Origin of the sequence: Streptomyces sp. NPDC050528, assembly GCF_044457795.1 — a bacterium.
Lineage (GTDB): Bacteria > Actinomycetota > Actinomycetes > Streptomycetales > Streptomycetaceae > Streptomyces.
This window is the reverse complement of sequence record NZ_JBITHH010000003.1, coordinates 57,672-281,186: the sequence shown is the minus strand read 5'-3', so window position 1 is coordinate 281,186 and position 223,515 is coordinate 57,672. Positions and strand designations below refer to the sequence as shown.

The window sequence follows — 223,515 nt, the reverse complement described above, 5'->3', positions numbered from 1 at the left end:
GGGTACTCCCTGAGCCTCCCGGCCCTGAGCCGTCAGTGCGGGATGCCGTCGATGATCTCCCGGGCACCCTGCCGCAGCAGTGCCACCGCCACGGACGTGCCCAGCGTCGCCGGATCGAGGCGGCCCGCCCACTCGTGGGCGTTGAGCCGGGTCTTGCCGTCCGGGGTGAACACACAGGCGCGCAGCGACAGTTCACCGCTCCGGTCCACCTGCGCGTACCCGGAGATCGGGCTGTTGCAGTGCCCCTGGAGGACGTGCAGGAACATGCGCTCCGCGGTCGCCTCGCGATGCGTCTCCGGGTGACCGAGCCCGCTGACGGTGTCGATGACCTCGGTGTCGCCCTCGCGGCACTGCAGGGCGAGGATGCCCGCGCCGATCGGCGGCATCATCACCTCGGGGGAGAGCACCTCGCTGATCACGTCACGCCGGTCGATGCGCTCCAGGCCGGACATCGCGACCAGCAGCGCGTCGGCCTCACCCGCCGCGAGCTTCTCCAGCCGCCGGTTGACGTTGCCGCGGAATGGCACGCACTCCAACTCGGGGTGCGTGGCCGCGAGTTGGGCGACCCGCCGGACCGACGAGGTGCCGATCCGGGTGCCCGGCGGCAACTCGTCGAGGGTCAGCCCGCCCGGGTGGACCAAGGCGTCACGGATGTCGTCCCGCTTCAGGAACGCGGCGAACGTCGTACCGGCCGGCAGCGGACGGTCGGCGGGCACGTCCTTCACACAGTGCACCGCGAGATCCGCCTCACCGGCGAGCAGCGCGGCGTCCACCTCCTTGGTGAACGCCCCCTTGCCCTCGACCAGGGACAGATCGCCCATCCACTTGTCACCGGTCGTCTTGACCGGCACGACCTCGGTGCGCACCTGCGGATGAAGAACGGCCAACTCGGCGCGCACACGCTCCACTTGGGCCAGCGCCATGGGCGAGTCGCGGGAGACGATACGGATCAGTTCGGGCACGGACATGCGGACACGATAGACCGTCCGGCACATCGCCGTTGCCAGACGGGTGCACCTGGCAACAGCTTCAGGCCCGGCCCCACGCAAGGGGCTCACTGATCTCCACGGCCCGCAGAGCGGCGGCGAGAGCCCGCTCGTCCCCGACATCCAGGGCGGTGTCCGTCAACTTGATCACGTGCTCGTCCCCATGGGCCAGGGCCCGCTCCATCACCTCTTCGGCCGTAACCCGTGAGGGCGGAACACAGGCGATCGCCTCCCTCGGGGCGTACATCGCGGTGACGGCGGCCGACGCGGTCCACGCCGCGTGCAGACTGGGCGCCCAGAGCTCGCGGGGAAGCGCGTCCAGGGCGCGCAGCACGGCGTTGGGCGCCGTCGCCGAGTGCACCAGCATGGTCGGCTCGCCGTGCCCGTGAGTGGCGTAGCGATGCACGGCCGCACGCACCAACTCGACGAGCCGCTCCCGAGCCACGTCCGGATCACTCACCTCGCCCGCCCAGACGGGCAGTTGACGTACGGCGTCCAGCCGCGCCCGGAACCCGACCACTCCGCCGACGATCGGCGGCACGTCATCGAGGGCACCGGCGGCGGTGCCCCCGGCGGCCGACTCCGCGATCCCCGACACGGGTTGATGCCGGGCCGCCCAATACCCCAGCCCGTGGGCGAGTTCGACAAGCCGAGGCTCGTTCTCCTCCACACCGAGGGCCCGTACGGCATGCCCGACGCGGATGACCGGGTGAGTGGCGCCCGCGGCGATCCCGGGCAACAGTCGCGGCCACCACACGGCGAGCACATCCCGCCAGGGCCGCTCGGCGAGAGCCCGGGAGAAGTACTCGATCCAGTCGGCGGCCCGACGCGAATCCCCCAGCGCGGCAGACCAGTTGGCGTCCGTGACCGGAGCCACCGGACCAGGAAAGTCCTCCAACTTGTCCCGATAGAGATCAAGCCAACGATGAACGGCCCCCGCCTGCCCCCGCGCGGCCAGCACCTCGGCGACCATCGGCGCGTGATTACTGAGCCACCCCTCACGCTCGGGCCCGGTGGAGTGCAGTCGCCCGAATGCGTCTTCCAACGTTCCGCTCGTGTCCATACCCGGCACGCTAGGCGCCGGGGCCACCACCACAGATCGGTCCGGAGGAGGAAGAGACGCCCACCTCCGGACCTACGCCTGCGGACCCAGGCGGCCCGGGTGAAGCGGGCCGCGCATCGGCAACGCCCTGGTCCATAAGGGGCGCGGGGCTGTGCCGATATGCGGCTCCGCCGCGTGGGCGCGACGAGCTACGAGGGTGCGGCATACGTTTGAGGACCGTGGCGGCCCGGGCGCGGCCCCGAAGGGGCGCGGGGAACTGCGCGACCAGCCCCCACGGCGCGGCAGCCGAATGACGACCCATCGAGCCCCCGCGGCGGAGCCGCACAGCACACCCCCAACGACCCGAGCACTCACTCCGCCAGCACGACAGAGATCACGCGCCGCCCCCGCCCCTCGGCCGCCACGACCGGTTCCCCCGAGACTCCGTCGACCGTGCACGACTGCACCCGACTCCCGCCCCCGCTCAACGTCACGTCCAGCGTCATCCCCCGATACGGCAGCCCCCGCAGACTCACCGCCCCCCAATGCGCCGGCAGGCACGGCCGCAGCCGTAGCGAGTCGTCCGTGAACGTCAGGCCGAACAGGCCGTCGTGGATCAGCCGGAGATACGCCGTCGCCGACCAGGTCTGGTCCGGCTGGGACACGAAGTGGTCGGCGTGCCCGCTCGCGCCGCCCTGCCAGCCGCCGTCGACCGCGCCGGTCACGGAGTTGTACAGCTCGTAGAAGCCGCCGCTCGCAGTGGTGAGGCCGGCGAGCGTGTCGACGGCGAGGGCGAACGGCTCGGGGCGGCCCGCGTCGGCGGCGGCCTGGCCGTAAAGCCCGTGGACCATCGGCCAGACCATCACGTTGTGCCGACCCGGGCGCCGGTCGTCGAAGCGCGGGAAGTGCGGCCAGACGTTGACGATGCCGTACGGCTGCCAGTGCGTGGAGTCGAGGATCCGGCCGGCGCGTTGAGGGTCGGCGACGCCGAGGAGGATCGCGAGGGCCAGTCCCGCGCCCTCCTGGGAGGTGTCGACGTGTCCGGCGTGGGTGCCCTCACCGTGTACGAGGTAGGCGTACGTGCCGGCGTCCGCGCGCCACAGGTGCTTGTCGATCGCCGTGCGCAGATGCTCCGCGTCCGAGCGGAACGACGCGGCCTGTACGGGGTGGCCGAGGGCCTCCGACATGGCGGCGAGGGCGAGGTGGGCGCCGTAGTAGAGGGAGTTGGTCGACAGGCACATCAGTTTGTCGGCGTGCGGGTGGTCCAGGACGAAGGACGAGTGGACGGACTTCGAGGCGGGCGGGCTGGGGTAGCCGGAGATGCCGTCGTTCATGAAGCCCGGGCCCTCGAAGAGGCCGAAGGACGGGTTGAAGTGCTGGGCGCGGCGGGCCGCGAGGGTGTGTGCGGACGTGTCGTAGGCCCGGGTGAGGAAGTCCCGGTCGCCGGTGACCAGGTAGTGGTGGTGCGCGGCCAGGACCCACACGATCTGGTCCCACCACTGGTTGTCCTGCTGGACCACGAGGCCGTCCCGCGCGCGGTCGACCACGGACCACAGGGTGTTGCGGCCGACGTCCGGCGCCAGCAGGCTGACCCCGCTCCACGCGTTGACCGCCGCGTCCCGGGTCCAGCGCTGCGGCGCGGGATAGCCGCCGCCCGCCCGCACGACGGTGCCGGGCGGGTAGCTGAGCAGGCCCGCCCTGTCGTACACCGAGCGGTCGGCGCCGATGGTGTTGGCGCCGGAGACGGATCTGAGCGCGGAGGCGTAGACGGTGCCGAGGCGGTGGTGGACGGCCTGGTCGTCGAAGGCGAGGGTGGGCATGGTGTACCCGTTCCCGGGGTCGGGGCCCTGTGCACCCGCCGGGATCGCCGTCGCTCCGGCGATGCCCAGCGCGATCAGGAGAGCCCGCCGCGAGATCCCGCGTTCAGCTGCCACGTTCCGTCCTCTCGGGCTCCCGGGGTCGAGGTGACTCCGGGAACCCTGAGAACGATGGTGCCCCCTGAAGGGTTCAGTCAGGCAGCGGGGTCGAACGTGATTCCGGAGGGCTTCGCCGAGGTGAGGTGGGCCACGAAGTTCGCGTCCTTGAGCCCGAAGTTGGCGCTGCCGAAGTCGTATGCGCTCAACTTGTCGCGCAGGCCCGCCGGGTAGCCGTTCCAGCCGACGAGCGGCGGGTACTGCCAGGTGTGCTTGTCGTTCTCCGGCGGCTCGTCGTTCGTGTTCGCGAGCCGGAAGTCGTGCGTGCCGATGCCGTCCTTGTGGTAGACGATCTTGGCGTGCGTGCCGTCGAAGCGGACGTCGGACGCCGCGTGCACGGTGAACGAACCGTGGTTGGACGTCGACACGTACTGGATCGTGCCGTTCTGCACCCACACCACGACGTGTTCCCAGTCGTTGCGGTGCCCGCCGATGCTGGAGTTGGCGACGGCCTGGTCCTTCTCGAAGTAGAGGCCGTACATGTAGGCGCACCAGCCGTTGTTGCACTTGTAGCGCGAGTAGCTGTTGGTGTTGTCGAGGTCCGACGCGTCGTGGCACTCGCCGCTGAGCGAACCCGTCGGGTTCAGCCCGCCGTTGATGGTTCCGTCGGGGCCGATCGCGGGCGTCGGGTAGCAGCCGTCCGTGTCGTAGTCGAAGGCGGGCAGATACGTCTGCTCGGCGGCTTCGGCGTTCGCCGGCAGGGCCGTGGGCGGGGCGGCGAAGGCAACGCTGGGGAAGGCGACGACCAGGGCGGCGGCACCGCCGAGACCGGCGAGCCACCTGCCACGGCGGATTCGGGACTTCTGGGACGACACTGCGTCCTCCTCCTGGGTGCAGCCCAACGGCTATGGGGGGAAAGGGCTTTCATAGTCCCGACTTTCCATGTACGCGCCAAGAGGGAAGGGTGTCACTCCGGTAACGACCCGCCCAATACTTGATCTACGCAACTTCCTTAACTCCCCGGCGTCTCCTCCGGCAGGTCCGCCGCCGACTCCTCCGGTGCGAGGCCGGGACGCAGCCGCAGCCAGGACGGCTGGCGCAGCATCCCGGCCCGCGTGCGGGTGCTGTACCGCACCTCGCCGACCAGCCGGGGCACCACCCAGCGCGCGCCGGCCACCGGCGGTACGGGATCGAAGGGGCACGCGTCCGTCCCGGCCGACCGCAGCAGGATGGCGAGTTCGGCGCGCTCGGCCTCGCTCCAGCCGGTGCCGACATTGCCGACGTACGCCAGGCGGCCGGCCGCGCGCTGCCCCACGAGCACCGCGCCGGGCAGACCCGTCAGGCGCCCCTTGCCCGGCACCCAGCCGCCGACCAACACGTCCTCGCTCCGCAGGTTGCGGATCTTGATCCAGGCGCGGGAGCGCACCCCGGGTTCGTACACCGAGTCCAGCCGCTTGCAGACCAGTCCCTCCAGCCCGTGCTCACGGGTGGCGCGCAGCGCCTCGGCGCCATGTCCGGTGAGGGCGACGGGAGTTGACCAATGCGGGCCGTCCAGACCGAGCTGCTCCAGCGCGGCGCGTCGGCGGGCGTAGGGGAGTGCGAGGAGCGGCTGTCCGAGGTGCGGGATGTCGAACAGCACGAGATGGACGGGGGTTTCGGCGGCCCGGCGAGCCACCAGCGCCGGCGACCCGGCCAGACCCATCCGCCCCTGCAACAACTGGAAGTCGGCGCGCCCCTGTTCGTCCAGGGCCAGCACCTCGCCGTCCAGGATCGCCGGGGTGGTGCCCAACTCACCGCCCAGGGACAGCAGTTCGGGGTAGGCGCCGGTGATGTCCTCACCGGAGCGGGCACGGAGCAGGACGCTGCCGTCGCCGGGGAGGTACACGAGTACGCGCTGGCCGTCCTGCTTGGTCTCGTAGGCCCACTGGGTGTCCTGCGCGGCGGGCGGGAGGGTGCCCGGGGTGGCCAGCATGGGAGGGACGCGGGGGAGGGAGGGCGGTGGCGGGGTCACGGCACAGGTGTCGACGGGCCGGCCCGGTGGCACGCGTGTTTCGGGGCGGGTTCGCCTGAACGGGGGTGGTCCGCACGCGCCGTCGGTGTCCCGTGCGCGGAGACAAGAGGGCGTCAGTACGTGCTGCCGGTATCCCGTGCGCGGAGCAAGGGGCCGTCAGCCCGCGCTGCCGGTCGTGTCACCCCTCGCCACGACCGGCGGCCCGCGTCACACGTTCTGCAGATACGCCAGCACGGCCAGCACCCGTCGGTGTCCGCTGTCGCTCGGCGGCAGGCTCAGCTTCAGGAAGACGTTGCCGATGTGCTTGCTGACGGCGCGTTCCGTGACGACCAGGGTCTTGGCGATCGTCGTGTTGTCGTGGCCCTCCGCCATCAGCTTCAGCACCTCGCGCTCACGCGGGGTCAGCGAGTCCAGCGGTGAGTTGCGGCGCCGGGTCAGCAGCTCGGTGACCACCTCGGGGTCGAGCGCCGTACCGCCGGCCGCCACCCGGTCCAGCGCGTCCAGGAACTCGTCGACCCGGCCGATCCGGTCCTTGAGGAGATAGCCGACCCCGCTCGCGCCGACGCCCAACAGCTCGGCGGCGTACGACTCCTCGACATACTGGGACAGCACCAGCACCGGCAGCCCGGGGATCCGCTCCCGCGCCTCCAGCGCGGCCCGGAGCCCCTCGTCGCGGAAGCCGGGCGGCATCCGGACGTCGAGCACGGCCACGTCCGGCCGGTGTTCGAGCAGCGCGGGCAGCACCTCGGGCCCGCTCCCGGCGACGGCCACGACCTCGTGCCCCGCCGAGGTCAGCAACAGGACCAGGCCCTCCCTGAGCAGGGCGTTGTCCTCGGCGATCACGACTCTCACGTCAGTTCCGCCTCTACCACGTTCACCAGACGCACGGCAGCTCCACTTCGATCACGGTAGGCCCCCCGACGGGGCTGGTCACAGTCACACTGCCGTCGAGCGCGGCGACCCGGCGCTGCATACCCAGCAGCCCCGAACCCCCCGCCTCGTCGGCCCCGCCCCGCCCCTCGTCGCGCACCCGGACGCGCAGTCCGGTGCGGGCACGGGCGAGATGGACGTCGGCGCGGTCGGCGCCGCTGTACTTGGCCGCGTTGGTCAGCGACTCGGCGATCACGAAGTACGCGGCCGCCTCCACCGCCGCCGGGGCGCGCGGCCCGTCGTGGCCGTCGGTCAGCCCGTCCACGGTCACGGTGACGGCGAGCGCGCTGCCGGCGGCGAGCGCGCGCACCGCGCCGACCAGGCCTCGGTCGGTGAGGATCGGCGGATGGATGGCACGCACCACGTGCCGCAGATCCGTCAGCGCCTCCTCGGCCAGCGTCTGCGCGTCGTCGAGCATCTTGCGCGCCGCCTCCGGGTCGCGGTCGTAGGCCCGCTTGGCGAGCCCGATCCGCATGGAGAGCGAGACCAGCCTCGCCTGGGTGCCGTCGTGCAGATCGCGTTCGATGCGGCGCAGTTCGGCCCCGTGCGCGGCGATCGCGCCCGCCCGGGTCTGCACCAACTCCTCGACCCGTACGGCCAGTTGGGCCTTCGGTGAGGGCTTCAGGAGGGCGGTGGACCAGTGCGCGTCGAGATCCGCGAGCCGGCTGATGAGCGGCAGGACGACGGCCCGGCGGCGCAGCAGCCCGCACCACACTCCGTCGACGACCAGCCCCAGCGGCCACAACGGCAGCATCAGGACGGGCAGCGTGCCGTAGGCGTAGTAGGCGACCATCCAGCGGAAGTCGGTCAGGGTGCCCGGGTCGCGGACCGCCGTGCGCACCCGCTCGCGCACGGTGCCGGTGAGCGGCTGGTACGCCTCGGGGACCTTCAGGCCCGTCCACGCGCCCGCCTGCTGCCGCTTGGCCCCCGCGATCCGCCGTATCAGCAGCACCGTCTCGGGCAGCATGAACGCGCCGACCACCGCGGCCGTGGCGATCGCGGTGATCAGGAGCACGGTGACGAAGATGTACGACCCGAAGGCCATCGCGGCGGAAACGACCAGGTGGAGTGTGGCCCTGGCCGCCTGCCGCAGGGTAGCGCGCATGGAGATCAGGTTAGGCGCAGCGGCCTTGCCGAGGGGGAGCGGACCACCGGGCACGCGGGTGGCCGGGTTTACCGCCGGTTTCGGGGATCGCTTCCTCGTGTCGTCGGACGGACGACGGAATCGTCGAGGCACCACGTCGGCCAAGGTCCATGTCCTGTCGGTCCGGAGGGAAGGCGGGGCGGTTTCGTCCGCGGACCCGGCGCCGATCCGGGGGAGTGGCGGCGACCGGGTCCGGGACGGCGCCGAACCCCGTCCCCACGGGTTCGGCGCGGGGGCCGCCTTCCGCTCAAGGTGGCCCCGGCTCTGGTGAACGAGGGGTCAGCCGCGTTCCTGCCTGCTGTCGGCCCCCTTACGGCGACCTTACTTGAGTTAGGCAACCATATGGACTTACTTGAGTCAAGCAATCGAATGGATATTGCTTGAGTCAGGCAAGCAGGGCGGTAAGGTGGCGCGCATGTCCACGTACGACAGCATCAGTGAGACACGATCACTCGCCCGCGGTGGCGGGCAGCATCTGCTCGTCGCCGTGGACGAGCCGGACAACGCCGAACTCCTGTCCACGACACTGGAGTTGGCGGGCTACCGGATCAGGATCGCCGGCAGCGGCACCGAGGTGGTGTCGCGGCTCGCGGAGCAGCGGTTCGAACTGGTCGTCATCGACGCCGAGTTGCCCGAGATGGCCGCCCTCGCGCAGGGCCGCCGACTCGTCACGCACCGCCCGCCCGTCCTCCTGCTCACCGCCTGGGACGCCCTCGACAAACTGCTCCCCGAACTGGGCGCGGGGGAGCGGGACTACGTCACCAAGCCCTTCCGGATCGCCGAAGTCCTCGCCCGCATCCAGGTGTTACTGCGTGGCAGGGGCGGCGGCCGGGACGGCGCGCTGCACTACGCCGACCTCGTCCTGGACGACACCACCTGTCAGGCGCGGCGCGGCCGGCGCACCCTCGACCTCACGCCCGCGGAGTACCGGCTGCTGCGCCATCTCCTCGTCAACGCGCACAAGGTGCTGTCCAAGGAGCAGATCAGTCGGTACGTCTGGGGCGACTTCCGCGGCGACAACGCGATGGAGCAGCTCGTCTCCCGCCTCCGGCGCAAGGTCGACCAGGAGGGCGCGGCGCTCATCCATACGCGCCGGGGCTTCGGCTACTGGCTCGGGCGGGCGGCCGACGAGCGGTGAGCGCCCCGCCGGGGGAATTGCACGGGATACGCGGAGCAAATATGGATACCCGGTGAAGCGGGGGTGTCGGGCGGTGTCACGGTGACGTGGTGCCGCCCGTTTTCTGTTGCGCTTGTGCGTCGGTGGCGTCACGTCCCGGTTGATCAACTCGCTTGTCATTCACCTGAGTTGACCTTCCCTGACATCTCTGTCCGGTTCATGGCAACAGTGCCGCAATGTGATCTGGGTCACGTCAGGTTGTTGTCAGGAAACTGACCGGAAGGAGTCAGTCCACTCTGTTTGCATGTGCTCATCGAGGCCTCGATCCCAGTATCCCGGCGCTCCGCCCTCACGCGGAGTCCCCCACCACCGAGGAGAGACATGGCCGACACCCTGACCGACACCGCGCCCGACGCGGCAGCGGCTGTCCCCGAATACCCGATGCAGCGGGACGCCCGCTGCCCCCTCGCCCCGCCGCCCGCCGTGCACGAACTGCGCGACGGGAAACCGATCAGCAGGGTCCGCATCTGGAACGGCACGACGCCCTGGCTCATCAGCCGCCACGCCGACCAGCGCACCCTGCTCACCGACCCCCGCGTCAGCGACGACGACCTGGAACCCGGCTTCCCCTACGTCAACGCGCACCGCGCCGAGATCGCCCCGCACACCCCGCGGATGATCACCAACACCGACGCGCCCGAGCACACCCGGCTGCGCCGGACGGTCAACGCGCCGTTCGTCGTCAAGCGCATCGAGGCCATGCGGGCCCCCATCCAGAAGATCGTCGACGAGCTGATCGACGACATGCTGGCCGGCTCCAACCCGGCGGACCTGCTCACCGCGCTCGCGCTGCCCGTCCCCTCGCTGGTCATCGCCGAACTGCTCGGCGTGCCGTACGAGGACCACGACTTCTTCCAGCGCAACAGCAGCATCGCGCTCGACAGCGCCGCGTCGCCGGAGGAGGCGCGGGCGGCGAGCGGTGCGCTGGCCGCCTATCTGGACAAGCTCATCGGGCTCAGGCTGGAGCACCCGGCCGAGGGCGTGCTGTCCGAGATGGCCGGGCGCGTCAACAACAGTGAGATGACCCGCACCGAGGCCGTCCACATGGGCGTCGCCATGCTCATCGCCGGGCACGAGACCACCGCCACGATGATCAGCCTCGGCACGCTCGCCCTGCTCCAGCACCCCGACCAGCTCGCCCTGGTGCGCGACACGGACGACCCGAAGGTCATCGCGGGCGCGGTCGACGAACTGCTCCGCTACTTGACCATCGTGCAGACCGGCGTCCGCCGCGTCGCCAAGGAGGACATCGAGATCGGCGGCGTCACCATCCGTGCCGGCGAGGGCATGATCTTCGACCTGCACGCCGCGAACTGGGACCCCGAGGCCTTCCCCGAGGCCGACCGCCTGGACATCGGCAGGGCCGCCCGCCAGCACCAGGCCTTCGGCTACGGCCCTCACCAGTGCCTCGGCCAGAACCTCGCCCGCCTCGAACTCCAGGTCGTCTACGGCACCCTCTACCGCCGCATCCCGACCCTCCGACTGGCCGCCCCCATCGAGCAGTTGGCCTTCGACCGCACCGGCACCACCTACGGCGTGGCCTGTCTGCCCGTCGCCTGGTGACCACCCCCCCCACGAACGAACAGAGAGCAAAGGAAACAGCCATGAAGGTCGAACTCGACGAACCGAAATGCGTCGCCTCCGGTCAGTGCGTGGTCGCGGCCCCCGACGTCTTCGACCAGCGTGACGACGACGGGGTGGCGATCCTCCTGGAGGAGCACCCCGGCGCCGAACTCGTCGACGACGTACGGGAAGCCGTGGCGGTCTGCCCGGCCGCGGCCATCCGACTGGTGGAGCAGTGAACCGAATTGTCGTCGTCGGAGCCTCGGCCGCCGGACTCGCGGCGGCCGAGACCCTCCGCCGCGAGGGCTACACCGGCACGATCACCCTCGTCGGCGACGAACCGCACGCACCGTACGACCGGCCGCCGCTGTCCAAGCAGGTCCTCGCCGCCGAGTGGGAACCGGACCGGATCGCCCTGCGCACCCCGGCCGACCTCACCGCGCACGACCTCGACCTGCGCCTCGGTGTCGCCGCGACCGCGCTCGATCTCGCCGCGCAGGAGGTGTGGCTCTCCGACGGCGCGCAGGTGTCGTACGACGGGCTGATCATCGCCACCGGGGTACGCCCCCGGCGGCTGCCGGGCGAGGGCGCGCACGTCCTGCGCACCCTCGACGACGCGCTCACCCTGCGCGAACGGCTCGGTCCCGAACGGAAGTTGGTGGTGGTCGGCGCCGGTTTCCTCGGCGCGGAGGCCGCTGCCGTGGCCCGGCGCCTGGGCGCCCACGTCACCCTGCTGGAACCGGCCCCCGTGCCCATGGCACACGCCATCGGCGCACAGGTCGGACGGCTGCTGGCCCAGGCCCACGTGGACCACGGCGTCGACCTGCGGACCGGCATCTCCGTCACCGAGGTGACCGACGAGGGCGTACGACTCGGCTCCGGCGAGGAGATCGAGGCCGACGAGGTGCTCGTCGCGATCGGCTCGCTGCCCAACACCGAGTGGCTCGCCGACAGCGGACTGTCCATCGGTGACGGCGTGGTGTGCGACGAGTACTGCGAGGCCGCCAAGAACGTGTACGCGGCCGGTGACGTCGCCCGCTGGTACAACCCGCTCTTCGAGACGTCGATGCGGATCGAGCACCGCACCAACGCCGCCGAGCAGGGCATGGCCGCCGCCCGCAACCTCCTCAACTCCGAGGCGCGGAAGGCGTTTTCACCCGTGCCGTACTTCTGGTCCGACCAGTACGACATGAAGATCCAGGCCTACGGCTATCTGCGCGGCCACGACGAAGTCGCCGTGGTGGAGGGGGACTTGAGCGAGCGGCGGTTCGTGGCCGCCTATCGCACCGGCGACCGGCTCACCGGCGCCCTCGCGGTCGGCATGCCGCCCAAGGCGATCCGCGGCTGGCGCCAGTCCGTCGCGGCCGGAGCGAGTTGGCAGGAGGCCATCCATGACACAACGACCGTCTGAGGAACCCCGCGAGGTCGTCGTGGTCACCGGCGCCGGAGGCATGGGGACGGCGATCGCACGCCGCCTCGGCAGCGGCCGCACCCTGTTCCTCGCCGACGCCTCACGCGGCCAACTCGACCGCACCGTGGCCGCGTTGAACGCCGAGGGCTACGCGGCGCACGGCGTCCTCACCGACATCTCCGACCGTGCGGCCGTCGACAGGCTCGCCCGCACGGCGGCCGGTGAGGGCCGGGTGATCGCCGTGGCGCACACGGCCGGGGTCTCCGCCTCGATCGCGTCCGCGCAGACGATCCTGGAGGTCGACCTGCTGGGCACGGTCCATGTGATCGACGCCTTCGAGACGGTCGCCGGACGCGGCACCGCACTCGTCGCCGTCTCCAGCATGGCCGGGCACTACGCCTCGCTCGACCCCGAGGACGAAGCCGCCCTGGCCACGCTTCCGGCGGAGGAACTCCTCTCCCTGCCCGTCGTGAAGGCCGTGGGCGACGACTCGCTGCGCGCCTACATGGTCGCCAAGCGCGCCAACCACGTGCGCGTGGAGGCCGCAGCGCTCGCCTGGAACCTGCGCGGCGCCCGCATCAACTCCGTGAGCCCCGGCGTCATTTCGACCGCGATGTCGAAGGCGGAGGCCGAGTCGCCGCACGGCGGGCACATGCTCAAGATGCTCGACGACTGCGGAGCGGGACGCACCGGCACACCCGGCGAGATCGCCGACGCGGTGGCCTTCCTCACCGGCCCGCAGGCCCAGTTCATCACCGGCACCGACCTGCTCGTCGACGGCGGGCAGGCCGCCTGGGTCCGCCGGCACATGCGGCACTGACCGTCCCGCCCCGGACGCCGGTCACCCCACGGACACCGGCGTCCGGCGTTGTCGTACCGCATCGCATCCCTCGCCCACCGCAGAGAGGACCAGCATGTCCGTCACCCCCCACACCGACCTCGGCTTCGATCCGGAGGAACTGCGCGCCAAGTACCGGGCCGAGCGCGACCGCCGGATCCGACCGGACGGAAGTGCCCAATACCGGGGCGCCACCGGCGAGTTCGGCTATTACGCGGACGACCCCTACGCCGACGCCGGCATCACCGGCGCCCCGCTCACCGATCGCGTCGAGGTCGTGATCGTCGGCGGCGGCTTCGGCGGTCTGCTCGCCGCCGCACGGCTGCGCCAGGCCGGCGTCCAGGGCATCCGGGTGATCGAGAAGGGCGGGGATTTCGGGGGCACTTGGTACTGGAACCGCTATCCCGGCATCCACTGCGACATCGAGTCGTACATCTACATGCCGTTACTCGAAGAGGTCGGCTACGTCCCCCAATGGAAGTACGCGCCGGGGGAGGAGATCCGGCAGCACGCGCGGGCCATCGGGCGCCACTTCGACCTCTACCGGGACGCCTGCTTCCAGACCCAGGTCACCGAACTCACCTGGGACGAGCACGAGTTGGAGTGGCTCGTCGCCACCGACCGGGGCGACCGCATCAGGGCCCGCTACGTCGTCGTCGCCCTCGGCACGCTCAGCCGCCCCAAGCTGCCCGGCATCCCCGGGATGGAGACCTTCCGCGGCCACACCTTCCACACCAGCCGCTGGGACTACGGCTACACCGGCGGCGACGCGAACGGCGGCCTGACCGGCCTCGCCGACAAGCGCGTCGGACTCATCGGCACCGGCGCCACCGCGATCCAGGTCGTGCCCCATCTCGGGCGCGACGCCCAGCAGTTGTACGTGTTCCAGCGCACCCCGTCCTCCGTCGACGTCCGCGGCAACCGGCCCACCGATCCGGAATTCGCCCGGACGCTCAGCCCCGGCTGGCAGCGGCGTCGTAGGGACAACTTCCTCGCTCACGTGGCCGGTGGCGGGGCGGCCGAGGACCTGGTCGACGACGGCTGGACCACAAGTGCCGCTCTGCTGCGGACCTTTCTTCCGGGCAGCGGCGGCGCGGACGCGGCGAACACCGCCGAGGTCGCCGACTTCCGGAAGATGAACGAGCTGCGAGCCCGGGTGGACGCGCTCGTCTCGGACCCGGCGACCGCCGAGGCGCTCAAGCCCTGGTACCGGTACATGTGCAAGAGGCCCACGTTCAGCGACAGTTACCTCCAGACCTTCAACCGGCCCAACGTCACGCTCGTCGACACGGCCGACCAGGGAGGCGTCGAGAAGGTCACCGAGAACGCCGTCGTGGTGGGCGGAGTGGCGCACGAGGTGGACTGCCTGATCTTCGCCACCGGGTTCGACCTCAGCGTCGGGTCCGCCGCGCGGATGGGCATCGACATCCGGGGCCGGGGCGGCGTCTCCCTCGCGGAGCACTGGGCGGACGGGCCGAGGACGCTGCACGGGGTGACCGTGCACGGCTTCCCGAACCTGTTCCAGTTCGGCTCGGTCCAGAGCGCCTCCGCCGTGAACATGGTCCACATCCTCGACGAACGCGCCACACATGTCGCCGGGGTCGTCACCGAGGCCCGCAAGCGCCAGGCGCGGTATGTCGAGCCGACCGCCGAGGCGGAGACCGCGTGGATCGCCACGATCCGCGAAAAGGCCCTGGACACCTACGCCTTCCTCGCCGAGTGCACGCCCGGGTACTACAACAACGAGGGCAAGCCGTCCGAGCGCAGCGAGTCCTACGGCGGCGGTCCCATCGCGTTCCACGCGCTGCTCAGGGAGTGGCGGGAGGGCAGCGGCATGGGTGACGTCCTCGCCGAGTGAGGTGACGGCGGAGGGGCGGGAGTCTCAGTCCCGCGCAGTGAGAATGCTCAGCGCGTTCGCGGCCACGACGGCACCGATGCCCGCCCACTCCGCCCAGCCCAGCCGCTGCCCGAGGCCGATCCACCCCACCACGGCCGCAAGCACCGGATTGACGCTCATGAACAGCCCGAACGCCGGAGCCGGCACCCGGCGCAGCGTGAACAGATCGGCCAGATACGGCACCGCCGACGACAGCACCCCGGCCGCCACCGCACACACGGCCGCCGTGAGGGTCGGCGGATGCCGGACCGCGACGACGATCCCGACCGGCAGGAACATCAGCGCGGACACCCCGGCCGCCGTCGCCGATCCCTGCGCTCCGGGGATACGGCGGCCGACGGTCCGGTTGAGCAGGATGTACGACGCCCAGCACACGGCCGCCAGCAGCCCGAGGCCCATGCCCAGATAGTCGGCCGAGGGGCGCGGCCGCATCAGCGTCACCACGCCCGCCACCGCGATCAGCGCACAACAGGCGTCCACACGGCGCCGCGTCGCGGCCAGCGCGATGGACAGCGGGCCCAGGAACTCCAGCGTCACCGCCAGACCGAGGCCGACGCGGTCGATCGCCGTGTACAGGGACAGGTTCATCGTCCCGAACACCACGGCCAGCAGGAGCACCGGCCACCACTGCCGCCAGACGAACTCCCGCAACCGGGGCCTGCCCACGGCGAACAGGACGACCGCGGCGACGTACTGGCGCACCGCGACGACCCCCACGGGCCCGATGACCGGGAAGGCGAGCGAGCCGATCGCGGCGCCGATCTGGTTCGACAGCCCGCTGCCGGCCATGGTGGCCACCCCGGCCAGGCCCACGCGGGACGGCTGCGGGGTGCCATGTGACGTGGTGGGCAAGGGAGTTGTCGCTGAGGAGGCTCCAGGCATGCTCCGATCGTGCGCCTGATCCGCACTTGCGCAAAATGCAAGAGCGGGACGATCTATACGCTGGAGTCATGGATCTGGAGCTGCGACAGCTGCGGTGCCTCGTCGCGATCGTCGACGAGGGCACCTTCACCGACGCCGCCGCCACCCTCGGCGTCTCCCAGGCGGCCGTCTCCCGCACCCTCGCCTCGCTCGAACGCGCCCTGGGTGTACGGCTGTTGAGGCGCACCTCGCGCGCGGTGACCCCGACCGGCACCGGAGTGCGGGTCCTCGCGCACGCCCGGCGGGTGCTTGCCGAGGTCGACGACCTGGTCCGGGACGCCACCTCGGGCCACGTCCATCTGCGCATCGGCTATGCCTGGTCGGCGCTCGGCCGGCACACGCTGCCCTTCCAGCGCCGCTGGGGCCGGGCGCACCCGGAGACCGACCTGCACCTGGTCCGCGTCAACTCGGCGACCGCGGGACTCGCGGAGGGCGCCTGCGAACTCGCCGTGGTCCGGCGGCCGTTGGACGACCGGCGGTTCGAGTCGGCCATCGTCGGGCTGGAGCGACGGTTGTGCGCGATGGCCTCCGACGACCCCCTCGCCCGGCGCCGCTCGGTCCGGCTGGCCGATCTCGCGGGGCGCACCCTCCTCGTCGACCGCCGTACCGGCACCACGACCGCCGACCTGTGGCCGCCCGACTCCCGCCCGGCCACCGAGGACACCCACGACGTGGACGACTGGCTCACGGTGATCGCCACCGGCCGCGGTGTCGGGATGACCGCGGAGGCGACCGCCAACCAGTACCCGAGGCCCGGTGTCGTCTACCGGCCGGTGCGCGACGGCGAGCCCATCGCCGTACGGCTCGCCTGGTGGAAGGACGACCCGCACCCCGCCGCCCAGGCCGTGCTGGAACTGCTCAGCGCGCTCTACCGCGAGCCCTGAGTCACCCGGGTGGCCCACGGCGGTGGCCCACGCCGGGGGCCGACTCGACGCTGACAGCATGAGCCCTGGTCATGCCCACACGTCGAAGCGGACGAGGATCGTCGTCCTGGTGACCGTCATCGCGGCGGCCCTCGTCACCGGCCTCGCGCTGCTGCCCGCCACCTTCTCGGCCGACGCCGACGCCGGCGCGCGCGTCACGAAGGTGTCCACCAGTTCCTCCGCCAGAGGCGACGTGGGTAAGAACCTGCCGGTCATCAAGCCGAAGATCTCCTGCACCGACCTGCCGCAGAAGGACTTCGGCCCGCTCGACGACGCGGCGACCTCCGTCGCCTCCGCGAGCGTGGTGGCCAAGAGCGGCTCGAACGCGTACGAGTACTGCGACGTCAAGGGCACGGTCGCCCCGCAGATCCAGTTCGAGCTGCGGCTCCCGACCAAGACGTACCGGCAGCGCTACCTCCAGGAGGGCTGCGGCGGCTACTGCGGCATGGTCGGCGTCAGCGCCCAGCCCGCCGCCTCCACCGGCTGCGCCCCCGTCACCGACGGCTCCTTCGCCCTCGGCCAGGACAACCAGGGCCATGTCTCCACCTCCGGCATGGGCGGCGGCTCCGCCGAGGTCTGGGCGACGAACCCCCAGCTCAAGGTCGACTTCGGCTACCGCTCCGAACACGCCTTCGCCACCGCCGCCAAGGCGATCACCAAGGCCTTCTACGGCGCCGAGCCGACGTACTCCTACTACGACGGCTGCTCCGACGGCGGGCGCGAGACGCTGATGGAGGTGCAGCGCTACCCCGGCGACTTCAGTGCCGCCCTGGTCGGCGCCCCGGCGTTCAACCAGACCGCGCTCAACGCCATGCAGGAGGCGTACCTCTCGACCATCGACTTCCGCGCGGACGGCTCGACGATCCTGCCCGCGCCGAAGCTCGCCATGCTGCACAAGGCCGTCATGGCGAAGTGCGCCGACCCGAAGCTGAACAACGACCTCATCCAGGACCCGGCGACCTGCGCCTTCGACCCGGCGAGCCTCAAGTGCGCCGACAACAAGGACAGTTCGAGCTGTCTGACCTCCGACCAGGTCGACGTCGTACGGAAGGCGTACGCGGGTGTGACCGCCCCGGACGGCACCCATCTCTACACGGGCGGCCAGCCCTACGGCTCCGAGGCGGCGTGGGAGGGGCTGTTCGTCCCGAAGGCCGGGCAGGGGCAGAACTCGGTGCAGCTGTACGGGATCGGGCTCGGGTTCCTGCGCTGGGTCGGCAAGTGGGAGGCCGATCCCACGCTGAAGCTCGACGCGTCCCTGTTCACCGTGGACACCTTCAAGGCCTATCAGCGCGAGGTCTCCGGGATCTACGACGCCACCGACCCCGACCTCACCAAGTTCCACCAGGCCGGCGGCAAGCTCATCCAGTGGCACGGGCTGACCGACCCCAACATCCCGCCCACCGGCACCCGCGCCTACCGCCAGGCCATGATCGACACCATGGGGCAGGACAAGGTCGACGACTTCTACCGCCTGTACCTCTTCCCCGGCGTCAACCACTGCGGCGGCGGTGACGGGCCCGACAGCTTCGACCTGCTGAGCAAGCTGATCTCCTGGCGGGAGACCGGCAAGACCCCCGGCGCCGTGATCGCGTCCAAGACCAGTGGCGGCAACCAGCCCGGCGGACCGGCCGGCGGTCAGCTCGGCGGCGACACCAAGGCTTCTGCGAGCGCGAGCAGCAGCGCCCCCACCGTCCAGTACACGCGGCCCGTCTACCCGTACCCGCAACTCGTCGCCTACGACGGCTCGGGCGACAAGAACGACGCGGCCAACTACCGTGCCTACACGCCCGACAAGCTGCCCGACGACCACTTCAAGTGGGCGGGCTCCTTCACCTCCGGCTACCAGGAGTGGTGCGAGACGAAGGACGGGAAGTCGATGAGCTGCAGTCGGCACAAGCCGTAGAAGAAACCGGCACAAGATGTAGGAGAACGCCGTTCACTGCCCGTCCATGGTCGGTCCATGGGCGGGCGGCGGTGCGTCTGCGGTAAGTATGGGCGGAAGCATGCGTGCAATACGGCGGACAAAATTGTTGACAATCTTGTTTGGCTAGATTTAGGTTCGACAGGCACTCACTCAGGGAGGGCAACGATGCCGAAAGAAGCCCGTCCGAGCACCGGGGAGCAGGCCAAGCAGCATGCGCTCGCGCAGTTGCGGCAGGCGATCCTGCAGGGCGACATGGCACCGGCACAGCGGTTGGTGGAGAACGAGCTCGCCGAGCAGTTCGATGTGACGCGGGCCAGCATCCGGGCGGCGCTGATCGATCTGGCGGCCGACGGACTGGTCGAGCGGATCCGTAACCGGGGTTCCCGGGTGCGGGTGGTGACCGTGGAGGAAGCGGTCGCCATCACGGAGTGCCGCATGGTCCTGGAAGGACTGTGCGCGGCCAAGGCTGCCGTCGCGGCCAGCGACGAGCAGCTGACCGAACTGGCGGACCTGGGCCGGGCCATGACCAAGGCCGTGGCCGACGGCGAGCCGGTCACCTACTCCGAGCTCAACAGCGAACTCCACCACAAGGTGCGGGAGTTCTCCGGCCAGCAGACGGCCGTGACCCTGCTGGAGCGGCTCAACGCCCAACTGGTGCGTCACCGCTTTCAGTTGGCGCTTCGGCCGGGGCGTCCGCAGCAGTCCCTGAGTCAGCATCTGGCGATGATCGAGGCGATCACGGCCAGGGACCCCCAGGCGGCCGAGGCGGCCGTCCGCGCCCATCTCACCAGTGTGATCGAGGCGTTGCGCGACTGACGCGCGGCGCGGCGGCACACCGGGGGCGGGCGCACACCTGTCCATCAAGGAGATTCGAGTCATGACGCACGGCAACGCGCCCGCCACCCCACGATCGACGCTCGTCGTCACGGCGCACGCTGGGGACTTCGTCTGGCGGGCGGGCGGAGCCATCGCCCTGGCCGCCGCCCGCGGCGAGAAGGTCACCATCGCCTGTCTGACCTTCGGCGAGCGCGGCGAGTCCGCGAAGGCCTGGCGCGAGGGCAAGAAGCTGGACGAGATCAAGGCGATCCGCCGGGACGAGGCCGAGCGCGCCGCGGCCACCCTCGGCGCCGAGGTCCGTTTCTTCGACGCGGGCGACTACCCCCTGGTCGCCACCGCCGAGCTGACCGACCAGCTCGTCGAGGTCTACCGCGCCACGCAGCCCGACGTCGTGCTCACCCACCCCACCGAGGACCCGTACAACGGCGACCACCCGGCCGCCAACCGGATGGCGCTGGAGGCCCGCGTCCTCGCGCAGGCCATCGGCTACCCCGGCGAGGGCGAGATCATCGGCGCCCCGCCGGTCTTCTACTTCGAGCCGCACCAGCCCGAGATGAGCGGCTTCAAGCCCGAGGTCCTCCTCGACATCACCGAGGTCTGGGACACCAAGCGCAAGGCGATGGAGTGCCTCGGCGCCCAGCAGCACCTGTGGGACTACTACACCGACCTGGCCGTCCGCCGCGGCGTCCAGCTCAAGCGCAACGCCGGCCCGAACCTGGGCCTGGCCCACAAGACGATGGCCGAGGCGTACATGCGCCCGTACCCGCAGATCGCGAAGGAGCTGGCATAACCATGGGCGGCGTCATCGTCACCAACCCCCCGAAGGCCGACGCGAAGGACGTCGAGGCGCTCGCCGCGTTCGGCGTGGCCACCGTCAGCGAGGCCATGGGTCGCACCGGTCTCCTCGGACCGTCAATCCGCCCTGTCCAGCAGGGAGTTCGCGTCGCCGGCACCGCCGTGACCGTGCTCAGCTGGCCCGGCGACAACCTCATGATCCACGCGGCCGTGGAGCAGTGCGGCGAGGGCGACATCCTCGTCGTCACCACCACCTCCCCGTGCACGGACGGCCTGTTCGGCGAGCTGTTCGCCACCGCGCTGCAGAAGCGCGGGGTGCGCGGAGTCGTCCTCAATACCGGCATCCGCGACACCCAGGAACTGCGCGACATGGGCTTCGCCGCCTGGTCCCGAGCCGTCTCCTCGCAGGGCACCGTCAAGGCCACCGGCGGCTCGGTCAACGTGCCGATCGCCATCGACGGCCAGGTCGTCCGCCCCGGTGACGTGATCGTCGCCGACGACGACGGCGTGGTGGTCGTCCCGCGCGAGAAGGCCCGCGAGACCGCCGAGAAGTCGCAGGCGCGCGAGGCCAAGGAGGCCGCCACCCGCGCCGCCTTCCTGGAGGGCCAACTCGGCCTGGACCGCTACGGGTTGAGGGACACGCTCAAGCAACTCGGCGTCGAGTACCAGTCGTACGAGGAGTACACCGGAGCCGGTTCGTGACCGGGCCCGCGGAGGTCCGCTGCATGCTGATACGCGGCGGCACCTCCAAGGGCGCCTACTTCCTGGCCGAGGACCTCCCCGCCGACCCCGCCGAACGCGACGACCTGCTGCTGCGCGTCATGGGCAGCCCCGACCCGCGCCAGATCGACGGCCTGGGCGGCGCCCACCCGCTCACCAGCAAGGTCGGCGTGGTCTCCGCCTCGGAGGACCCCGAGGCCGACGTCGACTACCTGTTCCTGCAAGTCGCCGTCGACCGGCCCGAGGTGACGGATCGTCAGAACTGCGGCAACATCCTCGCCGGAATAGGCCCGTTCGCCGTGGAGCGGGGGCTCGTGGCCCCCGGTGACGGCGAGACCTCCGTCCGCATCCGCATGCTCAACACCGGGGAACTGGCGATCGCGAGCTTCCCGACTCCGGGCGGGCGCGTCGACTACGCGGGAACGGCGTCAGACACGGCTTCCGGGACGACTTCCGGTACGGCGGAGATCTCGGGCGTGCCCGGCACCGCCGCGCCGGTGGTGATCGAGTTCCCGCAGGGCGCGAACCCGTTGCTGCCGACCGGCCGCGTCCGTGACGTGGTCGCCGGCATCGAGGTGACGTGCGTCGACAACGGCATGCCGGTCGTCCTGATCCCGGCCGCCGCACTGGGCGTCACGGGGTACGAGACGCCCACCGACCTGGAGGAGAACGTCGCTCTCACCGACCGTCTGCGGGAGATCCGCCTGGCGGCCGGAAAGCTGATGGGCCTCGGTGACGTCGAACACACCACGATCCCCAAGCTCAGCCTGCTGGCACCGCCCACGGGCGGCGGCGCGGTCATGACCCGCACCTTCATCCCCGTGCGCTGCCACACCTCCATCGGCGTCCTGGGTGCCGCGAGCGTGGCGGCGGGGCTCCTCGTCCCTGGCGGGGTGGGGGAGGGCATCGCGGAGGTACCCGTACAAAGTGACCGAATTCGCATCGAGCATCCCAGCGGATTCCTAGACATCGAAACTAGCGTGGTCGCCGGATCCGAGGGCTCCGCTCCCGTGGTCCGCAGAACGGCGGTCGTCCGCACCGCACGCAAGATCTTCGACGGCACGGTCTTCCCCCGGCCCGCCGACACCGCACCGACCCACAACGCCCCAACTCCCGCACCCGTACGACCCCTTGGAGGCAACGATGGCTCCGCCGCTCGGTGACATCGCCCATATCGGCCACGCCCAGCTCTTCACCCCGGACCTGGACGCCAGTGTCGCCTTCTTCACCGACTACCTCGGGCTGACTGTCAACGGTCAGGACGGCGACACCGTCTACCTGCGGACCTACGACGACTACGAGCACCACAGTCTGGTCCTCACCGCCCGCGACCAGCCCGGCCTCGGTCGGCTCGCCCTGCGCACCTCCAGCGAGGAAGCACTCCAGCGCCGTATCAAGGCGATCGAGGAAGCGGGCGGCACCGGCAGGTGGGTCGAGGACGAACCGGGCATCGGCAAGCTCTACGTCACCACCGACCCGGACGGCCACGAGCACGCCCTGTACTGGGAGAGCGAGTACTACCAGGCGCCCGACGAGCTGAAGCCGGCGCTGAAGAACCAGCCGCAGGCCAAGCCCAACCGGGGCGTCGGAGTTCGGCGGCTGGACCACATCAACTTCCTTGCCGCGGACGTACTTTCCAGTGCCGAGTTCCAGCAACAGGTGCTGGGCGCCCGGCCGACGGAGCAGATCCGGCTCAACAGCGGGCGGATCGCGGCGCGTTGGCTGACGTACACGAACAAGTCGTACGACGTCGTCTACACCGAGGACTGGACCGGTTCGACCGGGCGGCTGCACCACATCGCCTTCGCGACCGACACCCGCGAGGACATCCTGCGGGCGGCCGATCTCGCCATCGACACCGGTGTGTTCATCGAGACGGGGCCGCACAAGCACGCCATCCAGCAGACGTTCTTCCTGTACGTCTACGAGCCCGGCGGCAACCGTATCGAGCTGTGCAACCCCCTCACCCGCCTCGTCCTGGCGCCCGACTGGCCGCTGATCACCTGGACCGAGGAGGAGCGGAAGAAGGGGCAGGCCTGGGGCCTGAAGACCATCGAGTCCTTCCACACCCACGGGACTCCGCCGGTCGCCTGAGCGGCGCGCAGGGCCCACCGGAGCCACCCTCACACGATTGTCGATGAGATTGTTGACAAAAACGTTGACTATCGAGGGGGTGGCTCCTTAGCGTCTAGCGCACCAAGTACGAGAGGTAACCAACGATGTCTTCCTCCCCCTCCTCCCCGTCGCTCGCCCCGTCCGCGCGCGCCAGCAGACTGGCCCTCCTGGTCATCGGTCTGTGCTGGCTGGCGGTCCTCTTCGACGGCCTCGACATGTTCATCTACGGTTCGGTGCTGCCGCACCTGCTGGAGACGAAGACCTTCGGTCTCACCGCCGACCAGGCCGGCGACCTCGGCAGCTACGCCACCTTCGGCATGCTGGTCGGCGCCCTCACCGCGGGCACGGTCGCGGACCGGATCGGCCGCAAGCAGCTGATGATCGGCTGCGTGACGCTGTTCTCGCTCGCCTCCGGGATCTGCGCGATCTCCGGCAGCGTCGAGGTCTTCGGCCTCGGCCGCACCCTCGCCGGCGTCGGCCTCGGCGGCCTGCTGCCCACCGCGATCAGCATGGTCTCCGACTACGCCCCGCGCGGCCGGACCGCCCTCACCATCGGCATGCTGATGACCGCCCACCACGCCGGCGGCATCCTCTCCGCCTACGTGGCCAAGTGGCTGGTGGAACCGGTCGGATGGCGCGCCGCCTTCTGGGTCTGCGTCGTCCCGCTGCTCTTCGTCCCGGTGCTCCTGAAGTTCCTGCCCGAGTCGCTGAGCTTCCTGGTCGCCAAGGGCCGCACCGACGAGGCCCACGCCCTCGCCGAGCGCTTCGAGGTCCAACTGCCCGCCGCAGCGGGCAAGAAGACGGCGGCCGACCGCTGGGACGCCCTGCTCGCCCTCTTCCGCGGCGGCGAATGGCTCCAGACCCTGCTGTACTGGCTCGCCTCCTTCGGAGGCCTCCTCCTCGTCTACGGCGTCGCCACCTGGCTGCCCACCCTGATGCGCGCCGAGGGCTACGAACTGGCCAACGCCCTCACGTTCGTGGTCGTTTTCAACCTCGGCGGCATCGTGGGCATGCTCGTCGCCGGTCGCGCCGCCGACCGCTTCGGGGCCCCGCGCATCTCGGCGATCTGGTTCGCGCTCACCGCCGTCGGAGTCTTCCTGCTCGGTGTCCACATGAACCAGGCCGTGACGATGCTCGTCGTCTTCCTCACCGGCGTCTTCCTCAACAGCGCCCAGACGATGATCTACGCGACCGTCTCGATCCGCTCGACCCCGGACAACCGTGCCACGGCGGTCGGTTGGACCTCCGGCATGGGCCGCTTCGGCGCCGTCTTCGGCCCGTGGCTCGGCGGCCAGCTGCTCGCCTCGGGCAACGGCGACTGGGGCTTCACGTCCTTCGCCATCGCCGGTCTGTCGTCGATGGTGTTCATCGGCATCGCGGCACTGCGCAGCTCGAAGCAGGGCGAACAGGCTGGTGTGGAGCAGGAGTTGGTCGCCAGCCACTGACACAGGACCCCCGTGCCGGGTGCGCGGGGACAAGGACCGGACGCCGGCCACCGCAGGAGATGCGGGGCCGGCGTCGGCCTGTCCGCACGGGTCGGTCTCCCTCGGCCCATCGGTCCCTCCGGACACGAAGAAGCGCCTGCCGCCCAAGTGGGCGCAGGCGCGGGCCGGTTGGCGAAGGTGTTTCTCAGTCCTTGCCCATCTGGTCCTCCGCGGACAGGTGTTCCACCGTCCTGCCCGTCTCCGTGAACGTCCGTGTGACGTACCCCGACGAGTACACCCACAGGATCCGCAGCGGGGTGTCGCCGATGTTCCGGAACAGGTGGGGGATCGGCGAGGGGACGTACGTCGTGTCGTACTGCTCCAGCTTCGTCACCTCGCCGTCGACCACGACCTCCGCGCGGCCCTCCAGGATGGTCACGTGCTCGTCGCAGTTGTGCGAGTGCAACGGCGCCCCGGAGCCGACCGGATACACGCTCATCCCGCTGGTGATGAGGTTCTCCCCGCCCGCCGACGGTGTCGTGATGAGGGGTGTCGAGGCGACGGCACCGCCCCGGTCGAGCACGGGCACGGACGCGACCTTGATGATCGTGGTCATCCGGATTTCCTTTCCGCTTACATGCTTCTGCGTCGCACGACGTTAGGCCCCTCGCGCGTGAATGGGTGCCCTCTGGCGTGCAGCTTTACCTTGCATTTCCAGAGGGGTGAGCTTCCCGGACCCGGCTGTAGCGTCGGCACGCATCGCACGGTTTCACGAACCGTGCACGTAACGCGCCGGAAAGAAAAGGCAGGTATCGGCCCCATGAGGCTCCCCGTTCTCACCGAAGAGGAAATGGACCCGCGCCAGCAGGAACTGGCCGCCCGCATCGCCGGCCGGCGCGGTGCCGTCCGCGGACCCTTCCGGGTCTGGCTGCACAGCCCGGAGATGTGCGAACGGGCCGAATCCCTCGGCGCCTTCGCCCGGTTCGACTCCAGCCTCCCCAAGCACCTGAGCGAACTCACGCTGCTGATGGCCGCCCGCAACTGGGACGCGCAGTACTCCTGGAACGCCCATGTGCACCAGGCGATCGAGGCCGGCATCCCGGAGGCCGCCGTCAAGGCGATCGCCGAGAAGCGCGAGGCCGTCTTCGAGAACGAGGCCGACCAGGCCTTCTACCAGTTCTGCCGGGAGATCCTCGACGAGCACTTCGTCACCGACGAGACCTTCGCCGCCGCGCTGGCGCACTTCGGCTCCAAGGGCCTCGTCGACACCATCGGCGCGCTCGGCAACTTCACCATGCTCGGCATGTGCCTGAACACCTTCCAGGTGGACCTCCAGGCCGACAAGGAACCCCCGTTCCCGGACATTCGCGGCTACGGCCGCGTCGCCCCGGACGGGGCCGACGGTACCGAGCCACGACCGTGACAACTCCGGGGGGAGACGCGGTACTTCGCGTCCGGGGGGTCACGAAGAACTTCGGTGGCGCGGCCGCGCTGAAGGGCGTGGACCTCGACCTGTATCCGGGCGAGGTCCACGCGCTGATGGGCATGAACGGGGCCGGCAAGTCGACGCTGGTGCAGGTCCTTTCGGGGGTCCACCAGTCCGACGCCGGCACCGTGGAGGTCAACGGGCAGGCGCAGCACGGACTTACGGTCCGCAAGGCGCGCCGGCTCGGCATCGCGTCGGTTCCCCAGCGCCGGGAGCTGGCGATGGGGCTCACCGTCGCCGAGAACGTGATGCTGGGGGACCTGCCGACACGTGGCGGCGCGGTGCGCTGGAAAGCGGTCAACTCCGAGGCCCGCAAGGCACTTGAGGGGCTCGGCATCGACATCGACGTGACGCGGACCGCTGGTTCGCTCACCGTCGCCGAGCAGACCATGGTCGAGGTGGCCCGCGAGGTCCGCCGCGGCGGCCGCATCCTCATCCTCGACGAGCCGACCGCCTGTCTGAGCGCCGAAGCGGCCCACCAGATAAGGGAGTTGGTCCGCACCCTGCGCGACGAGGGCGTCGCCGTCGTCTACATCTCGCACTACATCGACGAGGTGCTGGCCGTCGCCGACCGGGTCACGGTGCTGCGGGACGGAGCGGTCGTCCGCAGCGGCCCGGCCGCCGAGTTCGACGCCGCCGGTCTCGTCCGGAGCATGGTCGGCCGGGACGTCGTGTCGCAGCGGTCCCAACGGCCCGCGCCCAAGGACGAGTTCGGGCTCACCGTGCACGGTCTCACCGACGGCCGGGCCGTGCGGGACTTCACCGTCGAGGTGCGCAAGGGTGAGATCGTCGCCGTGCTCGGACCGGCCGGGGACGCGCAGTCGCGCCTCTTCGACCTGCTCTCCGGGCGTCGCCGCCCCGACACCGGCCACCTCGCCGTGGACGGAACTCCGGTGCCCTTCGGGCGAGTTCACGCCTCCCTCGCCAGCGGCCTGCGCTGTGTCACCGGCGACCGCCGCGCCCTCGGCCTGGTCCCGGAGCTGTCCCTGGACGAGAACCTGATGCTGGCCGGCGACCGCTTCGCCCGCCGCCGCACGCACCGACGCGCCCAACTCGCCCGCCGGGCTGCCCCGTTGCGCCGCAGCTACGGCGTCGTCGCACTTGCCGGGAACCCGCCGGTGGGCGCGCTGTCCGGGGGTAACCAGCAGAAGGTGCTGCTCGCCAAGTGGCTGCAGACCGAGCCGGTCGCCTGCTTTCTGGAGGACCCCACCAACGGGGTCGACATCGCGGCCATGGCCGACATCCACGCCCTCGTCGACGATCTCGCCTCGCGGGGTGTCGCCGTACTCCTCGCCTCGTCGTCGGCCGAGGAGGTCATGCGCCTCGCCGACCGGGTCGTCGTCGTCAGCGCCGGCCGGACCGTCGCCGAGCACGACATCGACGCCATCACCCACGACGAACTCGTCGCCACCGCCCTCGGAGGTCAACCGCAGTGAGCGTCAAGACACTTCCCGACGCCTCCGGCGTCGACGACCCACCCGGGAGAGCACATTCCCGCTTCTCGTTGGCCGCCTTGCGCGGGGCCCCGCACACCGGGCTGATCGCCGTCCTGATCGTCGTGATCGTGGCGACCTCGATGCGGACCGACTCGTTCGCGACCGACACGAACGTCATCAACATCCTGCGTCAGGTCAGCGTCGTCGCCGTGATCGCGGCCGGGCTCACGCTGCTGATGACCGCGGGCGGCATGGACTTCTCGATGGGCAGCAACGTCGCCGTGACGACCGCGGTCGGGGCGCAGTTGCTGGCGCACGGCCACTCCACCGCGTTCACCGTCGTGGCCGCGCTGGTGCTGGCCACGCTGATCGGTCTGGTCAACGGGGTGGTCGTGACGTTCACGAACGTGGCCCCCTTCGTCGCGACCCTGGCGACGGCGACTCTGCTGGACGGCGTCGCCCTGCTCGTGCTCGACAGCGTCAGTGTCTCCATCGGCACCAAGATGTTCGCCCTCGGCAACAACAAGATCCTCGGCGTGCCGTACCTGCTGGTCGTCGCGATCCTCGTGCTGGTGGCGACCGCCCTGGTCATGCGGTTCACCGTGTTCGGCCGCGACGCCTTCGCCATCGGCGGCAACGAGCACGTCGCCCGGCTCAGCGGCATCAACGTCACCGCCCGCAAACTCTCGCTCTACGCCCTCACCGGCGCCCTGTCGGGCCTCGCGGGCCTGATGCTGCTGTCCCGGCTCAGCGGCAGCAGTCCCGGCACCGGCGGACTCTCGCTCCAGCTCCAGGCCGTCGCCGCGGTCGTCATCGGCGGCACGGCCCTGGCCGGCGGCTACGGCACCGTCGTAGGCACCGCGCTCGGTGTGGTCCTCCTCGGCGTGGTCGCCAACGCGCTGAACCTGCTCCAGGTCTCCAGCAACTACCAGTCGGTCTCCGTCGGCGCGGTGCTGCTCATCGCGGCCATCGCCAACGAGATGCACAAGGCGCGTTCCGCACGTCATTGACCGGCATGGCCCACTCTCTTCTTCGAATGGCGGTTCACCATGAGAATGTCGCTCCGTACCCGCAGATCCATGCTCGCCGCGTTCGCCGGCACCACGCTCGTACTGAGCGGGTGCGGTACCAGTGACGACAGCGGGAGTTCCGGCGATGTCACCCTCGGGTTCGTCAACGGCGGTGACACCGAGTTCCACAGCTGTCTCCAGAAAGCGGTCGAGCAGACGGCGAAGACGGAGAACGCGAAGGTCTTCACCGCCAACTCGCACCAGAATTCCACCACCGAGCTGTCCAACATCGAGGACATGACCTCGCGCAGTGTGAGCGCGCTGATCGTGCAGACGGTCAACGTGGACGCGCTGAAGGGCGACATAGCCAAGGCGAAGGCCGCGAACATCCCGATCTATCTGACCTCCGTGGCCACCAGCGACGTGAACGACATCCTCGGCGCGGCTGTCGTCGACCTCCCCAAGGTCGGCGCCCTGGACGCGGGCTGGGTCGCGACCGACGCGGGCGGCAAGAGCGTCGAGGTCGGCGTGATCGCGGGTGCGCCCGGTGCCGCCTCCGACCTGCTGGTGAGCGGGTTCACCAAGGCGCTGCCGAGCACCGCGAAGGTGGTTGCGAACCAGCCGGGCATGTTCAACCCGGTGAAGGCACAGGACGTGGCCGAGAACATGATCCAGGCGCACCCGAACCTTCAGTACGCGTTCGTCGCCTCCGAGGACATGGCGCTAGCCGCCCGCAAGGCGTTCGACGCGGCCGGCAAGAAGGACGTCAAGATCGTCACCGTCAACGGTACGGACGAGGGCCTGGCCGCCGTCAAGGACGGCCGCCTCTCCGCCACCGTGGCCAACTCGGCCATGGCGATCGGCCAGACCGCCGTCAGGAACGCGGTCGGACTGTTGGCCAAGAAAAAGGTTGACAAAATTGCCAACATTCCTCTTTTGTTGGTGACCAAGGACAACCTGAGCAAGGCCCCCCAGTACTGCCCGAAGTAAACGGAGTCCGGTGCCGGGAGCGACACCTGCCTCATTGTTGACCGAGCCGCCTGTCCGTCACATCGCCGGAATGTCCAAGTGGAGCCGCCACCAGGACATCCCGGCCGGGGTCGGACCCATCAGTACGACCGGCACCGCCGCCGGGGCCCACCCCTGGCAGACGTGGGCCTCCGGAGGAATCATGGATCGACTGCTCCTCATGCACAGCTTCGTCACCGTCGCGCAGGCCGGGAGCTTCAGCGGCGCGGCGAAGAAGCTGGGCTCGTCGGGCTCGCTCGTGTCGCGCCACGTCGCCGAGCTGGAGCGACAGGTGGGCGTCCGCCTGGTCAACCGCACCGCCCGCTCGGTGAGCCTCACCGAACCTGGGCTGAAATACGCCGAGTTCGCGGCCCGCATCCTCGACGAGATCGAGGCCGAGGACGCCGTCATCTCGCACCTCCACGACCGCGCCGAGGGCACCCTGAGCATCATCTGCCCCAAGTGGATAGGCAGCCTGGACCTCGGAGACGCCATCGCCGCGTTCTCCGCCGCCCACCCCAAGATCCACGTCCGCTTCGAGCTCGGCGGCATGTCCGACCGGACGTACGACTTCCTGGACAGCGGCTTCGACGTCGCCTTCCACACCCGTGACCTGCGCGACTCCAGCGTCCGCCTCAAGAAGATCGCCTCGCTGCCCTTCGTGCTGTGCGCCTCCGAGAAGTACCTGGAGCGCGGCGGCCCGCTCACCGAGCCCAACGGCCTCGCCCACCACGACTGCCTCGTCCACGTCAACGACCCGGTCTGGCGCATCGGCCACGGCCACGCCTCCACCCTGCACAAGATCCGCAACGTGGCGTTCTCCTCGAACTCCTACCTCGCGCTCCAGAAGGCCGCCGTCCACGGCCGCGGCATCGCCCTGCTCCCGCAGCGCCCCGCCTACGACGACCTCCTCTCCGGCGCCCTGAAGGTCCTGCTGCCCGAACTCGCCGTACCGGACCGCCCGCTCTTCGCGATCTACGGCCCGGGCCAGGCCACCCCGCGCAAGGTCAGCGTGTTCCTGGACTTCCTCTCCGAATGGTTCTCACAGAATCCCATTCCGGCCATCGAGTCGTAGCCGCAAGAAACGATTGCGAATTCAGACGAGCCCGGACCATTGAGGCCTTCACGCCCCGAAATCTAGGCTCGCCGGGCGACCCGCGAAACGAGGCATCCATGGGAATCCAGAGAATCGAATCCGTCACCTACGGGATCGACGACGTAGACGAATGTGTCCGTTTCTTCGGCGACTTCGGGCTGTTCCTGCTGGAGCGGACCGAGGAGCACGCGGTCTTCGAGACCCTCACCGGGCAGACCCTCCACCTGGACACCGTGCCCGGCCCCCTGCTGCCGCCGCCGGTGGAGGCGGGGCCCACGATCCGCGAGGTCGTGTGGGGCGTCGACACCCCGGACGAACTGGCCCGGCTGGTCGCCGAGTTGGGCCGCGACCGCAAGGTCCACGAGAGCGCCGACGGCGTCCACCACTCCGTCGACGAGAGCGGCTTCGGCGTCGGACTCACCCTGGCCCGCCCGAAGAACGCGGACGTCACCCCCCGCCCCGCCAACGCGCTGGGCAGCGTCGACCGCTGGAACACCGCGCTGGAACCGCTCACCCGGGCCTTCCCGCTGCGCATGTGCCATGTCGCGCTGAACATCGTCAAGGCCGGGCGCGAGGAGGCCGTCGCGTTCTACACGGGGCGGCTCGGCTTCCGGCCCACCGACGTCGTCGAACCGATGGGCGTCTTCATGCAGGCACCGGGCGACGACGACCAGCACACCATGCTGCTGTGCCACCGCCCCGACCGCGCCGGCATCAACCACATCGCCTACGAGGTTCCCGGCTTCGACGACGTCATCGAGGGCGGCAACCACATGATCGAGCGCGGCTGGCGGGAGGCCCGCAAGCTCGGCCGCCACACCGTCGGCTCGAACGTCTTCCGGTTCGTCCACGCCCCGTGCGGTGGCCGCGTCGAGTACGCGGCGGACATGGACCGGGTCGACGACACCTACGAGACCCGCGTCCACGAGACCACCCCGCCCCACCACATCTGGGCCCTGCGCTCCAACCGCGACCAGGACGCCCCCGCCACCTGACTCTCCTCCCCAGCCTGAGAGGGCACCCACTCATGACCTCCGACCACGGCTACCCCGCCGTCCGCATGTACATCGCGGGCGAGTGGTGCCAGGGCGGCACCGGACGGACCGCCCCGATCGTGAACCCGGCCACCGAGAAGGTGATCGGCGACGTACCCCTCGCCACCACCGCCGACCTCGACCGCGCCCTGGACGCGGCCACCGAGGGCTTCCGCACCTGGCGTGCCACCCCGATAGCCAAGCGTTCCGCGATCCTGCACGCCGCCGCCGACCTGATCACCGAGCGCGCCCCCGAGATCGGCCGGATCATGGCCCAGGAGCAGGGCAAGCCGCTCCGCGAGGGCACCACCGAGGCCCTGCGCACCGCCGACACCCTGCGCTGGCACATCGAGGACGCCCGCCGCGCCTACGGCCGGATCATCCCGTCCGCACCCGGCACCGTCCTCACGGTCCGCCGTGAACCGGTCGGCCCCGTCGCCGCGTTCGTGCCCTGGAACTTCCCCGTCGGCGGCCCCAACCGCAAGCTCTCCTCCGCCCTGTCCGCGGGCTGCTCGATCGTCATCAAGGCGTCAGAGGAGACACCGGGTACGGCCGCGGCGCTGGTCGCCTGTTACGCCGACGCCGGACTTCCGGCCGGTGTCCTCAACCTCGTCTTCGGTGAACCGGCCGAAGTCTCCGCCCACTTGATCCCCTCGCCGAAGATCCGCCTGGTCGCCTTCACGGGCTCGGTCCCCGTCGGCAAGCTCCTCGCCGCCCAGGCCGGCGAGGTCATGAAGCCCACCCTGATGGAGCTCGGCGGCCACGCCCCGGTCATCGTCTGCGCCGACGCCGACCCGGTGAAGTCCGCCCGCAAGGCGGCCCAGGCGAAGTTCTTCAACGCCGGCCAGGTGTGCACCTCCCCGAGCCGCTTCTTCGTCCACGCGAGCATCGTCGAGGAGTTCACCGCCGAGTTCGTGAAGGCCGCTCAGCAAGTCACCGTAGGAGACGGCCTCGACGCCGACACCACCATGGGCCCGCTCGCCAACGAGCGCCGACTCCAGGCCATGGAGACCCTGGTCGCCGACGCCGTCGAACGCGGTGCCAAGGTGCTCACCGGCGGTCAACGCCTCGACCGCGACGGCTACTTCTACGCCCCGACCGTCCTCACGGACGTACCGGCGGACGCGAAGCTGATGCACGAGGAGCCCTTCGGCCCGCTCGCCCCGATCGTTCCGTTCACCGACCTGGACGAGACCCTGGCCCTCGCCAACTCCCTTCCCTACGGCCTCGCCGCCTACGGTTTCACCGAGTCCGCCGCCACCGCCGAGAAGCTCTCGGACGCGCTGGAGGCCGGCATCCTCTCCATCAACCACTGCGGCGGCTCCGTCGCCGAGGCCCCCTCCGGCGGGGTCAAGGAGAGCGGCTACGGCAGGGAGGGCGGCCCCGAAGCCCTCGACGCGTACCTGATCACCAAGCGCGTCTCGCACCTGCTGGCGGGCTGAACCGCCATGAAATACACGCGCGTCGAGGTCGGCGGCCGAGCGGTGTGGGGCCGCGTGGGGGAGGAGCACATCGAGCTGCTGTCCGAGTCTCCGATCGAGGGCGACCCCACGGTGATCGGCAGCGTGCCGGTCGCCGAAGCCCGGTGGCTGCCCGTCGTCGTACCGCCCGTGTTCTACGCGGTCGGAATGAACTACCCGCGGCACATCGCGCACGCCAAGGCCGAGACCCCCAGTCGCCCCGAGGTCGGCTACCGGGCCAACAACGCGCTCACCGGCCACCGTTCACCCATCGTCAAGCCGGCCGAGGTCGAGGGCCGCTTCGAGGCCGAGCCCGAACTCGTCGCCGTGATCGGCCGCACCCTGAAGCACGCCACCTACGACGAGGCCCGCAAGTCGGTCTTCGGGTGGACGATCGGCAACGACGTGAGCGCCCGCACCTGGCAGCACCAGGACCGCTCGTTCTGGCGCAGCAAGAACAGCGACACGTTCAAGCCGATGGGCCCCTGGATCGAGACCGACGTCGATGCCCTCGCGCAGACCACGACACTCCGTGTGAACGGGGAGGTCCGCGCCTCGTTCGCCACCGGCGACATGGTCTTCGACCCGTTCGACCACATCGTCGAGCTCACCAAGCACATCACCATGCACCCGGGGGACGTGCTGTGGATGGGTGCCGAGTCCACCTGCCAACTCGAACCCGGGGACACCGTGGACATCGAGATCAGCGGCATCGGCGTCCTGTCCAACCCCGTACACAGCGAAGGGAATCCGTCATGAGCAGCGCACCCCGCTACATCCACCACGTCAACTTCCCCACCACCGACCCCGACCGGACCGCCGAGTGGTACACGAAGGTCTTCGGGATGAAGCGCATCATGCCCAAGTCCAACACCCGTGTGGTGCTGATGACCCGGGGCAACTTCGACCTCCACTTCACCCCCGTCGAGGAGATGGAGCGCATGGCGCCCTATCACTTCGCCGTCGAGGTCGACGACTGGGACGACTTCCTCGCCCACCTCAAGGACCTCGGCATCCGGCACACCCGGCCGATCGAACGCCCCGAGAACCAGTCGAAGTTCTGCTACATCCACGACCCCGACCACACCATGATCGAGCTCGTCTTCCACGGCCGCCGCCCCAACTAACCCAGCGCGTACAGGAGTTCACCCCCATGCCTATCGCCGACTCCGACGGCACCTCCATCTACTACGAGCGCCACGGCAGCGGTCCGGCGATCCTGTTCGTGCACGGCAGCGGCGGCCATCACGCCGCCTGGTGGCAGCAAGTGGCCGCGCTGCGCGAGGAGTTCACGGTCGTCACCGTGGACCTCCGCGGCTTCGGCAAGTCCGACTCGTCCATGCCCGAGTTCGACGGCCAGGACTTCCCCGGTGACGTCGTCGCCGTACTGGACCAAGAAGACCTGACCGACGCCATGTTGGTCGGCCAGTCCATCGGCTCCGTCGCCGCGCTCCGCGCCGGACTGCTCCGCCCCGAGCGCGTCGGCTCCGTCGTGCTCGGCCACTCGCTGGGCGGCATCAGCCACCCCGAGCTGAAGGAACTCGCCGCCGCCGACCGCGCCGAGGCCGTCAAACTCCCGGTCATCGACCGCCTGTTGACCAAGCGGTTCCAGCAGGAGCGGGCCGATCTCACCTTCCTCTTCCAGCAGATGGGCACGTTCAACGTGGCCAAGATGCAGGACCTGCGCAACCTCGACACCGACGGCCCGTCCCTGGACGACATCCAGACCTCCGGCGTGAAGGTCGCCTTCCTGGCCGGCGAGAAGGACGCGGTGCTCAGCGTGAAGACGGTGACCCGCGCCCACGAACTGCTGCCCGGCTCGCACCTGGAGATCGTCCCGGACGCCCCGCACTCCATGTACTGGGAGACGCCCGCGAAGTACAACGCCGCCGTCGCCCACCTGCGCCGCACCCTCACCGCACCGAAGGAAGCAGCATGAGCAGCCTCACCCTGGACGCCGCCGAGGAGATCATCGACGCCGCCCACAAGCGCGCCCAGTCGATCGGGAAGGCGGTGAGCGTGGCCGTCGTGGACGCGGGCGGTTTCCCCATCGCCATCCGCCGCCCGGACGGCGCCCGCCCGCTCACCCCGGACATCGCCCGCGCCAAGGCGTACACGGCCGCCATCATGCAGCGCCCCGGCAAGATGCTGAAGAAGTGGCAGGAGAGCCAGCCCGTCTTCTTCGGCCAGCTGTCCCAACTCCCGGGTGCGGCCATGCCGATCATGGCCACCGAGGGCAGCCTCACCATCAAGAAGGACGGCGAGATCATCGGCGGCCTCGGCATCGCGGGCGGCACCGCGGACGAGGACCAGCAGATCGCCGAGGAGGTCCTCGCCTCGCTCGGCTACGAACTGGAGTTCGCCGCCTGGGGTGTCGCGGGCAAGCCGGCCCCGACCTCGGACTCCTCGTCCTCGTCCGGAAAGGACGCCTGACCCATGGCGGATACGTTCAACTACCGCATCGACCACCACGGCAGCCTGGTCCGCCCCGGCGAACTCACGGCGGCCCGCGCGGCAGGCGACCCCGAGGCCCTGAAGGAGGCGGAGCTCCAGGCGGTCAAGGACGCGATCGTCCTCCAGCGCAAGCTCCGCTCCACCGTCGTCACCGACGGCGACTTCCCCCGGGAAGACTTCCGCAGCGCGGTTCTTGACGGAGTGTCAGGTTTCCGGCGCACGGACGAGACGGACGCCGACGGCCTCACGCGCTGGGTCGCGGAGTCCCTCCCCAAGGTCAACGGCCCGCTCCTCGCGGACTGGACGGCGCGGCTCACCGAGCTGACGGTGATCGCTCCGAAGGCCTCGCTGCCCTCGCCCGCGTACCTCGCCGCCACCACCTTCCAGGCAGGCCACGGCCCGTCCTCCGCACGGGAGTTGGGGGAGGCCCTCGCCGAGATCCTCCTCGCCGAGATACAGCTGCTGGTCGCCAAGGGCGTCCGCCTGATCCAGCTCAACAACCCGCTCCTGCTGGGCCAGTTGGCCACCGAACCGACCGACCCCGGCGCGCTCTCCTTCGCGGACGCGCTCGCCGTCGACGCGTTGGCGGTACGCCTGGACGATCGCCCCGAGGGCGTACGCATCGGCCTCGCCCCCGGCCCGGTCGCCCCCGCCGCGATCGACTGGGCCCGCGCCGAGCAGCTCTACGGCGAGATCGCCGCCGACCGCTGGATTCTCCCCTTCGACCAGGGCACCCCGGCCGAACTCGCCCTCGTCAAGGCACTCCCCGAGGACCGCGACTTCTGCCTCGGCGTCGTCGACGCGACCGTGCCCGAGCTGGAGGACATCGACACGGTGATGGCCAGGCTCGACGCGGTGGGCGAGTTCAAGGACCTGGAGGACGGGGCCGTATCGCCGTCCCGGGGCTTCGCCGACGTGGCGAGCCGGCCCCTGCTGAGCACCGAACAGCAGCGCCGGAAGATCGAGTTGGTGGAGACGGTCGCACGGTACGTGTGGGGCAACGAGTTCTGACGTGAGGGCCGGGAAGCGCGGCCGACGCGCTTCCCGGCGAGGCCTCGGCAGACCTCAGAGAACCTCGGCGAACGTCACCTTGCGATCGGTCAGCAGCGGCCAGATCGTCTGCACGATCAGCTCGTCGAAGTGCCCGGCGGCCTTGTGCGCGTCGAAACCGGCCCGGTCGGCGTACTGCTCGTACAGCACGAAACTGCCGGGCACATCGGCCTCGGCGTGCACCTCGTACGCCAGGTTCGCCGGCTCGGCCAGGGTGTGCTCACGCACCTTCAGCAACGCGGCGCGCACCGTGGCCTCGTCGGCGGGCTCGCAGAAGTAGTGGGCGATGACTGCGTAGGCCATGTCGTGTCTCTCCTCGGTGGTTCCTGGGCTCCCGGCGGCGCCTCGGCGACTGCCGTCCGGCCAGCCGATTCCAGCACGGAACAACCCTCCGCCGACCTGCGTGCGGCGCAAGCAATGCCTGCCCGCGCGGGGCTGGTGGCACCGCCCCCACATGGTGTGTTGTCGCATCCGGCCCACTGTGGCCGCTGACTGTGCAGACCGCGGACCCGCACCGCGGCGGACGAAGGAAGTGATCTTCATGCGAAGCCTGGAAACCCTCTCCGGTGGAGAGTGGGTGGCGACCGGCGAGTGGATCGAGGTGCAGAATCCCGCCGACGTCCGCACCCCCCTCGCGCGCATCCCCGCCCTCGCCGCCAAGGACGTCACCCGCGCCTACGACCACGCCGAGCGCGGCTTCGCCGTGTGGAAGCGCACCAGCCCCTTCGAGCGGGCCCGCGTCTTCACCGAGGCGGCGAGGCTGATCCGCGAACGGGTCGACGAGATCGCCGCCGACGTCACCGCCGAGAACGGCAAGACCGGCGCCGAGGCCCGCGGCGAGACCCTCAAGGCCGCCGACTTCCTCGACTACTACGCGGGCCTGGCCCGCCAGGGCTACGGCACCCTCCTGCACGACGCCCGCCCCGACACCCGCGTGCACACCCAGCGCGAGCCGATCGGCGTGATCCTCGTGATCAGCCCCTGGAACGACCCGCTGATCACCCCGGCCCGCAAGCTCGCCCCGCTGCTCGCCACCGGCAACGCGGCCGTGTTCAAGCCGGCCACCGAGACACCGTTGTCGGGCCTGCACTTCGCCCGCGCCCTGCACGACGCTGGCCTGCCCGCCGGGGTCCTGAACGTGGTGACCGGCCGCACCGCCGAGATCGAGGAGGCGCTCCTCGACGACCCGCGCATCGTCGCGATCACCTTCACCGGCTCGAACGAGGTCGGCAACCGCATCCGCCGCCGTCTCGCCGACCGCAACGTCCGCTTCCAGGGCGAACTCGGCGGCAAGAACGCCTCGGTCGTCCTCAAGGACGCCGACCTGCCCTTCGCCGCGAAGACCGTCGTAGCGGCTTCGTTCGGCCAGGCCGGACAGCGGTGCACCGCCACCAGCAGGGTCGTCGTGGAACGGCCGGTGTACGACGAGTTCACGCGGCTGCTGGTCGCCGAGGTCGAGGCGCTGAAGGTGGGCCCGGGCAGCGACCCGGCGACCACCCTGTGCCCGCTGTCCAGCCCGAAGCAGCGCGACAGTGTCCTCGCCCATCTCGCGGGGGCCGTGGAGCAGGGCGCCACCGTGCTCACCGGCGGTCGGGCGGACACCGAGGGCGACCACGAGCACGGCTGCTTCGTCCAGCCGACCGTCCTCGCCGACGTCACCGCCGAGACGGCGATCTGGCGCGAGGAGGTCTTCGGACCGGTCCTCGCCGTGCGTGCCGTAGACGATTTCGCGCAGGCCGTCGACGCGGTGAACGACTCCGACTTCGGCCTAGCCGCCGCGGTGTTCACCCGTGACCTCGCCTCCGCCTACCGCTTCGCGGACGACGCCGAGTGCGGGCAGATCGCGGTCAACGCGACGACGCCCGGCTGGGACGTGCACCTGCCCTTCGGCGGCTTTCACGACTCCGGCACGGGCTACAAGGAGCAGGGCGACGAGGTCCTGCGCTTCTCCACCCGGGTCAAGACCGTCGCCGTCCACTTCGGCGCGTGAGCACTTCAGCAGGACAGAGAGAGGAGGATGCCGATGGCTGACGAGACGATCGGCATCGTCGGCGCCGGCATCGTGGGCCTGGCCACCGCCCGCGAGATCGCCCTGCGCCGCCCCGGCACCCGGGTCGTGGTCCTGGAGAAGGAACACGAGGTCGCCGTCCACCAGACCGGCCACAACTCCGGCGTCGTGCACGCCGGCATCTACTACGCGCCGGGCAGCCTCAAGGCCGACCTGTGCGTCCGAGGCGTATCGATCCTGCGCGAGTACTGCCAGGACCGCGGGCTGCCGTACGACGAGATCGGCAAGCTCGTCGTGGCCGTGCGCCAGGACGAGTTGGGCCGGATGGAGAGCCTCTACGAGCGGGCCCGGAACAACCACGTGCCCGAACTCCGCAAGATCTCCCGGGCCGAGATCAAGGAGCTGGAGCCGCACGCCGGCGGTATCGCGGCCCTGCACTCGCCCCGCACCGCGATCACCGACTACCCGGCGATCGCCCGGGAGTTCGCGAAGGACATCGAGGCCTCCGGCGGCGAGGTGAGGCTCGGTTTCCCGGTCACGTCCATCACCAATGTGCCGGGCGGCATCGAGGTCGCATCGGGCCAAGTGCGCGTTCGTGTCGACCGGTTGATCCTCTGCGCGGGTCTCCACTCGGACGCCGTGGCGAAGTTGGCGCAGGACAAGAGGGAACCGAGGATCATCCCGTTCCGGGGCGAGTACATGCTCCTGAAGCCGGAGCGCACCAACCTCGTGCGCGGGCTCATCTACCCGGTGCCGGACCCCCGTTACCCCTTCCTCGGCGTGCACTTCACCCCGCGGGTCGACGGCAGCGTAGAGGTCGGCCCGAACGCCGTCCTCGCCCTCGCGAGGGAGGGCTACAAGCTCAGCCGCTTCTCCCTGAAGGACCTCGCCGGACTCGCCGCCTACCCCGGCTCCTGGAAGATGGCCGCCCAGCACTGGCGCACCGGCATCAAGGAGTACCGCGGCTCACTCTCCGCGAAGGCCTTCATGAAGGACGCGAAGCTCTACGTCCCCGGAGTCGGCGTCTCCGACGTCGTACGCGGCGGGGCGGGCGTCCGCGCCCAGGCACTGGACCCCGACGGCACCCTCGTGGACGACTTCCGCATCCACCAGGTCGGCCGGATCACCGCCGTGCGCAACGCGCCCTCGCCCGCCGCGACGGCCTCCATGGCGATCGCCGAGCACATCGTCGGCGCCGTGTTCGACAACCCGTCCGCAACCTGAGAATGCCCTGCGTACAGCGGTGTTTCGCGCAACTACTGCTTGCGCTCCCGGGGCTCGGCAAGGCCTCGCGACCCGCCTAGCGTTCCTTCCGTAACCCACCTCACCCGCCCCTTCGCACGACCTTCGTAAGACCTTCGAGAGAAAGAGCTCAGGACATGTTCGTTGTCGACACGCAGATCCACATCTGGAAGGAAGAGACCCCGGACCGCCCCTGGGTCCCGGGCGCGCGCGAGCGCATCCGCCTCAACGGACACCGCGAGGACCCCTTCTCCTACGAGGAGGCCCTGGAGCTGATGGACGAGGCCGGTGTGAACCGGGCCCTGATCCTGCCGCCGTCCTGGGAGGGCGACCGTATCGACTACGCCCTGGAGGCCTGCGAAGCCCACCCGGACCGCTTCGGGATCATGGCGCGCATCCCGCAGAACAAGCCCGAAGAGGGCAAGGCGATGCTGACGGACTTCGCGCAGAACCCGCATGTGAAGGGCACGCGCCTCACCTTCCACCGGCCGCAGGACCGCAACTGGATGATCGACGGCACCAACGACTGGTACTGGCCGATCGCCGAGGAGCTGCGCGTCCCGACGATGGTCCACGCGCCCATCTGGAAGCGGGAGCTGGGCGAGATCGCCGCCAAGCACCCCGAGCTGAAGATCATCATCGACCACATGGGCATCATGGCCCGCTGCGTCGACGACGCGATCGGCTACTGGGTCTCGGAGACCGCCGACCTCGCCGCGCACCCGAACATCTACGTGAAGCTCTCGGCGCTCCCGGGCTACTCCACGCAGCCGTTCCCGAACAACAACATCCAGAAGTACGTGCGCGAGATGGTCGACAAGATGGGCCCGCAGCGCTGCTTCTACGGCACCGACATCACGCGGCTCCTCGGGCACGGCATCACGTACACCGACACGATCGAGCAGTTCACCAAGCACTGGGACTTCACGCCCGAGGAGCTTGAATGGATCATGGGCCGCGGTATCTCCGAGGTCCTGAACTGGCCGATCGAGGGCTGAGGAAACACGAGAGATGACCGACACCACCACCACTCCGGGCGCCGACGGCGGCGATGCTCTCGTTACCGCCTTCAACGCCGTCGGCGCCGACTACATCTTCTGTTCGTCGGGCTCCGAGTGGGCCCCCGTCTGGGAGTCCCTGGCCCGCCGGCACCGCGACGGGCTGCCCTGCCCGCAGTACCTGGACCTGACCCACGAGACCGTCGCCGTCGGCATGGCCACCGGCTACGGACTCATCGAGCGCCGGCCCCAGGGCGTGCTCCTGCACGCGGCCCCCGGTCTCCTCCAGGGTTCGATGGCCGTGCACGGGGCGCTGCTCGCGGGCGTCCCGATGGTGGTCAGCTCCTCGGAGTCGACCACGTACGGCGACGGCCCCGGCCAGGACCCCGGCGGCCAGTGGTACCGCAACCTGTCCGTCGTCGGCGGCCCGCACCAGATCGCACAGCCCTTCACCAAGTGGTCCAACGAGGCCGCCAGCGTCCACACCCTTCCTACGATGGTGACGCGGGCGGCGGAACTGGCCTGGCGCGCCCCGGCCGGACCGGCGTACCTCAACGTCCCGCTGGAGATCCTCCTGGAGGACTGGGACGGGCGTGAGGCCAAGCCGATCGTGAAGCCCGGCTCGACGCACAGTTCGCCCGAAGAGGTCGATCCTGTCGCCCAGTTGATCCGCGAGGCGTCCAACCCCGTCATCGTCACGGAGACGGCCGGGCGCGAGGCGGGCGGCTTCGAGGCCCTCGTCGCCTTCGCCGAGGCGTGGAACATCCCGGTCGTCGAGCCCGACTCGGCGGTCTGCGGCAACTTCCCGCGCACCCACCCGCTGCACGCCGGCAGCGACATCGGCCCGTGGATGGACGAGGCGGACCTCATCCTCCTCGTCAACTGCCGCGCCCCCTTCTACCCGCCGTCGCGCCGCCCGTCCAAGGCGACCATCGTCGTCATCGACGAGGTGCCGCAACGCCCGCACGTCGTCTACCAAGTCCTGTTCGCCGACCGGTACTTGGAAGGCAACGTCGCCAACACCCTGCGCCAGCTGGCCAAGCGGGCGAAGGACCTCGACGAGGCGGCCGTCGCCGTACGCCGTGCGACCCAGGAGCAACGGCACGCCGACGAACAGGCCGCGATCGCCGCCACCGAGGCAAAGGCCGCCCAGGCGGAGGGCATTGACCCGGTCCTCGTCGCCGCCACCCTGCGCAAGCTGCTCGACGGCCAGGACGCGATCGTCGTCGACGAGACCATCACCCACAGCCGCGTCGTCAAGCGTCACGTCCAAACCGCCGACCCCGACTCGTACTTCTACGTCCAGGGCGGCCTCGGCCAGGGCATCGCGGTCGCGCTCGGCGTCAAACTCGCCGCGCGGGAACGGCCGGTGGTGCTCACCATCGGCGACGGCGCGTTCACCTACAACCCGGTCATCCAGTCGTACGACGCGTCCAACGCCTACGAACTCCCTTTGCTGATCGTGGTGTTCAACAACCGCGTCTACAAGTCGATGAACCTCAACCACCGCAGGTTCTACCCCGAGGGCGCCGCCGCCGACACCGGTGAGTGGCTCGGCACCGATCTGCACCGGCTGCCCCGACTCGCCGCGTTCGCCGAGCCGTTCGGGATGCACACCGAGACCGTCGACGCCCGCGAGGCCCTCGCCCCCGCGCTGGAACGCGCGCTCAAGGCCGTGGCGGAGGGCACCACCGCCGTCGTCGACGTCCTCGTCACCCGCTGAACCAGGAAGGCACCCGCCACCATGTCCGACACCGCAACGCCCAAGCCGGGCAAGGTACTTGTCGCCGCCGACGACCTGCGCACCTTCTCCGCCGCACTCCTGGAGAAGGGCGGTCTGAGCGCCGAGCAGGCGCACACCACCGCCGACGTGTTCGTGTGGGCCGCGCTGCGCGGCGTCGACTCGCACGGCATCGCCCGCGTCCCCGCCTACCTGGAGCTGCTGGCCAAGGGCGTGGCCAACGCCGACGCCGAGATCCGGATCGAGTCGACTGCCCCGGCAGCGGCCGTTCTTGACGCCGACCGCGCCCCCGGCCCGGTCGCCCTCAGCGCCGCCGCCGACGAGGCGGTCACCCGGGCCCGGATCAGCGGAGTCGCCGCCGTCGGCGTCCGCCGTACCGTGCACACCGGCGCCATCGGCTACTACGTGTCGAAGATCGCCGAACAGGGACTCGTCGGTATCGGCTATGTCTCCGGGATGCCCAACATGGGCTACACCGGCGTCAAGGGCGCCGCCGTGGCGACCAGCCCGCTGGCCATCGCGGTACCGGCGGAGTCGCATGCCCCGCTGCTGCTCGACATGGCCACCGCGACCATCGCGCTCGGCAAGATCCGCCAGGCGAAGGCGAGCGGCACCCCGCTGCCCGAGGGCGCGGCCGCCACCGCGGACGGCACCCCGACCACCGATCCCGAACTGGCCGTCATGCCCCTGCCGTTGGGCGGTGCCAAGGGCTCCGGGATGTCCCTCGCGTTCGAGCTGCTCACCAGCGTGCTGGTCGGTGCGCCGATCTTCGCCGCGTTCCACTCGGACGATCCGCAGGGCCGCAAGCACCGCCAGAACGCGCTGCTCATCGCCCTCGACCCGGCGGCCTTCGGTGACCCGGCCGCCTTCACGGAGGCGGTCGACGGAACCCTGGCCACGCTCAAGCAGCTGCCGCCGGCGGACGGCGCCGAGGGAGTCTTCTACCCCGGTGAGCGCAGCGCGACGGTCGCCGAGAGCCGTGGCGCGAAGGGCATCCCCGTCGCGCCCAAGGTGTGGCGTGAACTGACCGAGGCGGCAGGCAAGTTCGGCCTCACGCTGCCGGAGCCGGTGCCTTCGGCGTGACCCAACGGCACTTCGCCGACCGTCCGAGGGGGATGGTCGGCGAAGTGCGTTGTCAGGGAGGGGAGTTCAGGCGGTGCCGACGGCATCCCGTAGCTGACGGGCGATCAGGGCATAGGTGTTCAGGGCCCGTTCGTCGTCCGTGCCGTCGTAGCCGTGGTCGGCTCCGGCGACGTCGACGTGGTCGACCAGCGCCCCCGCCGTCCGCAGCCGGTCGGCGTAGTGCACACCCTCCGCCTTGAGCAGGTCGTACTCCGCCGTGACGACCAGCGCCGGGGCGATGCCCTTCAGGTCCGCCGTGTCCGACGGGTGGGCGGGCGACACCAGCCGGTCGGCACGCACCTTCGGGTCCGGGACGTACGACGTGTCGAAGACCTCCGCCATCCAGGGGCGCAGTACCGGCTTGGCGATGGCGGCGTGCTTGTCCTTGGCGCTGGTCGCGAGGTCCAGCGGCGGATAGTGCAGCACCTGGAGCGCGATCGAGGGGCCGCCCTCCTCCAGCGCCTGCCGGGCCACCGCCGCCGCGAGTCCGCCCCCGGCGCTCTGCCCGCCCACGGTGAGCCGGTCACCGTCCCAGCCCTCCTCACCGCCGTGCTCGGCGATCCACCGGACGACCTCGAAGGCCTGCCGGGGCGGCGCGGGGAACGGGTGCTGCGGCGCGACGACGTAGTCCACGTTGACCACGACGACACCGGCCTCCGCCGCGAGGAAACGGCACAGCGGGTCGTCCAGTTCGGTCAGCGGTACGACATAGCCGCCGCCGTGGAAGTTCACGTGCACCGGCGGAGGCGGCCCTTCGCCGGCGGGCAGGTACACCGTGGCGCGTGCCGGGGCGATGCTCGTCGGGATCGTCAACTCCCGTGTCCGGCGCGGAAAATCAGGGAGCCGCTGATGCGAGTAGGCGGCGGAACCGCGCCCGCTCGGACGCCGGTCGGCCATCACCGACAGACGCTGCAGGGACTTGGCGGCGAAGGCGGCCACCGCCGGCCGGGCCAGAACAGACATGCCGCTCCATTCGTGGAGTGCGCGCGACGGGGAGTCGGGTCCGATCGCCGGGAACGATCAACAGGATTCCTGGCGATGAGTAGGGCGACGATAACACGGGTGTATTTCGGGTGGATGCGGGGATCGGCGCTGTTCAGGGGGCGACGTCAGAGGGGCTGTGGCTGCGGCTGTCGTGTCGGCTGCCGATCAGCGAGACCGGGACGATCGCGTGATCGTCGCGTGGCGTGGACCGCCGTGTTCGCGTGATCGTGAGTGGTGCGGGGGCGCTCCGACGCGGGGGCACTCCGACCGCAGGCCAGTGTCCCGGCATGTTCCGCGACGCCGCCCCGGCACGGACCCGGCACCGCCCCGGTGCTTAGCGGTCCTGGACCGGCCCTTCCAGCTCGCCGTGCTCGCAGCACACCCCGTGCGGCGAGACCGACGCCCCCGGCGTCGACACGGCCGCCGCCTGAGCCGTCGCACACGCGGCCCGCTGTGCCGTCTCGATCATCTGCTCGCTGTCGGTCGCGGCGTCGGCCAGGCTCGCGCAGCACATGACGAGCAGGGCGGCGCCCGCGACGAACGGCAGGGCCCGGCGCGGGGGAGGGGGTGCGAGCAGCGCCCTGACCCGCTGCGGTACCGCCCCGCCGGTCGCGGCCAGTGCCGGGCGGGAGCGGTTCGCGGAGGTGGCGAGCGCGGCCCGGCCCACGGCATGCGCGACGACCGTACGATCGCCGACGCGCACCGCGGCCTCCTCGTCGGCCCAGCGCTCCAGGGCGAAGCCACCCGCCTTGGACAGCGGTCGTAGCAGCGGATTCACGGCGGCGGCGAGCCGCCAGAGGGTCTGGAAGAGATGGTGCCGACCGCGCAGATGGGCCCGCTCGTGGGCGAGGAGGGCCTCACGTTCGCGGTCGCCCAGGCAGCGCAGCATCGCGCTCGACACCACGATCCGGCCGGGCGCCCCCGGCAGCGCGAACGCCTCCGGCACCTCCATGTCCAGAACGGCCAACTCCGTGTCCCCGGGCAGGAGTCGGCACTCGCGGCGGGCCCAGCGCAGATGCCGCAGCTGACGTGTTCCGGCGACGACGAGGCCCGTGACGGACGCGAGCAGGGCGAGGGCGGCGGCCCCGGCGACCGTCAGGTAGACCGGGTCGGAGGCGCGCACGGCGGCGACCGACCACTGGCCCTCCTCGGCGACCTCGGGGATCTGCACCAGCCCGGCAAAAGCCAGCAACGCCAGCGAACCCAGCCAGCCCAGCGATGCCACCAGCGCGGCGGACGCCAGCGACCAGGCGGCCGGGCGCGGCGCCAGCCGGGGGGCGGCGCGGGGTGCGAGCACCGCGACGACCATGGTGATCAGGAGGGGGACGTACACGCTGATCAGCATCGGCTCACGGTCCTTCGTCGGCGCGGCCGTCGGGGTGCGGACCGTCGTGCCCGGAGAGCAGTCGCTGCAGCAACTCCTCGTCCTGCGCGGAGAGTTCGGAGACGAAACGAGTGAGCACCGCCTCACGGTCGGTGCCGTGCTCCAGCAGCGAGCGCATCCGCTCCGCCGTGTGGGTCGCCTCGTCGCGGGCCGGCGCGTACGCGTAGCCGCGGCCCGCGCGGTGCCGGACGAGCATCCCCTTGTCGTACAGGCGCGACAGGATGGTCAGCACGGTGGTGTAGGCGAGGTCTCCCGGCAGCCGTTCCCTGACCTGGCGCGCGGTCTGCGGCTCGTCGGCGCCGTAGAGGGCGGCGAGAACCCCGCTCTCCAGTTCGCCGCGCGCCCGCCTGCCGGACGCCGCACCGTGCTCGTCGCTCTTCCGGTCGTGCACTGTTCACCCCACCGCCTTTCACCGATCGGTGTCCCAGCCTACCCGCGCGCCTACTACGGCCTGTAGAAGTGCGCCAAGGGCTCGAAGTGTTCGAGCAAGGGGTCGTTCAAGGGTTTTGCGTACGTGAACTACTACATGTCGTACGAGCTTACCTACTACATGTTGTAGAGTTTCGCCGCTCCACTCCACCTGCGGAGGAAAAAGCCCATGCCCCACCCCGGAAATACGGTGCGCCGTCCGTCGGCCGAGCGTGTCGTGATCGTCTCGGCGAGCGTCGGCGCCGGTCACGACGGCGCCGCCGCCGAACTGGAGCGGCGGCTGGTGGCGGCCGGTCTCACGGTCGACCGGTTCGACCTGCTGGACGTGCTGCCCGCCCGGCTCGGCCGGCTCGTCCGGGACGGCTACCACCGTCTGCTCGTCCGGGCGCCGTGGGCCTACCAGCGGATCTACAGCAGCACCGAACGCGCCGGAGGCGGCGGCCCCCTCGCGAAGGCGCTGCTGCGCTCCGCGGAGACGCGGCTGCTGCGCGCCCTGCCGGCCGACACCGGCGCGGTCGTGTCGACGTACCCGGGCGCGAGCCGGGTCCTGGGCTCCCTCCGCCTCGACGGTCGCCTCGCCGTCCCCGTCCTCACCTACCTCACCGACTTCTCGGTGCACCCGCTGTGGGTGGCCGACGGCGTCGACATCCACCTCGCGCTGCACGCCGTCCCCGCCGCGCAGGCCCGGGCCGCCGGCGCGAGCGACGTCCGCGTGTGCGGCCCGGTCGCCGACCCGCGCTTCCACCCCGTGGACACGACGGAACGCGCCGCGGCCCGCGCCCGCTTCGGACTGCCCCCAACTGCCCCGCTGGCCTTGCTCGTTGCCGGTTCCTGGGGCGTGGGCCCGGTCCGACAGGTCGCCCGGGACCTGCGCGACTGCGGCGCGGCCGTACCGCTCGTGGTCTGCGGCCGCAACGAGACGCTGGCCGAGCAGCTCCGCGCGGACGGCATCGAGCACGTCCACGGCTGGGTCGACGACATGCCCGGCCTGATGCACGCCTCCGACGTCCTGGTCCAGAACGCCGGAGGCCTGACCTCCCTGGAGGCCTTCGCCGCGGGCCTGCCCGTCGCCAGCTACGGCTGCATACCCGGCCACGGCCTCACCAACGCCGCCGCCCTGGACGAGGCCGGCGTTGCCGCGTGGATCCAGGACCCGGACCAACTCAAGTACATACTGGGCGAGTTGATAGACGGCCCACGCGGACTGCTGCAGAGGGAAGCGGGCCTCGCCCTGTTCGCGGACGAACCTCACGGTCCGGACCGGGGCCCGGCGGCCGAGACCGCAAGGGTGTGCCGGGCGGGTGCCGAGCCCGTCGCCGCACCCACCGCTCGCCCCTCCGACGGGCCCACCGCCCCATCCGCCACGCATCCCGTCGCCGCACCGACCGCCCAGCGGGTCACCCCGCCCACCGCTCGGCGGGTCGCCCGTCCGGCCGCTCTGCGGCTCGCGATCACCACCGCGCTGGCCTGCGCGGTCTGGGCGGGTGCGGTCGGCACGGCGGTCGCCACGACCGACGGCGGCCCGCGCCTGATGCACGCCATAGGCCAAGGTCTCGACCTCGACGACCTGGCCCACGGGCACCACCCAGGTCACGTGCCCGATGGGGACCACCCGAAGGGACACCACGTATGACCTCCGTACGCCCTGGCCCTACGACCGCCCGTGTCGCCGAGCGCAGTACGAAGGGCCGCCCGTCATGACCACCGCCCGCCTCCTGCGCACGACGGCCCGCGTCGCACTCCCCGCACTCCCGCTCCTCGCCGCCGCGTATGCCGCCCCCGTCCTCTCCACCTACGGCCCGCTCCGCAACCGCGTCATGCCCCGCCTCGCCGGCCGCGGCCGACCGGACCACGTCGCGCTCACCTTCGACGACGGACCGGACCCCCTCTCCACCCCGCTGTTCCTACGGCTGCTCGACGAACGCCGGGTGCACGCCACGTTCTTCCTCCTCGGCAACCAAGCGGTCCGCGCCCCCGGCCTGGTCCGCGAGATCGCCGCCGCCGGACACGAGATCGCCGTCCACGGCTGGCTCCACCGCCCGCTCGTGCTGCGCGGCCCCCGCGCCACCCGCGACGACCTGGCCCGCGCCCGCGACACGGTCGGCGACCTCACCGGACGCACGCCCCGCCTCTTCCGCCCGCCCTACGGCGTGATGTCGACCGCCGCCCACCTCGCGGCCCGGCGCCTGGACCTCACGCCGGTGCTGTGGACGGCGTGGGGCGAGGACTGGAGGGCGCACGCCACACCGGAGTCGGTGCACCGGACGGTCACCGCCGACCTGCGCGGCGGCGGCACTGTCCTGCTGCACGACTCCGACTGCACGTCGGCGCCCGGCAGTTGGCGCGCCACCCTCGGCGCAGTGCCCCGCATCCTCGACACCTGCGCGCAGCGAGGCCTGTCGGTGGGGCCGCTGCGGGAGCATGCTGTGGATCCGCTCTGAAGTTGACAATATTGTTGGCGCTCCCGGTCGGCGGAATTTACGTTCGCAAGTACCTAGACCAGGGAGCCCCCCCATGCTTTCGAACGCCATGAACCGCCGGACCTTCCTCAACGGGTCGCTGACCGTCGCCGCGACGGCCGCACTCGTCGGCACGGGAACGAGCGCAGGCGCGGCGGACCGCACGACCTCCACGACCCCGCTCACCGGCCCGCTCCGGATCGACACCGGCCGGGTGTCCGGAGTCGCGTCCCTCGTCTCCGGCGTCACCGTCTTCAAGGGCCTGCCCTACGCGGCGACCACGGCGGGCGCCAACCGCTGGCGTCCCCCGCAGCCGGCGACGCCCTGGACCGGCGTGCGCGTCGCGGACACCTTCGGGGACACCTGCCCCCAGCAGATGATGGGATCGTCCTCGGTCACCATGAGCGAGGACTGCCTCAACCTCAACGTCTGGACCGGCGCGACGAGTTCACGCGAGAAGCGCCCGGTCCTGGTCTGGATCTACGGCGGCCGGTTCACCGGCGGCTACGCCTCCGACCCCGGCTTCGACGGCGCGGGCCTCGCCGCCAAGGGCCTGGTCGTAGTGACGCTCAATTACCGCACCGGCGCGTTCGGTTTCCTCTCCACCCCCGAACTCAGCGCGGAATCCGGCCACCAGGCATCCGGCAACTACGGTCTCCTGGACCAGATTTCGGCCCTGCGCTGGGTACGGCGCAACATCTCCGCGTTCGGCGGCGACCCGAACCGCGTGACCATCGCGGGCCAGTCGGCGGGCGGCGCCTCGGTGATGCACCTCATCTACTCCCCGCTCGCCAAGGGCCTGTTCCAGGGCGCGATCTCCGAGAGCGCCGGCGCCCGCGCCACCGGCGACCCCGAAATCGCCGCGCTGGCAGCGTCGTACCGCACACTGGAAACCGCCGAGAGCCAGGGCACCGCCTACGCCGCGGCACTCGGCGCCACCTCGCTGACCGCTCTCCGGGCCCTGGACAGCGCCAAGTTGATGGCGGGTCAGAACGCCAACGACACCTCGGTCAGCGGACCGGTGAACGGCAACCCGCCGGAGTTCCGCCCGGTCCTCGACGGCTGGGTCAAGCCGTGGACGTACGAACAAGCCCTGGCCGGTGGCCACTTGAACGACGTGCCCGTACTGGCAGGCGGGAACAAGGACGAAAACGGCGCATCCCCGACCCCCACCGTGAAGCTCGCGGACTACCTGAGCACCGCCGAGAAGGAGTACGGCACTCTCGCCGACGAGTTCCTGACGCTCTACCCCGCCACCACCGACACGGAGGCGGGCGAGGCCCGCAACGCCTCCGCCCGCGAGGGCTCACGCGTCTCCGCCAACCTGTGGGCGGCGGAGTGGGCGAAGACGGCGAAGAGCCCGGTCTTCACGTACTACTGGGAGCACGTCCCGCCGACCGCGACCGGCGCCAACTCCCGTGGCGCGTACCACGGTTCGGAGATCAACTACGTCTTCGACAACCTCTACGCCACGAACCTGCCCTGGACCGACGCGGACCGCACGGTCGCCGACACCCTGTCCGACTACGTGGTGAACTTCGCGACCCACGGCGACCCCAACGGCCACGGCCTCACCCGCTGGCCCGCGGCCAACCACCGCTTCGCGACCACGATGGAACTCGGCGACCGGTTCGGCACGCTCGCCCTCGCGGACGCGGCCAAGGTGGACTTCTTCGAGCGGTTCTTCGCGAGCCAGAAGCGCTGGTGACGCAACTCCAGCGAGGTGGGGAGGCGGGATGCGCGGGCAACGGAGGTGGGGCGGGGCGTGCGGGTATAGGGGGCGGGCAGGACACGCGGGTATAGGGAGCGGGGCAGGACACGCCGGCCAAGGGAGCGGGGCAGGACACGCGGGCAAAGGGGGCGGGGCGGGGCATGCGGGCACATGTAGTTAGGCTTGCCTAATTGAAAGCGCTGCCTCGTCGGACGGAGTCCGCCCGCATGACCGCCTCCGTGCCCCCGCCGCCCGAGGGAGCCCCGCACCACCCGCCCCGCCTGGCCCGGCCCGAGGCGGTGCCCCGCCTCAAGGAACCGGCGCTCGCGCTGCCGACGCCGGACGGCGTGGCGGAGTTCTGGGCGGACGTCCGGCGACGCGGCACCCCGCTCGTGTCACCGGACCCGCTGGGCAGCGCCGACCACCGTGCCGTGACGTTCCTGTGGCGCGGCGGCCCGGCCACCCGCGCCGTCCAGGTCCTGCCCAACAAACTCGGCGACCCGCGCGATCCCGAGGGCAACCTGATGGAACACCTGCCCGGCACGGACGTCTGGCACTGGACGCTCCGTCTGCGCCACGACTGGCGCGGCACCTACGACGTCCACGTCGACGAGGGCGACGGACCGGCCCCGGGCGCCCCTGACTACTGGCGTTGGCTGCGCACCCAGAGCCGGATCGACCCCTTCAACCCCCGCACACTGCCCCGCCGTTGGGACGGTGGAGGAATCCCGTACGCCGAACTCCCGGCCGCCCCCCGCGCGTTGGACTGGGTGCCGAGGCAGCACATCGCGCACGGCACCCTCACCGAGCACAAGGTGGCAAGCGCCCATCTCGGCGACGAGCGAAGGGTCTGGCTCTACGAACCACCGGTTGCTGCAGGGGAGTTGTCGGACCTCCCTGTCCTTGCCCTCCTCGACGGGGAGCACTGGGGGCCACGACTCGGCCTCGCGCACCTGCTCGACAACCTCATCGCGGACGGCAGGGTCCCGCCGCTCGCCGCCGTGCTGCCCGACTCCGTGGATGCCGGCACCCGGTGGGCGGAGCTGACGTGCCGTCCCGAGTTCGTCGGCTTCCTCGCGGACGAGCTGCTGCCATGGGCGGCGGAACGGCTGCCCGTCACGGACGATCCCGCGCGCACGGTGATCGCCGGACAGAACCTCGGCGGTCTCACCGCCGCCTATGCGGCGGTCGCGGCCCCGCACCGGTTCGGCAACGTCCTGGCCCAGTCGGGTTCGTTCTGGTGGCCCGTCGGCCCGGACACGGAATGGCTCACCCGGCAGCTTGCCAACACCCCACGCCTGCCCGTCCGTTTCCGGCTCTCCTTCGGCGAACAGGAATGGGTGGCCCTGTCCGCGGCCCGCCGACTGCGCGAGACCCTGGCCGCCGCCGGCTATCGCGACATCACCTACCGGGAGTTCAACGGCGGCCACGACTACCTCTGCTGGCGGACCGAACTGACCGACGGGCTGGTGGAGTTGCTGGGCCACTGAGCGGTCAGTCGGCGGCCACCGCGCAGGCCGCGATCCATCCCGCCGGGACGTCGACGTCGGTAACCCGATCCTGTTCGACGCGGGCGCACCCCGGACGGCGCTCGGCGCGGTGTGCGGCGGCTTCGCCACGGCCGTCGCGGTCTACCTGCTGGCCTGGAAACAGGGCGTGCACGGCTACCGGCTGATCCTCGTCGGCATCGGCGCCTCCGCGGTGCTCGGCTCGGCGACCAGCTTCCTCTACGTCCGCGCCGACATCGGCAAGGCGGCGCAGGCCGCGAGTTGGCTCATCGGTTCGCTCAACTCCCGTGGCTGGAGCGACGTTTGGACCATCGGGATCGGCCTGGCCGTCCTCGTCCCCGTCGTCATCGGGTACGGGCGGCGGCTCACCCTGCTGGAACTCGGCGACGACACGGCCGCCGACCTCGCCACCCAGCGCGTGACCGGCTCCGCACTGTTGCCGGTCGACGTGGTGACGGGGGTGGGCGGACAGCCTCTATCTCGCCTGGCTGCTACGGCGGGAGAGGCTGTCCGCACGCCTGTGAACAGCCGGCGACAGGGGGAAAGTAGGCTCTCCGCAGCAGGCGCGGCAACCGAACTCCGTAACTTACTTGAGTTACGCAACAATATGGTAAAGTGGGTCCCATGTCCACACCACCGATCCCCGAAGCCCCCGCCTCCCCGGAGGTGACCGAGATCGAGCGAGCCCTCACTCGGATCACCTACCTGAGCACGCGTGCCCGCCAGCACGACCGGCTCATGGCCCTCGCCGGTGTGCCGCTGGACCGTGCGGCGGTGGCGTTGCTGCGGCAGGTCGCCGACTCCGACCCGCTGCGCCCGGGGGAGCTGGCCCATCGCCTCGGCGTCGAGGCCTCGCATGTGACGCGGACGGTGCAGCAACTGCAGAAGTCCGGCTACGTCACCCGCGTACCCGACCCCGACGACCGCCGGGCCCAGCGGATCGAACTGACCGAGGCCGGCCGGAAGGCCGTCAGCAGTGTCCGGGACGCCGGTGCGCGCGGTATGCAAATGGCGCTCTCCGACTGGTCGACGGATGAACTGCAGCAACTGGCAACGCTGTTCCACCGCATGGTCGACGACTTCCTGAAGTACGCGATCGAGGACGACGGCGAGCCGGAGGTCGTGGCGCCGGCGACCACCGTCTGAGGTTCGGGTACGGACTGTCCGGGCATCGGGAACGGATTGTTCGGGTGCCGGGTGCCGGGTGCCGGGTGCCGGGTGCCGGGTGCCGGGTGCGTTGCGACCGGGTGTGGACCGGTCGATTGCCGTGCGCGGGTCGCGCCGATCTCACCCGAGGTCGGCGACGATCGTCGGGAGGTCGGCCGTGGAGCGGATTCCGGGGGCCGCCGCGCAGACGAACGGCACGGCGTTCACCGCACGGTTCGCGGTGTAGGACGGGGACATCGCGGCCATCCGGTCGAGCGGCACGGGGAACCGCAGGTCGACGTCGAGCGGTGCGTCCCCCTCGACCGAGACGTGCCAGCCGGTGGCGCGGAGATCCCAGGCGGGGTCGAGGTCGGTGGTGCAGTACCAGTTGGCGCGGAACCGCAGCAGAGGTTGGCCCTTGCGCAGCCCGGACACGGTGATCCGCTGCGCGGCGACCGTGCCTACGGGCAGCGTGCCCGCGGCAATTCGGGTGGTGCGCCGGGCAGTTGCGACCTCGCCGACCGCCTCCACCGCGTCGAGCGGTGTCGAGAGCGCCTCGGCGAGCAGCCGCAGCGACGGGCCGAAGCTGTCGCGCAGTCCGGCCAGGCGCTGTTCGCCGAATTCGGCAGGGGGTCGGCCGAAGCCCATCACCTCGAACAGCAGCCCGGGGGAGTCCCGTTGGGAGAGATCCGCGAACTCGTCGATCGTCAGCGCGTCGAGCCGCCGCTGGATCGAGGTGAGCGCCAACGGCAGGGCCTCCGTGATGAATCCGGGACTGCTGCCCGTGCTGTGGACCGAGGTCCCGCCCCGCTCGCACGCGTCCTCGATCCGCTTCCGCGTGACCGGGTCCAGGCTCGGCGCGTGATGGAACTCGCCGCGCGTCGACACGACGTTCACGCCTGAGGAGAGCAGCGTGCACACCTCGTCGAAGTCGCAGGCCCGCGGGGTGTAGAGGACGCAGTCGGCGCCGAGCGCCAGGATCTCGTCGATGTCCCGCGTGGCGACGATCCCGGTGATGCCGGGGCCGCCCCCGCTCAACTCGCCCGCATCCAGGCCGACTTTGGCCGGAGTGTGGACGTACACCCCGGCCAGGTCCAGGTGTGGATGCTCCAGTACGGCACGCATCGTGCGGGCACCGATGTTCCCGGTGGCCCACTGCACGACTCGGTAGCGCTGCACTTCATGCCGTAGCGGCTCGGTCATCGCCCACCTCCGTTGCGGTGGGCGAGAACCGTACTCTCCGCTGTGGAGAGCGTCAATTACACCGTTGGGTGCCCGTCAGTTGCGTACGGGGACGCCCGAGAGGCCGCCGAGGCAGAACTGCCAGACCTCCTCGGCGTTGACCGCCGCGGCGTGGCTGCCGGCCGGAACGCCGTTGCCCTGCGCGACGAACATGACCGTCTGCATCAGGATCGAGGCCTGACGGCGCGGCTTCCCGGCCGGGATGACACCGGCGTCCTCGGCCTGCTCGACCAACTCCGTGAACACCTGGTGCAGGGGGAGATGAGCGGTCGCCACCTGTGCGGGGTGCTTCACGAGGAGTTGCAGTGCGAAGTCGCTGAACAGGGGCCGCTCCACACCGGGGTTGGACAGCGACTGCTCGAAGAGCATCGTCACGGCGAGCCGCAGCGCCTGCAGCGGGTCCGACTGGGCGCCGGCCGATTCGCGGATCTCGGCGGCCGACTTGGACAGCGCGTCCTCGAACAGGGCGAGCAGCAGCTCGTGTTTGCCGTCGAAGTGCTGGTAGAAGCTGCGCAGTGACTGTTTGGAGCGGTCCACGACCTCCTGGACCGTGAAGTCCGTCGTCCGCTTCTCCGCGATGAGTTCCTGCGCCGCGTCCAGGAAGCGCTGCACCCGTTGTTCGGCGCGGAGCTTGGCGGCACGGGTGGAACGCTCAACGGCGCGCTGGCGCCAGGCTGGTTGTTCTTCGGGGACAGCTGTCACATGAAGAACGATACTCCACTTCAGCGGTAACACCCGGGCTTCCCCTACCGAAGACCGCACTGCAAGTTTCGAGACCCTTACTTGCGTGAGATGAGAATGATATTCTCACCGCCATCCGTCCGGGTTGGCAGGAGGTTCGTCTGACATGGCATGGGACTTTTCCACCGAGCCGGAGTTCGAGGAGAAGCTGGAGTGGATCCGGCAGTTCCGCTCCGAGCGCGTGGAGCCGCTGGACCTGCTGTACCCCGACCGGGCCTACCACCCGCTCGACGACGAACTCGGCCCGATCGTGCGGGCGTTGAAGCAACAGGTCCGCGACGAGGGCCTGTGGGCACCGCACTTGGGCCCCGAGCTGGGCGGGCGCGGCTTCGGCCAGGTCAAGCTGGCGCTCATCAACGAGATCCTGGGCCAGTCGAGTTGGGCCCCCGTCATCTTCGGCACGGCCGCACCCGACACCGGCAACGCCGAGATCATCGCCCGCTACGGCACCGACGAGCAGAAGGAGCGCTACCTCCAGCCGCTGCTCGAAGGCGAGTGCTTCTCCTGCTTCTCCATGACCGAACCCCAGGCCGGCGCCGACCCCACGATGTTCACCACCCGCGCCGAACGCGACGGCGACGACTGGGTCATCACCGGCCGCAAGTTCTTCTCCTCCAACGCCCGCACCTCGAAGTTCGTCATCGTGATGGCCGTGACGAACCCCGACGTCAGCCCCTACAAGGGCATGTCGATGTTCCTCGTCCCCAGCGACACCCCCGGCGTCCGCATCGAGCGCCACCTCGGCATCATGGGCGAGGCCACCGACGAGGGCATGCACGCACTCATCGCCTACGACGGCGTCCGCGTCCCCGCCGACGCACTGCTCGGCGGCGAGGGCCAGGCCTTCGCGATCGCCCAGACCCGGCTCGGCGGCGGCCGCGTCCACCACGCGATGCGGGTCGTGGGCCAGAGCCAGAAGGCGCTCGACATGATGGCCGAGCGGGCCCTGTCCCGCGAGACCCAGGGCGAGCGGCTCGCGGACAAGCAACTCGTGCGCGCCGACCTCGCCGACTCCTACGCCCAACTCGCCCAGTTCCGGCTGTTCGTGCTCTACACCGCCTGGCAGATCGACAAGTACCAGGACTACAAGCGGGTCCGTAAGGACATCGCCGCCATCAAGTTCCTCACCCCGAAGGTGCTGCACGACGTCGTGTACCGCTCGATGCACCTGCACGGCGCCCTCGGTGTCTCGAACGAAATGCCCTTCTCGGACATGTGGAACGGCGCTGCCGTCATGGCGGTCGTCGACGGCCCCACCGAGGTCCACAAGATCACGGTCGCCCGTGACGTCCTGCGCGGCTACGAAGCCGCCCCCGGCCTGTGGCCCACCCAGCACCTGCCCACCCGCCGCGAATGGGCCCGGAAGCAGTTGGAGGACCTGCTGTGACGCTCGCGAACACGGAATCGCTCGCCCGCTGGCTGGACGATCAGGGCATCGCCCCCGGCGAACCCGTCGAGACGTCCTATATCTCCGGCGGTACCTCCAACGACATCTACGGCATCCGGCGCGGCGACCGGAGCATGGTGCTGCGCAAACCGCCGGAGAAGGTTCCGCCGGGGCGCAACGAGACCATGCTCCGCGAATACCGCGTTCTCAACGCGATCAACGGCACGGACGTTCCGCACCCCGAGGCGATCGCCGTCTGCGACGACACGAGCGTGCTCGGCTCCTGCTTCTACCTCATGGCACACGTCGACGGCTGGTCGCCGATGAACACCGACGGCTGGCCCGAGCCGTTCCTCAGCGATCTGTCCCTGCGCTCCGGCCTCGCCTACCAACTCGTCGAGGGCATCGCCAAGTTGGGCAACGTGGACTGGCGGGCCCAGGGACTTGAGGGCTTCGGCCGCCCCGACGGCTTCCACGACCGGCAGGTCGACCGCTGGCTCGCCCACCTCGCCAAGTTCAAGTTCCGCGAGATACCCGGCCTGGAGAACGCCGCCGCCTGGCTGCGAGAACACCGTCCCGCCCACTGGGAACCCGGCATCATCCACGGCGACTACCAGTTCGCCAACGTCATGTTCCAGCACGGCGCACCCGCCAGGCTCGCCGCCCTCGTCGACTTCGAAATGGCCACCGTCGGCGACCCGTTGCTCGACCTCGGCTGGGTCATCATGGGCTGGCCGGACGCCGACGAGGACCGCACCCAGAAGGGCTACGTCGACTACACCGGCATGCCCGACCGCGCCGACCTGCTGGAGCACTACGCCAAGGTCAGCGGGCGCGACGTCAGCGAGATCGACTACTACGTGATCCTCGCCCGCTTCAAGATGGCCGTCGTCCTCGAAGGCGGCTACGCCCGGCACATGAAGGGCGAGGGCGGCAACCCGAAGATGGCCCACTACGGCGACGTCGTCCTCCAGATGGCAGCCCAGGCGGCCGAACTCGCCGCGACGACCAGGCTATGAGAGCCGCCCGCTGCAACGCCGTCGGTGGCCCAGTGGTCGTCGAGGACATCCCCGAACCGGTAGCGCCCGAAGGGGAGTTGGCCGGGAACGAAGGTGGCATCCCGGTCGACGTGCACTACGCCGCCGTCAACTTCGCCGACCTCCTCGTCATCGACGGCGCCTACCAGGTCAAGGCGGAACCGCCCTTCACCCCCGGCAGCGAGTTCGCCGGCGTCGTAGCCGCCTCCGCGGGCGGATTCGAGAAGGGTGAGCGGGTCTTCGGCTCGATGTTCGTCGGCGCCTTCGCCGAACGCGTCACCGCCCGCCCGGCCGGTCTGAGCCGTATCCCCGACGGCATCCCCACCGAACGCGCGGCGGCCTTCGGCGTCAGCCACGCCACCGCCTACGACGCGCTCCGCCTGGTCGCCGACGTACAGCCCGGCGAACGGGTGGCCGTCCTCGGCGCGGCCGGCGGGGTCGGCCTCGCGACCGTCGAACTCGCCGCGCTGCTCGGCGCGGAGGTCGTCGCCGTCGCCTCGACGGAGGAGAAGCGGGCGGTGTGCGCCGAGCAGGGCGCACAAGTGACCCTGCCGTACGACGACTTGAAGCGGAGCCTGCGGGACGCGGGCGGCGCCGACGTCGTGATCGACCCCGTCGGCGGGCCGTACGCGGAGGAGGCGTTGCGGGCCATGCGCTGGGGCGGGCGGTTCGTGAGTGTGGGGTTCGCCAGCGGGGAGATCCCGCGTATCCCGCTCAACCTCCCGATGCTCAAAGGGGTCAGCCTGCACGGCTTCGACCTCGGTGGCTGGGCGCGGCACCGGCGGGACGACCTGGGCGCCGCCCGCACCGAACTCCACGGACTGTTCGCCGCCGGGAGGATCCGGCCCCGCGTCCACGCCGTGTATCCGCTCGCCGACGTCGCCGAGGCCCTCGGTCTGGGGCGCCGCGCCATCGGCAAGGTCCTTCTGGAGGTCGCGCATGGAGTTTGAGTTCGACGACGAACAGCGGCTGCTCCAGCGAGTGGTCCGCGAAACGGTCACCAAGTCACGGTCACTGCCCGAGAAACAACTCTGGGACACCTACCTGGAGTTGGGCTGGCTCGAAGCCCCGCCGGTGGAACTCGCCATCGTCCTGGAGGAGTTGGGCTACGCCGCCGACCCGACGCCCTTCCTCGCCACGACAACCTGGTTCGCACCGCTGGCCGGACGGCTGCCGCGCGGCTCGGGCACCGGAGTCTTCGACGGGGAGGGGAAGTTCGTCCTCGACGCCGACCGCGCCGACGAGATCGCCGTTCTCACCTCAGAGGGCGTCGTCGTACGGGACGGAAAGGACCTGGCCACCGAGCGGCGGTCCGTGTTCGACCCGACCCTGCACATCGCACAGGTGGAGGCGCCGGACCTCGTCGCCGGCGTACCGGACCTGGCCCTGATGGGCCTGGCGGTCAGCACCGTCGGCAGTTGCCGGCGCATCCTCGACCTGGTCGTCGCCCACGTGAAGCAACGACACCAATTCGGCGTCCCCATCGGCTCGTTCCAGGCCGTCAAGCACAAGGCCGCCGACATGTACGTCGCCATTGAACGCGCCAAGGTCCTCGCCTACTTCTCCGCACTCACCATCGCCGAGGACGACCCCGGCCGAGGCCGGGCCGCCGCGATGGCCAAGGCCGCAGCGGGCGACTGCCAACGGGTGTGTTTCCGCAACGGGTTCCAGCTCTTCGGCGCCATGGGCTACACGTGGGAGAACGAGCTGCAGATCCACCTCAAGCGGGCCAAGGCCGGGGACCTGCTCCTCGGCACGGCGTCCGAACACAGGAAGGCGCTGCTGGTATGAGGCTGGCCCCCGACCCCAGGGTCGAGAAGTTCCGCGCCGATTTCAGCGACTTCCTCGACGCCCACCTGCCCACGCCCGAAGAGGCCACAGTCCAGTCCAAGTCCAGTGCGGACATCCCCGATTGGGCCCGCCGCTGGCAGCGCAAGCTCTTCGACGCTGGCTGGCTGCTGCCCGCCCAGCCGCCCGAGTACGGCGGCCGCAACGCCACGCTGCCTCAAGTGGTCGCCCATCTTGAGGAGTTGTCCCGGCGGCGGATCTACCACAGCTTCAACCCGCAGGGCCTCAACATCATCGCGGCCTCGCTGCTGACCTTCGGCACCGAGGAACAGAAACGCGACTGGGCCGTCCCCCTGCTGCGCGCCGAGATCACCGCCTCGCTCGGCATGAGCGAACCCGGCGCTGGCTCCGACCTGGCCGGGCTGCGCACTCGCGCGGTCCTCGAAGGCGACCACTTCGTCGTCAACGGGCAGAAGGTGTGGACCTCGGGCGCGCACGACGCCGACGTCCTGCTCACCTTCGTCCGCACCGACCTCGAGGCCCCCAAGCACAAGGGGATCAGCGTCCTGCTCATCCCCACCGACTCCGAGGGCCTGGTCCGGCGGCCGTTCGGGTCCATCGCCGCGCCCGACGACCTCGACTTCAACGAGGTGTTCTTCACCGACGTCCACGTCCCGAAGGAGAACCTCGTCGGCCCCCTCAACGAGGGCTGGCGCGTGGCCAACGGCTCGCTCGGCCATGAACGGACCCTGCTGTGGGTGCACTACGCCGAACGCATGGACGCCCTGATCCAGGACGCGCCCTGCGCCGAGGAGTGGTACGCCACCCTCCAAATGGACGTCCAGGCACTGCGGTTGCTCGGCTACCGGCTGCTCGGGCCCGACCGCAACCCGGTGGAGATCTCGGTGCTCAAACTGCTCGGCTCCGAGGCCGCGCAGAACGCCGAGCTGCACGCCCTCGAACAGCACGGGACCGAGGCGCTGCTGCATCCGGTGCAGACGGGGCCGTACACCCATATGAACTTGCAGACGTTCAACGCCAGTTGGTTCGAGCGGTACGCCCGCAGCTTCGGCGGGACGATCGCCGGCGGCACCTCCGAGATCCAGCGCAACATCATCGCCGAGCGCATCCTCGGCCTGCCCCGCTAGAGCCGGTCGGCCCAGAGGGCCGACATCCCAGAGCCGACAGAGGACAAGACGCATGGACGAGATCCTGTACGAGGTCGACGGCCGGGTGGGGATCATCACCCTCAACCGGCCGGAGGTCGCCAACGCGCAGAACAGCGTGCTCCTCGACGCCCTCGACGCGGCCTGGAGCCGGGCCGCGGCCGACGAGGACGTGAAGGTCGTTCTCCTGAAGGCCAACGGCAAGCACTTCTCGGCGGGACACGACCTGAAGGACCGCTGGCCGGCGCCGAAGGAGATCACCCTGGAGTGGATCTACAGCGCAGAGACCCGCCGGTACCTGGAGTACACCCTGCGCTGGCGCAACGTGCCCAAGCCGACGATCGCCGCCGTGCAGGGCAAGTGCATCGCGGGCGGACTGATGCTCTGCTGGCCCTGCGACCTGATCGTGGCCGCCGAGAACGCCGAATTCTCCGACCCCGTCGTGCACATGGGCATCGGGGGAGTCGAATACCACGGCCACACCTGGGAGTTGGGCCCGCGCAAGGCCAAGGAGATCCTCTTCACCGGCCGCGCCGTCACCGCCGAGGAGGCGGAGAAGGTCGGCATGGTGAACAAGGTCGTGCCACTGGACCAACTGACGACCGAGGCTCTGGAGTTGGCCCACCAGATCGCCCGGATGCCGTCCTTCGGCCTCCGTCAGGCGAAACGGGCCGTCAACCAGAGCCTCGATGTCCAGGGCTTCTACGCCGCCATCCAGTCAGTGTTCGACATCCACGAGACGGGACACGGGAACGCGCTGAGCGTGACCGGATATCCCATTCTCACGCAGCTCGACGCCATGAAGGAACGGATCAAGGGGCAGTAGGCGGGGGCGCGAGCCGCATCACTCGCGGTGCGCGGTCGCGCCCCGGCTCATCGCCAGGACCGCGTCGCGACGGCTCAACGCCCCGAACGGTGAACCGCCGGTCGGGGCGGGGCTGCCGCAGATCCAGGTCGGACCGTCGGAGAGATGGGCGAGCGCCTCGGCGGCCACGTCGTCGGGGTCGGCCAAGTCGCCGCCATACGAGCTCCCTTGGGCCCCCTCGGTCCGACGCAGGGACGGGGTGTCGGTCCTGCCGAGCACCAGTCCCAGGACGTCCACCCCGCTGCCCTGCCACTCCGCCCACAGGCTCTCCGCGAGGATGAGATTGAACGCCTTCGACGCACCGTAGGCGGCGAGCGTCGCGCCGCCCGCCCATGCGGCGCCCGAGGTCACCAGGACCACGGCTCCGCGCTTGCGCGCCACCATCGGGCCGCCGAAGCGGTACGCCGCTTCGAGTACGGCCGTACAGTTGCGCCGCACCAGCCCGAGGTGGGTGTCGAGGTCCTTGTCGAGGAAGGGCACGCTGCGGTCGTCGCTTCCGGCGTTGTACACGAACAGACCGACCTCCAGGCCGGCGGTCGCCTGCTCCAACTCCGAGAGGGAGCCGGGGGAGCTGAGGTCGAGCGCGACGGTACGGACCTCGACGCCGTGCCGCGCGCGGATCTCGTCGGCGGAGGCCTCCAGTACGGGCAGGCGCCGGGCCACCAGTACGACGTTCATCCCCTGGGCGGCCATCCGATGGGCGAAGGCCGCGCCCACCCCGTCCGACCCGCCGGCGACGACACCCCACGGCCCGTACTTGCTCGTGAGAGATTCAGCCACTTCGTACTCCTTGTTCGGGGGCGTTCAACGCAACTCGGTTGTAGGAGAGGGGAGTTAAGGAACCCCTGTCACGACGACGACCGGCGGAGAACCTTCTTCTCGACCGAGTCCGACGACAGCACCGTCCCGATGATCCCAAGGTCGACACCGGCGCCCCGTGCCACCTCGCGCACCACGCCGACGTCCTTGCTCATCAGGTCCGCGAGCCGCTCCGCGACCGAGTCGACCGACCCGCCACGAGCGACGACACCGAGCGCTCGACTGGCCCCGCTGCCGTGCTGCAGGGCCGCGAGAATCACGTTCTCGTCGATACCCAGCGACCCAGCCACCCGCACCGCGTCGACCGCGAGACCGACCTGCGCCACGAACAGGGCGTTGTTGACGAGCTTGACCCGCTGCCCGTTGCCGGCCGGTCCCACGAACAAGATGGGCGAGGCGTACGCCTCCAACAGCGGGCGCGTCTGCTCCAGTTGGGCCTCGTCCCCGCCGACCCAGAGCGTGAGGCGGCCCGCGGCTATGTCGTGCGGCCCGCCCGAGAGCGCGGCGTCCAGCACCCCGACACCGCGTTCCGCCCCCGCTTCGAAGAGCAGCCGGGCGGTCTCCGGATCGGAGGTGGTGTGCTGGACGAGCGTCGCCCCCGCCGCCATGGCCACCAGGGCGCCGTCCGGGCCGAGACACACCGATCGCACCTGCTCGTCCGTCAGCACGACGACGATCACGGCGTCGGCACCGCACACGGTCTCCTCGATCGTGTCGGCCCAACTCACCCCGGCCTTCCGGGCGATGGCCCGCGTCTCGGCACGGCGTGTGTGCACCGTGACGTCGTGACCGGCGGTCATGAGGCGGTCTACGATCGGCCGCCCCATCCGGCCCGACCCGATCACACCGATCCTCAACTCTCCTCCAAGACAGTGGAGTTGCCGACGGGCGCCAGCATCGCGCGGGGCCCGTCGGTGCCGTCGAGGTTGGCGTTGACCCGCTCGGCGATGCGCCAGCCCTCCGAAGTCCGCACCCAGCGCCAGGTGTTGGCCGAGACCTGGAACACCCAGAACCGACCCGCGTCGGCGTCCCAGCGCAAATGGAGCGCATGACTGCGGCCGGTCGCATGGTCGCCGTCCACGACGACGTGCGGTGCGGTCAGCACGTGACCGCAGCCGTTGTGGATCACACTCTGGTGTCCGGCGCCGTGGACCATGCCGACGATGCCGTCCCGGCCCTCCATCCGCAGGTGGGGGATCGCGTCGAAAACACCGTCCTCGGTCCAGAGCGCCGCCGCGGCCTCTCCCGAACCGCTGTCGACCGCGGGCCCGTACTGGGCGACGAGCTGGGTGATCTCGACCTGGTCCTCCAAGGCGCGCACCTTCGCTGCCAACAACGCGACGGTGGCGCGCAGTTGGGCAAGTTCGTCCGTCTCGCTCATGGCCGTTCAGCTCCCTGGTACGACGATGATGCGGGCGGGCCCGTCGGCGTCCCGCGCTGCGTCGAGCGCGGCCGGTACCCCGCCGAGCCCGACGGTGTGGCCGAGCATCGGCCCGACATCGAGGCTCCCGGAGCAGACCGCCCGGAACGCCTCGTCCCAGTGGTCCATCGACGGGCCGCCCCCGAACTGGATGTTGATGCCCTTCCGCTTCGCGGTCAGGGTGTGCAGATGGTCGCCCTCCGGCGGACCGCCGACGGAGAAGATCCGGGTACCGCGCTCGCAGCCCTTGATGATCGAGTCGAGAACCCCCGGGACGCCCACGCACTCGAACACGACACAACTCGACCGGCTGCCAACCGCGTTGCGCCACACCTCGTACGGGGAGACCTCGGCCGGATCGACGACCACATCGGCGCCCATGGCCAGCGCGGTCGCGCGACGCGACGCCACGAGATCGGCGGCCACGATCGGGGCGACGCCGAGACCCTTGAGCCGGCCGATCGCCGACAGCGCGATCGCGCCGCAGCCGATGACCAACGGCGCTTCGTTCGCCGTCAGTTGGGCGCGGGATGCCGTGGACCAGCCGACCGAGATCGCGTCGGCGACACACACGACCTCGCTCGGCAGATCCGACACCACGACCCGGGTGATGGCCTCGGTCAGCAGGAACAACTCACCGAAACCGCCGGGTGATTCGGGATTCTGGCCGATGATCCTGCGGCCGGCCGGGGTCGCCAGTACGGGCAGGGAACTCACCCGGGTGCCGACCGGAATCCGGCGCTCGGTGCCGGGGCCGTAGTCCACGACCTCGGCGCAGTACTCGTGACCCATCACGATGTCGACGTCCTGGTCGTACGTCGACATCCCGCTGTCGTCGTCGACGCCCGCCTCCGGGTGGTCCATGAAGTGCAGATCCGACGCGCAGATCCCGCACGCCAGGGAACGGACGAGGAGTTGGCCCGGTCCGGGGACCGGATCGTCGACGGTCCGCGCCTGGACCGTCCCGCCCCGCAGTACAGCAGCACGCATCAGACTCTCCTCCGTACTCCGAAGTCCGTCCCCTTCGGACTGTAGCCACACCGCGGGAATTACAGAAGACTGTCTCCTATAATTGAGAGAACAGGGCAACGCCGGTACGCAGTCCGGTCATTACAATCACGGCATGGCAGAACCGCGCCGCGCCCCGGGCCGTCCACGGGACACGAGCATCAACGAACGGGCCCTCGCGGCAACGCGCGAACTCCTCGTCCAGCGCGGCTTCGACGCCACGACGATCCAGGCGGTGGCGGAGCACTCCGGTGTGCACGCCTCCGCCATCTACCGCCGCTGGCCGTCCCGGATCGAGCTGATCGAGGAGGCAACGTTCCCCGGGCTCAGTCCACTGAGCGTCCGGCCCACGGGGGACCTGCGACGGGACCTCCGCCGGTTCGTCCGCGCCTACTTGGCGGCCTTCGGCGCCCCAGCGGCCCGCGCCGCCGCGGCCGGTCTCTTCGCGCACTCCCAGACGTCGACCACGCCCCGGCCGCCGGAGATGCTGCTGCGCGTGTCGGCGCGACCGCAGTTCCAGGACATCCTGCGCGCCGCGCCGACCGGGACCGTCGACCCCGCCGTGGACCCGGACGACGTCTTCGACATGCTCCTCGGCGCCGTCCTGACCCGCACCCTGCTGTCCACGGTCACGGCCCGCAACCGCCCGATCGAGCGCACGGTCGACATGATCCTGCGGATGCTACGACCCCTCGACGGGCCGGAGTGATCAACTCCCGCTGCTGGCCTGGGCGTTGATATCAGCGGCGCTGGTCGCGGAACACCTTCCCGCCCTTCATCACGAACCGCACGTCCGCCATTACGGAGACGTCCTCCAGCGGATTGCCCGGCACCGCGATCAGATCGGCGAGCAGTCCTTCCGCGATACGGCCCCGGTCGTCGGCGTCGATCAGCTCCGCCGCGTTGACGGTCGCCGCCTGGAGCGCCTCCAGGGGGGTCATCCCGCGGTCGACCAGGGCGATCAGCTCCTGGGCGCCGCGGCCGTGCGGAATCGCCGGCGCGTCCGTGCCCAGCGCCATCCGGACACCCGCCTTGCCGGCCCTGGCCACCACGGTCTTCGCCCGGGGGAAGATCTCGGCGGCCTTCTCCTTCAGCTCCGGCGCGGCATGGGACATGTCCATCCCGTCGATGAGAGCGGTGGTCGGCACCAGGAAAGTGCCCCTCTCCGCCATCAGCGCGATGGTGTCGTCGTCGAGCAGGAAGCCGTGCTCGATGCAGTCGATGCCCGCCTCCACCGCGTGCCGGACGGCGTCGGCCCCATGGGTGTGGGCCGCCACCTTCAGGCCGCGCCGGTGCGCCTCGTCGACGATGGCGCGCAGTTCCTCGTCAGAGTAGTGCTGCGCGCCGGGGGTGCCGGTGTGGGACATGACGCCCCCGGACGCGCAGACCTTGATGAGCCGTGCCCCGTGCTTGATCTGGTAACGGACGGCCTTGCGCACCTCGTCGACACCGTTGGCAATGCCCTCTTCCAAGGAGAGAGGCATGATTCCGGGGGCGTACGCGGCGAACATCGTGGGGTCGAGATGGCCGCCGGTCGGGGTGATGGCGTGGCCGGCCGGCACGATGCGCGGGCCGTCGATCCAGCCGGCGTCGATGGCCTTCGCCAGCGCGACGTCCAGCAGATAGCCGCCCGTCTTCACGAACAGGCCGAGGTTGCGGACCGTGGTGAACCCCGCGCGCAGGGTCCGCCGGGCGTTGCCCACCGCGCGGAGCATCCGCAGCGGGGGATCGTCCTGGACGGGGGAGAACGCGAGCGTCTCTCCCCGGCCGCCCATCAGGAGGTTGACCTCCATGTCCATGAGACCAGGCAGGAGAGTCACGTCGCCGAGATCGAGAACCTCGCTCTCGCTGTCACCCTCGCCCGCGCCGCCGGTGTGCGTGATGCGGTCGCCGTCGACCCTGACCAGCCCCGGCGTCTCGAACTCGCCCGTCTCCACGTGCAGTACACGCGCCGCTTTGAGCGTGAGCACGACCGGTCAGACCTTCGGCTCGACGACGAGATCCATATAGGCGGCCCCGCTGTCCGGCACCCGGGCCTGCTTCCAGACCTCGACCGGGAACGACACGTTCACCAGGGAGAACATCAGGAGCAGCAAGTTGCGCTCCTGCTCCGGGAGTTCGGAGAGGGGGAACTTGTCGAGGTGGTCGGAGGCCTGTTCCAGAAGCGGGAACGCGGCGTCGTAGAAGGCCTGCATTTCCTCCATGGAGCTGGCCAGGCGTTTGCTGTACCGCTCGCGCTCGGACTCCAGGATCCACTCGCCGAACGGTTCGAGAGCCGCGAACTCACTGGGCAGCATCGGTGTGCTCCTTGACGTAGTCGGCGACCGTCTTGTGCAGATGGCGGAGCAGCAACTCCTGGTCGCAGAGCGGGAATTCGGTCACGACCCGGCTCTTGAGCATCGTCTGGGTGGCTTCGAGGGTGTTGCCGTCCTGGAGCGCGTACTCCTTGAACGTCACCGCCGCCAGCTCCTGCTTGAGGCGCTCGCGGGCCGTCTTGGCGGGCACGAAGTACAGGTTGGCCTCGAAGAGGTGCTTGTCCACCGCCGTCGGCCAGTAGTGGTACGTCAGGTACCAGCCGGGCTTCCAGATCAGCAGGGTCATGTTGGGGAAGAACTCGAACGAGTCGTTGCCCCACGCGCGGTGCCGGCCCGGGTTGAGACCCGTCGGCAGATTGTCCAGGCCCTCGATGTCGGGCGCCTCCCACGGGCCGAACAGGCCGCTGCGCAGGGCGCGTTCGATGGGCTTGACGATGGTCAGGTCCTTGGGCGGGGACATGCCTCCCCAGGAGGAGATCATCGAGTGCGGGGGGTGGATCTCGTAGTGCAGCGCCTCGTACCCGACGTTGAAGAGCTTGTCGGCCTCGTCCTTGACGGCCTGCTTCATGTGCAGGACGGGCGCGTGGTAGAACTCCGCGAACGCGTCGATGAACAGCTTCCAGTTGCTGCCGATCTCCGCCTTGTACGTGAAGACCTCGGTCATCTCGTGGAAGGGGTAGCCCTCCAGGCCCTTGGCGAACTCGCCCAAGTACTCCTTGAGCGGCTGGGCTTCGGGGTCGAGGTTGACGAAGATGAACCCCTCCCAGACCTCGCAGCGGACCAGCTTGAGGCCGTAGTCCGCCTTGTCCAGGTCGAAGAACTCCTTCTCCTGCTGGACGAAGGTCAGATCGCCGTCGAGGCTGTAGCGCCAGGCGTGGTACTTGCAGGTGAACTGGCGGCAGGTGCCCTTGACCTCCTCGCCCGGATAGTCGTTCCACACGAGCTTGTTGCCGCGGTGGCGGCACACGTTGTGGAAGGCACGGATCTCCTTGTCCTTGCCCCGCACGATCACCAGTGAGGTGTCGGCGACGGCCAGCTCCTTCGTGAAGTAGCTGCCGACCTTGGGGACTTGCTCGACCCGGCCGACGTTCAGCCAGGTCTTCTTGAAGATCGCTTCCTTTTCGGCCTCGTAGTAGGCGGGGTCGATGGAGTCCTCGTAGTTGACCGGGCTGGTGCCCAGCTCGGGGTAGTTCTCGGTCCAGCTCCCGGCCTCGGGCTTGGCGAAGTGTGGCATGGGATCACCCCTCTCGCTTGTGAGAATACCATTCTCGTTTTGGGAAACTGAAGTTCTCTTCCGAGATCACGGGGTCGAGTTCCACGCCGAAGGTGTTGAGGGCCATCGTGAGCATCGTGTAGGCGCCGATGGTGAACACCAGGTCCATCAGCTGGTGTTCGTCCAGGTCGGCGGCGAGTGCCGCATAGGTCGCGTCCGACAGGCCCGAGTCCGTCTCCAGCTCGTCCACCGCCCGGTTGAGCAACGTATCGGCGCCCGTGCGGACTTCGTCGATCTCGGCCTCGGTCACCCCGGCCTTCCGGCCGATCAGGACATGACTGGCCCACTCGTACCTGCTGCCCCGCCGCCAGGCCACGCGCAGCACGGCCAGCTCACGGACCCGCACCGGCAAGGTCGTGGTGTTGAGATGCATGTTGAACGTCAGGAACGCCCGGGCCAGCGCCGGATGCCGCTGGAAGATCCCGAGAACGTTGGCCTCGGGCAGCTTCCGGTGGGGGTTGATGACCGAGAACAGGTCGTGGTCCCAGTCGTCGTACGGCACCGGGGGGATGCGAACGCCGTTCCCGGCGGCGGTACTTGCGTGCTCGCGGTGCTCGGCGCCCGTCCCGCCCGGAGTGTCGTGCCGCTCGGTGCCCGCCTCGTCGCCGCGAGTCCCGCCCCCGCTCACGTGTTCCGCCCGCCGTTCACGCCCAGGATCTGGCCCGTGATGTAACCGGCCTCCTCGGACGCGAGGAAGGCGCAGGCCGCGGCGATGTCCTCCGGGCGCCCGACCCGCCGTACCGGAGTGCGCTGGATGTGCTCCTCGACCGTCCCGCCGAGCAGTTGGCGCTCCTCCGAGCGGCGCAGCATGGGCGTGTCGATGAAGCCGGGCGGAACCGCGTTCACGGTGATCCCCTGCGGACCCAGCTCCAGGGCCAGCGACTTGGTCAGCCCGTTGACCGCCGACTTCGCGGCCACGTAGTGCGTCATGAACTGCTGGCCGGACTGCGCGCTGGACGAGGAGATGTTGACGATCCGACCCCAGCCGGCCTCCACCATGTCGGGCAACACCGCCTGCACACAGTGGAAGACGCCGTTGAGGTTGACGTCGATGACCCGCTGCCAGGCCTCGAAGGTCAGGTTGGCGAAGCGCTTGTAGCCCTCCATCCCCGCCGCGTTGACCAGCACCGCGACCGGGCCGAGCTGCTCCCGGATCTCGGCCAGTGCCTCGTCCACCTGGGCCCGGTCGGAGACGTCGGCCTTGCGGGAGAAGCCTCTGTCGGACGGATTGAGGTCGAGGGTGGCGACCTGGAGACCGTCGGCCTCCAGGCGCTGCGCGATGGCTTGTCCGATGCCGGAGCCGCCGCCTGTGACGAGGGCTGTCCTCATGCCGGAACCCCCTTCGTCTCGATCATGAAAATCTCCCTTCCAGATCTGAGAAGCGTATTCTCGTCTCCGGTACTTCCGGAAGTCCCGCGCAGGCGGGGGCTGTTCGCCGCGGTCCGTGGCTCTGTCAGCAAGTCGCCAGGATGACATTCTCGCTGCCGGATGGTTGATTCGCGTATAAGGAGAATGTAGTTTCCGCTTCATTGGAGCAAGCCGCCCATCCATGCGAGGAGAACAGGATGCGGTTCCAGGACAAGGTGGCGATCGTCACCGGAGCGGGACAGGGAATCGGCGAGGACTACGCCCGGGCGCTGGCCGCCGAGGGAGCACGGGTCGTGGTCGCCGACATCAACGAGGAGCAGGGACAGCGGGTCGCCAAGGAACTGGACTCCGCGCTCTTCGTCAAGGTCGACGTCGGAGACCCCGCCTCGGCCGACGCGCTGGCCGCCGCCACCGTCGCCGAGTTCGGCCGCATCGACTACCTGATCAACAATGCCGCGATCTACCACAGCATGCGGCGCGAGGGCCTGACCACCGTCGACCTCGACTACCTCAACCGCTTCATCCAGGTGAACCTGATGGGCGCCCTCTACGTCACCCGGGCCGTCGTCCCGCACCTGACCGAGGGCGCCGCGATCGTCAACCAGTCCTCCGCCGCCGCCTACATGGCGAGCGGCTACTACGGCCTGGCCAAGATCGGCATCAACCACCTCACCGCGTCCCTCGCCGCCGAACTCGGCGGCCGGGGCATCCGCGTCAACGGCATCGCCCCCGGCCCCACCGACACCGAGGCCACGGCCACCGTCGTACCGGTCGAGTTCCAGGAGCGGATGACCCAGGCCCTGGCCATCAAACGGATGGGTACCCCCGGCGACCTCACGCCGACCGTGCTGTTCCTGCTCTCCGACGACGCCGGCTGGCTCACCGGCCAGACCATCAGCGTCGACGGCGGACAGGTGGTACGGCTGTGACCCGCCTGCTCATCGACGGCCAACTCGTCGACGGGGAGCGGACGTTCCCCTCCCTCAACCCCGCGACCGGCGAGGTGTACGGCCACGCCCCCGACGCCACGACCGCCCAGGCCGAGGCCGCCGTAGCCGCCGCGCGCACGGCGTTCGACACCACCGACTGGTCGACGGACGTGCAACTGCGCATCCGCTGCCTCGACCAGCTGCACCAGGCGCTCACCGACCACGTCGAGGAGCTGCGCGAGCTCACGATCGCCGAGGTCGGCGCGCCCCGCATGCTCACCTACGGCCCCCAACTCGACGACCCCGTCAAGCTGGTGCGCTACTACGCGGACCTGCTGCGCAAGTACCCGCTGACCGAGGATCTCGGCGAGTCCGAGATCCGCGGCCAGCGGCACCGGCGCTGGGTGGAGAAGGAGGCCGCCGGGGTCGTCGCGGCGATCATCGCCTACAACTACCCGAACCAACTCGCCCTGGCCAAGCTCGCCCCCGCGCTCGCGGCCGGCTGCACGGTGGTCCTGAAGGGCGCCCCGGACACCCCGCTGACGACCCTGTTCCTGGGTCAACTCATCGCCGAGCACACGGACATACCGCCCGGCGTGGTCAACGTCCTGACCTCCTCCGGCGCCGACGTCGGCGAGACGCTCACCACGCACCCCGACGTCGACATGATCACCTTCACCGGGTCCACCGCGACCGGCCGCCGCATCATGGAGGCCGCGAGCCGCACGGTGAAGAAGGTCTTCCTGGAACTCGGCGGCAAGTCCGCCATGATCGTCCTCGACGACGCCGACTTCGCCACCGCCGCCATGTTCGCGGCCGGCACGATCTGCTCCCACTCCGGGCAGGGGTGTGCACTGACCTCCCGGCTGCTCGTGCCCCGGGAGCACCACGACGAGATCGTCGCGATGGTGGCGGCGGGGCTCGGCCGTATCCCGCTCGGCGACCCGGCCGACCCCAAGACCTTCGCGGGCCCGCTCATCAGTGAGCGCCAGCGCGAGAAGGTCGACGGCATGGTCGAGAGGGCCGTAGCGGCAGGCGCGAACCTCGTTACCGGCGGTGAGAAGATCGATCCCGGGTTCTTCTACAAGCCGACCCTCCTCAGCAACGTCGACCCGGACAGCGAGATCGCCCAGGACGAGGTCTTCGGCCCGGTCCTCGTGGTGATCCCCTACGACGACGATGACGACGCCGTCAAGATCGCCAACAACTCCATCTTCGGTCTCTCCGGCGGCATCCAGAGCGCCGACGACGAACGGGCCATCGCGCTGGCCCGCCGCATCCGCACCGGCACCTTCAGCATCAACGGCGGCAACTACTTCGCCGCCGACGTGCCGTTCGGCGGCTACAAGCAGTCCGGCATCGGCCGGGAGAGCGGCGTCGCCGGGCTTGAGGAGTTCCTGGAGTACAAGGCGTTCGCGGTCGTGGTCCGGTCATGATGCCGCTCGAAGGCATCCGCGTCCTCGAAGTCGCCATGTACGGCTTCGTCCCCTCGGCGGGAGCCGTCCTCTCCGACTGGGGAGCGGACGTCATCAAAGTCGAGCACGCCGTTACCGGCGACCCGCAACGCGGTCTCCGGCAGACCGGCACGATGCGCGTCGAGGGTGACCCCAACCCCAACGTCGAACACGCCAACCGCGGCAAGCGCAGCCTCGGCCTCGACATCTCCCGCCCCGAGGGGAAGGACGTTCTCTACGACCTCGCCCGGCGCGCGGACGTGTTCCTGACCAGCTTCCTTCCCGGTCACCGGGAGCGGTTCGGCATCGACGTCGACGACATCCGTAGCGTCAATCCCCGCATCATCTACGCCCGGGGCAGCGCCTTCGGCCCGAGGGGAGCGGAGGCGGGAAAGGGTGGCTACGACATGACGGCGTTCTGGGCCCGCGCCGGCACCGCCGCGAGCATCACCCCCGAAGGCACCGACGGCATCATCAACCCGCCCGCCCCGGCCTACGGCGACACCATCTCCGGCACCAACCTCGCCGGCGGCATCGCGGCCGCGCTCCTGAAACGCGAGCGCACCGGCGAACCGTCGGTCGTGGACGTCTCCCTGCTCGGCAGCGGACTGTGGGCGATGGGCCACGCCACCGCGCTCTCCCTGCACCTCGGCAAGCCCTGGATCCCGCCGCCCGTCGGCACCCACGGCTCCGTCACCAATCCGCTGTCCGGGCTGTACGAGACGTCCGACGGCCACCATCTGGCGTTCGTCATGATGCAGCCCGGCAAGTTCTGGGCCGATGTGTGCCGGCACATCGACCGCCCCGAACTCGCCGACGACCCCCGCTTCGACACGGCCGAGAACCTCATTTCCAACACCGCCGAGGCCGTCAAGATCCTGCGCGAGGTCATCGCCACCCGCACCCTCGCGGAGTGGAGCAGGCGCTTCGCCACCCTGGTTGGGCCGTGGGCCCCGGTCCAGGACTCCCTGCAAGTGGGCGACGACCCGCAGATCAGAGCCAACGAGTACCTGCTGCGGGCAGGGGAGCTCGAACTGGTCGCCAGCCCCGTGCAGTTCGACGTGCACGCCCCACAACTCGGGCCCGCGCCCGAGTTCGCCGCCCAGACCGAGGAGATCCTCCTCGAACTGGGCCTGGACTGGGACCGCATCATCGCGCTGAAGGCGGCGGGCGCGGTCACCTGATTCCACCCGACAGCGGGACTCATTCTCAACGAGGAGAACCGATGAGACGCTTGCTCATCCCCGCGCTCGTCCTGGCCCTCGCGGCCGCGGCCGGATGCTCCGGCCGCACCAAGTCCGCGGACACCAGCAGCCCTTCCACCACCGGAGCCGCCGACACCGCCACCGCGGACTTCGGCACGCTGAAGTCCGTGTGCGGGAAGGGGACGGCCAAGACCGTCACCAGCCAGGGCGTCACCAGCTCCGAGATCAAGGTCGGCGTCTTCTCCGACGTCGGGTTCACCAAGAACCCGGAGTTCGAGAACGCGGCGAAGGTCTTCACCTCCTGGTGCAACGCCGCCGGCGGCATCAACGGACGCAAGATCACGCCCGTGACGCACGACGCCCAACTCATGCAGGTCAACCAGCAGATGATCTCCGCCTGCCGCACCGACTTCTTCGAGGTCGGCGGCGGCGCCGCCCTCGACGGCCTCGGCGTCAAGACCCGGCTGAAGTGCCTGCTCCCCGAGTTCCCCGCACAGGTCACCTCCGAGGTCGGCGCCGATCTCCAGGTGATGACGCAGGGTGCCTCGTCCGGCTACGCACCCTACGCCGGCTACTACTCCTGGCTGTTGAAGGAGGCGTACCCGTCGTCGGCGAGCGGCGTCGGCATCATCACCGGGGACGTGCCCGTCACCAAGGTCATCGCCGCCCAGGACAAGGAAGTCCTCACGGCGATGGGCGGCAAGGTCACCTACTCCGACCTCTACCCCGCACAGGGCGTCTCCGACTGGACGCCGTACGCCCAGTCCATCAAGACGAAGAAGGTCAAGGGCCTGGTCTTCCTTGGCGACTTCACCCAGCTCGCGAAGCTGGAGCAGGCGCTCACCAACATCGACTACAAGCTCGACTGGGTCGACGCCAACAACAACGCCTACGGTCCCGCGTTCCTCAAGCTGGCCGACACCGCGCTGAGCTCCCAGACCAACTTCGCGAGCATCGACGGGACTTACCCGCTGGAGAAGGCGGACGACAACCCGGCCACCAAGGAAATGGTCGCCCTGTTCAAGAAGTACGCGCCCGACGCGCAGATCACCCTGCCCGCCGTGCACGCCTTCTCCACCTGGCTGCTGTTCGCCACCTCAGCCCGTGACTGCGCGGAACTGACCCGGAGTTGTGTCCTGGCGAACGCCAAGAAGCAGACCGAGTGGACCGGGGGAGGCCTCCAGGCCCCGGTGAACCTGACCAAGCCCGACGAGCCCGTGAAGTGCTTCAACGTCGAGAAGGCCACCACCAGCGGCTGGGTCCCCGCCGACTTCAAGCCCACCGACGGCGCCTACCGCTGCGACGCGCCCGTCTACAAGTACAAGGGCAACTACGGCAAGCCGCCGACGCTGGCGGACGTCGGAAAGTCGATGGCCGACCTCAAGTAGCCACGCCAGGGCGCCCGTTCACCAGGACCGTCATCCAGCACCCCACCCATTCAGCGCGGCAGGAAGGAAGGACCGTGAAGGTACGAGTCGACCCGGAGCGCTGCCAGGGCCACACGCTCTGCGCGATGCGCGCTCCGGACACCTTCGAACTCAGCGAGATCGACGGGCACTCCTCGGTCGTCGAGGAAGAGGTCCCCGCCGACCAGGAGGCGGCCGTCCGCGAGGCGGTCCTGTCCTGTCCCGAGCGGGCGATCTCCCTCATCTCCTGACCCCCACCTCATCCACCGAGCAGGAGAGGACTCCGCATGACCACGGAAGACGCGGCCGTCGACGACGACGCCGGCCGCAAGCACCCCCAAGTGCACTTCGACCGGCACACACCCGACTATCGCGACCGGTTCGAGGACATCACCCACGAACTGCACGGGCAGTGCCCGATCGCCTGGACTGAGGCCCATGGCGGCCACTGGGTCGCCAGCGGCAACCGTGAGGTCTTCGAGCTCGCGAGGTCCGCCGAGTTCCTCTCCAACGACCATGACGTGAAAGGGGAACGGCGCGGCTACAAGGGCATCTCCATCCCCCCGCCGCCCCGCGCCCGGGAGGCGCAGGGCGGCTTCCTGGAGATGGACCCGCCGGACCAGCGCTACTACCGGCAGACCCTCAACCCGTATCTGTCACCGGCGGCCATCCAGCGCTGGATCCCGTTCGTCGACGAGATCGTGCGCGCCAGTATCGACGAGAAGATCGAGTCGGGCCGCATCGACTTCGTCGACGACCTCGCCAACATCGTCCCGGCCGTACTCACGCTCGCGATGATGGGCATCCCGCTGGAACGCTGGACCATCTACAACGAACCGGCCCACGCCTCCGTCTACACACCCCCCAACTCACCCGACATGCCCAGGGTGTTGGACCTCAGCCGCAAAATGGGCATGGACCTCATGGGCCAGCTCGCGGAGATCCGCACAGCGCCCCGCCCGGGCCTCGTGGACGCGCTGGTCCGCGCCGACCTCAACGGCCGCAACCCCGACGACGGCGAACTCCTCGGCGTCCTGGCCCTGTTGATCGGCGGCGGCTTCGACACCACCACCGCACTCACCGCCCACGCCCTCGAATGGCTCTCGCAGAACCCGGAGGAACGCACCCGCCTCAGCCGCGACCGGAAGACCCTGCTGGACTCCGCCACCGAGGAGTTCCTGCGCTTCTACACCCCGGCCCCCGGCGACGGACGCACCTTCTCCGCCGACTGCGAGATCGCCGGCACCGAATTCAAGGAGGGCGAACGCCTCTGGCTCTCCTGGGCGATGGCCAACCGCGACCCGTCGGTCTTCCCCGACCCGGACACGATCGACATGGAACGCAAGGGCAACCGGCACAGCAGCTTCGGCCTCGGCATCCACCGCTGCATCGGCTCCAACGTGGCCCGCACGGTGTTCAAGCGGATGGTCACGGCCGTACTCGACCGCATGCCCGACTACGCGTGCGACCCCGAAGGCGCCGTGCACTACGAGACCATCGGCGTCATCCAGGGCATGCGCCACGTCCCGGCCACCTTCACCCCCGGCGAGCGCCTCGGCGCCGGACTCGACGAGACCCTCGCCGAACTGCAGAAGATCTGCGACGAACAGCGCCTCGCCGAACCCGTCACCGTCCGCAAGTCCAAGGCGCGGATCGACACATGACGGACCATCAGCGACCCGGGCCGGTGATCACGGAGGAGAACGCGTTCTTCTGGACCTCCGGTGCGGACGGCCGGCTGCGGCTGGCGGAGTGCGGGTCCTGCGCGGCCCTCATCCACCCGCCGCAGCCGGTCTGCCGGTACTGCCACGGGCACGACATCGGCGTCCGGACCGTCTCCGGCCACGCGACGCTGATCGGCTTCACCGTCAACCACCGCTTCGCCCTGCCCGGCCTCCCCGCGCCCTACGTCGTGGCCCAGGTCGCCCTGGAGGAGGACCCCCGAGTCCGGCTCACCACCAACGCCGTCCAATGCACCCCGGACGAGCTGGAGTTGGGCATGCGGATGGAGGTCGTCTTCGAACCGGTCGAGGACGCCTGGCTGCCCCTGTTCCGCCCCGCCCGCGACCACCCGGCCACCGACCCGCTGCCGCTCGCCGAGGTCGAGACCCACCAACTCGCCCGCCGCGTACGGCCGATGGTGACCACGGAGAAGTTCGAGGACAAGGTCGCGATCACCGGCATCGGCATGTCCGAGATCGGCCGCCGCCTCCTGGTCCCCCCGGTGTCCCTGACCGTCCAGGCCTGCGAACGCGCCATCGCCGACGCCGGTCTGACGATCGCCGACATCGACGGCCTGGCCACCTACCCGGGTGCCGGTGCCGCGTACGGCGGCTTCGGCGAGGGAGGCGTCACCGCCCTGGAGTCGGCCCTCGGCCTGGAACCGACCTGGTACAACGGCGGCAGCGAGACCTTCGGCCCCTGCGGCTCCCTCATCTCCGCGATGCTCGCCGTCGCGGGCGGCCTGGCCCGCCATGTCCTGTGCTTCCGCACGGTCTGGGAGGCGTCCTACGGCGACCTCGTGCGCCGCGGCCGGATCGCGCAGGCCCCACAGCGCCAACTGGACGGCTGGATGAAGCCGTTCGGAGCGATCTCGGCCGCCCACACCCTCGCCCAGAACGCCCAACGCCACTTCCACCGCTACGGCACCACCCGCGAGACCCTGGGCTGGATCGCCCTCAACCAGCGGGCCAACGCGGCACTCAACCCCACCGCGGTCTACCGCGACCCGATGACGATGGACGACTATCTGGGCGCCCGCCCGATCACCACTCCCTTCGGCCTCTACGACTGTGACGTGCCCTGCGACGGAGCGGTCGCCGTGATCGTGTCGGCTGTGGACACGGCACGCGATCTCGCCCAACCACCCGTCTTCGTCGAGGCAGTTGGCACCCAGATCCTGGAACGGCTCGAATGGGACCAGAGCACGCTCACCCACGAACCCCAAGTCCTCGGCCAGTCAGCCCACTTGTGGTCCCGCACCGCACTGCGCCCCGAAGACGTCGACGTGGCCGAGCTGTACGACGGCTTCACCTTCAACTGCCTCTCCTGGCTTGAGGGGTTGGGGTTCTGCGGCATCGGTGAAGCCAAGGACTTCCTGGACGGAGGCAAGAACATCGCACGGGACGGCGTACTGCCCCTGAACACCCACGGCGGACAGCTCTCCCACGGCCGCACCCACGGCATGGGACTCGTCCACGAGGCGATCACCCAACTGCGCGGCACGGCCGGGCCGCGGCAGATCCCTGGCGCGCGGGTCGCGGTGGCGAGCAGCGGCGGACTCACCCCGAGCGGCGTGATCCTCTTCCGGGCGGACGGATGAACTCCCGTACCACGGAGGTCGTTTCGCGCGTCGTCGACGTCGACGGCATCCCGATGTCGGCACTCGTGTGCGAGGTCCCCGAACCGCGCGCGGTCGTCGTCGCGCTGCACGGGGGAGCGGTCACGTCGAGCTACTTCGACTATCCGGACCAACCTCGGCTGTCCCTCCTGCGCACCGCGGCGGCACTGGGCTTCACCGTCGTCGCCATCGACCGCCCGGGATACGGCAGTTCGGCTCCGCACGGCGAGACCATGGCTTCCCCCGGCCGCCGCGTCGATCTCGCCTACGCGGCGGTGGACCGGCTGCTGGCCTCGCGTCCACGCGGGGCGGGACTGTTCCTCTGGGCCCACTCGATCGGCTGCGCCCTGGGTGTGCACATGGCGGGCGACGAACGCCGGAACGACCTTCTCGGCCTGGAGATCGCCGGTACCGGACGCCACCACGCGCCCGGCGCCGTAGAGATCCTCGACTTCCGGCAGCGCGACCCGGCCGTACCGCGACGGTCCGGACCCGGCCTGCGCACCCTGCTCTGGGAGCCGGCCCGCCTGTACCCGGACGAGGTGATCGGCGCCGCCCCTATCCAGTCACCGGGCCCGCCCTACGAATCCACCGTGGCCCGCCGCTGGCCGCTGGAGTTCGCCGAAGTCGCCGCCCGCGTACGGATTCCCGTCCACTACACACTCGGCGACCATGAACGCGTGTGGAGTTCCGGGCCCGAGGCCATGGCCGACATCGCGAGCCTGTTCACCGACTCCCCGCGAGTCGTCACCGAGGAACAGGCCGACAGCGGCCACAACTTGAGCATCGGGCACACCGCGACCGGATACCACCTGAAGATCCTCTCGTTCGTCGAGGAGTGCGTTGTCGGATCCGGGAACGGCGGATACGGGGCCGTCGGATACGAGGCAGGCGGCTGTGAAAGCGGTGGGATCGACCGACTCCCGAGGAGGGCCGGATGAGCGACGCCGATGTCGCCGTACTGCTGCTCGTGCGCGTGGTCGTAGGGCTGATCATGATCATGCACGGGCTGAATCACTGGCGAGGTGGCGGCCGTATCGAGGGCACCGCCCGCTGGTTCACCGGACTCGGCCTGAAACAGGGCGTGTTGCAGGCCTGGATGAGCGTGCTCACCGAGGTCGGCGCGGGCGTTCTGCTCATCCTGGGCCTGCTCACTCCGCTGGCCTGCGCCGCCGTGATCTCGGTGATGCTGGTCGCGGGGCTGCTCGCCCACCGGCCCAACGGCTTCTTCGTCTTCAAGGACGGCTACGAGTACGTCCTCACGCTCGCCGTCGCAGCCCTGGCCCTCGCGGTACTGGGCCCCGGCCGCTGGTCCGTCGACCACGGGGCCGGCATCGATCTGACCGGCTGGACCGGCGGTGGCATCGCGCTGGGCGCGGCCGTGGTGGCCACCGGGGGACTGCTGGGCACGTTCTGGCGACCGGAGCGCAAGGCTGCCGCCGAGCCCGAGGTCGAGCCCGAAGCCGGCAGCGAGCCTGAGGTTCACGCCGAGCCCGGAGCGGGTGCCGAGCCTCAGGGTTCCGTGGCCGAACCGGCGCCCGAGAACGAGAACACCCCCGATTCGGTCGACCAGGAGGCCCGCTGATGCGCGTCGGATTCATCGGGCTGGGCAGTCAGGGCGCACCCATGGCACGCCGGATCGTCGAGGCGGGCTTCGCCACCACACTCTGGGCACGCCGCCCCGCCACACTCGCCGCGTTCGCCGACACGGCCGCGCAGCGGGCCACCTCTCCCATCGAACTCGCCGCCGCCAGCGACCTGGTGTGCGTCTGCGTCGTCGACGACGCCGATGTCGAACAGGTCGTCACGGGCGAGCACGGCGTGCTGAGGGGTCTGCGCCGGGGCGGGGTGATCGCCGTGCACAGCACCGTCCACCCCGACACCTGCCGACGGCTCGCCGAGCGCGCCCAGGTGCACGGCGTCTCCGTGGTCGACGCACCCGTCAGCGGCGGCGGAAGCGCCGCTGCCGAGGGGCGCCTGCTAGTGATGGCGGGCGGTGAGTCGGGCACGGTCGCCTACTGCCGCAAGGTGTTCGAGACGTTCGGCGATCCGGTCGTCCACATGGGTCCGCTCGGCTCGGGACAGATCGCCAAACTCCTCAACAACCTGTTGTTCACTGCCAACTTGGCGACCGCGGCCGACACACTGTCCCTGGCACCGGAGTTCGGCATCGACCGAGGCGCCCTCGCCGAAGTCGTCCTGCACGGCAGCGGATCGAGCTTCGCGCTCGACCGCGTGAAGGCCGCAGGCGGCACGCTCGACCGTCTCGCTGAACGCGCCGGACCGCTGCTCCGTAAGGACGTGAGGCTGCTGGCCGACCTCGCCGAGTCGGCCGGCGCCCCGACGGGCACCGTGCTGACGGCGGCCGACGCGGCCCTCGACCACATGGGCCAGGGACGGCTGACGGCACCCGCAACTCCCGCTCCATGAAAGCGAAAACGACCTTCTCGCCACCGGAGAACATTGATATCGTCGCTCGTCGTCAGACTGGTGACGGAAGGGAACCGTACACACCGTGAAGGACTTCGAGGCGATCGACTTCTTCCAGGACGACGAAGTCGTCGCGGACCCCTATCCCTATTTGGAGGCCATGCGCGGGAAGTGCCCGGTCCTCCGCGAGAACCATCACGACGTCACGATGGTGACGGGGTACGACGAGGCGATCCAGGTCCTCAACGACCCCGACACCTACTCGTCCTGCCTCTCGGTGACCGGCCCCTTCCCCGGGTTCCCGGTCCCGCTCGTGGGCGACGACGTGAGCGCGCTGATCGAACAGTACCGCGACCAGCTCCCGATGAGCGACCAGTTGCCTACGCTCGACCCGCCCGTGCACACGGACCACCGCGGACTCCTCATGCGGATGATCACCCCGCGGCGCCTGAAGGAGAACGAGGCGTCGATGTGGCACCTCGCCGACGCCCAGCTGGACGCGTATCTCGCCGCCGGCGAGGGCGACTTCATCAGCGGGTTCGCCGGTCCCTTCACGCTGAGGGTCATCGCCGATCTGCTCGGTGTGCCCGACGAGGACCGCAACACGTTCGTGGAGGGCCTCGAACACCGGCCGCAGGCGGGCATCGGCAGCACGGACGGCGAGGTGTCGTACTCGCCGCTGGAGTATCTGTACGGGCAGTTCTCTGCCTATGTCGAGGAGCGCCGCCGCGAACCCCGCGAGGACGTGATCACAGGTCTCGCCCTCGCGAAGTTCGCCGACGGTTCGACCCCCGACGTCGGCGACGTGGCCCGCGTAGCCACCAACCTCTTCGCGGCCGGCCAGGAGACCACCGTCCGGCTGCTGAGCAACGCCCTCAAGCTGATCGCCGAAGACCCGGACCTGCAGCGGCTGTTGCGCACCGAGCGCGACCGCATCCCGAACTTCATCGAGGAGACGCTGCGCACCGAGAGCCCGATCAAGGGCGATTTCCGGCTCTCCCGCGTCCCGTCCACGGTCGGCGGCGTCGACATCCCCGCAGGCACCACCCTCATGGTCCTCAACGGCGCCGCGAACCGCGACCCGCGCCACTTCGAGGACCCCGAGATCTTCGACCCGGCCCGCGCCAACGCCCGCCACCACCTCGCCTTCGGCCGGGGCCCCCACACCTGCCCCGGTGCCCCACTGGCCCGCGCCGAGGCCCGGGTCGGCATCGAGCGCATGTTGGACCGTACGACGGACATCAGGATCTCGGAGAGCGTGCACGGCCCTGCCGACGCGCGGAACTTCCGTTACCTGCCGACGTACATCCTGCGCGGACTCACCCATCTCAACCTGGAGTTCACGCTCGCCGAGGAGTCCGACAGGTCCGAGGAGTCCGAGGAGTCCGCGCGATGAAAGCCGTGGTTGACGCGGACCGTTGCCGGGGTCACGGCATCTGCTGGTCGATCTGCCCCGAGGTGTTCGACCTGACCGACGACGGCTACGCCGAGGTGCTGACCCCCGAGGTCCCCGCGGAGTACGAGGAACAGGTCCGCACGGCCGTGGGCAGCTGTCCCGAGCGCGCGATCACGCTGAGCTGAGGAGCACCGGATGCCCAAGGGGTACGTCATCCTGACCGAGTCCATCAAGGACCCGGCCGGAATGGACGCCTACAGCCGGGCGGCCGGTCCGTCGATCGCCCAGGGCGGCGCGTCCGTCCTCGCGGCCGACGGCCGGCCGCAGCTTCTCGAAGGCGAGTGGCACGGCGACCGGACCGTCGTTCTCGAATTTGAGAGCGTCGAAGCCGCGAGGGCCTGGTACGAGTCGGAGGCCTACGGACGCGCGAAGCCCCTGCGGCAGGCGGCGGCCGAGACGAACGCGGTGATCGTCTCTGGCTTCGAGATGCCGTCCCGGGGCGCGTGAGAACGAACGAGGCCCGGCCCGGGAAGGGCAATGCCATGGCCGGAAGGGTCGCCCGATCGCGACGGCAACCGTAATGTCACATGCGTGTTGCCGGGGTGGAAGGGGTGCTCAATGACGACGGCCCGACACGAGGAGATTCTTGTCGCCGCGCTGGGGGTGTTCGCCGAGCGGGGTTACAAGAAGGCCTCCATCGACGCCGTGGCCGAGCGCGCCGGCCTGACCCGGCAGGGCGTGCTGCACTACTTCCCGAGCAAGAAGCGGCTTCTCCTCGCCCTCGTCCAGCTCCGTGAGGACCTCGCCCGCGAACACCTGGCCGCCCTCCACGCGGACGCCGGCGAGGACCTGCCCGGACTGCTCGCCGAGGTCATCACCTATGACCACAAGAATCCCGGTCTCGCCCAGATCCACAGCGTTCTCGTGGCCGAGGGCGTCACCGGCAGCGACGAGGCACAGCGGTTCTGCCACGACTACTACCGGTCGATCCAGGACCAGACCGTCGAGCACCTCACCGCGCTCTACGGCGACCGGGTCCCCAGCGGCCTGACCCCCCGAGCCGCCGCCACCGCCGTGGTGGCGATGCTCGAAGGGGTCCAGCAGCAGTGGATGCTCGACGAGGAGCAGACCGACTACCCCGAGATCATCCGCGATGTCATGGGCGTGCTGCTCGGGCCCACGCCTGTATGAAATCGGCCATCGCCGTCACGCTCTCCGGATGCAGACTCACCGCGTCCGGCCGTACCCGAAGATCCACCGTGACACCGGAGTGCGCGGCGCGGGCGGCGAAGGACAGGGAGTCGTCCAGCAGCGGATCGGTACCGGCGACCAGGAGCTGGATCGGCGGCAGCCCGTGCAGATTGGCGTGCAGCGGGCTCAGCAGCGGGTTGGTCCGGTCGGCGCCGCCCGCGAACCGGGCCGCGTGCAACCGGAGTTCGTCGATGTCGAAGCCCGGATCGGCGGCCGCGTTGAACAGCAGACTCGGCGCGTCCAACGTCAGGTCCAGCAGCGCCGAACTCAGCACCGCACAGTCCGGCGCCTGAGCCCCCATGTCCCGCAGCCGCACCAGCAACGAGGCCGCGAGCCCGGCCCCCAACCGCTCACCGGCCAACGCGACCGGACCACGCGCCTGGCACGAGCTGTATACGGCGTGCACGTCGTCGAGCGCCCCAGGGAACGACGACCGATAGCGCGGGCACACCACAACTGCCCCTGTTCGCAAGGCGAGTCGCTCCGCCAGGTCCACCGCCGACTCCGGAGAGGCCGACAACTGCCGGTCCCCGTGCAGATACAGGATGACGAGATCGCTCGCGTCCGGCGGTCGTACGATCGGCCCCACCGGGCTCGACTCGACCCGCACCCGCCCGTCGCCGGCCGCCGCACGGTCCGTGTGCGTCCGTACGTCGGCCAGGTCGGCGTGGCTCAGGCCGGTCTCCGCTCCGGTCGCCCCAACTCGCGTGTCACCCACGGGACATCACCCTCTCCGCTGCCTGCCAGTGCTCGTCGGACACCCAGAGGCGGGCGAACGCGCGGGCCGCCTCCTCCTCCGGGACGGCTTCGCTCATCACGCGTTTGATCTCCCGCGCCGGATTGGTCGCGAGGGATCTGGCCAGGGTGCGCCAGCCCTCGGCGAACTCCGCGCGCGGCAGCACCAGTTCGAGCAGTCCGACGCGTTGGGCCTCGGCCGCGTCGAGGACCGTCCCGGCGCCGGCGAGCATCAACGCCCGCCCCTTGCCCACCAGTTGGGCGAGCCGCTCGGCGCCGCCCCACGCGGGCATGATCGCCAGGGCCACCTGGTTGAAGCCGATCCTGATGTCGTCGGCGGCGACCCGGATGTCGGCGGCCACCGCGACCTCGGCGCCGCCGCCGAACGCGTGCCCGTTCAACGCGGCGATCACCGGTCCCGGGAAGGCCGCGATGCGATCGCAGATCCCCCTCATCCGCACGGCCATGGCCATCGCGTCCTCCTCGGTCCGGATCGCACTCAACTGCTTCAGATCCCCGCCCGAGACGAACGCCCGGTCGCCCGCACCGGTGATGACCAGCGCCTTGGCGCCGGCTGCCGCGTCGAGGACCGTGTCGAGTTCGTCCATTGTGGTCGGGGCGATGGCGTTGCGGGCGTGCGGGCGGTCGATGGTGACGACCGCCAGGCCCTCGTCGAGTTCGAGATCTACGTCCATGGCCTCAGTCCTCGTATTCGACAGTGACGTGCGGGGTGGTCGGCTCGCCCTGGCAGGTCAGGACCCAGCCCTCGGCGATCTCGTCGTCGTCGAGCGCGTTGTTGACGCGCATCTTGGCCTCGCCTTCGATGACGTGGGCGATACAGGTGGCGCAGTTGCCCGCCTCGCAGGAGAACGGCGGGGCCAGACCTGCCCGACGCGCACTCTCCAGAAACGTCTCGCCGGAGCGCTGCGCGAGCGTGTGCCGCTTGCCGGAGAGCACGAGCGTGAGGGTGCCGTCCTGGTCGGCGGGTTCCTCGGATTCCCGCTCGGGGTTCTCCTGGAGCGGGTGTTCGGCGGCGGTCTGCGCGAACCGCTCGACGAAGATCCGCTCCGGGGCGACCCCGTCGGTGAGAAGCGCGTTCTCCACCAACTCCATGAAGGGCGCGGGCCCGCAGAGGTAGAAATCCGCGTCCGTGTCACCGCCCGCGAACTCCCGCACCTGGTCCGCGGTGACGAACCCCTGCCGGTCGTCGAGATGGTGCCGGACCACGAACCGGTCCGGATACCGCTCGCCCAACTCGCCCAACGCGGCGGCGAAGATGACGGAGTTGGCGTCCCGGTCGGCGGACAGCACCCGCACCGGCCGCCCGGTCCCGGCGAGCGCCGACTTGGCGAGCGACAGGATCGGCGTAATCCCGCTGCCCCCGCAGAACGCGACCACCGGAGCGGTCAACTCCCGTGCCCCGCCTGCCTCGTCGCCCTCCCGCAGACAGAACACCCCTGCGGGCAGCGTGGTTTCGACGACGTCGCCGGGCGCGAGATGGTCGTGCATCCAGTTGGACACCAGGCCCCCCGGAACCCGCTTCACCGTCGTCATCAGCTCGGTGTCCGTCTCCGGCGAACTGGACATCGAGTAACTGCGCAGCGTGCCACAGGCCTTGATCGTCACGAACTGGCCCGCCCGGTACGGGAAGGGCGCGTCGAGTACGTACGTCCGTGTGTCGGGCGTCTCCTGGATGATCCGTGTGATCCGCACCGGGTGGAACCCGTGGTCTCGTCCCATGTATGGAATTTACCTTCTCGCTCTGAGAGAGTGCAATTCTCAATGACGAGAGGAAGTTCCTGTCGTGCGAGCGATCCCCGCTGAACTCGTCAACCGCTATGAGGCGGAGGGCTGGTGGACCAGGGAGACGATCGGTGACCTGCTGACGCGGGGACTGACTGCCGCCCCGGAGACCGCGTTCCGGGTCCACTCGACGGTCCGGCCCTGGGAAGGGACCTTCGGCGAGGTCGAACTGACCGCCCGCCGACTGGCCGCGGGACTGCGCGAGCGGGGCATCGTCCCCGGCGACGTCGTGGCACTCCAACTGCCCAACTGGATGGAGGCGGCAGCGGTCTTCTGGGCCTCGGCCTTCCTCGGCGCGGTCGTGGTGCCGATCGTCCACTTCTACGGCCGCAAGGAAGTCGGCTACATCCTCGACACCGTCCAGCCCAAGGTCTTCGTCACCGCCGAACGCTTCGGGCACCTGCGCCACGACCCCGAGCTGAGCGCGAAGATCCCCGTGGTCGGCGTCGTAGGACGGGACTTCGGCGAACTGCTCGCCGACGAACCCCTGCCCGGCGTCGTACCGACGGACCCGTCCGGGCCCGCGCTGATCGCCTTCACCTCCGGAACGACCCGCGACCCCAAGGGAGTTGTGCACAGCCACCGCACCCTGGGCTTCGAGACCCGCCAACTCGCCGGCCGCTACCCGCCCGACCGCGGCGACCAGCTCACCTCCGCGCCCGTCGGCCACTTCATCGGCATGGTGAACGCCTTCCTGATCCCCGTCCTCGACGGCAGCCCCGTGAACCTCGCCGACACCTGGGACCCGGGCCTCGCCCTGGAGTTGATGGCCCGTGACGGCCTCACCGTCGGAGGCGGCGCCGCGTACTACATGACGAGCCTCCTCGACCACCCCGACTTCACGCCCGGTCACCTCACGAGCATGAAGTACGCGGGTCTCGGCGGCGCGACCGTACCGAACGCGGTGACCAGACGCCTCGCCGACCTCGGCATCACCGTCTTCCGCGCCTACGGCAGCACCGAGCACCCCTCGATCACCGCCTCGGCCCACACCGCGCCCGAGGACAAACGGCTCTACACCGACGGCGACGCGCTGACCGGAGTGGAGATCCGGCTCGCCGAGGACGGCGAGATCCTCAGCCGCGGCCCCGACCTGTGCCTCGGCTACACCGACCCGGCCCTCACCGAGCGGGCCTTCGACGCGGACGGCTGGTACCACACCGGCGACATCGGGGAGTTCGACGAGGACGGCTACCTCACCATCACCGACCGCAAGGCGGACATCATCATCCGCGGCGGCGAGAACATCGGCGCGCTGGAGGTGGAGGAGGTTCTCCTCGCCCTGCCGGCCGTCGCCGAGGCCGCGGTCGTGGCCGCCCCGGACGCGCGCCTCGGAGAGCACGCGGCAGCCGTCGTACGACTGCGGCCGGGCCAGCCGGAACCCACCCTCGACGACCTGCGCGCCCACTTCGCCTCGGCGGGCCTGGCCCGGCAGAAGTGGCCGGAGGAACTGCACGTCGTCGACGACTTCCCGCGCACCGCGAGCGGGAAGGTCCAGAAGTTCGTTCTCCGCAAGGATATTGCCGCCCATCAAGAGTGAGAATAGGATTCTCGCAATCTGCGAAGGAGGATCTCATGCCATCGCGCGTGCCGCCGTATCCACTGTTCGACGCGGACAACCACCTGTACGAGACGGAGGATGCGCTCACTCGGTACCTGCCCAAGCAGTACGCGAGCGCCATCCAGTACGTGCAGGTGAAGGGCCGTACGAAGATCGCCATCCGCGGTCAGATCAGCGACTACATCCCCAACCCCACCTTCGAGGTCGTGGCCCGGCCCGGCGCGTGGGAGGACTACTTCCGCGAGGGGAACCCGGAGGGCAAGTCCCACCGGGAGCTGTTCGGCGAGCCGATGCGGTCGATCCCCGCGTTCCGCGAGCCCGGGCCACGCCTGGCGCTCATGGACGACCTGGGTATCCACCAGACCCTGATGTTCCCGACCCTCGCCAGCCTGGTCGAGGAACGGATGCGGGACGACCCGGAGCTGATCCACGTCGTCGTCCATGCCCTCAACCAATGGCTGCACGAGACCTGGCAGTTCAGCTACAAGAACCGCATTTTCACCACCCCGGTGATCAGCCTGCCGATCCTGGACAAGGCGATCGCCGAGCTGGAGTGGTGCCTGGAGCGCGGAGCGAGGGCGATTCTCGTCCGGCCCGCCCCGGTCCCCGGCTATGGCGGATCGCGGTCCTTCGCGCTGCCGGAGTTCGACCCGTTCTGGAAGCGGGTCGAGGAGGCGGGCGTGCTGGTGGCCATGCACTCCTCCGACAGCGGCTACTCGCGCTACTCCAGCGACTGGGAGGGCAAGAGCCAGGAGATGACGCCGTTCCAGGCGCAGGTCTTCCGGATGATGTCCGAGTGGCGCCCGGTCACCGACGCGGTCGCGTCCTGGGTCTGCCACGGAGCCCTGTTCCGCTTCCCGGAACTGAAGGTCTCGGTCATCGAGAACGGCTCTTCCTGGCTGCTGCCGCTCCTCGACCAACTGGGCAGCACCTACAAGAAGCAGCCGAAGGGCTTCCTGGGCGATCCGGTCGAGGAGGTCAGGAAGCGCATCCACATCAGCCCGTTCTGGGAGGAGGACATGGCCGCGCTCTCCGAGGTCGTCGGAGTCGAGCGCGTCCTGTTCGGGTCCGACTACCCGCACCCCGAGGGGCTGGCCGACCCGGTCTCCTACATCGACGCCATCCAGGGCATGAAGGAGGCCGACCAGGCCAAGATCATGGGCGGCAACCTCGCCCGGTTGATCGGCGTATGACCTGGGAGAGCATCCCGCAGATGGTGCTGAGCGCGGCCGACCGCTTCGGTGACGCCGAAGCCGTGGTGGACGGCCCGCTCCGCCTCACGTTCACCGAGCTGGTCGAGCGGGTGCGTGTGGCTGCGGGTGCGTTCGCGTCGGCCGGGGTGGAGCAGGGCGACCGGGTCGCGATCTGGGCGCCGAACTCCGCCGAGTGGATCGTCGCCGCCTTCGGTCTGATGACCGCGGGCGGTGTGGTGGTGCCGGTGAACACCCGGTTCAAGGCGGACGAGGCGCACGACATCATCGTTCGCAGCGGCGCGAAGGCCGTTCTAGTCCAGGAGGGTTTCCTCGGCCTGGACTTCAAGGCGCCGCCCGGCGTGCCGGTCTTCGACCTCAAGTCCGGCTTCCTGGCGAGCGGTTCACCCTTCGAGCGGAAGGTGACCGGCGATCAGGTCAGCGACATCGTCTTCACGTCGGGCACCACCGGCCGGCCCAAGGGCGTCCCGATGACCCACGCCCAGACGCTCCGGTTGTACGCGGAGTGGTGCGACCTGGCCGGGGTCAGGGAGGGCGACCGCTATCTGATCGTCAACCCGTTCTTCCACATCTTCGGCCTCAAGGCGGGCCTGGTCGCATCCCTCATCCGCGGCATGACCATCCTCCCCGTCCCCGTCTTCGACGTGGACCACGTCCTGGACCTGGTCGAGCGCGAGAGGGTCACGGTCCTGCCCGGCCCGCCCACGCTCTACCACTCCCTCCTGACCGACCGAGGTTCAAGAGACCTGTCCTCACTGCGAGTTGCGGTCACCGGGTCCGCCGACATCCCCGTCGAACTGATCCGAAGAGTGATGACCGAACTCCCCTTCACCTCGATCATGACGGGCTACGGCCTGACCGAGGCCGGCACGGCCACCGCCACCCGGCCGGGCGACTCGTTCGAGGACATCGCCACCACCGTCGGCACTCCCTGCGACGGCGTCGAGGTCCAAGTCGCGGACGACGGCGAGGTGTTGGTCCGCGGCTACAGCGTGATGCACGGCTACTTCAACGACCCCGACGCCACCGCTGAGGCCATCGACCCGGACGGCTGGCTGCACACCGGCGACCTCGGCACGCTCGACGAGCGCGGCTACCTGAAGATCGTCGGCCGCAAGAAGGACATGTTCATCGTCGGCGGCTTCAACGCCTACCCCGCCGAGATCGAGGGCTTCCTCATGGAACACCCGGCGGTCGCCCAGGCCGCCGTGATCGGCGTCCCCGACGAGCGGATGGGACAGGTCGGCAAGGCCTTCGTCGTCCGCCAAGGGCCGCTGACCGCCGACGAGTTGATCGAGTGGAGCCGGCTCCGGATGGCCGGGTTCAAGGTGCCCCGGACCGTGGAGTTCCGCACGGAACTGCCGCTGAACGCCACCGGAAAAGTGATGAAGGACCTCCTGCGATGACGCCTCCCACACCGCCCCAGGGCGACGACCTCGTCCGGACCGCGTCCGGCCTGCCCCTCAAACCGGTCTACGGCCCCGACGACGTCGACACCGCACCGCCCGCGCCGGGCAACTTCCCCTTCACGCGCGGCAATTACGCCACCGGCTACCGGGGACGGCTGTGGACACTGCGCCAGTACTCCGGCTTCGGCACCGCCGAGTCCTCCAACCGCCGCTACCACTACCTCCTCCAACAGGGCGGCACCGGACTCTCCGTGGCGCTCGACCTGCCCACACAGTGCGGCTACGACTCCGACGACCCCGAAGTGGCCGAGGAAGTAGGCCGGGTGGGCGTCGCCGTCGACACCCTCGCCGACGCCGAGATCCTCTTCGAGGGCATCCCGCTCGACAGGATCAGCACCAGTTTCACCATCAACGGCACGGCCGCGATCCTGCTCGCCTTCTACGTCGCGGCAGCCGAACGTGCGGGTGTGCCGCGGGCGAAACTCACCGGGACGATCCAGAACGACATCCTCAAGGAGTACGCGTCCAGGGGTACTTGGATCTGGCCCGCCGAACCGTCGCTGCGACTCATCGCCGACACCATCGAGTTCTGCGCCGCCGAAGTCCCGCGCTTCAACGCCATCTCGGTCGCCGGCTCGCACTTCCGCGACGCGGGCGCCAACGCCGTACAGGAGATGGCTTTTACGCTCGCGGACGGGGTCACGTACTGCGACACGGTGCTGGCCCGGGGCCGTATGACGATCGATCAGTTCGCTCCGCAGGTCTCCTTCTTCTTCTACACGCACGGCGACTTCTTCGAGGAAGTCGCCAAGTACCGTGCCGGACGGAGGCGTTGGGCCACCATCGTGCGCGAGCGGTACGGGGCGGGCAGCGACAAGGCGGCCATGTTCCGCTTCGGGTGTGTCGCCGGCGGCGCCTCCCTCTACGCACCCCAGGCACAGAACAACACCGTCCGCGTCGCCTACGAGGCACTCGCCTCGGTCCTCGGCGGCGTCCAGTCGATGTTCACGGCCGCCTGGGACGAACCGTTCGCCCTGCCCAGCGAGGAGTCGGCGACCCTCGCCCTGCGCACCCAGCAGATCCTCGCCCACGAGACCGGCGTCACCCGGGTCGCGGACCCGCTCGGCGGCTCGTACTTCGTCGAGGCACTCACCGACGCCACCGAGGCCCGCATCGTCGAGATCATGGACGACCTGGAGCGCTACGGCGGCATGGTCCGCGCCATTGAGGACGGTTATCTGCAGACCCTGATCGCCGACGAGGCCTACCAGTTGCACCGCGAGGTCGAGGCGGGAACCCGGCCGGTCGTCGGCGTCAACCGCTTCGTCTCCGACGAACCCCCGCCCGACCTCGCCACCTACGAACTCGACGCGGAGGGCCGCGACCGCCAGCTGAAACGGCTTGCCGACGTCAAGGCAACCCGTGACGCCGTCGTCGTACGGCAACGTCTCGCCGAACTGTCCCGCGCCGCGGAAGGCACCGAGAACCTCATGCCCATCCTGATCGACTGCGCCAACGCCTACTGCACGGTCGGCGAGATGGTCGCCGCGCTCAAGGCGGTCTGGGGCGAGTTCCAGCAGCCGGTGGTGTTCTGATGACGGCCCGCGTACTGGTCGCCAAACCGGGGCTCGACGGACACGACCGCGGCGCCAAGATCGTCGCGCGGACGCTGCGCGACGCCGGCTTCGAGGTGATCTTCACCGGGATCCGGCAGCGCGTCGACGACATCGTGGCCGTCGCCGTCCAGGAGGACGTGGCCGTCGTAGGCCTCAGCATCCTCTCCGGCGCGCACCTCGCGCTGACCACCCGCGTCATCGAGGCGCTGCGCGCCACCGGCTCCGAGGACATCGCCGTCGTCGTCGGCGGCACCATCCCGCCGGCCGACGTACCGAAACTGCTCACGGCCGGCGCCGCCGCGGTCTTCCCCACGGGCACCCCGCTCGACGCCCTCGTGACCACGATGCGCGCCCTGACCACCGTCAACTCGCCATGATCCGGCGGCAATTGGACAATCTGGAGGCAGCGTGCGCATCGGAGTGATGATCGGGCCCGAGCGCGGGGACTCGGTCCGCAAGGTCACACGGATGATCGACGACGTGACCTGGGCCGAGAAGGCGGGCTTCGACACCGTGTGGGTACCGCAGATCCCGTCAGACTTCGACGCGCTCACCGCGATCGCGCTGATGGGTGCGCGCACCGAGCGCATCGAACTCGGCACCGCCGTCGTCCCGTTGCAGGCCCAGCACCCCATCGCCCTTGCCCGGCAGGCCATTTCGGCCCAGGCCGCGACGGGAGGACGCCTCGCGCTGGGCCTCGGGCCGTCCCACCACTGGATCATCCGGGACATGCTGGGACTGCCGTACGAGAAACCGGCCGCCCTCACCCGGGACTACCTGGACGTCCTGGACGCCGCGTTCGGCGGAACGGGCGAGGTCGATGTCGAGAACGACACTTTCACCGTCCACAACCCGCTCACCCTCGCCCCCGTCGCCCCGCTGCCGGTCCTGCTGGCGGCCCTCGGCCCGGTCATGCTGCGCCTCGCCGGGGAACGGGCCGACGGCACCGTCCTGTGGATGGCCGACGAACGCGCCGTCGCCGAACACGTCGTCCCCCGCATCACCAAGGCCGCCGAGAGCGCCGGACGCCCTGCACCCCGGATCGTCGCGGGCATCCCGGTCTGCCTGTGCGGCCCCGACCGCGTCGACGAGGCTCGTGAGCGCGCCAACCGCATCCTCGGCGAGGCCGAGATCTCGCCCAACTACCAACGGGTGCTTGAGTACGGCGACGCCCGCGACATCGGCGACCTGTGCGCGGCGGGGGACGAGAACGCCATTGCCGCCCGCTTCAAGCGGTTCGCCGATGCCGGGGTCACCGACCTTTCCGTACGGCTGCTGCCCATCGGCGACAACCGCGACGAACTGGTCGCCTCCAAGTGCCGCACCCGCGACATGCTCGCCGCCCTCGCCGCGGACCTGCGATGACCGCCGGACCGCTCGACGGCATCCGCATCCTGGAGGTCGGCCACATGCTGGCCGGCCCCTACGCCACGATGATGCTCGCCGACCTCGGCGCCCAGGTCACCAAGATCGAACCGCCCGGCGGGGACATCTCACGCCAGGTGAGCGACGCCTACTTCGCCAGCCTCAACCGCGGAAAGCGCAGCATCCGCCTCGACCTCACGACCGACGAAGGACAGGCCCGGCTCGGTCAACTCGTCGTGGATTCCAATGCGTTGCTCGTCAATCTGAAACCGTCGGCGATCCACCGACTGGGCCTGACCTACGACGTGCTGCGCAAGTGGAACGACCGGATCGTGTGCGTCGCGCTCACCGGATACGGCCTGGACGCGGGCGACGAGCCTGCCTTCGACTACGTGGTCCAGGCCGCCACGGGAGTCGCCGCCCTCACCGGCGCTCCCAACGACCCGCCGACGCTGCCTGGTTACTCCTCGGCCGACAACTCCTCGGGTCTGACAGCCGCGTTGGGGCTCCTCGCGCAGATTGTCTCGGGGCGGGGCGGCCAAGTGGAGGTGTCGCTACGGGATGTGATGCTCTCTCAGCTCAACTACCGCGCCTCCGCCTACCTCAACGAGGGCGTCGAACCGCGCCGACTGCCCCTCGGCGCGCACTCCTACTACGTGCCGGCCCAGCTCTTTCCCACCGCCGAGGGCTACTTGGCGCTCTTCATCACCCACGACGGCTTCTGGAAGTCCTTCGCAGCAGAGGCCGGCGTCCAGGGATTCCCCACCATGGCGGAACGCGCCGAGCACCGCGAGGAGGTGCTGGCCGCGGTGACCGATGCCCTGGCCGGCGACACCGCCGCGGGATGGGAGGCGCGGCTGCGTCCGCTCGGGGTGCCGACCGCCGCCGTACGGACGCTGCCGCAGGCGTTGGCGGCGACACCGGAGGCCGTGGTGACGGCCGGGGACTTTCGGCTGGTGCGCAGTTCCGTGCGGGTCGATGGGTACGAGCCCGAGTACGGGCCGCCGCCCCGCCTGGGTGAGCATGACGTTTCCGGGGTGGAGGGGGAGTCGTGAGGGCGGAGGACCAGTTCCATCTCGGGCTTGTCGTCGAGAACTTCGAGGGGACGCTGGCCGAGCTCTCGGCGGCGTTCGGGTACGAGTGGTGCGCCGAGATCGGCGGGCCGCTTCCGGTGACGCTACCGACCGGAAACGCCGTTCTCGACATCAACTGCGTCTACTCCCGGACACTGCCCCGACTGGAGATCATCCGCCAAGTCCCGGGCACCCTGTGGGAACCGGCGGCCGGCGGCGGGGTGCACCACGTCGGCTACTGGTCCGACGACGTCGCCGCGGACGCGGCCGAACTCACCCGGCAGGGCTTCGTGACCGAGGCGAGCCGGACCGGTACCGGCGGAGCCCCCTTCGCCTTCCTGCGCGGCCCGAGCGGTCTGCTCGTGGAACTCGTCGACCGGATGGCACGACCGGGACTGGACAGGTACTGGGGCCATGGAGGAGGGAACGGATGACGACCGTAGGCATCGCGACCGGCGCCGGTCGAGGCATGGGACTGGCCTGCGCGCGGCGGCTCACCGAACTCGTGGACACGCTGCTGCTGGTGGACCGGGACGAGTTGGCCGCGACCGCCGCGGCGAAGGAACTGGCCGCCGCGGACGGGGAGATCGAGGTCGAACCCTTCGTGCTCGACATCACCGACAGGGCCGGACTGTCCCGACTCACCGCCCGCGTCGCCGAGTTGGGCACCCTCAGAGCCGTCTCCCACGCCGCCGGGATCTCACCCACCATGGCCGACTGGCGGCGCATCTTCGACGTGGACCTGGTCGGTACCGCACGCCTCGCCGAGGCACTCCGCCCGCTCGCCACCGAGGGGACCGCGATGGTGTGCTTCGCCTCGATGGCACCGCTCCTCGGCAACCTGGACGCCGATCCCGCCGTAGCGGCGATCCTCGACGATCCGCTGCGGGAGGACTTTCTCGACCGGCTGCGCGAGGCCCTCGGGCCCGCCGTGGAGAACACCGGTCTCGCCTACGCGTGGGCCAAGCACGGGGTGCACCGGTTCGTACGGCAGGAGGCGGTGCGGCTCGGGCCGTACGGCGCACGGGTGTGCTCCGTCTCGCCGGGCGTCATCGACACCCCTCAGGGACAGCAGGAGGCCTCGGCCCAGCCCGCCATGGCCGCTCTCGTGGAGCAGACGCCGCTCGGGCGGGTGGGCCGGGCCGAGGACGTCGCGGCTGCGGTGGCGTTCCTGTTGTCGGACGAGGCCGCTTTCGTTTCCGGAATCGACGTTCTCGTCGACGGTGGGGTCTGTGCGGCGGTACGGGAGCGCGCCGGTCGCTGACCGGTCAGGCCAAGTGATGCTCGGCCGGCGGGGAGAGGGGCAGGCGCGCCGTGCAGGCAGCGCGCCGCTTCCTCAGCGCCGACGTCCGCTGCGGCGGGCGGACCAGCCCGTTCCCAGTCCGGCCGAATGCGCGGCGAGGAAGGCGAGCCCGAGCAGCATGAGACTCGTCTCGCTGAAGACGATCTGGGTCGACGTCTCGGTGACACGGATGATGAAGGCGATGAAGAAGAGCACGGCCGCCACGATTGCAAGCATCAGATAACCCCTACGGATAGACGGCGAGCCACGCGTGATCGCGGTGGCTTCGCCGTTGTCTCCCGAGTGCCCCGGATGATGCCTCTCAGTCACCTCGATCTCGTGCCGTGCGCAGGCCAACTGCCTTTCAGGCAAGGGATTCCGAGCGTTGGACGGTCCCCGTGAGGCCGGTGGCGTCCTGGCCCGCGAGCAGGACGGCGGCCCGCGCCATCGCCTCCGGCGGCTCCACCATCTCCGGCGGGATCTCCCGGCCCCCGCCACCCGCCTGCCAGCCCTCGGTGAGCACCACCCGTGACGGAGCAAGGCAGTTGACCGCGATGTTGTCCTTCTTCAGGTCGGCGGCGAGTCCCAGGTAGAGGCGCTCGACCGCTGCCTTGGACACCCAGTACGCGTTGGCGCCCCGGTCCGTCATGCCGACCCCGCCGGTCGTCACGGCCACCAATGAGCCCCCGCCACGCGCCCGTACGTGCGGAATCACCGCGCGGGTCACCAGGAACACACCGGTGAGATTGACGTCGAGAGCCAGCTGCCAGCGCTTGAGCGGGGTCGACTCGACCGGGCCGAGCCACAGCACCCCGGCATTGGCGATGAGAATGTCGATCCCGCCGAACTCCGCGACCGTGGCGGCGACGGCCGCGTCGACCGACGCCTCGTCGCTCACGTCACAAGGCACCGGCAGAGCGCGCCCGCCCGCCGCGACGATCCGGTCCGCGACCGAGTGGATCGTCCCGGGCAACCGCCCCTCCTGCTCGGACCGCGCGGCCACGGCGACCGAGGCGCCCGCCTCCGCGAGCGCCACCGCGACCGTGCGGCCGATGCCGCGACTCGCGCCCGCGACGAACGCGACCTTGCCCTTCAACTGCCCGCTCACGCCTGCCACGTGACTCATGCCGGTTACTTCGGCGGGAAGCGGAGGGCACCGTCGAGACGGACGACCTCGCCGTTGAGATAGTCGTTCTCGACGATGTGCTGCACGAGACCCGCGTACTCGACCGGCAGCCCCATGCGCTTCGGGTACGGGATCTGCGGCCCCCAATAGGCCTCCAACTGGTCGCCCGCCTTGCCGTAGGCCGGGGTGTTGAAGGTGCCCGGCGCGATCGTCACGACCCGGATGCCGAGCGGCGAGAGGTCGCGGGCGGCGACCAGGGTCATGCTGACGACCCCGCCCTTGGCCGCCGCGTAAGGGAGTTGGCCGATCTGGCCCTCGAACGCGGCGATCGAGGCCGTATTGACGATGACACCCCGGCCGCCGTCCAGCGGTTCCTGACGGGCGATCGCGGCGGCGGCCAGGCGCAGCACATTGAAGACGCCGGTGAGATACACGTCGATCGTCGTACGGAAGCCCGCGAGGTCGAGGGGCGAGCCGTCCTTGCCGACGAGCCGGCCACCGCTCGCCGGACCGCCGTGCGCGTCCACCGAGATGCGCAGCGGTCCCGCCGACTCCGCCTCGGCCAGGGCCGCTTGGACATCGTCCTCGGAGGTGGCGTCGGTGCGCACGTAGCGCACACCCAGCTCCTGCTCCAGGGCCTTGCCCTTCTCGTCGGCCAGATCGGCCACGACGACCTTCGCTCCCGCCGCGTGCAGTCGACGGACGGTGGCCTCGCCCAGGCCGCCCGCCCCGCCGACGACCACCGCGGAGCTCCCACTGATCTGCATCAAGGATTTCCTCTCTTGCGAACAGCGCTCTAGTGAGACGAGAATAGCATTCTCATGAATATAACCATGATTCTGGAGATGGTGGCCTCGGGCGGCGACCGACCGGTGGTCACGGCGAACGGCCGCTCCCTGACCGCCTCGGATGTGCTCACCCGCGCCCGCGCCGCCGCGCACCGCTTCCGGGGCCACCCGGCCGTGCTGTACCTGAGCCCCAGTCACCTCGCCTATCCGGTGGCCCTGTTCGGCGCCGCCCTGGCGGGCATCCCGTTCATCCCGCTCAACTACCGTCTCGGCGAACACCAGTTGGCCCGCCTCCTGGCCCGCCACCCCGGCGCCCTCGTGCTACGGCCCGCCGACCTCGACGCCCTGCTGAGCGCCGAAGAGGACGCCGACGCACCGGAGTTGGACCAGAGCCAGGACCAGGACTCCGTCGCGGTGGTCCTCTACACGAGCGGCACGACCGCCGAGCCCAAGGCGGCCCTGCTGCGCCACCGACACCTGCTGGCGTATGTCCTGAACACCCAGGAGTTCGCCTCCGCTGAGGAGGGCGACGCGTCACTCGTGGCCGTTCCGCCCTACCACGTGGCCGGGTTGATGAACCTGCTCACGAACCTCTACTCCGGCCGCCGCCTGGTCTACCTCTCCGCCTTCGACGCGGGGGAGTGGCTGGAGACCGCGCGCCGCGAACAGGTCACCCACGCACTCGTCGTGCCCACCATGCTGGCCCGCATCGTCGCGGAGGTCCCGACCGACGACGCCGGCACACCCACACTCCGGAGCCTCGCCTACGGCGGCGCGAGGACCCCGCGGCCCGTGGTGGAGCGGGCGTTGGAGATCTTTCCGGGGGCAGGGTTCGTCAACGCGTACGGCCTGACGGAGACGGCTTCGTCGGTCGCGGTCCTCGGACCCGACGACCACCGCGAGGCACTGGCGGCCTCCGACCCCGCCGTACGCGACCGACTCGGCTCCGTGGGGCGGGCGTTGCCCGGCGTCGAGATCGAGATCCGCGACGACGACGGGAAGTTGGCCCGTGCCGGGGAGACCGGGCTCGTGTTCGTGCGCGGGGACCAGATCTCCGGCGAGTACGGCGGACGCAGCGCACTCGACGCCGACGGCTGGTTCCCCACCCGGGACCGGGGCCGACTGGACGACGAGGGCTATCTGTTCATCGAGGGCCGCGCCGACGACACCATCATTCGCGGCGGCGAGAACATCGCTCCCGCCGAGATAGAGGACGTTCTCGTCGCCCATCCCGGGATCGTGGAGGCGGCGGTGATCGGCGTGCCCGACCCCGAGTGGGGGCAGCGGATCGTGGCCGTTGTGGTCGGCGAGGGCGACCCGGCGGAGGTCCGCCAGTGGGTCAAGGACCGGCTGCGCTCCTCCAAGACGCCCGACGCGATCGTGTTCCGCGCCGAACTCCCCAAGACCGAGACCGGAAAGCTGCTGCGCCGCACCCTGCTGGCCGAGTTGGAGACCACCCATGCCTGAAGCAGTCCTCGTGTCCGCCCTGCGAACCCCCGTCGGCACCGCCGTCAAGGGCACCCTGCGCGACACCACCGCGTTCGACCTGGCCCACCACATCGTCGCCGCCGCGGCCGCCACGGAGGGCCTCGACCCGGACGCGGTCGACGACGTGATCCTCGGTGAGGGTCTGTACGGCGGCGGCGTCGTGGCCCGGCACGCGGCACTGACCGTCGGCCTCACCGCCGTACCGGGGCTCGCCCAGAACCGGCACTGCGCCGCCGGACTGTCGGCCGTGCAGAGCGCTGCGGGGAGCATCCGCGCGGGCATGGACGAACTCGTCATCGCAGGTGGCGTCAACTCGGCTTCCACGTCACCGAAACAGCGTTTCCGCGTCGAGGGGGAGTGGGTCGACCCCTGGAGCCCGCCCACGCACCCCGACCGGCCCGACGCGCCCAACCTGGACATGTCGATCACGGTCGGCTGGAACACCGCCGTACGGGCCGGACTCACCCGCGCCGACATGGACGCCTGGGCACTTCGCTCCCACCAGAACGCCATTCGAGCCATCGACGAAGGCCGTTTCGCCGCGGAGCTGGTCCCCATCGACACACCGCACGGCCTGTTCTCGGTAGACGAACACCCCCGTCGCACCACGAGTTTGGAGAAGCTCGCCTCGCTCAAGCCGCTCCACCCCGAGATAGAGGGCTTCTCCATCACGGCCGGCAACGCGGGCGGCGCAAACGACGGTGCCGCCGCCCTGGTGGTGGCCAGCGACCGGCTGGGCCTGCCCGCCCTCGCCGTCGTCCGCTCGTGGGCGTCGGTCGGCGCCGACCCGGCCGAGACGGGCCTCACCCCGGTCAAGGTGATCCCCAAAGCCCTTGCCCGCGCGGGACTTTCGACGTCCGACGTCGACCTCTTCGAGATCAACGAGGCCTTCGCCGCCGTGCCCGTCGCCGCGGTGAAGCTCCTCGGCCTCGACCCCGACCGCGTGAACGTCAACGGCAGCGGCTGCTCCCTCGGCCACCCGGTCGCCGCGACCGGAGCCCGGATGCTGGTCACGCTCGTGCACGAACTGCGCCGGCGTGGCGGCGGTATCGGCGTGGCCGCGATGTGCGCGGGCGGCGGGATGGGCTCCGCCACCGTCATCGAGGTACCGGCGCCGTGACGGATGCGGGGCTGAGGGCCGGAGGCTGCCCCTCCTGCCCTCAGCCCCGGTGACCGCCCGACGGGGGCAGTACCGTCACGCGACTGTACGGAACCTCAGCAGCGCCTCCTGCGCGAACGACGCGACCAGGGACCCCCACGCGGTGAGGACATCGCCCCGGCCGTAGCAGCGACCGTGAGCGAGAAGCGGGCTCTGCTGGCGCAGGAGGAGCCAGTCGTCCGTGGTGAAAGGGCGGTGGAACCACACCGTGTGCGCGGTGACGGCGGAGGTGAACGCCGTTCCCGAATCGTGCTGGGTGACCCCTTCGAGCGGGCGAAGCGCCGTGCCGATCAGGCTCAGATCACTCGCGTACGCCGTCAACGCCGGGGCCAGCTCCGGGGCGACGGCCGGCGTCCGCATCCACAGGTCGTACTCGGGAGGCTCCGACTTCGGCGAGTCCACGTCGACAATCGCCCGCGTGTCCCAGGGAAGCAGCGAGAGATCCACGTCGTGCTCCGCCCCAGGCACCGAGGGCATCGGGAACGCGACCTGCTGGTCGGGACCCTCCTCATGGGAGTGGAGCGACACGGCGGCTACGGCCGCGACCCCCTGCGTCTGCCGCGCCACCACGGTCAACGTGGCGAAGGAGCCGCCCTCATGATGACACGTCACCTCGTACCGCACCGGCTCCTGCGGACGCCCCGCCCGCGCGAATTGCACATGAAGGCTCTTGACCGCCTTGTCGGGGCAGGCCAGTTGGGCGGCGCGGACACTCTGGGCGAGCAACTGGCCGCCGAAGATGCGGTGGTAGCCCAGTTGTTGGTTGCGGCCCTCGTACACGGAGCCGGGGTGGGCGTCGAGGTCCAGGCAGGAGAGCAGGTCGCTCCACAGATCGGTCACTGATGTCACTCCTCGGTCGATCACAGGTGGACGAGCCGCGGCGCGGACCCGCCGGCCCGCAGCAGCGCCCCCGCCTCGCGCGTCAACTCCCGTGCGCTGCCCAGCAGTCCGTCCAGCACCATGGCCCGCCGGACGTGCCGGTGCAGATCGTGTTCGGCGGTGAACCCGATCCCGCCGAGCACCTGCTGGCAGTGCCGGGCCGCCGTCAGGGCCGCCTGCCCGGCCGCCGCCTTGGCCAGCAGTGCGCCCAGCTCGTCCGTAGCGGCGACCAGGGTGGCCTCGGCGCCGTCCAGCGCCACGAGCGTCTCGGCGAGCCGGTGCCGTACGGCCTGGAAGGAAGCGAGCGGGCGGCCGAACTGCTCCCGGTCCACGGCGTGTTGGCGGGCCAGCGTGAGCATGGCGCGGCCGGTCCCGAGCAGCCACCAGCCGAGCGCGACCCGGCCGGTGGAGAGGGGGACGGGAGCATCGACGGGCACGGTGCGCAGGGGCAGTTCGGCGTCCAGGGTCGTCCCGGCGGCAGTGTCGTCGCGCTCCCACACGACCCATGCGCCACCCGTGAACGGCATCGGCAGCGTGCCGCCGAGTGGACGGCCCGCCGCGTGCAGCAGGACGTCGTTGAGGAGCGGCGCGTGGGCGCCCGTCTCGCCCAGCAGGCGGAAGGCGATCGGTACGGCCATGTCCGGCTGTTCCGCGAGCAGTTCGGCCCAGCCGAGGTCGGCCAGAGCGGCGTCCAGCGCCTGCCCCGACGCCGCTGTCATCGTCTTGCGAAGCGTCTCGGCGAGCAGGTCCCGTTCGGCGGCGTCCACGGCTACTCCCTTCCCAGGTCGAGCAGTCGGCGCGCGATGATGTTGCGCTGGATCTCGGCCGTACCGCCGTAGATCGTCGCGGCCCGTGCGTACAGGTACTCCGAGCGCCACGGTGTGTCCGTCAACTCCAGTACGCCGGGCAGGAGATCGCGCACGGTCTCGAAGAGTTGTTGCTCGGCGGTGGCAAGGAGCACCTTGTCGACCGACGTCTCCGCGCCCAGCCGCTCACCTGCCGCCAGGCGCCGCTGTGTGGCGTGGGACGCGCAGCGCGCGGTGTGCAACGCGAGGTAGGCAGCGCCGAGTTGGGCGTCGTCGGGGATTTCCGTCTCGGCCAGCAGACGGTCAAGTCGCGTGTAGAGATGGGCGATCCGGTGCCAGAAGCAGGTGGAGCGCTCGTGCGGGAGCAGGTCCATCGCCAGGCGCCAGCCGTCGCCGGGGCGGCCGAGCATCCGGTCGGCGGGCACCATCACGTCGTCGAAGAACACCTCGGCGAACTCGTCCACGCCGTGCATCGTGCGCAGCGGCCGGACGGTGATGCCCGGGGTGTCCATGTCGACGAAGAACGCGGTGATCCCGTTGTGCCCGGGCGCGGTGCGGGTCAACAGAACGCATCGGGCAGCGAATTGGGCGAGGCTCGTCCACACCTTCTGGCCACTGATCTCCCAGTGGTCGCCGCGCGGGACCGCCCGCGTGGTGAGCGAGGCGAGGTCGCTGCCTGAGCCGGGTTCGGAGAAGCCCTGGCACCACTGCTCGCGCCCGCTCAGCAGCCGCGGGACCATCTCGGCGGCCAGCGCTGGAGGAGCGTACGAGATCATCGTCGGCGCGAGGACCTCGATCATCGAGTAGATCCCCGGCTCGGCCAACTCCCTTGTGGCGACCTCCTCGCCGAGCACCGCCCTGAGCACCGCGGGCCCGCCGAGCCCCCTCACCTCGGCGGGCCAGCCGTACCGCATCCAGTCCGCGTCGTACAACGCCCGGCGGACCCGGGCCAGTTGAGCGACCTGGGCGTCCAGGGAGTGGTCGGGGCCGGGGGAGAGGTCGTGCTCGTCCAGCCAGGCGCGCAGGCCCGTGCGGAAGTCGGCGACGCTCGTGCTGCCGGGCGCGGAGGCGACGCTCATGTACCCGGGCGCTGATAGGCGTGCGGGCGGCCCGAGTCGTGTGCTCCGCTGCGGCGGATGAACGTCATGGCCCGGGTGCGCAACCGCCAACCCCCGTCCGTGCGGACGTAGGTGTCGTTGTAGTAGCCGATCCGCAGGTCGTGCGTGGCGTGGTCGACGAAGCAGAGCGGCTGGGTGCCGGTCGCCGTGTCGCCGGAAAGGTCGACGGCCGGCGTCCCCGTGAGGAACAGCCCCTTGGGCGCGGCGGCCACGAGCGCCGGGAACTCGTCGAGGCCGTAGGAGTCCCCGAAGGCGCTGTACGTGCCGTCGGGCGTGAAGACCCCCAGCACCCCGTCCAGGTCGCCGCGCGTGATGCACACCGCGTAGCGGGCGAGGAGCTGCTGGATCTCCATCAGGTCGTCGGTCGCACCCGGGGGCGGAGCCGGAACAGGCAAGGAGGACAAGGACTTTCCACCCTTCACCATGAGTGAGAATGCCATTCTCTCAGATGAGTGGCAGATTTCCATGCGGTGTGAGGCGACGTCAACAGTCTCTGTCTGAATGGTTGATTCTCCGTAGATGAGAAGCTAGTTTCCAGCGATGGAGAGGGGAGATCCGACGCGATGGACCAGTTCCTCACCTTCGGGATCGTCGGCCTGAGCACGGCCGCGATCTATGCCGTCATCGGCAGTGGGCTCGTGCTCACCTACACCACCACCGGCGTCTTCAACTTCGCGCACGGCGCGGCCGGCATGCTGTCCGCCTTCATGTACTGGCAGCTGACCGTCGGCTGGGGCTGGCCCGTTCCGGTCGCCCTGGTCGTGGTGCTGCTCGTGCTCGCTCCCGGCTTCGGGCTGCTCGTGGAGCGGTTCGTCCTGCGGCCCGTCCAGGCACTCGGCGAAGCCGAACGGCTGGTGATGACGGTCGCGCTGCTCAGCGGTCTCATCGCGGCCGCCCGCTGGATCTGGGACCCGAACGTGGCACGCCCCCTGCCGATGTTCTTCGCCGGCCGCAAGCCCATCCACCTCGGCCCGGCCGTCATCACCTGGCACCAGGCGATCACCATGGCGGTGGCCGTTGCCGTCGCCGTCGGCCTGCGCCTCCTGCTCTACCGCACTCGCGCCGGAGCCGAGATGCGCGCGGCCGTCGACGACCGCGCACTGGTCGGACTCACCGGCGCCGACCCGGTCCGGGCGGGCCGGGTCTCCTGGATCCTCGGCACCCAACTGGCCGCGATCGGCGGCATCTTGATCGCCCCGACCGTCACCCTCGACGCCGCCCAGCTCTCCCTGCTGATCGTCAGCGCGTACACCGCGGCGGTCTTCGGGAGGCTGCGCAGCCTGCCGCTCACCTTCCTCGGCGCGGTCGTCGTCGGCTGCATGGAGAGCTACCTCACCGGCTACCTCCCGCAGAACGAATACCTCCCCGGCCTACGGCTCGCCGCCCCCGCCCTGCTGCTCTTCCTCGCCCTGCTGGTCTTCCCGCACCGGCGCCTGCGCGGCCGTGAACGACGGCTGGCCCGCGTCCCGGTGCCGAGCGCGCGCGGCACGCTCGTGTTCGCGGCGGTCGTCGTCGCCTTCGGCGCGGTACTGGCCTCCCTGCTCGGAGAAGCCGACCTGATCACCTACGGAGCGATCTTCTCGCTGGGCGTGGTGGCGCTCTCGTACGTCCCGCTCGCCGGGTACGCCGGACAGGTCTCCCTCTGTCAGCTGAGCATGGCCGGCATCGGAGCGGTCGTCTGGGCGCACCTCGGCGCGCACGGCGAACTGTGGGCACTCGGCGCCACGATCCTCGTCTCGGCGGTGGCCGGAGCGCTGGTCGCCCTTCCCGCGCTGCGGCTCTCCGGCGTGTATCTCGCCCTGGGCACCGCCGCGTTCGCCGTGATCCTCGACCGGTGGATCTTCACCCTGCCCGCCTTCCACGTCTTCGGCCTGCGGATCGCCCTCTTCGACCAGGGCTCGGTCGACGCCACCGGACCCGACCTGTTCGGCATCCGGCTGGACAGCGGACGGGAGTTGATGGTGTTCGCCGCCGTCTGCCTCGCGCTCGCCTCGATCGGCGTGGCGGCCCTGCGCCGCAGCCGCTTCGGCCGACGACTGATCGCCCTGCGCGACAGCGAGGCCGCGTACGCCACCCTCGGCGGCAACCTGCTGGTCGCCAAGGTCGCCGTGTTCGCCCTCGCCTCCGGCATCGCCGGACTCGGCGGAGCGCTGTACGGAATGCAGCAACGCACCGTCACCGCCGACCAGTTCAGCCTCGTGGCAGGACTGCCCATCTTCCTCGTCGCCGTGGTCGGCGGACTCGGCGCGGTCGGCAACGGGCTTTTCGCCGGCACCGCGTTCGTCGGCCCGACCAACGCCCTGATCGCCGTCGTCCCCGGCACCGCGAACCTGGTCGCCCTGCTCCCCGGCCTCGCCGGCGTCGGACTCGGCCACAACCCCGACGGCATCGTCTCCCGCTTCCGCCGCCAGTGGGAGCCCCTTGCCCGCGACCGCATCGCCCTGCCCACCCTGCTCTGCGCCCTCGCCCTGGCCTGGGCCCTGCGCTTCACCGACGTCATCAACAACTGGACGTACTACGGCGGTTCACTCGTCCTCGCCGTGGCACTCCGCGCCTGGGCGAGCGCCCGGCAAGCTGCTCCGGCCGAGGTGGAGATCCCCGTCGAGTGGTGGGGCCTGCGGCGTGAGTGGCGCCCCGAGGACGAGGAGGTGCTGGCCCGTGGCGTCGCTGCAGGTTAGTGGAGTGACCGTCTCCTTCGGCGGAAACCGCGCTCTCGACGGGGTCGCCCTGACCGCCGAGGCAGGCCGGGTCACGGGACTCATCGGGCCCAACGGGGCAGGAAAAAGTACCCTGTTCGACGTCGCCTCCGGACTGCGCAGGCCCTCCTCGGGAGAGGTCCGGCTGGACGGCCGGGACGTCACCCGGGCCCGGCCCTCCGCACGTGCCCGACACGGACTCGCCCGCACCTTCCAGCGCCTGGAGCTCTTCGGCCGGCTCAGCGTGCGCGACAACCTCCTCGTCGCCGCCGAACTCGGCCCCGAACGCCGCCGCGCCGACCGGCTCGTCACCGAGATCCTGCACCGGCTCGACCTGACCCACCTCGCCGACACCTCACCCGACGCGCTCCCCACGGGAGTCGGCCGCCTGGTCGAGGTGGGAAGGGCCCTCGCGATCCGCCCGAAGGTGCTTCTCCTCGACGAACCCGCCGCCGGACAGGACGCGGAGGAGACCGAACGCTTCGCGGAACTCCTGCGCGCCCTCACCGGCGACGGGACCGCCGTCGTCCTCGTCGAGCACGACATGAGCCTCGTGATGGCCGTCTGCGACGAGGTGTACGTCCTCGACCTCGGCAAGATCATCGCCGTCGGCCCGCCCGAGGTGATCCGCAGCGACGAAACGGTTCTCGCCGCCTACCTGGGGGACGCGTGAGCGCACTTCTCGAACTGCGCGGGATCCGCGCCGCCCACGAACGCATCACCGTCCTGCACGGCGTCGACCTCGACGTCGCCGCCGGACAGGTGGTGGCGCTGCTCGGTCCGAACGGCGCCGGGAAGACCACCACGTTGCGGGTCGCGGCCGGCGTCCACCCCGTCGAGTCGGGCCAACTCCTGCTCGGCGGACGGGACATGACCGGCGCCGACCCCCGCGACCTGGCCCGCGCCGGAGTCTGCCTCATCCCCGAAGGACGGGGCGTCTTCCCGAACCTGTCCGTCCGCGACAACCTCCTCATGATGACCTTCACCGGCCGCGGCCGGGAGGAGATCGAGGAGATCGCGTTCGCCCGCTTCCCCGTCCTGGCCCGACGCGCCGGACAGGCGGCGGGCACGCTCTCCGGCGGCGAACAGCAGATGCTCGCCCTCGCCCGCGGCCTCGCCACCGACCCCGCCGTACTGCTGCTCGACGAACTCTCCATGGGGCTCGCCCCGTTGGTCGTCGGCCGGCTCTACGAACAGGTCGGCGAGATCGCCCGGCAGGGCGTCGCCGTACTCGTCGTCGAGCAGTTCGCCGCCGCGGTCCTCGACATCTGCGACCACGCCGCCGTCCTCGTACGCGGCCGGGTCGAACGGCAGGGCCACCCCGACGGCGGGTTGCGTGCCGAACTGTCCGCTCTCTACCTGGGGAGTTCCACATGACGTCCACCGAGACGCGAGCGGACCGCTTCGTCCGCGAACTCACCGTCCTGAAAATCCCGGACCCGGCCGCCGGAAGGGCCGTTCTCTGGCTGCGCGTGGGCGGCGCCCTGATGACGATCGGCGTCGTCCTCGGCGTGTGCGCCTACTTCATCTCGCACAACACCAGCGATCCGCTGGTGCAGAACGACGCTCTCACGCTCGGCCTGGCAGGGGTCGCCGGAAGCGTCGTCGGCTCCGCCCTCTTCCTGCGGTACTCGCTCACCGGCTTCCTGCGGTACTGGATGGCCCGTCAGTCCTACGACGTGGAACTCCTCGCCGACCGCCTGCTCGAAAGGGAACTCCGCCATGACCCCACCGGCACCGACGCTGCGCCCCGGTGACCAACTCGCCAGCACCGTCTGCGGCACCCGCGTGGTCGTCATCCGCGCACCCGCCGCCGCGCAGCCCCAACTGACCTGCGGCGGCAGCCCGTTGGTCCCCGCCGCCGAGGCACCCCCGGCCAAGCCCGGAGCGGCGGGCACCACCACCCTCATCGGCAAGCGGTACGTCGACGCCACCGGGACGCTCGAACTGCTCTGCACCGCCTCCGGCGCGGGCGAACTCACCTGCGACGGCGCCCCCATGGCCCTGAAGGCGGCCAAGCCGCTGCCCGCCTCCGACTGACCGACCCACCCCCGTAAGGAGCCGTCATGGACCGCGACGACCTCATCCTCATCAGCGTCGACGACCACATCATCGAGCCCCCCGACATGTTCGTGAACCACCTCCCCGAGCGGTACAAGAAAGACGCGCCCCAACTCGTGCACCGGGACGACGGAACGGACGTGTGGCAGTTCGGCGGCGCGACCATCACCAACTCGGCGCTCAACGCCGTGGCCGGCCGGCCCAAGGAGGAGTACGGCGTCGAACCGCAGGGCCTCGACGAGATCCGCCCCGGCTGTTACGACGTGCACGAGCGCATCAAGGACATGAACGCGGGCGGCATCCTCGCCCAGATGAACTTCCCGTCCTTCCCCGGCTTCTCGGCCCGCCTGTTCGCCACCAAGGACGTGGACTTCTCCCTCGCGCTCGTCCGGGCCTACAACGACTGGCACATCGACGAGTGGTGCGCCGCCTACCCGGGACGCTTCATCCCGATGGCGCTGCCCGCCATCTGGGACGCGGAGCTGTGCGCGGCGGAGGTCCGCCGGGTCGCCGAGAAGGGCGTTCACTCGCTCACCTTCACCGAGAACCCCGCCGTCCTCGGCTATCCGAGCTTCCACGACCCGTACTGGAACCCGCTGTGGCGCGCGCTGTCCGACACCGACACCGTGATGTCGGTGCACATCGGCTCCTCCGGCAGGCTCGCCGTGCCGGCCGCCGACTCGCCGCCCGACGTGATGATCACGCTCCAGCCCATGAACATCGTCTCCGCCGCCGCGGACCTGCTCTGGTCGCCCCCGATCAAGCAGTTCCCGAATCTGAAAATCGCCCTCTCGGAAGGCGGAACGGGCTGGATCCCGTACTTCCTGGAGCGCCTCGACCGCACCTTCGAGATGCACTCCACCTGGACCCTCCAGGACTTCGGCGGCAAGCTGCCCTCCGAGGTCTTCCGGGAGCACTTCCTGACCTGCTTCATCACCGACAAGCTGGGCGTACGACTGCGCCACGACATCGGCATCGACAACATCTGCTGGGAGGGCGACTACCCGCACAGCGACTCCCTGTGGCCGGACGCCCCCGAGCAGCTGCACGACGTGCTGTCGAGCTGCGACGTCCCCGACGACGAGGCCCGGAAGATCACCTTCGAGAACGCGATGCGCTGGTACTCCTTCGACCCCTTCGCACACATCCCGCGCGAACAGGCCACCGTGGGCGCGCTGCGCAAGGCGGCCGAGGGGCACGACGTCAGCACCCGCTCCCGCAGCCACCAACTCATCGAGCCCGCTGAGAAGTTGGAGGCGTTCCGCTCCAAGGCGCGGGCGGCCGTGGCGGCGGCCCGATGAGCGACCTGGTCCTCACCGAACGGATCGGCGCCGTCCTCGTGGCGACCCTGAACCGCCCGGAGGTCCGAAACGCCCTCAACCCGGAGCTGATTGACGAACTGTCAACTGTGCTCCGGGAAGCGGACACCGACCCGGCGGTCCGCGCGATCGTCCTCACCGGCGCCGGAACGGTCTTCTGTGCCGGCATGGACCTCAAGGCGTTCGCGAAGGGCGGCGGCAAGTTCGACGGCCTGGTGTGGTTCTTCCGCGAGGGCATCGCCACCCCGGTGATCGCCGCCCTCAACGGCTCGGCACTCGCCGGCGGCTTCGAACTCGCCCTGGCCTGCGACCTGGTGGTCGCCGCGGAGGACGCCAAACTGGGGATCGCGGAGGTGAAGCGTGGGCTGTTCGCGGCCGGCGGCGGTACGACGCTGGCCGACCGCGTGCCGTTGGCGGTCGCCCTGGAGATGGGGCTGACCGGCGACCTGGTCACCGCCTCGGAAGCCAAGCAGTTCGGCCTGGTCAACCGCGCCGTCCCGGCGGGGGAGGTGCGGGAGGCGGCCCTGACCCTGGCCGGCCGCATCGCCGAGAACGGCCCTCTCGGCGTCGCGATGACCAAGAAGCTGATGCGAGAACGCCGTTGGGCCGAACCGGCAGAGGTCGACTCCGTGTTCAGAAGCGCCGACGCGGCGGAGGGGGCACGGGCCTTCGCCGAACGACGTAGCCCGGTGTGGACGGGGAAGTAATTCAACTCCGGTGTTCCCGAGGCCGCGGGATGGTCTCGGGGACACCGGAGTGAAAGTCGCCAGTACTTAGAACCGGAGGGCTTGCTGAGCGGCCGTAGCCGCGTCGTCCAGGGCGCCGATCTCGTCCACGAGACTCCAGCGCAGCGCCTCCTTGACGCCCAACTCCGCCCCGGACAGGGCGAGATACGCCGTCCGCTCCCGACCGACCCGCACCGGAATGCTCGCCGTGCCACCCGCACCCGGGATGAGCCCCATCCCGATCTCCGGCAACCGGATCACCGTGTCCGGCGCGGCGACCACCCGCCCCGCGAAAGCCGCGAGCTCGATCCCCGCGCCGACACACGCACCGTGCAGATACGCGGTCACCCGGGGAGCGCAGCGGTGCAGCAGCGCGCCCGGACTCCGATGGACCCGGACGAGGTGGGCCTGCGCCGCATCACGGGACGTACCGAACTCGGCGAGGTCGCCGCCGCTGCAGAAGGCCGGACCGCTGCCGTACAGATCGACCCGGCTGATCGACGGGTCGGCCACGGCCACCTGGAGCGCCTCGCACAGAGCGTCCCTCGTCGCCGCGTCGAACGCGTTGCGCACCCAGGGCCGGTCCAGCGTGATGGACAACCGGGGACCGTCACGGTCGAGCCGGACGGGAGTCTCAGCGGGGCGGTGCGCACGCCGGGGAGCGGCGGCCAACCAAGCCCGGAAGTCCGCTCCGCCCTGAAGGGTCGAGTACGCGAGGGATTCGAGAATCAGCCTGTCGGGGATCGTGAGCCCGCCGCCCATCCGCAGCACCTGCACCAGCGCGACGGACGCGGCGGGCCGACTCTCGACGAGGTGACCCAGCTGCCTGGCCGTCGCCTGCGGGTCCGCGCATCCCACCCACGGCCTGGGCGGATCGGGAACACCGGTGAGGAGAACGTCGAACCCCTCGACGGTATCCCTGGGTTCCGCTGCCACGCCGACCACGACACGGTCCCGGTCTCCGGCTTCCGTTTCATATGCCGGAGTTCGGTCGAGGTCGACGATCACGAAGGGCGACTCCACGGTGATCTCCCTCCAGGTGTGGACCGGAGTGTAATTTGAGATCACCTGTGACGAGAAGGGGGTTCGACTCATGGAGAATCGCGCTCTCCATTCCTGGATGGACTCCGTCGAGCCGTTCCTGGATCCTCTCGTCGACATCTCCCGCTCGTTCACCGACCTGACCGGTGTCCCGGTCCACCTGCCCACCGCTCTGTTCCTACGGGCCCAACTGGCAAGCCTGGAACGCCCGTCCAGCACTTCGTCCAACGGCTCCTGCCACCTCCTCCAAGCCACCGACGGCTGGGCCGCCGTGAACCTGGCCCGCCCCGACGACCTGGCCGCCGTGCCCGCACTGCTGGCACTCCTGGGCTCGCCGGATGATCCCGGAGGACTGCATGCGGCGGTACGACGGAACACAGCGGCCGAAGTGGTCGAGGCCGCGCAGCTCCTCGGCATCGCCGCTGCCGTTCCGGGATCGGCTCAAGGCGCCCGGCCCGCGGTTCAGGCCGAGCGGTGGGGTGAACGGCGTACCCGCGCGCTGGCGGAGATACGGATCGTCGACTTCTCCGCGCTCTGGGCGGGGCCACTGTGCGCGCGGCTGCTGGGGCTGGCGGGAGCGCGGGTGGTGAAGGTGGAGAGCGCGACGCGACCCGACGGTGCGCGCTTCGGGACGCCCGCCTTCTACCGCTGGCTGCACGACGGGCACGGCAACCGGGTCGTCGATTTCACCGCCGGGGCGCTGGACGAGATCGTCGCCGAGGCCGATGTCGTCATCGAGGCGTCACGACCGCGCGCCCTGCGCCGACTCGGGCTTCGCGCCGAGGAGTTCCTCGCCGCACGCCCCGGCCGGGTCTGGGTCGGCATCACCGGATACGGACGCGAGAACGACCGTATCGCCTTCGGAGACGACGCTGCCGTGGCCGGCGGCCTGACGGGCTACGACCCGAACGGCGACCCCGTGTTCCTCGGCGACGCGATCGCCGATCCCGTCACCGGCGTGTTCGCGGCCCATGCCGCGGCCCGTTCCCTCGCCGCGGGAGGCGGCGAACTCCTCTGCGTCTCCATGGCGGCCTGCGCCGCGACACTTGCGGAGGCACAAACACGGGCTCAACCGCCGTGCTGATCAAAGACGTTGAGGTCGAGGGCCAGGCGGGGGCCGTGGACGTACGGATCGACGGCGGGCGGATCGTCGAGATCGGGCCCGGGCTGACGGGGTCGGGTGACGTGAACGGTCGCGGCGGTGCGTTGCTGCCCGGCCTGCACGACCACCACGTGCACCTCGCGGCGCTGGCCGCCGAGGCCGCCTCCGTGCGGGTCGGGCCGACGGACGTGCGCGACCGAACGGCGTTTGCTGCGGCCCTGGTTGGTGGTCCGCCGGGGGAGTGGGTGCGGGCCGTCGGCTACCACGAGGGCGTGGCTGGGGAGTTGGACCGGTGGGTATTGGACGCGCTCGCGCCGGATCGGCCGGTGCGGGTGCAGCATCGCACCGGTGCGCTGTGGGTGTGGAACAGTGCCGCGCTGCGGGCGGTCGGGCTGGACGGCGACGGCCGGTTCTGGCGCGAGGACGAGCGGCTGCGCGGGTTCGTGCCACCCGTGCGGCTGGACCTGGAGGGGGTCGGGCGGAGGGCGGCGGCGCTCGGTGTCACGGGGTTCACCAACGCCGACCCGCACCCCGCGAGCGGCCTCACCCGGATGCTGTCCGTCCTCCCGCAACGCCTCCTGGTGATGGGCATCGATGAGCCCGTGAAGCTGATGCTCGACGATCCCACGCTCCCCACCCCGGCCCAACTCGCCAGCACCATAGGGGAGGTCAGGCCCCGGCCTGTCGCCGTGCACTGCGTTACGCGCGTGCAATTGCTGGTGACACTGCTCGCCCTGGACGAGGTGGGACCGGCCGAGGGCGACCGGATCGAGCACGGGTCGGTGATCCCGGCCGAGACGATTCCGTGGCTACGACGGCTCGGCGTGACGGTCGTGACCCAGCCCCACTTCCCGGTCGAACGGGGCGACGCCTACGCCACCGACGTGAACGCCGACGACCGTCCCCACCTCTACCGTTGCCGGAGTCTGATCGAGGCGGGCGTGCCCCTCGCCGCCGGCACCGACGCGCCGTACGGCACCCCGGACCCCTGGGCGGTCATGCGGGCCGCGACCGAACGCGACGACGCGGAACGACTCCAACCCCGGGCGGCGCTGCGGCTGTTCACGGGCGAGCCCCAACACCCCGCGCGGGCACGCCGGTTGACGGTCGGGTCGGCCGCCGACCTGTGCCTGCTCCACGTCCCGCTCCGCGAGGGCCTGCGCACGCTGTCCGGGGAACTGGTCCGCGCCGCCTACGTGGCCGGTCGCCGCATTGACGGCGTGTGACCTACACGCTGTACCCGCCGTCAACTCCCAACGCCTGCCCGGTGATGAACCCCGCCCGGTCCGAGGCGAGGAACGCGACCGCCTCCGCGATGTCGGTCGCATCGCCGAAGCGGCGCATCGGGATGTTGCGCCGGGTGACGGCGAGCGCGGCCTCGTCCAGTTCGCCCGAGCTGATGAGACGGCCCGCGATACCGTCGTTGAGCATGCCGGGTGCCACGCAGTTCACACGGACGCCGTACCGGCCCTCCTCGGCGGCGAGAGCGCGGGCGACCGCCTCGACCGCGCCCTTCGCACCCGAGGACAGGCCGTCGCGTACCGGGAAGCGGCGGGTGGCGACGGTCGTCACGGCGACGATGTTGCCCTGGCTCTCACGCAGCAACGGCAGTGCGGGATGCACCAGGTTGAAGAACGCCACGGCGTCGCCTTCGAGTTGGGCGCGGTACTCGCTCGGCGTCACCTTGCTCAGGTGCCGCATCGGCACGTGCGGGCCCGCCGCGTACACGAGGGTGTGGATGCCGTCGGCCGCCCCGGACACGGCGTCGGCCGTGGCGGACTCGTCGGTCAAGTCCAGCCGTAGCGACCGTACTTGGCGGCCCAGCTTCGTGACCTCGGCCGTTACCGCGTCCGCTGCCTCCTGGTTGGCGCGGTAGGTGAAGACGATGTCGCTGCCGCGCTCGGCGAGTAGCCGGATGATCGCCGCCCCGATTCCGCCCGAGCCGCCGGCCACGAACGCGACACCTGGTCTGCTGGAGAAGTCCGGCACCGTAACCGCCTCACAATCCGAGGGACTTGGCGATGATGACCTTCATGACCTCGCTGGTCCCGGCGTAGATGCGGGTGATGCGTGCGTCCGCGTAGAGCCGGGCGATGGGGTATTCCAGCATGTAGCCGTAGCCGCCGAACAGTTGCAGGCAGCGGTCGACCGCGCGGGCCTGCATCTCGGTGCAGAAGAGTTTGACCTTGGCGGCGTCGGGGCCGCTCAGTTCGCCGGCGACGAGTTCCAGCACCGCCCGGTCGAGCATCGCCTGCGCGGCCTCTATCTCGGCGGCCACGGCGGCGAGTTCGAACTTGGTGTTCTGGAAGGAGGCGACCGTCTTTCCGAACGCCTTGCGCTCCTTCACGTACGAGATCGTCGTGTCCAGGGCCGCTCGCGCCTGTGCGACCGAGCCGACCGCCACCGTCATCCGCTCCTGCGGCAGGTTGTTGCCCAGATAGCCGAACGCGGCGCCCTCCTCGCCGAGCCGGTTGGCGACGGGGACCCGCACGTCGTCGAAGGCCAACTCCACTGTGTCCTGCACCTTGATGCCCATCTTGTGCAGCACCCGGCCGCGCGTGAAGCCAGGCATCCCGTCCTCGACGACCAGCAGGGTGAGCCCGGCGCGGCGGTTGTCAGGGTCGGTCGACGTACGCGCCACGACGATCACCAGGTCGGCGAGAAGCCCGCCGGTGATGAAGGTCTTCGCGCCGTTGAGAACGTACGAATCCCCGTCGCGTACGGCTGTCGTACGGATCCCCGCGAGATCGGACCCCGTACCCGGCTCGGTCATCGCGATGGCCGTCAGCAGCTTCCCGGTAGCCAGGCCGGGGAACCAGCGCTCGCGCTGATCCCGGTCGGCGTAGGTAAGGAAGTACGGGAGAACGACGTCCAGTTGGGTGCGTACGGTCCCCAACGTGACCAGGGCGCGGGCTGATTCCTCCTGGAGGACGACGTTGTAGCGGTAGTCGGCGAGGCCCGCACCGCCGTACTCCTCGGGGACGGCCGTGCCCAACAGGCCGAGCGAGCCCAGCTGTTCGAAGAGGGCGCGGGGGAGACGGCCGACCTCTTCCCACTCGGCGTAGTGGGGGACCACCTCCTTGGCGATGAAGTCCCGCGCGAGCCGGCGGAACGCCTCGTGGTCGTCGGTGAAGACGTCTCGGCGCACAACATCCCCTGTCAGGAAGCGAGTTCGACGACGGTGGCGTTGGCGGTGCCGCCGCCCTCGCACATGGTCTGCAGGCCGTAGCGGATGCCGTGGTCCCGCATGTGGTGGATCATCCGGGTCATCAGGACGGCGCCCGACGCGCCGAGCGGGTGTCCGAGCGCGATGGCGCCGCCGAGCGGGTTGAGCAGGGCCGGGTCCGCGCCGGTCTCGGCCAACCAGGCGAGCGGGACCGGTGCGAAGGCCTCGTTGACCTCGAAGACCCCGACCTCCGACAGGCCGATGCCTGCCTTGCGGAGCACCTTCTCCGTCGCCGGGATCGGACCGGTCAGCATGAGGACCGGGTCGGAGCCGGTGACCACGCCGGCGCGGTAGCCCACGATCGGCGTCAGCCCCAACTCCCGAGCTTTTTCAGGGGTGGTGACCAGCAGTGCGGCCGCTCCGTCGGAGATCTGGGAGGAGTTGCCCGCGTGGATCACGCCGTCCTCCTGGAAGGACGGTTTCAGCCTGGCGAGAGTGTCAACGCGGGTGCCGCGCCGTATGCCCTCGTCGGCGGTCACCGGATCAGCTCTTCCCTCGACGGGCACCGGCACGATCTGCGCGTCGAACGCCCCGCCGTCCTGCGCGGCCGCCGCCCGTTCGTGCGACAGCGCGGAGAACTCGTCGAGGACACCCCGGCCCAGTCCCCACTTCTGCGCGATCTTCTCGGCGGAGACACCCTGGTTGAAGGAGAAGTCCTCGTAACGGGCGAGGACTTGAGGGCCGTACGGCATTCCGCCGGCCCGTGAGGCGCCGAGCGGTATTCGGCTCATGACCTCGACCCCGCCCGCGACCACCACATCCTGCTGACCGGACATGACCGCTTGGGCGGCGAAGTCCAGTGCCTGCTGGCTCGATCCGCAGGCCCGGTTGACCGTGGTCCCCGGGATGGACTCGGGCCAGCCGGCGGCCAGCACCGCGTAGCGGCCGATGTTGCTCGACTGGTCGCCCAACTGACCGACGCAGCCCCACACCACGTCGTCCACGACCTCGGGGTCTAGACCCGTGCGGTCGACCAGGGCCTGAAGGACGGCGGCGGAGAGGTCCGCCGCGTGCACACCGGACAGACCGCCGTTCCGTTTGCCGACGGCGGTGCGGACCGCCTCGACCACCACTGCCTCACGCATCACGTGTCCTCCGTAGCTGTCGGCACGGCTGTTCCTGGCACGGCTGTTCCCGGTACCGCCCAACGCCCCGTGTAGCGAGGCGGGCGCTTCTCCGCGAAGGCTGCGTACGCCTCCGGGACGTCTGCCGTGGCGAAGTTCATGGCCTGTGCGCGTGCCTCACTGGCAAGGGCCTCGCGCAGGGTGCGATCGGCGTTCTCGTTGAGGAGCGCCTTGTTCTGCGCGAGGGCGACCGGCGCTCCGGCCACCAGCCGGGCAGTGAGGTCGTCCACGAAAACGTCGATCTTGTCGGCGTCCACGACCCACGTCACCAGGTTCAGGGCGCGGGCCTCCTCGGCGTCGATCGTCTCGGCCAGCAGCACCAGCCGCTTCGCCTGCTGCAACCCCACCAGCTTCGGCAGCAGCCACGAGCCGCCGCAGTCCATGGACAGGGCGCGGCGCGCGAAGATCTGCGAGAACGTGCTTTCCGGGGTGGCCACGACGAAGTCGCAGCCCAGGGCGAGGTTCCAACCCGCCCCGACCGCCACGCCGTTGACCTTGGCGACGGTGGGGATCGGCAGTTCGTGCAGCAGCAGCGTGACCTCGCTCAGGGTCCGCATCCGGTACAGGGGGTGCTCGCTGCTGACGCCCTTGCGGATGTCGGCCCCGGAGCAGAACGCGTCGCCGGCACCGGTCAGGACCAGCGCACGTACCGCACGGTCGCTACCAGCTTCGGAGAGTGCCGTTCTCAGGGCGTCCCACAGCTCGGCGTCGATCGCGTTCTTGCGGTGGGGGCGGCTCAGAGTGAGTGTCCGAACGCCGTCGGCGTCGCTCGTCAGCAGTACTGGTTCCCCGGTCATCGGACTGCTCCCTGTGCCCGGAGAACAGCGATCTCCTCGTCCGTCAGCCCGAGTTCGGCGAGTACGGCATCCGTGTGCTGACCGAGAGCGGGAATCGCCCCCATCGGCGGGTCGTACCCGGCGATGACCGGAGGCGGCAGCAGCGCCGGTACCGGCCCCGACGGTGTGTCGATCTCGCGCCACCGGTCGCGGGCCTGCAGATGCGGGTGGGCGATGACGTCACTGGGCGTGTTGTAGCGGGAGTTGCCGATGCCGGCCGCGTCCGCGCGGTCCTGTATCTCGGAGAGGTCGTGCCGGGCACACCACTTCGAGATCTCCGGCTCCAGCACATCGCGGTGTTCCACCCGTCCGGCGTTGCTCCGGAAGCGTGCGTCATCCGCCAGGTCGGGCCGGTCGATCAACTCCCGTGCCAGACGCTGCCATTCGCGGTCGTTGGTCGTGCCGAGGATCACGGTGTGGCCGTCGGCGGTGCGGTGGGCACCGTACGGCGCGACGGCGGGGGAGCTCATGCCGAGCGGCTGTTGCTCGATGCCGGAGTGGCGGGTGTAGGTCAGCGGGTATCCCATCAGCTCGGTCATCGTGTCGAACAGGCTCACCGCCACGGACGAGGCCGCGGGCCCCACCCCGCGTTCCCGGCCGCACAGCAGCGAGACCACCGACAGGGCGGCGTACAGCCCGCTGCACACGTCGGCCATCGGCGGTCCCGGTTTGGCCGGTGCTCCGGGGTGGCCCGTCACCGCGCAGGCGCCCGACTCGGCCTGTACGAGGAGGTCGTAGGCGCGTTTGTGGGAGAGGGGGCCGCCGGGGCCGTATCCGTCGATCTCGACGGCGATGAGATCGGGGTGACGGGTCGTCAAGTCGGCTGGGGAGATGCCGAGTTTGGCCGTGGTGCCGGGTGTGAGGTTGGAGACGAGGACGTCGGCGCGTTGCAGCAGGCGGTGCAGGACGGCCATGCCGGCAGGGGTCTTCAGGTCCAGGGCGACCGACTCCTTGCCCCGGTTGACCCAGACGAAGTGGGCGCCCAGGCCCTTGACCACGTCGTCGTAGTGGCGGGCGAAGTCGCCGCCCTTGGGGTTCTCCACCTTGATCACGCGGGCGCCGAAGTCGCCGAGCGTGCGGGTGCACATGGGGGCCGAGATCGCCTGTTCCAACGCCACCACGGTGATTCCGGCCAGCGGCCCTGTTGTTGTCGTTGCAGAACGCGGCATGTCAGAACTCGTCATCTCAGATCGTCGCGTCTCGGCTCGCGGCCGTGAACTGGGCCCGGAGTTCGTCCTTCAGTACCTTCTGGCTCGCGTTGCGCGGGAGTTGGTCGACGAAGCGGACGTGCCGGGGGACCTTGAAGTTGGCCATGTGCTCGCGGGCCCAGGCGACGACCTCGGTCTCGGTGGGCGTCTGGTCCGGCGGCGCGACCACGAAGGCGCAGCCGACCTCGCCGAGGCGCTCGTCGGGAACCCCGATGACGGCGACCTGCTGGACGTTCTCGCAGCCGAGAAGCAGTTTCTCTATCTCCGCCGGATACGCGTTGAAGCCGCCGACGATGTACAGCTCCTTCTTGCGGTCGACGATGGCGAGGTTGCCGTCGTCGTCGAGCCGCCCGATGTCCCCGGTGTGCAGCCAGCCCTCGGCGTCGATCGTCGCGGCGGTGGCGTCGGGGTCGTCCCAGTAGCCTCGGGTGACGTTGTAGCCGCGGACGAGGATCTCGCCGTCGAGGCCGATCGGGACGTCGAGTCCGTCGGCGGCGACGATCCGCACCTGGACACCGGGAATGGCGCTTCCGGTGGTGTGAGCGACCGTCTCCTCGGAGTCCCCGACGCGTGTCGTGGTGACCAGCGCCGTCGACTCGGTCAGGCCGTAGGCGCTCATCACGATGTCGAACGACAACTCCGTTTTCATGGCCCGGATCAGCGATTCCGGGATCGTCGTGCCGCCCGTCATGGAGACCCGCAGCGACGACAGGTCGTACGTGGCATGGTCCGGGTGGTTGACCAGGTCGTGGAAGATCGTCGGCGGACCGAGAAGGATGCTCACCCCCTCCCGTGCGATGAGGTCCAGCGCCCGCCCGGCGTCGAAGACGGGCATGGGGATGACGGTCACGCCGTGCATGAGCGAGGCCAGCCACCCCGCCTTGTAGCCGAAGCAGTGGAAGAACGGCGGGATCACCAGGAAGGTGTCGGAGGCCTCGAAGGTGTACTCCTTCGCCATCCACCCGTAGGCGCGCAGGGACTGGCCGTGGCTGAGTATCACGCCCTTCGGGTGGCCGGTCGTGCCGGACGTGAACATCACGTCGGACACGTCGTCCGGCGTCAACCGGTCGATCGAGTGATGGGCCGCAGTCGTGGAAACGCCTTCTCGCGCGCCGAGAAAGTCGGTCCAGGCGAGTTCCGCCGCACCCTGCGGACCGAGCACGGACACCGTCTTCTGCAGGGCCGGCAGTCCCGGATCGGCCTTCCGTAGTTCGCCGATGTAGTCGTTGCCCAGGAAGGGCGAGGCGAACACGGCCGCCGCCTCCGACTTCCGCAGGATGTACGAGATCTCCTGCGCCTTGAAGCGGGTGTTGAGCGGAACAAGGATGGCCCCGGCGCCGTGGATGCCCAGCGCGGCGAAGATCCACTCCGCCGAGTTGGGGGCGCACAGCCCGACCCGGTCGCCCGGCTTGACGCCGAGCGCCATGGTGGCGCGGACCGAGTCGACCATCTGCTCTTCCAGCTCCCGGAACGTCCACCGGCGGTCACCGTCGATGAGCGCCGTGGCGTCCCCGAAGCGCCGGGCGGCCAGCCTGATGACGTTGGGAATGCTCAGGAATTCGTCGTCGTAGCGCATCAGTTGGCTCCAGGGCTAACCGTTCGAGGGCAGATGCAAGATCCGCTTGGCGATGATGTTCCGCTGGATTTGGGAGGTGCCGCCGTAGACGGAGGCCGCACGGGAGTAGAGGTAGTCGCCGAACAACTCGCCGCCCTCCTCCGCCAGTTCGGCCGGGAACACCTCAAGCGCCGTGTCGTAGAGCCGCTGTTCGGTCCTCGTCATCAGCAGTTTGTCCACGGACGACTCCGGTCCGGCGACCTGCCCGGCGAGCCGTTCGGCGGTACGGCGGCGGGCGTGCGCCACCAGGACCTCGTAGTCCACGACGCACCGGCCGATCCGGGACAACAGCCCGTCGGACAGGCTGTCTTGGTGCTCGGTGGCGTGGTGCCGCAGCCGTTCGACGAGCAGCCCGTACTTCGAGATGTGCCCGGTGTCGAGGGCGTTGCGCTCGTACGACACCGTCGTCATCGCCAGTGCCCAGCCGACGCCCTCGGCGCCGATGCGCTCGGACTCCTCGATGCGGACGTCGTCCAGGAACAGCTCGCAGAACTCGTCGTCGCCGTTGGCCGCGCGCAGCGGTCGTACCGTCACGCCGGGTCGGTCCAGGGGCAGAATGAACGCCGAGATCGACTTGTGGGCCGGTGTCGAACGGTCGGTGCGGGCCAGCAGCAGGCACAGGCCGGAGTACTGGGCGTAACTTGTCCAGAGTTTCTGCCCGCGCACCACGTAGAAGCCGTCGTGCCGCTCGGCGAAGGTGCTCATGCCGGCCAGGTCCGAACCGGCACCCGGCTCACTGAAGCCCTGACACCACACCTCGTCACCGGCCAACATGCGGGGCAGGAAACGCAGTTGCTGTTCCTCCGAGGCGAACTCCAGCAGCGCGTGGGCGAGATAGCCGATCCGGGGGACACCGAGGGCCCTACAGGCACCCAGTTCGTCACTGATCGCCACCTGGTGCAGCGCGGTCAGGCCCCGGCCGCCGTAGCGCTCGGGGACGTCGAGGCCGACCCAGCCGCCCGAGTGCAGCAACCGGTGCCAGCGGCGCAGGAAGACCGGTACCGGCTCGCCCGACTCCCGCTCGGGGAGCGGGTGTTCGGCCAGCCAGGCACGGAACTCCCGCCGCAGTCGGTCGAGATCGGCCGGGTCGCCGAAGTCCAGCGGGGTGTCGGTCATCGCGTCGCCTCCGGTACGGCCAGTGCGGGGAGCAGTTCGGCCGTCGTGGCGAGCAGCGTCGCGCCCAGCCGCACCTTGCGCAGATACAGGTGCGCGATGTGCTCCCAGGTCTGCGCGATACCGCCGAAGACCTGCATCCCCGCGTAAACCGCCTCCAGCGCCGAGGAGTTGACCTCCGCCTTGGCGACACGTGCCGCCGCCAGCGCCCGCTCGGGCGGTTCGTTGTCGAGACACCAGGCCGCGTAGCGCGTGACACTGGTGCACGCCTCGACCAGGACCGTGGCGTCCGCGAGGAGATGCTGGACGGCCTGGAAGGAGCCGATCGGCTGTCCGTACTGGTGGCGGACGCGGGCGTATTGCACCGCCTGTTCCACGAACGAGCCCGCCGCGCCCACGAGTTCGGCGGTCACGACGACGAGCGCGTAGGCCTGCCAGCGGAGTTGGTCCGGTGCGGTGAGACGGCCCACGACCTCCACAGGTCCATCCGACGGCACCGCGCGCACCGAGCGCACGAGATCCGTGCTCGGCGTCGACGGGCCCAACTCGACCCGGCCGACCGTTCCTTCGACGGTGACGCAGAGCGCGCTGTCGGCTCCCTCGCAGTCCCAGGCGACGAGCTCCGTCGACGTCTGTCCGGGGAAGCGGAGTTCGCGGGTCAGCGCGATGGTGGGGGTCGTGTGCGTGTCGTGGTCGGCGCCGAGGAGTCGGAGCAACTCGGGGGCCAGCAGGACCGTGCCGAGCAGGGACGTGGTGAGCGGGTGGCGGCCGTGTTCCTCCGCGAGCAGCGCGCACTCCTGGGCGGTCGCCGCCGGGGGCGAGGTGCGCCGTAGATCCGCCAAACCCATGTCGTCCAGGGCCTGTTGGGCGGACGTGCGGGTCGACGGCTTCACCTCGTCCGCCGAGGTCGCGCCGAACCGGGTCGCCAGTGAGCGCACCATGTCGCGGACCAGGACGAACTCCTCGCGGTCCACGCTCAGTGCTCCTCAGGGGGGTTCGCGCGGCGTTCGGCGCGGGTCGCGAGGTCGGTGATGATGCGGATGTGGTCCGGGCTGGTCATGGTGGCCCGCTCGGCCATCAGTGCCGCCTCCATGCCGCCGCGCGACACCTGCTCGACGACCGCCGCGAGAGCCAACTTCGTTGCGCGCAGGGCCTCGGCGGGCTGGGCCGCGAGGCGGTGGGCCAGGGCGAGGGCCTCGGGCATCAGGTCGTCGGGCGGGACCGTGCGGTTGGCGAGGCCGAATTCCACCGCCTTGGGGGCGGGGATGCGGTCCCCGGTGAAGAGGTACTCCTTCACGCGCAGCAGGCTCGTCAGCATCGGCCACAGGGTGACTCCGCCGTCGCCGGCCACCAGGCCCACCGAGATGTGCGGGTCCGCGAAGTAGGCGTCCTCGGCGACGAGGACGAGATCGCAGGCCAGGGCGAGGCTGCAACCCAGGCCCACCGCAGGGCCGTTGACGGCGGCGATCACCGGCAGCGGGAAGCGGATCATCTCGGTCTGGATGGTGCGGTCGAGGCGGATCGACCGCTCCCGCAGCTCCGGGTCGGTGTGGTGCCGTAGGAGGTGGTCGAAGTCGCCGCCCGCGCTGAACGCGCGGCCCGCGCCCGTGAGGACGACGGCCCGGGCCTTCGTGTCGTCCGCGAGTTCGCGCCACACCTCCGACAGGCGGCGGTGCAGTTCCTCGGAGACGCCGTTCAGCCGGTCGGGGCGGTTCAGGGTGACGATGCGGACGTCTCCGTCGGCGGCCACGGTCAGCACGGGAGTCACCTTGCTCATACCGGGATGGTATTAAAGGTCAGACCGATACTGTCAATGGTGTTGCACGAAGAAGAGAATCACATTCTCGCGTTCGAGTGGGTCAGTTCTCGGGATCGGTGAGCTCCACGCCGTCCCGGTGGTCCACCTCGGCCGCGGCCCGCGCGAAGCCGCACACATGGCGTGTCATCCGGCGCGTCGCCGCCTCGCTGTCGCGATCCCGGATCGCCTCGGTGATCCGGGCGTGTGCCCGGGCGGTGAGCTTGCGGATGTCCGCGTCCATGAACTGTTCGATGTTGGTGGCCGCGTGGATCGACTGCGAGAGAGCGCTCATGAACCCGATGAGAAGCTCGTTCTCACCCGCCCTCGCCACCGCGTTGTGCCAGCGGATGTTGGCGCGCAGGAAGCGCTGGATGTCCTCGCCCGCCGCGACGAGGTCCGTGTGGGCGTCGTCCAGCTCCGCGAGATCGGCGTCCGTGCGGCGCCTGGCCGCCAGGGCCGCGCAAGCGGGCTCGATCGCCTCCCGGGTCTCGTGCAGGTCCTCAAGGCGGATGCGCTGCCCCCGGATCACCAACCGCACGGTGTTCGCGAGCGATTCGCGGCCCGGCCGGTGCACGAAGGCGCCGCCCCCGCGCCCCGGCCTGATCTCCAGGAGCCGTTCGACCTCCAGGATGCGCAGCGCCTCGCGCACCGTCGCCCGGCTCAGCCCGGTCTGCTCGACGAGCTGCCGTTCCGGCGGCAGCGCCATGCCCTCCGTGAACTCCCCGGAGAGAATCCGCTCGCGCACCTCCGCCGCCAGTACGTCCGAGGCCTTCGGGACGGTGAGCGTGTCGAAGCGCGGCCGGGGCTCGCCGGCCGTAGCGCGCCCCCGGACGGTGCGGGAGGGATGCTCGGCGCTCTGCACAGGTTCAGGCCTCTCGTCGCAGGCCGCGCTCTTCGGCCTCTTTGGCTGAACCATTCAACACAGCACGCGCGGCACCTGTCACATCACCGTGGCGCGCACGCAGTACGGCGCCCGGCTCATCACCGCGCCGTACGCCCCGCGCCCCGCTCCTCACATCACCATGCCGCCGTCCACCGGCAGCACCTGACCGGTGATGAAGGACGCCGCGTCCGAGGCGAGGAACACGAAACTGCCCGCGATCTCCGCCGGCTCCGCCCACCGGCCCAGCGGAATCCGGGCCAGCATCTGGGCCGCGAACTTCTCGTTGGTGCGGATCGTCTCCGTCATGGGCGTCGCGGCCAGCGGCGCAAGGGCGTTGACCAGGACCCGCCGCCGCGCCAGTTCGCGCGCCAGGGACTTCGTCAGCCCGATGATCCCGGCTTTCGCGGCCGAGTAGTTGACCTGACCGAGCGTGCCGACCAGGCCCGCCGACGACGTGACGTTGATGATCCGCCCCCTCCCGTCGTCCGGCAGGAACGGCAGCGCGGCCTGCGCACAGTGGAACGTGCCCATCACATGGATGTCGAGGACGCGCCGGAACGCCTCCTCCTCCAGCTTGTCGAACATGGCCGGCGCGATGACCCCGGCGTTGTTCACGAGGATGTGCAGCGTCCCGTCGGCGAGCGCCGCCGCGCGCGCCACCGCCGTATCGGCGTCGGACCGGTCCCGTACGTCGAGTGCGGCGCTGTCCGCCGTAAGTCCCGCCGCGTTGATCTTCCCCGCGACGGCCGCAGCGGCCGACTCGTCGACGTCGGTCACCAGCACCGCGGCACCCGCATGCGCCAGCGCCTCGGCGACCGCGGAACCGATGCCGCCGCCGGCGCCGGTGACCAGCGCCGACCGGCCCGTGAGGTCGAACAGCCCTGTGCTGTCGGTCATTCAGTAGCTCCTCGGGAGTCCCAGCGTGTGCGATCCCAGGTAGTTCAGGATCATTTCCTGACTGATCGGCGCGATGCGCATGAGGCGGGCCTCGCGGAAGTAGCGGGACACGCCGTACTCCTCGGAGTAACCCATGCCGCCGTGGGTCTGCAGGGCCCGGTCGGCCGCCGTGAACCCGGCGTCGGCGCACAGGTACTTGGCGGTGTTCGCCTCCCGCCCGCAGGGCCTCCCGTTGTCGTAGAGCCAGGTCGCCTTGCGCAGCACGAGTTCCGCCGCGTCGAGGTGGGCCAGGGAGTCCGCGAGGGGGAACTGGATGGCCTGGTTCATGCCGATCGGGCGGCCGAAGACGACGCGCTCCTTGCCGTACTGGACGGCCTTGTCGAGTGACGCGCGGCCGATGCCGAGGGCCTCCGCGGCGATCAGCATGCGCTCCGGGTTGAGGCCGTCGAGGAGGTAGCGGAAGCCCTGGCCCTCCTCGCCGACGCGGTCCTCGACCGGGATGCGCAGGTCGTCGATGAAGAGTTCGTTCGAGGTGACGGCGTTGCGGCCCATCTTCGGGATCGGGCGGACGTCGATGCGGTCGCGGTCGATGTCCGTCAGGAGCAGGGTCATCCCGTCGGTCTTCTTGGCGACCTCGTCGGCCTTGCTGGTGCGGGTCAGCAGGAGGATCTTCTCGGACTCCATCGCCTTGGAGATCCATACCTTGCGGCCGTTGACGACGTAGTGGTCGCCGTCCCGTCGGGCGTACGTCGTGATGCTCGCGGTGTCGAGTCCCGCGCCCGGTTCGGTGACGCCGAAACAGACGTGCAGGTCGCCGCTCGCGATGCGCGGGAGGGTGCGTTGCTTCAGCTCCTCGGAGCCGTGCACCACCACCGGATGCATGCCGAAGATGGACAGATGGATCGCGCTGGCCGCGTTCATGCCGCCGCCCGACCGCGCCACCTCTTCGAGCAGCAGGCTGGCCTCGGTGATGCCGAGGCCGTGGCCGCCGTACGCCTCCGGGATCGTGATCCCGAGCCAGCCGCCGCCCGCGACGGTGTCGTAGAACTCCGTCGGGAACGCGTGCGCCTGGTCCTTCTCCATCCAGTACTGGTCGTCGAAGTCGCGCAGCAGTCCGGCGACGGACTTGCGGATCGTTTCCTGGTCCTCGGTCAGCTCAAAGTCCATGGACTGGACCCTTCTACGGTTCCGGTTGCGAAACATATCAAAGGTCAGACCGAAGTTGTAGAGCCGCCGTCACTACGCCTGCCTACCGTCGAGTAATATCGCGCGGCAGGCCATCAGAGGAGGAACCGTGTCCCGGTCCGAACGCTCATCGCTGCTGCTCGCCGGTCTGTTGGCGACCGCGGGGGTCGCCCACTTCGCCTCGCCGAAACAGTTCGACGCGACGATCCCGGCCGCCCTGCCCGGTTCGCCCCGCGCCTGGACGTACGCGAGCGGTGTCGTGGAACTGGCGCTGGCCGCGGGGATCGCGGCCCCGCGTACCCGGCGTACGGCCGCGCTGGCCGCGGCGGGTTTCTTCGTGGGCGTGTTCCCCGCCAACGTGAAGATGGCGCTGGACTGGCGGGACCGCCCGACTCCCCAAAAGGCGGCAGCCATCGGCCGGTTGCCCCTGCAGGTGCCCCTCGTACTGTGGGCCCGTAATGTTGCGAAGAATGGGGAGGGACAGTCATGACGGGACGCCTGAACGTCGGTGACAAGGTCGAGGACTTCACGCTGCCGGACGAGACCGGCAGCGAGCGCAGCCTCGCGGAACTGCTCGCCGAGGGGCCGGTGGTGCTGTTCTTCTACCCGGCCGCCCTGTCCGTCGGCTGTACCGCCGAGGCCTGCCACTTCCGTGATCTGGCCGCCGAGTTCGCGGCCGTCGGCGCGCGGCCCGTCGGCATCAGCGGCGACTCCGTCGACAAGCAGCGCGAGTTCGCCGGGAAGAACACCCTCGGCATGCCGCTCCTGTCGGACGCCGACGGGACGATCCGGGAACGGTTCGGGGTGAAGCGCGGATTCTCGCTAGCGCCCACCAAGCGGGCCACCTTCGTCATCGGCGAGGACCGCACGATCCTGGAGGTCGTCTCCAGCGAACTGCGGATGAACACCCACGCCGACCGCGCCCTCGCCGCCCTCCGCGCCCACCGGAAGTGACCCAGAGGCCACAAATGCCGTACCGAGGTTGTTGCGGCGCGGTATAGGGACCATCCTGGACGATATGGAGCAGGCCTCCGCCGCGGCGGTCATCAATGCCCGAGGCATCGTGACGGGGTGGAGCGAGGGTGCCCGGACGCTGACGGGATACCCGGCCGAGGAGGCCGTGGGCCGGTCGGTGGGGGCACTCCTCGCCGAACCTCCCTCCACCACGGCCGTGGCCGCGCTGTCGGGCACCTTGGTCCTACGGCACCGGGACGGAACCCCGCTCTCCCTCACCGTGCGGGCGTGCCCGGTGCTCGGCGCGGACGGCGCACCGGACGGATACGTCCTCACCGCCGAACCTCTCGCCGAACCGGCACCCGCACCCGCACCCGCACCCGCACCCGCACCCGCACCCACCTTGGCGGAGCAGGCCTTCCAGCAGGCGTCCATGTCGCTCTCCGTCTTCGACACGGAACAGCGCTACCTCCGCCTCAACGACGTCGCCTGCCGGGTGATGGGAGTCTCCGAGGACGTCCTGATCGGCCGGTTCTTCCCGGAGAGCGTGGAGGACGCCGAGCACAGCCACAGCTTCCTGAGCAACCTGCGCCTGGTCGCCGAGACGGGCAGACCGGTCCGCTACAACAGCTGGGCGGGTGCTCCGGCCCTGAACCGGGAGCACGCCTGGAGCATCGAGATGTGGCCGCTCAAGGACGACTCCGATGGGGTGACCGGGGTCGCCCTCGCGGCGTTCGACAGCACCGAGCAGTACCTCGCCCGACAGCGCCTGGCCCTGCTGAACGAGGCGGCGGCCGGCATCGGTACCACCCTCGACGTGGTCCGCACCGCCGAGGAACTGGTGGAGATCCTCGTGCCGCGCTACGCCGACTTCGCCAGCGTCGACCTGCTCCCGTGGGTGCTCGGCGCGGACGAGCCACCGCCGGCCCTGGACGACGAGGTCGTGCTGCGGCGCGTCGCCCACGGCTCCGTCACCGAGGGCACACCGGACGCCGCCGTACGCCTGGGGCAGACGGACGTCTATCCACCGTTCTCGCCGCCCGCCCGTGCCCTGCGCGAGGGGCGGGCGGTGCGCAGTCAGGCGGGCGAACCCGACTTCGTCCGCTGGGTCGCGGACCGCAACGCCCGCTCCCCGGAAGGCAGTCCGCACCGCAAGGGCGTCCACTCGATGCTCGCGGTGCCGCTGCGGGCGCGGGGCACCACCCTCGGTGTCGCGGTGGGTGTCCGCATGGCCCACCCGGACGACTACGCGGCCGACGACGCCGTACTCGCCGAGGAGTTGGCCAGCCGGGCCGCCGTCTGCATCGACAACGCGCGCCGCTTCGCCCGCGAGCGCTCCACCGCACTCGCCCTCCAACACAGCTTGCTGCCTCGGGACTTGCCCGGGCAGGCGGCGGTCGAAGTGGCCCACCGCTATCTGCCCTCCGGGTCGCTCGCGGGCATCGGCGGCGACTGGTTCGACGTGATCCCGCTCTCCGGCAGCCGGGTCGGCCTGGTCGTCGGTGACGTCGTCGGACACGGCATCGCGTCCTCGGCGACCATGGGCCGCCTGTGCACGGCCGTCCGCACCCTCGCCGATGTGGACCTGCCGCCCGACGAACTCCTCACGCACCTCGACGACTTGGTGACCCACCTCGCGACGGACGACACCGGCGACGAGGTCGCGGAGCTCGGCGCCACCTGCCTCTACGCCGTCTACGACCCGGTCTCGCGCCACCTCACCATGGCCGCCGCCGGACATCCACCGCCGGCCGTCGTCCTGCCCGACGGGACCGCGAGCATCGTCCCCATCACCGCGGGGCCACCGCTCGGCGTCGGCGGACTCCCCTTCGAATCAGTGGAGTTGGAGCTGCCGGAGGGTGCCACGATCGCCCTGTACACGGACGGTCTCATCGAGGACCGGGACCGCGACGTCGACCACGCCACCGCCGAGCTGTGCCGCGCGCTCACCGCGCCCGCCGAGTCGCTGGACGCGCTGTGCGACTCGGTACTGAAGGCTGTGATGCCGGAGGAGCCCAGCGACGACGTGGCCCTGCTGCTGGTGCGCACCCGGGCATTGGGCGCCGACCGGGTGGCCACCTGGGACATCGAACCCGACCCCGCGCGCGTGGCCGACGCCCGGCAGGCCGCCACCGAGCAACTCACCGCGTGGGGACTGGACGAGGAGTCCTTCGTCACCGAACTCGTCGTCAGTGAACTCGTCACCAACGCCATCCGGTACGGCGAACCGCCCATCCAGCTCCGCCTGATCCGCGACCGCGCCCTCATCTGCGAGGTCTCCGACGGCAGTTCGACCTCACCGCACCTGCGCCGCGCCCACGCCTACGACGAGGGCGGACGCGGACTGCTCCTCGTCGCGCAGCTCACCCAGCGCTGGGGCAGCCGGCAGACCGGCAGCGGCAAGACCATCTGGGCGGAACAGCCGCTGCCGCCACCGGACTGACCGGACAACTCGCTCACCGGACCGCCTACTCGAAGGGGCAGCCCGGGTTCGGCGCGTCCTCCGAGAACGGTGATCCGTGCGGCAGGACGTACAGCACGTCGAGGACGAGAGGGACCTTCCCCAGATTGCGGCCGATGTGCACGTTGCCCGAACCGGCCGGTTCCTGGATGGGGCTGCCCGCGTGGTAGACGCCGTCGGAGGCGCAACTGGAGTCGAAGTGGCTGAGCGTGCCCTGCTTGACGATGCCGTAGAGCGGACCGTCGTGGTAGTGCCAGCCGGTGGCCTGGCCCGGCGGAATGGTGATCTCGCGCACGGTGTAGTCGGTGTCGCCGATCGTGGTCTGGCTGATCAGTGTGGCGGTGACTCCGGGGCCCGCCGGGGTCGCCTGGGCGGCGGTGCCGGCCAGCAGGGCGGCGACGGCCACCGACCCGGTCACGGCGGTACGGAATGCGGTGCGCATACGAGAACCTTCCGGTGAGATCGTGAACCTCCGCCGTGAACATAGAGGCAGGGAAGGCGAGTTGGGGGTGGAAACACGCAACTTCCACCCCCGGGACTCTCAGAATTCCTCGTGTGTCTCCGGGTCCCCGCCGAGCCGCTGCGGCGTGTGGTCGGAGATCGCAGCCACTTGGGCCGGGCCGAGCTCGAAGCCGAAGATGTCGAGGTTCGCGCGCTGCCGGTCGGGGTCCGCCGACTTGGGGATCGGAACGGCTCCGAGCTGCGTGTGCCAGCGCAGCACCACCTGGCCCGGCGTCACCCCGAACGCCTCGGCGACCGTCACGACAGTGGGGTCGTTCAACAGCTCCGAACCGCGCCCGAGAGGGCTCCAGCTCTCGGTGAGAACGCCCTTCTCGGTGTCGAAGGCGCGCAGTTCGTCCTGCGGGAACAGCGGGTGCAGCTCGATCTGGTTGACGGAGGGCAGGACGCCGGTCTCCTTCTCCAACTGCTCGATGTGCCCCGGCGTGAAGTTGGAGACGCCGATCGACCGGACGAGACCCTCCTCGCGGAGCTTGATCATCGCCTTCCAGGAATCGACGAACTTCCCTACGCGAGGCAGCGGCCAGTGGATCAGATACAGGTCCACGTACTCCACGCCGAGCCGCGCCCGGGACTCCTCGAAGGACGCGAGGGTCTCCTCGTAGCCGTGGTGGCGGCCCGGCAGCTTCGTCGTCACGAGGATCTCCTCGCGGGGGACGCCGCTGCGGGTGATGCCCCGGCCGACGCCGGTCTCGTTGCGGTACTTCGTTGCCGTGTCCAGCAGGCGGTAGCCCATGCGCAGCGCACCGTCGACGGCCTCCTCGGCCGTCGCGTCGTCCATCGGCCAGGTGCCCAGGCCGATGGCGGGGATCTTCGTTCCGTCGTTGAGCGTGTGCGTCGGAATGCTGATCACGGTCGGACCTTCCCTCGACTGTGCGGTACAGCCAGTATGGGCGAGCGGTCCCACGCTCGCCGGACCAGGACCGTCCCGTCGGGTGGAAAAGACTTTGTGACCTTCGAGTTCACCGGCGCAGACTCGCAGGGGTGGAAGGGAGGTCCCCCATGTCACCCGTCGATGCTCCCGAACAGGTACTTGTCGACCATGCACTTGTCGACGCGCTGGGCAGTGAGCCCCGCCGTCCCGGAGCCTTCCGCGAGCTGCTCCGGCGCGGAGCCGCCGCCGTGCCCGCCATCCGCGAGGGGCTCGACCACGCCCACCCGCTGGTGCGCGAGCAGTGCTGCAAGCTGCTGGACGAGCTGCTCGTCCCGGAGGCCGTGGGCGAGTTGACGGCCCGGCTCGACGACCCCGACGCACGGGTGCGGATCGCCGCCGTGCACGCCCTCTCCTGCGACCGCTGCAAGCCGGACGCGTCGGCCTGCTTCCCGGACCGCGTCGCGCTGCTGCCCCGGGCGATCCGGCTCCTTCGGCAGGACCCGGACCCGCAGGTGCGGGCCAGGGCCGTCGAACTCGTCGGACTGTGGGTGCACAGCCGCCCCGACGCCGTCGCCGCACTGCTCCGCGCCCGCGCCGACGACCCGTCCCCGCTCGTCCGGAAGAAGGCCGGGTGGTACACGCCCGGCGGCCCCGTCCACCGCCGTACCGCCCCCAGGCCCACGCGCGCCGCGAGGCGCTGAACCGAGGCCGGCCGGGGGCCCTGTCGCCCCGCGTGGGGATCGCTGACACGATCTTCCTTGGAACCCGTACGACCTGGGTACGACCCGATAGGGGACGACCTGGGACGGACGGCCGACCGGGCACGTACGACGACGGAGTGGGCATGACGACGGACAGCGGTACGACGGACGACGCGGTGCGGGTGGACGGCATGGAGGTGCGGCCCGCCGCCGGGCACATCGGGGCCGAGATCACCGGTGTCGACCTGGCCGGTGAACTCGACGACGCCGTGGTCGCCGCGATCCGGGCGGCGGTGCTGCGCTGGAAGGTCGTGTTCTTCCGCGGGCAACGGCTCGACCACACCGGACACGTGGCGTTCGCGCGCCGGTTCGGCGAACCGGTCGTGCTCGGGCGGCGCGGCGGCGCGTCACCGGCGGGCTTCCCCGAGGTCGAAACCACCGCCGACCGGCTGGAGTTGGGCGGCCGGTTCGGCATGGAGCACGAGGAGTGGCTGGAGCGGCGCCGGCACACCCTGCTGCGCGGCTGGCACTGCGACCACGGCGCCCGCGTCGACCCGCCCGCCGCGACGATCCTGCGCGCGGAGACCGTCCCGCCCTACGGCGGCGACACCACCTGGTCGAACCTGGCCGCCGCGTACGCCGGACTCTCGCAGCCGGTACGGGAGTTCGTGGACGGACTGCGGGCCGAGCACCGGCTCGGCGTCGGCTATCAGCCGCGGCCCGGCGACGACGCGTACGTCCGCCATCTCCTGGACCATCAGGTCGCCTCGGTGCACCCGCTGGTACGGGTGCACCCCGAGACGGGGGAGCGGGTGCTGTTCGTCAACGGCTACTACCTGGAGCAGATCACCGACGTCTCCCGCGCGGAGAGCGCTGCGATCCTGGAGATGCTCCTCGCGCAGGCGACCCGGCCCGAGTACACGGTCCGGTTCCGTTGGGAGCCGGGCAGCGTGGCCTTCTGGGACAACCGGGCCACCATCCACCTCGCCCCCAGCGACAACGCCCACCTCGGCTTCCCGCGCACCATGCACCGCGTGATGCTCACCGGCGACATACCGGTCGGCGTCGACGGCAAGCCGTCCGAGCCGATCGTCGGCACCGAGCCCGGCCGCTGGTGACAGCGAGGTCAGGCGGCGGGCTTCCAGCCGAGCGCCGGCCCCAGCTTCGTCGCCATGTCCGTGAGGATCTGCACATAGTCCTCGTGCTCGAAGGTGAACGGCAGCGCGAACGCCACCTCGTCGATCTCCCTGAACGCGGCGTGCGCGTGCAGGAGTTCGGCGATCTGCTCCGAGGTGCCCACGATGTCCGGCGCGAACATCAGCCGGGCCGGTCCCTGCGGTGACGTCGTACGGGGAGTGCGCTTGCGGGCGAACTCCTCGTACTTCGCGCGCTGTTCATGCGACGCGGAGTCGGTCGGGATGACCACCAGGCCCTGGGAGACCCGCGCGGCCTCGCCGTCCGGGTGGTGGGCGCGGAACGTGCGGATGTGAGAGAGCTGGATCTCGGCGAAGTCCCTTGACTCGTCCGGGCCTTCGGCCTTGACGACGCTGCTCGTCAAGAAGTTCATCCCGTGCTCGCCCGCCCACTTCGCCGAGCCGCTGCTGCCGCCGCCGTACCAGAGGCGACTCCCGAGACCGGGGGAGTGCGGCTGCACCCGGTCGGAGAACACCTCGAAGCCCTCGACCCCGCTGAAGTCGGTGGCCGGTTCGCCCCGCACGAAGTCCAGCAGCCGTCGCACCCGCTCGTAGCTGAAGTCCTCGACGTCGGCCGTGTCCGGGTACAGCGCCTCCTTCAGCTGGTCGAAGTGCATCGGCGGGCCGACGCTCACGCCCGGGTTGATGCGGCCCCCGGAGAGGATGTCGACGGTCGCCAGGTCCTCCGCCAGCCGCAGCGGGTTCTCCCAGCCGAGCGGGATCACCGCCGTGCCCAGTTCGATACGGCTGGTGCGCTGGGAGGCCGCCGCCATGACCGCGACGGGGGAGGAGATGCCGTACTGGAGATGGCGGTGGCGCAGCCACGCGCTGTCGAAGCCGAGGCGCTCGCCCAGTTCGATGATCTCCAGCGTCGACTCGTGGCCCCGGCGCGGATCGGCCTCGTCGAAGAGGCCGATCGTGAGGAAGCCCAGCTTCCGCAACGGGCGTGAGGTGGGCGGCACGGGCTCCTCCGGCAGTCGTACGTCAGTTCTGTTCTGTCCCGATTGTGACAGGCGAACATTGCGCGCGTGTGATCAGTTCAGCGGGATGGTGATCTCGTCCTCGACCGGCGGGTCGATCTCCTGGGCGCGATTGCCGGTGGCCGCGAAACAGCGCAGCCGGATCGCCTCCGGGGTCACGTCCAGGCGCAGGAAGCACTTGAAGAACGGCGGGCTGTACGTCACCGAGCCGGGCGAGAAGAGCTGCGTGTAGATCTTGCGCACCGGGAGGCGGAACCGCGAGCGGCGGTCGGGACGGCTCCCGGCGCCCAGCAGGCTCGCGACCAGGCGGACGCGCCGGGTGATCCGGACGGGCGGACCCGGGGTGCGGGTCGGCGGGATGCCGAGGCGCTCGCAGATCACGGCCGACGCCTCGGCCTCGGTGAGGGTGAAGAAGCGGCGCAGGTGCAGTCGGCGACCGTAGAGCCGACTGTAGAAGGCCAGGGAGTCACCGCGCAGCGGATAGCAGCGGAAGTCCTGCTCGGTCACGTTCGCGATGTCGACGCGCGGCACGGTGTGGGTCGCGTGCATGAACGCGCCGCCACCGCCCGAGACCACGTACTGGAGCGTGCGGCCGTCCGCCAACCGCACCGGATAGCGCTGGTAGTTGTGGATGTCGCCGCCTATCGCGGCGACGAAGTGGTGGGCCGGATCGCTGACGATGTCGTCGACCGTGCCACCGCCCTCGATCGCGCACGGGTGGTGCTCGCCGTCGACGTACAGAGGCGAACCGGTGATCAGGATCTTCGGCGTGGGCCCCTTCGCCACCTCGCGCAGCCAGGCGCCCTGTTCGGCGTCGATCGTGCCCAACAGGCCCGTGTCGATACCGATGATGCGCACCGGGCCCGCGTCGATCGCCCAGTACGGCCCCGGCTGCACGGCCTGTTGGACCGGCGAGGAACGCAACTCCCGTGCCTTGTCCAGGCGTTCGCCGTCGGAAGGGCTGGGACGGTGCCACAGCAGCGAGCGCAACCAGGCGCGGGTCAGCGGGCGCGGCGCCTTCGGTGCGGGCAGCGCGGGCGCGTCGTCGCAGAAGACGCGCATGAAACCGCCGAGGCCCTCGTACCAGTCGTGGTTGCCGGGTATCGCGTAGATGGGCGCCGGATAGGCCTGGTACGGGCGGAAGAACTTCGTCTCGTAGTCGTCCGCGGTGCCGACGGGATAGATGACGTCACTGGCGACGACCGCGAACGCCGTTTCCTGACTGATCTTCAGAAAGCCCGGCACGACGGCGTATTGGGGATCGTCGCCCTCGCCCGTGTCGCCGATGACCATGAAGGAGAAGGTGTCCGGATCGTCGCGCCGGATCACCTTGTCGGCGGGTGCGCCGGCCTCCGCGCGCTGCGCCACCCAGCGGCCGCGGGTGGCGCCGGTCGGGTCCCCGAACCAGGACGCCAGCACACCGTTGCGCGCGGCCCACAGGGTCTTCGGGTTCAGCCACGACACTTTCTCGACGTGGGACGGCATGAGCTGCTGGTACGCGCCGCGCTCAGCGGTGCCCCAACCGGCGCCTTCGGCGGTATCGCGTGAAGATTCAGACACCGGTGCACCGTAACAACGAGCCATCGCGGTACGGGAAGCAGGGGCCTGACAACATCAACTCGACGATGCTCGACCGAAAGGCCCCCGCATGCCCGGCGAAGCCGACTTCATCGACCTGATCCCCGACCCCGAACTCCGTTCGGACCGGCTGCTGTTGGGCATCCGCCACTTCGACGAACCCTTCCTCCTCACCGTCTCCCTCTCCCAGGGCCTGGGCTCCAGCGACCTGTGGCTGGACCGGGGCAGGGCGGGGAAGGCGCGGCTCGCGGAGTTCCGCCGGGTCGGCGACCGGGTCCTGTTCGCCGTCCGCAACAAGCACTTCCGGGCCTCCGGCGACGCGGCCGCCGTACGGGCCGGCGACGAGTCGTTCGCGCTGTCCGTGGTGTGGAGCGCACCCGTGCTGCGCGAGGAGAACGGCGCGGCGGTCGTCGACGCCACCGGGCTCGTCCTCGCCGACCACGACGCGATCGCCGAGCATCTGCACGCGTTCGAGCAGGGCGACCACACGATCGACGCGTCCACCAGCCTCCCGCTCGTCGCCGACAGCCGCACCGGACCCACCGCCGTCCGGCTCCCCGCGCTGCTCACCTTCCGGGGCCCCGGCCGCGGAGCGGCGGTCCGCGCCGTCGCCGCCGACCCCCGCGCCCTCACCGTCGTCCAGCAGCTGAACCTCATGCGGCTGCCCGCCACCCCGCTGCCCGTACGGCGCTACCACCCGGCCTCGGGCGGCTACGGCATCGGCTACGCCGACCACGGCCTCGTCGGCCGGGCGAGCACCCAGGTCAAGCTCCAGCCCCGCTTCCGCGCGGAACCCGGCGGCGCCCCGATCGTCTTCCACATCGACCCGGCCGTCCCCGAGCCCTTCCGCTCCGCTGTCGTCGAGGGCGGCAACTGGTGGCAGCGCGCCTTCACCCGCATCGGACTCCCCGACGCCTACCGGGTCGAGCCCGGTGGCGACGACTTCGACCCCTACGACCCCGACGTCAACGGCGTGGTCTGGGTGCACCGGTCGGGCCGCGGCTGGTCCCTCGGCCAGGGCCTGACCGACCCGCGCACCGGCGAGATCCTGCACGCCCGGGTACGCCTCGGCTCCCAGCGCGTCGAACAGGTCCGCGCGCTCGGTGAAGCCCTCCTCGCCCCCTACGGCCGCCCGGACGAGGCCGAACGCCTCGCCGCCGTCGAGGAGTTGGTCCTCGCCCGGCTGCGCCAACTCGCCGCGCACGAGATCGGCCACGCGCTCGGCTTCATGCACAACTTCGCCAGTACGGGACACCCCGAGCCGTCCGTCATGGACTACCCGCACGCCCGGATCGGCGTCACGGACGAGGGCGACCTCGACCTGACCGCCGCGTACGGCACGGGGCTTGGACCCTGGGACCACTTCCTGGTCGCGCACGCCTACGGCCGGTTCGACGCGGGGGAGGAGGAGACCGCGCTCGCCGAACTGCGCCGCGAGGCAGCCGAGTCGGGCCTGATCTACCTTTCCGACGAGGACGCCCAGGGCCCGAACGTCGCGCACGCCGACGCCGTGACCTGGGTGACCGGTCCGGACGCCCTCCAGGCGCTGGAGACGATGCTGCGCGTCCGCCGTGTCGCATTGGACGGCTTCTCGCGCGGAGTACTGCCGCCCGACCGGCAGACCGGCGAACTGGAGGAACGGGCCGTCCTGTTGCACCTCCTGCACCGCCACGAGGTGACGGCCGTGGCCCGGCTGGTGGGCGGGGTGCGCTACGCGTACGGCCTCGCGGGCGAGGACGGCCGGGGCGCGCAGGCCGTCGACGCGGCCACCCAGCACACGGCACTGGATCGACTGGCCGGTCTGCTGAGCGCCGAGCAACTGGCCCTGCCCGGCTCGGTGTTGGACACTCTCACCCCGCCCGCGATTCGTTACGGCCGGACTGAGCAGTACCTCGACACGGCTGCCGGACGGATCTTCGACCCCTTCGAGGCCGTACGGGTCGCGACCGTACTGGTCACGGAGCACCTGCTGGACCCGGCCCGGCTCAACCGGGTGGCCTGGCAGCACGCCGCCGACCCCGAGGCGCCCGGCGTCACCGACATCGTCGACGCTCTCCTCGCCGCCACTTGGCGCCGTACCGACCCGGTACCCGCCGAACTGCCCGGCAGGGCGGCCGTGCAGCACGCGGCGGACTGGACCCTCCTGAACCATCTGCTGACCCTGCTGGACGACACCGCCCTCCACACCCCGGTCCGCATGGCACTGCGCGGCGCCGTGCGGCGGCTCGGGACGGAGTTGCGGTGCCAGGGCGACGAACAGGCGCGTGAGGCAGGGGAGTTGATCAGGGCGTTCCTCGCCGATGCGGGATCGGTGCGGGTCGATCCACTGCCCAGGGTGCCGCCGGGTGCGCCCAACTGAGGCCGCCGTAGGGTCACTTGATCGCTACGGCGATCGGTGGCTCAAGTCGGGCCGTGGCGCCCTGTGTTGGTCACCACTCCCCGGGGCGCTTCGGGGCGCCGTGCGGATCCGGGCGGCCGCGTACGGGGTCGGCCGGGGCGGTGTAGGCGCTGCGGGGATTCGCCGGCGGTGGGACGGCGGGGCTGCCGTACGGGGCCCGGCGGCCCGGCGTCGGGGTGGCGGGGCCTCTGCGGGTGATGCGGCTGCGGCGGCTGCCCGGTGGGGCGGCCGGGCTCTCGTACCGGCCCGGTTGACCGGCCGCCGGGTGGTCCGGTGTGTCGAAGAGCGAGTCGGGGCGCGGGGTGGGCTGCTTGCCGCCGGCGTCCGGAGCGACCGGGTGGCGGGCGAAGGAGCGGTCCCAGTTGCCCTCGCCCATCACCAGCAGCGGGTCGAACATCACGACGACCCCGGCAAGCAGCAGGAAGATCGTCGGTCCCAACAGCATGGGAAGCAGAATGGAGTTGGCCGAGTCGCCCGTCCACGCACCGCCGGTACCGTGCAAATGGACGCTCACGGCGGCCATGCCCGTGTAGTGCATGCCGGACACGGCCACACCCATCACCAGGCTGGCGCCCAGGCTCGCCAGGAAGCCGCGAATGGAGACGGCCGCCCACAGGGCGGCCGTCGCGGCGACGATCGCGATCACCACCGAGAGTGCGACCGTGCTGGTCCGGTACTCGATGTCGCCGTTCAACTTCAGGGCCGCCATGCCCAGATAGTGCATGGCGGCGACTCCTAACCCGGTGATGACGCCCGCCGCGGAGAGGGTGCCGGCGGTCGCGCCGCGGTAGCCCACGGCGAAGACGCCGACGCCGACCACGACGATCGCCACGGCCAGACTCAGCACCGTGAGACCGACGTCGTAGCCGATCCGGGTCTCCTCGACCTGGAAGCCCATCATCGCGATGAAGTGCATCGTCCAGATGCCGCTGCCGATCGACGTCGCGCCGAGCGCGAGCCAACCCGCCTTCCACGACTGTCTGTTGTGCAGGGACCGCACCACACAGCGCAGCCCCAGAGCCCCTCCCAGGCAGGCCATCAGATAGGCCGCCACCGGGGTGACCGCACCGTAGCGGAACCCGTCGATCGTGCCTTGCATGAGCCAACTCCCCCCAGAGTTGTGGCTTCTTGTGGGGGGAGTATGTATGGATCAGGGCCCGGGCGCGCAAGCCTTTCACATCAGCAGTCGATTAACTCTGTGCTTTCCGGGGTGCACTTGGGTCGCATCGAGGTCGATACGGGGACAGAAGCGGTCAGGGCTGTTGCGGCCTGTCGCGGTCGATGAAGTCCTTGGCCTTGTCCTGCGCCATGTCGACCTGCTTGGCGTGCTTGCCGCCCGTGCGTTCGTCGATCATGTCTCCCGCCCGGTCCACGCCTTGCTTGGCCTGGTCGGGGTGCTGACCCAGCATTCCCTTGACCTTGTCCATGAACGACATGGCTGTCCTCCTTCGGACGTGCGTTGGCCCTCCCAGCATCCCCCGGCTTTCCGAATGGCGCATTTCGGGTGAATCCCGGGTTCAGGCGCGTACGAGAGGCTCGACCCCGTCGGTGTCTCTGGCCTTCCGGGTGCGGGACCCGGCAAGCAGGAGTGCCTGGAGGACCGCGCCGGACAGGCCCACCCACAGGGCGAACCGATAGCCGACCCGGTCGGCGAGGAGACCGCCCAGGGGCGCGCCGATCGCGACCATGCCCCAGTTGAACGAGCGGATCGTGGCGTTCATCCGTCCCCGCAGCCGGTCGGGGGTGACCGCCTGGCGGTAGCTCATCTCCACCGGGCTCTCCAGCGAGATGGCGCCGGAGACCACGAAGAACGCCAGCGACACCGAGACCAGGGCCCACGGTCCCCGCTGGGCGAGGACCAGCGGCAGCCAGCCGACGGCGGCGACGAGCCGGCCCGCGATCAGCACGGCACCGACGTCGAACCGCCGCGCCGCGCGTCCGGAGAACGCGCCGCCCACCACTCCGCCCAGGCCCGCGCAGGCGTACGCCACGCCCAGACCGAAGTCCCCGATCCTCAGTTCGCGCAGCGCGAACACCACGAAGACCGTGCTGACGACGGTGTTGAAGAGGAGCATCAGGTGCGAGGTCAGCGCGATGGACGCCAGGATCCGATGGCGATAGACCCAGGCCACCCCCTCACGCAGCTCGGTGAGGAGACTGCGCCGCGCGCCGCGGTCGGGAACGGGGTCGTGGGCCCGCACCGAGGTGAGCAGCAGGCCGGACACCAGATAGCTGACGGCGTCCACGAGCACGGCGAGCGGAGCGCCGACGACCTTGATCAGCACTCCGGCGATCAGCGGCCCGGTCGACCCGGCCAGCGCGTCGGCCTGTCCCACCCGGGCGTAGCCCGCGTTGAGGAGGTCCTTGGGGACCAGCTGCGGGACGTAGGAATGGTTGGCCGCCTCGAAGAACAGACAGAGCACGCCGAAGGCGAAGACACACGCGCACAGGGCGGCGATGCTGAGCCGGTCCACCGCGTACAGCAGCGGGATCACGCCGAGGAGGACGGCCCTGCCGAGATCCATGGCCACCATGACCGGCCTGCGCCGGCAGCGGTCCACCAGCACCCCGGCCACGAGCCCGAACAGCAGGTAGGGCGCCCAGCGGGCCGCGCTGACCAGACCCACCTCCGTGGCGGACGCGCTCAGCGTGACGGCGGTGAGGATCTGCAGCGCCAGCCCGGTGATCTGTGAACCGAACGACGAGATCGCGGAGGCGGTCCAGAAGCGTACGTACCCAGGAACGTCGACCAGGCGCGGCATGATCGGATCGTATCAAGTAAGCGTTTTCGCGCGGCAGTTGGAGGCGGTGTCGAGCCCCCGGTCATGACACCGGATCACCGGTCACGGCAGCACCGACGACGCCACCGCCCTCCCCGCCAGCAACGCGGCGACCGGATCGGCCGCCTCGTCCAGTTCGATGAGTACCGTGTCGGCGCCGGGCGTCCGGGACATCACGGCGGCCCAGGCTTTCCAGTCGACGATGCCCGAGCCCAACTCGGCCATGTAGGGCTGCTGTTGGGCGAAGACGGTCTCGTCGATGGTGAGTTCCACGTCGATCGGCCGGACCGCGTCCTTCCAGTGCGCCAGGGCGATGCGCTGCGCGTGACGGCCGGCCACGGCCACCGGATCGCCTCCGCCGAGCGCGATGTGGCAGGAGTCGGGGCACAGCCAGACGTAGCGCGGATCGGTGAAGGCCATGAACAGGTCGATGTCACGCTCGTACCAGAGCGTGCTGTTGGACTCCGTGTGGACGGCGAGCCGCACGCCCTGCCGGGAGACGGCCTCGCCCACCGCGTGCGCGATGTCCGCCATGCGCGTCATGTACGGAGCGTCGACGAAAAGAGGCGGTCGCGTCCCGAACGTCGTGCGCATGGGGAGCCCGGTGATGAGGAGTTCGGCCCCCACGTCGACGAGGAAGGCCGCACGTCGTTCGGCGTCGGCGACGATCGCGGGCAGGTTCTCGGCGTCCCGCCAGTCGGGGCTGTCCTCCCCGGCGACGAACGCGCTCACGACGGCCAGCCCCCGGGACACCAGCTCGCGCCGGAAGCCCTGCGCGCTGCCGAAGGCCCGCAGCGCCGACGCGATGTCGCCCGGCGCGAAGGTGAGTTCGATGCCCGTGACGCCGGCCTCGTCCAGCGCGTCCATCACCCGCTCCCAGAAGTGCTCGGGGTGCGCAAGCGCCCACGCTCGTACGGCATCCGCGGTGGGGAGATCCCAGAAGTCCGGGTGGTAGAAGGTGACGATGTCCGTGGCGAAGCGCGGGGTCACTCGGCACCTCCGCGTGCGTTGTAGACGACGACACCGTCCGCTTCGTCGACGGCCTTGCGGTAGTTCCGGAAGACGGTCAGCGCCTCGTCCCGGAGTACATCTCCTACGACCTCGATGCCCCGTGCCTCGAACTGTTCGGCCCAGTCCGCGCCCAGCGGGCCCTCGTCGAACGTGGTGATCTCCTCCAGCTCCGGGCCCTCGCCCGCGACCACCAGACCGCGCACCCCGGACCACAGAGTGGCCCCGTAACACTGGACGCAGGGGCGCCAGTTGACGACGAGTTCGTGCGTCGGGAGGCCGGAGGCGCCCAAGTCCCAGCCGCCGGTGGCCACTTGGGCCAGGCCGAGGGCCATGACCTCCGCGTGTGCGCTGGAGACCCCGGAGGCGAGAACGACGTTCACGCCCACCGAGACGATCCGGCCGGTGTCGCGCTCGGCGACGAGGGCCGCGAACGGACCGCCGTTCCCCTCCCGCCAGTTGCGGTCCGCGAGTCGGTGCACGAGCCGCATCCGGTCCTCGCGGCCGGGGACGACAGCGGGCACGTCGGCCAACTCGTCGTCGATCCACGCCGGCAGCGCCACGCGGTATTCCTTCACGATGTCGATCACGTCCGGGCTTCCTTCACGTTCGGGCTTCCTCTCAGCGCGCGGGGATCGGCGCGGTGCGGGTGATGACGGCTCGCGCGGCTCTTACGGCCGTCACCGCGCCGGTCAAGGTCACATTGGCGGCCATCGGTGTGGGGATCACACCGGTGCCGGCGACGTACAGGTTGTCGAAGCCCCACACCCGGCCGTCCGGGTCGCACACGCTGGTTCCGTCGTCGGCGGTGCCCGAGCGGACGGTACCGGTCAGGTGCAGGGACGAACCGGGCGGGAGCAGGGCGAGTTCGGTCGCGGGGTCGAAGGAGCCGAACTCCTCTGCCAGGGAACGGACTTCGGCGAGACCCCGCTCGATCAGTGCGCGGTCGGTGTCCGTGTAGGCGAACTCGACCCCGATGCGCGGCAGTCCGGCGAGGTCCGTCTCCAACTCCGAGAAGACCAGCCGGTGTTCGGGGCGCGACTCGACCGGGACGAGCAGTGACAGGCCAATGGCGTGCGCGAGCGGGCGGCCGTGCTCGTCGACGTACGTCCGGTTCATGATCTGGCCGTGGAACGGCTGGGCCGAACCGTTCTGCGGCAGCCACAGCGAGTCCGTGCTGAACTCGCCGGGGCGGGGGAGCGGCAGGTCGTCCACGTCGATCCCGAACCGGTCGAGATCCAGGAGGACTTGGGCGGTGATGAACGCGTGCTCGTTGAGGTAACGGCCCAGCGCTTCGGGGCGGATGCCCGAGGCGAACAGCAGTTGCGGGGTACGCAGTGCGTCGGCGCACACGATCACGGTGTCCGCGTGGAGTTCGGACTCCGTGCCGTCGGCGACGCGGCGAAGGCGGGCGCCGGTGGCCCGGCCGTCCGCGACGAGGAGCCGGGTGGCGAGCGTTCCCGTGAGCAGCGTGAACGCCGGGTCGTCGGCCGCCGCGATCGCCGGGAAGATCGTCCCCGGTGCCGTGCGTGGCATGGGGCCCGAGTCCGTCGCCGTGACGGCCATGGGCATCGGCTGCGGACGCCGGTCGGCGGGTGCGGTGTCGTCGTAGCGGCGGCGCAGGACGTCGAGGACAGCGCGACCTACCTCGGTCGGGCCGATGGGGGAAGGGGAGACGGCGAGCAGGCGGCGCGCGGTGTCCAGGTCGGCCGCCCAGCGGGCCGGGTCGCCGAAGTCGAAGACCTCGGGGCCGGCCGGCCACGGGGTGGCGGCGGTCCAGTGGACGCCCATGCCGCCCGCGTTCCACGCCAGCGCTGCCGCGGGCATCGCCTCGGCGTCCTCGCCGAAGGCCAGCGCGTGGAACATGCCGGGCGTCAGATCGGCCAGGTCGTCCGCGACCTCGCGCACCAACTCGGCGCCGGTGTACATGCCTTGGATGCCGGACTCGACCCGCTCGTTGTACCGCGACCAGACGGCCGGATCCGCCACGTCGTGCAGATGCAGCCCGGGCGCCTCGCCGATCGGGCTGCCGCCGTCGACCATCGTGATGCCCAGCCCCGGATCGCTCTCCCGCAGCAGCCGGGCCACTGCGGAACCCATGATGCCGCTGCCCACGATGAGGACGTCGGTGTGCGGGGTGTCGGTCACAGGGAGACTCCAAAGTCGGTTGCCGTGGGGGGAGTTAGGAGCTGGGGGCCAGAGGGCCGAACAGCTCGGTGTCCATGCGGTCGAGCGCCAGCTTCACGGCGCCGATCAGCGCGGCGTCGCGGCCCAGACCGGTGGCGCGCAGTTCGATCGCGGGGGTACGGGCGACGCGCATCGCCTCGCGCACCCGGGGGAGCAGCACATCGGCCGCGTCCTCCAGACCGCCGCCGAGCACGATGAGCGAGGGCGCGACCGTCCACGACAGGGTGGTGAGGATCGACGTGATGTTCTCGACGAACTCGTCGACCTCGGCGAGCGCTTCCGCGTCTCCGGCCCGGGCTGCGTCGAAGCGTTCCCGCGCCACCGCGCGTTGCGCCGCCTCCGGTGAACTCAGCAAGGCCACCGGACGGTTGGCGATCGCTTCGGTCGGGATCGAGTGGGCCTCGACGATCTCGCCCGCGGCGCCGTCCAGGCCGCGGTGCACGGCCCCTCGGATCAGGATGCCGAGGCCGGTCCGGTTGCCCAGGTGCGCCCATACGACGTTGTCGTGGTCAGCGGCCACGCCCCGCCAACGCTCCGCCAGCGCACCGAGGTTGGAGTCGTTGTCCGCGAACCAGGGCACCCCGATCCGCCGCCCGAGCTCCTTGGGCAGATGCACGCCTTCCCAGCGCGTGGTGTGCACCAGGCGTCGTACGACTCCCTCGTCGTCGATGGCGCCACCGGCCGCCACCGCACCCGCGCGCAGCCGGTCGAGCGATCCACCCGCGTCGTCGAGTGCCTCCCGCACCAAGGTCGCCGCGTCGTCGAGCGTGGCCTGGGGGTCCTGGTAGGCGCGCAGCGGGCGGTGTGCCCGGCCGACGATACGGCCGCGTACGTCGGCGATCACGGCCGATGCGTCAGCGGTGTTGATGTAGACGGCCGCCAACAGGGCGTGTTCCGCGCGCAGTTCGTACCGCCGTGCCGGTCGTCCGGCGGAGCCGCTGGTCGGGATCCGCTCCAACTCGGCCACCCAGCCCGCCTCGACGAGCGAGTCCAGGATCAGCTCGATGGTCCGGCGGGACAGCCCGGCCCGCTCGGCGAGCGCGGTCAGTGTCGTGGGCCCCGCGGACACCGCGAGCCCGCGCAGGACGACCGAGGTGTTGACGCGCCGCACGGCGCTCTGGTTCATCCCCGACATCAACACCCCTCCACCTCCTCGGACTTGCCCACTACGACGGGATCGAACACACCGGTGGTGGCAGCGTGGGCGGTCTCCGTCACGGGCGTCACCGCATCCCCGATCCGGCGATGCCCTGCACGAAGTACCGCTGGAGGAACAGGAAGAGCACGAGGACCGGCAGCATCACGACGATCGCGCCGGCGAGGACCAGACCGTAGTCGGTGACGTGCTGGGCCGCCTGGCTGGTGGCGGCGAGGCCGACCGGGAGGGTGTAACTCGCCGTGCTCTGGGCGACGATGAGCGGCCAGATGAAGTTGTTCCACGAGTTCAGGAACGACATGATCGTGATCGTCGCGACCGCGGGACCGGCCAGCGGAAGGAAGACCCGGAAGAAGATCCGGAACTCGCCTGCCCCGTCGATGCGCGCCGCCTCCAGCAACTCGTCGGGCACCGACTGCGCGTACTGCCGCATGATGAACACCGAGAGCGGCAGCGCCAAGCCGGGCAGTGCGATCCCGGTGAGGGTGTCGGCGAGGCCCATGTCGACGGTGATCACGAACTGGGTGACGAACACGGTCGTGAACGGCACCATCATCGCCGCCATCACCGCGCCGAACGCGAGCCGCTTGCCCGCGAACTCCAGCTTGGCGAGGGCGTATCCGGCCGCCGAGGCCGCCACGATGTTGCCGATCACCACCATGAGGGCGACCAGGACACTGTTGGTGAGGAACCGCCCGAAGCCCTCGGTCCGGAACAGCCGCACGAAGTTGTCGAGCGTGACGTGTTGCGGCAGCCAGGCGCCCGGGTCGGACCGGATCTCGTCGAGACCGCGCAGCGAACCGCTGACCACCCAGAAGAAGGGCAGCAGCGTGAGCAGCGCGCACAGCACCAACGCGCCGTACAGCAGGGGCCGGCCGACGGACCGGGGGCGCAGAGCGATCCGGTCGGTGGCGGTGAGGTCGGTGTCCTTCACGGACGCGGCTACAGCGGTCATGTGCGCGGCCTCAGCAGTCGGAACTGGACGACACTCACCAGCAGCACGAGCAGCAGCATCACGAACGACGCGGCCGAGGACATCCCCAGCTGGCCGGACCCGAACTGGTGGTAGGTGTACAGCGATACGGACTCCGTCGACCCCAACGGGCCCCCGTCCGTGAGGAGATAGGGCTCGTCGAAGACCTGGAGGTAGAAGACGGTCAGCAGGACCGACACCATCAGGGTGGTCGGGAGCAGCAGAGGCAGGGTGATGTGCCTCAACTGCCGCCACCTGCTTGCCCCGTCGAGCGCGGCGGCCTCGTACACGTCCTCCGGTACGGCCTGCAGCCCGGCGAGGAACAGGACCATCGCGGTGCCGAAGTTCCGCCAGACACCGAGCAGGATCACCACGGGCATGGCGAGATGCGGATCGTCCAGCCAGTTCGGCCCGGCGAGACCGACGTAGCCCAGCGCCTTGTTGACGGTGCCGCCCGCGTTGAAGGCGTACTGCCAGATCAGCGCGACCGCGACGACGTTGGTGACGACCGGTGCGAAGAAGACCGTGCGGAACACCCCGCGCAGCCGCCGGATCCCTGAGTTCAGCGCGACCGCCAGCGCGAAGCCGATCGCCATGGTCAGCGGCACACCTATGGCAACGAAGACGCCGGTGTTCAGGATGTCCCGCAGGAAGGTCGGGTCCTGGAACAGGCGCAGATAGTTGTCCAGGCCGGTGAAGTCGACCGCGAGCGGGTGGCGCAGGTCCGAGCCGCGCAGATCGGTCAGGCTGAAGCCGAGCGCGGCCACCGTGGGGATCGCGGTGTAGAGCAGGAACACGACGGCGAACGGCGCCAGGAACAGCCAAGCCACCGCCGTACGACGGGAGTTGCGTGCCCGGTGCCGTGTCGCCGGGACGAGCGTGGTCGTCATCCGCGGCTCACTCCGCGCCCGTGCCGAGGCTCTTGGCGTAGGCCTGGATGCTCGCGGCGGCCTTCTCCGCGGTCTGGGTGCCCTTCGCCACGGTCTCCATCTCCTTGCCCAGCCGGGTGGCGACCTGCTGCCAAGTGCCCACCTGGGGAAAGGCCTTGGTGTTCTTCAGCTGGGTGAGGAAGGCGTCGAGGAGCGGCTGCTTCTTGACGGCCGGGGCGTCCCAGGCGGAGATCACCGCGGGCAGCGAGCCGTACGCCGCGTACTGCGCGACCTGCGTGCTCGGCTGCGAGACGTAGCGGACGAACTTCCATGACGCGTCCGTGTTGCCGCTGTCCGCGAGGACGCCCCAAGTCCCCCCGGCGGAGAAGGAGACGCTGCCCGAGGAACCGGCCGGCAGGGGAGCGGTGGCGACATGGGCCGCCGTCCAGCCGGTCTTCTTCGCGGCGGTGTCGAGCTGCCCGAGCACCCATGGACCGGTGATCATCGTGGCCGTCTTGCCGGACACGAAGTAGGGCTGCGCGTCGAGGAAGGTGGGCGTCGCGGTGTCGGCCGAACCCGAGGTGAAGAACGACGCGTTGTACTTGAGGGCGTCGACCATCGCCGGTGTGTCGAGGGTCCAACTCCCGTCGGACGAGAGGAGGTTGCCGCCCGACTGCCAGGCGTACATCGCGACGTCCTGGCCGTTGAAGATGTCCCAGCCGTTGTCCGCGCCGAGGCCGTGCACGGCTCCGGCGCCCTTCAACGCCTTGAAGAACGGCACCATTTCGGCCCAGGTGGTCGGTGCCTTGACGCCCGCCTTCTCGGCGAGGTCGGCGCGGTAGACGAGGGCGTAGGTGTACGCGTACCAGGGCACCGTGTAGGCCACGTCCTTGACCAGGCCCGCGTCCCAGAGGCTCTTGAAGAAGGCGCCCGAGTCGACGAGCCCGTCCGGCACCGGCCGGAGGATCGACGGGTCGAGGAACTGGGCCTGCGACTCGGGGAAGAACTGGGCCACATCGGGGCCCTTGCCCGCCGCGATCGCCGCCTGGAGCTTCGTGTAGTACTCGGAGTTCGGTATCAGCGTGAACTTCACGGTGACGTCCGGGTTCGCGGCCTTGAAGGGCTTGATCACCTTGTCGAGGACATCGGCGTCGCCCTGGGCGGCCCAGACGTTGACGGTGCCGGTGGCCGGCTTGGCGTCGATCGACTTGGCGGTGGCTTTCGCGGTGGCGGTCGCGGTGTCGCCGCGCCCACAGCCCGCGAGGGTGAGGGTGCCGAGCAGGGCGGTGCCGGCGGACAGTCTGAGGACGCCGCGGCGGGAGGGATCGGACACTCGGGGGCTCCTGTCTCAAGGGGCGCTGAGGACAGTGAAGGGAATTCCGGAGCCCCGCCGTATGCGGGTTCCGGGATTTTCGGGGAAAGCAGCGTTATCGGTCCGACGGCCGTAATGCGGCTGTTGGGACCTCTGTGGCTGACTGCGACGTTAGGGAGGGTCTGTTTCGCCGGCGTGGCTCGGCCGTCACGAATAATTTCGGAACTTGTAGCGAAATCCCTGGCATAGGGAAAACCCTTGAGTGCCCCTGACCTGCGTGACATGGACGGGTCAATGCTGCCATTCTCCACGCACCACCCCCACGGATCCTCCACGGATCGGTCAAGGTTCGGTCGGTCCCGCACAGCTCAGCTCTTCCCGGACAGCAGACCCGGCTGTCCGGTCTGTCACCGGCCGCGCCCGCGGCCGTCGCAGGAGGAGTACGAGTGAGACGCATTCCCCGCAAGCGGATGGCAGTCGGAGCCCTGGTCTCCACCGCCGCCTTCCTGGCCGTCGGCATCCAGTCGGTGCCCGCGACCGCGAAGCCCGCGTCCCCCCACCCGAGTCCGCTGATCACCGGCAGCCTGGAGGCGAAGCTCACCCCGGCCCAGCGCTCCGCCCTGGTGAAGAGCGCCACCCAGAACAGCACGACGACCGCGCGCACCCTCGGCCTCGGCGCCAAGGAGAAGCTGGTCGTCAAGGACGTCGTCAAGGACAACGACGGCACCGTACACACCCGCTACGAGCGCACCTACGACGGTCTCCCCGTCCTCGGCGGCGACCTCGTCGTGCACACCCCGCCGGCCTCCGAGGCGACCGGCACCGTGAGCGCGACCTTCAACAACAAGCACACCCTCACGGTCCCCTCGACCACCGCGTCCGTCGCCAAGTCGGCCGCCGAGACCAAGGCCCTGACGACCGCCAAGGCCCTCGACGCCAAGGCGCCGAGCACCGACAGCGCCCGCAAGGTCATCTGGGCCGGCACCGGCACCCCGAAGCTCGCCTGGGAGACGGTCGTCGGCGGGTTCCAGGACGACGGCACCCCCAGTCAGCTGCACGTCATCACCGACGCCACCACCGGCAAGGAACTCTCCCGCTTCGAGGGCATCCAGACCGGCACCGGCAACACCCAGTACAGCGGCACGGTGTCCCTGAGCACCACGCTGTCCGGTTCGACGTACCAGCTGTACGACACCACGCGCGGCGGCCACAAGACGTACAGCCTCAACAACGCCACGTCCGGCACCGGCACCCTGATGACCGATGCGGACGACGTCTGGGGCACCGGCGCGGGCTCCAACACCCAGACCGCGGGCGCCGACGCGGCCTACGGCGCCCAGGAGACCTGGGACTTCTACAAGAACACCTTCGGCCGCAGCGGCATCAAGAACGACGGCGTCGCCGCGTACTCGCGCGTCCACTACAGCACGGCGTACGTCAACGCCTTCTGGGACGACAGCTGCTTCTGCATGACGTACGGCGACGGCTCGGGCTCCACGCACGCGCTGACCTCGCTGGACGTGGCGGGCCACGAGATGAGCCACGGCGTCACCTCCAACACCGCCGGGCTCAACTACACCGGTGAATCAGGCGGGTTGAACGAGGCGACCTCCGACATCTTCGGCACCGGCGTCGAGTTCTACGCCAACAACAGCAGCGACGTCGGTGACTACCTCATCGGCGAGAAGATCGACATCAACGGCGACGGCACGCCGCTGCGTTACATGGACAAGCCGAGCAAGGACGGCGGCTCCGCGGACAGTTGGTACTCCGGCGTCGGCAACCTCGACGTCCACTACTCCTCGGGTCCGGCGAACCACATGTTCTACCTGCTCTCCGAGGGCAGCGGCACCAAGGTCATCAACGGCACCACCTACACCAGCACCACCTCCGACGGTGTCGCCGTCGCGGGCATCGGCCGGGCCGCGGCCCTGCAGATCTGGTACAAGGCGCTGACGACGTACATGACGTCCAGCACCAACTACGCCTCCGCGCGCACCGCCGCGCTGAGCGCCGCCGGTGCCCTGTACGGCACAAGTTCCGCGCAGTACGCGGGAGTCGGCAACGCCTTCGCGGGCATCAACGTCGGCAGCCACATCACCGTGCCGACCAGCGGTGTCACGGTCACCAACCCGGGCAGCCAGTCCTCGACCGTCGGCACTGCGGTGAGCCTGCAGGTCGCGGCCAGCTCCACCAACAGCGGCTCGCTGACGTACGCGGCGACCGGACTGCCGACCGGCCTGTCGATCAGCAGCACCACGGGCGCCATCACCGGCACCCCGACGACCGCGGGCACCTACAGCTCCACCGTGACCGTCACCGACAGCACGGGAGCGACGGGCACCGCGTCCTTCACCTGGACCGTGAGTTCCAGCGGCGGGGGAGGCAGCTGCACCTCGACGCAGCTGCTGGGCAACGCGGGCTTCGAGTCGGGCGCCACCACCTGGACCGCGACCAGCGGGGTCATCACCACCGACACCGGTGAGGCGGCCCGTACCGGTTCGTACAAGGCCTGGCTCGACGGCTACGGATCGACCCACACCGACACGCTGTCCCAGTCGGTGACGATCCCGAGCGGCTGCACCGGGACGACGTTCACCTTCTACATCCACATCGACACGGCGGAGACCACCACCAGCACCGCGTACGACAAGCTGACGGTCACCGCCGGATCCACCACCCTGGCCACCTACTCCAACCTCAACGCGGCCACCGGGTACGTCGCGAAGTCCTTCAGCCTGTCGGCCTTCGCGGGGACCACGGTCGCCCTGAAGTTCAGCGGCGTCGAGGACTCCTCGCTCCAGACCAGCTTCGTCATCGACGACACCGCCGTCACGACCAGCTGATCGGTCCGCAAGTCCGGCACCCCGCACGCGCCCCCAGGCGTGCGGGGTGTTCCGGTCTCTCTAGCTCAGCGGGTCCAGCGTCAGGTAGGCCTGCTGCGGGTTGCCGTCGTTGACGAGGGACTCCTGGGCGCCGACGTCGTCGAACGCGAACGCGTACGCCTTGCCGTCGGCCATCTGCGCGTGGATCTTCCGCGCGTACTGGTTGGTCACCGTGTCCACGTAGAAGTTCGCCGTGGTGGTGTCCGGCTGGTTGGGGTTGACCAGGAGCGTAGACCGGTTGAAGCCCGCGCACAGCGTGCGTGAAATCGGGCCGCGCACCAGGTCGTTGGGGGCGTCGAGGTACTTGTAGCAGCCGAAGATGCTGGCCGCGTCCGGCTTCTGGAAGGTCGTGACGACCGCCCCGGAACTGTTGGTGAAGTTCATGACGTTGCCCGACACCCGGCCGTAGTACTTCGTGTTCGGCTGGTCGGCGAACGGTGTCACGGTCAGCGTCGAGGACGCGTACTTCGTCCAGACGCGGTTGATGTAGTCGTCCATCACGGTGCTCGGCAGGGCGCCCGTCTCGATCCCGTACGTCGGTGAGAGCGCTCGCAGAACCGTGCCGTCGGACCGGGTCTGGATCAGGTTGGCCCAGCCGCCCGGCTGTCCGCGCAGCGCGTTGAAGAACCCGGTGTAGCCGCCCGACTTGAGGTGCCCGGTGGTCGCCGTGGTCCCGTCGGACCGCTGCACCCCGACCGCGTACGGCGCGGAGAACATGTCCACCTGGGTGCTGTTGATCCACAGTCCGGAGTCGTTGAGCGTGTACTCGGACCAGTTGAAGAGGATGTTGCGGTTCGGGTCGGTCGGGTTCTGTACGGCCGGCTGCACCAGACCGCCGGTGGTCAGCTTGAACACCAGCTTCTGGCCGTACGAGAAGTAGAGGCGGCCCGAGAACTTGGGGATCCGGATCGTCGTGGACTGCCCCGACGCCGGACCCGCGATCGACGCGTCCGGTGCCGGAGTGGGCGGGTTGCCCCCGGCCGGCCACGCGTGGAACGTGCCGTTGGCGTCGGCCCAACCCTGTTGGCCCGTGGTCAGGTTGGTGCCCAGGTCGTAGATGTAGACCGCGTCGCCGCGGCCCGAGTTGTTGGTGATCTTCAGCGGGATCGTGGCGGGCACCGCGGCGTCCGCCGTCACCGGTGTGGCCAGCGCGATCATCGTGGCCACCGCGGTCGCGGAGCCCAGTCGACGCAGGAGTCTGGCGAGCACTACTCACCTCCGTGTGGGGGGTGTACGAAAAATTGGTCCGTACCTGTGTGAGAGCGCTCTCAGGGTCGCGCCGGGGCGCGGGCATGTCAATGAGTTGAACGAAAGGTGCCCACGGCAACTCGCGCCGTGGGCACCTGGCTTGAATCAGTGAAAGCGGTCCGACGGTCAGAACGTACGGTCCAGCAGGTCGAGCAGCGCGACCCAGTGACGCTCGTCGGCCTCCGCGTTGTACGACGAGGTGTCGGCCTGCGTGTAGCCGTGCTGCGCGCCCGCGTAGACCTCGCAGCGGTGCCGGACACCGGCCGCCGTGAGCGCGTCCTCGAACCGCTTGATCTGTTCCTCGGGCAGCGAGGAGTCCTGGTCGGCGTGGCCGAAGTACACCTCGGCGGTGATGTGTTCGGCGGCCAGGTGCGGGCTGTTCGGGTCGTCCGTGGCCAGCCGTCCGCCGTGGAAACCGGCAGCGGCCGCCACCCGGTCCGGGTAGGCACCGGCGGTGTACAGCGCGAGCCGGGCGCCCAGGCAGTACCCGGTGATCGCGACCGGCCCGTCCGCGACGAACGGGGACTCGGCCAGCCAGCGCAGGTACGCGCCGGCGTCCCGCTCGACGAGGTCGGGCGTCAGGCTCATGAGCAGCGGGCCGACCTTCTCGAAGATCTCCGGTCGCTCGTGCGGGTCGATGAACTCGGGCAGCTCCACCACCGGCGCGCGACCGTGCCGGTAGAACACGTTCGGCACCAGGACCGTGTACCCGGCCTCGGCCAGCCGGTCCGCCATCGACTTCAGGTGCGGGCGCAGCCCGAAGGCGTCCTGGTAGAGCAGTACGGCCGGACGGGGACTCTCGTCACCGGGATGCACCAGATAGGCGTCGGCGATGCCGTCCTCGGTGGGGATGTCCACGGCTGTGCCCTGTACGGCGGTCATGGTGGGGGTGCCTCCCTGCGGATGGGCGCCGGGCCGACAGCCGGCCCGGAGCGGCGTGTTCCGATCATCGTGGCACGCCTGCCCACGGCCCCTCCGCCGGGGTCACTCGAAGCGGAACCGGGGTCACTCGAAGCGGGAGACGTCGCCCGCGCCCTTGCGGACGATCTCGGCCTCGCCGTTCGAGAAGTCGATGACGGTGGTTGGTTCCGTGCCGCAGTCCCCGGAGTCGACCACCGCGTCCACCACGTGGTCGAGCCGGTCCTTGATCTCCCAGCCCTGGGTCATCGGCTCCTCCTCGTCGGGCAGGAGCAGGGTGCTGGAGAGCAGCGGCTCGCCCAACTCGGCCAGCAGCGCCTGGGTGACGACGTGGTCGGGGATGCGCACGCCCACGGTCTTCTTCTTCGCGTGCAGCAGCTGGCGCGGCACCTCCTTCGTCGCCGGGAGGATGAAGGTGTAACTCCCGGGCGTGGAGGCCTTGATGGCACGGAACACGTCGTTGTCGATGTGCACGAACTGGCCCAGCTGGGCGAAGTTCTGGCACACCAGCGTGAAGTGGTGCCGGTCGTTCAGGTGCCGGATCGTCTTGATCCGCTCCATGCCGTCACGGTTGCCCAGCTGACAGCCCAGCGCGTAGCAGGAGTCGGTCGGGTACGCGATCAGCGCACCCGAGCGGACACTGTCCGCGACCTGGGAGATGGTGCGGGGCTGCGGATTGTCCGGATGCACGTCGAAGTACTTGGCCACCCGCCGAGCTTATGCCGTGGGCGCGCGGGTCGCCGCGCGGGCCTGCTGCGGGCGGTCGGTCCGGTGGGTGTGTACCCCGGCGAATCAGGGGAAGCCGACGAGAGCGCTCGGGTCTCTCCCCCGAACCCGGGCAGGACCGGCTCCGCCCGCGGCCCACCCCCGAGGCCGCGGTGGGGCGGTTCCACCCCTGTGCGGGGCTCAGCCGCGCAGCCGTACCGGCACTTCCTGCCAGCCGAAGGCGATGAACGACGGCACCTGGCGCAGTTCGTCCGCCTCCACGGCGAGCCGGGCGTCCGGGAAGCGGTCGAAGAACGCGGGCAGCGCGGTCAGGGCCTCCACGCGGGCGAGCGGCGCCCCGATGCAGCGGTGCACGCCGATGCCGAAGGACAGGTGGTCGTCGGCTCCGCGGGCCGCGTCGAAGACGTCCGCGTCGGGGCCGTAGTGCGCGGGGTCGAGCCCGGCCGCGGCGTACGTGGTGATGATGGCGTCCCCGGCCGGGACGGTGATGTCGCCGACGGTGAGGTCGCTCACCGCGAACCGCAGCGGCAGCGAGGCGATGGACGGGTGGACGCGCAGGGTCTCGTCGACGACCGCGTCCCAGCCGATCTTCCCGGCGCGTACGTCCGCCAGCTGCTCGGGGCGCTTGAGCAGGGCGACGATCGCGTTGCCTATGAGGTTGACCGTCGTCTCGAAGCCCGCGCCGATCACCAGCAGCAGCGTGTACAACAGTTCCTCGTCGCTGAGCCGGTCGCCGTCCTCGTCGCGGACCCGGACCAGTTCGGTGGTGAGGTCGTCGCCGGGGTGCTCGCTGCGGTGGGCGATCAGCGCGGGCAGCACCGTGCCGATCTGCTGCTGGACGAACGCCGCGTGCTCCGGGGACGGGTCCGAGGTGTCCATGATGGCCGCGATCAGCCGACCGGTGTCGTCCACCAACTCGTCGGGCACACCGAACAGTTCGCAGACGATCCGCATCGGCAGGGGATGCGCGAGCGCCGCCCTGATGTCGACCACCTCGGCGTCGTCGGCCGCCACCGCGTCGAGCAGTTCCGTGGTGATCGTCTCGACCCGGGTGCGCATCGCCTCGGTACGCCGGTGGGTGAAGCTGGGCGCGACGAGTTTGCGCAGGCGGGTGTGGTCGGTGCCGTAGGTGGAGAGCATGTTGACGACGCCGATCCAGCCCAACACCCAGCCCCAGGACGGGTGTTCGCCCATCTCCGACCACAGGCTCCAGTGCAGCCGGGGGTCCCTGCTGACCTGCGGGTCGAGGATCAGTTCCTTCAGGGTGTCGTAGCCGGTGGGGGCCCAGGCGGGGATGCCGCCGGGCAGTTCGACGGGGACGATCGGGCCGAGGGCGCGCAGCTTGGCGCTCTCGGCGGCCATGTCGGCGCCGAACGGGTCGAGGGCGATGCGGTCGGACACGGTCACGACAGGTCTCCTGGCTGGTCGGGGGAGCGGGGGCTGAACCGCACGGGCAGCGACGTGAGCGAGCGATGGAAGGGACCCGGCCGCCAGGTCAACTCCTCCCGTGCCACGACGGGTTCGAGATCGGGCAGCCAGAGCGTGAGCCGCTCGATCGCCTCCGTCGCGATGAGCAGCGTGTGCTGCTTGACCGGGCAGGCGTGCGGGCCCGCCGACCACGACAGGTGCGAGGCGTCCTCGGGATGCCGGCCGGTGACGACCTCCTGCTCGGCGAAGTGCGCGAGCGCGCCGTACGAGACGACGACCGGGACCGCGGGCCGGATCCGTGCGCCGTGGAACGTCACGGGTGAACGGGCGTAGTGGATCCCGTAGTTGGCGAGCGGGGTCTCGTGGTGCAGGACCTCCACCACGGCGTCCATGACCGGCCGGGCGCCGCTGGTCAGCGTGGAGTAGTAGACCGAGGTGCCGAGGATGCGGGACAGAGCGTTGGACACCAGGTTCGCGGTCGGCTCGTGGCCCGCGCCCAGGGTGAGGAACACCTGCCAGGTGACCTCCTCCGGGGTGAGTCCGGCCGGATGGTCGAGGAGCCAGCTCGGCAGGTCGTCGCCGCGTGACTCGGCCTTCGCCGCGATGAGTTCGAGGACGTACCCACCGAACTCGGCCTCGCCCTCGGCCGCTTGGGCGCCGCCCTCCATCATCATCCCCAGCGCCCGGTCCAGCTGCTCGCTCTGGCTGTCGGGCAGCCCGAACAGGCTGTTGAAGACCAGCGCCATCAGCGGCCGGGCGAACTCGCCCACCAGATCGGCCTGTCCGCGCGGCCCGATCCGGCTCACCAGCACATGCACCGCCCGGTGCACCCGCGCGCGCAGGTCGTGCGGCTCGATGCGCTCGAAGGCGTCGATCAGCGCGGCACGGTAGCGGACGTGCGCGGCGCCGTCCGCGAACAGGGAGTTGGGCCGCCAGCGCATCATCCCGAGGACCGGCGAGTCCTCGGCGACCGTCGTCTCCCACGGCCGGGGATCGTGCGAGAACGTGGCGGTGTCCCGCAGCAACTCCAGCGCCGCCTGCCGCTCGGTGACGACGAACGCCGGTACGCCCGGCGCGAGTTCGGCCCGGCCGACCGGACCCTGGGCGCGCAGGGCGGCGTAGTAGCCGTAGGGATCCAGCGCGAAGCCGTCCTCCCACAACCGGACGGGACGGGCGGGGCCGACGGGGGTAGCAGTGGTCACCGGTGCTCCGGAGGGTCGCGGTCGATCAGGTGCTGGACCAGGGCGAGCAGCGCGTCGAGGGACGAGTCCGCGTCCCGGGCGTCACAGGTCACCAGCGGGGTGTCGGGCGCCAAGTCCAGGGCGGCGCGCAGCTGTTGCTCGGTGTGATGGCGGGGCGCGTCCGGGAAGGTGTTGAGGGCGACGGTGTACGGCAGCCCGCTCTCCTCCACCAGCCCGAGCACGTCGAAGGAGGCGTCGACGCGCCGGCTGTCGACCAGGACGAGTGCCCCGAGCGCGCCGTACGCGATGTCCTCCCACAGTGCCCGGAACCGCTCCTGCCCGGGCGTGCCGAAGAGATACAGCACGACCCCGCCCGGCAGGCTGATCCGCCCGAAGTCGATGGCGACGGTCGTCGTCGACTTCTCCCGCACCCCGTCGAGATCGTCGACGTGGACGGACGCCTCGCTGAGCTGTTCCTCGGTGTGCAGCGGGCGGATCTCGGACACGGAGTCGATGAGCGTCGTCTTGCCCACCCCGAAGGGTCCCGCGATCAGGATCTTGACCAACTCGCGCGCGGTGTCCGGCAGATGGAGCCCGCCGGCCGGGCTGCCGCTAGTGGTGCTTGAGGGCGCGTAGGCCATCTGCGACTCTCTTCAGCAGGTCGGGGCCGAAGCGTTCGGCGGGCGGGATCGGGGCACGGGCGAGGACGAGGTTCCGGTCGACGAGACCGGCGGCCAGCACCCGCACCGCGGAGACCGGCAGCTCCAGCAGGGCCGCCGCCTCCAGCACCGTCAGCGAACCGCCGTACAGGGCGTCCAGCAGGGCGAGTTGGGCCGCGGGGAGGTCGGCCGGGGCGGGCTCGCCGCTGCCGCTGAGGACCGTCAGCCGTTCCAGGTGCGGGCGGCTGGGCCGGGCCACACCGCCGGTCGACAGATACGCGGGAACGAGAGGACGGCCGCCGCGGCGGCCCGTCATGCCGGCGCGCCGCCGTCAACTCCTCGCGCAGCGGCGGCCATCGCCTTCTCACCCAGCCGCGCCACCTGCGAGTGCACCCGGTGCGCCAGCAGGTCCAGCCGCACCTCGGTGTCACCGTAGGCCGCCACACACGTCCCGTGATCCGTGGGGACGATGAGCACATAGCCGTGGTCCGACTCGATGACCACCTGCCGGATCTCGGCCCCTTCCCGGTCGGCGAACGCCGCGGCGGCGGTACGGCACGCCCCCTGCACCGTGCTGGTGATCGCGGCGACCCGCTCGCCCGAGGCCTGGGACAGCGCGTCGGTGTACCCCCGCACCAGCCCGTCCCGGGTCAACAGCACCGCCGCCACCACGTGCGGCACCTCCAGAATCGGATCGAGCACCCACGCCGTGTCGCCCCCATCGCGGCTGATCATCGAGCCGCTCCCCCTTCGTAGTCGGTCGGATGTGTGTCGTGCGCTGCTGTGTCGCGTCCCGCGGATTCATCGCCCACAGCACTCTCGCTCGCGGCGCGCGCGGCGGCCGTGCCGGACTGGAGGGCGCCGAGCGCGGCGGCGGCCTGCTCCGGGCCACGCTCCGGCTGCCGCGTCTCGGCCACGACCGGTGCCGCCGCCGCGGCGACCGGAGTACGGCGACGCCGTCGCGGCAGCCCCCCGGCATCGGGCACGGCCTGATGCCCGGACACATCGGCCACGGCGCGTTCGTCGCGCTCGGAGCCGTAGGAGTGGGCCGGTGCGGGGGCGGGCGTGCGGGTGGGTGCGGGGGCCCGGCGGGTCGAGCGCGGGGCGCCGGCCGCGGGCGGCTGCCGCTTGGGGTCGATCCGGCTGAGGAGATGGCTGTCGACGCGCAGGACCGCGCGGACGCCGCCGTACGGGGAGGGCGAGGACACGTCGACGCTCAGGTCGAACTGCCGGGTCAGGCGGCCGATCGCGGGGAACCCCATGCGCGGCGGGTCGCCCAGGTCGGTGAGCAGGATCGGGTCGGAACCGGCCACCATCCGCCGGGCGCGCTCGCGTTCGTCCTCGGTCATGCCGACCCCCGCGTCGTCGACCGTGACGCAGACGCCGTGGTGGACGTGCTCCAGGTTGACCACGACGTCGGTGTCCGGCGCGGAGTGCCGCAGCGCGTTGTCGAGGAGCTCGGCGACGATGATCGCGACCGGTTCGACGGCGTGCGAGACGAGCGCGGTGCCCGCTTCGAGGTGGTTGTGCACCCGCACCCGGTGGTACCCGGCGAGCCGCGCCTGGCCGCCGGTCACCGCCTCGACGAGGTGCGACTCCTCACGCGCGAGCCCGACCCACGCACCGCACACCACGGCGGCGACCTGCGCACGGCGCAGCGACTGCTCGTTCTCGTGGTCCAGCATGAACAGAGTCTGCGCCAACTCGGGGTCGTCGTACCGCTGTTGGAGCGAGCGCAGGGCGTCCTGCAACCGGTACAGCGCGGCCTGGATCTCACGGGTGGCCCCACGCATCCCGGCCTGTGCGGCGGCGTCGATGCGGGTGCGCTGCGCGGCGAGTTCCGAACGCACCGAGTTCAGCACGCTTTCGAGGGCGATCCCGAGGGGCGAACCGATGAACTGCGGCTGCCCGGGCCCCGGAACGGTGACCCGCGGATGTGTGAGCTGCCGGGCGGCGGCCGGAATGCGCTGCACCGCGAGATGCTCGACCTCGGCCGCCAACGCCGCCTGAAATCCGTCCAGTCGGTCTCGCAGCCCGGCGATCTCCTCGCGCTGCAGAGCGCGTTGACGCCGTGATCTCAACAGCCCGGCGCCGAGCGCCAGCGCGGACAACGTGCCGGCGGCGAGAGCACCGGCCACCAGGTCCGGTAATTCGGTCATCGAATCGAGTCCAAGCGCAGTCGGGCAGGGCTGAGTCGGGGCCTTCGAGGCTGAGTCCGGTCCCTCGGGCGGGGTGCCCGGAGCACAGTACACACCGTCATCGACCGCTCTCGCACGGTGTAACAGGACTTCGCTCCGAAACTGACCGGCCTCTGTTCGCTTCTGCGCCAAGTGTCTGAAATGGCGTACGGAGAAAGCGAGTTGAGCCGCTAGGGTCGGTGCATCATGCATGAAGGGGGACCGGTGTGACGGGTGTGGCGCGCTGGCTGGACGGCATCGAGGAACAGGCGGCCGGTCTCCTTCCGCCGGAGATCCACGCCTACTTCCGCAGGGGCGCGGGCCAGGGCCTCAGCGTCGCCGAAGCCGCCCCGGCCTGGGACGCATTCCGACTGCGCCCGCACATCCTGCGGGACGTGTCCCGCTGCGCGACCTCAACGACCGTACTGGGCACGGCAGTCGACACGCCGGTCCTCATCGCCCCGAGCACCTTGCAGCGCCGCGCCCACCCCGACGGCGAGGCGGCCACCGCGCTGGGCGCGGCCGGTGCGGGCTCGCTGCTGGCGGTGACCTCGAACACGGCGGTCCCGTTCTCGGCCCTCGAACCCTCGGGCGCGCCGTGGTGGGTGCAGGTGTACGTGGCCCGCGACCGGTCCCTGACCGAGGAGACCCTGCGGCGCGCCGTGGCGGCGGGCGCCCGGGCCGTCGTCCTGACCGCCGACACGCCCGTCATCGGCTCGCACGGCCGACCCGGCGCGCATGTCGCCGACTTCGTGGGCCCGGAGGACCTCTACGGCAACGTCACCGGCACCCCTGACCGGGAGGCCGCCGAGCACGCGCCGGACCTCACCCCGGACGTCATCGCCTGGCTGCGCGACCTCACCGGACTCCCGGTCGTCGTCAAGGGCGTCCTGCGCGGCGACGACGCCCGCGTCTTCGTGGACGCGGGCGCGGCAGCGTTGATCGTCTCCAACCACGGTGGCCGCCAGCTCGACGGGCTGGTGCCGAGCGCCTGGGCGTTGCCGGAGGTGGTCGACGCGGTCGCCGGAACGAACACCGAGGTGTACGTGGACGGCGGACTGCGCCGAGGCACCCACGTCTTCGCCGCGCTCGCCCTCGGGGCCCGCGCGGTGTTCGTCGGCCGCCCCGCCCTGTGGGCACTGACCGTGGCCGGCGCGGCGGGCGTGACCCGCCTGATCGAGGAGCTGGCGGCGGAACTCGTCGAGACGATGCGTCTGACGGGCGTGGCCGAACTCCCGGCGATCGGGCGGGACTTGCTGCACCTGCCGGCGGACGTCAGCCGTTCGGCAGGATCACCGCACGCCCGTTGATCTTCCCGGCGTGCAGCCGCTCGTACGCGAGTGGAGCCTCGTCCAACGTGAACGTCTCCGTGTGGACCGACACCGCGCCGGAACGGGCCAGCGCCAGAACCTCGGCGAGTTCGCTACGGCTGCCCCAGTAGGGGGCGTTGACCGATACCTCGAAGGGCAGATGGCCGAAGCCCACGGGCAGGGCGCCGCCGCCGATGCCGACGATCGCCACCTCGCCCTCGACGGCCGCGACCGCGCCCGCCGTCCGGACGGTGGGGTCCGCGCCGACGAAGTCGAAGACGGCCTCGGCGCCGACGCCGCCGGTGAGGTCACGGACCGCCCGCGCTGCGTGCGCGTCGGACAACACCGTTTCGTGGGCGCCGACTTGGCGCGCCAGCCGGAGCTTGTCCTCGCTCACGTCCAGCGCGATGACCCGCGCCGACGTCAGGGCGCGCAGCAATTGGATCGCCACATGGCCCAGTCCGCCCGTGCCGATGACGACCGCCGTCGAACCCGGCACCAGCTTGGGCAGCGCCCGCTTGATCGCGTGGTAGGGGGTCAGCCCCGCGTCCGTCAGCGGCACCGCCGCGACCGGGTCCAGGCCGTCGAGCGGGATCAGATGCCGGGCGTCGTCCACGAGGAGGTACTCGGCCATCGCGCCTGGAGCGCCGAGTCCCGGCGGGTGAATGCCCAACTGGGCTGCCCGCAGGCAGTAGTTCTCCTTGCCCTCGGCGCACTTGGCGCAGGTGCCGCAGCCCCAAGGGCCGTACACGGCGACGGAGTTGCCCTCCTCGACACCGGTGACCCCGGCGCCGAGCGCGGCCACCGTGCCCACGCCCTCGTGTCCGAGGGTGAGCGGAAGGTCGTAGGGGAAACTCTCGGCGGGCCAGCTCATCACGGCGATGTCGGAGTGGCAGACGCCGGCGGCGGTGACCTTCAACAGGACCTGGCCGGGGCCGGGTTCGGGGTCGGGGACCGTGACCACCTCGGGGGCGGCGCCGATCGTGCGGTACTGAAGTGCCTTCATGGTCGGGCTCCTTCCAGGGCTCAGACGGCGGTGTAGGCGCCGTCGACCAGGTGGTAACTGCCGTGCACGAACGACGCACGGTCGGAGAGCAGGAAGACGATCAGCTCGGCGACCTCCTCGGAGCGGCCGAGGCGGCCCGCGGGGTGCAGGGCGACGAGACCGTCGTAGGCGGACCTGTCCATGCCCTGGAGGAGTGGGGTCTCGATGAAGCCGGGGCCGACCGCGTTGATCCGGATGTTCTTCGACGCGTACTCGGCGGCGGCCGTCTTGGTGAGGCCGACCACGCCGTGCTTGGCGGCGACATAGGCGGAGGAGCCGGCGAAGCCCGTCGAGCCGAGGATGGAGGCGACGTTCACGATCGCGCCGCCCCGGCCCGCGGCCTCGATGACCGGGAGTTCGTGGCGCAGCGAGTAGAAGACGCCGTCGAGGTTGGTGCGGACGACGCGGTCGTAGGCCTCGATGTCGTACGCGCCGGTCGGTGCGCTCGGGCCGCCGATACCGGCGTTGTTCACGGCGAGGTCGAGCCCGCCGAAGGTGTCGACGGCGAAGCGTACGGCCGCCTCGACGGACTCCGGGCTGGTCACGTCCAGCGCGACGGCGGCGGCCTTGACGCCCTCCGCCTTCAGCTCGGCTGCGGCCTTCTCGGCGCCCTCGGCGTTGTAGTCGGCGATGACGACGTTCGCGCCGCCCGCGCCCAGTCGGCGGGCGGTGGCCAGGCCGATGCCGGAGGCGGCGCCGGTGACGAGGGCGGTCCGGCCGGCGAACTCGGTTGCGTAGTCGGTGACTTGGGCGGTGGCGGGGATGGTGCTCATGATGTGCTCACTCTTCGGTAGTGCTCTGGGACGCCGCGTCCGCGGCCTCCCCGATCAGGGCGTCGTAGGCCCGCTCCACCAGGGCGGCGAGGTCTGCGGCTCCCGAGTCGTGCTCGTCCGTGCGGCGCGCCCAGATGCGCAGGGCGGCCGTGAGGACTCCGGCGGCGGCGTCGACCACGACGGCCGGGCGGACATCCCGGACGTCGTCGGTGCCGAGCCGGTCGGCGAGGATGCGGATCGACTCCTCCTGGGCGTCGACCCGGATGCGTTCGTACGCGGCGAACAGGGCGGGCTCGCGGTCCACCAGGGCCAGCAGCCGCCGCATCCTCGGGCGTAGGTGCCAGGCCGGGTTCTCCCGGTCGGCGAGCCAGTCGCGCACCGCCCTGCGGTAGGCCAGCAGTGGCGGTTCGGCGGCCGGACGGGTCCGCAGCAGGGCGTTGATGCGGTCGCCGTCGCCCCGGACGAAGTCGAGCGCCGCGTCCTCCTTGCCGGTGAAGTGCCGGCTGAAGGTGCGTCGCGTGACGTCCGCGCGCTCCGCGATCGCCTCGACCGTGGTCGCGGCCAGGCCGTGCTCCAGGATCAGGTCCACGGCGGCGGTCGCCAGCGCGTTGCGGGTCTGCCGCGCCTTGCGCTGCCGCCGGTCCATCGAGGCGGCGCCGACGGGCTCGGCAGGGGCGCCGACGGGCTCGGTGGGCGCGCCGATGGGCTCGGCGGGAGACTCCATTGCCTTCATGTCTTCGACCGTACACCCATGATGTCCCATGGGGACACGAGACCCGATGAGACTTGTGTCCCCATGGGACATGAACGTGAATCGATTGTTGTGGCAATCGATTCGGCGGTTGCCTCTTGTCCATGTGCTGCTTTCCGCCGTATGGTCCGGACATTCCGTCGTCGACGCCACCGAGGTACCCATGGACCGCACCCGCCTGAAGGACCTCCTCGCCCGCGAGAGCGCCGACGCCGAGCGGCTCAACCCGCGCTCGAAGGCCGCCTACGCGCGCGCCGAGCATCTCTTCGGACGGGTGCCTATGACCTGGATGAACAAGACCGCCGGAGCCTTCCCCCGCTACCTCGACACCGCCCGGGGCGCCCGCGTCACCGACATCGACGGCCACGAGTACATCGACTTCAGCCTCGGTGACACCGGCGCGATGGCCGGGCACTCGCCCGCCGTCGTCGCGGAGGCCGTGCAACGGCGGTTCGCCGAACAGGGCGGTGCTACGGCGATGCTGCCCACGGAGGACGCCGAGTGGGTCGGCGCGGAGCTCACCCGCCGGTTCGGGCTCGCCCGGTGGAGCTTCGCGCTGACCGCGACGGACGCCAACCGCTGGGCGATCCGGCTCGCCCGTGCCGTCACAGACCGCCCCAAGATCCTGGTGAACAGCTACAGCTACCACGGCAGTGTCGACGAGTCGCTCATCGTCGTGGGACCGGACGGCCACGGCACCGCCCGCCCCGGCAACGTCGGCGCCCCCTGCGACGTCACGCTCACCAGTCGCGTCGCCGAGTTCAACGATCTCGCCCAGCTGGAACGGGAGTTGGCGCACCGCGACGTCGCCGCCGTCCTCATGGAACCCGCGCTCACCAACATCGGCATCGTGCTGCCCGAGCCCGGCTACCTGGCCGCCGTACGCGAACTCACCCGGAAATACGGCACGTTGCTCATCAACGACGAGACCCACACCTTCTCCGCGGGACCTGGCGGCTGTACCGCGGCCTGGGACCTCGAACCCGACCTGCTCACCATCGGCAAGGCGATCGGCGGCGGCATCCCGGCCGGTGCCTACGGTCTCTCCGCCGACCTCGCCGACCGGTTGCTCGGCCGTGCCGACCTGGACCTGGTCGACATGGGCGGCGTCGGCGGCACCCTCGCGGGCAACGCGCTCTCCGTCGCCGCGATGCGCGCCACCCTCGAACACGTCCTGACCGACGGGGCGTTCGCGCACATGGCGAAGCTGTCGGAGCGGTTCGCGGCCGGTGTCCAGGAGGGCATCGACGCCCACGCGCTGCCCTGGACGGTGAGCCGCCTCGGCGCCCGCAGCGAGTACCGCTTCGCCTCCCCGGCCCCGCGCACCGGAACCGAGTCCGAGGCCGCCGGTGACCCGGAGCTGGAGGACTTCCTCCACCTCTACCTCGCCAACCGGGGCATCCTGCTCACCCCGTTCCACAGCATGGCGCTGATGTGCCCCGACACGACCGAGCAGGACGTCGACACCCACACCCGGGTCTTCGCCGACGCGCTCGCCGAACTGGCCGCCTGACACAAGGAGTTGGAGACGCGCACGTGGACGACATCGACCGCGCCATCCTGCGCGAGCTGCAGACCAACGGCCGTATCGCCTACGCCGACCTCGGACCGAAGGTCGGTCTGTCCGCGTCGGCCGCCCGGCAGCGGCTCCAACGCCTGTTGGATTCCAAGGCGGTTCAGGTCGTCGGGGTGACCGACCCGATGGCCATGGGCGGGCAGGCCATGGCCATGCTCGGCATCGAGGTGGACGGCGACCCGCGTGCCGTGGCCGACCAACTCGCCCTGCGCGACGAGGTGGTGTACTCCGTGCTCACCTCCGGCGGCTTCGATCTGTTCGCCGAGGTGGTCACCCCGGGGCCGCGGGATCTGCTCGACTTCGTGAACGACGTGGTGCGGCCGATCGAGGGGGTGCGGAGCGTGCGGTCGTTCCCGTACTTCGGCATCCACACGCACCGGTTCCTGTGGGACGTGGGCTGACCTCGGCCGCAGCCCCGATACGCCCGAGATGCCGGTGTGATCGCGCGGGCGTCTAATGGGGATGTCGGATGTGTCCCCCGGCGGAAAAGGCCGAGGCCATGGCGCCCACGGAATCCAGTGCAGGGGGCAGCGGTACCGCTGCGAAGGGCGTGCTGCGGCGGCTGGGGGAGTGGTGCGCCCGGCACTTCGTGATCGTGATCGTCGCCTGGCTGGTCGCACTGGCCGCGCTCCAGGTCCTCAACAGGTCCTTCGGGGGCGACTATTCGGACGACTTCTCGCTGTCCGGCGTGCAGTCCCAGCACGGGTTGCAGGTGCTCAAGGAGCACGACCCGGCGGCCGGTGGCTACAGCAGCCAGATCGTCCTGCACGACAAGGACAAGCAGCTCACCTCACTGAACTCGCAGATGTCCGAGACGGTCGGTGACCTGCAGAAGCTCCCGCACGTCCTGTCGGTGCAGAACCCGCTGCCCCAGCCCGGAACGCAGACACCGACGTCCACCGGTCCGAACGTCGGCCCTCTCTCCTCCGACGCGAAGACCGCGTACATCACCATCCGCTTCGACGTGCAGCCGTCCACCCTCGGCGACGGCTACCTCCACGGCGTCGACACCTCCGTGAAGCCGCTGCGCGCGGCCGGCGCCCAGGTCGAGTACGGCGGACCGCTCGGCGAACTGGCCCGGCCCGCCGCCGACGACCGGATCAGCGAACTCATCGGGTTCGCCGTGGCGATCGTCGTCCTGCTGATCGGCTTCGGGAGTGTGATCGCCGCCGCGATGCCCCTGGTGACCGCGCTGATCAGCGTCATCGGAGGACTCGCCTGCCTCGGACTGCTGGCGGCGGCCTTCACCTTCGCGACGGTGTCACCGACCCTCGCGACGATGATCGGCATCGGCGTCGGCATCGACTACGCGCTGTTCCTGATCACCCGTCACCGGCAGAACCTCATGAACGGCTCCGATCCCGTGCGCGCCGCCGGACAGGCCACGGCGACCAGCGGCCGGGCGGTGCTCGTCTCGGGCTGCACGGTGATCATCGCGCTCGCCGGACTGTTCGTGTCCGGGGTGCCCTTCATCGGCAAACTCGGGCTCGCGGCGGCCGTGACGGTCGTGTCGGCGGTCATCGGCGCGCTCACCCTCGTACCCGCCCTGCTCGGGCTCCTCGGCAAGCGGATCGACCGCTACCGGGTGCGCCGCCCGGTCGCCGAGACCGACGCGGAACCGGGCACCGAACCGACGGGCACCTGGCACCGGTACGCGCAGCGCGTGGAACACCGGCCGTGGACGTTCCTCGCGGCGGGTGTCGCGGCCGTCGTCGTCCTCGCGATCCCGGTGTTCTCCCTCCAACTCGGTCACATCGGCGACGGCGCGGACCCCACCTCGTTCACGGACCGCCGCGCCTTCGACCTGATGACCGACGCCTTCGGCCCCGGCTCGAACGGCCCGCTCACCATCGTCATCGACCAGACGGGCGTCCCGACCTCCCAGCGCTCGGACCTCTCCAGCCAGGCCCAGAAGACGCTCGACGGGGTCCAGGGCGCCGCCAAGGTCACCCCGCTGACGACCACGAAGGACGGCTACGTCCTCGTCGGCACCGTCTACTCCAAGCAGTCCCCGCAGAGCGCCGACACCACCGACCTCACCAACCGCCTGGTCCACAACACCCTCCCGGACGCGGTCTCCGGCACCTCGGCCAAGGGCTACGTCACCGGCACGACAGCAGCGCAGGTCGACTTCCGCGACATCGTGTCGAGCCGGCTGCCCCTGATCATCGGCGTGGTGGTCGCGCTGGCCTTCCTGATCATCCTCGCCGTCTTCCGCGGTCTGCTGGTCGCCCTGAAGGCCGCCGTCCTCAACGTGCTCTCGATCGCGGCCTCCTACGGAGTCGTCGTCGCCGTCTTCCAATGGGGCTGGGGCGGCCCCGCGCTGGGCGTCTCCGGCAAGGTCCCCATCGAGAGCTACGTCCCGATGATGATGTTCGCGATCATCTTCGGCCTGAGCATGGACTACGAGATCTTCCTCCTCTCCCGCGTCCACGAGGCCTGGCTGCGCACGGGCGACGCCGAGGCCTCGGTCGCCCACGCCCTGGAGATCACCGCGCGCGTCATCACCTGCGCCGCGCTGATCATGGTGAGCGTCTTCGCGGCCTTCGTCGTCAGCGACAACATCGTGGTCAAGATGCTCGGGCTCGGCCTGGCCGTCAGTGTGCTGATCGACGCGACGGTCGTACGGCTGCTCATGGTTCCGGCGGTGATGACCTTGCTGGGCAGCCGCGCCTGGTGGACACCACGGTTCCTGGACCGGATCCTGCCGCACATCGATGCCGAGGGTGATCACGAGCAGCAGGCGTGAGGCTCAACTCCCGTACTGCACCTGGGGTGTGAGCACCAGCATCGTCACATCGTCCCGGATCTCCGGGGAGTGCCGCAGCAGGTCGGCCCACACCCGCTCCGCCATCAACGCCGGGTCGTCGTCGGCGAGTTGGACCAGCCGCTCGGCGAAGGGATAGAAGGAACCGCCCGTGTCCCGCGCCTCCCACACCCCGTCGGAGGCGAGGAACAGCCGGTCCCCAGGCCGCAGTTGGAGGGTCGCCCCGCTCAGCGGACCGGCGTCGGACAGCCCGAGACCGAGCGGCGTCCACGCCTCGACGTCGATCTCGGTGACCCGGCCGCCGCGCAGCAGTACGGGCGCCGGATGCCCGCAGGCCACGATCCGCACCGCATCCGCGTCCGCCGTGAACTCCAGCAGTACCGCCGTGGCGAACAGCTCCGCGTGCGCAGACCGCGCCGAGTCCACCACCAGTCGTCGGTCCAGCCGCCCCGCGACCGCCTCCAGGTCCGGCAGATCGAGCACCGCCTCCCGGAACGCCCCCAGCAACGACGCCACCGTGGCGACGGCCGACAGCCCGTGCCCCTGCACATCGCCCATGACCGCCCGCACGCCGTACGGCCCGTCCCGCACGTCGAAGAAGTCCCCGCCGACCAGCGTCCCGCGCTGCGCCGCCCGGTACAGCCCCACGCACCCCACCGGCCCCACTCGTTCCGGCAAGGGCGGCACAACGGCCCGCTGCGCCGCCTCGGCGACCGTGCGCTCCAGATCGAGCTGGGCATCCCGGCGACTGCGCACGAAGGACACGAACACGCTCAGCACCGCGACGAACAGCACGGTCAGCAGATCGGTCTCACCGGGATCGTTGAGATGGAACGCCGGGATGGTCAGCAGGCCGACCGTGGCGGCGCCCATCAGCGCGGTCGCGAGCGGACCGTAGGACAGCCCCGCCAGCGGCGGGATGGCACCCAGCAGAAAGCCGATGTCGAGCGAGTGCGGGCTGACCAGTGTCGCCACGCCCACCCCCAACACCAGCGCCCCCGGCAGCACCCGCACCCACCGCGGCGCCGGCGCGCCCCGAAGCCACCCCCGCCGGGCCGGCTCCCGCTCCCGGCGGAACGACGGAACGCGCACCTTTCCCACACCACCACGCTCCTACGGCGGGACCCGCCCCGCACGCCGAGCGGCTAGAACGGCGTGAGCGTCAGCCGTATCCCCGTGGGTGCCGTGTCCTGGACGTACGACGCGAAGTCCGCCACGTCGTCGAAGGCGAAGCCGTAGGCCTTGCCGTCGGCGGTGGCCGCGTGGATGGCCTTCGCGTAGTGGTTCGTGAGGTCGGTGGCGTAGAAACTCGACGCGTCGGTGGTCGGCTGGGCGGGGTTCGACAGGAGCGTCGAGCGGTTGAAACCGGCGCCGAGCACGGCAGCGACGGGGCCCGTGGTGCCGTCGTTCGGGGCGGCCAGGTTGCCGTCGCAGAACAGCACGTCACGGGTCGACGGCTTGGCGAACGAGACCGAGGCCGGTCCGGTGAAGGTGAACTGGCCGGCGCGCACCCGCCCCGTGAAGGCGCCCGCGTTCGTTGTGACGGTGAGGTCCTTGCCCGTGTACGTGCTCCACACCTCGTCGATGTACGGCGCGAAGTAGTCCGCCGCGAACAGGCCCGCGTCCAGCCCGTGCCCCGGCGCGATGACCCGCGTGTCGCTCACGATGAGCGGGGCGAACGCCTCGACCTTCCGTACGGCGTCGAACACCGACGCCCGGCCGCCGTCGCGCAGGGTGCCCGTCGTCTGGTCCTGGGCGCCGGTCAGCCGGATGCTCAGGGGCACGCTGAACATGTCGACCATCGTCGTGTTGCAGAACATGCCGGACGCGTTGTGCGTGAACTCGGCGCAGTCGTGCAGCACTCCGTAGTTGGGGTCGGAGGTCACCCAGCCGGCCGGGTACTGGAGGGCCGGGTTGCCGTTGCCGTCCGCCACGGCCTTGAACTTGAGCTTCGCGCCGAGCGAGACGTAGACGCGGCCCGACAGGTACGGGAGCGAAATCGTCGTCTCCGCACCGGAGTTGAGGCTGATCGCGTAGTCGGTGAAGCCGTCCGCGCCGTTGTCGGAGAGCGCGATCGGCGCGATCGTCCCGTCGGGGGTGACCCGCACCTGCTTGCCGTCCACGTTGCCCACGATGTAGACGTGCACGTTCGCGTTGTCGAACGAGCCGCTGTTGTTGACCAGCGTCAGCGGAAGCGCGCCGGCCTCAAGTGCGCTGGTCTCCATGGACTTGGTGTCCGCGAGGGCGTGCGGGGCGAGCGCCGCGACGGCGGGGGCGGCCATCGCCGCGCCGCCGAGGGCGAAGAGGAGCTTGCGGCGACCGAGCGTGCGCTGGTGACGGGGAGTCATGTGGGGGGACCTCCGGGCGAGTCGGGCTGTTCGGAGCGAACGGTGCCGACGCTTTGAGAGCGCTCTCACAGCGTGCGTCGGCACCGCCGCCGGGGCCCGATGTTACGCAGGACCACGGGCTGGGCCAATGGTTCTGCGGGAAGGTGTCACCGCGCTGACCTGCACAGACGCGGTGAGATGGGTGGCTTAACCCCCACTTAAGGGCCGCTTAAGCGCCCGACGAAGCGTTCACCCGTGCTTCATCACCCGTATCCGGGCGCCTCTTCCCTCCCATCGCGCGGCCTCCTAGCCTCACCACGCCCCCTGTCTTTCTCCGTCCCCATGTCCCTTCCCCGAAAGGCGACTTGACGCATGCGTCACCAACTCCTCGGCACGGCAAGACGGTTCGGTGTCGGAGTCGCGGCCGTGGCGGTCACCTCCGCGCTCGCCGCGTCCGCCCCGCTCCCCGCCGTCGCGGCGACCGACCCGTCCGTCCGGCCGTCCTCGCTCGTGGACCCGCTGATCGGCTCCAGCAACGGCGGCAACACCTACCCCGGCGCCACCCTCCCGTACGGCATGATCGCCTGGTCCCCGACCAGCACCACCGGCGACCAGACCAGCACGGGCGCCGCCAATGGGTACGAGTACGGCGCCACCCGCATCCGCGGCCTGAGCCTCACCCATGTCAACGGCGCCGGCTGCAACCCGGGCGCGGCGGGCGACGTACCGATCATGCCGTTCGTCGGCGACGTCACCTCGTCCCCCTCGGCCGACACCAAGGACGCCGTGTACGCGTCCAACTTCTCGCACGCCGACGAGAAGGCCACCCCCGGCCGCTACACCCTCGGCCTCGCCTCCGGCGCCACCGCCGACCTGGCCGTCAGCAAGCGCGCCGGAGTCGCCGACTTCACGTTCCCCGCCGACCGCCCGGCGAACCTGCTCTTCCGCGTCTCCAACTCCCTCAACGGCAGCCAGGACGCCCACGTCGACATCGACACCGCCCACCAGAAGGTGACCGGCTGGGTCTACACGGGAGCCTTCTGCGGCCGCCGCGCCAACGGCGGCGTCAACAACCGCAAGAGCTACTACAAGCTCTACTTCAGCGCCTCCTTCGACCGCGCCTTCTCCTCGGTCGGCACCTGGCACGACAGCACGGTCTCGCCCGGTTCGACGACCGCCTCCGGAGGCGAGGGATACGCCACCGGCGCCGACCGCGCGGGCCGCGGTTCCGGCGGCTGGGTCGGCTTCGACACCAGTTCTGACAACGATGTCCGCATGCGGATCGGCATCTCCTACGTCAGCCTCGGGGGCGCCGAGTCCAACCTGCGCCAGGAGATCGCCCCGCACGCACGCGTGGCCGACGTCGCCGAAGCGGGCGCCCGCGCGTGGGACCGCGAACTGAGCACCGTACGCGTCGACGGCGGCACAGCGGCACGCCGGCAGACCTTCTACACGGCGCTGTACCACGCCCTCATGCAGCCCAACCTGATCAGCGACGAGGACGGCCGCTACTGGGGCATGGATCAAGCCGTGCATCGCCTCGCGCGCGGACAGCGGGCGCAGTACAGCAACTTCTCCGGCTGGGACCAGTACCGCGCCCAGATACAGCTCCTCGCCCTCCTCAAGCCCACCGTCGCGGGCGACTTCGCGCAGTCGCTCTACAACTTCGCGAAGCAGAACGGCGGAATCTGGGACCGCTGGGTGCACATCAGCGGCGCCACCCACGTCATGACCGGCGACCCGACCGCCGCGACCCTGGCCACCTTCTACGCCATGGGCGTCCGCAACTTCGACTACCAGGGCGCCTTCGACTCCCTCGTCCACCAGGCCACCGTCCCCAACCCGGACGAACTCTCGGACGCCGGCTGCCCCGGCCAGTGCGTGGGCCAACGCCCCAACCTCGCCCAGTACATGACCTCCCACTACGCCGCCCAGGACGCCTGCCACTGCTGGGGCGGCGCCGCCGAGACCCTGGAGGACGCCGTCGCCGACTCCGCCCTCGGTCAGTGGGCGAAGCTGCTGGGCCGTACCGCCGAGGCGAAGACCTTCACCGAGCGGGGCGCCTACTGGCGGAACGTCTTCAACCCCGCCACCGGCTACATCCAGGCCCGCAACCTCGACGGCTCCTGGGTGGGTCCGTTCAACCCGGCGAGCGATCAGGGCTTCGCGCAGGGCTCGGCCGCCGCGTACGTCTGGATGGTCCCGCAGGACGTCCAGGGACTGGCCGAGGCGATGGGCGGTCGTGAGGCGGCCGCCACCCGGCTCGACGGCTTCTTCCACACCGCCGACGGCGCCTGGTCGGTCCGGGGCGGCGACGCCCTGCGCTACGACCCGACCAACGAGCCCGACATCCACGCCCCTTGGCTCTACGACTCCCTCGGCCAGCCCTGGAAGACCCAGGCGACGGTCCGCCAGATCCTCGACACGGCCTACGGAACCGGCCCCAAGGGCCTGCCCGGCAACGACGACCTCGGCACCATGTCCGCCTGGTACGTCCTCTCCGCCCTCGGCATCTATCCGCGCACCCCGGGCAGTGCCGACCTGCTGCTCGGCGCACCGCTCTTCCCGAAGGCGGTAGTCGACCGTCCCGGCCGCACGGACATCGTCATCACCGCGCCCGACGCCGACGACACCCACCAGTACGTCGACGCCGTACGCCTCGACGGACGTGACCTCACGCGCGCGTGGACCGGCGCCGGCCTGACCCTCAAGGGCGGCAGGCTGGACTTCCGGCTCGCGACCGAACCCAACACGAGCTGGGCGACCGACCCGGGACAACTCCCCAAGTGACGCACACCGGCCCGGCGGAGTCCCGCTCCGCCGGGCCGGCCCGGATATTCGTTGGACGGGTACGAGATCAACCCCCTACCGTGTGCGTGCACGCCCTGAGACCAGCGGAAGGAGGCGAGTGCCATGAGGCTCACAACACCCCAGCGCTCCCTCCCCGTTGACCCGGTGTGCCCCATGTGACCTGACCGGGAGCGCTCCACGCAGTACCCCTCCCGGAGGAAACACCATGACCGATCTGGTCATTCGCGCGCTCGACGAGAGCGACGCCCATCTTTTCGACACCCTTCCCGACTCGATCGGCGCCCGCGCCGCACACCGGCTGACGACCTGGCGGCCCGACTGGCAGCGGGTGGCCCTGCGCGACGGCACGGTCGTCGCCCGCGCCGCCTGGTGGGGCGGCCCGAACGACACCGAACCCCTCACCGTCAACTGCTTCGACGTGATCGAGGGCGAGGCGGCGGCGGGGGCCGAACTCCTGCGCAGCGCCCCCTGGCGCGTCGGCGCGGAACTGAACCTCCCTGTCGGCTGGCGCGACAACCCCGAGATCCGCGCCGCCGCCGAGACCCGCTTCGCCGCCCTGCGCGCGGCCGGCTACGACCTCCTGGTCGAGCGTTTCATCTACCGGTGGACCCCGGAGTGCGGCCTCCCCGAACGCCCCGGACGACTCGTCCTCGCCCCCGAACCGGACGACGAGGTGTTCGTCGACGCGCTGCGTCGCATCCACTCCGTCACCCTCGACGCGCATGCCCAACAGGCCATCCGAGAAGGGGGAGTTGAGAAGGCCGCACAGGAGGAGATCGACTTCTTCCGCTGGTGCCCGTCCCCGCGTGAGTGGTGGCAGGTCGCCCGCACCCCTGAAGGAGACCTCGCGGGCATCCACATCCCGGCCCGCAATCCGTCGGGCCCGTGCATCGGCTTCATCGGCGTCGTACCGGAACAGCGCGGCCACGGCTACGCCCGTGACCTGCTGGCCGAGTGCACGCACTATCTCGTCGAGCGGGGCGCCGAGTTCATCGCCGCGGCCACGGACCAGGGCAACTTCCCGATGGCCGCGCACTTCGCCAAGGTCGGCTATCCGGTCATCCGGGAGCGCGCCAACTTCCATTTCGTCGAGTAGGCGCATCGGTCGGTAGACGGGTAACACCAGTCGGCCCGACCCGGCTCATGATCCGGGTCGGGCCGACTGTCAGTGCCGGGTGCCATGCTGGCGGCAGGTCGATCTACGGCCGGTCGGTCCACGGTGGGACGGAGGCGCGATGGGGTTCGTGGGCGAGGTCTGGCAGGTGCGCAGGGGCGAGGAGTCGGTCGGGGAGATCCTCATCGAGGACGCCGACTTCCCTTGGCTGTCGGGCAAGTTCACCGCCGGTGCGGCCTTCGAGGACGTACGGGAGCTGTTCGCGCGGGAGCTCGCCCTGGCGCAGGGGGACGCCGACTGGCAGCGGTGGGAGGAGGCCTACGACGAGATCAGCCGCCAGGTGACGCTGACCTCGCCGGACGGGCCCGTGCCGGAGTTCCTGCTGCACATCGAGGGGGAGCGGGCGTGGTTCCGGTGGAGCGAGGAGCCGTTCGACGAGGACGAGGAGTCACCTGGTGGCGAGTGATCGGCGGGAGCGTCGGAGGGGGTGGCCGGCGGGAGCGGGCCGAGTGGGGGCTCAGGCAGTGCCGCCGTCCGCCATCGCCTCGGCCTCGGCCAGGATCTCGGTGACCCGCTGCCCGAAGGCCGCGTCGCACGCGTGCGGGCGACCCGTGCGGACGGCCTCGCTCAGCGCGTCGGCGGCCCGGACCAGGGCAGACACCGCATCGCCCGAGCTGTCCGGAATGCTGGTCACCCCGGCCTCGCCGCGCAGTTCGACCGTGGCTCCCGCCGCCGCGGTCGGTGCCGTGAGGCTGAGCGTCAGGGTGCTGGACGCGCCGCCCTCGTGGTCGAGGATCAACAGGGCCGTGTCACCCGGGCCCCGCACCGCGGCGGCCACCCGGCGGACATCACCGAGGACCGGCAGGAGCACGGACAGGGCATGCGGGCCCACGTCCCACAGCGCGCCCTTCTCCTGCCGCCAGGGCGAGGCCGCGAACGGGCTGTCGCTGGTGAACACCGAGCCGAGCCACTCGGCCCGAGCCGTGAACCACCCCCCGGCGGCGGCCTGTTCGGTCACCCACGCCTCGGTCTCCGGCTGGAAACGCGTGGTGAAGAACACGACCGACGCGACCCCGGCCTCCCGCACCGCGTCGACCACGGCCCGCCCCTGCTCCACGGTCGGGGCGAGCGGCTTGTCCAGCAGCAGATGCCGGCCCGCCCGCGCGGCCCGCACCGCCACCTCGGCCTGCACGGACGGCGGCAGCGCCACCGCGACGGCGTCCACGTCCGCGAACAGGGCGTCGACATCGTCGTAGGCCGGTACGCCGTACCGGTCGGCCAACTCCTTGGCGGCGTCGGGTCGGCGGCCCCACACGCCCGCGAAGTCCCACGCGTCGTGCCCACTGAGGGCGGGGGCGTGTGCCAGCTGTGCCCAAGGGCCGGTGCCGAGCAGTCCGATGCGCATGACGCTGCCTTTCCACGGTCGAACCTGGTGACGCGACCGGAGTCATTGCGACCGGCCGGTCGCCGGTGAGCGTGCCACATGAACAGGGCAGGTGCGCAAGCCCTTCCGGCCACTCGGCGCATGCTCGTCAACGGCTGGGATTCGGCTGTCCCGGCTGCCGTCGTGCCTGGGCCGTGGCGTTGTGGCGCAGGAGTTCGGCCAGGACGGAGACGCCGTCGCGGTCTTCCAGTCCGGCGGCCATCGCTTGGTCGACGAGCCTGCGGTTCGCGTCCAGTTGGGCCATGGGCGCGCCCACGGATGACGCCAGGGCGTCGATCAGCGTCAGGTCCTTGGCGACCAGCGACAGCGTCATGTGGATGGCCGCTTCGTGCGGTCGTACGAAGTTGTCGCGGTTGTAGAGCACGAAGGGGGCCGCGGCCGCGCTCTGGGTGAAGGCGTCGTAGGCGGCGGCGCGGTCGATGCCGGCGCGTTCTGCCAGAACCAGAGCTTCGGACAAGGCTGTTGCCATGGACAGCAGCAGTGAGTTGATCGCGAGCTTCATGATGTTGCCGCTGCCCGATTCCCCGAAGTGGAGGACGCGGGTGGCGAGGACGTCCATGACGGGGCGTACCTGGTCGAGTGCTTCTTTGGGACCGCCGGCCAGGAAGGTGAGTTCGCCGCGTGTGGCGAGTTCGACGGAGCCGGAGACCGGTGTGCCGAGGAGAGTGGCGCCGCGTTCGCGAACCAGCGGTGCCAGGGTGCTGACCGTCTGCGGGGCGATCGTGCTGGTCTCCAGGACGGTTGTTCCCGGCCGCAGCCCGGCCAGGATGCCGTCGGACCCCTGGTAGACCTCGCTCACCGCCGTGTCGTCCGTCAGACAGACGATGACGATGTCGGCGGAGGCGGCAGCCTCACGCGGGGTGCTCACCACGCGGGCGCCGGTCTCGGCCGCGACATCGAGGGCGCGGGCCCGGGTGCGGTTGGTCACGGTCACGCTGTGCCCTGCCCGGCGCAGGCGCACCACCATGGGGCGGCTGATGCGGCCGATGCCGATCACGGCAAGCGTGGGCAGGGCGTCCGTCATGCGTGGCCGCCGTTGAGGTCGAGGTTCACGCCGTTCGCCGCCGGGTTCTCCAGCAGGAACACGGAGCCCTCGACGATGTCCCGCATCGTGGGAATGACACCGGTCAGGATGCGGGCACGTGCCGCCTCCAGGACGGGCTGGTTGCCGGCCCAGTACGGGCTGTCGCCGACCATGCCGGGATGGATCGCGTTGACGCGGACCGGCGCGAGCTCCTTGGCCAGCGTCGCCACCAGGCCTGTCACACCGGCGTTCACAGCGGTGACCGTGGTGGAACCGGGGTAGGGCGCGTCCTTGGCCAGGCCGCCGAACAGCAGCACCGAACCGGTGGGGGAGATGCGCGACCGCAGCGCGTGGACGACCGTGGTGTAGCCGACGATCTTGGCGATCGCCAACTCTGTCGCCCCCGCGATGTCGTAGTCGGCGATCGTGTTGTTGTCGCGCCGCATGCCGGTGAGCACGATCGAGTCGACGTGCTCGATGCCGCTCAGCGCCTCCTTGAGAAGCTCGGGCTTGGCGAGATCGGCCTCAATGCCCCGCACCTGCTGGGAATCTACCTCGGTATTGATTTCCGCGGCCACTTTCTCCGCGCGGGTGCTGTCGCGGCCGGCGATGATCACGGAGGTGCCCTGCCGTGCATAAGTCGCGGCCAGTTCGCGGCCGATACCGGATGTGCCTCCGACGATTAAAACCTGCTTGCTCATGGCCAACCCTTCGTCGTACAGCGGGAGTTGCTGTCGCCGACAGCCTGGCGCAGAAGGTATATCGAGTCCAACGAAAAACATTGACAGGTGTTATCGAAGAAATCGATAATTCGCGGATGGAATTACGGCAGTTGCGCTATTTCATCACCGTGGCCGAAGAACTCAGCTTCACCCGCGCCGCGGCTCGCCTTTTCGCAGCTCAGTCGACCGTGTCGGCAGCGGTCCGCGCGCTGGAGGAGGAACTTCAGGTGTCGCTCTTCGACCGCTCGACCAGGACCGTGGCCCTGTCCTCGGCGGGCGAGCTGTTTCTGCCGGAGGCCAAGTCGGTCGTCGGGGCGGCGGAACGGGCGAGGGAAGTGGTCGGCGAGGCGTCGAGAACCCTGCGGGGCAGCCTGCGCGTCGGCACGATGACCCGCATCACGGCGCTCGACCTGCCACGCCTGGTGGGGGCCTTCCGCCAACGCCACCCCCTCGTGGACATACGGATCCAGGTCTCCGGATCCGGATCGGGCGGAATCGCCGAGGACGTGCGCCGCGGCCGCCTCGACGTCGGCGTCGTGGCCCTGCCCGCCTCCGAGGCGCACGACCTCGACCTGCGGCAGTTCGCGACGATCCCGTACGTGGTGATCCTGCCGACCGATCATCCGCTGGCGCAGCGGGAACGCATCGCGCTCAAGGACCTCGCCCACGAGAACTTCGTCTCGGGGGCGAGAGGCTTCGGGTCGCGCACGGCCATGGACCGGGCCTTCGGCGAACTCGGCATCACGCGCCGCGTGTCCGTCGAGATCACGGACATCGTCTCGGCCGCGTCGTATGTGCGAGCCATCGGTGGCGCCGCCGTCGTACCCCGTTACGAGCCGGTGGGTACGGCCGGTGTGGTGGTCAAGCCGGTGTCCGGTCCCGTGCCTTCGCTCGCCCTGTCGTTCGCCGTCCGCGCAGGCCGCGAACCGAGCCCCGCCGTCGCCGCGTTGCTGAAACTGAGCCCCAACTACACGCGCGACGACGGGACGTTCTGATCAGCCTCGACTGCTCATTCACCGGTGCGGAAAGAGTGCGGAAAGAGACCGTCCACGTCTTCGACCGGTTCTGCGGACCGCCCCCAAGTCAGGCTCAGGACCGACCAGTTGATCTACGGCGCACCGTGCCCGGCACGGCCGGTCTGAGCCGATGTACGAAAACCTCAGTCGGTCCCGATCCCTGTCCCGGTCGAGAAAGGGCCGCCCTCGCCGAACACGAGCCGCCCGAAGTTCTCGGCGATGCGCCGGTGTCCCGCCGGATCGGGATGGACCGCGTCGGGCAGCGGGAGTTCGGCGTAGTCCTGCTCGCCGTAGAGGGAACGGCCGTCGAGGTAGTGCAGGTTCGGGTCGTCGGCCGCCCGTTGCTCCACGATGCGGGCCAGTGCCTCGCGGATGACGTTGAGGGTCAGGCGTCCGAGGGGGCGTTCGGCCGGGTCGCCCGTGGCCTTGAACAGCAGGCTTCCGCCGTCGAAGTCGGGCATGAGAGGGCCGGGCGTGTCCTCCTGCACCGGGCAGAGGATCGCGGACACGACCAGGAGCGGTGTCGTCGGATGCCCCTCGCGGATGGTGTCGAGGAAACCGTGGACCGCCGGGACGAAGGCGCGCAGCCGCATCGCGTCGGCGTTGACGATGTTGATGCCGATCTTCACGCTGATCAGGTCCGCCGGGGTGTCCCGCATCGCCCGGGCGGTGAACGGGTCGAGCAGCGCACTGCCGCTGAACCCCAGGTTGACGAGCTCCACTTGACCCTCGGCTGCTGCCAGAGCGGGCCAAATGGCCGTCGGATGCGTGGCGTTGGAGCCGTGGCTGATGGAACTCCCGTGGTGCAGCCACACCTTGCGCCCGCGGTCCGGAGCCTGCTCGACCGGGGCGTCGGTGCGCAGGGCGATCAACTCGGCGGTCTCCGTGTGCGGGAGCCAGATCTCGATGTCCTTGTCACCCGCGGGCAGATCGGCGAACCGGGCGGTGCCCGGCTGCCCCTCCGTGAACTCGGAGGACTGGGTCGTCATGTCGGTGATCGTGCGCACGTTGCCGCCGGCCACCGTGGCCTGCGCGGTGAGACGGCCGTCGACCAGCAGGTCGTACACACCGTCCGCCGGGGCCGGAAACCCTTGGTAGACGCGCTTGGTGGGCAGCGTGTCCAGCTCGACCGTGGTGGCCCGGGTGCGGAAGACCAGCCGTACACCGGAGGGCTGCGCCTCGGCCACGGCGAGTTGGTCGTCGGGGAACTGCCGGCGCGCACGGGCGGGCAGCCGGTGCGGCAGCAGACCGTGCTCGGTGGTCTCCACGTCCAGGAAGCCGCGCAGCAGGTCGGTGGTGACGGGGGTGGTGATCGTGTCGTGCTCGGTGCTCATTGCCTCAACCTGTCGATCAAGATGTCCGAAAGAGGTCAGCCCCGGAACCGGAGTACGTCAGCCCCGGAATCGGGGTACGTCGGTCCCGGAACCGTGACGCGCGAGCCCTGGCGCCGGGATGCGCCGGATCAGGGGTACGTCAGTCGTGGGGCGCGGCCCGGTTCCGCAGCAGCGCGTCGAGCGAGTCCACGATCCAGGCCCAGGACTCCCGCGAGTCGGGCGCGCTGTGCTCGAAGCCGCCGGCCAGCTCCAGGCTGACGTAGCCGTGGAAGACGCCGCCCAGCATTCGAACGGCGTGCGTCTGGTCGGGCTCCTCGAGGTCGTAGCCGCGCAGGATCGCCCGGGTCATCTGCGCGTGCCGCACGCCGGCGCTGGCGGCCGCCGTCTCGGGATCGAGCCGGAACCGGGCCGCCTCGTACCGGCCGGGGTGCTCCCGGGCGTAGTCGCGATAGGCGTCCGCGAAGGCGGCCAGCGCGTCCTTGCCGGCCCGTCCGGCCAGCGCGTCGGAGACCCGGTCGGCGAGTTCCTCCAGCGCCAACAGGGCGATCCTGGTCTTGAGTTCGTGGGAGTTCTTCAGATGCGAGTACAGACTCGCGACCTTGACGTCAAACCGCCGGGCGAGCGCCGAGACGGTCACCCGCTCGAAGCCGACCTCGTCGGCCAGCTCCGCCCCCGCGACGGTCAGCCGCTCCGGCGTCAGCCCTGCTCTGGGCATAACCTTCCTCCCATTCGACGAAAGTCATTATGTATTTGCCTAAATGGTTTAGGCAAGCCCTCTCGCCACCGCCCCCCTCGGCCGCTGCCCTGGGCAGCCCCCGTCGAGCCGTGCCCGTCGAGCTCGTCCCGATTGAGCAGTCCCGCTGCTGGATCCGTTCGATTTCTTCTATTGGACCTGCGGACCCGGGCCGGGGAGGGTGGAGGCTGCGTCCTGCCTGTCGTGGCCGAGATCCGGCTCCGGCGGTGCGGGACGGCACGGTTCCGCGTGACAGCCGGAGGAGGAGCACCAGCATGGACACCCGCCGTATCGGTGACGTCGAGGTCAGTGCGATCGGCCTGGGCGGTATGCCCATGTCGATCGAGGGGCGGCCGGACGAGGAACGCTCCCTCGCGACCATCCACGCCGCGCTCGACGCGGGCGTGACGCTGATCGACACCGCGGACGCCTACCACCAGTTCGCCGACGAGGTCGGGCACAACGAGACCCTGATCGCCAAGGCCCTCGCCTCCCACGACCGGGGCGCCGACGTCCTGGTCGCGACCAAGGGCGGCCATCTGCGCCCCGGCGACGGCAGTTGGACCCTGAACGGCAGCCCCGCGTACCTGAAGGAGGCCTGCGAGGCGTCCCTGCGCCGGCTCGGCGTGGAGGCCATCGGGCTCTACCAGTTCCACCGCCCCGACCCGACGGTCCCGTACGCCGAATCGGTGGGCGCGGTACGGGAGTTGCTCGACGAGGGCAAGATCCGCATGGCCGGTATCTCGAATGCGGACCCGGAGCAGATCCGGCTGGCGAACGAGATCCTCGACGGCCGGCTGGTCTCCGTGCAGAACCAGTTCTCCCCGGCGTTCCGTTCCAGCGAGCCGGAGCTGGACCTCTGCGACGAACTCGGCATCGCGTTCCTGCCCTGGAGCCCCCTCGGCGGCATCGCCCGCGCCGGTGAACTCGGCTCCGCCTACGCGCCGTTCGCCACCATCGCCGAGAAGCACGGTGTCAGCCCGCAGCGCGTGTGCCTGGCCTGGATGCTCGCCAAGTCCCCGGTCGTCGTACCGATCCCGGGCGCCAGCCGCCCCGAGACGATCCGCGACTCGGCCGCCGCTCCCGAACTCACCCTCTCCGCCGAGGAGATCGCGGAGCTGGACGCCGTTTGAGAAGACCCTGATGTCTGAGGTGTAGTAGGGGCGGGCAAGGGCAGAAAGCGCTTGCCCGCCGCCTGGCCACAGGGGGCTGTCCGGTCACAGGGGGAGGACCACCACCGATGGCATCGACCACGGAGAAACCGCTCGACCACCGCTACCGCGACGAACACCCGATCGGCACCCTGGCCTACCTGTTCCGGGCCGACCGCAGGCAACTGGCCCTGGCCGTCGTCGTGTTCACGGTCAAGCACAGCCCCATCTGGCTGCTCCCGCTGATCACCGCGTCCATCATCGACACCGTCGTCCAGCACCAGCCGGTCAGCAGACTCTGGACGAGTACCGGCATCATCCTGTTCATCCTGCTGATCAACTACCCCCTGCACGTGCTCTACGTCCGCCTCCTCTACGGCAGCGTCCGCCGTATGGGCACCGATCTGCGCTCGGCGCTGTGCACCCGCATGCAGCAGCTCTCCATCGGCTACCACTCCCGGGTCAGCGCCGCGGTGCTGCAGGCCAAGGTCGTGCGCGACGTGGAGACCGTCGAGCAGATGGTCCAGCAGACCGCCGAGACCGGGCTCGGCGCGATCACCGTGCTCACCGGCGGCCTGGTCATCATCGGCTTCCGCACACCGGAGTTCGTGCCCGTCTTCATCGTCGTCGTACCGGTCGCCGCGCTGCTCGTCTCCCGGCTGCGGGCCCGACTGCGCACCCACAACGAGCACTTCCGCCACGAGGTCGAGACCCTCTCCTCGCGCGTGACGGAGATGACCCGCCTCATCCCGGTCACCCGCGCCCACGGCCTGGAGGGCAAGGCCCTGCGCCGCATGGACGGCACCCTGCGCCGACTCCTCACCTCCGGAAACCGCCTCGACCTCCTCAACGGCCGCTTCGGCTCGCTCGCCTGGGTCGTCCTCAACGTCGTCGGCGTCCTCGTCCTCGCCGGCGCGGCTCTGGTGTCGTACTACGGCGTCTGGGGCGTCACCGCCGGAGACGTCGTGATGCTGAGCGCCTTCCTGACCACGCTCACCAACTCCACCACGACCCTCACGGGCCTCGCCCCGGTCATCACCAAGGGCCTGGAATCCGTCCGTTCGGTCGGCGAGGTGCTCCAGGCCCCGGAGTTGGAGGACAACGAGGGCAGGACGCAGGTCACCGAGGTGCGCGGAGCCGTCACCTTCCAGCACGTCGGCCACACCTACGACGAGCAACTCCGGCCCGCCGTCCACGACTTCACCCTCACCGTCGCACCCGGTGAGACGGTCGCCCTCGTCGGCGCGTCCGGCGCCGGCAAGTCCACCGTGCTCAACCTCGTCATCGGCTTCATCCGCCCCACCACCGGCCAACTCCTGCTCGACGGCACCGACATGAACACCCTCGACCTGCGCACCTACCGCCGCTTCGTCTCGGTCGTCCCCCAGGAGTCGATCCTCTTCGACGGCACGATCCACGACAACGTGGCCTACGGCATGGACGACGCCGACGAGGAGACGGTGCGCGCGGCGCTGCGGGACGCCAACGCCCTTGAGTTCGTGGAGAAGTTGCCGCAAGGAGTGGACACCCTGGTCGGTGAGCGCGGAGCCCGGCTCTCCGGCGGCCAGCGTCAACGCCTCGCCATCGCACGGGCGTTGATCCGCGACCCCAAGGTACTCGTCCTGGACGAGGCGACCTCGGCGCTGGACACCCGCTCGGAGGCCCTCGTCCAGCAGGCGCTCGCCCGGCTGCTGCGCGGCCGTACGACCTTCGTCGTGGCCCACCGGCTGTCCACCGTCCGGGGCGCCGACCGGATCGTCGTGATGGGCGACGGGGAGATCCTGGAGGTCGGCACGCACGACGAACTCCTTCGCCGGGGCGGGGCGTACACGGCACTGCACAGCGGGCAGGTCGCCTGACCGCAGGTCGACAACGTTGTGTCAAGGGCGCGCCGGTGTGTCGTATTCGTGCGCTTGGCACGGCGCCGGCCGGGCACACGGAGGGAAAATCGAGAAAGGGGCGCTCCGTGCTCGTGCCGGACCCGAAGGCCGTCAGGAAACTGCTCACCCGGTACGCGGCGCTGCGTATCTCCCAGGCGGAGAGGCAACGCCCGCAGGCGGCCTCCGAGTTGAACGACGTCGTCTACACCCTCTGCGTGATGATGGGCACCACCGGCATCCGGGAGGCCATCGTCAAGGCGGACGCCCTGCTGGCGGCGGCGCGCAGCACCCCGAAGAGCGTGGTCGCGGACGGCCGAGCTGCCGCGTAGGGCTGTCAGGCCGGGGTCGCCTCGGCGACCGGCCTGCCGTGGAACGCCGAGCGGTACGCCTGCGGACTGGTGCCGACCACCCGGCGGAAGCGTTCCCGGAACGCGGTGGGGGAGCCGAACCCGGCCTGCTGGGCGATGCGTTCGACGGTGTGGTCGCTGTTCTCCAACAGATACTGAGCCCGTCGCACGCGGGCCCGCAGCAGCCACTGAAGTGGTGTGCTGCCCGTCTGTTCGCGGAAACGGCGGCTGAACGTCCGCTCGCTCATGCCCGATCGCGAAGCCAGCGTCCCGAGCGTGACCTCGTGGGAGAGGTTGTCCTCGATCCACTGGAGAAGCGGTTCGAGGGTCGAGCCCTGCGGGACGGGCGGGTGCTCGTGGACGATGAACTGCGCCTGCCCACCCTCGCGTTCGAGCGGCATGACCGACAGCCGGGCCGCGTCCGCGGCGACCGCCGAGCCGTAGTCGCGCCGGATGAGGTGCAGACACAGGTCGAGCCCGGCGGCGGCCCCGGCCGAGGTGAGGATCTGCCCGTTGTCGACGTACAGCACGTCCGGTTGCACCTCGACCAACGGGTAGGTGCGGGCCAGCAGTTCGGCGGCGACCCAGTGCGTGGTGGCGCGCAGCCCGTCCAGCAGTCCGGCCTCCGCGAGCACGAAGGCACCCACGCAGATGGACACGATCCGGGTACCGGCCGCTGCCGCCTCCCGCAGTGCCGCCAGCACCCGTGCTGACGGCGGCGCGGCCCGCTCCGAACGGCCCGGGACAATGATGGTGTCGGCGTCCGCCAGCGCTTCGAGCCCGTGGTCGACCCGCAGCGCGAACCCGTCCGTCCGCACCTCCGGCGTCTCGCCGCACACCCGCACCCGGTAGGCGCTGCGGCCGTCCGGCAGCCGGGTACGGCCGAACACCTCCATCGGTGTCGCCATGTCGAACGGCACCACATGATCGAGAACGAGGATCGCGACGGTGTGCATGAACACCACGATAGGCCGATTCCCGCCAAGGCCGTGACAGGGCCTTCTGCCACAGTCACCCGGTGAGGGGCGGTGGCGAGAATCCGTTGGAAGCTGTCGTTTCAGCCTCTGTGCCCGCGCGCCGGACGTCCCTAGCCTGGGCCGGTGACCAAGATCCTTCTCACTCTGCACGTCCTGGCCGCCATCGTCGCGGTCGGCCCCGTCACCGTCGCCGCCAGCATGTTCCCACCGGCGGCCCGCCGCGCTCTCACGGGCCCGGACGGACCGGACGCGGGCGTGACGACCGTACGACTGCTGCACCGCATCTGCCGTCTCTACGGCGCGGTCGGGCTGGCGGTGCCCCTCTTCGGCTTCGCGACCGCCTCCGCCATGGGCGTCCTGGGCAGCGGCTGGCTCATCGCCTCCATCACCCTCACCGCGGTGGCGGCCGGCATCCTGATCGCCTTCGTGCTGCCCCGCCAGGACGAACTCCTGGAGCAACTCGGCGCACAGCAGGCCGTGGAGCGTTCCGGGACCGTTCAACTCGCCATGTTCACCGGCATCTTCAACCTGCTGTGGGCCACCGTCACCGTCCTCATGATCATTCGCCCGGGTTCGACCACCGGCGCCTGACCGGTCAGCCCGTGACGCGGACCAGGAGGAGTGCCACGTCGTCGTCGGGCTCCGGGCGCAGGGCGTTGAGGAGCATGTCGCTCGTCTGCTCCAGCGGGCGGCGGGAACTCTGCAACAGCCGTGTCAGCGCGTGCAGTCCGACGTCGATGGACTCGCCGCGGTTCTCCACCAGCCCGTCGGAGTAGAGGGCGAGCAACGCGCCCGTGGTGAAGTCGACTTCGGCGGTTCCGAAATCGACTCCCCCTACGCCGAGCGGGACTCCGCCGGGGATGTCGAGGAGTTCCGCGGTGCCGTCCGGGTGGATCAGGACGGGCGGCAGATGTCCGGCGCTGGACAGCTCGCAGGTGCCCCGGTTGAAGTCGACGACGCCGTACGCGCAGGTCGCGATCGCGTCGCCGAGGGAACCGGTGAGGTCGTCGAGGTGGTGCAGCAACTCCGCGGGTGGCAGGTCGAGTCGGGCCAGCGCGCGGGTCGCGGTGCTCAACTGCCCCATGATGGCGGCGGCTTGGACCCCCTTGCCCATCACGTCGCCCACGACGAGACCGGTGCGCCCCGGCCCCAGCGGCAGCACGTCGTACCAGTCGCCCCCGACCTCGCTCAGCGCCGGCAGATAGCGGGCCGCGATGTCGAGCCCCGCCTGCCGGGCCGGGGCCGGTGGCAGCAGGCTGCGCTGGAGGGTCAGCGCGGTGGTGCGTTCGCGGCCGTAGAGGCGGGCGTTGTCGATGCAGATCGCGGCGCGCGCGGCGAGTTCCGTGGCGAGGACGCGGTCCTGTTCGTCGAAGGGGCGCTCGTTGACGGTGCGGTACAGGCTCAGCGTGCCCAGCACCTCGCCGCGGGCCATCAACGGGACGGCCAGGTAGGAGTGGACGCCCGCCGTGCGCAGGGTCTGCGCGGCGCGGCCGTCCCGGGCGATGCGGCGCATCATCGGCGGGTCGACCCGCTCGACGAGGATCGGGCCGGCCTCGCGGACGCACTGGGTGATGATGCGGTTCGGGCCGTAGGTGGCCAACTCGCCCACCGGGTCCGCCGCGTGGATCGCGTCGGTCAGGTATCCGGCGGCGACGGCGAGCGCGCGGAACTCGACCTGCGCGTCCTCGGTCACCGGGGTGATCGTGCCGTCCGTGACGACCGATTCCAGTACGTCGACGGCGGCCAGGTCGGCCACATGCGGGACCGCGACGTCGGCCAGTTCCCGCGCGGTCTGCTGGAGGTCCAGCGTCGTCCCGATCCGCACCCCGGCCTCCGCGACGACGGACAGGTGCTGGCGCGCCTGTGCGACCTCGGCCGCCGCCTGCTCCCGCTCGGTGACGTCCAGGACGGCCATCGCGAGCCCGAGGACCCGGCCCTGGGCGTCCTCGATGCGGTGGTACGACTCCGAGTACGCGCGGTCCACGACGTCGGCCGCCGTCCGGCCCACGGTCTGCTGGTCGAGCAGCGGATTGCCGGTGATCAGCACGTGCCGCATCCGCGACTCGATCGCGGCCACGTCCAGCCCGGGCAGCACCTCGCCGACCCGGCGCCCGACGACCTGCTCCTCCGGTACGCCGTTGATGCGCTCCAGCGCCGGGTTGACGCCGATCCACCGCAGATCGGTGTCGAAGACCGCGATGCCCACCGGCGTCTGCCGCACCAGGCTGTGGGACAGGGCCAGGTCCCGCTCCACGGTCCGTACGGTCGTGGCGTCCGCCGCGAGACCCAGCAGATGCGCCTGACCGTGGCTGTCGCGCAGCCGCATCGTGCGGAACTCCACCGGCCGCTCGGTGCCGTCCCGGTGCAGCAGCGGGAAGACCCCGGCCCAGCGGGCACCCGTACCGACCTGGGCGAACAGCTCACGCGCCCTGACCCGGTCGTCGGGCGACACCAGCAGTCGGTCCGCGCGCTGGGTGAGCGCCTCCTCGGGGGAGTAGCCGAGCAACTGCTCCGCCTCGGGGCTCCACAGCGTGATGTAGCCGCCCGCGTCCAGGACCACCGCCGCGACCCGCAACAGGTCCAGCAGCCCTCCCGGGGCGGCCGAGACACCGTCCCCGGCACCGTACGCGTCCATCCCAGCCGCTCCTTCCGGCGCGGCACGGCACCTCCAAGATCCGCACCACGGGTCATCCGATTACGGCACAGCCCGGGCGGCGGGGCAACACCGCGGGAGGTGAACAGGGGGAGGGGGCCGTATGGAGCACACGCCCGCGCGGACGCCGACGGACCCCCGGATTCTGGTCGTGCCCCGACCCCACTGCCCCAGGACACTCCATGCCCCTCCCGCTCCGCCTCGTCTCCCTCCTGGTCGCCACCTGCGTGGGCGCCCTCGTCCCCGCCTCGCCCGCCGCGGCCGACGACCACTCCCTCCAGCGCGGCCTCGACGAACTCGTCGCCGCCCCCGACGGCCCGCCCGGCGTCATCGTCGTGCTGCGCGACGGCGACCACCGACGCGTCCTCCGCGCCGGCACCGCCGACATCACCACCGGCCGCCCCCTCGAACCGAACGACCACACCCGGACCGCGAGCACCAGCAAGGCGTTCAGCGGGGCGGAGGCCCTGTATCTCGTACAGCAGCACCGGCTCGCCCTCGACGACACGATCGGCACCCGGCTGCCCCGCCTGCCCCGGGCCTGGCGGAAGGTGACCCTGCGCCAGCTCCTCCAACACACCAGCGGACTCCCGGACTTCAGCGAGAGCACCCGCTTCCGCAGCCTCCTCCAGGCCGACCCCCACCATCACTTCGACTCGCGGCGCCTGCTCGACTTCGTGGCGGGCGAACCGCTGCGCTTCACGCCGGGCTCGCAGTACCGCTACTCCAACTCGGACAACATCGCCGTAGCGCTGATGGCCGAGGCGGCGACCGGCGCGCGCTACGAGGACCTGCTGCGGCACGACGTGTACAAGCCGCTGGGGTTGCGTGACACGAGCCTGCCGCAGGGGTACGAGATGCCGGAGCCGTACATGCGCGGATACGTCGTCGGCGGACCGAACGGACCGGAGGACGTCAGCGAGGCGATCGGCATGTCCGGCGTGTGGGCCTCGGGCGGAATCACCTCATCGCCCCGCGACCTGACCGCGTTCATCAGCGGCTACGCCGCCGGGGCCCTCACCTCGAAGCCGGTCGTCCAGGAGCAGCGGCACTGGATCCCCGGCGCCTCCGAACCGGCCGGCCCGGGTCGCAACAGCGCCGGACTCGCGATCTTCCGCTACGACACCCGGTGCGGGGTCGTACTCGGACATACCGGAAACACCCTCGGTTACACACAGTTGATGGCGGCGACCCCCGACGGCCGGCGCTCGCTCACTTTCTCATTGACAACTCAGGTGAACCAGGCGGGGAACCCGGAACTCCTGGCCAAGGTGCGCGCGGTCGAAGAGGACGCGGTGTGCAGCCTGTTGGGGACATACGGGGCAGAGCGCCACTCCTGACCCGGGGCGCGCACCCCGTCCGCCTCAGGCGAACCGTTACTGCTCAACCGACCGCACTGTCCGACCCGTTGACGAGGCCCTCCCGTTCCGAGGCGGCGGGCAGGGCCAGCCACTCCGCGATCGTCCGGGCGATCGGCTGGCCGGTCTCCGCCTCGACGAAGCCGAACTGGCCCGACTGGTTGCACTCCAGGAACCACCAGGTCCCGTCGCCGTCCTCGGCGAAGTCGAAGGCGCCGTAGGCCAGTTCGGCGTCCCGCATGTACGTCAGGACGGACGCGGCGATGCGCGGCGGGACCTCGACGGGGCTCCAGGGCTGCGCGGAGGCGGCGAAACGGACGTCGACCTCGGTGGGGTCGGTGTCGGGGGCGGTCGCCGTACGGGCGGCGAGCATGCGGTCGCCGACGACGGTGAGCCGGATGTCCGCGCGCTTGGCGACCCGGCGTTGCAGCAGCGTCGGGCCGAACGCGACGGCGGCGAAGTCGGTGTCCGGCGCGACCCGGCTCGTCGGCACCGCGCGGGGCGGATCCTGCGGATGGGCGCCGGAGACCGGCTTGACCACCAGGTCCGGGAAGCGCCGCGAGAACTCGCGGGCGGCCTGCGGGAACGTGGTGATCAGGGTGGCCGGGACGGGCAGGCCGCTGTGCTGGGCGTGGCGCAGCTGCCAGGGCTTGTGCCGGGCGCGGCGGGACGCGTCGGGGTGGTTCATCCAGCGGGCGCCGGAGCCGCGGAGCATGCCGTAGAGCGCCTGGGAGGCCTCCTCGGTCAGCCACGCGGAGGGCTGGGGTGCGCGGGTCGCCGGGGTGCCCGGTCTGCGCACCCAGATGGACCGCAGTCCGCTCACGCTCACCAGCCGCCCCCCGGCGGACAGATGACCGCGGAAGGCTCCGTGCACGTACTCCCCGGACAGCGCGACCCCGCCGGTGAGGTCGGCGGGATCGATCCGGACCACGGGGACGCCGGACGCGTGGAGGTGCACCACCACCATGTCCGCCGTGACGTCCTCTTCGCAGGTAAGGACCAGGACGGTCATTTTCGTCGTTCCGTGTTCAGTCGTCGAAGTGAGTCTTCGATCCCGCGGTGGACGTCGTGGTCCCCAATTCTCTCAGCAGAGCGAGATCATGGGCGGCGACCCGTCCGTCGGCGAGCACGTTCAACTGCAGTCCGGAGTCGTAGCTGTACGGAGCGGTGAGCTCCAACTGTGCTGCCGGGCGAGCGTAGTTGAGCGCGAACGGTTGCATCGTCTCTCCCTCGTCGGTACTGCCTCGTGCAAGCGGTGGCCACCCTGCGAGGTCGCTTGGCCCGCTGACTTCCGTCTGCTTCCAGAGACTTATACGAATCGAACGAGTGAATGGTTTCCTTACTCTGCGTAGTCAAAGTAAGGAGCGCGCCGCGCGTACCGGGGTCAGTCGAGCTCGCGCGGCAGCCCCTTCTCCTGCTCCCCGAGGGAGTTGCGCATCGTGCGAAGAGCGAGGAGGAGGACGGCGATGTCGTCCAGATACACGGGATCGGGCATCAGGTCGGTGGGCAGCACGAAGTAGAGGACGGCACCCCAGAAAACCCATTTGGGGCCGGTCGGAAGCCCTGCGCGCTTCATCGAGCGCCGGGTACGGACGAGCCGCACGAACACTCCGACGGCCACGGCGAGCAGCATCACCGCGAGCACCGCGACGATGACGATCACGGTCGTGGTCGAGTCCACTGGCGCCCCTTTTCCCGGTCCGGCCGCACGGCATGTGCCCTATCCGGATGCCCTGTTACGGCCCCGGTATGGCCGACGAGGGGAACATCACACCCGAACGCTTCGAAGAGCCTTGACAGCCGTTGACCCCTTGTCGGGCGCTGGTACGTTTTCACCGTGAGCACGACCAACGGCACCGGAACCCACGTACGGATCGGCCTCGACGCCCCACCGCGCGTGGCCGGCCTCGGTGTCGGCGTGCACGGCACGGTGAGCCCGCGCGACGTGTTCCGGCTGCCGGACCTGTGGCAGCTCCATCTGTACCGCTACGAGGCCGAGTTGACGGTCGACGGCGTGGCGCACGAGATCAGGCCCGGCCATGTGAGCCTGGTCCCGCCCGGCGCGCTGGTGCGGTTCCACTACCGGGGCCGCTCCGAGCATCTCTTCGCCCACCTGGAACTCCCGTCGGCAGGCGAGCGGTTGACCGTGCCCGTGATGCAGGACGCCGGTACGCAGACGCCCGTGCTGACCGACCTGATGCAGCGTGCCGTGGCGGCGGCACCGCGCAACTCAGCGCGCGCGGCAGCCGAGTTGTGGACGGTGCTGTGGCGCGTGGCGGACCTGGCGACTCCGGCAGCGGGCGGGACCACCGGCCCCCACCCGGCGCTCGCCCTGGCCATGGCGCACATCGAGTCGAACCTCGCGGCCCAACTGACCGTCCCCGACGTGGCGCAGGCGGCCAGCGTCTCGCACAACCACCTCATCCGCCTCTTCCGCGCCGAGACCGGCACCACCGTCGTCGCCTACCTCCGGCACCGCCGCATGGAACGCGCCCGGCACCTGCTGCGCGAGTCGACCCTCTCCATCCCGGCGATCGCGGCCGCCGTCGGCATCGGCGACCTCCAGGCCTTCAACAAGGCGTGCCGACGCGAACTGGGCGCTTCACCCAGGGCAGTTCGGGCACGGGTGGGCGGGATCTGAGGGTGGGGCGTGCGGGCCGGTGTCACGGGTGCCGCAGGCCTCAGTCCCGACCCGCTCCCCGGTACACGTCCAACTCCCCGTCCAGCTCGACCGCCAGGACCGTCGCCGACTCGTCCACGTCGGCCGCGCCCGGCGCGTCGATCCACGTCACGCCCGGCACCTCACCGAGCCCGCCGATGACGTCGTGGCCGAGCTCGGCACCGGTGCCGAGGACGGTGACCCGCTTGACGGGCGTACGCAGCCCACGCACCGACACCGACTCGCGGGGCGGATCGAAGCACACCAAATACAGCGTGCGGCGATCGGCGGAGAGAGTGCTCGGCCCGTAGTGGTGCCCGGCGGGCAGACCGGCGACCGTGCCGTACACCGCCTCGGAGTGGCGGGCGATCCACGCGCCGAGTCCCTCAAGCCGCACCGTCTGTGCGGGAGTTATCGTCCCGTCCTCCTTCGGGCCCACGTCGAGCAGGAGATTGCCGCCCATCCCGATCGTCTCCGTAAAGTAACGCACCAGCTGTCGCACCGACTTGTGGTGCTCGTCCCCGTGCTGGAAACCCCACGAGTCGTTGACCGTCAGGCACAACTCCCAAGGCCCGTCCGGCGCTTGCAACGGCACCCCTTGCTCGGGCGTCGCATAGTCGCCGTGGCTGAGCATGCGGGCGTTGAGGACGGTGTCGGGGTTCCCGGCGAGGATCAGCTTCGCCAACTCCCGCATGCCCCACTGCTCTTCGCTGCGCTCCCACTCGCCGTCGAACCACAACAGGTCGGGCCGGAAGCGGTCGACCAGCTCGCCGACCTGGCCGTTGCGGTAGGCGAGGTAGCGCGCCCAGGCGGCCGGGTCCTCGTGGCCGGGGCGTGCGGAGGCGTACGGGTTGGTGCGGATCTCCTCGTCGGGTGGCTGGGGGTGCACCGTGCTGGCGTAGTCGGGGTGGTTCCAGTCCGAATGGGAGTAGTACAGGCCGACGTTGAGACCCTCCTCGCGCAGCGCCTGCGCGTACGGGCCGATCAGATCGCGGCCCGCCGGGGTGCGGCGGACCACGTCCAGGTCACCGTGGGCCGTGTCCCACAGGGCGACTCCGTCGTGGTGGCGGGCGGTCAGTACCGCGTACTTGGCACCCGCCCTTGCGAACAGCCGTGCCCAGGCCCGCGGTTCGTAGCGTGCGGCGGTGAACCCGTCGAGCTGGCGCATGTACTGGTCGTGCGGGACCTGGCCCGAGTAGAAGGACCAGGACTCCGGCACACCGTCGACGGCGTAGATCCCGTAGTGGACGAAGATGCCCAACTTGGCATCGCGGAACCAGGGTTGCATCGGCATGCCGCCAAGCTAGGACGGCGGCCGGCCGGGGCGCGTGGGCGGTGATCACCACTGGTGGTTCGTTTTCACCATCGGCATCGCGCTGCGTCGGCTTTCGGTGTGACTGAGGGGCCTGGAAAGTCATCTGAGAGAAGAGGTTTTCCCGGCCCGGTACCGAACGCCTACTTCTCCTCGGCCGAGCGGTCACCGTCACTCGGCGGATCAGCGCGGTCGCTGTCGGTCGGTGCGGCGGGGCGCAGCGCCTTCGTCGCGTCCCTGAGCCGACCGAACGTCCGCTGGAACGGGGACCCGCCCGGCTGAGTCGGCGCCCCGGGCACGCCGGCACCGGCGGACTCGCGCAGCGCGGCGAGCGCCTCGTTGGCCCGGTCCGCCGACTCCCGGTACAGGTCACGGGACTTGGTCATCGCTTCGAGCGCCTCGGCGTACATGGCCACGAGCCTGCGCTCACGCGCCAGTTCCTCCTCCATCGTCATCAGCTTCCACTGCTCGCGCAGCGCGGTGACAGCCTCCTGGCCGCCCTCGGGCAGCGGACGCGCGGAGGCGGCGTAACGGCAGAGCACGTCCACGAGTTCGGTGGGCTCGGAGCCGTCGAGGAAGACGCTGCGCACGGAGAACTCGCGCACGTCGTAGGAGGGGGCCACCGGACTGGTGGGCAGGATCACGGCGCCGCCGCGCGGCACCTGGAAGTCGAACTCGCGCAGCAACGCCCAGTTGACGGAGCGTAGTTGATCGGGTGTGGCCCGGTGTTCGACCACGCAGTGCCGGAGGCTCGCGGGCAGCAGTCGTGCCAGGGGCTTCCGGCCGTGCGCATCCGGGGTCATCGCCTCGTGCACGACGACGTGGATGCTCCAGCCGTCCTGAGCGCAGCTCCGGAACAGGCGCCGCAGCTCCTTCTCGTCGGACGGCAGCGGATTGACCTGTCCGAAGCGCAGCCCCGGAACCGCCACGTGGTCCCAGCCGGCGTCGGCGTCCTCGGGCCAGAACATGGTCGCGGGGGAGGGCCAGCGGGGATCCCAGACCCGCTCGGCCTCCGCGACCAGGAGCCATTCCCGGCCCTCGGTCGCGACGGAGGCGGCAGCGGCCGAACCCGGTTCCGGAGTAGGCGGGAACGTCAGCCGTGCCCGCACGGTCACCGTTCCCTCCACCCGCCATCGGGCCTCGAAGACCCGCTCGCGCGGATCCTCGTGCTGGTCCTCATCCGGTTCCAGGTGGTCGTCGATGACCTCGCGGTCCTTGAGCCGTTGCAGCTGTCGCCGTACGACATCGGCGGCGTCGTCGGACCCGACATGGCGGCCGTGGGCGAGCCACACCGTGTGAGGGATCGTGGGCGAAGCTGTGGAGGAGTTCGACATAAGCCAATCTGCGGGCGGGAGCGGTGCTGACCCACCAGTATCACCGTCGGAGATCTTGGCGGGTCAAGCGGGGGGTCGCGCAGGGGTCATGGAGTCTCGTATGCCCGTTTTTTCAGGGATACCGCGTGAGCTTACGCGCGGGGTGTGATCCGTTCACTCCGGGCGGGCGGGTTTCACGCGTGCCTCTGACGTGGACCTGTCCGCAGAATGGTGGGGCGGACGGGACCCGCCCACCATCCGCTCGGGGCGGGTCCCTTCCGTGTGCCACCGGATCTCACCGTCCCCGACGCCTGTTCGCGGCGCCCGGCCGCGACGGGACGCCCGGTTCGGACGGGGGCGCGCTGAACCCGGCCGGTACCGAACGCGCGCCCGGCGCGGAGGGCGCCTGCAGGGGGACGACCGTCTCCTCGCGGGGCGGCCGGGTGCGCGGCAGCGACTTGCCGACGACACGGGTGTGCGTCATCAGCGAGGCGCAGGCCGCGCAGACCTCGGCCAGGGTCCACACCTGACCGACCGCGGGATCGTGGCGCAGCACGAGCAGCACCGAGCCCGAGCAGTCGACCCGGGTCCCCTCGTGCGCCGCACACCGCTGACGACGGCAGCCGCAGGCCGCGTCGGGGCGTACGGTCGCCGCTCTGACATGGGCCGCCGCATGGGCTTCGGCGAAGCGGCGCAGGGCCGCGATGTCCCGCGACCGGGCCGGCATGCCGCACCCGGAGGAGCAGCTCACCGAAGCGGTACGGTCGCGGTGACCTGTGATGCGAATGGTCCAAGTACGCCCGGGCCTGCGGGCTGATGGGGCGTCAGGGTACGCGAGAGCCAAGACCACAGTTCCTTTGAGTGGAGGTGTTCACGCGGAAGAGGCGCTGAGTTAAGGGCTAGCTGAGTTAAGAACTACCCGTCAGGGGGCAGTTCACATCATTTGCGGCCCTGAAGTATTCGTTCGAGCCCGCGATACGGTCGGCGCATGTCTGACGCGCGGCTGACCACCTCCTCCTACCTCGTCCTCGGCATCATCGACAAACTGGGCGAGGCGAGCCCGTACGACGTGAAGACGGAGGCCGCGCGCACGGTCGCGCCGTTCTGGTCGGTGCCCCACGCGCAGGTGTACGCACAGTGCGACCGGCTGCTGGACGCGGGACTGTTGTCCCAGGTACGGCAGGAAAGCGGCCGCAACCGCCGGGTGTTGACCCTCACCGGCCAGGGCCGGTCCGTCCTCCGGACCTGGCTGGACGACCCGGAGTTCGTGCCGGTCGAGGCCAGGGAGCGCGGCATTCTGAAGCTGTGGTTCGGCGGGAGTCCCGAGGTCCTCGCCCCGGTCCAGCTCGGCGAACACGAGAAGACCCTCCAGGGCTACGAGGAACTCGCCGACGGCGTGGGCGGGTTGCTGACCCCGGGGCAGCGCGAGGCGCTGGAGTTCGGCATCCGGTACGAGCGGATGATGGTCGACTTCTGGCAGTGGGTGCGGCACCGCGACGAACGCACGCAGGACCGTTGACCCCGGCGACCGTCGGCCCTACCGTCTCGATAGTCCAGACGAGACCATCGAGGGCCGGGTCGAGACCCTGAGCCGGCAGGGGGGCCGCCGTGCGTCGTCCGACGAACAGCACCTGGCGCCGCGCCACGATGATCGCGATCACGGCCGTGTGCCTGGCCTACGCGCCGATCGCGATGACCGAACTCTGGCCGTACGCCCGCCCCGGCGCCCCCGCCTTCGGTGAATGGGTCATGGGCCGCGTCGTCAATCCGCGCTACGTCACCGACGCCCTCGCGGGCCGCGTCGCGCCCTACCGCCACAGCCTCGTCCCGATGATCGTGCACTCGGTCCTCGGCGGCGCCCTCATGCTGCTCGGCCCCGCCCAACTCCTCACCGCCGCCCGCCGACGCACCCGCCTGCACCGTGCGCTGGGCGTGGTCTTCGCGGTCACGGTCTACGTCTCGATGGCCGGCGCCGGCATCTACCTGGCGCGCACGGCTCCCAAGGACGCGTTCAGCGGCCCGGCGTTCTGGATCGTGCTCGCCACCCTCCTGGTCGGCACGGTCATGAGCGTCACCTTCGGCATCCTCGCCGCGATCGGCGGCCTCCCCGACCTGCACCAGCGCTGGATGCTCCTCTGCTACGCGTTCCTCCTCACCGCTCCGCTGCTGCGCCTCGAATGGGGTTTCCTGCCAAGGCTGTTGCCCGGCCTGACCATGGAGCAGATCAACCAGGTGGCGATCATGCACCTCGGCTCGGTGGTCGCGTTCGGCGCGCTGATCACCTCGCGCGCACGGGACCGCCGTACGACGGTGGAGGGCGTCTCGGGTTCCTGGGCACCGCTGCTCGTGCTCGCCGTCGCCCAACTCGCCGGAGCCGCCGCCCTGTTGTGGATCGCCCGGTCCTATGTCGACTTCGGCGCGACCGGACGGCGACTGCTGTGGGCCTATCTCCTTCCCTACGCGGTCAGTTACGCGGTGATGGCCGTCAACGCCCGACGCGCTGGACGCCAGGGCCGGGACTGGGCCCGGGAGGAATGGCGACTGCATCTGACCGCCCTGTGCCTGGCGCCGGTGCTGTCGATCGGCGCGGCGCCCGTCTTCCAACATGCCCTGGGTCTCGACCGGTTGACGGCTCTGTCGGCCGGGGTCGCCATCGGCTGCGGGATGCTCGCGTTCGCGGCGACCACCGTGGTGAGCCTGCGTGTTCTGTCCGCCCGCACTCCCGCCGCCGGCGCGAGGGGGCGCCTGCCGACCGGCTCGGTCAGTGGGGATACGCGCGCGGTGGCCGCTGTCGGGGCAGTTCGTCGCGGAACTCCTCGATGAGCGAGCTGACTTGGCGGATGAGCGCGGTCTTCCCCAGCCGGTCGAGGTAGAGGTTGCGGCGCGCGAGTGCCGGTGCGTCCACGCAGAAGTACAGCGCCATCAGCGGATTGATGAACAGCTCGCCGCCGCGCGTGCGTTCGGTGAAACGGACGTCACCGAAGTCCCCACGCACAGCCGCCGCCACGGAGCCGTTGACGATGCTCGGACGGTCCGGTGTGGACTCCTGGGCGTGGGCCACCGCATCGAGATACAGCTGCCCCTCGCGGCTCTCGCGCGGGAGCGAGAACGCACCGAGATAGGCACCCTCGCGATCGAGCGCGGCCAGATTCTCCAGCACCAGCGCGTGGTTGACCCCGTGATACGCGTCCACACCGAACCCGAGGCACGCCACCAGCCGCACCGGTACCTCGTCGAGCCCGTTCACCGCCGCGAGGCTGACCATGTCCTCCTCCGGCGTGCCCAGCCCGTGTTCGTCGCCCCGCATCAGGATGTCGGTCCCGCCGTCCACCAGCACGACGGCGTCGACACCGCCGAGATGCCCGATCAGCGTGCGGTACGCGTCCCGCAGCGGCTGTACACCGGTCAGCGGGAACGCGTACACGGTCGACGGCAGGTCGTGCAGGTCGAGCCAGCGCGCGAGCGACCGCTCGGGGAAGTAGTCGCCCCGAGCCTGGGTGTCGGGGCGTACGGCGGCGACGTCCCGGTCCACCCACACGTCCTGGTCGAGGCCGTAGAGGTCGGCGAAGGACAGGTTCGCGAGGTGCACCTCCTTGCCGGCCGCGCGCAGCGCGAGGGCCAGCGGCAGCCCGGCGTAGACGTCGAAGCCGCCGCCCGCACCGGCGACGAGGATCCGGCGCGCATCGCGCAGACGGCTGAGGAACGGGGGTTCGAGGAGGGAGAACACCAGGGGACGTTAGCAGGCCCGTACGCCATGATGGACGGGTGGACTTCGAACCGCACCGGGGCGAACTGGTGGCGTACTGCTATCGCATGCTGGGCTCGTTCCACGAGGCCGAGGACCTGGTCCAGGAGACGATGCTGCGCGCGTGGAAGGCCCGCGACCGGTACGACCCCGCACGCGCGTCCGTGCGCACCTGGCTCTACCGCATCGCCACCAACGTCTGCCTCACCGCGCTCGAAGGCCGCGCCCGCCGCCCCCTGCCGTCCGGCCTCGGCGCACCGGGCGACGACCCCGGAACACCGCTCACCCCCGCGACCGACATCCCCTGGCTCCAGCCCTTCCCCGACGCGCGCTACGACATGGAGGCCCGCGCCGACATGCGGCTCGCGCTCGTCGTCGCCCTGCAACGGCTGCCCGCGCGGCAGCGGGCCGTGCTCGTGCTGCGCGAGGTGCTGCAGTTCAGCGCCGCCGAGGTCGCCGAACAGCTCGACACCACCGTCCCGGCCGTCAACAGCACGCTCCAGCGCGCCCGCGCCGCCGTCACGGAGGTCGACGACGACGCGATCGCCGAACCGGACGACCCCGGGGCACGCGAGGTCGTCGACAGCTACCTGCGGGCGTTCGAGGCGGCCGATGTCCCCGCCCTGGTACGGCTGTTGGCCGACGCCGTGGTCCTGGAGATGCCGCCGGTCCCGCTCTGGTTCAGGGGCACCGAGCACTACGGCGCGTTCATGCGGCGGGTCTTCGAACTCCGGGGTACGGACTGGGCGTTGCAGCCGATCGTGGCCAACTCGCAGCCCGCGCTCGCCGCATACGCGTCGGATCCCGACGGAGGCCGGTGGCTGCACAGCGTCCAGGTGTTCACGGTCGTCTCCGGCCGTGTCACCAGCAACGTCGTGTTCACCGAGCCGCAGGTGCTGGCGTCCTTCGACCTGCCGCAGCGGATTTCTCCGGATCGACCGCTCCCGCCGCGATGAGTTCGGCCGCTGCCGCCGGTACGTACCGGTGAGCATCGACCGAAAGGACATGGATCATGAGCGTCACCGTCATTCAGTTCACCACCCTGGACGGGGTGGTCTCCGACCCCGACGGGTCCGACGGCACCCCGTACGGAGGCTGGCTCTTCCGCTACGGCCGCGAGGAGATCGAGGGCGACAGGTTCCGGCTGGCCGACACCCTGGGCGAGGGGGTGTTGCTGCTCGGCCGTGGCACGTGGGAGGCGTTCGCGCGGCTGTGGCCGGGCCGCGACGACCCGTTCTCCGACCGTATGAACGCCACGTCGAAACTGGTCGCTTCCCGCACCCTGACCGATGCCTCGGCGTGGGCGAACTCGACCGTCCTCGACGGCGAGCTCGTCGACGCCGTGAAACGCGAGGAGCGCGAGGTGATCGTCATGGGCAGCCTGAGCGTGGTCCACACGCTGATGGCGGAGGACCTGGTCGACGAGTACCGGCTCATCACCTTCCCCACCGTCGTCGGCACCGGTGAGCGGCTCTTCGCCGCGGACGGTCCGCCCGCGCACCTGGAGTGCCTGGAGGTGGAGAAGCCGGGGTACACCGTGTTCGCCCGGTACGGGAGGGCCGTGCGCTGATGTGCGAAGGGCCCGGCGGTACGGCCGCCGGGCCCTTCGACGTCAACCGGCCAAGACTTACGCGCCGCTCGCCCGGAGCATGTCCTCACGCTCGACGATCTTCACGCGCTCGCGGCCCTGCGGCTCGCCCAACGCCTTCTCGGCGGCGTCCAGTCGGTACCAGCCGTCCCAGGTGGTGAAGCGGACGTTGCGCTCGGCGAAGAACGCCTCGACGGCCGCCGGGTCGGGCGAAACGGGCGTGTGCAGACGGCCGTTGGCGTGGTCGTCGAGCAGGTTCGCGACCGTCTCGTTGGCGTCGCCCTTGGTGTGACCGATCAGGCCGACCGGGCCGCGCCGGATCCAGCCGGTGACGTACGTCGACTGGAGGTGCTCGCCGGTCTCCTGGATGACCCGGCCGCCCTCGTCCGGGACCGTGCCCGAGTCGATGTCCCAGGGCAGCTTGGGGAGTTTGTCGGAGAGGTAGCCGACCGCTCGGTAGATCGCGGTGACGTCCCAGTCCTTGAACTCGCCGGTGCCCTTGACGTTGCCGGTGCCGTCCAGCGCGGTGCGCTCGGTGCGCAGGCCGACGACCTTGCCGTCCTCGCCGAGGATCTCGGAGGGGGACTCGAAGAAGTGCAGGAACAGCTTGTGCGGGCGGTCGCCGACATCGCGGATCGCCCAGGTCTCCAGGGTCTTCGCGACCATGTCGGCCTGCTTGTTGCCGCGCCGGGTGGTGATCGAGCCCTCGTCGTAGTCGATGTCCTCGGGGTCGACGATGACCTCGATGTTCGGCGAGTGGTCCAGCTCGCGCAGCTCCATCGGGGAGAACTTCGCCTGCGCCGGGCCGCGGCGCCCGAAGACGTGCACCTCCAGCGCCTTGTTGGCCTTGAGACCCTCGTGGACGTTCGGCGGGATCTCGGTCGGCAGCAGCTCGTCGCCGGTCTTGGCGAGGATGCGGGCCACGTCGAGAGCCACGTTGCCGACACCGAGGACGGCGACCTTCTCGGCCTCCAGCGGCCAGGTGCGCGGGACGTCCGGGTGGCCGTCGTACCAGGAGACGAAGTCGGCGGCGCCGTAGGAACCGTCGAGCTCGATGCCGGGTATGGACATCTCGCGGTCTGCGGTGGCGCCGGTGGAGAAGACCACCGCGTCGTAGAAGCTGCGCAGGTCGTCCAGGCTGATGTCGGTCGGGTAGTCGATGTTGCCGAAGAGGCGGATCTGCGGCTTGTCGAGGACCTGGTGCAGGGCGGTGATGATGCCCTTGATGCGCGGGTGGTCGGGGGCGACGCCGTACCGGATCAGGCCGAAGGGCGCGGGCATCCGCTCGAAGAGGTCGATGGACACGCCGGGTTCGGCGGCCACCTCGGACTTGAGCAGGGCGTCGGCGGCGTAGATCCCGGCGGGGCCGGCTCCGACGATGGCTACCCGCAGGGGGCGCGGCATGATCAGGTTCCCTTCGAGCGAAAACAAGCGACTCGACGGGAAGCCTAAACTAAGGCATGCCTTACTCGGTATGCGGGTCCGGTCTATGACCTCATAAGGTCGACTTATGGGGTGGCCAAGCTTGATGCATGGGCCGGCCGTCGATGCGCGGGTCGGCCGAGTGTGGCACGCGCGTCCCGGACCGCCGGCCTCAGCCCGCCGGGCGGATGTGCACCACGTCCTGGACGACCTCGGGCGGCGTGCTGAGCAACTGGAACATGACCCGGGCGACCGTGGCCGAGGGGAGCGGCTTCATGGCTCCCACCCTGGTCAGATAGCCGTCCGCCTCCCACACCGGCGCTGCGCGCTGCCGGTCCTCGCCGGAGAAGTTCTCGTAGAACGCGCTGTCCGAGATCGAGCCCAGGAGCACCAGCGCGACCCGGATCCCGTCGCCGCGCAGCTCCTTGTGCATCGCGGAGGTGAAGCCGTTCAGCCCGTGCTTGCTCGCCGCGTACATCGCCATCAGCGGCATGTGGTCCAGTGTGATCTCGGAGGAGATGTTGAGAATGTCACCACCTCCCGCCGCTCGAAGTAGCGGCACCGCCGAGCGGATCGTGTGGATCGGGCCCAGGAGGTTGGTGCCGATGCAGCTGTGGATGTCCTCGTCGGCGGTGTCCTCGATGGCACGGATACGGGCCACCCCGGCGCTGTTCACCAGGATGTCCACCCGCCCGAACCGTTCCTCGATCCGAGCGAACGCGGCGCGGACGCTGTCGCCGCTGCTGACGTCGGTCGGGATCGTCAGCACCGAGCCGGTCATCTCGTGCGCGGCGGTCTCCAGTCGGTCGGCGCGGCGGGCGAGCAGGACCACATCTGCGCCGTTCTCCGCGAGCAGTGCTCCGACGGCACGCCCCACACCGGTCGAACCTCCGCTGATCACGGCGACCTTGCCCTGCATCGTGCCTGCCATGACGGCCTCCCCGGCGAGACGTGATGAGACGTGATGAGACGCGTGGCGATCGCGTGTGGCGATCGGATGAGAGGCTACCTCTCGCCATTTGAGAACGCCATATCCGCGACGGGGGCCGGGAGTTGAGCCGCTCGGCGCCGGCAACAGGGTGCTTCCCTGCGGGAAATGAGGCCGTAATCGCGATCGAGTTTCCTGATGGGAAATAGCGATTCACATCAGGAAACCCACGGATGCCGGGAGCCTCCCATGGCGATGGACACCGCAGCCGCACCTCCCACGACCACCGGCCCGGCACCGACGACCGCGCCCGAGTCCACCCCTGATCTCGCCGACCAAGTCCGCGCCGACGGCATCGAGTTCGTCCTCGCGGTCTTCGTCGACCTCGCGGGCAAACCCTGCGCCAAGCTCGTCCCCGTCGAGGCGGTCGAGGAACTCCAGTCCGACGGCGTGGGATTCGCGGGCTACGCCGCCGGCGCGCTCGGCCAGCAGCCCAGCGACCCGGACGTGATCGCGATCCCGGACCCCGCCTCCTACACCCCACTGCCCTTCGTGCGCCCGGGACTTGCCCTCGTGCACTGCGACCCGCACGTCGAGGGCAGCCCCTGGCCCTACGCGCCGCGCGTCATCCTGCGCGCGGTCCTGGCCCGCGCCGCCGAACTCGGACTGTCCCTCGCGGTCGGCGCGGAGATCGAGTACTTCCTCGTCCACCGCGACGAACACGGCACGCTCTCCGTCGCCGACAGCCGCGACACGGCGGCCCAACCCTGTTACGACGCACGCGGGTTGACCCGGATGTACGACCACCTCACCGCCGTCTCCAAGGCGATGAACTCCCTGGGCTGGGGCAACTACGCCAACGACCACGAGGACGGCAACGGCCAGTTCGAGCAGAACTTCGCCTACGCCGACGCCCTCACCACCGCCGACCGGGTCATCACCATGCGGTACTTGGTGTCGGTACTGGCCGAACAGCGGGGCATGACGGCCACGTTCATGCCGAAGCCGTTCACCGACCGCACCGGCTCCGGGATGCACATGCACCTGTCGCTGTGGCGGGGGAGCGAACCCGCCTTCCCCGATGCCTCCGACACCCGGGGTCTCGGCCTGTCCCCGCTCGCCTACTCCTTCGTCGGCGGCATCCTCGACCACGCCCGCGCCCTCCAGACCGTCATCGCGCCCACCGTCAACTCGTACAAGCGCACCGGCGCGACCTCGACCCGCTCGGGCGCGACTTGGTCACCCCGCAAGGCCGGTTACGGCGGCAACGACCGCACCCACTTCATCCGCGTCCCGGACGGCAACCGCGTCGAACTGCGCGGCGGCGACGGCTCCGCCAACCCCTACCTCGCGGCAGCCGCCGCCCTGGCCGCCGGACTCGACGGCATCGAGCGCGTCCTCGACCCCGGCGAACCGGGAGACGCGGCGGTCACCGCGGCCCGCCCCGAACTCCCGCCGACCCTGCTGCACGCCGTAGAAGCACTCGCCGCCGACCCGGTGATCGGCGGGGCGCTCGACGCGGCGGGACCGGGCGTCAGCGAGTACTTCGGCGAGGTCAAACGCCAGGAGTTCTTCGACTGGCACGGCACCGTCGGCGCCTGGGAGTTGGACCGCTACCTCACCGCCTTCTGACCCACCGTTCACCGCCTACTGACCCACCCGTCGCATCTCGTGATGAGGAGAGCCGCATGTGCGGAATCGTCGGGCTCCATCTGCGTGAGCCCTCCCTCGAACCCCGGCTAGGCGAACTGCTCACCGCCATGCTGGGCCAGGTCGTGGAACGCGGCCCGGACTCGGCGGGCGTCGCGGTCTACGGCGATCCGCGTCTGTCGCCCCCGGGTCGTGCGGTCGTCTCTCTGCTGGGCGTGACCCCGCAGGAAGCGTCAACCGCCCTGCCCGACACCGTGGTTGTCGGCGCCGACGCCACGACGGTGGTCCACGCGGAGTCCCCGGTCCCCGAGTTGCTCGCCGCCATCGCGACCGCGCTGCCCCAGGCCACCGTCATCGGCTCGGGGAAGGGCTTCGCCGTCCTCAAGGGGACGGGGAATCCGGTCCAGTTGGCCGAGTCGTTCGGGCTCGCCGGAGTCACCGGCTACCAGGGCGTCGGCCACACCCGCATGGCCACGGAGTCGGCCGTCACGCCCGAAGGCGCGCACCCCTTCTCCGTGGGCCCCGGTCAATGCCTGGTCCACAACGGGTCGTTCGCCAACCACGCCACCATCCGACGTGAACTCCGCGCTCAGGGCGTGCAGTTCGACAGCGAGAACGACTCCGAGGTCGGCGCCCGCTTCGTTGCCCACCACCTCGCCGCCGGCGCCGACCTGGAGAAGGCGCTACGGCTGCTGTGTGAGCGCTTCGACGGCTTCTACACGCTGCTGGTCTCCACCACCGACTCCTTCGCGGTGGTCCGCGATGCCATCGCCTGCAAGCCGGCCCTGGTCGCGGAGACGGCCGAATGGGTCGCGATGGCCTCCGAGTACCGGGCCCTGGACGTCCTGCCGGGCATCGAGCACGCCCGTATCTTCGAGCCCGAGCCGGAAGAGGTGTGCGTATGGCAGCGCTGACCGGGGTGGAGACCGCCGACCTCGCGGTGTCCTCCGTCCGCGATCTCAACCAGGCGCTCCACGTAACCCAACCGGCGCGATCCTGGCGGGTGTTGAACCCCCGAGGCGCCCACAGCGTCGCCTGCGGTCTCAAGGACGAGGTGACCGTCGACATCGAGGGCCACGTCGGCTACTACTGCGCCGGCATGAACCAGCACGCCACGGTCACCGTGCACGGCAACGCCGGAGTCGGTGTCGCCGAGAACATGATGTCCGGCACGGTCCGGGTGCGCGGCGATGCCTCCCAGTCCGCCGGGGCCACCGCACACGGCGGACTCCTGGTGATCGAGGGCAACTCGGCCGCCCGGTGCGGGATTTCGATGAAGGGCGTGGACATCGTCGTCGGCGGGAACGTCGGTCACATGAGCGCGTTCATGGGGCAGGCGGGACGGCTGGTGGTCTGCGGCGACGCGGGTGACGCCCTCGGTGACTCGCTCTACGAGGCCCGGATCTACGTGAAGGGCACGGTCAAGTCCCTCGGTGCGGACTGCGTGGAGAAGGAGGTGCGGGACGAACACCTCGTGGAACTCGCCGAGTTGCTGAAGGCGGCGGACTTCGACGAGGACCCGGCAGCCTTCCGCCGCTATGGCTCGGCGCGGCAGCTGTACCACTTCAAGGTCGACAACTCGACCGAGTACTGAGGGAGTTGCCGCCATGGACAGCGATGAGGGCCGCCAAGACATTGCAGCGACACGGGCCGGGACAAGGGCAAGGACACAGTGAGGGACAGGGACACGGGCATGGACTTCGCATCGCACGGCCTGCGTGAGTCGGCCACCTTCGACCGCGCCACCATCCACGCCATCCAGCGGGCCGCCGCGACCGGCGTCTACGACATCCGAGGCTGGGGCGCCAAACGACCCCTCCCGCACTTCGACGACCTGCTCTTCCTCGGCGCCAGCATGTCCCGCTATCCGCTGGAGGGTTACCGGGAGCGCTGCGACACCGACGTCGTCCTCGGGGCCCGCAACGCCAAGCACCCCCTGCACCTGGACATCCCGGTCACGATCGCCGGCATGAGCTTCGGCGCCCTCTCCGCCAACGCCAAGGAGGCGCTCGGGCGCGGGGCGAGCGCGGCCGGCACCTCCACCACCACCGGCGACGGCGGCATGACCCCGGAGGAACGCGACCAGTCCAAGCACCTCGTCTACCAGTACCTGCCGTCCCGCTACGGCATGAACCCCGACGACCTCCGCCAGGCCGACGCCATCGAAGTGGTCCTCGGCCAGGGCGCCAAGCCGGGCGGCGGCGGCATGCTGCTCGGACAGAAGATCACCGACCGGGTGGCCGGGATGCGCACCCTGCCGGTCGGCGTGGACCAGCGCAGCGCCTGCCGTCACCCGGACTGGACCGGCCCCGACGACCTCACCATCAAGATCGGCGAACTCCGCGAGATCACGGACTGGGAGAAGCCGATCTACGTCAAGGTCGGCGCCACACGCACCTATTACGACGTGAAGCTCGCCGTCCACGCGGGCGCCGACGTCGTGGTCGTCGACGGCATGCAGGGCGGTACCGCCGCCACGCAAGAGGTGTTCATCGAGCACGTCGGCATCCCCACGCTCGCCGCGATTCCCCAGGCGGTGCAGGCACTTCGGGAACTCGGCGTCCACCGCGAGGTGCAACTCATCGTCTCCGGCGGCATCCGCACGGGCGCCGACGTCGCCAAGGCCATCGCGCTCGGCGCGGACGCGGTCGCCATCGGCACCGCCGCCCTCATCGCCCTCGGCGACAACCACCCGCGCCATGACGCCGAGTACCGCCAACTCGGCTCGGCGGCAGGCTACTTCGACGACTTCCAGGAGGGTCGCGACCCGGCCGGCATCTCCACCCAGGACGAGGAACTCGCCGCCCGTCTCGACCCGGTCGAAGGCGGCCGCCGACTCGCCAACTACCTCCGCGTCCTCACCATGGAGGCCCAGACCCTCGCCCGTGCCTGCGGCAAGGCCCACCTCCACCACCTGGAACCCGAGGATCTGGTCGCCCTGACCATCGAGTCCGCCGCCATGGCCCGCGTCCCCCTCGCCGGCACCGACTGGATCCCCGGCACCTCCGGAGCCGCCCTGTGATCGCCGTCGTAGGAGCGGGCCTGATGGGCGCGGCCACAGCCTGGCAACTCGCCCGCCAGGGCCACGAGGTCACGCTCGTCGAGGCGTACGAGATCGGCCACAAGTCCGGCAGCTCCCACGGGAGTTCACGCATCTATCGCCGCGCCTACGCCGACCCCCTCTACGTTCGCCTGACCGGCGAGGCCCGCGAACTCTGGCAGGAACTGGAGCACGACACGGGCGCCCAACTGCTGCGCCTCACCGGGGGTTTGGACTTCGGCGCGGGCCGTGACCCGGAGGGCATCGCTGACATCCTGGCGGCAGCCGCCGTACCGCACGAACTGCTCACCGCGGCCGAAGCGGCGGACCGTTGGCCGCAGTTCCGCTTCGACGGTCCCGTGCTGCATCACCCGGACGCGGGGACGGTCGACGCCGACGCGACGGTGGCCGCCGCCGTACGACGGGCCGCCGAGCTGGGCGCCAAGGTCATCACCGGCACCCGCGTCACCGGCGCGGAGATCCTCAACGACGGCCGCGTCGCGCTGCGTTCGGACGGCCCCGCCGCCGTAGTCGCGGACACGGTCGTGGTCGCGTCCGGCGCCTGGCTGCCCCAACTCGCCGCCCCACTAGGCGTATCAGCCCCCCTGCCGCCCCTCCGGGTGACCCAGCAGCAGGTCTTCCACTTCCGTCGCCGGGACCCGGAAGCGACCCCCTGGCCCGTCTTCGTGCACAAGGACCGGCTGAACCTCTACGGCCTCCCTTCGGGCAGCGACGGCGGACCGCTCCCGGCGTTCAAGGTCGCGCAGCACGACGAAGGAACCCCCACAACTGCCGACACCCGCACCGGAATTGTCGATCCCGTCTCGCGCGACAAGGTCACCGAGTGGGTCGAACGCACCCTCCCGGGCCTCGACCCCACACCCGTGGCCGAGGCCAGCTGCCTCTACACCACCACCCCCGACGAGGACTTCGTGCTCGACCGCACCGGCCCCTTCGTCGTCGTCTCCCCGTGCTCGGGTCACGGCGCCAAGTTCACCCCGCTCATCGGCGCGATGGCCGCCGACCTGGCCCTGGGCCGCACCGAGCCCCACCCACGCTTCGCCCTGAACCGTTGACCACCGACCCGCGACTCCCCGCAGACACACGCCCATCAGGCAGAATGGCCGCCATGGGCACCGACCACGACGACCGGGCAGCCGCGCTGCCCGACCGGGAGATCACCCCCGAACAGGCCGACGGGCCCGTGGATTTGGAGACCGCGATCGCCCGCCAGGTGCGCCGCTACCGGATCGCGTCCGGTCTGTCGGTGGCGGAGATGGCGGCCCGGGTCGGTATCTCGAAAGCGATGCTCTCCAAGATCGAGAACGCCCACACGTCGTGCAGCCTCACCACTCTCGGCCGCCTCGCCACCGGCCTGAACGTCCCGGTCACCGCCCTCTTCCGAGGCGTCGACACCGAACGCGAAGCCGTCTACGTCCCGGCCGGTCACGGCGCCCAGATCATCCGCCGCGGCAGCCGGGTCGGACACCTCTACGAACTCCTCGGCGCCCTGCGCGGCCCCCACAAACGCATGGAAGCCGTCCTCGTCACCCTCACCGAGTCCAGCGAGGTCTTCCCCCTCTTCCAACACCCCGGCACCGAGCTGCTGTTCATGCTCGAAGGCGTGATGGTCTACGGCCATGGAGAGGCGGCCTACACGATGCGCCCCGGCGACGCCCTCCAACTCGACGGCGAGGGCGCGCACGGTCCCCAGGAACTGGTCGAACTCCCCGTCCGGTTCTTGTCGGTCACCGCCTACGGCGACCACGGAGGGGACTGAACGCTCTGGTGACGGGCCGGTCCGCTCGCTAGGCTGCGCGACAGAAACGGGATCGTCAACGCGCCGGTGGCTGGGTAGCGCGTCTCTCCGACGTGCTCACTGGAGACGCCCATGGCGTACCGATCCCTGCTGCGCGTACCCGGCGCGGCCTTCTTCCCGCTGGGCTTCCTCGCCCGCCTTCCCTACGCCACCTCGTCGCTCGCGACACTCGTCCTCGTCCAGGCCGCCTCCGGCAGCTACGCCTTCGCCGGACTCGCCGCGGCGGCCCAGGGCATCGCCAACGCGCTCGGCGGCCCGATCGCCGGAACACTGGCCGACCGGCACGGTCACCGCCGCGTCGGGACGGTCACGGTACTCGCCAACGCCGTCGCCCTGACCTGCCTCGTCGCGGCGAGCCACACCGGCCGCGCGAGCATGCTGACAGCCGCGGCCCTGTCCGGACTCACCCAACCCCCGATCGGCCCCCTGGTACGGGTCCACTGGTCACGCCTGCTCCACGCCGGCGCCCGGCCCGACCTCATCCCCACGGCCTTCTCGTACGAGGCCACCGTCGACGAGATCAGCTTCGTCGCCGGACCCGCGCTCGTCGGACTGCTCACCGCCCTCGGCCCGACAGCGCCGACCCTGGCCGCCATCGCCCTCCTCGTCCTGGCCGGCCTGCCCTTCGCACTGTCCCTGACCCGGGGGAGCACCGAACACCGCAAGAGCACGCGCGCCGCTCGAACTCCCTTGCCCCGACTGCCACTTACCGCGATGCTCCTCGCCATGGCCGCGATCGGCGCCGTCTTCGGCGCCGTTCAGACCGGCGTCACCGCCTACTCCAACGAGAGCGGGCACCCGGGCAGCGCAGGACTGCTCTACGCCGTCTTCGGCATCGGCAGTGCCCTGGCCGGCGCCGCCTGCGCCTGGCTCCCCGCGCGCTTCACCCTCCGCCGGCGCTACGTGACCTTCGCGGCAACCCTGCTGCTGGGCACGCTCGTCTTGGTCGCCGGGGACAACCTGCACGCCATTCCCGCCGCCATGGCAGTCGCCGGAGTGACCGTGGCGCCGTACATGATCAGCCTCTACGCCCTCACCGAGCGCCTCGCACCGGCCGACCGGGCGACCGTAGCCCTGACGATCCTGTGCGCCGGCGGCCCGCTCGGCACCGCGACCGGCCAGGCGTTGGCCGGGTACCTCGCCGACAGGCACGGCAGCGCTGGCGCGTTCCTGGTGGCGCCGGTCGCGGCGGCAGCGGCGTTGCTGCTGGCAGTCACGGTGGACCTCGTCGACTACGTCCGGAGCCGGGAGCCGAGCGATCCGTCCGAACCCGGAGCCGAACGCTCCGCTAGGACCCGGAGCTGAACGACCACCCGCACCCGGAGATGAACGAGAGAGGACCATCCGCATGATCGGCCCCGTATCCGTTGCCGTCGCGCGCAAGACACCGGAGTCTTGACGAAGGTGCCGGGCCACGAGGAGGACACACGATGGGGACGAGCGGCGACACACCGGATGCCGAGCGGCGACGGCTGGCCGAGGCGGACGACTCCGGGGTGCCCTGGCGCCGTTGGGGCCCCTACCTGAGCGAGCGCCAGTGGGGCACCGTACGCGAGGACTACAGCCAGAACGGGGACGCCTGGTCGTACTTCACCCACGACCAGGCGCGCTCCCGCGCCTACCGCTGGGGCGAGGACGGCATCGCGGGCGTGAGCGACGACAAACAGCGGCTGTGCTTCGCGCTCGCGCTGTGGAACGGCCGTGACCCGATCCTCAAGGAGCGGATGTTCGGCCTCACCAACGCCGAGGGAAACCACGGCGAGGACGTCAAGGAGTACTACTTCTACCTCGACAGCACGCCCACGCACTCGTACATGAAGTACCTCTACAAATACCCGCAGTCGGAGTTCCCGTACGAGGACCTCAAGGCCACCAACAAGGCCCGGGGCCGCGGGGACTTCGAGTACGAACTCCTCGACACCGGCATCTTCGACGAGGACCGCTACTTCGACGTGTTCGTCGAGTACGCCAAGGCCGGCCCCGAAGACCTGCTGATCGAGATCACCGCGCACAACCGCGGCCCCGACGAGGCACCGCTGCACCTGCTCCCGACCCTGTGGTTCCGCCACACCTGGTCCTGGGCCGGCGGCACCGCCGTACCGTCCATCCACCAGGAACTCGACGGCCAACTCCGCGCCGAACACGTGGAGTTGGGCCCGCGCTGGCTGTACTGCGACGCGGACGGGGAGGGCCTGTTCACCGAGAACGACACCAACAACGAGAAGATCTTCGGCAGTTCGAACGCCACCCCCTACGTCAAGGACGGCATCGACCGCTACGTCGTCGGCGGCGAGACCGGAGCCGTCAACCCCGACCGGACCGGCACCAAGGCCGCCGTCCACCACGTGCTCACGATTCCCGCCGGCCAGAGCGCCACCGTCCGCCTGCGCCTCAGCGCCGCCGAACTGCCGGACTGGACCGGCGACTTCGACACCGTCATGACCCAACGCCGCGCCGAGGCGGACGAGTTCTACGACGGAATCACCTCCGCCGACACCCCGGTCGACGAACGGCGGCTGGTACGGCAGGCGTTGGCCGGGATGCTGTGGAGCAAGCAGTACTACTACCTCGACGTCGAGCGCTGGCTGTCCGAGCACGGCGTCGACCCGCTCGCCTCCGACCCTCGGGTCCGGAACAGCAACTGGTACCACATGGTCAACGACGAGATCATGTCGATGCCGGACACCTGGGAGTACCCGTGGTTCGCGGCCTGGGACCTCGCCTTCCACACCGTCGCCCTGTCGATGGTCGATCTCAGCTTCGCCAAGGGCCAGTTGGACCTGCTGCTGCGCCGCCTCTACCTCCATCCCAACGGCCAGATCCCGGCGTACGAATGGAACTTCGGGGACGTCAACCCGCCCGTGCACGCCTGGGCCACCCTGTTCCTCTACGAGTTGGAGAAACACCGCACCGGCAAGGCCGACCGTGCCTTCCTGGAGAACGCCTTCCAGAAGCTGATGAAGAACTTCAGCTGGTGGCTCAACCGCAAGGACACCGACGGCAACAACGTCTTCCAGGGCGGCTTCCTCGGCCTCGACAACATCGGCGTCTTCGACCGCAGCGCCCCGCTCCCCACCGGCGGCCACCTCGACCAGGCCGACGGCACCGCGTGGATGGCGCTGTACTGCCAGAACCTCCTGGAGATCGCCATCGAGCTGGCCGTCGACAACCCCGTCTACATCGAGCAGGCGCAGTCCCTGTTCGAGCACTTCGCGTGGATCGCCGTCGCCATGAACCGCATCGGCGCCGACAACGCGAGCCTGTGGGACGAGGAGGACGGCTTCTTCTACGACGTGCTGCGGCTGCCCGACGGCACGGCGACCCGGCTCAAGGTGCGCTCGCTCGTCGGACTGATCCCGCTCGCGGCCACCAGCCTGGTCGGCGGCTGGGCGGACCAGCGCTTCCCCGAACTGGTCGCGGGAGCACGGGAGTTCATAGAGCGGCACCCGGCTGTGGAGGCCACCATCTCCTCGCACGAGGCGATGGGCCCGAACGCCGACGGCCGCTATCTTTTCGCCCTGTTCGGCGAGGACCGGCTGCGGCGCATCCTGTCCCGGATGCTCGACGAGGACGAGTTCCTCGGCCCGCACGGCATTCGCTCCCTCTCCCGCTTCCACGCCGAGCACCCGTACACCTTCGAGGTGCACGGCGAGTCGTACGGCGTCGGCTATCTGCCCGCCGAGTCCGACTCCGGGATGTTCGGCGGCAACTCCAACTGGCGTGGCCCGGTGTGGTTCCCGGTGAACCTACTGCTGATCCGTGCCCTGCTCAACCTGCACGCCTTCCACGGCGCCGACTTCACCGTCGAGTGCCCGACGGGATCGGGCCGACAGCTCACGCTCTACGAGGTCGCCCGCGAGATCTCCGACCGGCTCACCGCCACCTTCCTCAGCGACGCCGACGGACACCGTCCGGTGCACGGCGCCCAGGCCAAGTTCGCCAAGGACCCGCACTGGAAGGACCTGATCCTCTTCTACGAGTACTTCCACGGTGACAACGGCGCCGGCCTCGGCGCCTCCCACCAGACCGGCTGGACCGGCCTGTCCGCGGTCACTGCCACCCTCTTCCACATGCTCGGCGACGACGAGTGGTCGACCCGGGGCCGCGAGAGCCTCCGTCCGACCGGCGACCGAGAGGAGCCCCTGTCATGAACGCCTGGCCCGAGCACCCGGTGATCTACGAGATCAACACCCTGATCTGGCTGGGGGAGTTGAGCGGCCGATTCGGTCGCCCGGTCACTCTCGGCGAGGTGCCCGATGCCGCCTGGGACGAGGTCGCCCTCCCCGGCGTCGACGCCGTCTGGCTGATGGGCGTGTGGGAACGCAGCCCGGCCGGACTGGAGATCGCCCTGCGCGACGCCTCGCTCCAGGCGTCGTTCCGGGAGGCATTGCCGGACCTCCGCCCGGAGGACGTGGCCGGATCGCCGTACTGCGTCCGGAACTACGTCGTGGACCCTTCCCTCGGCGGCCCGGAGGGACTGGCGGCGGCCCGCGCCCAACTGGCCGCCCGTGGCGTCCGGTTGATCCTCGACTACGTCCCCAACCACGTGGCCCCCGACCACCCCTGGCTGACCGAACGCCCCGGCTGCCTCGTCCAGGGCACCCAGGACGACCTGTCCCGCGACCCCGCCGCCTTCCTGGAAGCCGGCGGCAAGGTCTTCGCCCGGGGCCGCGATCCCTACTTCGCACCCTGGCCGGACGTCGTCCAACTCAACGCCTTCAGCGACGAGTTGCGCACGGCCGCCGTCGACACCCTGGCCTCGATCGCCGACCAGGCCGACGGCGTCCGCTGCGACATGGCGATGCTGCTGATGACCGACGTCTTCGCGAAGACCTGGGGCGAACGGGCCGGCACGGCACCGGCCGAGGACTTCTGGCCGTACACGATCCCCAAGGTCCGTGAGCGCCACCCCGACTTCCTCTTCGTCGCCGAGGCGTACTGGGACCTCGAATGGGCCCTGCAGCAACAGGGGTTCGACCACTGCTACGACAAACGGCTCTACGACCGGTTGCTGCACGAGGGCGCCGATGCGGTACACGGTCATCTGCGGGCCGACGTCCGCTACCAGCGCGGCCTGGTCCGCTTCCTGGAGAACCACGACGAACCCCGGGCCGCCGCCACCCTGTCACCCGAGCGGGAACGCGCGGCGGCGGTCACCATCGCCACCCTGCCCGGCGCGACCCTCTGGCACGAGGGCCAGTTCGAGGGGCGCCGGGTACGCCCGCCGGTCTTCCTGTCCCGCCGACCCGAGGAGCCCGTCGACAAGGAACTCCTGGCATTCCACCACCAGTTGCTCGCCGCGGTCGCCTCCGCCGGCATGCGTACGGGAGGGGAGTGGCAGCTTCTCGACTGCACGGGCTGGCCCGACAACCCCACCCACGAGAACCTGGTCGCCTGGTCCTGGACCACCGATTCCAGCCGCCACCTCGTCGTCGTCAACCTGTCCGAGCAGCCCGCACAGGGCCGGGTCCGCCTCCCGTGGACCGACCTGCGCGGCGGCACCCGTCAACTCGCCGAACTGCTCACCGATTTGACCTACGACCGGGACGGCGACGAACTGGTCGACCCCGGCCTCTACGTCGAGCTGGAGGGCCTGCGCTGGCATCTACTTGCGGTGATGTCCTGATCTTGACCTGTGGTCAACTGGTGAAGGATTGACGGGAGTTGTGAAAGGTGACAAGAATTCAGCTTGCTTCGCTGTGCCTAAGCTGAGCGAAGCGCTGCGAGCGGTCCGGTAGCGCACGCCATCGATCGTTTCCTTGCGTGCGCCCGCAGCTCGCGCTCTGCCACCTCCCACACCTTTCACCCATCGTCGAGGCTCACTTTGTCACGTTCGCACCACCTCAGATCACTGTCCGCCCTCGCCGCCACCGCGTTCGTCGCGGCCGCCGCGCCCGTGCTCGTGGCCGGACCGGCCAGTGCCGCCGATTCCGCCGGTTGCCAGTCCGCCACGGTGCAGTACCGCATCGTCGGTGCCGATGGAAACGTTGTCGGCGCCGACTGGACCTCGCAGGGCGGTTTCCTCCAGTGGGACACCATCCCCGGCACCGTCGAGGTCCGGCTGGCTCCCGACCAGACCGTCGGGGACAGCTGCAAGTACCCCGTCTCCCTCGCCGAGTACACCGCCGAGGGCCCCAACTGGTACAACTCCGGCCACCAGACCATGGTCGACAAGGCCACGGTCTACCTCACCGCCAAGGACGTCGCCGGCGCGAGCGACGCCCGGCAGACCTGGCAGCAGTTGAAGGTCAAGTCCCCTGACTGCTACGGCCAGATCGACCTGTACGGCGACGACGTCACGTACGACGGCGGTACGGGTGAGGGCCACGGCCCCCTGCCCTACGAGCCCGACAACATCATGACGCCGTACCACCTCATAGCGGCCTGGAACGGCGGCGACAAGGAGTGCACCCCGAGCACCCCGGACTCGCCCACCCCGACGCCGACCCAGCCCGCCTCGGCGCCGCCCGCGACGCCGTCGACCCCGGCCGACAGCACGCCTCCCGCCGAGGAGTCGACCCCGCCGGCCAGCCCCAAGCCGTCGACGACGCCTCCCACCTCCGCGCACGTCCCGCCGCTGAAGTCGTCGCCCTCGCCCACGCCGAAGGCGACGCCGAACGGTGGCAACCAGCCGCTCGCGGAGACCGGTTCGAACGCGCCGGTCGGCCTCATCGCCGGCGGTGCGGCCCTGGTGATCGCCCTCGGCGGCGGCGCCGTCTACATGGCCAGCCGCGCTCGCCGCTCCTGACCCGGACACGCTCCACGTGAACTGACCGCTCCGCCCCGCGTGTTGACGCGGGGCGGAGCGTACGTGTTGTCAGCGGACTGAGCCCGTGCGTTGTGAACGACCGGAGCTCACGGCCGCGGCCAGGGACGCCCCCCGAGCCGTTCGATGTCGGTGTTGAAGCGTCGTAGAAAAGCCGCGAAGGCGTCGATGTCGTCGTCCGACCAGTCGTCCATGATCTGGTCCAGGGACTGGACGAGGCCCTCGCGTTCCTCGTCGAGCATCCGTGCGCCCAGGTCCGTGATGCGGAACTTGCGGGCCATGCCGCCCTGCGGATCGGGGATGCGGTCCACCAGACCGGACCGCATGGCCGCCGCCGTCTGCCGGTTGAGGGTGGACGTGTCGAGACCGAACGCGTCGCTCAACTCGCCGATGGACATGGGTCCTTGGACGCGGATCCGGCTCAGCAGGATGTAGGCGCTGCGCTCCAGCACGCCGTCCTTGCGGCGACCGCCCTTGTGCGAGAGAAGCCCGTGCCGGCTGAGGAGCATCTGCTCGTACTCGATCTCGCGCGTGCGCCTGTCCATCGGTCCGCTGCCTCCTGCTTCCTGCCGATGCCGCTGTCGGGTCCTGCGCTCCGGGGCGGCCCGGCCCATCCTCGCACGACGGTATGCATCATCCCCATCACATGGCTGATACATACGATGTGTACGATGCATATTCCTTCACATCCCGACTGAACAGACATGCCGAGGAGTCCCGTCATGGACGCCCCCCAGCCTTCAGCCCGCGCAGGCGGCGTGGTCGCCACGCTCGCCTTCGCCGGCACCACCGCGGCGATCATGCAGACGCTGGTCACCCCGCTCATCGCCGACCTGCCGGAGATGCTGCACACCTCGTCCTCGAACGCCGCGTGGGTGATCACCGCCACGCTGCTGGTGGCCGCGGTCTGTGTGCCGGTCGTCGGCCGCCTCGGTGACCTGCTGGGCAAGCGCCGGATGCTGCTCGCCTGCTCCGTCCCGCTGATCGTGGGCTCGGTGGTCTGCGCGCTCTCCTCGTCCGTCGTCCCGATGATCGTCGGACGCGGTCTGCAAGGCATGGGCATGGGCATGGTCCCGCTGGGCATCGCCCTCCTCCGGGACGTGGTCCCGCAGGAGCGACTGAGCCCCTCCATCGCTCTCGTCAGCGCCTCGATGGGCATCGGCGGCGGCCTCGGCCTGCCGATCGCCGCGGCCATCGCCCAGTACGCCAACTGGCGTGCCCTGTTCTGGGGTTCGGCCGCCCTCGCTGCCGTGGTCGCCGCGCTGATCTGGTTCCTGATCCCGGACGTACCGGCCGCCGCCAAGGGCCAGCGCTTCGACGCCCCCGGCGCCCTCGGCCTGGCCGTCGGCCTCGTCTGCCTGCTGCTCGGCATCTCCAAGGGCGCGGACTGGGGCTGGGGTTCGGCCACCGTCCTCGGCCTGTTCACCGTCGCGATCGTGGCCTTCCTCGCCTGGGGCGTCTGGGAACTGCGCACCGGCGACCCGCTGATCGACCTCCGTACGACGGCCCGCCCCCGGGTCCTGATCACCAACATCGCCTCGGTCTTCGTCGGCGTCGGCATGTACTCCAGCATGCTGGTCGTCCCGCAGCTGCTCCAGTTCCCCGAGGCCACCGGCTACGGCCTGGGCCAGTCGATGCTCGCGTCCGGCCTGTGGATGGCGCCCGGCGGCATCATGATGATGATCGTCTCCCCGCTCGGCGGAAAGCTCACCAACGCCCGCGGCCCGAAGTTCACGCTGATCAGCGGCGTCCTGGTCATCACCGCCGGCTACGCCCTGTCGATGGGCCTGATGAGCTCCGCCTGGGGCCTCATGGTCGTCTGCATCGTCATCAACAGCGGCGTCGGTCTCGCCTACGGCGCGATGCCCGCCCTCATCATGAGCTCGGTCCCCCTCTCCGAGACCGCTGCGGCGAACGGCTTCAACACCCTGATGCGCTCCCTCGGCACCTCGATCGGCGCCGCGGTGATCGGCGTGGTCCTCGCCCAGATGACCACCACGGCCGGCGGCTACACCTTCACGTCCGAGGGTGGCTTCCGCACGGGCCTCATCATCGGCGGCGGCGTCGCCTTGCTGGCGGCCCTGGTCGCGGCGGCGATCCCCGCCGTACGGCAGGCAGCAGCGGAGGAGGAGAAGCCGGAGCAGGTCGGCGCGCTTGAGGAGGCCGGGGTCGAGTCCTGACCTGGAATAGGTGAACGTACGGGGGGTTTGCCGCCCGGTGCCGGAGGAGCGGAGGACCGCTCTCTGGCGCCGGGCGGCTTGCTGTTCGGCGGCCAACTGCACAGGGGGATCAGTGCTGTTGGGGACGGCTGGGAGACGGGGCGGTACGACGTGCGTTTGCGGTCCTTCCCCCGGAACACATCACGCCGTACGGCGGTCCCACCGGGCTGAACTCCCGCATACCCGCCCCCGGTTGCCCGCGTGCCTCATCTCCGTCCGCGTGCCGCCGCCCGGAACTCCAGCGGGGTGTGTCCCTCCCGCTTGCGGAAGAACTTCGCGAAGTCGCTCGGTTCGGCGAAGCCGAGGGTGCGGGAGACGGCCGCCGCCGTCGCGTCGGTGTGGACGAGGAGGCGTTTGGCCTCCAGGAGGATGCGGGCGTCGAGGTACTGCTTGGCGGTCGTGCCGGTGGCAGCGAGGGTCGCGCGGGTGAGGGTGCGTGGGCTGTAGCCCAACGCGGCGGCGTAGTCGGCGACTTGGTGGCTGGTGCGGAAGTCGCGTTCCAGGGCGGCGCTGTAGCGGCGGAACGTGTCGTCGGCCGGGGCGGACGACACCGGGTCCGGGCGGACGTGCGAGAGGCGCAGCAGCAGGACCGAGAGGAGCATACGGAGGGTCTGGAGGTGGGCGTCCAGGGGGAGTGACGTCAAGTCGGCGTATTCGTCTGACAGGTGACGCAGTGTCAGGCGAGCTGCCCTGGCGTGGGGTTCCGTCGGGAGCAGCGGTGACTGGTCGAACGGGGGTTCCGCCAGGACGAAGCCGGGCTGCCAGATGACGATCGTGCCCCGGGCCGTCGTCAGGTCGGCGGGGACGTACTGGTGCACCTGCCCCGAGCTCACCCACAGCCAGCCGCCCGCCTCCACCACACAGTCCGTGAAGTCGACGCGGTGGCGCAGCGTGCCCTCGGTGACATGGATCAGGTGATGGAAGTCCGGCCGCTGCGGTGCCGACAGATCGATGCCCCGGCGCTCACCGCGGGCCAGCAGCTCGGTGAAGTCCAGGACGTCCATACCGATGGGCGCGCTGAGTGACGGACGGTACGACACGTCGGTGATCTCAAGGCGGGGCTGTCCGTTTTTTCCCATGGTGAGTCCCGAGCCTACCCTTGCCGGACACCGAACCGCTCCTACGGTCGAAAGCGCAGAGACCGGACTGGGCAAGGAGCTGGCGACGTGCGACTGATCGTGGGGATGACCGGAGCGACCGGGGCCGTGCTCGGTGTCCGGCTGCTGGAGCAGCTCGCCGAGCTGCCCGACGTGGAGACCCATCTCGTGCTCAGCCGCTGGGCCCGGACCACCGTCGAACTGGAGACGGGACGCACCGCCCGCGAGGTCGCCGAGCTGGCCGACGTCGTCCACAACCCCGAGGACCAGGGGGCCACCATCGCCTCCGGCTCGTTCCGCACCGACGGCATGGTGATCGTGCCCTGCTCCATGAAGACCCTGGCCGGCATCCGCACCGGCTACGCCGACGGGCTGATCGGCCGGGCCGCCGACGTGATCCTCAAGGAGCGCCGCCCGCTGGTCCTCGTACCGCGCGAGACGCCCCTGAGCGAGATCCACCTGGAGAACTTGCTCGACCTCGCGCGCAAGGGCGTGCGCATCGTGCCGCCGATGCCCGCCTTCTACAACCACCCCGCCTCGGTCGACGACATCGTCACCCACATCACCTCCCGCGTCCTCGACCAGCTCGACCTGCCGGCCCCCGCCGCCCGGCGCTGGGAAGGCATGCGCACCGCCCGTGACGCACGCATCCACCCCGCCGCCTGAGACACCACCCGAGACATCCGCGGCGCTCAACAGACCCACGCCACACGCCCCTTCACGTACGGAGCCCCCATGCCCTACGACGACCTCCGCAGCTTCCTGGACACCCTGGACAAGGAGAACCAGCTGCTGCGGATCACCGAACAGGTCCTGCCCGAACCGGACTTGGCGGCTGCCGCCAACGCGGCCGGACGCATCGGCGAAGGCGCCCCGGCCCTCTACTTCGACAACGTCAAGGGCTTCACGGACGCCCGCATCGCGATGAACGTCCACGGTTCCTGGCGCAACCACGCCCTCGCCCTCGGACTGCCCCCGGACACCTCCGTGCGCGAGCAGGTCGAGGAGTTCGCCCGCCGCTGGGACGCCTTCCCGGTCGCACCGGAACGCCGTGAGGACGCGCCGTGGCGGGAGAACTCCCAACAGGGCGTCGACATCGACCTGTTCAAGGTCCTCCCGCTGTTCCGGCTCAACGACGGCGACGGCGGTTTCTACCTCGACAAGGCCGCCGTGGTCTCCCGCGACCCGCGCGACCCGGACCACTTCGGGAAGCAGAACGTCGGCACGTACCGCATCGAGGTCATCGGCCGCGACCGCCTCGCCTTCCAGCCCGTCCCCATGCACGATGTGGCTCAACACCTGCACGTCGCCGAGGAGTCGGGCGAGGACCTGCCCATCGCGATCACCCTCGGCAACGACCCGGTGATCACGATCGTCGCCGGCATGCCGATGGGCTACGACCAGTCCGAGTACGAGATGGCCGGCGCCCTGCGCGGAGCCCCCGCCCCCATCGCCACCGCCCCGCTCACCGGCTTCGACGTCCCCTGGGGCTCCGAGGTCGTCATCGAGGGCGTGGTGGAGAGCCGCAAGCGCCAGATCGAGGGCCCCTTCGGCGAGTTCACCGGCCACTACTCCGGCGGCCGACGCATGCCGACGATCCGTATCGACCGCGTCTCCTACCGCACGAACCCGGTCTTCGAAACCCTCTACCTGGGCATGCCGTGGACCGAGGTCGACTACCTCGTCGGCCCCAACACCTGCGTCCCCCTCCTCAAGCAACTCCGCGCGGAATTCCCCGAGGTGCAGGCCGTCAACGCCATGTACACCCACGGCCTCGCGGTGATCGTCTCGACGAAGAAGCGCTACGGCGGCTTCGCCAAGGCGGTCGGCATGCGCGCGATGACGACACCGCACGGCCTTGGCTACGTCACGCAGGTCATCGTCGTGGACGAGGACGTCGATCCCTTCGACCTGCCCCAGGTGATGTGGGCGATGTCCGCGAAGGTGAACCCCCAGGACGACGTGGTCATCGTCCCCAACCTGTCGGTCATGGCCCTGGCGCCGGCCGCCAACACCCCGGGAATCACCAGCAAGATGATCATCGACGCGACGACCCCGGTCGCACCGGACAACAGGGGCCACTTCGACACACCCGTACGCGACCTGCCCGAGACCCCGGAGTGGGCCGACCGGCTGCGCGCCCTTATCGCCGCCCGCTGAAAGCCCGCCGAACGCCCAGCGCACCGACCCGACCCGACCTCAGGAGTCACCCGTAATGATCTGCCCCCGCTGCGCCCACGACACGGTCGACACCGTGACCACCTCGCCGGTACCCGGCGTATGGGACGTACTCCAATGCGCCCGCTGCCTCTACATGTGGCGCACCACCGAACCCGACCGCCGTACCCGGCGCGAGGCGTACCCCGTCGAGTTCCGGATGACGCAGGCCGACATCGACGGCGCCCCGGAGGTGCCCGTCGTACCGCCGCTGGTCGTCCGCTGAGCGACCCCGCGCGAGGCCGGTTCAGATGGCCAGGATCGCGCGGACCCGCTTGCCGCCGCCGGTGAGCGGGGTGACGTCCAGGCGGTTGGCCAGGCAGCGGACCATGGCCAGGCCGCGTCCGCTCTCGCCCTCGGCCGTCAACGGCCGTACGCGGGGCGGGGTCGGGTTGTCGTCGTAGACCTCGACCGTGACCCGCTCGTCGGACAGTTGGAGACGCAGCCGGCACTCGCCGCGGCCGTGTTCGGTCGCGTTGGCGACGAGTTCGGACACGATGAGCGTCGCGTCGTCGATCTGCTCCGCGTCCACCCGAGCCAGCTGATGGCGGGAACGCGCGAGGAACTCCGAGGTCAGCTTCCGTGCCTGACCGGCCGACGCGGCCTCGTCGGGCAGCAGGTACTCCACGCGTACGGAACGCCTATGGGTACGCCGATGCGTACGCATGGCGAATCACTTCCCCTCCTAGGACAACCCGGTATCCCCGCGGCGCCACCGCACCGGGGCCGCCGCAGACCTTGCGCGGCCGGTCCTACACACTTCACTTGCCCGGAGTCCGTGATCGGCAACCAGGCGGCGCCAGTTGGTTGTCGCCGATCAGGAAATGTCCGTTCTCGGACTCAATTGGGTAAAGCGCCGGGCACGCCCGGGGGATTGCCTGGCAGCCTTGCGATGTCCAAAGGTGGGGGAGGGGCCCCTGCGGAAGGCGGCCCCCGAAAGCCGCGACGCCCTTGGAGTGGACCATGGCCGCAGCGAAGCCGCAGCGCAGTCTCTCCGTGCTGACCTGGCTCCCGGCCGCGGTCATGGCGGTGGTCGCGGTCGGCGACCTCGTCACGGGCCCCGGCCTCGGGTTCCTCCCGCTGGCCTCCCTCGGACCGGCCTTCGCGGGCCTGGTCGGCGGCTGGCGCCGTACCGCCTGGTTCGGCGCGGCGGCGCTCGCCCTGTGCGTCGGACTCGGCCTCTACGACGGCCTGTTCCAGGAACGCCGAGGCTTCCTGGCGATGGTGTCGGTGGTCGGCGTGACCGGCGCGGGCATCGCCGCCGCCGTCATGCGAGGCCGCCGCGAGGCCGAACTCGCCAGCGTTCGCTCCATCGCGGAGGTCGCGCAGCGGGTTCTGCTACGACCCGTGCCCCTGACCGCCGGCCCCCTTCAGGCGGCGGTGTCGTACACCTCGGCCGTCGCCGAGGCCCGAATCGGCGGTGACCTGTACGAGGTGGTCGCCTCACCGCACGGCGTGCGGGTCATCGTCGGCGATGTACAGGGCAAGGGCCTGGCCGCCGTGGAGACGGCCGCCGTGGTCCTCGGCGCGTTCCGCGAGGCCGCGCACGACGAACCCGACCTCGTCGGACTCGGCGAACGCCTGGAACGCAGCGTCTCCCGCGTCCTGTCCGACGAGAAGTTCGTGACCGCCGTCCTCGCCGAGATCGACACGGACCACGAGGTGCTCTTCCTCAACTACGGCCACCCGCCCCCGATGGTCGTCCGGCGCAACGGCACCGCCGACTTCCCGGTCCCGCCCTCCTATGCCCCGCCGCTCGGCCTCGGCGGCGCGCAGGGCAGCGAGAGCCCGAAGCCGTTCCCCGTGCGCTTCGCCCCGGGCGAGCAACTGCTGCTGTACACCGACGGCGTCACCGAGGCCCGCGACGATCGCGGCACCTTCTATCCGCTGGGCGAACGGGCGCACCTGCTGAAGGAGACCGACGCGCAGAGCGCCCTGGACACCCTGCGCGAAGACCTGGTCCGCCACACGGCCGGACCGCTCCACGACGACGCGGCGATGCTCCTGCTGCGCTACCACGACCATGCGGATACGACGGGGGCCGAGCCGCCCGTCCGGTGAGCACGGGAGGTCGGAGGCGGACGCAGTCTTCGGGCCACTTCCTTGTTTCGTCAATCAAGTAAACTGGTGGCATGACCACGCCCGAGCAGCCCCTGCGCCCCATGAGTCCGCACGAGGAGGAACTGGTGCGCGAACTCGCCCGGGTGATGCTCGTGCTGCCCCGGGCCGTCGACGCCGACATGATGCGCGAGCAGCGCCTGCCGCTGTCCGAGTACACGACCCTCATGCACCTCTCCGAGGCCGCCGACCGGCGCATGCGCATGAGCGAGCTGGCGAACGTCTGCAACCTCTCGCTGAGCGGCATGACCCGCATCGTCACCCGCCTGGAGACGCAGCGGCTGGTCGGCCGGGAGCGGTGCGCCGAGGACGCCCGCGGCTGGAACGCCGTCCTCACCGACCAGGGCCTCGCCCGCCTCCGGGAGGCCTGGCCCGCCCATCTGTCCAGCGTCCGGCGCCATGTCCTCGACCACGTCGACGCCTCCGACCTGACCCGGCTCCTCGGCGTGATGCGCCGTATCGCCACCTGACCCACCGAGCAGACCCAAGGAGCACGAGATGACCACCCCGACCACTCCTTTCGACATCACGCTCGGCCTGGACACCTTCGGTGACGTCACGAACGACACCGAGGGCACGCCGCTGACCCACGGTCAGGCCATCCGCCGGCTCGTCGAGGAAGGCGTTCTCGCCGACCAGGTGGGCGTCGACCACTTCGGCATCGGCGAGCACCACACCGAGGCGATGCCGCTGTCCGCCGCCGACGTCGTCCTCGCGGCCATCGCCGCGCGCACCGAGCACATCCGCCTCAACTCGGCGGTTACGGTGATCAGTTCGGACGACCCGGTCCGCGTCTTCCAGCGCTACGCCACTCTCGACGGCGTTTCCGCGGGCCGCGCCGAAGTCATCCTCGGCAGAGGATCGAGCACCGAGTCCTTCCCGCTCTTCGGCTACGACCTGAACGACTACGAGGAGCTCTTCGAGGAGAAGGTCGCGCTCTTCGCCGAACTGCTCAAGGAGAAGCCCGTCACCTGGTCCGGAAACACCCGCGCCGCCCTCGACGGCATCTCCGTCTACCCGCACAGCGAGACGGGTTCGATCCCCACCTGGATCGGCGTCGGCGGCAGCCCCCAGTCGGTCGTCCGCACCGCCCAGTACGGGTTCTCCCTGATGCTGGCGATCATCGGCGGCGACGTGGCCCGCTTCGCCCCGTTCTCCGAGCTGTTCCGGCGGGCACTGGCCGAGTTCGGCCACCCCGCGCGCCCCATCGGCGTGCACGCCCCCGGCCATGTCGCCGCGACCGACGAACAGGCGGTGGAGGAATTCGTGCCGGCCTTCCAGCAACTGATCGCGAGCGTGGCCCGGGAACGCGGCTTCCGCACCCCGACCCGCGAAAGCCTCATGCAGGACGTCGGCCCCGGCGGCGCCCTGCACGTCGGCTCGCCCGAGACCGTCGCCCGCAAGATCGCGGCCACCCTCAAGACCCTCGACGCGACCCGCTTCAACCTGAAGTACGGGATCACCGGCATGCCCCACAACGCCCTCATGACCAACATCGAGCTCTACGGCACGAAGGTGGCGCCGCTGGTGCGCGAGATGATGCAGGACTGACGCGCCGCCGCCCCGGGGAGGGCTCCCGGAAACTCCGTTGCGAGTTGGGGGCGATCGGCCGACAGTGGCTCCATGACCGCCCCTACGCCTCCGCCGCCCGGCCTGAGCGTGCGCCCGGCCACACCGGACGACGCGGCGCAGGTGTGCGCCCTGCTCTGTGCGATCGACCTGCTGGAGATCGGCCGCGAGGACACCGAACTGTCCGAGATCCAGGCGGACCTGAAGCACCCCGAGGTGGACCTGGAGCACGACTCCTGGCTGCTCTTCGACGGTGCCCGCCTGATCGGATACGGCCTGCTGTGGGACGACTCGGGCGGCGACCGGATCGACATCGACCACTACATCGTGCCCGGTCAACTCCCGGGCGC

Annotated in this window: 217 protein-coding genes (2 of these 217 running past the window's edge); 122 read left to right on the top strand and 95 right to left on the bottom strand. The window is 70.4% G+C overall.

What is annotated here, in order from left to right:
* A protein-coding gene (locus tag ACIBK4_RS12710; protein WP_398994651.1) for a hypothetical protein crosses the window boundary here: on the top strand, positions 1-13 show its end. It extends 506 nt beyond the left edge of the window; 13 of the gene's 519 nt are visible here — the last part of the coding sequence; its start codon lies off the left edge, out of view; the stop codon is at positions 11-13.
* A 19-nt stretch (positions 14-32) separates the two neighbouring features.
* Here ACIBK4_RS12710 and hemC read toward each other — a convergent pair whose 3' ends face one another.
* The 7 genes from hemC to ACIBK4_RS12675 all read right to left on the bottom strand — a co-directional run bounded on the left by hemC (position 33) and on the right by ACIBK4_RS12675 (position 7,987).
* Positions 33-968: a hydroxymethylbilane synthase gene (hemC, locus tag ACIBK4_RS12705; protein ID WP_398994650.1), complete on the bottom strand. Its 936-nt coding sequence runs from the start codon at positions 966-968 to the stop codon at positions 33-35.
* Positions 969-1,029: 61 nt separating this feature from the next.
* Entirely contained in the window at positions 1,030-2,049 is a 1,020-nt protein-coding gene (locus tag ACIBK4_RS12700) for a questin oxidase family protein (protein WP_398994649.1), read from the bottom strand.
* A gap of 350 nt (positions 2,050-2,399) precedes the next feature.
* Positions 2,400-3,962, bottom strand: coding sequence for an MGH1-like glycoside hydrolase domain-containing protein (locus ACIBK4_RS12695; protein WP_398994648.1), 1,563 nt, complete (start codon positions 3,960-3,962; stop codon positions 2,400-2,402).
* Positions 3,963-4,039: 77 nt separating this feature from the next.
* Entirely contained in the window at positions 4,040-4,816 is a 777-nt protein-coding gene (locus tag ACIBK4_RS12690; protein WP_398994647.1) for an NPP1 family protein, read from the bottom strand.
* 137 nt (positions 4,817-4,953) lie between these two features.
* Positions 4,954-5,913, bottom strand: a complete 960-nt coding sequence (locus tag ACIBK4_RS12685) for an ATP-dependent DNA ligase (protein ID WP_398994646.1) — start codon at positions 5,911-5,913, stop codon at positions 4,954-4,956.
* A gap of 246 nt (positions 5,914-6,159) precedes the next feature.
* Positions 6,160-6,804: a response regulator transcription factor gene (locus tag ACIBK4_RS12680; RefSeq protein ID WP_329556767.1), complete on the bottom strand. Its 645-nt coding sequence runs from the start codon at positions 6,802-6,804 to the stop codon at positions 6,160-6,162.
* A gap of 22 nt (positions 6,805-6,826) precedes the next feature.
* Positions 6,827-7,987, bottom strand: coding sequence for a histidine kinase (locus ACIBK4_RS12675; protein ID WP_398994645.1), 1,161 nt, complete (start codon positions 7,985-7,987; stop codon positions 6,827-6,829).
* 454 nt (positions 7,988-8,441) lie between these two features.
* Here ACIBK4_RS12675 and ACIBK4_RS12670 point away from each other — a divergent pair, with 454 nt between their 5' ends.
* The 6 genes from ACIBK4_RS12670 (at position 8,442) to ACIBK4_RS12645 (ending at position 14,873) form a co-directional block, all read left to right on the top strand.
* Complete coding sequence (locus ACIBK4_RS12670; RefSeq protein WP_398994644.1) at positions 8,442-9,164, top strand: response regulator transcription factor; 723 nt, start codon at positions 8,442-8,444, stop codon at positions 9,162-9,164.
* A gap of 360 nt (positions 9,165-9,524) precedes the next feature.
* On the top strand, positions 9,525-10,766 hold the full coding sequence (locus ACIBK4_RS12665) for a cytochrome P450 (protein WP_398994643.1): 1,242 nt from the start codon (positions 9,525-9,527) through the stop codon (positions 10,764-10,766).
* Positions 10,767-10,807: 41 nt separating this feature from the next.
* Positions 10,808-11,005: a ferredoxin gene (locus ACIBK4_RS12660; protein ID WP_359603654.1), complete on the top strand. Its 198-nt coding sequence runs from the start codon at positions 10,808-10,810 to the stop codon at positions 11,003-11,005.
* Positions 11,002-12,177, top strand: a complete 1,176-nt coding sequence (locus tag ACIBK4_RS12655; protein ID WP_398994642.1) for an NAD(P)/FAD-dependent oxidoreductase — start codon at positions 11,002-11,004, stop codon at positions 12,175-12,177. Before ACIBK4_RS12660 ends, ACIBK4_RS12655 begins: the two co-directional genes overlap by 4 nt.
* A complete protein-coding gene (locus ACIBK4_RS12650) occupies positions 12,158-12,997 on the top strand; it encodes an SDR family oxidoreductase (protein WP_398994641.1) in 840 nt (279 codons plus the stop codon). Before ACIBK4_RS12655 ends, ACIBK4_RS12650 begins: the two co-directional genes overlap by 20 nt.
* A gap of 94 nt (positions 12,998-13,091) precedes the next feature.
* The gene (locus tag ACIBK4_RS12645; RefSeq protein ID WP_398994640.1) at positions 13,092-14,873 is read left to right on the top strand and encodes a flavin-containing monooxygenase; all 1,782 of its coding nucleotides are present in this window, start codon (positions 13,092-13,094) and stop codon (positions 14,871-14,873) included.
* A 24-nt stretch (positions 14,874-14,897) separates the two neighbouring features.
* On the opposite strand, the gene ACIBK4_RS12640 is transcribed toward ACIBK4_RS12645, so the two are convergent.
* Positions 14,898-15,794: an EamA family transporter gene (locus ACIBK4_RS12640; protein ID WP_398994639.1), complete on the bottom strand. Its 897-nt coding sequence runs from the start codon at positions 15,792-15,794 to the stop codon at positions 14,898-14,900.
* Between the two features lie 68 nt (positions 15,795-15,862).
* On the opposite strand from ACIBK4_RS12640, the gene ACIBK4_RS12635 reads away from it, so the two are divergent.
* From ACIBK4_RS12635 to ACIBK4_RS12600, 8 genes are all read left to right on the top strand, one after another.
* Positions 15,863-16,717 carry a LysR family transcriptional regulator gene (locus tag ACIBK4_RS12635; protein ID WP_398994638.1) on the top strand — a complete coding sequence of 285 codons (855 nt, stop codon included), beginning with the start codon at positions 15,863-15,865 and terminating at the stop codon, positions 16,715-16,717.
* A 58-nt stretch (positions 16,718-16,775) separates the two neighbouring features.
* The gene (locus ACIBK4_RS12630; RefSeq protein ID WP_398994637.1) at positions 16,776-18,659 is read left to right on the top strand and encodes a tannase/feruloyl esterase family alpha/beta hydrolase; all 1,884 of its coding nucleotides are present in this window, start codon (positions 16,776-16,778) and stop codon (positions 18,657-18,659) included.
* A gap of 186 nt (positions 18,660-18,845) precedes the next feature.
* The gene (locus tag ACIBK4_RS12625) at positions 18,846-19,496 is read left to right on the top strand and encodes a GntR family transcriptional regulator (RefSeq protein ID WP_398994636.1); all 651 of its coding nucleotides are present in this window, start codon (positions 18,846-18,848) and stop codon (positions 19,494-19,496) included.
* A 61-nt stretch (positions 19,497-19,557) separates the two neighbouring features.
* On the top strand, positions 19,558-20,307 hold the full coding sequence (locus ACIBK4_RS12620) for a PIG-L deacetylase family protein (RefSeq protein ID WP_398994635.1): 750 nt from the start codon (positions 19,558-19,560) through the stop codon (positions 20,305-20,307).
* A 2-nt stretch (positions 20,308-20,309) separates the two neighbouring features.
* Positions 20,310-21,014 (top strand): 4-carboxy-4-hydroxy-2-oxoadipate aldolase/oxaloacetate decarboxylase, encoded by a 705-nt coding sequence (locus ACIBK4_RS12615; RefSeq protein WP_398994634.1) that lies wholly within the window; start codon positions 20,310-20,312, stop codon positions 21,012-21,014.
* Positions 21,011-22,195 carry a 4-oxalomesaconate tautomerase gene (locus ACIBK4_RS12610; protein WP_398994633.1) on the top strand — a complete coding sequence of 395 codons (1,185 nt, stop codon included), beginning with the start codon at positions 21,011-21,013 and terminating at the stop codon, positions 22,193-22,195. The genes ACIBK4_RS12615 and ACIBK4_RS12610 overlap by 4 nt, the downstream gene beginning before the upstream one ends.
* Positions 22,176-23,126, top strand: a complete 951-nt coding sequence (locus ACIBK4_RS12605; RefSeq protein WP_398994632.1) for a catechol 2,3-dioxygenase — start codon at positions 22,176-22,178, stop codon at positions 23,124-23,126. Before ACIBK4_RS12610 ends, ACIBK4_RS12605 begins: the two co-directional genes overlap by 20 nt.
* Before the next feature lie 125 nt (positions 23,127-23,251).
* Entirely contained in the window at positions 23,252-24,592 is a 1,341-nt protein-coding gene (locus ACIBK4_RS12600; RefSeq protein ID WP_398994631.1) for an MFS transporter, read from the top strand.
* A gap of 184 nt (positions 24,593-24,776) precedes the next feature.
* Here the strand turns inward: ACIBK4_RS12600 and ACIBK4_RS12595 are convergent, their stop codons facing one another.
* Complete coding sequence (locus ACIBK4_RS12595; protein ID WP_398994630.1) at positions 24,777-25,187, bottom strand: cupin domain-containing protein; 411 nt, start codon at positions 25,185-25,187, stop codon at positions 24,777-24,779.
* Between the two features lie 234 nt (positions 25,188-25,421).
* Between ACIBK4_RS12595 and ACIBK4_RS12590 the strand changes: the two genes are divergently transcribed.
* From ACIBK4_RS12590 to ACIBK4_RS12575, 4 genes are read left to right on the top strand one after another with little or no spacing between them, the layout of a single operon-like run.
* Entirely contained in the window at positions 25,422-25,994 is a 573-nt protein-coding gene (locus ACIBK4_RS12590; RefSeq protein WP_398995045.1) for a carboxymuconolactone decarboxylase family protein, read from the top strand.
* Positions 25,991-27,493, top strand: a complete 1,503-nt coding sequence (locus tag ACIBK4_RS12585; RefSeq protein WP_398994629.1) for a sugar ABC transporter ATP-binding protein — start codon at positions 25,991-25,993, stop codon at positions 27,491-27,493. Before ACIBK4_RS12590 ends, ACIBK4_RS12585 begins: the two co-directional genes overlap by 4 nt.
* Positions 27,490-28,503, top strand: coding sequence for an ABC transporter permease (locus ACIBK4_RS12580; protein WP_398994628.1), 1,014 nt, complete (start codon positions 27,490-27,492; stop codon positions 28,501-28,503). The genes ACIBK4_RS12585 and ACIBK4_RS12580 overlap by 4 nt, the downstream gene beginning before the upstream one ends.
* 39 nt (positions 28,504-28,542) lie before the next feature.
* The gene (locus ACIBK4_RS12575; protein ID WP_398994627.1) at positions 28,543-29,493 is read left to right on the top strand and encodes a sugar ABC transporter substrate-binding protein; all 951 of its coding nucleotides are present in this window, start codon (positions 28,543-28,545) and stop codon (positions 29,491-29,493) included.
* Between the two features lie 57 nt (positions 29,494-29,550).
* Here ACIBK4_RS12575 and ACIBK4_RS12570 read toward each other — a convergent pair whose 3' ends face one another.
* The gene (locus ACIBK4_RS12570) at positions 29,551-29,676 is read right to left on the bottom strand and encodes a hypothetical protein (protein WP_366430726.1); all 126 of its coding nucleotides are present in this window, start codon (positions 29,674-29,676) and stop codon (positions 29,551-29,553) included.
* Between ACIBK4_RS12570 and ACIBK4_RS12565 the strand changes: the two genes are divergently transcribed.
* The 8 genes from ACIBK4_RS12565 to ACIBK4_RS12530 all read left to right on the top strand — a co-directional run bounded on the left by ACIBK4_RS12565 (position 29,675) and on the right by ACIBK4_RS12530 (position 36,566).
* Positions 29,675-30,586: a LysR family transcriptional regulator gene (locus ACIBK4_RS12565; RefSeq protein ID WP_398994626.1), complete on the top strand. Its 912-nt coding sequence runs from the start codon at positions 29,675-29,677 to the stop codon at positions 30,584-30,586. The two genes, ACIBK4_RS12570 and ACIBK4_RS12565, sit on opposite strands and share 2 nt — an antisense overlap.
* A 98-nt stretch (positions 30,587-30,684) precedes the next feature.
* Positions 30,685-31,602, top strand: a complete 918-nt coding sequence (locus ACIBK4_RS12560) for a VOC family protein (protein WP_398994625.1) — start codon at positions 30,685-30,687, stop codon at positions 31,600-31,602.
* A 32-nt stretch (positions 31,603-31,634) separates the two neighbouring features.
* Positions 31,635-33,083, top strand: a complete 1,449-nt coding sequence (locus ACIBK4_RS12555; RefSeq protein ID WP_398994624.1) for an NAD-dependent succinate-semialdehyde dehydrogenase — start codon at positions 31,635-31,637, stop codon at positions 33,081-33,083.
* 6 nt (positions 33,084-33,089) lie between these two features.
* Positions 33,090-33,860: a fumarylacetoacetate hydrolase family protein gene (locus ACIBK4_RS12550; protein WP_398994623.1), complete on the top strand. Its 771-nt coding sequence runs from the start codon at positions 33,090-33,092 to the stop codon at positions 33,858-33,860.
* Entirely contained in the window at positions 33,857-34,228 is a 372-nt protein-coding gene (locus ACIBK4_RS12545) for a VOC family protein (RefSeq protein WP_019069936.1), read from the top strand. The genes ACIBK4_RS12550 and ACIBK4_RS12545 overlap by 4 nt, the downstream gene beginning before the upstream one ends.
* A gap of 26 nt (positions 34,229-34,254) precedes the next feature.
* Entirely contained in the window at positions 34,255-35,040 is a 786-nt protein-coding gene (locus ACIBK4_RS12540; protein ID WP_398994622.1) for an alpha/beta fold hydrolase, read from the top strand.
* Entirely contained in the window at positions 35,037-35,534 is a 498-nt protein-coding gene (locus ACIBK4_RS12535) for a heme-binding protein (protein ID WP_398994621.1), read from the top strand. The genes ACIBK4_RS12540 and ACIBK4_RS12535 overlap by 4 nt, the downstream gene beginning before the upstream one ends.
* A gap of 3 nt (positions 35,535-35,537) precedes the next feature.
* Complete coding sequence (locus tag ACIBK4_RS12530) at positions 35,538-36,566, top strand: methionine synthase II (cobalamin-independent)-like protein (RefSeq protein WP_398994620.1); 1,029 nt, start codon at positions 35,538-35,540, stop codon at positions 36,564-36,566.
* A 54-nt stretch (positions 36,567-36,620) separates the two neighbouring features.
* Here ACIBK4_RS12530 and ACIBK4_RS12525 read toward each other — a convergent pair whose 3' ends face one another.
* Positions 36,621-36,908 (bottom strand): putative quinol monooxygenase, encoded by a 288-nt coding sequence (locus tag ACIBK4_RS12525; protein WP_398994619.1) that lies wholly within the window; start codon positions 36,906-36,908, stop codon positions 36,621-36,623.
* Between the two features lie 238 nt (positions 36,909-37,146).
* Between ACIBK4_RS12525 and ACIBK4_RS12520 the strand changes: the two genes are divergently transcribed.
* From ACIBK4_RS12520 to ACIBK4_RS12500, 5 genes are all read left to right on the top strand, one after another.
* Complete coding sequence (locus tag ACIBK4_RS12520) at positions 37,147-38,595, top strand: aldehyde dehydrogenase family protein (RefSeq protein ID WP_398994618.1); 1,449 nt, start codon at positions 37,147-37,149, stop codon at positions 38,593-38,595.
* Between the two features lie 33 nt (positions 38,596-38,628).
* A complete protein-coding gene (gene lhgO / locus ACIBK4_RS12515) occupies positions 38,629-39,837 on the top strand; it encodes an L-2-hydroxyglutarate oxidase (protein ID WP_398994617.1) in 1,209 nt (402 codons plus the stop codon).
* A gap of 155 nt (positions 39,838-39,992) precedes the next feature.
* Positions 39,993-40,853, top strand: a complete 861-nt coding sequence (locus tag ACIBK4_RS12510; RefSeq protein WP_398994616.1) for an amidohydrolase family protein — start codon at positions 39,993-39,995, stop codon at positions 40,851-40,853.
* A gap of 13 nt (positions 40,854-40,866) precedes the next feature.
* A complete protein-coding gene (locus tag ACIBK4_RS12505) occupies positions 40,867-42,576 on the top strand; it encodes a thiamine pyrophosphate-dependent enzyme (protein WP_398994615.1) in 1,710 nt (569 codons plus the stop codon).
* A gap of 21 nt (positions 42,577-42,597) precedes the next feature.
* Positions 42,598-43,677 (top strand): Ldh family oxidoreductase, encoded by a 1,080-nt coding sequence (locus tag ACIBK4_RS12500; protein ID WP_398994614.1) that lies wholly within the window; start codon positions 42,598-42,600, stop codon positions 43,675-43,677.
* Positions 43,678-43,743: 66 nt separating this feature from the next.
* Here ACIBK4_RS12500 and ACIBK4_RS12495 read toward each other — a convergent pair whose 3' ends face one another.
* The 3 genes from ACIBK4_RS12495 to ACIBK4_RS12485 form a co-directional block, all read right to left on the bottom strand.
* Complete coding sequence (locus ACIBK4_RS12495) at positions 43,744-44,679, bottom strand: alpha/beta hydrolase fold domain-containing protein (protein WP_398994613.1); 936 nt, start codon at positions 44,677-44,679, stop codon at positions 43,744-43,746.
* A gap of 355 nt (positions 44,680-45,034) precedes the next feature.
* Positions 45,035-46,045, bottom strand: coding sequence for a M56 family metallopeptidase (locus ACIBK4_RS12490; protein ID WP_398994612.1), 1,011 nt, complete (start codon positions 46,043-46,045; stop codon positions 45,035-45,037).
* Between the two features lie 4 nt (positions 46,046-46,049).
* Positions 46,050-46,475, bottom strand: coding sequence for a BlaI/MecI/CopY family transcriptional regulator (locus tag ACIBK4_RS12485; protein ID WP_398994611.1), 426 nt, complete (start codon positions 46,473-46,475; stop codon positions 46,050-46,052).
* Between the two features lie 207 nt (positions 46,476-46,682).
* Between ACIBK4_RS12485 and ACIBK4_RS12480 the strand changes: the two genes are divergently transcribed.
* From ACIBK4_RS12480 to ACIBK4_RS12455, 6 genes are all read left to right on the top strand, one after another.
* Positions 46,683-48,146 carry a glycosyltransferase gene (locus tag ACIBK4_RS12480; protein ID WP_398994610.1) on the top strand — a complete coding sequence of 488 codons (1,464 nt, stop codon included), beginning with the start codon at positions 46,683-46,685 and terminating at the stop codon, positions 48,144-48,146.
* Positions 48,147-48,210: 64 nt separating this feature from the next.
* Positions 48,211-48,954: a polysaccharide deacetylase family protein gene (locus tag ACIBK4_RS12475; protein ID WP_398994609.1), complete on the top strand. Its 744-nt coding sequence runs from the start codon at positions 48,211-48,213 to the stop codon at positions 48,952-48,954.
* 73 nt (positions 48,955-49,027) lie between these two features.
* Positions 49,028-50,680, top strand: coding sequence for a carboxylesterase/lipase family protein (locus ACIBK4_RS12470; RefSeq protein WP_398994608.1), 1,653 nt, complete (start codon positions 49,028-49,030; stop codon positions 50,678-50,680).
* Positions 50,681-50,910: 230 nt separating this feature from the next.
* Positions 50,911-52,173, top strand: coding sequence for an enterochelin esterase (gene fes / locus ACIBK4_RS12465; RefSeq protein ID WP_398994607.1), 1,263 nt, complete (start codon positions 50,911-50,913; stop codon positions 52,171-52,173).
* A 109-nt stretch (positions 52,174-52,282) separates the two neighbouring features.
* Complete coding sequence (locus ACIBK4_RS12460) at positions 52,283-52,861, top strand: iron chelate uptake ABC transporter family permease subunit (protein WP_398994606.1); 579 nt, start codon at positions 52,283-52,285, stop codon at positions 52,859-52,861.
* Positions 52,816-53,337, top strand: coding sequence for a MarR family winged helix-turn-helix transcriptional regulator (locus ACIBK4_RS12455; protein ID WP_398994605.1), 522 nt, complete (start codon positions 52,816-52,818; stop codon positions 53,335-53,337). Before ACIBK4_RS12460 ends, ACIBK4_RS12455 begins: the two co-directional genes overlap by 46 nt.
* A gap of 141 nt (positions 53,338-53,478) precedes the next feature.
* On the opposite strand, the gene ACIBK4_RS12450 is transcribed toward ACIBK4_RS12455, so the two are convergent.
* Both ACIBK4_RS12450 and ACIBK4_RS12445 read right to left on the bottom strand, forming a co-directional pair.
* On the bottom strand, positions 53,479-54,540 hold the full coding sequence (locus ACIBK4_RS12450) for a dihydrodipicolinate reductase (RefSeq protein WP_398994604.1): 1,062 nt from the start codon (positions 54,538-54,540) through the stop codon (positions 53,479-53,481).
* Between the two features lie 75 nt (positions 54,541-54,615).
* On the bottom strand, positions 54,616-55,281 hold the full coding sequence (locus ACIBK4_RS12445; protein ID WP_366430759.1) for a TetR/AcrR family transcriptional regulator: 666 nt from the start codon (positions 55,279-55,281) through the stop codon (positions 54,616-54,618).
* A gap of 145 nt (positions 55,282-55,426) precedes the next feature.
* On the opposite strand from ACIBK4_RS12445, the gene ACIBK4_RS12440 reads away from it, so the two are divergent.
* The 6 genes from ACIBK4_RS12440 to ACIBK4_RS12415 are packed head-to-tail and all read left to right on the top strand — an operon-like array spanning position 55,427 to position 61,524.
* Complete coding sequence (locus ACIBK4_RS12440; RefSeq protein ID WP_366430760.1) at positions 55,427-56,707, top strand: acyl-CoA dehydrogenase family protein; 1,281 nt, start codon at positions 55,427-55,429, stop codon at positions 56,705-56,707.
* Complete coding sequence (locus tag ACIBK4_RS12435; RefSeq protein WP_398994603.1) at positions 56,704-57,726, top strand: phosphotransferase family protein; 1,023 nt, start codon at positions 56,704-56,706, stop codon at positions 57,724-57,726. Before ACIBK4_RS12440 ends, ACIBK4_RS12435 begins: the two co-directional genes overlap by 4 nt.
* Entirely contained in the window at positions 57,723-58,694 is a 972-nt protein-coding gene (locus ACIBK4_RS12430) for an NADPH:quinone oxidoreductase family protein (protein WP_398994602.1), read from the top strand. The genes ACIBK4_RS12435 and ACIBK4_RS12430 overlap by 4 nt, the downstream gene beginning before the upstream one ends.
* Positions 58,684-59,535 (top strand): acyl-CoA dehydrogenase family protein, encoded by an 852-nt coding sequence (locus ACIBK4_RS12425; protein WP_398994601.1) that lies wholly within the window; start codon positions 58,684-58,686, stop codon positions 59,533-59,535. The genes ACIBK4_RS12430 and ACIBK4_RS12425 overlap by 11 nt, the downstream gene beginning before the upstream one ends.
* Positions 59,532-60,680 carry an acyl-CoA dehydrogenase family protein gene (locus tag ACIBK4_RS12420; RefSeq protein WP_398994599.1) on the top strand — a complete coding sequence of 383 codons (1,149 nt, stop codon included), beginning with the start codon at positions 59,532-59,534 and terminating at the stop codon, positions 60,678-60,680. The genes ACIBK4_RS12425 and ACIBK4_RS12420 overlap by 4 nt, the downstream gene beginning before the upstream one ends.
* Positions 60,681-60,732: 52 nt before the next feature.
* On the top strand, positions 60,733-61,524 hold the full coding sequence (locus ACIBK4_RS12415) for an enoyl-CoA hydratase (protein WP_398994598.1): 792 nt from the start codon (positions 60,733-60,735) through the stop codon (positions 61,522-61,524).
* A gap of 18 nt (positions 61,525-61,542) precedes the next feature.
* Here the strand turns inward: ACIBK4_RS12415 and ACIBK4_RS12410 are convergent, their stop codons facing one another.
* The 4 genes from ACIBK4_RS12410 to ACIBK4_RS12395 all read right to left on the bottom strand — a co-directional run bounded on the left by ACIBK4_RS12410 (position 61,543) and on the right by ACIBK4_RS12395 (position 64,792).
* Positions 61,543-62,343, bottom strand: coding sequence for an SDR family NAD(P)-dependent oxidoreductase (locus tag ACIBK4_RS12410; protein ID WP_398994597.1), 801 nt, complete (start codon positions 62,341-62,343; stop codon positions 61,543-61,545).
* Between the two features lie 68 nt (positions 62,344-62,411).
* A complete protein-coding gene (locus ACIBK4_RS12405; protein ID WP_398995044.1) occupies positions 62,412-63,227 on the bottom strand; it encodes an NAD(P)-dependent oxidoreductase in 816 nt (271 codons plus the stop codon).
* A gap of 8 nt (positions 63,228-63,235) precedes the next feature.
* Entirely contained in the window at positions 63,236-63,763 is a 528-nt protein-coding gene (locus tag ACIBK4_RS12400; protein WP_398994596.1) for a nuclear transport factor 2 family protein, read from the bottom strand.
* A gap of 6 nt (positions 63,764-63,769) precedes the next feature.
* Entirely contained in the window at positions 63,770-64,792 is a 1,023-nt protein-coding gene (locus ACIBK4_RS12395; RefSeq protein ID WP_398994595.1) for a zinc-binding dehydrogenase, read from the bottom strand.
* Between the two features lie 133 nt (positions 64,793-64,925).
* On the opposite strand from ACIBK4_RS12395, the gene ACIBK4_RS12390 reads away from it, so the two are divergent.
* Positions 64,926-65,519 carry a TetR/AcrR family transcriptional regulator gene (locus tag ACIBK4_RS12390; protein WP_398994593.1) on the top strand — a complete coding sequence of 198 codons (594 nt, stop codon included), beginning with the start codon at positions 64,926-64,928 and terminating at the stop codon, positions 65,517-65,519.
* A 31-nt stretch (positions 65,520-65,550) separates the two neighbouring features.
* On the opposite strand, the gene ACIBK4_RS12385 is transcribed toward ACIBK4_RS12390, so the two are convergent.
* Genes ACIBK4_RS12385 through ACIBK4_RS12365 form a run of 5 tightly spaced genes read right to left on the bottom strand, consistent with a single transcriptional unit; the run spans position 65,551 to position 69,727 of the window.
* Positions 65,551-66,780, bottom strand: coding sequence for an amidohydrolase family protein (locus ACIBK4_RS12385; RefSeq protein ID WP_398994592.1), 1,230 nt, complete (start codon positions 66,778-66,780; stop codon positions 65,551-65,553).
* A 6-nt stretch (positions 66,781-66,786) separates the two neighbouring features.
* On the bottom strand, positions 66,787-67,107 hold the full coding sequence (locus ACIBK4_RS12380) for a hypothetical protein (protein ID WP_398994591.1): 321 nt from the start codon (positions 67,105-67,107) through the stop codon (positions 66,787-66,789).
* The gene (locus tag ACIBK4_RS12375) at positions 67,094-68,359 is read right to left on the bottom strand and encodes an aromatic ring-hydroxylating dioxygenase subunit alpha (RefSeq protein ID WP_398994590.1); all 1,266 of its coding nucleotides are present in this window, start codon (positions 68,357-68,359) and stop codon (positions 67,094-67,096) included. Before ACIBK4_RS12375 ends, ACIBK4_RS12380 begins: the two co-directional genes overlap by 14 nt.
* 4 nt (positions 68,360-68,363) lie before the next feature.
* On the bottom strand, positions 68,364-69,026 hold the full coding sequence (locus ACIBK4_RS12370; protein ID WP_398994589.1) for a carboxymuconolactone decarboxylase family protein: 663 nt from the start codon (positions 69,024-69,026) through the stop codon (positions 68,364-68,366).
* Positions 69,023-69,727 carry an SDR family NAD(P)-dependent oxidoreductase gene (locus tag ACIBK4_RS12365; RefSeq protein WP_398994588.1) on the bottom strand — a complete coding sequence of 235 codons (705 nt, stop codon included), beginning with the start codon at positions 69,725-69,727 and terminating at the stop codon, positions 69,023-69,025. The genes ACIBK4_RS12370 and ACIBK4_RS12365 overlap by 4 nt, the downstream gene beginning before the upstream one ends.
* Positions 69,728-69,963: 236 nt before the next feature.
* Between ACIBK4_RS12365 and ACIBK4_RS12360 the strand changes: the two genes are divergently transcribed.
* The 14 genes from ACIBK4_RS12360 to ACIBK4_RS12295 all read left to right on the top strand — a co-directional run bounded on the left by ACIBK4_RS12360 (position 69,964) and on the right by ACIBK4_RS12295 (position 83,117).
* The gene (locus tag ACIBK4_RS12360) at positions 69,964-70,695 is read left to right on the top strand and encodes an SDR family oxidoreductase (protein WP_262062210.1); all 732 of its coding nucleotides are present in this window, start codon (positions 69,964-69,966) and stop codon (positions 70,693-70,695) included.
* Positions 70,692-72,131 carry an aldehyde dehydrogenase family protein gene (locus ACIBK4_RS12355; protein ID WP_398994587.1) on the top strand — a complete coding sequence of 480 codons (1,440 nt, stop codon included), beginning with the start codon at positions 70,692-70,694 and terminating at the stop codon, positions 72,129-72,131. Before ACIBK4_RS12360 ends, ACIBK4_RS12355 begins: the two co-directional genes overlap by 4 nt.
* Positions 72,128-73,333, top strand: coding sequence for a CaiB/BaiF CoA transferase family protein (locus tag ACIBK4_RS12350; protein ID WP_398994586.1), 1,206 nt, complete (start codon positions 72,128-72,130; stop codon positions 73,331-73,333). Before ACIBK4_RS12355 ends, ACIBK4_RS12350 begins: the two co-directional genes overlap by 4 nt.
* A 41-nt stretch (positions 73,334-73,374) precedes the next feature.
* Positions 73,375-74,742: an ABC transporter substrate-binding protein gene (locus ACIBK4_RS12345; protein ID WP_398994585.1), complete on the top strand. Its 1,368-nt coding sequence runs from the start codon at positions 73,375-73,377 to the stop codon at positions 74,740-74,742.
* Positions 74,743-74,816: 74 nt separating this feature from the next.
* A complete protein-coding gene (locus ACIBK4_RS12340; protein ID WP_327406534.1) occupies positions 74,817-75,011 on the top strand; it encodes a ferredoxin in 195 nt (64 codons plus the stop codon).
* 36 nt (positions 75,012-75,047) lie between these two features.
* On the top strand, positions 75,048-76,424 hold the full coding sequence (locus ACIBK4_RS12335) for a cytochrome P450 (RefSeq protein WP_398994584.1): 1,377 nt from the start codon (positions 75,048-75,050) through the stop codon (positions 76,422-76,424).
* Positions 76,421-78,082 (top strand): thiolase C-terminal domain-containing protein, encoded by a 1,662-nt coding sequence (locus ACIBK4_RS12330; protein WP_398994583.1) that lies wholly within the window; start codon positions 76,421-76,423, stop codon positions 78,080-78,082. Before ACIBK4_RS12335 ends, ACIBK4_RS12330 begins: the two co-directional genes overlap by 4 nt.
* Positions 78,079-79,041, top strand: coding sequence for an alpha/beta hydrolase (locus ACIBK4_RS12325; protein WP_398994582.1), 963 nt, complete (start codon positions 78,079-78,081; stop codon positions 79,039-79,041). Before ACIBK4_RS12330 ends, ACIBK4_RS12325 begins: the two co-directional genes overlap by 4 nt.
* A complete protein-coding gene (locus ACIBK4_RS12320; RefSeq protein WP_398994581.1) occupies positions 79,038-79,685 on the top strand; it encodes a DoxX family membrane protein in 648 nt (215 codons plus the stop codon). Before ACIBK4_RS12325 ends, ACIBK4_RS12320 begins: the two co-directional genes overlap by 4 nt.
* On the top strand, positions 79,685-80,530 hold the full coding sequence (locus ACIBK4_RS12315; RefSeq protein WP_398994580.1) for an NAD(P)-dependent oxidoreductase: 846 nt from the start codon (positions 79,685-79,687) through the stop codon (positions 80,528-80,530). Before ACIBK4_RS12320 ends, ACIBK4_RS12315 begins: the two co-directional genes overlap by 1 nt.
* An 85-nt stretch (positions 80,531-80,615) precedes the next feature.
* Positions 80,616-81,926: a cytochrome P450 gene (locus ACIBK4_RS12310; RefSeq protein WP_398994579.1), complete on the top strand. Its 1,311-nt coding sequence runs from the start codon at positions 80,616-80,618 to the stop codon at positions 81,924-81,926.
* The gene (locus tag ACIBK4_RS12305) at positions 81,923-82,111 is read left to right on the top strand and encodes a ferredoxin (RefSeq protein ID WP_398994578.1); all 189 of its coding nucleotides are present in this window, start codon (positions 81,923-81,925) and stop codon (positions 82,109-82,111) included. Before ACIBK4_RS12310 ends, ACIBK4_RS12305 begins: the two co-directional genes overlap by 4 nt.
* Positions 82,112-82,121: 10 nt before the next feature.
* Positions 82,122-82,433 (top strand): DUF1330 domain-containing protein, encoded by a 312-nt coding sequence (locus tag ACIBK4_RS12300; RefSeq protein ID WP_398994577.1) that lies wholly within the window; start codon positions 82,122-82,124, stop codon positions 82,431-82,433.
* Between the two features lie 111 nt (positions 82,434-82,544).
* Positions 82,545-83,117, top strand: a complete 573-nt coding sequence (locus ACIBK4_RS12295; protein ID WP_366430786.1) for a TetR/AcrR family transcriptional regulator — start codon at positions 82,545-82,547, stop codon at positions 83,115-83,117.
* On the opposite strand, the gene ACIBK4_RS12290 is transcribed toward ACIBK4_RS12295, so the two are convergent.
* Genes ACIBK4_RS12290 through ACIBK4_RS12280 form a run of 3 tightly spaced genes read right to left on the bottom strand, consistent with a single transcriptional unit; the run spans position 83,083 to position 85,652 of the window.
* Complete coding sequence (locus ACIBK4_RS12290; protein ID WP_398994576.1) at positions 83,083-83,895, bottom strand: alpha/beta hydrolase fold domain-containing protein; 813 nt, start codon at positions 83,893-83,895, stop codon at positions 83,083-83,085. The two genes, ACIBK4_RS12295 and ACIBK4_RS12290, sit on opposite strands and share 35 nt — an antisense overlap.
* Positions 83,888-84,607 (bottom strand): enoyl-CoA hydratase/isomerase family protein, encoded by a 720-nt coding sequence (locus ACIBK4_RS12285; RefSeq protein ID WP_398994575.1) that lies wholly within the window; start codon positions 84,605-84,607, stop codon positions 83,888-83,890. The genes ACIBK4_RS12290 and ACIBK4_RS12285 overlap by 8 nt, the downstream gene beginning before the upstream one ends.
* Before the next feature lie 4 nt (positions 84,608-84,611).
* Positions 84,612-85,652, bottom strand: coding sequence for a 2Fe-2S iron-sulfur cluster-binding protein (locus tag ACIBK4_RS12280; RefSeq protein ID WP_398994574.1), 1,041 nt, complete (start codon positions 85,650-85,652; stop codon positions 84,612-84,614).
* A 64-nt stretch (positions 85,653-85,716) separates the two neighbouring features.
* On the opposite strand from ACIBK4_RS12280, the gene ACIBK4_RS12275 reads away from it, so the two are divergent.
* The 9 genes from ACIBK4_RS12275 to ACIBK4_RS12235 are packed head-to-tail and all read left to right on the top strand — an operon-like array spanning position 85,717 to position 95,214.
* On the top strand, positions 85,717-87,255 hold the full coding sequence (locus ACIBK4_RS12275) for an AMP-binding protein (RefSeq protein ID WP_398994573.1): 1,539 nt from the start codon (positions 85,717-85,719) through the stop codon (positions 87,253-87,255).
* A gap of 35 nt (positions 87,256-87,290) precedes the next feature.
* Positions 87,291-88,469: an amidohydrolase family protein gene (locus ACIBK4_RS12270; RefSeq protein WP_398994572.1), complete on the top strand. Its 1,179-nt coding sequence runs from the start codon at positions 87,291-87,293 to the stop codon at positions 88,467-88,469.
* Positions 88,466-89,893 (top strand): FadD3 family acyl-CoA ligase, encoded by a 1,428-nt coding sequence (locus ACIBK4_RS12265; protein ID WP_398994571.1) that lies wholly within the window; start codon positions 88,466-88,468, stop codon positions 89,891-89,893. Before ACIBK4_RS12270 ends, ACIBK4_RS12265 begins: the two co-directional genes overlap by 4 nt.
* Positions 89,890-91,491 (top strand): methylmalonyl-CoA mutase family protein, encoded by a 1,602-nt coding sequence (locus ACIBK4_RS12260; protein ID WP_398994570.1) that lies wholly within the window; start codon positions 89,890-89,892, stop codon positions 91,489-91,491. The genes ACIBK4_RS12265 and ACIBK4_RS12260 overlap by 4 nt, the downstream gene beginning before the upstream one ends.
* Complete coding sequence (locus ACIBK4_RS12255) at positions 91,491-91,889, top strand: cobalamin B12-binding domain-containing protein (RefSeq protein WP_398994569.1); 399 nt, start codon at positions 91,491-91,493, stop codon at positions 91,887-91,889. The genes ACIBK4_RS12260 and ACIBK4_RS12255 overlap by 1 nt, the downstream gene beginning before the upstream one ends.
* Before the next feature lie 31 nt (positions 91,890-91,920).
* Positions 91,921-92,877, top strand: coding sequence for an LLM class F420-dependent oxidoreductase (locus tag ACIBK4_RS12250; protein ID WP_398994568.1), 957 nt, complete (start codon positions 91,921-91,923; stop codon positions 92,875-92,877).
* Positions 92,874-93,932, top strand: a complete 1,059-nt coding sequence (locus ACIBK4_RS12245; protein ID WP_398994567.1) for a CaiB/BaiF CoA transferase family protein — start codon at positions 92,874-92,876, stop codon at positions 93,930-93,932. The genes ACIBK4_RS12250 and ACIBK4_RS12245 overlap by 4 nt, the downstream gene beginning before the upstream one ends.
* Positions 93,929-94,384 (top strand): VOC family protein, encoded by a 456-nt coding sequence (locus tag ACIBK4_RS12240; RefSeq protein ID WP_398994566.1) that lies wholly within the window; start codon positions 93,929-93,931, stop codon positions 94,382-94,384. The genes ACIBK4_RS12245 and ACIBK4_RS12240 overlap by 4 nt, the downstream gene beginning before the upstream one ends.
* Entirely contained in the window at positions 94,381-95,214 is an 834-nt protein-coding gene (locus ACIBK4_RS12235; RefSeq protein WP_398994565.1) for an SDR family oxidoreductase, read from the top strand. Before ACIBK4_RS12240 ends, ACIBK4_RS12235 begins: the two co-directional genes overlap by 4 nt.
* A gap of 72 nt (positions 95,215-95,286) precedes the next feature.
* Here ACIBK4_RS12235 and ACIBK4_RS12230 read toward each other — a convergent pair whose 3' ends face one another.
* The 3 genes from ACIBK4_RS12230 to ACIBK4_RS12220 form a co-directional block, all read right to left on the bottom strand.
* The gene (locus ACIBK4_RS12230) at positions 95,287-95,469 is read right to left on the bottom strand and encodes a hypothetical protein (protein ID WP_266775092.1); all 183 of its coding nucleotides are present in this window, start codon (positions 95,467-95,469) and stop codon (positions 95,287-95,289) included.
* 127 nt (positions 95,470-95,596) lie between these two features.
* Positions 95,597-96,358, bottom strand: coding sequence for an SDR family NAD(P)-dependent oxidoreductase (locus tag ACIBK4_RS12225; RefSeq protein ID WP_398994564.1), 762 nt, complete (start codon positions 96,356-96,358; stop codon positions 95,597-95,599).
* 5 nt (positions 96,359-96,363) lie between these two features.
* Entirely contained in the window at positions 96,364-97,125 is a 762-nt protein-coding gene (locus ACIBK4_RS12220; protein ID WP_398994563.1) for an SDR family NAD(P)-dependent oxidoreductase, read from the bottom strand.
* Between the two features lie 66 nt (positions 97,126-97,191).
* Here ACIBK4_RS12220 and ACIBK4_RS12215 point away from each other — a divergent pair, with 66 nt between their 5' ends.
* Together ACIBK4_RS12215 and ACIBK4_RS12210 are read left to right on the top strand one after the other, a co-directional pair.
* On the top strand, positions 97,192-98,613 hold the full coding sequence (locus ACIBK4_RS12215; RefSeq protein ID WP_398994562.1) for a class I adenylate-forming enzyme family protein: 1,422 nt from the start codon (positions 97,192-97,194) through the stop codon (positions 98,611-98,613).
* On the top strand, positions 98,606-99,754 hold the full coding sequence (locus ACIBK4_RS12210) for a thiolase family protein (RefSeq protein ID WP_398994561.1): 1,149 nt from the start codon (positions 98,606-98,608) through the stop codon (positions 99,752-99,754). The genes ACIBK4_RS12215 and ACIBK4_RS12210 overlap by 8 nt, the downstream gene beginning before the upstream one ends.
* Positions 99,755-99,829: 75 nt before the next feature.
* Here ACIBK4_RS12210 and ACIBK4_RS12205 read toward each other — a convergent pair whose 3' ends face one another.
* From ACIBK4_RS12205 to ACIBK4_RS12190, 4 genes are read right to left on the bottom strand one after another with little or no spacing between them, the layout of a single operon-like run.
* A complete protein-coding gene (locus ACIBK4_RS12205) occupies positions 99,830-100,633 on the bottom strand; it encodes an acyl-CoA thioesterase (protein WP_398994560.1) in 804 nt (267 codons plus the stop codon).
* 20 nt (positions 100,634-100,653) lie between these two features.
* Positions 100,654-101,439, bottom strand: a complete 786-nt coding sequence (locus ACIBK4_RS12200; RefSeq protein WP_398994559.1) for an acyl-CoA dehydrogenase family protein — start codon at positions 101,437-101,439, stop codon at positions 100,654-100,656.
* 2 nt (positions 101,440-101,441) lie between these two features.
* A complete protein-coding gene (locus ACIBK4_RS12195; RefSeq protein WP_398994558.1) occupies positions 101,442-102,557 on the bottom strand; it encodes an acyl-CoA dehydrogenase family protein in 1,116 nt (371 codons plus the stop codon).
* Positions 102,554-103,000, bottom strand: coding sequence for a nuclear transport factor 2 family protein (locus tag ACIBK4_RS12190; RefSeq protein ID WP_398994557.1), 447 nt, complete (start codon positions 102,998-103,000; stop codon positions 102,554-102,556). Before ACIBK4_RS12190 ends, ACIBK4_RS12195 begins: the two co-directional genes overlap by 4 nt.
* A 159-nt stretch (positions 103,001-103,159) precedes the next feature.
* Between ACIBK4_RS12190 and ACIBK4_RS12185 the strand changes: the two genes are divergently transcribed.
* From ACIBK4_RS12185 to ACIBK4_RS12155, 7 genes are read left to right on the top strand one after another with little or no spacing between them, the layout of a single operon-like run.
* The gene (locus ACIBK4_RS12185; RefSeq protein WP_398994556.1) at positions 103,160-105,274 is read left to right on the top strand and encodes an ABC transporter permease; all 2,115 of its coding nucleotides are present in this window, start codon (positions 103,160-103,162) and stop codon (positions 105,272-105,274) included.
* Positions 105,255-105,965: an ABC transporter ATP-binding protein gene (locus ACIBK4_RS12180; protein ID WP_398994555.1), complete on the top strand. Its 711-nt coding sequence runs from the start codon at positions 105,255-105,257 to the stop codon at positions 105,963-105,965. Before ACIBK4_RS12185 ends, ACIBK4_RS12180 begins: the two co-directional genes overlap by 20 nt.
* Entirely contained in the window at positions 105,962-106,669 is a 708-nt protein-coding gene (locus tag ACIBK4_RS12175; protein ID WP_398994554.1) for an ABC transporter ATP-binding protein, read from the top strand. The genes ACIBK4_RS12180 and ACIBK4_RS12175 overlap by 4 nt, the downstream gene beginning before the upstream one ends.
* On the top strand, positions 106,666-107,049 hold the full coding sequence (locus ACIBK4_RS12170; RefSeq protein ID WP_398994553.1) for a hypothetical protein: 384 nt from the start codon (positions 106,666-106,668) through the stop codon (positions 107,047-107,049). The genes ACIBK4_RS12175 and ACIBK4_RS12170 overlap by 4 nt, the downstream gene beginning before the upstream one ends.
* Complete coding sequence (locus ACIBK4_RS12165) at positions 107,015-107,332, top strand: hypothetical protein (protein WP_398994552.1); 318 nt, start codon at positions 107,015-107,017, stop codon at positions 107,330-107,332. Before ACIBK4_RS12170 ends, ACIBK4_RS12165 begins: the two co-directional genes overlap by 35 nt.
* Before the next feature lie 26 nt (positions 107,333-107,358).
* Positions 107,359-108,654, top strand: coding sequence for an amidohydrolase family protein (locus ACIBK4_RS12160; RefSeq protein WP_398994551.1), 1,296 nt, complete (start codon positions 107,359-107,361; stop codon positions 108,652-108,654).
* Positions 108,651-109,379: an enoyl-CoA hydratase-related protein gene (locus tag ACIBK4_RS12155; protein ID WP_398994550.1), complete on the top strand. Its 729-nt coding sequence runs from the start codon at positions 108,651-108,653 to the stop codon at positions 109,377-109,379. Before ACIBK4_RS12160 ends, ACIBK4_RS12155 begins: the two co-directional genes overlap by 4 nt.
* Positions 109,380-109,445: 66 nt before the next feature.
* Here the strand turns inward: ACIBK4_RS12155 and ACIBK4_RS12150 are convergent, their stop codons facing one another.
* Positions 109,446-110,420, bottom strand: coding sequence for an enoyl-CoA hydratase/isomerase family protein (locus ACIBK4_RS12150; RefSeq protein WP_398994549.1), 975 nt, complete (start codon positions 110,418-110,420; stop codon positions 109,446-109,448).
* Positions 110,421-110,490: 70 nt separating this feature from the next.
* Here ACIBK4_RS12150 and ACIBK4_RS12145 point away from each other — a divergent pair, with 70 nt between their 5' ends.
* The gene (locus ACIBK4_RS12145; RefSeq protein ID WP_398994548.1) at positions 110,491-111,522 is read left to right on the top strand and encodes a CoA transferase; all 1,032 of its coding nucleotides are present in this window, start codon (positions 110,491-110,493) and stop codon (positions 111,520-111,522) included.
* The gene (locus ACIBK4_RS12140) at positions 111,516-112,766 is read left to right on the top strand and encodes an amidohydrolase family protein (RefSeq protein WP_398994547.1); all 1,251 of its coding nucleotides are present in this window, start codon (positions 111,516-111,518) and stop codon (positions 112,764-112,766) included. The genes ACIBK4_RS12145 and ACIBK4_RS12140 overlap by 7 nt, the downstream gene beginning before the upstream one ends.
* Position 112,767: 1 nt before the next feature.
* Here ACIBK4_RS12140 and ACIBK4_RS12135 read toward each other — a convergent pair whose 3' ends face one another.
* The 12 genes from ACIBK4_RS12135 to ACIBK4_RS12080 all read right to left on the bottom strand — a co-directional run bounded on the left by ACIBK4_RS12135 (position 112,768) and on the right by ACIBK4_RS12080 (position 125,407).
* Positions 112,768-113,493 (bottom strand): SDR family NAD(P)-dependent oxidoreductase, encoded by a 726-nt coding sequence (locus tag ACIBK4_RS12135; protein ID WP_398995043.1) that lies wholly within the window; start codon positions 113,491-113,493, stop codon positions 112,768-112,770.
* A 46-nt stretch (positions 113,494-113,539) separates the two neighbouring features.
* Positions 113,540-114,688, bottom strand: coding sequence for an acyl-CoA dehydrogenase family protein (locus ACIBK4_RS12130; protein ID WP_398994546.1), 1,149 nt, complete (start codon positions 114,686-114,688; stop codon positions 113,540-113,542).
* A gap of 11 nt (positions 114,689-114,699) precedes the next feature.
* Positions 114,700-115,851 (bottom strand): thiolase family protein, encoded by a 1,152-nt coding sequence (locus ACIBK4_RS12125; protein ID WP_398994545.1) that lies wholly within the window; start codon positions 115,849-115,851, stop codon positions 114,700-114,702.
* Positions 115,851-116,687: an enoyl-CoA hydratase/isomerase family protein gene (locus ACIBK4_RS12120; protein WP_398994543.1), complete on the bottom strand. Its 837-nt coding sequence runs from the start codon at positions 116,685-116,687 to the stop codon at positions 115,851-115,853. The genes ACIBK4_RS12125 and ACIBK4_RS12120 overlap by 1 nt, the downstream gene beginning before the upstream one ends.
* A complete protein-coding gene (locus tag ACIBK4_RS12115; RefSeq protein ID WP_398994541.1) occupies positions 116,684-117,895 on the bottom strand; it encodes a CaiB/BaiF CoA transferase family protein in 1,212 nt (403 codons plus the stop codon). Before ACIBK4_RS12115 ends, ACIBK4_RS12120 begins: the two co-directional genes overlap by 4 nt.
* A gap of 16 nt (positions 117,896-117,911) precedes the next feature.
* Complete coding sequence (locus ACIBK4_RS12110; RefSeq protein ID WP_398994539.1) at positions 117,912-119,510, bottom strand: FadD3 family acyl-CoA ligase; 1,599 nt, start codon at positions 119,508-119,510, stop codon at positions 117,912-117,914.
* 15 nt (positions 119,511-119,525) lie between these two features.
* Positions 119,526-120,665 carry an acyl-CoA dehydrogenase family protein gene (locus tag ACIBK4_RS12105; protein ID WP_398994537.1) on the bottom strand — a complete coding sequence of 380 codons (1,140 nt, stop codon included), beginning with the start codon at positions 120,663-120,665 and terminating at the stop codon, positions 119,526-119,528.
* Positions 120,662-121,636 (bottom strand): acyl-CoA dehydrogenase family protein, encoded by a 975-nt coding sequence (locus ACIBK4_RS12100; RefSeq protein WP_398994534.1) that lies wholly within the window; start codon positions 121,634-121,636, stop codon positions 120,662-120,664. The genes ACIBK4_RS12105 and ACIBK4_RS12100 overlap by 4 nt, the downstream gene beginning before the upstream one ends.
* Before the next feature lie 2 nt (positions 121,637-121,638).
* Complete coding sequence (locus ACIBK4_RS12095; RefSeq protein WP_398994533.1) at positions 121,639-122,439, bottom strand: enoyl-CoA hydratase/isomerase family protein; 801 nt, start codon at positions 122,437-122,439, stop codon at positions 121,639-121,641.
* A gap of 82 nt (positions 122,440-122,521) precedes the next feature.
* On the bottom strand, positions 122,522-123,322 hold the full coding sequence (locus ACIBK4_RS12090) for a FadR/GntR family transcriptional regulator (protein WP_398994532.1): 801 nt from the start codon (positions 123,320-123,322) through the stop codon (positions 122,522-122,524).
* A gap of 150 nt (positions 123,323-123,472) precedes the next feature.
* Entirely contained in the window at positions 123,473-124,240 is a 768-nt protein-coding gene (locus ACIBK4_RS12085; protein ID WP_398994531.1) for an SDR family NAD(P)-dependent oxidoreductase, read from the bottom strand.
* Positions 124,241-125,407 (bottom strand): acyl-CoA dehydrogenase family protein, encoded by a 1,167-nt coding sequence (locus ACIBK4_RS12080; RefSeq protein WP_398994530.1) that lies wholly within the window; start codon positions 125,405-125,407, stop codon positions 124,241-124,243. It abuts the gene before it with no gap.
* Between the two features lie 127 nt (positions 125,408-125,534).
* Between ACIBK4_RS12080 and ACIBK4_RS12075 the strand changes: the two genes are divergently transcribed.
* The 3 genes from ACIBK4_RS12075 (at position 125,535) to ACIBK4_RS12065 (ending at position 128,822) form a co-directional block, all read left to right on the top strand.
* Positions 125,535-125,915 (top strand): DoxX family protein, encoded by a 381-nt coding sequence (locus tag ACIBK4_RS12075; RefSeq protein WP_366430826.1) that lies wholly within the window; start codon positions 125,535-125,537, stop codon positions 125,913-125,915.
* Complete coding sequence (locus ACIBK4_RS12070) at positions 125,912-126,379, top strand: peroxiredoxin (RefSeq protein ID WP_398994529.1); 468 nt, start codon at positions 125,912-125,914, stop codon at positions 126,377-126,379. The genes ACIBK4_RS12075 and ACIBK4_RS12070 overlap by 4 nt, the downstream gene beginning before the upstream one ends.
* A 64-nt stretch (positions 126,380-126,443) precedes the next feature.
* Complete coding sequence (locus ACIBK4_RS12065; RefSeq protein WP_398994528.1) at positions 126,444-128,822, top strand: SpoIIE family protein phosphatase; 2,379 nt, start codon at positions 126,444-126,446, stop codon at positions 128,820-128,822.
* A gap of 25 nt (positions 128,823-128,847) precedes the next feature.
* Here ACIBK4_RS12065 and ACIBK4_RS12060 read toward each other — a convergent pair whose 3' ends face one another.
* Together ACIBK4_RS12060 and ACIBK4_RS12055 are read right to left on the bottom strand one after the other, a co-directional pair.
* Complete coding sequence (locus ACIBK4_RS12060) at positions 128,848-129,282, bottom strand: cupin domain-containing protein (protein WP_398994527.1); 435 nt, start codon at positions 129,280-129,282, stop codon at positions 128,848-128,850.
* Positions 129,283-129,381: 99 nt separating this feature from the next.
* Positions 129,382-130,212: an aldo/keto reductase gene (locus ACIBK4_RS12055; RefSeq protein ID WP_398994526.1), complete on the bottom strand. Its 831-nt coding sequence runs from the start codon at positions 130,210-130,212 to the stop codon at positions 129,382-129,384.
* A gap of 149 nt (positions 130,213-130,361) precedes the next feature.
* Here ACIBK4_RS12055 and ACIBK4_RS12050 point away from each other — a divergent pair, with 149 nt between their 5' ends.
* Positions 130,362-130,934 carry a HEAT repeat domain-containing protein gene (locus ACIBK4_RS12050; RefSeq protein ID WP_398994525.1) on the top strand — a complete coding sequence of 191 codons (573 nt, stop codon included), beginning with the start codon at positions 130,362-130,364 and terminating at the stop codon, positions 130,932-130,934.
* A gap of 143 nt (positions 130,935-131,077) precedes the next feature.
* A complete protein-coding gene (locus tag ACIBK4_RS12045) occupies positions 131,078-132,052 on the top strand; it encodes a TauD/TfdA dioxygenase family protein (RefSeq protein WP_398994524.1) in 975 nt (324 codons plus the stop codon).
* Between the two features lie 8 nt (positions 132,053-132,060).
* Here ACIBK4_RS12045 and ACIBK4_RS12040 read toward each other — a convergent pair whose 3' ends face one another.
* Positions 132,061-133,089 carry an LLM class flavin-dependent oxidoreductase gene (locus ACIBK4_RS12040; protein WP_398994523.1) on the bottom strand — a complete coding sequence of 343 codons (1,029 nt, stop codon included), beginning with the start codon at positions 133,087-133,089 and terminating at the stop codon, positions 132,061-132,063.
* 72 nt (positions 133,090-133,161) lie between these two features.
* Complete coding sequence (locus tag ACIBK4_RS12035; protein WP_398994522.1) at positions 133,162-134,667, bottom strand: metallophosphoesterase family protein; 1,506 nt, start codon at positions 134,665-134,667, stop codon at positions 133,162-133,164.
* An 88-nt stretch (positions 134,668-134,755) separates the two neighbouring features.
* On the opposite strand from ACIBK4_RS12035, the gene ACIBK4_RS12030 reads away from it, so the two are divergent.
* Complete coding sequence (locus ACIBK4_RS12030; RefSeq protein WP_398994521.1) at positions 134,756-137,044, top strand: zinc-dependent metalloprotease; 2,289 nt, start codon at positions 134,756-134,758, stop codon at positions 137,042-137,044.
* A 70-nt stretch (positions 137,045-137,114) separates the two neighbouring features.
* Here ACIBK4_RS12030 and ACIBK4_RS12025 read toward each other — a convergent pair whose 3' ends face one another.
* The 10 genes from ACIBK4_RS12025 to ACIBK4_RS11980 form a co-directional block, all read right to left on the bottom strand.
* Positions 137,115-138,182 carry an MHYT domain-containing protein gene (locus ACIBK4_RS12025; protein ID WP_398994519.1) on the bottom strand — a complete coding sequence of 356 codons (1,068 nt, stop codon included), beginning with the start codon at positions 138,180-138,182 and terminating at the stop codon, positions 137,115-137,117.
* 154 nt (positions 138,183-138,336) lie between these two features.
* Entirely contained in the window at positions 138,337-138,519 is a 183-nt protein-coding gene (locus ACIBK4_RS12020) for an antitoxin (protein ID WP_398994518.1), read from the bottom strand.
* 81 nt (positions 138,520-138,600) lie between these two features.
* Positions 138,601-139,845, bottom strand: a complete 1,245-nt coding sequence (locus tag ACIBK4_RS12015) for an MFS transporter (protein ID WP_398994517.1) — start codon at positions 139,843-139,845, stop codon at positions 138,601-138,603.
* A gap of 81 nt (positions 139,846-139,926) precedes the next feature.
* Complete coding sequence (locus ACIBK4_RS12010; RefSeq protein WP_398994516.1) at positions 139,927-140,853, bottom strand: sugar phosphate isomerase/epimerase family protein; 927 nt, start codon at positions 140,851-140,853, stop codon at positions 139,927-139,929.
* On the bottom strand, positions 140,850-141,461 hold the full coding sequence (locus ACIBK4_RS12005) for a nucleoside deaminase (RefSeq protein ID WP_398994515.1): 612 nt from the start codon (positions 141,459-141,461) through the stop codon (positions 140,850-140,852). The genes ACIBK4_RS12010 and ACIBK4_RS12005 overlap by 4 nt, the downstream gene beginning before the upstream one ends.
* A gap of 31 nt (positions 141,462-141,492) precedes the next feature.
* The gene (locus ACIBK4_RS12000) at positions 141,493-143,019 is read right to left on the bottom strand and encodes a GMC oxidoreductase (protein WP_398994514.1); all 1,527 of its coding nucleotides are present in this window, start codon (positions 143,017-143,019) and stop codon (positions 141,493-141,495) included.
* Positions 143,020-143,053: 34 nt separating this feature from the next.
* Entirely contained in the window at positions 143,054-144,184 is a 1,131-nt protein-coding gene (locus ACIBK4_RS11995) for an ROK family protein (RefSeq protein ID WP_398995042.1), read from the bottom strand.
* A gap of 97 nt (positions 144,185-144,281) precedes the next feature.
* Positions 144,282-145,169: a carbohydrate ABC transporter permease gene (locus ACIBK4_RS11990; protein ID WP_398994513.1), complete on the bottom strand. Its 888-nt coding sequence runs from the start codon at positions 145,167-145,169 to the stop codon at positions 144,282-144,284.
* Positions 145,166-146,077, bottom strand: coding sequence for a carbohydrate ABC transporter permease (locus ACIBK4_RS11985; protein WP_398994512.1), 912 nt, complete (start codon positions 146,075-146,077; stop codon positions 145,166-145,168). Before ACIBK4_RS11985 ends, ACIBK4_RS11990 begins: the two co-directional genes overlap by 4 nt.
* 7 nt (positions 146,078-146,084) lie before the next feature.
* Complete coding sequence (locus tag ACIBK4_RS11980; protein ID WP_398994511.1) at positions 146,085-147,389, bottom strand: extracellular solute-binding protein; 1,305 nt, start codon at positions 147,387-147,389, stop codon at positions 146,085-146,087.
* 449 nt (positions 147,390-147,838) lie between these two features.
* On the opposite strand from ACIBK4_RS11980, the gene ACIBK4_RS11975 reads away from it, so the two are divergent.
* Positions 147,839-150,214, top strand: coding sequence for a M4 family metallopeptidase (locus ACIBK4_RS11975; protein WP_398995041.1), 2,376 nt, complete (start codon positions 147,839-147,841; stop codon positions 150,212-150,214).
* A gap of 60 nt (positions 150,215-150,274) precedes the next feature.
* Here ACIBK4_RS11975 and ACIBK4_RS11970 read toward each other — a convergent pair whose 3' ends face one another.
* From ACIBK4_RS11970 to ACIBK4_RS11930, 9 genes are all read right to left on the bottom strand, one after another.
* A complete protein-coding gene (locus ACIBK4_RS11970) occupies positions 150,275-151,411 on the bottom strand; it encodes a glycoside hydrolase family 64 protein (protein ID WP_398995040.1) in 1,137 nt (378 codons plus the stop codon).
* Positions 151,412-151,627: 216 nt separating this feature from the next.
* Positions 151,628-152,383, bottom strand: coding sequence for a dienelactone hydrolase family protein (locus ACIBK4_RS11965; protein WP_398994510.1), 756 nt, complete (start codon positions 152,381-152,383; stop codon positions 151,628-151,630).
* Positions 152,384-152,506: 123 nt separating this feature from the next.
* Positions 152,507-153,127 (bottom strand): L-threonylcarbamoyladenylate synthase, encoded by a 621-nt coding sequence (locus ACIBK4_RS11960; RefSeq protein ID WP_398994509.1) that lies wholly within the window; start codon positions 153,125-153,127, stop codon positions 152,507-152,509.
* A gap of 198 nt (positions 153,128-153,325) precedes the next feature.
* Positions 153,326-154,552, bottom strand: coding sequence for a cytochrome P450 (locus tag ACIBK4_RS11955; protein ID WP_398994508.1), 1,227 nt, complete (start codon positions 154,550-154,552; stop codon positions 153,326-153,328).
* Positions 154,549-155,775: a cytochrome P450 gene (locus tag ACIBK4_RS11950; RefSeq protein WP_398994507.1), complete on the bottom strand. Its 1,227-nt coding sequence runs from the start codon at positions 155,773-155,775 to the stop codon at positions 154,549-154,551. Before ACIBK4_RS11950 ends, ACIBK4_RS11955 begins: the two co-directional genes overlap by 4 nt.
* Positions 155,772-156,395: a GTP-binding protein gene (locus tag ACIBK4_RS11945; RefSeq protein ID WP_398994506.1), complete on the bottom strand. Its 624-nt coding sequence runs from the start codon at positions 156,393-156,395 to the stop codon at positions 155,772-155,774. Before ACIBK4_RS11945 ends, ACIBK4_RS11950 begins: the two co-directional genes overlap by 4 nt.
* Positions 156,367-156,729, bottom strand: coding sequence for a DUF742 domain-containing protein (locus ACIBK4_RS11940; protein ID WP_398994505.1), 363 nt, complete (start codon positions 156,727-156,729; stop codon positions 156,367-156,369). The genes ACIBK4_RS11945 and ACIBK4_RS11940 overlap by 29 nt, the downstream gene beginning before the upstream one ends.
* Positions 156,726-157,148 carry a roadblock/LC7 domain-containing protein gene (locus ACIBK4_RS11935; protein WP_398994504.1) on the bottom strand — a complete coding sequence of 141 codons (423 nt, stop codon included), beginning with the start codon at positions 157,146-157,148 and terminating at the stop codon, positions 156,726-156,728. The genes ACIBK4_RS11940 and ACIBK4_RS11935 overlap by 4 nt, the downstream gene beginning before the upstream one ends.
* Positions 157,145-158,572, bottom strand: a complete 1,428-nt coding sequence (locus ACIBK4_RS11930) for a sensor histidine kinase (RefSeq protein WP_398994503.1) — start codon at positions 158,570-158,572, stop codon at positions 157,145-157,147. The genes ACIBK4_RS11935 and ACIBK4_RS11930 overlap by 4 nt, the downstream gene beginning before the upstream one ends.
* Positions 158,573-158,817: 245 nt before the next feature.
* Between ACIBK4_RS11930 and ACIBK4_RS11925 the strand changes: the two genes are divergently transcribed.
* The gene (locus ACIBK4_RS11925) at positions 158,818-159,900 is read left to right on the top strand and encodes an alpha-hydroxy acid oxidase (RefSeq protein ID WP_398994502.1); all 1,083 of its coding nucleotides are present in this window, start codon (positions 158,818-158,820) and stop codon (positions 159,898-159,900) included.
* Here ACIBK4_RS11925 and ACIBK4_RS11920 read toward each other — a convergent pair.
* The 3 genes from ACIBK4_RS11920 to ACIBK4_RS11910 are packed head-to-tail and all read right to left on the bottom strand — an operon-like array spanning position 159,866 to position 162,364.
* Entirely contained in the window at positions 159,866-160,906 is a 1,041-nt protein-coding gene (locus tag ACIBK4_RS11920) for an NAD(P)-dependent alcohol dehydrogenase (protein WP_398994501.1), read from the bottom strand. The genes ACIBK4_RS11925 and ACIBK4_RS11920 overlap by 35 nt on opposite strands.
* Positions 160,907-160,926: 20 nt before the next feature.
* Positions 160,927-161,718, bottom strand: coding sequence for an SDR family NAD(P)-dependent oxidoreductase (locus tag ACIBK4_RS11915; RefSeq protein WP_033283026.1), 792 nt, complete (start codon positions 161,716-161,718; stop codon positions 160,927-160,929).
* 7 nt (positions 161,719-161,725) lie between these two features.
* Positions 161,726-162,364, bottom strand: a complete 639-nt coding sequence (locus ACIBK4_RS11910) for a TetR/AcrR family transcriptional regulator (RefSeq protein WP_398995039.1) — start codon at positions 162,362-162,364, stop codon at positions 161,726-161,728.
* A 268-nt stretch (positions 162,365-162,632) separates the two neighbouring features.
* Between ACIBK4_RS11910 and ACIBK4_RS11905 the strand changes: the two genes are divergently transcribed.
* From ACIBK4_RS11905 to ACIBK4_RS11895, 3 genes are all read left to right on the top strand, one after another.
* Entirely contained in the window at positions 162,633-163,982 is a 1,350-nt protein-coding gene (locus ACIBK4_RS11905) for a transaminase (RefSeq protein WP_398994500.1), read from the top strand.
* 23 nt (positions 163,983-164,005) lie between these two features.
* Positions 164,006-164,446, top strand: coding sequence for an Lrp/AsnC family transcriptional regulator (locus ACIBK4_RS11900; protein WP_398994499.1), 441 nt, complete (start codon positions 164,006-164,008; stop codon positions 164,444-164,446).
* Positions 164,447-164,544: 98 nt separating this feature from the next.
* The gene (locus ACIBK4_RS11895) at positions 164,545-166,794 is read left to right on the top strand and encodes an MMPL family transporter (RefSeq protein ID WP_398994498.1); all 2,250 of its coding nucleotides are present in this window, start codon (positions 164,545-164,547) and stop codon (positions 166,792-166,794) included.
* 3 nt (positions 166,795-166,797) lie between these two features.
* Here the strand turns inward: ACIBK4_RS11895 and ACIBK4_RS11890 are convergent, their stop codons facing one another.
* Complete coding sequence (locus tag ACIBK4_RS11890; protein WP_398994497.1) at positions 166,798-167,913, bottom strand: PP2C family protein-serine/threonine phosphatase; 1,116 nt, start codon at positions 167,911-167,913, stop codon at positions 166,798-166,800.
* Between the two features lie 44 nt (positions 167,914-167,957).
* Positions 167,958-169,160 carry a glycoside hydrolase family 64 protein gene (locus ACIBK4_RS11885; RefSeq protein ID WP_398994496.1) on the bottom strand — a complete coding sequence of 401 codons (1,203 nt, stop codon included), beginning with the start codon at positions 169,158-169,160 and terminating at the stop codon, positions 167,958-167,960.
* A 351-nt stretch (positions 169,161-169,511) separates the two neighbouring features.
* On the opposite strand from ACIBK4_RS11885, the gene ACIBK4_RS11880 reads away from it, so the two are divergent.
* From ACIBK4_RS11880 to ACIBK4_RS11870, 3 genes are all read left to right on the top strand, one after another.
* Positions 169,512-171,929, top strand: coding sequence for a GH92 family glycosyl hydrolase (locus ACIBK4_RS11880; RefSeq protein ID WP_398994495.1), 2,418 nt, complete (start codon positions 169,512-169,514; stop codon positions 171,927-171,929).
* Between the two features lie 226 nt (positions 171,930-172,155).
* The gene (locus tag ACIBK4_RS11875) at positions 172,156-173,046 is read left to right on the top strand and encodes a GNAT family N-acetyltransferase (protein WP_398994494.1); all 891 of its coding nucleotides are present in this window, start codon (positions 172,156-172,158) and stop codon (positions 173,044-173,046) included.
* Positions 173,047-173,185: 139 nt separating this feature from the next.
* Positions 173,186-173,530: a hypothetical protein gene (locus ACIBK4_RS11870; protein WP_398994493.1), complete on the top strand. Its 345-nt coding sequence runs from the start codon at positions 173,186-173,188 to the stop codon at positions 173,528-173,530.
* Positions 173,531-173,581: 51 nt separating this feature from the next.
* On the opposite strand, the gene ACIBK4_RS11865 is transcribed toward ACIBK4_RS11870, so the two are convergent.
* The 3 genes from ACIBK4_RS11865 to ACIBK4_RS11855 form a co-directional block, all read right to left on the bottom strand.
* Positions 173,582-174,469, bottom strand: a complete 888-nt coding sequence (locus ACIBK4_RS11865; protein ID WP_398994492.1) for a Gfo/Idh/MocA family protein — start codon at positions 174,467-174,469, stop codon at positions 173,582-173,584.
* A 127-nt stretch (positions 174,470-174,596) separates the two neighbouring features.
* The gene (locus ACIBK4_RS11860) at positions 174,597-175,532 is read right to left on the bottom strand and encodes an NAD(P)-dependent oxidoreductase (protein ID WP_398994491.1); all 936 of its coding nucleotides are present in this window, start codon (positions 175,530-175,532) and stop codon (positions 174,597-174,599) included.
* The gene (locus ACIBK4_RS11855; RefSeq protein WP_398994490.1) at positions 175,529-176,233 is read right to left on the bottom strand and encodes an SDR family NAD(P)-dependent oxidoreductase; all 705 of its coding nucleotides are present in this window, start codon (positions 176,231-176,233) and stop codon (positions 175,529-175,531) included. Before ACIBK4_RS11855 ends, ACIBK4_RS11860 begins: the two co-directional genes overlap by 4 nt.
* 116 nt (positions 176,234-176,349) lie before the next feature.
* Here ACIBK4_RS11855 and ACIBK4_RS11850 point away from each other — a divergent pair, with 116 nt between their 5' ends.
* Positions 176,350-177,249: a LysR family transcriptional regulator gene (locus ACIBK4_RS11850; protein WP_398994489.1), complete on the top strand. Its 900-nt coding sequence runs from the start codon at positions 176,350-176,352 to the stop codon at positions 177,247-177,249.
* 164 nt (positions 177,250-177,413) lie between these two features.
* Here ACIBK4_RS11850 and ACIBK4_RS11845 read toward each other — a convergent pair whose 3' ends face one another.
* Entirely contained in the window at positions 177,414-178,604 is a 1,191-nt protein-coding gene (locus ACIBK4_RS11845; protein WP_398994488.1) for a GDSL-type esterase/lipase family protein, read from the bottom strand.
* Positions 178,605-178,743: 139 nt separating this feature from the next.
* On the bottom strand, positions 178,744-179,319 hold the full coding sequence (locus tag ACIBK4_RS11840) for a TetR/AcrR family transcriptional regulator (protein WP_398994487.1): 576 nt from the start codon (positions 179,317-179,319) through the stop codon (positions 178,744-178,746).
* Positions 179,320-179,612: 293 nt separating this feature from the next.
* Here ACIBK4_RS11840 and ACIBK4_RS11835 point away from each other — a divergent pair, with 293 nt between their 5' ends.
* The 3 genes from ACIBK4_RS11835 (at position 179,613) to ACIBK4_RS11825 (ending at position 182,697) form a co-directional block, all read left to right on the top strand.
* On the top strand, positions 179,613-180,470 hold the full coding sequence (locus ACIBK4_RS11835) for an aldo/keto reductase (protein ID WP_398994485.1): 858 nt from the start codon (positions 179,613-179,615) through the stop codon (positions 180,468-180,470).
* A 107-nt stretch (positions 180,471-180,577) separates the two neighbouring features.
* On the top strand, positions 180,578-182,347 hold the full coding sequence (locus ACIBK4_RS11830) for an ABC transporter ATP-binding protein (protein WP_398994484.1): 1,770 nt from the start codon (positions 180,578-180,580) through the stop codon (positions 182,345-182,347).
* A gap of 107 nt (positions 182,348-182,454) precedes the next feature.
* Positions 182,455-182,697, top strand: a complete 243-nt coding sequence (locus ACIBK4_RS11825) for a DUF5133 domain-containing protein (protein ID WP_398994483.1) — start codon at positions 182,455-182,457, stop codon at positions 182,695-182,697.
* 5 nt (positions 182,698-182,702) lie between these two features.
* Here the strand turns inward: ACIBK4_RS11825 and ACIBK4_RS11820 are convergent, their stop codons facing one another.
* Positions 182,703-183,671: a GlxA family transcriptional regulator gene (locus ACIBK4_RS11820; protein WP_398994482.1), complete on the bottom strand. Its 969-nt coding sequence runs from the start codon at positions 183,669-183,671 to the stop codon at positions 182,703-182,705.
* Between the two features lie 144 nt (positions 183,672-183,815).
* Here ACIBK4_RS11820 and ACIBK4_RS11815 point away from each other — a divergent pair, with 144 nt between their 5' ends.
* The gene (locus ACIBK4_RS11815) at positions 183,816-184,283 is read left to right on the top strand and encodes a hypothetical protein (protein ID WP_398994481.1); all 468 of its coding nucleotides are present in this window, start codon (positions 183,816-183,818) and stop codon (positions 184,281-184,283) included.
* 4 nt (positions 184,284-184,287) lie between these two features.
* Here ACIBK4_RS11815 and ACIBK4_RS11810 read toward each other — a convergent pair whose 3' ends face one another.
* Positions 184,288-186,327 (bottom strand): SpoIIE family protein phosphatase, encoded by a 2,040-nt coding sequence (locus ACIBK4_RS11810; RefSeq protein WP_398994480.1) that lies wholly within the window; start codon positions 186,325-186,327, stop codon positions 184,288-184,290.
* 200 nt (positions 186,328-186,527) lie between these two features.
* On the opposite strand from ACIBK4_RS11810, the gene ACIBK4_RS11805 reads away from it, so the two are divergent.
* Positions 186,528-187,685 (top strand): serine hydrolase domain-containing protein, encoded by a 1,158-nt coding sequence (locus ACIBK4_RS11805; RefSeq protein ID WP_398994479.1) that lies wholly within the window; start codon positions 186,528-186,530, stop codon positions 187,683-187,685.
* Positions 187,686-187,728: 43 nt separating this feature from the next.
* Here the strand turns inward: ACIBK4_RS11805 and tgmB are convergent, their stop codons facing one another.
* From tgmB to ACIBK4_RS11790, 3 genes are all read right to left on the bottom strand, one after another.
* On the bottom strand, positions 187,729-188,715 hold the full coding sequence (gene tgmB / locus ACIBK4_RS11800; protein ID WP_398994478.1) for an ATP-grasp ribosomal peptide maturase: 987 nt from the start codon (positions 188,713-188,715) through the stop codon (positions 187,729-187,731).
* Between the two features lie 16 nt (positions 188,716-188,731).
* Positions 188,732-188,923, bottom strand: a complete 192-nt coding sequence (gene tgmA / locus ACIBK4_RS11795; protein WP_033283043.1) for a putative ATP-grasp-modified RiPP — start codon at positions 188,921-188,923, stop codon at positions 188,732-188,734.
* 164 nt (positions 188,924-189,087) lie between these two features.
* Positions 189,088-189,384, bottom strand: coding sequence for a YkvA family protein (locus ACIBK4_RS11790; protein WP_366430877.1), 297 nt, complete (start codon positions 189,382-189,384; stop codon positions 189,088-189,090).
* Between the two features lie 156 nt (positions 189,385-189,540).
* Between ACIBK4_RS11790 and ACIBK4_RS11785 the strand changes: the two genes are divergently transcribed.
* A complete protein-coding gene (locus ACIBK4_RS11785) occupies positions 189,541-190,344 on the top strand; it encodes a helix-turn-helix domain-containing protein (RefSeq protein WP_398994477.1) in 804 nt (267 codons plus the stop codon).
* A gap of 40 nt (positions 190,345-190,384) precedes the next feature.
* Here ACIBK4_RS11785 and ACIBK4_RS11780 read toward each other — a convergent pair whose 3' ends face one another.
* From ACIBK4_RS11780 to ACIBK4_RS11770, 3 genes are all read right to left on the bottom strand, one after another.
* Positions 190,385-191,656 carry an alpha-L-fucosidase gene (locus tag ACIBK4_RS11780; protein WP_398994476.1) on the bottom strand — a complete coding sequence of 424 codons (1,272 nt, stop codon included), beginning with the start codon at positions 191,654-191,656 and terminating at the stop codon, positions 190,385-190,387.
* Between the two features lie 161 nt (positions 191,657-191,817).
* Complete coding sequence (locus tag ACIBK4_RS11775; protein WP_398994475.1) at positions 191,818-192,966, bottom strand: hypothetical protein; 1,149 nt, start codon at positions 192,964-192,966, stop codon at positions 191,818-191,820.
* A gap of 316 nt (positions 192,967-193,282) precedes the next feature.
* Positions 193,283-193,714 (bottom strand): hypothetical protein, encoded by a 432-nt coding sequence (locus ACIBK4_RS11770; RefSeq protein ID WP_398994474.1) that lies wholly within the window; start codon positions 193,712-193,714, stop codon positions 193,283-193,285.
* A 261-nt stretch (positions 193,715-193,975) separates the two neighbouring features.
* Between ACIBK4_RS11770 and ACIBK4_RS11765 the strand changes: the two genes are divergently transcribed.
* Both ACIBK4_RS11765 and ACIBK4_RS11760 read left to right on the top strand, forming a co-directional pair.
* On the top strand, positions 193,976-194,506 hold the full coding sequence (locus ACIBK4_RS11765; protein WP_398994473.1) for a PadR family transcriptional regulator: 531 nt from the start codon (positions 193,976-193,978) through the stop codon (positions 194,504-194,506).
* 89 nt (positions 194,507-194,595) lie between these two features.
* Positions 194,596-195,810: a DUF2306 domain-containing protein gene (locus ACIBK4_RS11760; protein ID WP_398994472.1), complete on the top strand. Its 1,215-nt coding sequence runs from the start codon at positions 194,596-194,598 to the stop codon at positions 195,808-195,810.
* Here the strand turns inward: ACIBK4_RS11760 and ACIBK4_RS11755 are convergent.
* Complete coding sequence (locus tag ACIBK4_RS11755; protein WP_398994471.1) at positions 195,749-196,714, bottom strand: DUF1152 domain-containing protein; 966 nt, start codon at positions 196,712-196,714, stop codon at positions 195,749-195,751. The two genes, ACIBK4_RS11760 and ACIBK4_RS11755, sit on opposite strands and share 62 nt — an antisense overlap.
* Before the next feature lie 38 nt (positions 196,715-196,752).
* On the opposite strand from ACIBK4_RS11755, the gene ACIBK4_RS11750 reads away from it, so the two are divergent.
* Both ACIBK4_RS11750 and ACIBK4_RS11745 read left to right on the top strand, forming a co-directional pair.
* Positions 196,753-197,688: a sigma-70 family RNA polymerase sigma factor gene (locus ACIBK4_RS11750; RefSeq protein WP_398994470.1), complete on the top strand. Its 936-nt coding sequence runs from the start codon at positions 196,753-196,755 to the stop codon at positions 197,686-197,688.
* 56 nt (positions 197,689-197,744) lie between these two features.
* Positions 197,745-198,302: a dihydrofolate reductase family protein gene (locus ACIBK4_RS11745; RefSeq protein WP_398994469.1), complete on the top strand. Its 558-nt coding sequence runs from the start codon at positions 197,745-197,747 to the stop codon at positions 198,300-198,302.
* Positions 198,303-198,359: 57 nt separating this feature from the next.
* On the opposite strand, the gene ACIBK4_RS11740 is transcribed toward ACIBK4_RS11745, so the two are convergent.
* Positions 198,360-199,724, bottom strand: coding sequence for an FAD-dependent oxidoreductase (locus ACIBK4_RS11740; RefSeq protein WP_398994468.1), 1,365 nt, complete (start codon positions 199,722-199,724; stop codon positions 198,360-198,362).
* A gap of 190 nt (positions 199,725-199,914) precedes the next feature.
* On the bottom strand, positions 199,915-200,673 hold the full coding sequence (locus ACIBK4_RS11735; protein WP_398994467.1) for an SDR family oxidoreductase: 759 nt from the start codon (positions 200,671-200,673) through the stop codon (positions 199,915-199,917).
* Between the two features lie 246 nt (positions 200,674-200,919).
* Here ACIBK4_RS11735 and glnT point away from each other — a divergent pair, with 246 nt between their 5' ends.
* The 10 genes from glnT (at position 200,920) to ACIBK4_RS11685 (ending at position 213,927) form a co-directional block, all read left to right on the top strand.
* Complete coding sequence (gene glnT, locus ACIBK4_RS11730; RefSeq protein WP_398994466.1) at positions 200,920-202,302, top strand: type III glutamate--ammonia ligase; 1,383 nt, start codon at positions 200,920-200,922, stop codon at positions 202,300-202,302.
* 56 nt (positions 202,303-202,358) lie between these two features.
* Positions 202,359-203,234, top strand: coding sequence for a glutamine amidotransferase (locus ACIBK4_RS11725; RefSeq protein WP_398994465.1), 876 nt, complete (start codon positions 202,359-202,361; stop codon positions 203,232-203,234).
* Positions 203,222-203,914, top strand: coding sequence for a glutamate synthase (locus tag ACIBK4_RS11720; protein ID WP_398994464.1), 693 nt, complete (start codon positions 203,222-203,224; stop codon positions 203,912-203,914). Before ACIBK4_RS11725 ends, ACIBK4_RS11720 begins: the two co-directional genes overlap by 13 nt.
* 99 nt (positions 203,915-204,013) lie before the next feature.
* Positions 204,014-205,342: an FMN-binding glutamate synthase family protein gene (locus tag ACIBK4_RS11715; protein ID WP_398994463.1), complete on the top strand. Its 1,329-nt coding sequence runs from the start codon at positions 204,014-204,016 to the stop codon at positions 205,340-205,342.
* The gene (locus tag ACIBK4_RS11710; protein ID WP_398994462.1) at positions 205,339-206,436 is read left to right on the top strand and encodes an FAD-dependent oxidoreductase; all 1,098 of its coding nucleotides are present in this window, start codon (positions 205,339-205,341) and stop codon (positions 206,434-206,436) included. Before ACIBK4_RS11715 ends, ACIBK4_RS11710 begins: the two co-directional genes overlap by 4 nt.
* Positions 206,437-206,489: 53 nt before the next feature.
* Positions 206,490-207,140, top strand: coding sequence for a helix-turn-helix domain-containing protein (locus tag ACIBK4_RS11705; RefSeq protein WP_398994461.1), 651 nt, complete (start codon positions 206,490-206,492; stop codon positions 207,138-207,140).
* 111 nt (positions 207,141-207,251) lie between these two features.
* Complete coding sequence (locus ACIBK4_RS11700) at positions 207,252-208,484, top strand: MFS transporter (protein ID WP_398994460.1); 1,233 nt, start codon at positions 207,252-207,254, stop codon at positions 208,482-208,484.
* A 125-nt stretch (positions 208,485-208,609) separates the two neighbouring features.
* Entirely contained in the window at positions 208,610-211,330 is a 2,721-nt protein-coding gene (locus tag ACIBK4_RS11695) for an MGH1-like glycoside hydrolase domain-containing protein (protein WP_398994459.1), read from the top strand.
* Complete coding sequence (locus tag ACIBK4_RS11690) at positions 211,327-212,805, top strand: alpha-amylase family glycosyl hydrolase (RefSeq protein ID WP_398994458.1); 1,479 nt, start codon at positions 211,327-211,329, stop codon at positions 212,803-212,805. The genes ACIBK4_RS11695 and ACIBK4_RS11690 overlap by 4 nt, the downstream gene beginning before the upstream one ends.
* A gap of 198 nt (positions 212,806-213,003) precedes the next feature.
* Complete coding sequence (locus ACIBK4_RS11685; RefSeq protein WP_398994457.1) at positions 213,004-213,927, top strand: hypothetical protein; 924 nt, start codon at positions 213,004-213,006, stop codon at positions 213,925-213,927.
* Between the two features lie 107 nt (positions 213,928-214,034).
* Here the strand turns inward: ACIBK4_RS11685 and ACIBK4_RS11680 are convergent, their stop codons facing one another.
* Complete coding sequence (locus tag ACIBK4_RS11680; protein ID WP_398994456.1) at positions 214,035-214,490, bottom strand: MarR family winged helix-turn-helix transcriptional regulator; 456 nt, start codon at positions 214,488-214,490, stop codon at positions 214,035-214,037.
* Between the two features lie 177 nt (positions 214,491-214,667).
* On the opposite strand from ACIBK4_RS11680, the gene ACIBK4_RS11675 reads away from it, so the two are divergent.
* Positions 214,668-216,125 (top strand): MFS transporter, encoded by a 1,458-nt coding sequence (locus ACIBK4_RS11675; RefSeq protein ID WP_398994455.1) that lies wholly within the window; start codon positions 214,668-214,670, stop codon positions 216,123-216,125.
* 245 nt (positions 216,126-216,370) lie between these two features.
* On the opposite strand, the gene ACIBK4_RS11670 is transcribed toward ACIBK4_RS11675, so the two are convergent.
* Positions 216,371-217,243 carry a helix-turn-helix domain-containing protein gene (locus tag ACIBK4_RS11670; protein WP_398994454.1) on the bottom strand — a complete coding sequence of 291 codons (873 nt, stop codon included), beginning with the start codon at positions 217,241-217,243 and terminating at the stop codon, positions 216,371-216,373.
* Positions 217,244-217,330: 87 nt separating this feature from the next.
* Between ACIBK4_RS11670 and ACIBK4_RS11665 the strand changes: the two genes are divergently transcribed.
* From ACIBK4_RS11665 to ACIBK4_RS11655, 3 genes are all read left to right on the top strand, one after another.
* The gene (locus ACIBK4_RS11665; protein WP_398994453.1) at positions 217,331-217,927 is read left to right on the top strand and encodes a non-oxidative hydroxyarylic acid decarboxylases subunit B; all 597 of its coding nucleotides are present in this window, start codon (positions 217,331-217,333) and stop codon (positions 217,925-217,927) included.
* A gap of 69 nt (positions 217,928-217,996) precedes the next feature.
* Positions 217,997-219,421 carry a non-oxidative hydroxyarylic acid decarboxylases subunit C gene (locus tag ACIBK4_RS11660; RefSeq protein ID WP_398994452.1) on the top strand — a complete coding sequence of 475 codons (1,425 nt, stop codon included), beginning with the start codon at positions 217,997-217,999 and terminating at the stop codon, positions 219,419-219,421.
* A gap of 55 nt (positions 219,422-219,476) precedes the next feature.
* A complete protein-coding gene (locus ACIBK4_RS11655) occupies positions 219,477-219,704 on the top strand; it encodes a non-oxidative hydroxyarylic acid decarboxylases subunit D (protein WP_398994451.1) in 228 nt (75 codons plus the stop codon).
* A 21-nt stretch (positions 219,705-219,725) separates the two neighbouring features.
* Here the strand turns inward: ACIBK4_RS11655 and ACIBK4_RS11650 are convergent, their stop codons facing one another.
* Positions 219,726-220,145 (bottom strand): ATP-binding protein, encoded by a 420-nt coding sequence (locus tag ACIBK4_RS11650; protein WP_398994450.1) that lies wholly within the window; start codon positions 220,143-220,145, stop codon positions 219,726-219,728.
* A 296-nt stretch (positions 220,146-220,441) separates the two neighbouring features.
* On the opposite strand from ACIBK4_RS11650, the gene ACIBK4_RS11645 reads away from it, so the two are divergent.
* The 4 genes from ACIBK4_RS11645 to ACIBK4_RS11630 form a co-directional block, all read left to right on the top strand.
* A complete protein-coding gene (locus tag ACIBK4_RS11645; protein ID WP_398994449.1) occupies positions 220,442-221,539 on the top strand; it encodes a PP2C family protein-serine/threonine phosphatase in 1,098 nt (365 codons plus the stop codon).
* Between the two features lie 71 nt (positions 221,540-221,610).
* Entirely contained in the window at positions 221,611-222,066 is a 456-nt protein-coding gene (locus ACIBK4_RS11640) for a MarR family winged helix-turn-helix transcriptional regulator (RefSeq protein ID WP_398994448.1), read from the top strand.
* A gap of 28 nt (positions 222,067-222,094) precedes the next feature.
* The gene (locus ACIBK4_RS11635) at positions 222,095-223,147 is read left to right on the top strand and encodes an Atu2307/SP_0267 family LLM class monooxygenase (RefSeq protein ID WP_398994447.1); all 1,053 of its coding nucleotides are present in this window, start codon (positions 222,095-222,097) and stop codon (positions 223,145-223,147) included.
* 72 nt (positions 223,148-223,219) lie between these two features.
* On the top strand, positions 223,220-223,515 hold the 5' end (the start) of the coding sequence (locus ACIBK4_RS11630; RefSeq protein WP_398994446.1) for a GNAT family N-acetyltransferase. 667 nt of this gene lie beyond the right edge of the window; 296 of the gene's 963 nt are visible here — the first part of the coding sequence; it begins with the start codon at positions 223,220-223,222; the stop codon falls past the right edge of the window.

Excerpts from the sequence above, each read along its gene's own strand:
- hemC (WP_398994650.1), bottom strand. The coding sequence starts at position 968 with ATGTCCGTGCCCGAACTGATCCGTATCGTCTCCCGCGACTCGCCCATG.
- ACIBK4_RS12700 (WP_398994649.1), bottom strand. The coding sequence starts at position 2,049 with ATGGACACGAGCGGAACGTTGGAAGACGCATTCGGGCGACTGCACTCC.
- ACIBK4_RS12685 (WP_398994646.1), bottom strand. The coding sequence starts at position 5,913 with ATGCTGGCCACCCCGGGCACCCTCCCGCCCGCCGCGCAGGACACCCAG.
- ACIBK4_RS12675 (WP_398994645.1), bottom strand. The coding sequence starts at position 7,987 with ATGCGCGCTACCCTGCGGCAGGCGGCCAGGGCCACACTCCACCTGGTC.
- ACIBK4_RS12670 (WP_398994644.1), top strand. The coding sequence starts at position 8,442 with ATGTCCACGTACGACAGCATCAGTGAGACACGATCACTCGCCCGCGGT.
- ACIBK4_RS12665 (WP_398994643.1), top strand. The coding sequence starts at position 9,525 with ATGGCCGACACCCTGACCGACACCGCGCCCGACGCGGCAGCGGCTGTC.
- ACIBK4_RS12660 (WP_359603654.1), top strand. The coding sequence starts at position 10,808 with ATGAAGGTCGAACTCGACGAACCGAAATGCGTCGCCTCCGGTCAGTGC.
- ACIBK4_RS12650 (WP_398994641.1), top strand. The coding sequence starts at position 12,158 with ATGACACAACGACCGTCTGAGGAACCCCGCGAGGTCGTCGTGGTCACC.
- ACIBK4_RS12645 (WP_398994640.1), top strand. The coding sequence starts at position 13,092 with ATGTCCGTCACCCCCCACACCGACCTCGGCTTCGATCCGGAGGAACTG.
- ACIBK4_RS12640 (WP_398994639.1), bottom strand. The coding sequence starts at position 15,794 with ATGCCTGGAGCCTCCTCAGCGACAACTCCCTTGCCCACCACGTCACAT.
- ACIBK4_RS12635 (WP_398994638.1), top strand. The coding sequence starts at position 15,863 with ATGGATCTGGAGCTGCGACAGCTGCGGTGCCTCGTCGCGATCGTCGAC.
- ACIBK4_RS12630 (WP_398994637.1), top strand. The coding sequence starts at position 16,776 with ATGAGCCCTGGTCATGCCCACACGTCGAAGCGGACGAGGATCGTCGTC.
- ACIBK4_RS12625 (WP_398994636.1), top strand. The coding sequence starts at position 18,846 with ATGCCGAAAGAAGCCCGTCCGAGCACCGGGGAGCAGGCCAAGCAGCAT.
- ACIBK4_RS12620 (WP_398994635.1), top strand. The coding sequence starts at position 19,558 with ATGACGCACGGCAACGCGCCCGCCACCCCACGATCGACGCTCGTCGTC.
- ACIBK4_RS12615 (WP_398994634.1), top strand. The coding sequence starts at position 20,310 with ATGGGCGGCGTCATCGTCACCAACCCCCCGAAGGCCGACGCGAAGGAC.
- ACIBK4_RS12605 (WP_398994632.1), top strand. The coding sequence starts at position 22,176 with ATGGCTCCGCCGCTCGGTGACATCGCCCATATCGGCCACGCCCAGCTC.
- ACIBK4_RS12600 (WP_398994631.1), top strand. The coding sequence starts at position 23,252 with ATGTCTTCCTCCCCCTCCTCCCCGTCGCTCGCCCCGTCCGCGCGCGCC.
- ACIBK4_RS12595 (WP_398994630.1), bottom strand. The coding sequence starts at position 25,187 with ATGACCACGATCATCAAGGTCGCGTCCGTGCCCGTGCTCGACCGGGGC.
- ACIBK4_RS12590 (WP_398995045.1), top strand. The coding sequence starts at position 25,422 with ATGGACCCGCGCCAGCAGGAACTGGCCGCCCGCATCGCCGGCCGGCGC.
- ACIBK4_RS12575 (WP_398994627.1), top strand. The coding sequence starts at position 28,543 with ATGAGAATGTCGCTCCGTACCCGCAGATCCATGCTCGCCGCGTTCGCC.
- ACIBK4_RS12565 (WP_398994626.1), top strand. The coding sequence starts at position 29,675 with ATGGATCGACTGCTCCTCATGCACAGCTTCGTCACCGTCGCGCAGGCC.
- ACIBK4_RS12570 (WP_366430726.1), bottom strand. The coding sequence starts at position 29,676 with ATGATTCCTCCGGAGGCCCACGTCTGCCAGGGGTGGGCCCCGGCGGCG.
- ACIBK4_RS12560 (WP_398994625.1), top strand. The coding sequence starts at position 30,685 with ATGGGAATCCAGAGAATCGAATCCGTCACCTACGGGATCGACGACGTA.
- ACIBK4_RS12555 (WP_398994624.1), top strand. The coding sequence starts at position 31,635 with ATGACCTCCGACCACGGCTACCCCGCCGTCCGCATGTACATCGCGGGC.
- ACIBK4_RS12550 (WP_398994623.1), top strand. The coding sequence starts at position 33,090 with ATGAAATACACGCGCGTCGAGGTCGGCGGCCGAGCGGTGTGGGGCCGC.
- ACIBK4_RS12545 (WP_019069936.1), top strand. The coding sequence starts at position 33,857 with ATGAGCAGCGCACCCCGCTACATCCACCACGTCAACTTCCCCACCACC.
- ACIBK4_RS12540 (WP_398994622.1), top strand. The coding sequence starts at position 34,255 with ATGCCTATCGCCGACTCCGACGGCACCTCCATCTACTACGAGCGCCAC.
- ACIBK4_RS12535 (WP_398994621.1), top strand. The coding sequence starts at position 35,037 with ATGAGCAGCCTCACCCTGGACGCCGCCGAGGAGATCATCGACGCCGCC.
- ACIBK4_RS12530 (WP_398994620.1), top strand. The coding sequence starts at position 35,538 with ATGGCGGATACGTTCAACTACCGCATCGACCACCACGGCAGCCTGGTC.
- ACIBK4_RS12525 (WP_398994619.1), bottom strand. The coding sequence starts at position 36,908 with ATGGCCTACGCAGTCATCGCCCACTACTTCTGCGAGCCCGCCGACGAG.
- ACIBK4_RS12520 (WP_398994618.1), top strand. The coding sequence starts at position 37,147 with ATGCGAAGCCTGGAAACCCTCTCCGGTGGAGAGTGGGTGGCGACCGGC.
- lhgO (WP_398994617.1), top strand. The coding sequence starts at position 38,629 with ATGGCTGACGAGACGATCGGCATCGTCGGCGCCGGCATCGTGGGCCTG.
- ACIBK4_RS12510 (WP_398994616.1), top strand. The coding sequence starts at position 39,993 with ATGTTCGTTGTCGACACGCAGATCCACATCTGGAAGGAAGAGACCCCG.
- ACIBK4_RS12505 (WP_398994615.1), top strand. The coding sequence starts at position 40,867 with ATGACCGACACCACCACCACTCCGGGCGCCGACGGCGGCGATGCTCTC.
- ACIBK4_RS12500 (WP_398994614.1), top strand. The coding sequence starts at position 42,598 with ATGTCCGACACCGCAACGCCCAAGCCGGGCAAGGTACTTGTCGCCGCC.
- ACIBK4_RS12495 (WP_398994613.1), bottom strand. The coding sequence starts at position 44,679 with ATGTCTGTTCTGGCCCGGCCGGCGGTGGCCGCCTTCGCCGCCAAGTCC.
- ACIBK4_RS12490 (WP_398994612.1), bottom strand. The coding sequence starts at position 46,045 with ATGCTGATCAGCGTGTACGTCCCCCTCCTGATCACCATGGTCGTCGCG.
- ACIBK4_RS12480 (WP_398994610.1), top strand. The coding sequence starts at position 46,683 with ATGCCCCACCCCGGAAATACGGTGCGCCGTCCGTCGGCCGAGCGTGTC.
- ACIBK4_RS12475 (WP_398994609.1), top strand. The coding sequence starts at position 48,211 with ATGACCACCGCCCGCCTCCTGCGCACGACGGCCCGCGTCGCACTCCCC.
- ACIBK4_RS12470 (WP_398994608.1), top strand. The coding sequence starts at position 49,028 with ATGCTTTCGAACGCCATGAACCGCCGGACCTTCCTCAACGGGTCGCTG.
- fes (WP_398994607.1), top strand. The coding sequence starts at position 50,911 with ATGACCGCCTCCGTGCCCCCGCCGCCCGAGGGAGCCCCGCACCACCCG.
- ACIBK4_RS12455 (WP_398994605.1), top strand. The coding sequence starts at position 52,816 with ATGTCCACACCACCGATCCCCGAAGCCCCCGCCTCCCCGGAGGTGACC.
- ACIBK4_RS12450 (WP_398994604.1), bottom strand. The coding sequence starts at position 54,540 with ATGACCGAGCCGCTACGGCATGAAGTGCAGCGCTACCGAGTCGTGCAG.
- ACIBK4_RS12440 (WP_366430760.1), top strand. The coding sequence starts at position 55,427 with ATGGCATGGGACTTTTCCACCGAGCCGGAGTTCGAGGAGAAGCTGGAG.
- ACIBK4_RS12430 (WP_398994602.1), top strand. The coding sequence starts at position 57,723 with ATGAGAGCCGCCCGCTGCAACGCCGTCGGTGGCCCAGTGGTCGTCGAG.
- ACIBK4_RS12425 (WP_398994601.1), top strand. The coding sequence starts at position 58,684 with ATGGAGTTTGAGTTCGACGACGAACAGCGGCTGCTCCAGCGAGTGGTC.
- ACIBK4_RS12420 (WP_398994599.1), top strand. The coding sequence starts at position 59,532 with ATGAGGCTGGCCCCCGACCCCAGGGTCGAGAAGTTCCGCGCCGATTTC.
- ACIBK4_RS12415 (WP_398994598.1), top strand. The coding sequence starts at position 60,733 with ATGGACGAGATCCTGTACGAGGTCGACGGCCGGGTGGGGATCATCACC.
- ACIBK4_RS12400 (WP_398994596.1), bottom strand. The coding sequence starts at position 63,763 with ATGAGCGAGACGGACGAACTTGCCCAACTGCGCGCCACCGTCGCGTTG.
- ACIBK4_RS12395 (WP_398994595.1), bottom strand. The coding sequence starts at position 64,792 with ATGCGTGCTGCTGTACTGCGGGGCGGGACGGTCCAGGCGCGGACCGTC.
- ACIBK4_RS12390 (WP_398994593.1), top strand. The coding sequence starts at position 64,926 with ATGGCAGAACCGCGCCGCGCCCCGGGCCGTCCACGGGACACGAGCATC.
- ACIBK4_RS12380 (WP_398994591.1), bottom strand. The coding sequence starts at position 67,107 with ATGCTGCCCAGTGAGTTCGCGGCTCTCGAACCGTTCGGCGAGTGGATC.
- ACIBK4_RS12375 (WP_398994590.1), bottom strand. The coding sequence starts at position 68,359 with ATGCCACACTTCGCCAAGCCCGAGGCCGGGAGCTGGACCGAGAACTAC.
- ACIBK4_RS12365 (WP_398994588.1), bottom strand. The coding sequence starts at position 69,727 with ATGAGGACAGCCCTCGTCACAGGCGGCGGCTCCGGCATCGGACAAGCC.
- ACIBK4_RS12360 (WP_262062210.1), top strand. The coding sequence starts at position 69,964 with ATGCGGTTCCAGGACAAGGTGGCGATCGTCACCGGAGCGGGACAGGGA.
- ACIBK4_RS12350 (WP_398994586.1), top strand. The coding sequence starts at position 72,128 with ATGATGCCGCTCGAAGGCATCCGCGTCCTCGAAGTCGCCATGTACGGC.
- ACIBK4_RS12345 (WP_398994585.1), top strand. The coding sequence starts at position 73,375 with ATGAGACGCTTGCTCATCCCCGCGCTCGTCCTGGCCCTCGCGGCCGCG.
- ACIBK4_RS12335 (WP_398994584.1), top strand. The coding sequence starts at position 75,048 with ATGACCACGGAAGACGCGGCCGTCGACGACGACGCCGGCCGCAAGCAC.
- ACIBK4_RS12330 (WP_398994583.1), top strand. The coding sequence starts at position 76,421 with ATGACGGACCATCAGCGACCCGGGCCGGTGATCACGGAGGAGAACGCG.
- ACIBK4_RS12325 (WP_398994582.1), top strand. The coding sequence starts at position 78,079 with ATGAACTCCCGTACCACGGAGGTCGTTTCGCGCGTCGTCGACGTCGAC.
- ACIBK4_RS12320 (WP_398994581.1), top strand. The coding sequence starts at position 79,038 with ATGAGCGACGCCGATGTCGCCGTACTGCTGCTCGTGCGCGTGGTCGTA.
- ACIBK4_RS12315 (WP_398994580.1), top strand. The coding sequence starts at position 79,685 with ATGCGCGTCGGATTCATCGGGCTGGGCAGTCAGGGCGCACCCATGGCA.
- ACIBK4_RS12305 (WP_398994578.1), top strand. The coding sequence starts at position 81,923 with ATGAAAGCCGTGGTTGACGCGGACCGTTGCCGGGGTCACGGCATCTGC.
- ACIBK4_RS12300 (WP_398994577.1), top strand. The coding sequence starts at position 82,122 with ATGCCCAAGGGGTACGTCATCCTGACCGAGTCCATCAAGGACCCGGCC.
- ACIBK4_RS12295 (WP_366430786.1), top strand. The coding sequence starts at position 82,545 with ATGACGACGGCCCGACACGAGGAGATTCTTGTCGCCGCGCTGGGGGTG.
- ACIBK4_RS12285 (WP_398994575.1), bottom strand. The coding sequence starts at position 84,607 with ATGGACGTAGATCTCGAACTCGACGAGGGCCTGGCGGTCGTCACCATC.
- ACIBK4_RS12280 (WP_398994574.1), bottom strand. The coding sequence starts at position 85,652 with ATGGGACGAGACCACGGGTTCCACCCGGTGCGGATCACACGGATCATC.
- ACIBK4_RS12270 (WP_398994572.1), top strand. The coding sequence starts at position 87,291 with ATGCCATCGCGCGTGCCGCCGTATCCACTGTTCGACGCGGACAACCAC.
- ACIBK4_RS12265 (WP_398994571.1), top strand. The coding sequence starts at position 88,466 with ATGACCTGGGAGAGCATCCCGCAGATGGTGCTGAGCGCGGCCGACCGC.
- ACIBK4_RS12260 (WP_398994570.1), top strand. The coding sequence starts at position 89,890 with ATGACGCCTCCCACACCGCCCCAGGGCGACGACCTCGTCCGGACCGCG.
- ACIBK4_RS12255 (WP_398994569.1), top strand. The coding sequence starts at position 91,491 with ATGACGGCCCGCGTACTGGTCGCCAAACCGGGGCTCGACGGACACGAC.
- ACIBK4_RS12245 (WP_398994567.1), top strand. The coding sequence starts at position 92,874 with ATGACCGCCGGACCGCTCGACGGCATCCGCATCCTGGAGGTCGGCCAC.
- ACIBK4_RS12235 (WP_398994565.1), top strand. The coding sequence starts at position 94,381 with ATGACGACCGTAGGCATCGCGACCGGCGCCGGTCGAGGCATGGGACTG.
- ACIBK4_RS12230 (WP_266775092.1), bottom strand. The coding sequence starts at position 95,469 with ATGCTTGCAATCGTGGCGGCCGTGCTCTTCTTCATCGCCTTCATCATC.
- ACIBK4_RS12225 (WP_398994564.1), bottom strand. The coding sequence starts at position 96,358 with ATGAGTCACGTGGCAGGCGTGAGCGGGCAGTTGAAGGGCAAGGTCGCG.
- ACIBK4_RS12220 (WP_398994563.1), bottom strand. The coding sequence starts at position 97,125 with ATGCAGATCAGTGGGAGCTCCGCGGTGGTCGTCGGCGGGGCGGGCGGC.
- ACIBK4_RS12215 (WP_398994562.1), top strand. The coding sequence starts at position 97,192 with ATGATTCTGGAGATGGTGGCCTCGGGCGGCGACCGACCGGTGGTCACG.
- ACIBK4_RS12210 (WP_398994561.1), top strand. The coding sequence starts at position 98,606 with ATGCCTGAAGCAGTCCTCGTGTCCGCCCTGCGAACCCCCGTCGGCACC.
- ACIBK4_RS12195 (WP_398994558.1), bottom strand. The coding sequence starts at position 102,557 with ATGAGCGTCGCCTCCGCGCCCGGCAGCACGAGCGTCGCCGACTTCCGC.
- ACIBK4_RS12185 (WP_398994556.1), top strand. The coding sequence starts at position 103,160 with ATGGACCAGTTCCTCACCTTCGGGATCGTCGGCCTGAGCACGGCCGCG.
- ACIBK4_RS12170 (WP_398994553.1), top strand. The coding sequence starts at position 106,666 with ATGACGTCCACCGAGACGCGAGCGGACCGCTTCGTCCGCGAACTCACC.
- ACIBK4_RS12165 (WP_398994552.1), top strand. The coding sequence starts at position 107,015 with ATGACCCCACCGGCACCGACGCTGCGCCCCGGTGACCAACTCGCCAGC.
- ACIBK4_RS12160 (WP_398994551.1), top strand. The coding sequence starts at position 107,359 with ATGGACCGCGACGACCTCATCCTCATCAGCGTCGACGACCACATCATC.
- ACIBK4_RS12155 (WP_398994550.1), top strand. The coding sequence starts at position 108,651 with ATGAGCGACCTGGTCCTCACCGAACGGATCGGCGCCGTCCTCGTGGCG.
- ACIBK4_RS12145 (WP_398994548.1), top strand. The coding sequence starts at position 110,491 with ATGGAGAATCGCGCTCTCCATTCCTGGATGGACTCCGTCGAGCCGTTC.
- ACIBK4_RS12125 (WP_398994545.1), bottom strand. The coding sequence starts at position 115,851 with ATGCGTGAGGCAGTGGTGGTCGAGGCGGTCCGCACCGCCGTCGGCAAA.
- ACIBK4_RS12120 (WP_398994543.1), bottom strand. The coding sequence starts at position 116,687 with ATGACCGGGGAACCAGTACTGCTGACGAGCGACGCCGACGGCGTTCGG.
- ACIBK4_RS12115 (WP_398994541.1), bottom strand. The coding sequence starts at position 117,895 with ATGCCGCGTTCTGCAACGACAACAACAGGGCCGCTGGCCGGAATCACC.
- ACIBK4_RS12110 (WP_398994539.1), bottom strand. The coding sequence starts at position 119,510 with ATGCGCTACGACGACGAATTCCTGAGCATTCCCAACGTCATCAGGCTG.
- ACIBK4_RS12105 (WP_398994537.1), bottom strand. The coding sequence starts at position 120,665 with ATGACCGACACCCCGCTGGACTTCGGCGACCCGGCCGATCTCGACCGA.
- ACIBK4_RS12095 (WP_398994533.1), bottom strand. The coding sequence starts at position 122,439 with ATGAGCAAGGTGACTCCCGTGCTGACCGTGGCCGCCGACGGAGACGTC.
- ACIBK4_RS12085 (WP_398994531.1), bottom strand. The coding sequence starts at position 124,240 with ATGACCGACAGCACAGGGCTGTTCGACCTCACGGGCCGGTCGGCGCTG.
- ACIBK4_RS12080 (WP_398994530.1), bottom strand. The coding sequence starts at position 125,407 with ATGGACTTTGAGCTGACCGAGGACCAGGAAACGATCCGCAAGTCCGTC.
- ACIBK4_RS12070 (WP_398994529.1), top strand. The coding sequence starts at position 125,912 with ATGACGGGACGCCTGAACGTCGGTGACAAGGTCGAGGACTTCACGCTG.
- ACIBK4_RS12065 (WP_398994528.1), top strand. The coding sequence starts at position 126,444 with ATGGAGCAGGCCTCCGCCGCGGCGGTCATCAATGCCCGAGGCATCGTG.
- ACIBK4_RS12060 (WP_398994527.1), bottom strand. The coding sequence starts at position 129,282 with ATGCGCACCGCATTCCGTACCGCCGTGACCGGGTCGGTGGCCGTCGCC.
- ACIBK4_RS12050 (WP_398994525.1), top strand. The coding sequence starts at position 130,362 with ATGTCACCCGTCGATGCTCCCGAACAGGTACTTGTCGACCATGCACTT.
- ACIBK4_RS12045 (WP_398994524.1), top strand. The coding sequence starts at position 131,078 with ATGACGACGGACAGCGGTACGACGGACGACGCGGTGCGGGTGGACGGC.
- ACIBK4_RS12030 (WP_398994521.1), top strand. The coding sequence starts at position 134,756 with ATGCCCGGCGAAGCCGACTTCATCGACCTGATCCCCGACCCCGAACTC.
- ACIBK4_RS12025 (WP_398994519.1), bottom strand. The coding sequence starts at position 138,182 with ATGCAAGGCACGATCGACGGGTTCCGCTACGGTGCGGTCACCCCGGTG.
- ACIBK4_RS12020 (WP_398994518.1), bottom strand. The coding sequence starts at position 138,519 with ATGTCGTTCATGGACAAGGTCAAGGGAATGCTGGGTCAGCACCCCGAC.
- ACIBK4_RS12015 (WP_398994517.1), bottom strand. The coding sequence starts at position 139,845 with ATGCCGCGCCTGGTCGACGTTCCTGGGTACGTACGCTTCTGGACCGCC.
- ACIBK4_RS11995 (WP_398995042.1), bottom strand. The coding sequence starts at position 144,184 with ATGAACCAGAGCGCCGTGCGGCGCGTCAACACCTCGGTCGTCCTGCGC.
- ACIBK4_RS11990 (WP_398994513.1), bottom strand. The coding sequence starts at position 145,169 with ATGACCGCTGTAGCCGCGTCCGTGAAGGACACCGACCTCACCGCCACC.
- ACIBK4_RS11985 (WP_398994512.1), bottom strand. The coding sequence starts at position 146,077 with ATGACGACCACGCTCGTCCCGGCGACACGGCACCGGGCACGCAACTCC.
- ACIBK4_RS11975 (WP_398995041.1), top strand. The coding sequence starts at position 147,839 with ATGGCAGTCGGAGCCCTGGTCTCCACCGCCGCCTTCCTGGCCGTCGGC.
- ACIBK4_RS11970 (WP_398995040.1), bottom strand. The coding sequence starts at position 151,411 with ATGATCGCGCTGGCCACACCGGTGACGGCGGACGCCGCGGTGCCCGCC.
- ACIBK4_RS11965 (WP_398994510.1), bottom strand. The coding sequence starts at position 152,383 with ATGACCGCCGTACAGGGCACAGCCGTGGACATCCCCACCGAGGACGGC.
- ACIBK4_RS11945 (WP_398994506.1), bottom strand. The coding sequence starts at position 156,395 with ATGGCCTACGCGCCCTCAAGCACCACTAGCGGCAGCCCGGCCGGCGGG.
- ACIBK4_RS11940 (WP_398994505.1), bottom strand. The coding sequence starts at position 156,729 with ATGACGGGCCGCCGCGGCGGCCGTCCTCTCGTTCCCGCGTATCTGTCG.
- ACIBK4_RS11935 (WP_398994504.1), bottom strand. The coding sequence starts at position 157,148 with ATGATCAGCCGCGATGGGGGCGACACGGCGTGGGTGCTCGATCCGATT.
- ACIBK4_RS11930 (WP_398994503.1), bottom strand. The coding sequence starts at position 158,572 with ATGACCGAATTACCGGACCTGGTGGCCGGTGCTCTCGCCGCCGGCACG.
- ACIBK4_RS11920 (WP_398994501.1), bottom strand. The coding sequence starts at position 160,906 with ATGAAGGCACTTCAGTACCGCACGATCGGCGCCGCCCCCGAGGTGGTC.
- ACIBK4_RS11915 (WP_033283026.1), bottom strand. The coding sequence starts at position 161,718 with ATGAGCACCATCCCCGCCACCGCCCAAGTCACCGACTACGCAACCGAG.
- ACIBK4_RS11910 (WP_398995039.1), bottom strand. The coding sequence starts at position 162,364 with ATGGACCGGCGGCAGCGCAAGGCGCGGCAGACCCGCAACGCGCTGGCG.
- ACIBK4_RS11905 (WP_398994500.1), top strand. The coding sequence starts at position 162,633 with ATGGACCGCACCCGCCTGAAGGACCTCCTCGCCCGCGAGAGCGCCGAC.
- ACIBK4_RS11895 (WP_398994498.1), top strand. The coding sequence starts at position 164,545 with ATGGCGCCCACGGAATCCAGTGCAGGGGGCAGCGGTACCGCTGCGAAG.
- ACIBK4_RS11885 (WP_398994496.1), bottom strand. The coding sequence starts at position 169,160 with ATGACTCCCCGTCACCAGCGCACGCTCGGTCGCCGCAAGCTCCTCTTC.
- ACIBK4_RS11880 (WP_398994495.1), top strand. The coding sequence starts at position 169,512 with ATGCGTCACCAACTCCTCGGCACGGCAAGACGGTTCGGTGTCGGAGTC.
- ACIBK4_RS11875 (WP_398994494.1), top strand. The coding sequence starts at position 172,156 with ATGACCGATCTGGTCATTCGCGCGCTCGACGAGAGCGACGCCCATCTT.
- ACIBK4_RS11870 (WP_398994493.1), top strand. The coding sequence starts at position 173,186 with ATGGGGTTCGTGGGCGAGGTCTGGCAGGTGCGCAGGGGCGAGGAGTCG.
- ACIBK4_RS11865 (WP_398994492.1), bottom strand. The coding sequence starts at position 174,469 with ATGCGCATCGGACTGCTCGGCACCGGCCCTTGGGCACAGCTGGCACAC.
- ACIBK4_RS11860 (WP_398994491.1), bottom strand. The coding sequence starts at position 175,532 with ATGACGGACGCCCTGCCCACGCTTGCCGTGATCGGCATCGGCCGCATC.
- ACIBK4_RS11855 (WP_398994490.1), bottom strand. The coding sequence starts at position 176,233 with ATGAGCAAGCAGGTTTTAATCGTCGGAGGCACATCCGGTATCGGCCGC.
- ACIBK4_RS11850 (WP_398994489.1), top strand. The coding sequence starts at position 176,350 with ATGGAATTACGGCAGTTGCGCTATTTCATCACCGTGGCCGAAGAACTC.
- ACIBK4_RS11845 (WP_398994488.1), bottom strand. The coding sequence starts at position 178,604 with ATGAGCACCGAGCACGACACGATCACCACCCCCGTCACCACCGACCTG.
- ACIBK4_RS11840 (WP_398994487.1), bottom strand. The coding sequence starts at position 179,319 with ATGCCCAGAGCAGGGCTGACGCCGGAGCGGCTGACCGTCGCGGGGGCG.
- ACIBK4_RS11835 (WP_398994485.1), top strand. The coding sequence starts at position 179,613 with ATGGACACCCGCCGTATCGGTGACGTCGAGGTCAGTGCGATCGGCCTG.
- ACIBK4_RS11830 (WP_398994484.1), top strand. The coding sequence starts at position 180,578 with ATGGCATCGACCACGGAGAAACCGCTCGACCACCGCTACCGCGACGAA.
- ACIBK4_RS11820 (WP_398994482.1), bottom strand. The coding sequence starts at position 183,671 with ATGCACACCGTCGCGATCCTCGTTCTCGATCATGTGGTGCCGTTCGAC.
- ACIBK4_RS11810 (WP_398994480.1), bottom strand. The coding sequence starts at position 186,327 with ATGGACGCGTACGGTGCCGGGGACGGTGTCTCGGCCGCCCCGGGAGGG.
- ACIBK4_RS11805 (WP_398994479.1), top strand. The coding sequence starts at position 186,528 with ATGCCCCTCCCGCTCCGCCTCGTCTCCCTCCTGGTCGCCACCTGCGTG.
- tgmB (WP_398994478.1), bottom strand. The coding sequence starts at position 188,715 with ATGACCGTCCTGGTCCTTACCTGCGAAGAGGACGTCACGGCGGACATG.
- tgmA (WP_033283043.1), bottom strand. The coding sequence starts at position 188,923 with ATGCAACCGTTCGCGCTCAACTACGCTCGCCCGGCAGCACAGTTGGAG.
- ACIBK4_RS11780 (WP_398994476.1), bottom strand. The coding sequence starts at position 191,656 with ATGCCGATGCAACCCTGGTTCCGCGATGCCAAGTTGGGCATCTTCGTC.
- ACIBK4_RS11770 (WP_398994474.1), bottom strand. The coding sequence starts at position 193,714 with ATGCCGGCCCGGTCGCGGGACATCGCGGCCCTGCGCCGCTTCGCCGAA.
- ACIBK4_RS11765 (WP_398994473.1), top strand. The coding sequence starts at position 193,976 with ATGTCTGACGCGCGGCTGACCACCTCCTCCTACCTCGTCCTCGGCATC.
- ACIBK4_RS11745 (WP_398994469.1), top strand. The coding sequence starts at position 197,745 with ATGAGCGTCACCGTCATTCAGTTCACCACCCTGGACGGGGTGGTCTCC.
- ACIBK4_RS11740 (WP_398994468.1), bottom strand. The coding sequence starts at position 199,724 with ATGCCGCGCCCCCTGCGGGTAGCCATCGTCGGAGCCGGCCCCGCCGGG.
- ACIBK4_RS11735 (WP_398994467.1), bottom strand. The coding sequence starts at position 200,673 with ATGGCAGGCACGATGCAGGGCAAGGTCGCCGTGATCAGCGGAGGTTCG.
- glnT (WP_398994466.1), top strand. The coding sequence starts at position 200,920 with ATGGCGATGGACACCGCAGCCGCACCTCCCACGACCACCGGCCCGGCA.
- ACIBK4_RS11725 (WP_398994465.1), top strand. The coding sequence starts at position 202,359 with ATGTGCGGAATCGTCGGGCTCCATCTGCGTGAGCCCTCCCTCGAACCC.
- ACIBK4_RS11720 (WP_398994464.1), top strand. The coding sequence starts at position 203,222 with ATGGCAGCGCTGACCGGGGTGGAGACCGCCGACCTCGCGGTGTCCTCC.
- ACIBK4_RS11715 (WP_398994463.1), top strand. The coding sequence starts at position 204,014 with ATGGACTTCGCATCGCACGGCCTGCGTGAGTCGGCCACCTTCGACCGC.
- ACIBK4_RS11705 (WP_398994461.1), top strand. The coding sequence starts at position 206,490 with ATGGGCACCGACCACGACGACCGGGCAGCCGCGCTGCCCGACCGGGAG.
- ACIBK4_RS11700 (WP_398994460.1), top strand. The coding sequence starts at position 207,252 with ATGGCGTACCGATCCCTGCTGCGCGTACCCGGCGCGGCCTTCTTCCCG.
- ACIBK4_RS11695 (WP_398994459.1), top strand. The coding sequence starts at position 208,610 with ATGGGGACGAGCGGCGACACACCGGATGCCGAGCGGCGACGGCTGGCC.
- ACIBK4_RS11690 (WP_398994458.1), top strand. The coding sequence starts at position 211,327 with ATGAACGCCTGGCCCGAGCACCCGGTGATCTACGAGATCAACACCCTG.
- ACIBK4_RS11680 (WP_398994456.1), bottom strand. The coding sequence starts at position 214,490 with ATGGACAGGCGCACGCGCGAGATCGAGTACGAGCAGATGCTCCTCAGC.
- ACIBK4_RS11675 (WP_398994455.1), top strand. The coding sequence starts at position 214,668 with ATGGACGCCCCCCAGCCTTCAGCCCGCGCAGGCGGCGTGGTCGCCACG.
- ACIBK4_RS11670 (WP_398994454.1), bottom strand. The coding sequence starts at position 217,243 with ATGGGAAAAAACGGACAGCCCCGCCTTGAGATCACCGACGTGTCGTAC.
- ACIBK4_RS11660 (WP_398994452.1), top strand. The coding sequence starts at position 217,997 with ATGCCCTACGACGACCTCCGCAGCTTCCTGGACACCCTGGACAAGGAG.
- ACIBK4_RS11655 (WP_398994451.1), top strand. The coding sequence starts at position 219,477 with ATGATCTGCCCCCGCTGCGCCCACGACACGGTCGACACCGTGACCACC.
- ACIBK4_RS11650 (WP_398994450.1), bottom strand. The coding sequence starts at position 220,145 with ATGCGTACGCATCGGCGTACCCATAGGCGTTCCGTACGCGTGGAGTAC.
- ACIBK4_RS11645 (WP_398994449.1), top strand. The coding sequence starts at position 220,442 with ATGGCCGCAGCGAAGCCGCAGCGCAGTCTCTCCGTGCTGACCTGGCTC.
- ACIBK4_RS11640 (WP_398994448.1), top strand. The coding sequence starts at position 221,611 with ATGACCACGCCCGAGCAGCCCCTGCGCCCCATGAGTCCGCACGAGGAG.
- ACIBK4_RS11635 (WP_398994447.1), top strand. The coding sequence starts at position 222,095 with ATGACCACCCCGACCACTCCTTTCGACATCACGCTCGGCCTGGACACC.